Origin of the sequence: Escherichia sp. MOD1-EC6300 (assembly GCF_002965045.1) — a bacterium.
Classification (GTDB): Bacteria; Pseudomonadota; Gammaproteobacteria; order Enterobacterales; family Enterobacteriaceae; genus Escherichia; species Escherichia coli_F.
In genome coordinates this window covers 57,672-253,541 of record NZ_PTRH01000007.1, presented here as the reverse complement: position 1 = coordinate 253,541, position 195,870 = coordinate 57,672, and the positions used below count along the sequence as shown (strand labels likewise).

Here is a 195,870-nt window from a genome sequence, read left to right as displayed (position 1 = left end):
GGGGGACTTGAACCCCCACGTCCGTAAGGACACTAACACCTGAAGCTAGCGCGTCTACCAATTCCGCCACCTTCGCATACCATCAATTCTTAAAAAGAATTGCTACCACGGAGGCGCATTCTAGTGGTTTTCAGCTTTTCGTCAATAGTTAATTATCGACGGAGGTGTAATTGCTGGAAAAATGTCCATCAGGAAACTAACGTGCAGGTTTTGTAGGTCGGATAAGGCGTTCACGCCGCATCCGACACGGTATTTGGCGGGATACTTAACCTTTCTTCGCCTGGCGGGTCATAATGGCGCGATACACCTTGAATCGCCCGGTTTGCGCGATCACTTCGTGGAAGCCAAATGTCTCATCCAGCACGTCCGGGTAAGGCAGGAAGGCATTCGCCACAATTCTCAGCTCGCCGCCGCTGTTAAGATGACGCACCGCGCCGCGAATCAGCGTTTGTGCTGCATCCAGACTGGTTTGCATCCCATCGTGGAACGGCGGATTGGAGATGATCATATCAAAACGACCTTTCACCTCAGAAAAGACGTTGCTGGCAAAGACTTCACCTTCAATACCGTTGGCCGCAAGTGTTGCACGGCTGGCTTCAACTGCTGGCGCAGAAACATCGCACAACGTGAGACGAATCTTCGGTGAGTGGCGTGCAAAGGCAACTGAAAGAACGCCTGCACCGCAGCCGACATCCAGCACTTTACCTTTCGTGTGCGGAGTTAACGTCGAGAGCAGCAACTGGCTACCGACATCCAGACCGTCGCGGCTAAACACGCCAGGCAGCGTTTTCACCGTCAGGCCATCGACGCTGTATTCGCCCCAGAATTTATCGGCATCAAATACCGGCTGTTTTTCCAGACGACCAAAATAGAGGCCACAGCGACGGGCGCTGTCGACTTTATTCAACGGCGCATAATCTGCCAGCATCTGCTCGGCGCTGCGCACGCCGCTGCGGTTCTCGCCAACAACAAAAATATCCGTCCCCACCGGCAGCAGAGAAAGTAAATTCATCAACTGAAACTGGGCTTCCGGTTTGTTCTTCGGCCAGTAGTAAATCAGCGTATCGCAATCTGCGACGTCATCCGCCGTGGCGACCAGACTAAAACGGGCGTTATCCCCCATCTGGCGGCTTAACACCTGCCAGTGGTGGAATTGCTGGGTATGAGCACGGCTGGCCGCGGTATCTAAACGCGCGGGCAGGTCATCCTGTAAGTCTCCGGCAAAAAGAATACGGCTTTGTTCGAAATCATCACTGTGACGCAGCAAGACTTCACTTGCCGGGGTAAATGCAGACATGGAATGCTCCTCAATTGATACTGGCGGCGATTATAGCCATATGTTGGCGCGGTATCGACGAATTTGCTATATTTGCGCCCCTGACAACAGGAGCGATTCGCTATGACATCCCGACGAGACTGGCAGTTACAGCAACTGGGCATTACCCAGTGGTCGCTGCGTCGCCCTGGCGCGTTGCAGGGGGAGATTGCCATTGCGATCCCGGCACACGTCCGTCTGGTGATGGTGGCAAACGATCTTCCCGCCCTGACCGATCCTCTGGTGAGCGATGTTCTGCGTGCATTAACCGTCAGCCCCGACCAGGTGCTGCAACTGACGCCAGAAAAGATCGCGATGCTGCCGCAAGGCAGTCGCTGCAACAGCTGGCGGTTGGGTACTGATGAACCGCTATCACTGGAAGGCGCTCAGGTGGCATCACCGGCGCTCACCGAATTACGGGCAAACCCAACGGCACGCGCCGCGTTATGGCAACAAATTTGCACATATGAACACGATTTCTTCCCTCGAAACGACTGATTTACCAACGGCTTTCCACATTGAACAACGCGCCCACGCCTTTCCGTGGAGTGAAAAAACCTTTGCCAGTAATCAGGGCGAGCGTTATCTCAACTTTCAGTTAACGCAAAACGGCAAAATGGCGGCGTTTGCGATTACGCAAGTGGTGCTGGATGAAGCTACATTGTTCAATATTGCGGTCGATCCTGACTATCAGCGTCAGGGACTGGGAAGGGCGCTGCTGGAACATCTGATCGACGAACTGGAAAAACGCGGCGTGGCGACGCTATGGCTGGAAGTCCGTGCCTCAAACGCTGCCGCCATTGCCCTGTACGAAAGTTTAGGCTTTAACGAGGCGACGATTCGCCGCAATTACTACCCCACCAAGGACGGTCGCGAAGACGCCATCATCATGGCGTTGCCAATCAGTATGTAAGACAAGGTGGAATAATGAAGTGGGACTGGATTTTCTTTGATGCCGATGAAACGCTGTTTACCTTTGACTCATTCACCGGCCTGCAGCGGATGTTTCTTGATTACAGCGTCACCTTTACCGCTGAAGATTTTCAGGACTATCAGGCCGTTAACAAGCCACTGTGGGTGGATTATCAAAACGGCGCGATCACTTCATTACAGCTTCAGCACGGGCGTTTTGAGAGCTGGGCCGAACGGCTGAACGTCGAGCCAGGTAAACTCAACGAGGCCTTCATTAATGCGATGGCGGAAATTTGCACGCCGCTGCCGGGCGCGGTTTCCCTGCTTAATGCCATTCGCGGCAACGCCAAAATCGGCATCATCACCAACGGCTTTAGCGCCTTGCAGCAAGTGCGTCTGGAACGCACGGGCCTGCGTGATTATTTCGATTTGTTGGTGATTTCCGAAGAAGTTGGCGTAGCCAAACCGAATAAGAAAATTTTCGATTATGCGCTGGAACAGGCGGGCAATCCTGACCGTTCACGCGTGCTGATGGTTGGCGACACTGCCGAGTCCGATATTCTCGGTGGCATCAACGCCGGGCTTGCGACCTGCTGGCTGAATGCGCACAATCGCGAGCAACCAGAAGGCATCGCGCCTACCTGGACCGTTTCTTCGTTGCACGAACTGGAGCAGCTCCTGTGTAAACACTGATTGCCTCCCCCCCGTTGATGGGTAAAATAGCCGCAATTTTTCGTTTTCAACAAGCGCGGCGCGATGCCGCTTACTCAAGAAGAAAGAATTATGACGTTGTCTCCTTATTTGCAAGAGGTGGCGAAGCGCCGCACTTTTGCCATTATTTCTCACCCGGACGCCGGTAAAACGACCATCACCGAGAAGGTGCTGCTGTTCGGACAGGCCATTCAGACTGCCGGTACAGTAAAAGGCCGTGGTTCCAACCAGCACGCTAAGTCGGACTGGATGGAGATGGAAAAGCAGCGTGGGATCTCCATTACCACCTCTGTGATGCAGTTTCCGTATCACGACTGCCTGGTTAACCTGCTCGACACCCCCGGGCACGAAGACTTCTCGGAAGATACCTATCGTACCCTGACGGCGGTGGACTGCTGCCTGATGGTTATCGACGCCGCAAAAGGTGTTGAAGATCGTACCCGTAAGCTGATGGAAGTTACCCGTCTGCGCGATACGCCGATCCTCACCTTTATGAACAAACTTGACCGTGATATCCGCGATCCGATGGAGCTGCTCGATGAAGTTGAGAACGAGCTGAAAATCGGCTGTGCGCCGATCACCTGGCCGATTGGCTGCGGCAAGCTGTTTAAAGGCGTTTACCACCTTTATAAAGACGAAACCTATCTCTATCAGAGTGGTAAAGGTCACACCATTCAGGAAGTCCGTATTGTTAAAGGGCTGAATAACCCGGATCTCGATGCTGCGGTTGGTGAAGATCTGGCACAGCAGCTGCGTGACGAACTGGAACTGGTGAAAGGCGCGTCTAACGAGTTCGACAAAGAATTGTTCCTTGCGGGCGAAATCACTCCAGTGTTCTTTGGTACTGCGCTGGGTAACTTCGGCGTCGATCATATGCTGGATGGCCTGGTAGAGTGGGCACCTGCGCCGATGCCGCGTCAGACTGATACCCGTACCGTAGAGGCGAGCGAAGATAAATTTACCGGCTTCGTATTTAAAATTCAGGCCAACATGGACCCGAAACACCGCGACCGCGTGGCGTTTATGCGCGTGGTATCCGGTAAATATGAAAAAGGCATGAAGCTGCGTCAGGTGCGCACCGCGAAAGATGTGGTGATCTCCGACGCGCTGACCTTTATGGCGGGCGACCGTTCGCATGTTGAAGAAGCGTATCCGGGCGACATCCTTGGTCTGCACAACCACGGCACTATTCAGATCGGCGACACCTTTACCCAGGGTGAGATGATGAAGTTCACCGGTATCCCGAACTTTGCGCCGGAACTGTTCCGTCGTATCCGCCTGAAAGATCCGCTGAAGCAAAAACAGCTGCTCAAAGGGCTGGTACAGCTTTCCGAAGAGGGCGCGGTGCAGGTGTTCCGTCCGATTTCCAACAACGACCTGATCGTTGGTGCGGTTGGTGTGCTGCAGTTTGATGTGGTGGTAGCGCGCCTGAAGAGCGAATACAACGTTGAAGCAGTGTATGAGTCAGTCAACGTTGCCACTGCACGCTGGGTAGAATGTGCGGACGCGAAGAAATTCGAAGAGTTCAAGCGTAAGAACGAAAGCCAACTGGCGCTTGATGGCGGCGATAACCTCGCTTACATCGCTACCAGCATGGTCAACCTGCGCCTGGCGCAGGAACGTTATCCGGACGTTCAGTTCCACCAGACTCGCGAGCATTAATTCTTGCCTCCAGGGCGCGGTAGCCGCTGCGCCCTGTCAATTTCCCTTCCTTATTAGCCGCTTACGGAATGTTCTTAAAACATTCACTTTTGCTTATGTTTTAGGGGATATCCCGAGCGGTTTCAAAATTGTGATCTATATTTAACAAAGTAATGACATTTCTGACGGCGTTAAATACCGTTCAATGCGTAGATATCAGTATCTAAAGCCGTCGATTGTCATTCTACCGATATTAATAACTGATTCAGAGGCTGTAATGGTCGTTATTCATCAGCCATCGCTTTTGTGATAACGACCATTGACTTCTGTAGAGGGTGAAGTCTCTCCCTATTCAGCAATGCAACCTCGTGTTGCCAGGCTCAAATTACGAGCAAACATACAGGAATAAATCGATGACTATGACAAGACTGAAGATTTCGAAAACTCTGCTGGCTGTAATGTTGACCTCTGCCGTCGCGACCGGCTCTGCCTACGCAGAAAACAACGCGCACACAACCAATGAAAGCGCAGGGCAAAAAGTCGATAGCTCTATGAATAAAGTCGGTAATTTCATGGATGACAGCGCTATCACCGCGAAAGTGAAGGCGGCCCTGGTGGATCATGACAACATCAAGAGCACCGATATCTCTGTCAAAACCGATCAAAAAGTCGTGACCCTGAGCGGTTTCGTTGAAAGCCAGGCCCAGGCCGAAGAGGCAGTGAAAGTGGCGAAAGGCGTTGAAGGCGTGACCTCTGTCAGCGACAAACTGCACGTTCGCGACGCTAAAGAAGGTTCTGTGAAGGGCTACGCGGGTGACACCGCCACCACCAGTGAAATCAAAGCCAAGCTGCTGGCGGACGATATCGTCCCTTCACGTAAAGTGAAAGTTGAAACCACCGATGGCGTGGTTCAGCTCTCCGGTACCGTAGATTCTCAGGCACAAAGTGACCGTGCTGAAAGTATCGCCAAAGCGGTAGATGGTGTGAAAAGCGTTAAAAATGATCTGAAAACTAAGTAATTCGTCGTAATTCGACCTCCCGAACTTTGTCGGGAGGCGCGATGTGCACCACACTAAAAATATCGCATTGAGTGATTTTCACGCTCATATCAAGCGGTGACATTAACTATGGTAAAGGAGACGCTTATATGTTTCGTTGGGGCATCATATTTCTGGTTATCGCGTTAATCGCCGCCGCACTTGGGTTTGGTGGTCTGGCCGGTACCGCTGCGGGCGCAGCTAAAATTGTCTTTGTCGTCGGGATTATTCTGTTCCTGGTGAGTTTGTTCATGGGCCGAAAACGACCCTAGATTTCAGACCATTAAGAAAATTTTATCCAAAGCCAGTCCAGCGGACTGGCTTTTGCGGTTTTAGCGAATAATAAATTGCGTTACTTTGTCATTCTTTCACAACAAAAACAGGAAGGCAGAGGTGGGGCAGCGAATACCTGTAACGCTTGGTAATATTGCGCCGTTGTCGCTAAGGCCGTTCCAGCCTGGACGAATAGCTCTGGTGTGCGAAGGCGGCGGGCAGCGTGGAATTTTCACAGCTGGCGTGCTGGATGAGTTTATGCGCGCGCAGTTTAATCCTTTCGATCTTTATCTCGGCACATCTGCCGGGGCGCAGAACCTCTCGGCGTATATCTGCAATCAGCCCGGTTACGCGCGCAAAGTCATCATGCGCTATACCACAAAACGCGAATTTTTCGATCCATTGCGCTTTGTCCGTGGAGGAAATCTTATCGATCTCGACTGGCTGGTGGAGGCCACCGCAAGCCAGATGCCGTTGCAAATGGACACCGCAGCGCGGCTATTTGACAGCGGCAAATCGTTTTATATGTGCGCTTGTCGTCAGGATGACTATGCGCCGAATTACTTTTTGCCAACCAAACAGAACTGGCTGGATGTGATTCGCGCCTCCAGTGCAATACCTGGCTTTTATCGTAGCGGAGTGTCGCTGGAAGGCATTAATTACCTGGATGGCGGGATCAGTGATGCGATCCCGGTTAAAGAGGCGGCAAGGCAGGGCGCAAAAACGTTGGTCGTCATCCGCACTGTGCCGTCACAAATGTACTATACGCCGCAGTGGTTCAAACGCATGGAACGCTGGTTGGGTGACAGTAGCCTGCAGCCGCTGGTCAATCTGGTGCAGCATCATGAAACCAGCTATCGTGAGATTCAGCAATTTATTGAGAAACCACCGGGCCAGTTGAGGATATTCGAAATTTATCCGCCGAAGCCATTACATAGTATCGCGCTCGGCAGTCGGATTCCGGCGCTGCGTGAAGACTATAAACTTGGGCGTTTATGCGGGCGTTATTTTCTGGCAACGGTCGGTAAGTTATTGACTGAAAAAGCGCCGCTGAGCCGCCATCTGGTGCCGGTGGTGACGCCGGAGTCGATCGTTATTCCGCCTGCACCCGTCGCCAACGATACGCTGGTTACCGAGGTGATAGACGCTCCACAGGCGAACGACCCGACATTTAACAATGAGGATTTGGCTTGATTTGCCGTTTTATCGACACCCACTGCCATTTTGATTTCCCGCCGTTTAGTGGCGATGAAGAGGCCAGCCTGCAACGCGCGGCACAAGCGGGCGTAGGCAAGATCATTGTTCCGGCCACCGAGGCGGCAAATTTTGCCCGTGTGCAGGCGTTAGCGGAAAATTATCAACCACTGTATGCCGCTTTAGGGTTGCATCCGGGGATGTTGGAAAAACATAACGATGCATCGCTGGATCAATTACAGCAGGCGTTGGAAAGACGTCCGACGAAGGTGGTGGCGGTGGGGGAGATCGGCCTGGATCTCTTTGGTGACGATCCGCAATTTGAGAGGCAGCAGAGGTTGCTTGATGAACAACTGAAACTGGCGAAACGCTACGATCTGCCGGTGATCCTTCATTCACGGCGCACGCACGACAAACTGGCGATGCATCTTAAACGCCAAAATTTGCCACGCACTGGTGTGGTTCATGGTTTTTCTGGCAGCCAGCAACAGGCCGAACGGTTTGTGCAGCTGGGCTACAAAATTGGCGTAGGCGGTACTATCACCTATCCACGCGCCAGTAAAACCCGCGATGTCATCGCAAAATTACCGTTGGCATCGTTGTTGTTGGAAACCGACGCACCGGATATGCCGCTCAATGGTTTTCAGGGGCAGCCTAATCGCCCTGAACAGGCCGCCCGTGTGTTTGCCGTGCTGTGCGAGTTACGCCCGGAACCCGCGGATGAGATTGCCGAAGTGTTGCTTAATAACACGTATGCGGTGTTTAACGTTCGTGGGTAGTCTGCCCTTCGTAAGCCGGATAAGGCGTTCACACCGCATCCGGCAGTCGGCGCACAATGCCTGATGCGACGCTGACGCGTCTTATCATGCCTACAAGTCTGTGCCGAACCGTAGGCCGGATAAGGCGTTCACGCCGCATCCGGCAGTTGGCGCACAATGCCTGATGCGACGCTGACGCGTCTTATCATGCCTACAGGTCTGTGCCGAACCGTAGGCTGCATCCGCCATGTCACAAATACAGCGCCGGAAATATTAATCGGCTCACCCCGTGCTCCCGTAACGCATCAGCCAATTGCTTAACGTCTTCCGGCGTGGCGCTCGCCCAGCTTTGCGCCTCGCCATACACGCCGTGAGCATGAAACGCGTTCAGGCGTACCGGAACATCGCCAAGTCCCTTGATAAACGCCGCCAGCTCATCGATATGCTGCAAATAATCCACATGGCCTGGGATTACCAGCAAACGCAGTTCTGCCAGTTTGCCGCGCTCGGCAAGCAGACTAATGCTGCGCTTGATCTGCTGATTATCGCGTCCGGTTAGCTGCTGATGACATTCGCTTCCCCACGCTTTGAGATCGAGCATCGCGCCGTCGCACACCGGGAGCAATTTTTCCCAGCCGGTTTCTCTCAACATGCCGTTACTGTCCACCAGACAGGTGAGATGGCACAGTTGCGGATCGTTTTTGATGGCAGTAAAAAGCGCCACCACAAACGGCAGCTGGGTCGTGGCTTCGCCGCCGCTTACCGTTATCCCTTCGATAAACAGCACCGCTTTGCGGATATGTCTAAGCACCTCATCCACGCTCATGGATTGCGCCATCGGCGTGGCATGTTGCGGACACATCTTCAGACAGGTATCACACTGCTCGCAGACGGCTGCGTTCCACACTACTTTGCTGTTAATAATCTGCAACGCCTGATGCGGACACTGTGGCACGCACTTACCGCAATCATTACAGCGCCCCATCGTCCACGGATTGTGACAGTTTTTGCAGCGCAGATTGCAGCCCTGTAAAAACAGAGCCAGACGACTGCCTGGCCCGTCAACGCAGGAGAAGGGGATAATCTTACTGACTAAAGCGCATCTGCTGTTCATGGCTTATCACGCGCGGCTGGCGTTCCAGAATACGAGTGTTGCGTGCGGCTTCTTCTCCCAGCCAGGTGGTATTGGTACGTGAACCTTCGGCACGATATTTTTCTAAATCCGACAAACGCACCATATAACCGGTAACGCGAACCAGATCGTTACCGCTGACATTGGCGGTAAATTCACGCATTCCGGCTTTAAAGGCACCGAGGCAAAGCTGTACCAGCGCCTGCGGATTACGTTTGATGGTTTCGTCGAGCGTCAAAATGTCGCTGATGCCGGAATAATAATAAGCATGATGCGGGGCGACAGTTTGCAGATGGGTGATCGGATCTGGCTCATCGCCATACGGCAAACGCGCGCCCGGCGTGGTGCCGATATCGGAACTTATCCCCGACTGTGCGTGTAGCATGGCGCGATTTTGCCAGCCATATTTCACGGGGGTATTGGCGACAAACTCCGCCAGTTGCGCGCTAATGCGATAACCCACTTCATTCGCAGCGGCTTCTTTACCGTAACGTGCGGCAATTCCTTCTTTCTCACACAACAAGTTAACCGCTTCTGCCAGTCCGTACATGCCAAACATTGGCACAAAACGTTCAGGGTTAATCAGCCCTTCTTTCACCAGGAAGCTATTCTCAAAGAAGTGTGATTGTTGATAGAGGAATTCACACCGCGCATCGATGATGGCGATCTGCTGTTGGCAGTAGTGCGGTAGAGTGCGCGTAAAGAAGTCATCCAGCGATTCGCTGCGCTCGGCAATGGCTTTCAGGTTGAGGCGTACCAGCGTACTGCCACCACCCGCCAGCGGCAGTGAGTTGTAACAGCTCACAATCCCGTAGCTCCCTTTTGTGAAAATTTTATCATGCACGGGACCGTTGGCGATGTGCGGTTTGCTACATTCACAGATGTTTTTCGCCACTTCCAGCAGCAGGTCATCAGGGGTGATTTCAGGATCGTAGATAAAAGTCAGGTTCGGTGAAACCTGCTTCAGCTCTGCGTCTGCGCGTAAAATCGCACGGGTAATGGGTGAATCAGACGGGCCAATATTGGCGTGCATAAAGGCGTCTGGCAGGGTTCTGTCGAGGTAACGCCAGAAACGTTTTATTCGAATATCGATCTCGTTTTGTGTTAGAATTCTAACATACGGTTGCAACAACGCATCCAGTTGCCCCAGGTAGACCGGCATCGATGTGACCGAAGGAACGTGGTGGTAAAGAATGGTCAGCAGAGAGAGTGCGTCATCAAGATCTTTTGCGCCTTCCAGCTCCAGCCATTCGGAACCGTTGGCCAAAAAACGGGCGTAATCGGGTAAGACATAGCGCGGTTTATACGGCGCATGACCTTCAAACATATCGCAGATTACACCTTCATCCAGCGCGCGGCGGGCTTCGGCAGGCAACGCCGGGTAAGGCAGATTGTTTTCTGCTTCCAGCGCCAGAAAATGGCGTTTCTGCTCCGGGCTAAGTACCGGGCTGGTGACAATTTGCTGGCAACGTTGTTGCAGTGCATTTTCATGAGAAGTGGGCATCTTCTGTTCCTTTTATGCCGAAGGTGATGCGCCATTGTAAGAAGTTTCGTGATGTTCACTTTGATCCTGATGCGTTTGCCACCACTGACGCATTCATTTGAAAGTGAATTATTTGAACCAGATCGCATTACAGTAATGCAATTTTGTAAGTAGATTTCCTTAATTGTGATGTATATCGAAGTGTGTTGCGGAGTCGATGTTAGAATACTAACAAACTCGCAAGGTGAATTTTATTGGCGACAAGCCAGGAGAATGAAATGACTGATCTGAAAGCAAGCAGCCTGCGTGCACTGAAATTGATGGACCTGACCACCCTGAATGACGACGATACCGACGAGAAAGTGATCGCCCTGTGTCATCAGGCCAAAACTCCGGTCGGCAATACCGCCGCTATCTGTATCTACCCTCGCTTTATCCCGATTGCTCGCAAAACGCTGAAAGAGCAGGGCACCCCGGAAATCCGTATCGCTACGGTAACTAACTTCCCACACGGTAACGACGACATCGAAATCGCGCTGGCAGAAACCCGTGCGGCAATCGCCTACGGTGCCGATGAAGTTGACGTAGTGTTCCCGTACCGTGCACTGATGGCGGGTAACGAGCAGGTTGGTTTTGATCTGGTGAAAGCCTGTAAAGAGGCTTGCGCAGCAGCGAACGTACTGCTGAAAGTGATTATTGAAACCGGCGAACTGAAAGACGAAGCGCTGATCCGTAAAGCGTCTGAAATCTCCATTAAAGCGGGTGCTGATTTCATCAAAACCTCTACCGGTAAAGTAGCAGTGAACGCGACGCCGGAAAGCGCGCGCATCATGATGGAAGTGATCCGTGATATGGGCGTAGAGAAAACCGTTGGTTTCAAACCTGCGGGCGGCGTGCGTACTGCGGAAGATGCGCAGAAATATCTCGCGATTGCAGATGAACTTTTCGGTGCTGACTGGGCAGATGCGCGTCACTACCGCTTTGGTGCTTCCAGCCTGCTGGCAAGCTTGCTGAAAGCGCTGGGCCACGGCGACGGTAAGAGCGCCAGCAGCTACTAAGCTGCCTTTTGCCAGAGGGTGGATGCCGGATGCGGCGCGAACGCCTTATCCGGCCTACGGGTCGAGTGCCGTGTAGGCCTTGTAAGATGCGTCAGCATCGCATCAGGCAATAACAACATCCGCCATCTGGCAACAACGCCTTCAAACTTATTCCACGGGAGGTTACCTTGTTTCTCGCACAAGAAATTATTCGTAAAAAACGTGATGGTCATGCGCTGAGCGATGAAGAAATTCGCTTCTTTATCAACGGCATTCGCGACAACACTATCTCCGAAGGGCAGATTGCCGCTCTCGCGATGACCATTTTCTTCCACGATATGACAATGCCGGAGCGTGTCTCGCTGACGATGGCGATGCGAGATTCAGGAACCGTTCTCGACTGGAAAAGCCTGCATCTGAATGGCCCGATTGTTGATAAACACTCGACCGGCGGCGTCGGCGATGTGACTTCGCTGATGTTGGGGCCAATGGTCGCTGCCTGCGGTGGCTATATTCCGATGATCTCCGGTCGCGGCCTCGGCCATACTGGCGGTACGCTCGACAAACTGGAATCCATCCCTGGCTTCGACATCTTCCCAGATGACAACCGTTTCCGCGAAATTATTAAAGATGTTGGCGTGGCGATTATTGGCCAGACCAGTTCACTGGCTCCGGCGGATAAACGTTTCTATGCGACCCGCGATATTACCGCAACCGTGGATTCCATCCCGCTGATCACTGCCTCGATCCTGGCGAAGAAACTGGCGGAAGGTCTGGATGCACTGGTGATGGACGTGAAAGTGGGTAGCGGTGCATTTATGCCGACCTACGAACTCTCTGAAGCCCTTGCCGAAGCGATTGTTGGCGTGGCTAACGGCGCTGGCGTGCGCACCACCGCGCTACTCACCGACATGAATCAGGTGCTGGCCTCCAGTGCCGGTAACGCGGTTGAAGTACGTGAAGCGGTGCAGTTCCTGACAGGTGAGTACCGTAACCCGCGTCTGTTTGATGTCACGATGGCACTGTGCGTGGAGATGTTGATCTCCGGCAAACTGGCGAAAGATGACGCCGAAGCGCGCGCGAAATTGCAGGCGGTGCTGGACAACGGTAAAGCGGCAGAAGTCTTTGGTCGTATGGTGGCAGCACAAAAAGGCCCGACCGACTTCGTTGAGAACTACGCGAAGTATCTGCCGACAGCGATGCTGACGAAAGCAGTCTATGCTGATACCGAAGGTTTTGTCAGTGAAATGGATACCCGCGCGCTGGGAATGGCAGTGGTTGCAATGGGCGGCGGTCGCCGTCAGGCATCTGACACCATCGATTACAGCGTCGGCTTTACTGATATGGCGCGTCTGGGCGACCAGGTCGACGGCCAGCGTCCGCTGGCGGTTATCCACGCGAAAGACGAAAACAGCTGGCAGGAAGCGGCGAAAGCGGTGAAAGCGGCAATTAAACTTGCCGATAAAGCACCGGAAAGCACACCAACTGTCTATCGCCGTATCAGCGAATAACGGTATACTGATCTGATCATTTAAATTTGAAGCACTGAGTACGGAGAACATATGAAACGTGCATTTATTATGGTGCTGGACTCATTCGGCATCGGCGCTACAGAAGATGCAGAACGCTTTGGTGACGTCGGGGCTGACACCCTGGGTCATATCGCAGAAGCTTGTGCCAAAGGCGAAGCTGATAATGGTCGTAAAGGCCCGCTCAATCTGCCAAATCTGACCCGTCTGGGGTTGGCGAAAGCACACGAAGGTTCTACCGGTTTCATTCCGGCGGGAATGGACGGCAACGCTGAAGTTATCGGCGCGTATGCATGGGCGCACGAAATGTCATCCGGTAAAGATACCCCGTCTGGTCACTGGGAAATCGCCGGTGTCCCGGTTCTGTTTGAATGGGGATACTTCTCCGATCACGAAAATAGCTTCCCGCAAGAGCTGCTGGATAAACTGGTCGAGCGCGCTAATCTGCCGGGTTACCTCGGTAACTGCCACTCTTCCGGTACGGTCATTCTGGATCAGCTGGGCGAAGAGCACATGAAAACCGGCAAGCCGATTTTCTATACCTCCGCTGACTCCGTGTTCCAGATTGCCTGCCATGAAGAAACTTTCGGTCTGGATAAACTCTACGAACTGTGCGAAATCGCCCGTGAAGAGCTGACCAACGGCGGCTACAATATCGGTCGTGTTATCGCTCGTCCGTTTATCGGCGACAAAGCCGGTAACTTCCAGCGTACCGGTAACCGTCATGACCTGGCTGTTGAACCGCCAGCACCGACCGTGCTGCAGAAACTGGTTGATGAAAAACACGGCCAGGTGGTTTCTGTCGGTAAAATTGCAGACATCTACGCTAACTGCGGCATCACCAAAAAAGTGAAAGCGACCGGCCTGGACGCGCTGTTTGACGCCACCATTAAAGAGATGAAAGAAGCGGGTGATAACACCATCGTCTTCACCAACTTTGTTGACTTCGACTCTTCCTGGGGGCACCGTCGCGACGTCGCAGGTTATGCGGCGGGTCTGGAACTGTTCGACCGCCGTCTGCCAGAGCTGATGTCTTTGCTGCGCGATGACGACATCCTGATCCTCACCGCTGACCACGGTTGTGATCCGACCTGGACCGGTACTGACCATACCCGTGAACACATTCCGGTACTGGTTTACGGCCCGAAAGTAAAACCGGGTTCGCTGGGGCACCGTGAAACTTTCGCGGATATCGGCCAGACTCTGGCAAAATATTTTGGTACTTCTGATATGGAATATGGCAAAGCCATGTTCTGATGGATTTGGGCGGAGCAGTGACTCCGCCTTTAATATGTCACAAAAAGGATAAAATGATGGCTACTCCACACATTAATGCAGAAATGGGCGATTTCGCTGACGTAGTTTTGATGCCAGGCGACCCGCTGCGTGCGAAGTATATTGCTGAAACTTTCCTTGAAGATGCTCGTGAAGTGAACAACGTTCGCGGTATGCTGGGCTTCACCGGTACTTACAAAGGCCGCAAAATTTCTGTAATGGGCCACGGTATGGGTATCCCGTCCTGCTCCATCTACACTAAAGAACTGATCACCGATTTCGGCGTGAAGAAAATCATTCGCGTTGGTTCCTGTGGCGCAGTTCTGCCGCACGTAAAACTGCGTGACGTAGTGATTGGTATGGGTGCCTGCACCGATTCCAAAGTTAACCGCATCCGTTTTAAAGACCATGACTTTGCAGCTATCGCTGACTTCGACATGGTGCGTAACGCGGTAGATGCAGCTAAAGCACTGGGCATTGATGCTCGCGTTGGTAACCTGTTCTCCGCTGACCTGTTCTACTCTCCGGACGGCGAAATGTTCGACGTGATGGAAAAATACGGCATCCTCGGCGTGGAAATGGAAGCGGCTGGTATCTACGGCGTGGCTGCAGAGTTTGGCGCGAAAGCCCTGACCATCTGCACCGTGTCTGACCACATCCGCACTCACGAGCAAACCACTGCCGCTGAGCGTCAGACCACCTTCAACGACATGATCAAAATCGCACTGGAATCCGTTCTGCTGGGCGATAAAGAGTAATTGTGTTTCGCTGAAAGGCGATTGTCGTGTGAAGCCGGAGCGGGAGACCGCTCCGGCTTTTTAGTATCTATTCATCAATAGCGACTGATTTATAGATTTACTATTATTTTTCATATAGATAGAAAATTAAATCCATTCGAGTATCTATTCACGAATCTATTCATTTATGTTCAGCCGTCATCCAGTAAGGGCATATCAGCAACTCTGGCGGACAACCATAAATTCCTGCCATTTTGTTTTTGATGTTTGAACTAAGCCGTTCCGTCTTTTCGATTTGTTTTAGAGAATTAATCGAGATACCCAACATTTTACTAACTTCAGCAAGTGATAGTTTATGCCTGATACGCACGGCGGTTAGTCAGGATATACCCTGGCTGAACATTAAATTGATAATCTCCCGTTCCTGGTTCTTCAAATCGATCATATTTCCTTCCCTGGATATTTTAATCAGCGAGTTACCGTACCGCTCCCGCTATCCACGTCGACAACTCCCGTAGCTCTTTTTCCTGTTCAGGGAAGTCAACCAACAGCGCTTCACACTCTTGTTGCAGCATGTCAGCGCGGTACAGGCAGCCTTGCAGTCGTCCGGCGAGAGCTTCCAGAGGTGCGGGGTTGAGGCTATCGGTAAACACCTGGGCGCGGGTGATATGGCCTTTTTCGACGTCGAAATGCAGTTCTACGCCGCCCCAGGTAAAGCGTTCATCCAGCAGATGCGAGAACGCTGGAGCCTGTCCGAAATTCCATTCCCAGCTACTCTGGCGGGCAAAGGTTTCGGCGAAGTTCGGCAAGTCCGGCGTTTTGTCCGGGGAGATAATTTCCGCTTCTACACGCTCGCCATAATGGGCGAAAAAGGCCTCGGTTATGGCTTCGCAAACCTGCTCATGGGTAATTCCCGGCAGCAATTCGGTCAGATTGGTCACGCGGGAACGTACCGACGTAATGCCTTTCGCCGCCAGTTTCTTTTTATCCGGGTTGAGATAGTTTGCCAGGCGGCTAAGGTCGGCATTGAGTAGCAAGGTGCCGTGATGGAAGCCACGATCTTTGGTTTCGCGATAGGCCGAGCCTGAGACTTTACGGTCGCCTTCGGCGGTTTTCACCACCAAATCGTTACGTCCGGACGCTTCGGCGCTGACACCGAGCGCGTTCAGTGCATTGAGCACAATCGAGGTGGAGATCGTTTTATCGTATTCCGGCTTGCCAGCCATGAAGGTAAAACAGGTATTGCCGAGATCGTGGAACACCGCGCCGCCACCGCTACTGCGCCGCGCCAGGCGAACGTTATCTTCTTCCATCCGCCGGGTATTACACTCTTTCCACGGGTTCTGCGCGCGACCAATCACCACGGTGTCAGCATTGCGCCAGAGAAACAGAACGCGCTGCGTGGCGGGCATCTGGCGAAAAATACACTCTTCCACCGCAAGGTTAAACCACGGATCGTAAGAGTCAGAGATGAGCAGGCGTAATGTGGACATAACGATTTCCTTTCTTGTAGTAATGGGTCACTCTTTTTTCTCGCTTTCTTCCTCTTCCGGCACCGGTTTGCTGGCGGTTAACAGGAAGGGGGATTGCTGCCAGCGGGTGCGTTTACCCTGTAGCAGCGTGCGGGTCAGCACCACGCCGATTGCCAGCGAGAGCAACAACATCAGGCGTAAAATGTTAGTGGTGTTATCCACCTGTTGAGCTTCGGTGGCGAGCGTATGGGTGTCGAGCGTCAGGCGCAGATAGCCAAGCGGACCATTTTTCCCTGCAATGGGTTCGACAATCTGCTGGTTAAAATAGCCGCCCGCTTTTTTACCGTCGAGCGCCAGCCGGTCACGCACTTCGACGCTTTCGCCAGAACGGGCGATAAGATCGCCTTGTTCGTCATACACGCCCGCGTCGAGGATGCGGCTTTCATCCGTTAACTGATCGAGGATCGCCTGAATACGTTTTTCATCCGGCGAGTCGGTGCGCATCAGCGGCGCAACGTTCAGCGTTACCTGCCGCGCCAGGGTGCGGGCCAGTTCTTCCAGCTGTGGATTACGCTGTCGCTGGTGGTTTTGACTAAACCATGATGCCCCCTGCATCAGCGCCACTAACAAGGCAAGACAGAACAGGACAATCACTGCCCGATGCAGCCGGAATTTCAGTTTTGTGCGAGCCATCTTCCACCCTTTGAAAATTTGAGACTTAATGTTGCCAGAAGCAATGGATACAAGGTAGCCTCATGCGTTATTTTCCCTGCTTCGAACGATTTTACAGGAGCCTTAATGCCTAACATTACCTGGTGCGACCTGCCTGAAGATGTCTCTTTATGGCCTGGTCTGCCTCTTTCATTAAGTGGTGATGAAGTGATGCCACTGGATTACCACGCAGGTCGTAGCGGCTGGCTGCTGTATGGTCGTGGGCTGGATAAACAACGTCTGACCCAGTACCAAAGCAAACTGGGCGCGGCGATGGTGATTGTTGCCGCCTGGTGCGTGGAAGATTATCAGGTGATTCGTCTGGCAGGTTCGCTTACCGCCCGGGCTACGCGCCTGGCCCATGAAGCACAACTGGATGTCGCGCCGCTGGGGAAAATTCCGCATCTGCGCACGCCAGGTCTGCTGGTGATGGACATGGATTCCACCGCCATTCAGATTGAATGTATTGACGAAATTGCCAAACTGGCCGGAACCGGCGAGATGGTGGCGGAAGTAACCGAGCGGGCGATGCGCGGCGAACTCGATTTTACCGCCAGCCTGCGCAGCCGCGTGGCGACGCTGAAAGGCGCTGACGCGAACATTCTGCAACAGGTGCGGGAAAATCTGCCGCTGATGCCAGGCTTAACGCAGCTGGTACTCAAACTGGAAACGCTGGGCTGGAAAGTGGCGATTGCCTCCGGCGGTTTTACCTTCTTTGCCGAATACCTGCGCGATAAGCTGCGCCTGACCGCCGTAGTAGCCAATGAACTGGAGATCATGGACGGTAAATTTACCGGTAATGTGATTGGCGACATTGTAGACGCTCAGTATAAAGCGAAAACCCTTACCCGCCTGGCGCAGGAGTATGAAATCCCGCTGGCGCAAACCGTGGCGATTGGCGATGGTGCCAACGACCTGCCGATGATCAAAGCGGCAGGTCTGGGGATTGCCTACCATGCCAAGCCAAAAGTGAATGAAAAGACGGAAGTCACCATCCGTCACGCTGACCTGATGGGGGTATTCTGCATCCTCTCTGGCAGCCTGAATCAGAAGTAATTGTCCGCCCGTCATCCTGCGGGCGGCACAGTATTAACGAGGTACACCGTGGCAAAAGCTCCAAAACGCGCCTTTGTTTGTAATGAATGCGGGGCCGATTATCCGCGCTGGCAGGGGCAGTGCAGCGCCTGCCATGCCTGGAACACCATCACCGAGGTGCGTCTTGCTGCGTCGCCAACGGTGGCGCGTAACGAGCGTCTCAGTGGCTATGCCGGTAGCGCCGGGGTGGCAAAAGTCCAGAAACTCTCCGATATCAGCCTTGAGGAGTTGCCGCGTTTTTCCACCGGATTTAAAGAGTTCGACCGCGTATTAGGCGGTGGCGTAGTGCCAGGAAGCGCTATTCTGATTGGCGGTAACCCAGGAGCCGGGAAATCCACGCTGCTACTGCAAACGCTGTGCAAACTGGCGCAGCAGATGAAAACGCTATATGTCACTGGCGAAGAGTCGCTGCAACAGGTGGCAATGCGCGCTCATCGCCTCGGCCTGCCGACTGACAATCTCAATATGTTGTCGGAAACCAGCATCGAACAGATCTGCCTGATTGCCGAAGAAGAGCAACCGAAGCTGATGGTCATTGACTCCATCCAGGTGATGCATATGGCGGATGTACAATCATCGCCTGGCAGCGTGGCACAGGTGCGTGAAACGGCGGCTTATCTGACGCGCTTCGCCAAAACGCGCGGTGTGGCGATTGTCATGGTGGGGCACGTAACCAAAGATGGTTCGCTGGCAGGCCCTAAAGTGCTGGAACACTGTATCGACTGCTCGGTGCTTCTGGACGGCGATGCCGACTCCCGTTTCCGCACCCTGCGCAGCCATAAAAACCGCTTCGGCGCGGTAAATGAACTGGGCGTATTTGCGATGACCGAGCAGGGGCTGCGTGAAGTCAGTAACCCTTCGGCAATTTTCTTAAGTCGCGGCGATGAAGTGACCTCCGGCAGCTCAGTGATGGTGGTGTGGGAAGGAACTCGTCCGCTGCTGGTGGAGATCCAGGCGCTGGTCGATCACTCGATGATGGCGAATCCGCGCCGCGTGGCAGTGGGGCTGGAGCAAAACCGTTTGGCGATCCTGCTGGCGGTGTTGCACCGTCACGGTGGTCTGCAAATGGCCGATCAGGATGTATTTGTGAACGTGGTCGGCGGCGTGAAGGTGACGGAAACCAGTGCCGATTTAGCGTTACTACTGGCGATGGTTTCCAGCCTGCGCGACAGACCGCTACCGCAGGATCTGGTGGTGTTTGGTGAAGTCGGGCTGGCAGGGGAGATCCGCCCGGTGCCCAGCGGCCAGGAGCGGATTTCTGAAGCGGCGAAACATGGTTTTCGGCGGGCGATTGTTCCGGCAGCCAACGTGCCGAAAAAAGCGCCGGAAGGGATGCAGATTTTTGGCGTTAAAAAACTCTCCGACGCGCTTAGCGTGTTCGACGACTTATAATGAGAGATACGGAGGGAGATATGTCGTCATTTGATTATCTGAAAACTGCCATCAAGCAACAGGGCTGTACGCTACAGCAGGTGGCTGATGCCAGCGGTATGACCAAAGGGTATTTAAGCCAGTTACTGAATGCCAAAATTAAAAGCCCCAGCGCGCAAAAGCTGGAGGCGTTGCACCGTTATTTGGGACTTGAATTTCCCCGGCAGAAGAAAACTATTGGTGTTGTATTCGGTAAGTTTTACCCGCTGCATACCGGACATATCTACCTTATCCAGCGTGCCTGTAGTCAGGTTGACGAGCTGCATATCATTATGGGCTTTGACGATACCCGCGACCGCGCGTTGTTCGAAGACAGCGCCATGTCGCAGCAGCCCACGGTGCCGGATCGTCTGCGCTGGTTATTGCAAACTTTTAAATATCAGAAAAATATTCGCATTCATGCCTTCAACGAAGAGGGCATGGAGCCGTATCCGCATGGCTGGGATGTGTGGAGCAACGGCATCAAAAAGTTTATGGCTGAAAAAGGGATCCAGCCGGATCTGATCTACACCTCGGAAGAAGCCGACGCGCCGCAGTATATGGAGCATCTGGGGATCGAAACGGTGTTGGTCGATCCGAAACGTACTTTTATGAGTATCAGTGGTGCGCAGATCCGCGAAAATCCGTTCCGCTACTGGGAATATATTCCTACCGAAGTGAAGCCGTTCTTTGTGCGCACCGTGGCGATCCTCGGCGGCGAGTCGAGCGGTAAATCCACCCTGGTAAACAAACTTGCCAATATCTTCAACACTACCAGTGCATGGGAATATGGTCGCGATTATGTCTTTTCGCATCTTGGCGGCGATGAGATTGCATTGCAGTATTCCGACTACGATAAAATCGCACTTGGACACGCTCAATATATTGATTTTGCAGTAAAATATGCCAATAAAGTGGCGTTTATCGACACCGATTTTGTGACAACTCAGGCGTTCTGCAAAAAGTACGAAGGGCGCGAGCATCCGTTCGTACAGGCGCTGATCGATGAATACCGTTTTGATCTGGTGATTCTGCTGGAGAACAACACGCCGTGGGTGGCGGATGGTTTACGCAGTCTCGGCAGTTCGGTGGATCGCAAAGAGTTCCAGAACTTGCTGGTGGAGATGCTGGAAGAGAACAATATCGAATTTGTGCGGGTTGAAGAGGACGATTACGACAGCCGTTTCCTGCGCTGCGTGGAGTTGGTGCGGGAGATGATGGGGGAGCAGGGATAATCATCTTTATAAGATGTTGAGTGATATTACTGATTCAAAAGTGTACTTAGTACTCCATTTTGGTGTACAATGTACCTGCCAGGGAGGGGTAATGGGCAAGGCGATAATATTTATAGAGACGCCAATGTTTACGCGTCAGATCAAGCAGATTGCAACCGATGATGAATTAAAGGAATTGCAAAAAGAACTCATCGGAACTCCCGATAAAGGTGATCTCATTCAGCAGACTGGTGGATTGCGTAAAGTCCGAATGGCTGCGGGTTCACAGGGAAAAAGTGGTAGTGTCAGAATAATTTACTTTCTGGCGACGGAAGAGATTATTTATTTGATTATGGCCTATCCGAAGAATGCCAAAGACAGTCTGACAGATACGGAAAAAGCTCAACTAAAGAAGTTGACGAAACTGCTCAAAGGTGAGGTATAAAATGAGTTTTTTTGATGAGTTGAAAACCTCTCTGGAAGAGGCTGTCGAGATTAAACAAGGTTTAAAAGAACCTGCACGGGTGACCCGCTACGAAATTGCGGATGTTAAAGCTATTCGTGAGCAACTCAACGTTTCGCAAAGTGAGATGGCAAAAGCTCTGGGAACCAGTGTGGATACCATTAAAAGCTGGGAATCGAAGCGAAGAAATCCTACGGGATTGGCTGCAAAAGTACTTGCCACAATTAAAGAAAATCCTGCCTTTTTCCGGGAACTTGCCTCCCATTAATCATTTAACTATTACCGGATGCGATGCTGGCGCGCCGCATCCGGCATTTTATGCATTACTTCGCAATACGCTTGTACTTGATACGCTTCGGCTCCAGCGCGTCTGCGCCCAGCGTGCGTTTCTTGTACTCTTCGTACTCGGTAAAGTTACCTTCAAAGAACTCAACTTTACCTTCATCCTGGTAATCCAGAATGTGTGTGGCGATACGGTCGAGGAACCAACGGTCGTGCGAGATAACCATCGCGCAGCCCGGGAACTCCAGCAGGGCGTTTTCCAGCGCACGCAGGGTTTCGATATCCAGGTCGTTGGTCGGTTCGTCGAGCAGCAGCATGTTGCCGCCAACCTGCAGCAGCTTCGCCAGATGCAGACGACCACGCTCACCACCGGAGAGTTCGCCAACGCGTTTACCCTGATCAACCCCTTTAAAGTTAAAGCGGCCAACGTAGGCGCGGCTTGGCATCTCGGTGTTACCGATCTTCATGATATCCAGCCCGCCGGAAACTTCTTCCCAAACGGTTTTGCTGTTATCCATTGAGTCACGGAACTGATCGACAGATGCCAGTTTCACCGTTTCACCTAAAGTGATGGTGCCGCTGTCTGGCTGTTCCTGACCAGAGATCATACGGAACAGGGTTGATTTACCCGCGCCGTTCGGACCGATGATCCCGACGATCGCCCCTTTCGGGATCGAGAAGCTCAGATCATCAATCAGCAGACGATCGCCGTAAGATTTACGCAGGTTGCTGACTTCCAGCACTTTATCGCCCAGACGCGGTCCAGGTGGAATAAACAGTTCGTTGGTTTCGTTACGTTTCTGATATTCGGTGCTGTTCAGCTCTTCAAAGCGCGCCAGACGTGCTTTACCTTTCGACTGACGGCCTTTAGTTCCCTGACGTACCCACTCCAGCTCTTTCTCGATCGACTTACGACGCGCTGCTTCTTGTGAAGCTTCCTGCGCCAGACGCTGATCTTTCTGCTCCAGCCAGGAGGAGTAGTTACCTTCCCACGGAATACCTTCACCGCGGTCAAGTTCGAGGATCCAGCCTGCAACGTTATCGAGGAAGTAACGGTCGTGGGTAATCGCAACCACGGTGCCCTCGAAGTCGTGCAGGAAGCGTTCCAGCCACGCTACGGATTCGGCATCCAGGTGGTTGGTCGGTTCGTCGAGCAGCAGCATGTCTGGTTTTTCCAACAGCAGGCGGCACAACGCCACGCGACGACGCTCACCACCGGAAAGGTTAGCGATTTTCGCGTCCCAGTCCGGCAGACGCAGCGCATCCGCCGCACGCTCCAGCTGAACGTTCAGGTTATGACCGTCATGAGCCTGAATGATCTCTTCCAGACGGCCTTGTTCAGCGGCCAGCTTGTCAAAATCGGCATCCGGATCGGCGTACAGCGCATACACTTCATCCAGACGTTTCAGAGCGTTAACCACTTCAGAAACCGCTTCTTCAATGGACTCACGCACGGTGTGTTCCGGGTTCAGCTGAGGTTCCTGCGGCAGGTAACCAATCTTGATATCCGGTTGCGGACGCGCTTCACCTTCGATGTCTTTATCAATGCCCGCCATAATGCGCAGCAGGGTAGACTTACCCGCGCCGTTCAGACCCAGGACACCAATTTTTGCCCCAGGGAAGAAACTCAGAGAGATGTTTTTCAAAATATGACGTTTCGGCGGAACAACTTTGCCGACACGATGCATGGTATAAACGAATTGAGCCACGTTGGACTTCGCCTCTATGTTTATCGTGATGATGATTTTTCAAAGGCGAAGTGTAGCCTGTTTCCTTATCTAATCCCAGCCGGTCGATCACCCTCGCAGTAAAAGTAAAAAAGTGTCCGTAACGTGGCGTAAACGGCAATGACTGGTTAGCATAAATCTATTACGCGGCATGACGCTGCATTGATGTATTGACACTTAGAGGATGCGCTTGTGGAAAAAGCCAAACACGTTACCTGGCGGCTGTTGGCTGTCGGTGTCTGTCTGCTGACGGTCAGCAGCGTGGCGCGAGCCGACTCACTGGATGAGCAGCGTAGCCGTTACGCGCAAATTAAGCAGGCCTGGGATAATCGACAAATGGATGTGGTCGAACAAATGATGCCTGGACTGAAAGATTATCCGCTTTATCCCTACCTGGAATACCGTCAGATCACCGATGACCTGATGAATCAACCGGCGGTGACGGTCACTAACTTTGTTCGCGCTAACCCCACGCTTCCTCCCGCTCGCACGCTGCAATCTCGTTTCGTCAATGAACTGGCGCGGCGTGAAGACTGGCGTGGCTTGTTAGCCTTTAGCCCGGAAAAGCCCGGAACTACCGAAGCGCAATGTAATTACTACTATGCGAAATGGAACACCGGGCAGAGTGAAGAAGCCTGGCAAGGGGCGAAAGAGTTGTGGCTAACCGGCAAGAGCCAGCCTAACGCTTGTGACAAGTTATTTAGTGTCTGGCGTGCGTCAGGCAAACAAGATCCGCTGGCGTATTTAGAGCGTATCCGTCTGGCGATGAAAGCGGGTAACACGGGTCTGGTGACAGTGCTGGCAGGTCAGATGCCTGCTGATTACCAGACTATCGCCTCGGCGATTATTTCTCTGGCGAACAACCCTAATACGGTACTGACCTTCGCGCGTACAACCGGTGCGACCGATTTTACCCGTCAAATGGCGGCGGTGGCGTTTGCCAGCGTGGCACGGCAGGATGCTGAAAATGCACGGCTGATGATTCCATCGCTTGCTCAGGCACAGCAGCTTAATGAAGATCAGATTCAGGAACTGCGCGATATCGTCGCCTGGCGTTTGATGGGCAACGATGTCACCGACGAGCAGGCGAAATGGCGCGATGACGCCATTATGCGCTCGCAATCCACCTCGTTGATTGAACGCCGAGTGCGGATGGCGCTTGGTACTGGCGATCGGCGTGGCCTGAATACCTGGCTGGCGCGTTTGCCGATGGAAGCGAAAGAGAAAGATGAATGGCGTTACTGGCAGGCCGATTTATTGCTGGAACGCGGACGTGAAGCTGAAGCGAAAGAGATTCTGCATCAACTCATGCAACAGCGTGGTTTCTACCCGATGGTTGCTGCACAGCGCATCGGCGAAGAGTATGAGCTGAAGATTGATAAAGCGCCGCAGAATGTTGACAGCACCCTGACTCAGGGGCCGGAGATGGCGCGCGTGCGCGAGTTGATGTACTGGAATCTCGATAACACCGCGCGTAGCGAGTGGGCCAATCTGGTGAAGAGCAAGTCAAAAACAGAGCAGGCACAGCTGGCACGGTATGCTTTCAACAACCAATGGTGGGATCTCAGCGTTCAGGCGACGATCGCCGGGAAGTTGTGGGATCATCTGGAAGAACGATTCCCGCTGGCCTACAACGATTTTTTCAAACGTTACACCAGCGGTAAGGAGATCCCGCAAAGCTATGCGATGGCGATTGCCCGTCAGGAGAGCGCCTGGAATCCGAAAGTGAAGTCACCGGTAGGGGCCAGCGGGCTGATGCAGATTATGCCTGGTACGGCGACCCATACGGTGAAGATGTTCTCTATTCCTGGCTACAGCAGCCCTGGGCAATTGCTGGATCCGGAAACGAACATCAACATCGGCACCAGTTACCTGCAATATGTTTATCAGCAGTTTGGCAATAACCGTATTTTCGCCTCAGCAGCTTATAACGCCGGACCTGGACGAGTGCGCACCTGGCTTGGCAACAGCGCTGGTCGTATCGACGCAGTGGCATTTGTCGAGAGTATTCCGTTCTCTGAGACGCGCGGTTATGTGAAGAACGTGCTGGCTTATGACGCTTACTACCGCTATTTCATGGGGGATAAACCAACGTTGATGAGCGCCACGGAATGGGGACGTCGTTACTGATCCGCACGTTTATGATATGCTATCGTACTCTTTAGCGAGTACAACCGGGGGAGGCATTTTGCTTCCCCCGCTAACAATGGCGACATATTATGGCCCAACAATCACCCTATTCAGCAGCGATGGCAGAACAGCGTCACCAGGAGTGGTTACGTTTTGTCGACCTGCTTAAGAATGCCTACCAAAACGATCTCCATTTACCGTTGTTAAACCTGATGCTGACGCCAGATGAGCGCGAAGCGTTGGGGACTCGCGTGCGTATTGTCGAAGAGCTGTTGCGCGGCGAAATGAGCCAGCGTGAGTTGAAAAATGAACTCGGCGCGGGCATCGCGACGATTACGCGTGGATCTAACAGCCTGAAAGCCGCGCCTGTCGAGCTGCGCCAGTGGCTGGAAGAGGTGTTGCTGAAAGATCACTGATACACGGCATTATGAAACGGACTCAGCGCCAGGATCACCGCCTGGTGATAGACGCTGGCGCGAGTGAGCTTCCCGGCGGTAAATACGCCGATTGCACCTTCTTTACGGCCAATTTCATCAATGCCGGTATAATGCGACATCACAGGGCCGAGCGCCTCGCCTTCACGCACTTTCTCCAGAATCACCTCAGGCAACGGCAAAGTTGCCGAACGCGCTTCGCCACGCTGGCTGGCGTTTTCAATCACCACCCAACTGAAGGTGCTGTCACCATCAATCCCTGCTTCAATCGCCACCCAAAAATCAGCCTCTGGATGTAAACAGCGAGCATTTGCCACCCGATTTCGTGCGCCAGCGCGCGTTTCCTCACTACCAAAGGGCTGTTCCGGTACACCGCTCTCGACGGCAACGGATGCAATATGGCAGGATCCTTCGCCGAAGATCTCGTGAAATGCCTGCAGAATGGCCTGAATTTTAGCGGGATTGGTGGTCGCACAGACAACTTGGTGCATAATCAGCATTACTCAGAAAATTAACGTTACAGCAGTATACGGAAAAAAAGCATGTTACAGGTATACCTAGTCCGCCACGGTGAAACGCAGTGGAACGCCGAGCGACGTATTCAGGGCCAGTCTGACAGCCCGCTGACTGCCAAAGGTGAGCAACAGGCGATGCAGGTGGCGACCCGTGCCAAAGAGCTTGGCATTACGCATATCATCAGTAGCGATTTAGGGCGCACCCGCCGCACGGCGGAAATCATCGCCCAGGCCTGCGGCTGTGACATCATCTTTGATTCTCGCCTGCGTGAATTAAATATGGGTGTACTGGAAACAAGAAATATCGATTCACTCACCGAAGAAGAAGAAAACTGGCGTCGCCAACTGGTCAATGGCACTGTCGACGGACGTATTCCTGAAGGCGAGTCTATGCAGGAGCTCAGCGATCGTGTCAATGCGGCACTGGAATCTTGTCGGGAATTACCGCAGGGAAGCCGACCGCTGCTGGTGAGCCACGGTATTGCACTGGGATGCCTGGTGAGTACGATTCTCGGATTACCAGCATGGGCAGAGCGTCGCTTACGTCTGCGTAACTGTTCTATTTCGCGCGTGGATTATCAGGAAAGCTTGTGGCTGGCGTCTGGCTGGGTGGTTGAAACCGCAGGGGACATCTCGCATCTGGACGCCCCTGCATTAGATGAGCTGCAGCGTTAACGACGGATCGGAATCAGCAGTTCACAGCGCAGATTAATTGGGCGATCTCCCGCTTTGGCATCTTCTGCCGGGTAGTATCGCTCAATATCCTGACCTTTACGGCGCGTCAGGTTAAGCATTGGCATGCACGTTCCGTATACCGTCAGGATAAACTCCTGCACGCCTGTTCCCAGACCTTCATAGGTAAACATCACATATTCACCGCCTTGCAGCATCACAGGATGCCCGGTCAATACATAGCCATCTGCCTGATCCTGGGCTAATGCGGTGGTATAGAACACCTCTTGCTCGTCGTCTTTATCCTGGCTCGGACGCGTTTCATTCAGGCCGTAGAGCACAGGCGGAATGCTCGGCGCGTTGCCAAGAAAATCGTGCCAGAACTGATAACGCATTTCATGGCGGAAATCAGAGATTTGTTCCAGCGAACAGGAGTAACTCTGGGTAACACCAATCAGCGGCGTATCTTCCAGGGTGACAAATTTGTGCTCTGGCATGGTGAATTCACCCAGACGCAGCGGCGGGCGAATACCAAAGGCGCTCCATTCAGGAGAACGGCGGTAAAGAGCAGGAGTTTGGGCAAACTGCTTCTTGAATGCGCGAGTAAATGTCTGTTGAGAGTCGAAGCGGTATTGCAGCGCGATATCCAGAATCGGACGCGCAGTCAGGCGTAGTGCGACCGCCGATTTCGACAAACGACGAGCACGAATATACGCGCCAATAGCATGACCAGTGACATCTTTAAACATTCTCTGTAAGTGCCACTTGGAATAACCTGCTTTCGCCGCTACATTGTCGAGCGACAGGGGCTGATCCAGATGACCTTCCAGCCAGATTAAAAGGTCGCGAATAATGCCGGCCTGATCCATAAAATATCCTCATCCTTTCAACAACGAGCACCTGACATCAGGTAATTGGATAATAGCATTTTTTGCTGTTTTAGCATTCAGTGTTTTTTTCTTAGTCGAGTATGTTTTAGGTCTTGACGGAAATAAAAGTATTGAGATTTTGTTCTTAATCAATATGTTATTTATCGTGGTGAACTAATTGCTCATGTAATAGATAAAAATGGTAACAATATGAAATACAAGCATTTGATTCTGTCTTTAAGCCTGATAATGCTGGGGCCGTTGGCTCATGCAGAAGAGATTGGTTCGGTCGACACTGTATTTAAAATGATCGGCCCTGATCACAAAATTGTTGTGGAAGCCTTTGACGATCCCGATGTGAAAAATGTCACCTGCTATGTGAGTCGGGCGAAAACCGGCGGTATTAAAGGGGGATTGGGCCTGGCGGAAGATACTTCCGATGCGGCTATTTCTTGTCAGCAAGTCGGGCCGATTGAACTGTCAGATCGCATTAAAAACGGCAAAGCTCAGGGCGAGGTAGTATTCAAAAAACGCACGTCGTTGGTCTTTAAGTCGTTACAGGTCGTACGCTTTTATGACGCTAAACGCAACGCGCTCGCTTACCTGGCTTACTCCGACAAAGTTGTAGAAGGTTCGCCGAAAAATGCGATTAGCGCGGTTCCTGTCATGCCGTGGCGGCAATAACAGAGGCGATCTATGCAACGGGAAACGGTCTGGTTAGTAGAAGACGAGCAAGGGATAGCCGACACGCTGGTCTACATGTTGCAGCAGGAAGGTTTTGACGTCGAGCTCTTTGAGCGAGGCTTGCCGGTGCTGGATAAAGCTCGCCAGCAGGTTCCCGATGTCATGATTCTCGATGTTGGTTTGCCTGATATCAGCGGCTTTGAATTGTGCCGCCAGTTACTGGCGCTCCATCCGGCGTTACCTGTACTGTTCCTGACGGCCCGAAGTGAAGAGGTCGATCGCCTGCTTGGGCTGGAAATTGGCGCTGACGACTACGTGGCTAAACCGTTTTCACCTCGCGAAGTGTGCGCCAGAGTGCGCACCTTACTGCGTCGGGTGAGGAAGTTCTCGACGCCGTCTCCCGTTATCCGTATTGGTCATTTTGAATTGAATGAACCTGCGGCGCAGATTAGCTGGTTTGACACGCCATTAACGCTGACGCGGTATGAGTTTTTGCTGCTGAAAACATTACTCAAGTCGCCGGGCCGCGTCTGGTCCCGCCAGCAACTGATGGATAGCGTGTGGGAAGATGCGCAGGACACCTACGATCGCACCGTCGATACCCACATTAAAACGCTGCGTGCCAAGCTGCGCGCCATTAACCCCGATCTTTCCCCGATTAATACTCATCGCGGCATGGGATATAGCCTGAGGGGACTGTGATGCGTATCGGCATGAGGTTGTTGCTGGGCTATTTTTTACTGGTGGCAGTGGCGGCCTGGTTCGTACTGGCAATTTTTGTCAAAGAAGTTAAACCGGGCGTGCGAAGAGCAACGGAGGGAACGTTGATCGACACCGCAACGTTGCTGGCGGAGCTGGCGCGTCCCGATTTGCTCTCTGGGGACCCAACGCATGGGCAACTGGCGCAGGCGTTTAATCAGCTACAACATCGCCCGTTTCGCGCCAATATCGGTGGCATTCACAAAGTGCGCAATGAATATCATGTCTACATGACTGATGCGCAGGGCAAAGTATTGTTCGATTCGGCAAATAAAGCCGTTGGACAGGATTACTCGCGCTGGAATGACGTCTGGCTAACGTTGCGTGGTCAGTATGGTGCGCGCAGCACGTTGCAAAATCCTGACGATCCCGAAAGTTCTGTGATGTATGTTGCCGCGCCAATTATGGACGGCTCGCGGCTTATTGGCGTTTTGAGCGTAGGCAAACCGAACGCGGCGATGGCTCCGGTCATTAAGCGCAGCGAGCGGCGAATTTTATGGGCCAGCGCCATTTTGTTGGGGATTGCACTGGTGATTGGCGCAGGCATGGTTTGGTGGATCAACCGCTCCATTGCCCGGCTCACTCGCTATGCTGATTCTGTCACTGACAATAAGCCCGTTCCTCTCCCCGATCTCGGTAGTAGCGAGCTGCGTAAACTCGCGCAGGCGCTGGAAAGTATGCGCGTGAAGCTGGAAGGGAAAAACTATATTGAGCAGTATGTTTATGCGTTAACTCATGAGCTAAAAAGCCCACTGGCGGCGATTCGTGGTGCGGCGGAAATTTTACGCGAAGGTCCGCCGCCGGAAGTGGTGGCTCGTTTTACTGACAACATTCTGACACAAAATGCGCGAATGCAGGCGCTGGTGGAAACGTTACTACGCCAGGCAAGACTGGAGAATCGTCAGGAAGTCGTTCTGACTGCTGTTGATGTGACGGCATTATTTCGCCGCATCAGCGAAGCGCGCACCGTGCAGTTGGCGGAAAAAAACATCACTCTACATGTTATGCCCACCGAGGTTAACGTTGCTGCTGAATCGGCGTTACTGGAGCAGGCGCTGGGGAATTTACTGGATAACGCCATCGATTTTACCCCCGAGGGCGGTAGCATAACGCTAAGCGCTGAAGTGGATCATGAACACGTTACGCTTAAGGTGCTGGATACCGGTAGTGGTATTCCTGACTACGCCCTGTCGCGTGTTTTTGAGCGCTTTTACTCTTTGCCGCGTGCGAATGGGCAAAAAAGTAGTGGTCTGGGGTTGGCGTTCGTCAGTGAGGTTGCCCGTTTGCTTAATGGCGAAGTCACACTGTGCAACGTGCCACAAGGCGGTGTGCTGGCTTCGCTTCGACTTCACCGTCACTTCACATAGCTTCAAATTCTACCCACATAGCCTTTGTAACCTGCGGTCATTGCAAAGGAGAAGACTATGTTGAAATCCCCCCTGTTCTGGAAAATGACCACCCTGTTTGCTGCAGTATTGCTGTTGTTGATTCCGATAATGCTGATTCGGCAGGTGATTGTCGAACGTGCCGATTACCGTAGCGATGTGGAAGATGCGATTCGCCAAAGTACCAGCGGGCCGCAAAAACTCGTTGGGCCGCTCATCGCTATTCCTGTGACCGAGCTTTATACGGTGCAGGAAGAGGATAAAACCGTGGAGCGGAAACGAAGTTTTATCCATTTTTGGTTACCTGAGTCATTGATGGTTGATGGCAATCAGAACGTGGAAGAACGCAAGATTGGGATTTATACCGGTCAGGTCTGGCACAGTGATTTAACGCTAAAAGCCGATTTTGATGTTTCGCGTCTTAGCGAACTCAATGCGCCAAATATCACCTTAGGCAAGCCATTTATTGTGATTGGCGTCGGGGATGCGCGCGGTATAGGTATGGTGAAAGCACCTGACGTTAACGGAACGGCGCTGACCATTGAACCCGGTACCGGGTTAGATCAAGGCGGGCAGGGCGTGCATATCCCTTTACCCGAAGGGGACTGGCAGAAGCAGAACCTGAAGCTGAATATGGCGCTGAATTTAAGCGGTACCGGCAATCTTTCTGTGGTGCCTGCCGGGCGTAATAGCGAAATGACCTTAACCAGCAACTGGCCGCATCCCAGTTTTTTAGGTGATTTTCTGCCAGCCAAACGGGAAGTCAGCGAGTCTGGTTTTCAGGCGCAATGGCAAAGCAGCTGGTTTGCTAATAATCTCGGTGAGCGTTTTGCTTCAGGTAATGATACCGGCTGGGAAAACTTCCCGGCGTTTAGCGTCGCAGTGACGACGCCAGCCGATCAATACCAATTAACGGACCGTGCGACTAAGTACGCCATTCTGCTGATTGCACTGACTTTTATGGCGTTCTTTGTTTTTGAAACGCTCACCGCGCAACGTTTACACCCAATGCAATATTTGCTGGTGGGGCTTTCATTGGTGATGTTTTATTTGCTCTTGCTGGCGCTTTCTGAACATACCGGTTTTACCGTGGCATGGATAATCGCCAGTCTGATTGGGGCGTTAATGAACGGTATTTATTTGCAGGCGGTATTGAAAGGCTGGCGCAACAGCATGTTGTTTACCCTCGCGCTGTTGTTGCTGGATGGTGTGATGTGGGGACTGCTCAACTCTGCCGATAGCGCGCTGTTGTTGGGAACCAGTGTGCTGGTGGTGGCGCTGGCCGGCATGATGTTTGTGACCCGTAATATCGACTGGTATGCGTTTTCACTGCCGAAAATGAAAGCCAGTAAAGAAGTTACAACGGACGATGAGTTACGTATCTGGAAATAAGGTTGAAAAATAAAAACGGCGCTAAAAAGCGCCGTTTTTTTTGACGGTGGTAAAGCCGATTAATCTTCCAGATCACCGCAGAAGCGATAACCTTCACCGTGAATGGTGGCGATGATTTCCGGCGTATCCGGCGTAGATTCGAAATGTTTACGAATACGGCGGATCGTCACGTCTACAGTACGGTCGTGCGGTTTCAGCTCACGGCCGGTCATTTTCTTCAGCAGTTCAGCACGGGACTGAATTTTGCCTGGGTTTTCACAGAAGTGAAGCATGGCGCGGAACTCGCTGCGCGGCAGCTTGTACTGCTCGCCATCAGGGCCGATCAGCGAACGGCTGTTGATGTCCAGTTCCCAACCATTGAACTTGTAGCTTTCAACGCTACGACGTTCTTCGCTGACAGTACCCAGATTCATGGTACGAGACAGCAGGTTGCGTGCACGAATAGTCAGTTCACGTGGGTTGAACGGTTTGGTGATGTAGTCATCTGCACCGATTTCGAGGCCGAGAATTTTATCGACTTCGTTGTCACGGCCAGTCAGGAACATCAACGCAACATTCGCCTGCTCGCGCAGTTCACGCGCTAACAGAAGACCGTTCTTACCCGGCAGATTGATATCCATGATCACCAGGTTGATGTCATATTCAGAGAGGATCTGATGCATTTCCGCGCCATCTGTCGCTTCGAAAACATCATAGCCTTCCGCTTCGAAAATACTTTTCAACGTGTTGCGTGTTACCAACTCGTCTTCAACGATAAGAATGTGCGGGGTCTGCATGTTTGCTACCTAAATTGCCAACTAAATCGAAACAGGAAGTACAAAAGTCCCTGACCTGCCTGATGCATGCTGCAAATTAACATGATCGGCGTAACATGACTAAAGTACGTAATTGCGTTCTTGATGCACTTTCCATCAACGTCAACAACATCATTAGCTTGGTCGTGGGTACTTTCCCTCAGGACCCGACAGTGTCAAAAACGGCTGTCATCCTAACCATTTTAACAGCAACATAACAGGCTAAGAGGGGCCGGACACCCAATAAAACTACGCTTCGTTGACATATATCAAGTTCAATTGTAGCACGTTAACAGTTTGATGAAATCATCGTATCTAAATGCTAGCTTTCGTCACATTATTTTAATAATCCAACTAGTTGCATCATACAACTAATAAACGTGGTGAATCCAATTGTCGAGATTTATTTTTTATAAAATTATCCTAAGTAAACAGAAGGATATGTAGCATTTTTTAACAATTCAACCATTAGTATAGTCAGGAAATAGTTTAGCCTTTTTTAAGTTAAGTGAAGGGCTTTTTCTGCGACTTACGTTAAGGGTTTGTAAATTCGATCCGCGTAATAAGTTGACAATGATCACCCTGTGCGCGGTTATTAGGTCAAGAAGAGTGACAATATGCGTATAACGATTATTCTGGTCGCACCCGCCAGAGCAGAAAATATTGGGGCAGCGGCGCGGGCAATGAAAACGATGGGGTTTAGCGAGCTGCGAATTGTCGATAGTCAGGCACACCTGGAGCCAGCTACCCGCTGGGTCGCACATGGATCTGGTGATATTATTGATAATATTAAAGTTTTCCCAACTCTGGCTGAATCGTTACACGATGTCGACTTCACTGTCGCCACCACTGCACGCAGTCGGGCGAAATATCATTACTACGCCACGCCGGTGGAACTGGTGCCGCTGTTAGAGGAAAAATCCTCGTGGATGAGCCATGCAGCGCTGGTGTTTGGTCGCGAAGATTCCGGGCTGACTAACGAGGAGTTAGCCTTGGCTGACGTTCTTACTGGTGTCCCGATGGTGGCAGATTATCCTTCGCTGAATCTGGGACAGGCGGTGATGGTTTATTGCTATCAATTAGCAACATTAATACAACAACCGGCCAAAAGTGACACAACGGCAGACCAACATCAACTGCAAGCTTTACGCGAACGAGCCATGTCATTGCTGACGACCCTGGCAGTGGCAGATGACACAAAACTGGTCGACTGGTTACAACAACGGCTGGGGCTTTTAGAGCAACGAGACACGGCAATGTTGCATCGTTTGCTGCATGATATTGAAAAAAATATCACCAAATAAAAAACGCCTTAGTAAGTATTTTTCAGCTTTTCATTCTGACTGCAACGGGCAATATGTCTCTGTGTGGATTAAAAAAAGAGTCTCTGACAGCAGCTTCTGAACTGGTTACCTACCGTGAGTAAATTAAAATTTTATTGACTTAGGTCACTAAATACTTTAACCAATATAGGCATAGCGCACAGACAGATAAAAATTACAGAGTACACAACATCCATGAAACGCATTAGCACCACCATTACCACCACCATCACCATTACCACAGGTAACGGTGCGGGCTGACGCGTACAGGAAACACAGAAAAAAGCCCGCACCTGACAGTGCGGGCTTTTTTTTCGACCAAAGGTAACGAGGTAACAACCATGCGAGTGTTGAAGTTCGGCGGTACATCAGTGGCAAATGCAGAACGTTTTCTGCGGGTTGCCGATATTCTGGAAAGCAATGCCAGGCAGGGGCAGGTGGCTACCGTCCTCTCTGCCCCTGCCAAAATCACCAACCACCTGGTGGCGATGATTGAAAAAACGATTAGCGGCCAGGATGCTTTACCCAATATCAGCGATGCCGAACGTATTTTTGCCGAACTTCTGACGGGACTCGCCGCCGCTCAGCCGGGATTCCCGCTGGCGCAGCTGAAAACTTTCGTCGACCAGGAATTTGCCCAAATTAAACATGTCCTGCATGGTATTAGTTTGTTAGGGCAGTGCCCGGATAGCATCAACGCGGCACTGATTTGCCGTGGCGAGAAAATGTCGATCGCCATTATGGCCGGCGTGTTAGAAGCGCGTGGTCACAACGTTACCGTAATCGATCCGGTCGAAAAACTGCTGGCAGTCGGTCATTACCTCGAATCTACCGTCGATATTGCTGAGTCCACCCGCCGTATTGCGGCAAGCCGCATTCCGGCTGACCACATGGTGCTGATGGCAGGTTTCACCGCCGGTAATGAAAAAGGCGAACTGGTGGTGCTTGGACGTAACGGTTCCGACTACTCCGCCGCGGTACTGGCTGCCTGTTTACGCGCCGATTGTTGCGAGATCTGGACGGACGTTGACGGGGTCTATACCTGCGACCCGCGTCAGGTGCCCGATGCGAGGTTGTTGAAGTCGATGTCCTATCAGGAAGCGATGGAGCTTTCCTACTTCGGCGCTAAAGTTCTTCACCCCCGCACCATTACCCCCATCGCTCAGTTCCAGATCCCTTGCCTGATTAAAAACACCGGAAATCCTCAAGCACCAGGTACGCTCATTGGCGCCAGCCGTGATGAAGACGAATTACCGGTCAAGGGCATTTCCAATCTGAATAATATGGCAATGTTCAGTGTTTCCGGCCCGGGGATGAAAGGAATGGTCGGCATGGCGGCGCGCGTCTTTGCAGCGATGTCACGCGCTCGCATTTCAGTGGTGCTGATTACGCAATCGTCTTCTGAATACAGTATCAGTTTCTGCGTTCCACAAAGCGACTGTGTGCGAGCTGAACGGGCGATGCAGGAAGAGTTCTATCTTGAACTGAAGGAAGGCTTGCTGGAGCCGCTGGCGGTGACGGAACGGCTAGCCATTATCTCGGTGGTAGGTGATGGTATGCGCACCTTGCGTGGGATCTCGGCGAAATTCTTTGCCGCGCTGGCCCGCGCCAATATCAACATTGTCGCCATTGCTCAGGGATCTTCTGAACGCTCAATCTCTGTCGTGGTAAATAACGATGATGCGACCACTGGCGTGCGCGTTACCCACCAGATGCTGTTCAATACCGATCAGGTTATCGAAGTGTTTGTGATTGGCGTCGGTGGTGTTGGCGGTGCGCTGCTGGAGCAACTGAAGCGCCAGCAAAGCTGGCTGAAGAATAAACATATCGACTTACGTGTCTGCGGCGTTGCCAACTCAAAGGCTCTGCTCACCAATGTGCATGGCCTTAATCTGGAGAACTGGCAGGAAGAACTGGCGCAAGCCAAAGAGCCGTTTAACCTCGGGCGCTTAATTCGCCTGGTGAAAGAATATCATTTGCTGAATCCGGTGATTGTCGACTGTACCTCCAGCCAGGCGGTGGCGGATCAGTATGCTGACTTCCTGCGCGAAGGTTTCCACGTGGTTACGCCAAACAAAAAGGCCAACACCTCGTCGATGGATTACTACCATCAGTTGCGTTATGCGGCGGAAAAATCGCGGCGTAAATTCCTCTATGACACTAACGTTGGGGCTGGATTACCGGTTATTGAGAACCTGCAAAATCTGCTCAACGCAGGTGATGAATTAATGAAGTTCTCCGGCATTCTTTCCGGTTCGCTTTCTTATATCTTCGGCAAGTTAGACGAAGGCATGAGTTTCTCCGAGGCGACCACGCTGGCGCGGGAAATGGGTTATACCGAACCGGACCCGCGAGATGATCTTTCTGGTATGGATGTGGCGCGTAAGCTATTGATTCTCGCCCGTGAAACGGGACGTGAACTGGAACTGGCGGATATTGAAATTGAACCTGTGCTGCCCGCAGAGTTTAACGCAGAGGGTGATGTTGCAGCTTTTATGGCGAATCTGTCACAGCTCGACGATCTCTTTGCCGCACGCGTGGCGAAGGCTCGTGATGAGGGCAAAGTTTTGCGCTATGTTGGCAATATTGATGAAGATGGCATCTGCCGCGTGAAGATTGCCGAAGTGGATGGCAATGATCCGCTGTTCAAAGTGAAAAATGGCGAAAACGCCCTGGCCTTCTATAGCCACTATTATCAGCCGCTGCCGTTGGTTCTGCGCGGATATGGCGCGGGCAATGACGTTACAGCTGCTGGTGTCTTTGCCGATCTGCTACGTACCCTCTCATGGAAGTTAGGAGTCTGACATGGTTAAAGTTTATGCCCCGGCTTCCAGTGCCAATATGAGCGTCGGGTTTGATGTGCTCGGGGCGGCGGTGACACCTGTTGATGGTGCATTGCTCGGAGATGTAGTCACGGTTGAGGCGGCAGAGACATTCAGTCTCAACAATCTCGGACGTTTTGCCGATAAGCTGCCGTCAGAACCACGGGAAAATATCGTTTATCAGTGCTGGGAGCGTTTTTGCCAGGAGCTGGGCAAGCAAATTCCAGTGGCAATGACGCTGGAAAAGAATATGCCGATCGGCTCGGGCTTAGGCTCCAGTGCCTGTTCGGTGGTCGCGGCGCTGATGGCGATGAATGAACACTGCGGCAAGCCGCTTAATGACACTCGTTTGCTGGCTTTGATGGGCGAGCTGGAAGGGCGTATCTCCGGCAGCATTCATTACGACAACGTGGCACCGTGTTTTCTTGGTGGTATGCAGTTGATGATCGAAGAAAACGACATCATCAGCCAGCAAGTGCCAGGGTTTGATGAGTGGCTGTGGGTTCTGGCGTATCCGGGGATTAAAGTCTCGACGGCAGAAGCCAGGGCGATTTTACCGGCGCAGTATCGCCGCCAGGATTGCATTGCGCACGGGCGACATCTGGCAGGCTTCATTCACGCCTGCTATTCCCGTCAGCCTGAGCTTGCCGCGAAGCTGATGAAAGATGTTATCGCTGAACCCTACCGTGAACGGTTACTGCCAGGCTTCCGGCAGGCGCGGCAGGCGGTCGCGGAAATCGGCGCGGTAGCGAGCGGTATCTCCGGCTCCGGCCCGACTTTGTTCGCTCTGTGTGACAAGCCGGATACCGCCCAGCGCGTTGCCGACTGGTTGGGTAAGAACTACCTGCAAAATCAGGAAGGTTTTGTTCATATTTGCCGGCTGGATACGGCGGGCGCACGAGTACTGGAAAACTAAATGAAACTCTACAATCTGAAAGATCACAATGAGCAGGTCAGCTTTGCGCAAGCCGTAACCCAGGGGTTGGGCAAAAATCAGGGGCTGTTTTTCCCGCACGACCTGCCGGAATTCAGCCTGACTGAAATTGATGAGATGCTGAAGCTGGATTTTGTCACCCGCAGTGCGAAGATCCTCTCGGCGTTTATTGGTGATGAGATCCCGCAGGAAATACTGGAAGAGCGCGTGCGCGCGGCGTTTGCCTTCCCGGCTCCGGTCGCCAATGTTGAAAGCGATGTCGGTTGTCTGGAATTGTTTCATGGGCCAACACTGGCATTTAAAGATTTCGGCGGTCGCTTTATGGCACAAATGCTGACCCATATTGCGGGCGATAAGCCAGTGACCATTCTGACCGCGACCTCCGGTGATACTGGAGCGGCAGTGGCTCATGCTTTCTACGGTTTACCGAATGTGAAAGTGGTTATCCTCTATCCAAGAGGCAAAATCAGTCCACTGCAAGAAAAACTGTTCTGTACATTGGGCGGCAATATTGAAACTGTTGCCATCGACGGCGATTTCGATGCCTGTCAGGCGCTGGTGAAGCAGGCGTTTGATGATGAAGAACTGAAAGTGGCGCTGGGGCTAAACTCTGCTAACTCCATTAACATCAGCCGTTTGCTGGCGCAGATTTGCTACTACTTTGAAGCTGTTGCGCAGCTGCCGCAGGAAGCGCGCAACCAGCTGGTTGTCTCGGTGCCGAGCGGTAACTTCGGCGATTTGACTGCGGGCCTGCTGGCGAAATCTCTTGGCCTGCCGGTGAAGCGTTTTATCGCTGCCACTAACGTGAACGATACAGTGCCGCGTTTCCTGCACGACGGGCAGTGGTCCCCTAAAGCGACTCAGGCGACGTTATCCAACGCGATGGACGTGAGTCAACCGAACAACTGGCCGCGTGTGGAAGAGTTGTTCCGCCGCAAAATCTGGCAACTGAAAGAGCTGGGTTATGCAGCCGTAGATGATGAAACCACGCAACAGACAATGCGTGAGTTAAAAGCGCTGGGCTATACCTCGGAGCCGCACGCTGCCGTAGCTTATCGTGCGCTGCGTGACCAGTTGCATCCAGGCGAATATGGCTTGTTCCTCGGCACCGCGCATCCGGCGAAATTTAAAGAGAGCGTGGAAGCGATTCTCGGTGAAACATTGGATCTGCCAAAAGAGCTGGCAGAACGTGCTGATTTACCCTTGCTTTCGCATAATCTGCCCGCCGATTTTGCTGCGTTGCGTAAATTGATGATGAATCATCAGTAACATCTATTCATTATCTCAATCAGGCCGGGTTTGCTTTTATACAGCCCGGCTTTTTTATGAAGAAAATATGGAGAAAAACGACAGGAAAAAAGGAGAAATTCTCAATAAATGCGGTAACTTAGAGATTAGGATTGCGGAGAATAACAACCGCCGTTCTCATCGCGTAATCTCCGGATATCGACCCATAACGGGCAATGATAAAAGGAGTAACCTGTGAAAAAGATGCAATCTATCGTACTCGCACTTTCCCTGGTTCTGGTCGCTCCCATGGCAGCACAGGCTGCGGAAATTACGTTAGTCCCGTCAGTAAAATTACAGATAGGCGATCGTGATAATCGTGGCTATTACTGGGATGGCGGTCACTGGCGCGACCACGGCTGGTGGAAACAACATTATGAATGGCGAGGCAATCGCTGGCACCCACACGGACCGCCGCCACCGCCGCGCCACCATAAGAAAGCTCCTCATGATCATCACGGCGGTCATGGTCCAGGCAAACATCACCGCTAAATGACAAATGCCGGGTAACAATCCGGCATTCAGCGCCTGATGCGACGCTGGCGCGTCTTATCAGGCCTACGTTAATTCTGCAATATATTGAATCTGCATGCTTTTGTAGGCCGGATAAGGCGTTCACGCCGCATCCGGCATTTACTGCAAACTTAACGCTGCTCGTAGCGTTTAAACACCAGTTCCCCATCACTGGAGGAAGCTTCATCAAAGAAGTAACCTTCGCTATTAAAGCCAGTTAGTTGCTCTGGTTTGGTCAGCCGATTTTCAATAATGAAACGACTCATCAGACCGCGTGCTTTCTTAGCGTAGAAGCTGATTATCTTAAATTTGCCGTTCTTCTCATCGAGGAACACTGGCTTGATAATCTCGGCATTCAATTTCTTCGGCTTCACCGATTTAAAATACTCATCTGACGCCAGATTAATCACCACATTATCGCCTTGTGCTGCGAGCGCCTCGTTCAGCTTGTTGGTGATGATATCTCCCCAGAATTGATACAGATCTTTCCCTCGGGCATTCTCAAGACGGATCCCCATTTCCAGACGATAAGGCTGCATTAAATCGAGCGGGCGCAGTACGCCATACAAGCCGGAAAGCATTCGCAAATGTTGTTGGGCAAAATCGAAATCGTCTTCGCTGAAGGTTTCGGCCTGCAAGCCAGTATAGACATCACCTTTAAATGCCAGAATCGCTTGTCGGGCATTCTCTGGCGTGAAATCTGGCTGCCAGTCATGAAAGCGAGCGGCGTTGATACCCGCCAGTTTGTCGCTGATGCGCATCAGCGTGCTAATCTGCGGAGGCGTCAGTTTCCGCGCTTCATGGATCAACTGCTGGGAATTGTCTAACAGCTCCGGCAGCGTATAGCGCGTGGTGGGCAACGGGCTTTGGTAATCGAGCGTTTTCGCAGGTGAAATAAGAATCAGCATATCCAGTCCTTGCAGGAAATTTATGCCGACTTTAGCAAAAAAAGAGAATGAGTTGATCGATAGTTGTGATTACTCCTGCGAAACATCATCCCACGCGTCCGGAGAAAGCTGGCGACCAATATCCGGATAACGCAACGGATCAAACACCGGGCGCACGCCGAGTTTACGCTGGCGTAGATAATCACTGGCAATGGTATGAACCACAGGCGAGAGCAGTAATATGGCGGTCAAATTGGTAATAGCCATGCAGGCCATTATGATATCTGCCAGTTGCCACATCAGCGGAAGACTTAGCAAGGTGCCGCCGATGACCGTTGCGAAGGTGCAGATTCGCAGACACCAGATCGCTTTAGGGTTGTTCAGGCGTAAGAAGAAGAGATTGTTTTCGGCATAAATGTAGTTGGCAACGATGGAGCTGAAGGCAAACAGAATAACCACGAGGGTAACAAACTCCGCACCCCAGGAGCCCATTAGCACCCGCATCGCCTTCTGGATAAGCTGAATACCTTCCAGCGGCATGTAGGTTGTGCCGTTACCCGCCAGTAATATCAGCATGGCGCTTGCCGTACAGATGACCAGGGTGTCGATAAAAATGCCAATCATCTGGACAATCCCTTGCGCTGCGGGATGCGGAGGCCAGGACGCAGCTGCCGCTGCCGCGTTTGGCGTCGACCCCATTCCCGCCTCATTGGAAAACATACTGCGCTGAAAACCGTTAGTAATCGCCTGGCTTAAGGTATATCCCGCCGCGCCGCCTGCCGCTTCCTGCCAGCCAAAAGCACTCTCAAAAATAGACCAAATGACGTGGGGAAGTTGCCCGATATTCATTACGCAAATCACCAGACTGGTCAGTACCCAGATTAACGCCATCAACGGGACAAACCACTGCATGAGCTGGGCGACGCCATGAAGACCGCGAGTAATCGCCAGCAGAGCAAAGACAGCGAGAATAATACCTGTCACCAGCGGAGGGAAATCGAAAGAAAAACTCAGAGCGCGGGCAACGGCGTTCGCCTGAACTCCGCTGAAAATTATGCCGTAGGCGATGAGTAAAAAGAGGGCGAACAGAACGCCCATCCAGCGCATCCCCAGTCCTCGCGCCATATACCATGCTGGCCCGCCGCGAAACTGCCCACTGACGTCACGTTCTTTATAAAGTTGTGCGAGGGAGCATTCAGCAAAAGAAGTCGCCATGCCAATAAACGCGGCAACCCACATCCAGAAGACGGCTCCAGGTCCACCGGCGGTAATTGCCAGTGCAACGCCGGCCAGGTTGCCACTCCCCACGCGCGCCGCAAGACTGGTACACAATGACTGAAATGAGGTTAAACCGCCTGGCTGTGGATGAATGCTATTTTTAAGACTTTTGCCAAACTGGCGGATGTAGCGAAACTGCACAAATCCGGTGCGAAAAGTGAACCAACAACCTGCGCCGAAGAGCAGGTAAATCATTACCGATCCCCAAAGGACGCTGTTAATAAAGGAGAAAAAATCTGGCATGCATATCCCTCTTATTGCCGGTCGCGATGACTTTCCTGTGTAAACGTTACCAATTGTTTAAGAAGTATATACGCTACGAGGTACTTGATAACTTCTGCGTAGCATACATGAGGTTTTGTATAAAAATGGCGGGCGATATCAACGCAGTGTCAGAAATCTGAAACAGTCTCGCCTGGCGATAACCGTCTTGTCGGCGGTTGCGCTGACGTTGCGTCGTGATATCATCAGGGCAGACCGGTTACATCCCCCTAACAAGCTGTTTAAAGAGAAATACTATCATGACGGACAAATTGACCTCCCTTCGTCAGTACACCACCGTAGTGGCCGACACTGGGGACATCGCGGCAATGAAGCTGTATCAACCGCAGGATGCCACAACCAACCCTTCTCTCATTCTTAACGCAGCGCAGATTCCGGAATATCGTAAGTTGATTGATGATGCTGTCGCCTGGGCGAAACAGCAGAGCAACGATCGCGCGCAGCAGATCGTGGACGCGACCGACAAACTGGCAGTAAATATTGGTCTGGAAATCCTGAAACTGGTTCCGGGCCGTATCTCAACTGAAGTTGATGCGCGTCTTTCCTATGACACCGAAGCGTCAATTGCGAAAGCAAAACGCCTGATCAAACTCTACAACGATGCAGGTATTAGCAACGATCGTATTCTGATCAAACTGGCTTCTACCTGGCAGGGTATCCGTGCTGCAGAACAGCTGGAAAAAGAAGGTATCAACTGTAACCTGACCCTGCTGTTCTCCTTCGCTCAGGCTCGTGCTTGTGCGGAAGCAGGCGTGTTCCTGATCTCGCCATTTGTTGGCCGTATTCTTGACTGGTACAAAGCGAATACTGATAAGAAAGAGTACGCTCCGGCAGAAGATCCGGGCGTGGTTTCTGTATCTGAAATCTACCAGTACTACAAAGAGCACGGTTATGAAACCGTGGTGATGGGCGCAAGCTTCCGTAACATCGGCGAAATTCTGGAACTGGCAGGCTGCGACCGTCTGACCATCGCACCGGCACTGCTGAAAGAGCTGGCTGAGAGCGAAGGGGCTATCGAGCGTAAACTGTCTTACACCGGCGAAGTGAAAGCGCGTCCGGCGCGTATCACTGAGTCCGAGTTCCTGTGGCAGCACAACCAGGATCCAATGGCAGTAGATAAACTGGCGGAAGGTATCCGTAAGTTTGCTGTTGACCAGGAAAAACTGGAAAAAATGATTGGCGATCTGCTGTAATCATTCTTAGCGTGACCGGGAAGTCGGTCACGCTACCTCTTCTGAAGCCTGTCTGTCACTCCCTTCGCAGTGTATCATTCTGTTTAACGAGACTGTTTAAACGGAAAAATCTTGATGAATACTTTACGTATTGGCTTAGTTTCCATCTCTGATCGCGCATCCAGCGGCGTTTATCAGGATAAAGGCATCCCAGCGCTGGAAGAATGGCTGACATCGGCGCTAACCACGCCGTTTGAACTGGAAACCCGCTTAATCCCCGATGAGCAGGCGATCATCGAGCAAACGTTGTGTGAGCTGGTGGATGAAATGAGTTGCCATCTGGTGCTCACCACGGGCGGAACTGGCCCGGCGCGTCGTGACGTAACGCCCGATGCGACGCTGGCAGTAGCGGACCGCGAGATGCCGGGCTTTGGTGAACAGATGCGCCAAATTAGCCTGCATTTTGTTCCAACCGCGATCCTTTCGCGCCAGGTGGGCGTGATTCGCAAACAAGCACTAATCCTTAACTTACCCGGTCAGCCGAAGTCTATTAAAGAGACGCTGGAAGGGGTGAAGGATGCAGAGGGTAACGTTGTGGTACACGGTATTTTTGCCAGCGTACCGTACTGCATTCAGTTGCTGGAAGGGCCATACGTTGAAACGGCACCGGAAGTAGTTGCAGCATTCAGACCGAAGAGTGCAAGACGCGAAGTTAGCGAATAAAAAAATCCCCCCGAGCGGGGGGATCTCAAAACAATTAGTGGGATTCACCAATCGGCAGAACGGTGCGACCAAACTGCTCGTTCAGTACTTCACCCATCGCCAGATAGATTGCGCTGGCACCGCAGATCAGACCAATCCAGCCGGCAAAGTGGATGATCGCGGCATTACCGACAATGTTACCGATCGCCAGCAGGGCAAACAGCACGGTCAGGCTAAAGAAAACGAATTGCAGAACGCGTGCGCCTTTCAGCGTGCCGAAGAACATAAACAGCGTAAATACGCCCCACAGACCAAGGTAGACACCAAGGAACTGTGCATTTGGCGCATCGGTCAGACCCAGTTTCGGCATCAGCAGAATCGCAACCAGCGTCAGCCAGAAAGAACCGTAAGAGGTGAATGCGGTTAAACCGAAAGTATTGCCTTTTTTGTACTCCAGCAGACCAGCAAAAATTTGCGCGATGCCGCCGTAGAAAATGCCCATTGCAAGAATAATACCGTCAAGAGCGAAATAACCCACGTTGTGCAGGTTAAGCAGAATGGTGGTCATGCCGAAGCCCATCAGGCCCAGCGGTGCCGGATTAGCCAACTTAGTGTTGCCCATAATTCCTCAAAAATCATCATCGAATGAATGGTGAAATAATTTCCCTGAATAACTGTAGTGTTTTCAGGGCGCGGCATAATAATCAGCCAGTGGGGCAGTGTCTACGATCTTTTGAAGGGAAAATGAAAATTTTCCCCGGTTTCCGGTATCAGACCTGAGTGGCACTAACCATCCGGCGCAGGCAGGCGATTTGCAGTACGGCTGGAATCGTCACGCGATAGGCGCTGCCGCTGACCGCTTTAACCCCATTTAGTGCCGCGCCTACAGGGCCTCCCAGCCCCGCGCCGCGCAGCAAACCATGCCCAAGTACGCTCATTGCTGCGTGGGTGCGTAAAATGCGGGTCAATTGGCTGGAAAGCAAATGCGACACGCCTTTTGCCAATAATTTGTCTTTCATCAGCAGCGGCAGCAGCTCTTCCAGCTCATTCACCCTGGCATCGACCGCGTGCAGAAACTCCTGCTTATGTTCCTCGTCCATTTTCTTCCAGGTATTACGCAGAAATTGTTCCAGTAACTGTTGCTCAATTTCAAACGTAGACATCTCTTTGTCGGCTTTCAGCTTCAATCGTTTTGAAACATCGAGCAAAATGGCCCGATACAATTTACCGTGTCCACGCAGTTTGTTGGCGATACTATCGCCACCAAAATGCTGTAATTCTCCGGCAATCAGCTGCCAGTTGCGGCGATGTTGCTCGGGATGTCCTTCCATCGATTTAAACAGTTCGTTGCGCATCAGTACGCTGGAGAGGCGAGTTTTGCCTTTTTCATTATGGGTGAGCAGCCGGGCGAAATTTGCCAATTGTTCCTCACTACAATGCTGGAGAAAATCCAGATCTGAATCATTCAGGTAATTAACATTCATTTTTTGTGGCTTCTATATTCTGGCGTTAGTCGTCGCCGATAATTTTCAGCGTGGCCATATCCGATGAGTTCACCGTATGGCCGGAAAAGGTGATTTTTGAGACGCAGCGTTTATTGTCGTTATCGCTGTTAATGTTGATCCAGTCAGTGGTTTGCCCTTCTTTTATTTCTGAAGGAATATTCAGGCTCTGACTGGCGCTACGGGCGGCTTTGAAATAAACCGATGCACCACTTAACTGTAAATCGCCATGGTCGGCAGTGAGTTGAATGCGTTTAACAATGCGACAAACAGGAAGTTTCAGCGCCAGATCGTTGGTTTCGTTACGCGGCATGGCAATGACGCCGAGGATTTTATGGTCGTTTGCCTGCGCTGTGCAGCAAAGCAACAGGCTAATTGCCAGGCTGGCGGAAAGCGTAAAAACGGATTTCATAAGTATTCTCTTAGTGGGGAGAGGTAGGGGATGAATACCCACTAGTTTACTGCTGATAAAGAGAAGATTCAGGTACGTAATATTTTCTTTTTATTACAATTTTTCTATGAATGTCTTGGCTGCCATTCATTCTTTATATGAATAAAATTGCTGTCAGTTTCGTGTCTTGTTCTGGCATATCGCGAAATTTCTGCGCAAAAGCACAAAAAATTTTTGCATCTCCCCCTTGATGACGTGGGTTACGACCCCATTTAGTAGTCAACCGCAGTGAGTGAGTCTGCAAAAAAATGAAATTGGGCAGTTGAAACCAGACGTTTCGCCCCTATTACAGACTCACAACCACATGATGACCGAATATATAGTGGAGACGTTTAGATGGGTAAAATAATTGGTATCGACCTGGGTACTACCAACTCTTGTGTAGCGATTATGGATGGCACCACTCCGCGAGTGCTGGAGAACGCCGAAGGCGATCGCACCACGCCTTCTATCATTGCCTATACCCAGGATGGTGAAACTCTGGTTGGTCAGCCGGCTAAACGTCAGGCAGTGACGAACCCGCAAAACACCCTGTTTGCGATTAAACGCCTGATTGGCCGCCGCTTCCAGGACGAAGAAGTACAGCGTGATGTTTCCATCATGCCGTTCAAAATTATTGCTGCTGATAACGGCGACGCTTGGGTCGAAGTTAAAGGCCAAAAAATGGCACCGCCGCAGATTTCTGCTGAAGTGCTGAAAAAAATGAAGAAAACCGCGGAAGATTACCTGGGCGAACCGGTAACTGAAGCTGTTATTACCGTACCGGCATACTTTAACGATGCTCAGCGTCAGGCAACCAAAGACGCAGGCCGTATCGCTGGTCTGGAAGTAAAACGTATCATCAACGAACCGACCGCAGCTGCGCTGGCTTATGGTCTGGACAAAGGTACTGGCAACCGTACTATCGCGGTTTATGACCTGGGTGGTGGTACTTTCGATATTTCTATTATCGAAATCGACGAAGTTGACGGCGAAAAAACCTTCGAAGTTCTGGCAACCAACGGTGATACCCACCTGGGTGGTGAAGACTTCGACAGCCGTCTGATTAACTATCTGGTTGAAGAATTCAAGAAAGATCAGGGCATTGACCTGCGCAACGATCCGCTGGCAATGCAGCGCCTGAAAGAAGCGGCAGAAAAAGCGAAAATCGAACTTTCTTCCGCTCAGCAGACCGACGTTAACCTGCCGTATATCACTGCAGACGCGACCGGTCCGAAACACATGAACATCAAAGTGACTCGTGCGAAACTGGAAAGCCTGGTTGAAGACCTGGTAAACCGTTCCATTGAGCCGCTGAAAGTTGCACTGCAGGACGCTGGCCTGTCCGTATCTGATATCGACGACGTTATCCTCGTGGGTGGTCAGACTCGTATGCCAATGGTTCAGAAGAAAGTTGCTGAATTCTTTGGTAAAGAGCCGCGTAAAGACGTTAACCCGGACGAAGCTGTAGCAATCGGCGCTGCTGTTCAGGGTGGTGTTCTGACTGGTGACGTAAAAGACGTACTGCTGCTGGACGTTACCCCGCTGTCTCTGGGTATCGAAACCATGGGCGGTGTGATGACGACGCTGATCGCGAAAAACACCACTATCCCGACCAAGCACAGCCAGGTGTTCTCTACCGCTGAAGATAACCAGTCTGCGGTAACCATCCACGTGCTGCAGGGTGAACGTAAACGTGCAGCTGATAACAAATCTCTGGGTCAGTTCAACCTGGATGGTATCAACCCGGCACCGCGCGGTATGCCGCAGATCGAAGTTACCTTCGATATCGATGCTGACGGTATCCTGCACGTTTCCGCGAAAGATAAAAACAGCGGTAAAGAGCAGAAGATCACCATCAAGGCTTCTTCTGGTCTGAACGAAGATGAAATCCAGAAAATGGTACGCGACGCAGAAGCTAACGCCGAAGCTGACCGTAAGTTTGAAGAGCTGGTACAGACTCGCAACCAGGGCGACCATCTGCTGCACAGCACCCGTAAGCAGGTTGAAGAAGCAGGCGACAAACTGCCGGCTGACGACAAAACTGCTATCGAGTCTGCGCTGACTGCACTGGAAACTGCTCTGAAAGGTGAAGACAAAGCCGCTATCGAAGCGAAAATGCAGGAACTGGCACAGGTTTCCCAGAAACTGATGGAAATCGCCCAGCAGCAACATGCCCAGCAGCAGACTGCCGGTGCTGATGCTTCTGCAAACAACGCGAAAGATGACGATGTTGTCGACGCTGAATTTGAAGAAGTCAAAGACAAAAAATAATCGCCCTATAAACGGGTAATTATACTGACACGGGCGAAGGGGAATTTCCTCTCCGCCCGTGCATTCATCTAGGGGCAATTTAAAAAAGATGGCTAAGCAAGATTATTACGAGATTTTAGGCGTTTCCAAAACAGCGGAAGAGCGTGAAATCAAAAAGGCCTACAAACGCCTGGCCATGAAATACCACCCGGACCGTAACCAGGGTGACAAAGAGGCCGAGGCGAAATTTAAAGAGATCAAGGAAGCTTATGAAGTTCTGACCGACTCGCAAAAACGTGCGGCATACGATCAGTATGGTCATGCTGCGTTTGAGCAAGGCGGCATGGGCGGCGGCGGTTTTGGCGGCGGCGCAGACTTCAGCGATATTTTTGGTGACGTTTTCGGCGATATTTTTGGCGGCGGACGTGGTCGTCAACGTGCGGCGCGCGGTGCTGATTTACGCTATAACATGGAGCTCACCCTCGAAGAAGCTGTACGTGGCGTGACCAAAGAGATCCGCATTCCGACTCTGGAAGAGTGTGACGTTTGCCACGGTAGCGGTGCAAAACCAGGTACACAGCCGCAGACCTGTCCGACCTGTCATGGCTCTGGTCAGGTGCAGATGCGCCAGGGCTTCTTCGCTGTACAGCAGACCTGTCCACACTGTCAGGGCCGCGGTACGCTGATCAAAGATCCGTGCAACAAATGTCATGGTCATGGTCGTGTTGAGCGCAGCAAAACGCTGTCCGTTAAAATCCCGGCAGGAGTGGACACTGGAGACCGCATCCGTCTTGCGGGCGAAGGTGAAGCGGGCGAGCATGGCGCACCGGCAGGCGATCTGTACGTTCAGGTTCAGGTTAAACAGCACCCGATTTTCGAGCGTGAAGGCAACAACCTGTATTGCGAAGTCCCGATCAACTTCGCTATGGCGGCGCTGGGTGGCGAAATCGAAGTACCGACTCTTGATGGTCGCGTCAAACTGAAAGTGCCTGGCGAAACCCAGACCGGTAAGCTGTTCCGTATGCGCGGTAAAGGCGTCAAGTCTGTCCGCGGTGGCGCACAGGGTGATTTGCTGTGCCGCGTTGTCGTCGAAACACCGGTAGGCCTGAACGAGAAGCAGAAACAGCTGCTGCAAGAGCTGCAAGAAAGCTTCGGTGGCCCAACCGGCGAGCACAACAGCCCGCGCTCAAAGAGCTTCTTTGATGGTGTGAAGAAGTTTTTCGACGACCTGACTCGCTAACCTCCCCAAAAGCCTGCCCGTGGGCAGGCCAGGTAAAAATAGGGTGCGTTGAAGATATGCGAGCACCTGTAAAGTGGCGGGGATCACTCCCCGCCGTTGCTCTTACTCGGATTCGTAAGCCGTGAAAACAGCAACCTCCGTCTGGCCAGTTCGGATGTGAACCTCACAGAGGTCTTTTCTCGTTACCAGCGCCGCCACTACGGCGGTGATACAGATGACGATCAGGGCGACAATCATCGCCTTATGCTGCTTCATTGCTCTCTTCTCCTTGACCTTACGGTCAGTAAGAGGCACTCTACATGTGTTCTGCATATAGGGGGCCTCGGGTTGATGGTAAAATATCACTCGGGGCTTTTCTCTATCTGCCGTTCAGCTAATGCCTGAGACAGACAGCCTCAAGCACCCGCCGCTATTATATCGCTCTCTTTAACCCATTCTGTTTTATCGATTCTAATCCTGAAGACGCCTCGCATTTTTGCGTAATTAATCTTTAGTACATTGTTTATTTTAACTCTTATGTGCGTTTTCATTTACAAAAGTTGAGATTATGAACAAGAGGTTTAAGTTATGCCTGAATGGTGAGTTATTACTGGAGAAAGTAATAGAAGATACAAAATATTCTTGTACAGAATTGAATTTTCTTTTTGTGAGGAAAAATGTTTATAAATCAATGAGTGATATTTAAAATCGACACACTTTTTGAAACACGATACCTCCACACCCGGGGGTAAAAGTAATCTGCGATCTCCATCACGCTTTGCCATTCACCTTTAAATATACTTTCTGAGTCGTTCTTAATCAAAATGAATTATCTGATGTATTAATTCCTATGGAATCATAAAAACAATGAATGGAGAACATATTATATGTCTGCCAAAAGATGACTTCTTATTGCGTGTACCCTGATAACAGCTATCTATCATTTTCCTGCATATTCTTCATTAGAATATAAAGGAACCTTTGGTTCAATAAATGCGGGTTATGCAGACTGGAATAGTGGATTTGTAAACACTCACCGTGGTGAAGTATGGAAAGTGACTGCGGATTTTGGGGTAAATTTTAAAGAAGCAGAATTTTACTCATTTTATGAAAGTAATGTACTCAATCATGCTGTAGCAGGGAGAAATCATACGGTTTCAGCAATGACGCATGTCAGACTCTTTGACTCTGATATGACATTCTTTGGCAAAATTTATGGCCAATGGGATAACTCATGGGGTGACGATCTGGACATGTTTTATGGATTCGGTTACCTCGGCTGGAACGGCGAGTGGGGCTTTTTTAAACCGTATATTGGATTACATAATCAATCTGGTGACTACGTATCAGCTAAATATGGTCAAACGAATGGTTGGAATGGTTATGTTGTTGGCTGGACAGCAGTATTGCCATTTATGTTATTTGACGAAAAATTTGTTTTATCTAACTGGAATGAAATAGAACTGGACAGGAACGATGCTTACACGGAGCAGCAATTTGGCCGGAACGGGTTAAATGGCGGTTTAACTATTGCCTGGAAGTTCTATCCTCGCTGGAAAGCCAGTGTGACGTGGCGTTATTTCGATAATAAGCTGGGCTACGATGGCTTTGGCGATCAAATGATTTATATGCTTGGTTATGATTTCTAATTTTTTATCAGGGAATAATTATGCAGAAAACGTTAATGGCCAGTTTGATCGGCCTTGCAGTTTGCACAGGGAATGCTTTTAGTCCTGCCTTAGCCGCAGAGGCTAAACAACCTAATTTAGTCATTATTATGGCGGATGATTTAGGTTATGGCGATTTAGCAACATATGGTCATCAGATCGTTAAAACACCTAATATCGACAGGCTTGCCCAGGAAGGGGTCAAATTTACTGACTACTATGCCCCCGCCCCTTTAAGTTCACCTTCACGCGCTGGGCTATTAACCGGCCGGATGCCATTTCGTACTGGAATTCGCTCATGGATTCCTTCAGGCAAAGATGTTGCCTTAGGGCGTAACGAACTCACGATTGCTAATCTACTCAAAGCGCAAGGGTACGACACGGCAATGATGGGTAAGCTGCATCTGAATGCAGGCGGCGATCGTACCGATCAGCCTCAGGCAAAAGATATGGGCTTTGATTACTCACTGGTTAATACGGCGGGTTTTGTTACCGACGCTACTCTGGATAATGCGAAGGAGCGTCCCCGTTTTGGTATGGTGTATCCGACGGGTTGGTTGCGTAACGGGCAACCTACACCTCGTGCCGATAAAATGAGTGGTGAGTATGTCAGTTCGGAAGTCGTTAACTGGTTGGATAACAAAAAGGATAGTAAGCCTTTCTTCCTTTATGTCGCTTTTACCGAAGTGCACAGTCCCCTGGCTTCGCCCAAAAAATACCTCGACATGTACTCACATTATATGAGCGACTATCAGAAGCAGCATCCTGATTTATTTTATGGCGACTGGGCGGATAAACCCTGGCGTGGTACAGGAGAATATTATGCCAACATCAGTTATCTGGATGCTCAGGTTGGAAAAGTACTGGATAAAATCAAAGCGATGGGTGAAGAAGATAACACCATCGTTATTTTTACCAGTGATAACGGCCCAGTAACCCGTGAAGCACGTAAAGTTTATGAACTGAATTTGGCAGGGAAAACTGATGGATTACGTGGTCGCAAGGATAACCTTTGGGAAGGCGGCATCCGTGTTCCGGCGATTATTAAATACGGAAAGCATCTTCCAAAGGGAATGGTTTCAGATACGCCAGTTTATGGTCTGGACTGGATGCCAACGCTGGCGAAAATGATGAACTTCAAATTACCGACGGACCGCACTTTTGATGGCGAATCGTTGGTTCCTGTCCTTGAGAACAAGGCGCTAAAACGTGAAAAGCCATTAATCTTCGGAATTGACATGCCATTCCAGGATGATCCAACCGACGAATGGGCGATACGTGATGGTGACTGGAAAATGATCATCGATCGTAACAATAAGCCAAAGTACCTATACAACCTCAAAACCGATCGTTTTGAGACCATTAATCAGATAGGTAAAAATCCAGACATTGAAAAACAAATGTATGGTAAGTTCTTAAAGTATAAAGCCGATATTGATAATGATTCATTAATGAAAGCCAGGGGTGATAAACCAGAAGCAGTGACCTGGGGCTAACCTGATAATCATAATAAATGTAATGTATGCCATTTAGGGCTATGCCCGCCTGATTCAGTGCTACGCATTGAATCAGGTTCTTTTCGCGTTGAACAATATCAAGATACGGCTATTCGCAGGGAGTGGATATGTTTACCAACGTAAATGTTGATTGTTGCAAAACACCAGGATGTAAAAACCTGGGGGTGCTGAATAGCCAGGATTATGTCGCACAGGGTAAAAATATTTTATGCCGTGAATGTGGTTACTTGTTTCCAGTGATATCTGAACAGTCGCTTAATATTTATCGTAATATTGTGAATCACTCCTGGAGAGGTTTGATTTGCCAATGTTCAACTTGCGGAGGCACGTCCCTCAAAAAATATGGATATTCTGCACAAGGCCAGAGGAGAATGTATTATCATCATTGTTCCAGAACTTTTATCACTCTGGATCATGTAAATACAACGCCGCGAAGAACACATTTAGCATTGATGATTGAGCAAGGGGCCTCACTTGCAGATATCCGTAAATTATTACTTCTTAATAGCACAGGGCTTAACCGTGAGTTGATGAAACTAGCCCGGGAAGTAAACTATAAAGAAAGTTGCCAGTACTCTTCTGCTTCTGATATTTCTCTCGCTACCCGCGCTTTTCGCGTAAAGTTTAACGGTAGTAACAACTATCTTTATAGTCTTGTTACCGCAGAAGAACAAAGCGGTAGAGTCGTCGCTATTTCAACAAATTATTCTTCATCAGCGGTAGAGTCGCATTATCAATATGCATCAAGTTATGAAGAGCGTTTGTCTCCAGGTACACTGGCGCATCACGTACAACGCAAGGAGTTACTTACTATGCGACGTGATACTTTATTTGATATTGATTATGGTCGGGCGATATTACATCAAAACGATCCGGGGATGCTGGTGAAACCTGTTCTTCCGGCGTATCGCCATTTTGAACTGGTTAGAGTACTGACTGAAGCATATTCTATAAATATTCAACACTACCTTGATCACGAGTGCTTTATATTAGGCGGTTGTCTAATGGCTAATTTACAGCATATTCATCAAGGCCGGTGCCATATTTCATTTGTGAAAGAACGCGGCGAGAAAACGACTCATTATGATACGCCGCCGCGGTTGTTTTTGAGTGGTGGCGTGAGAAATAATGTCTGGCGTGCATTTTCCGCCCGTGATTATTCAATGGCTGTTTGTAACCTTACAGGAAACAAGAAAGCAAATGAAATGCGGTATTCGACGTTAGCAAGCGCGACTCGTTTTATCAACTTCCTGGAGTCTCATCCCTTTCTATCCTCATTAAACCGAATGTCGCCTGCCAATGTTGTCTCCACATTAGATATTTTCAAGCATCTCTGGAATAAACAGCTATAGCACAGTGCGATTTTATTATTACTTTTCCTAATTAATCCCTCAGAAATCCTCACCTTAAGCTATGATTATCAGGGCTTAGGGTCACTCGTGAGCGCTTACAGCCGTCAAAAACTCATCTCATCACTGATGACGCAAATCCTTCAATGGATCGTAAAAAACGAATTATTCCTACACTATAATCTGATTTTAACGAAGATTTGTGCGGGGTAAAATAGTAAAAACGATCTATTCACCTGAAAGAGAAATAAAAAGTGAAACATCTGCATCGATTCTTTAGCAGTGATGCCTCGGGAGGCATTATTCTTATCATTGCCGCTATCCTGGCGATGATTATGGCCAATAGCGGCGCAACCAGTGGATGGTATCACGACTTTCTGGAGACGCCGGTTCAGCTCCGGGTTGGTTCACTCGAAATCAACAAAAACATGCTGTTATGGATAAATGACGCGCTGATGGCGGTATTTTTCCTGTTAGTTGGTTTGGAAGTTAAACGTGAACTGATGCAAGGATCGCTAGCCAGCTTACGCCAGGCCGCATTTCCAGTTATCGCCGCTATTGGTGGGATGATTGTGCCGGCATTGCTCTATCTGGCCTTTAACTATGCCGATCCGATTACCCGCGAAGGGTGGGCGATCCCGGCGGCTACTGACATTGCCTTTGCACTTGGTGTGCTGGCGCTGTTGGGAAGTCGTGTTCCGTTAGCGCTGAAGATCTTTTTGATGGCTCTGGCTATTATCGACGATCTTGGGGCCATCATTATCATCGCATTGTTCTACACTAATGACTTATCGATGGCCTCTCTTGGCGTCGCGGCTGTAGCAATTGCGGTACTCGCGGTATTGAATCTGTGTGGTGTGCGCCGCACGGGTGTCTATATTCTGGTTGGCGTGGTGTTGTGGACTGCGGTGTTGAAATCGGGGGTTCACGCAACCCTGGCGGGGGTAATTGTCGGCTTCTTTATTCCTTTGAAAGAGAAGCATGGGCGTTCTCCAGCGAAGCGATTGGAGCATGTGTTGCACCCGTGGGTGGCGTATCTGATTTTACCGCTGTTTGCATTTGCTAATGCTGGCGTTTCACTGCAAGGCGTCACGCTGGATGGCTTGACCTCCATTCTGCCATTGGGGATCATCGCTGGCTTGCTGATTGGCAAACCGCTGGGGATTAGTCTGTTCTGCTGGTTGGCGCTGCGTTTGAAACTGGCGCATCTGCCTGAGGGAACGACTTATCAGCAAATTATGGCGGTGGGGATCCTGTGCGGTATCGGTTTTACTATGTCTATCTTTATTGCCAGCCTGGCCTTTGGTAGCGTAGATCCAGAACTGATTAACTGGGCGAAACTCGGTATCCTGGTCGGTTCTATCTCTTCGGCGGTAATTGGATACAGCTGGTTACGCGTTCGTTTGCGTCCATCAGTTTGACAGGACGGTTTACCGGGGAGCCATAAACGGCTCCCTTTTCATTGTTATCAGGGAGAGAAATGAGCATGTCTCATATCAATTACAACCACTTGTATTACTTCTGGCATGTCTATAAAGAAGGTTCCGTGGTTGGCGCAGCGGAGGCGCTTTATTTAACACCACAAACCATTACCGGACAGATTCGAGCGCTGGAAGAGCGCCTGCAAGGCAAATTATTTAAACGCAAGGGACGTGGTCTCGAACCCAGCGAGCTGGGAGAGCTGGTCTATCGCTATGCCGATAAAATGTTCACCTTAAGCCAGGAAATGCTGGATATTGTGAACTATCGCAAAGAATCCAATTTATTGTTTGACGTTGGCGTGGCTGATGCACTTTCCAAACGCCTGGTCAGTAGCGTACTTAACGCCGCAGTGGTAGAAGGTGAGCCGATTCATCTTCGCTGCTTCGAGTCCACCCACGAAATGCTGCTGGAGCAATTAAGCCAGCATAAACTGGATATGATCATTTCCGACTGTCCGATAGATTCTACGCAGCAGGAAGGCCTGTTCTCCGTGAGAATTGGCGAATGTGGCGTGAGCTTCTGGTGTACAAATCCACCACCGGAAAAACCGTTCCCGGCTTGTCTGGAAGAACGGCGGCTTTTGATTCCTGGGCGACGTTCAATGTTAGGGCGCAAATTGCTTAACTGGTTTAACTCCCAGGGATTAAACGTAGAAATCCTCGGCGAGTTTGATGATGCCGCGTTGATGAAAGCTTTTGGTGCGATGCACAATGCAATCTTCGTTGCCCCAACGCTTTATGCATATGACTTTTATGCCGATAAAACTGTCGTAGAAATTGGTCGCGTCGAAAATGTGATGGAAGAGTACCATGCTATTTTTGCTGAGCGGATGATTCAGCACCCGGCGGTACAGCGAATCTGCAATACGGATTATTCTGCGCTTTTTAGCCCAGCGGCACGTTAATCGGCAGCTCCCCCAAAGTTAAGGTGGGGGAGATAGATTAGTTGTACATTACCACGATTTTGACTCGGCTCATTATTTGTCCGCTTGAGACATTATTTCCATATGTACGCGGGCGAATAAATAGAGGAATCTGATTACTTCCTTCATGGGGATGCTGAAAAGCATAGCTATTGCTTTTGCCATACTGGATTTCATTCGTACCATCATTGGATAGTTGAAAGCCTATTTGACCCGCACCGTCCTCACTGTTTTCTAACTCATTTTTTAATATGCTGGTTCCTGACTCCTGTATCGTCACCGGTTCAAAGTAATATTCAACTTCGCTGGGTTCAAAAACTAATTCACCTTGCTCGCCCTGGATGCAGTCAAATCTTATATGATGAAACTGATAATTTTCACTATTGATACGAGACAGTACAAATCGTCCAGTGTCGATGGATTTGTCTTCAAAACCACAAGTCATTAAGTTAACCTGTAAAATGGTATTTAAATTAAAGTTAAAGCGGACGCTGTTACAATTAGTATTACTCCCTATGCATGAGCTCACTTCAATTTCGAACAACAAAGGAAAAGGTGCCCCTGGAAAAATATCTGAGATGTAAGAATTATCTGGTAACGAAGTAATAGAATATGGAATCGTGAAATTTATTGCAGATAAGATTTCTTCTAAATTATAAGATGATTTACCGGGTAGTTCTATTTTTTTACCGTTAGATTCAAAAGGAAAATTAATAATATAATGACGTCCCCCCACTTTAAACCTTAAGGCGTTCAGTGTTAAAAAATGAACTTTAATGGTGTTGGTCGTATCTTGCAAATCCGCACACTCAATGATATTTCCAGTGTTTTCAATTTTTTCAACAGCGAGATTACCTTTCATATTAAGTGGGTTTAGAGTGTAAGTTCCACGTTGTTCACCGACATTGGTCAGTGTACAGGGAGCACTTTGCACAATAAAAGAATATAGACTCAAGGAGAGCAATAAAAGCCACTTCATAGTAAACTCCTTTTACTGACATATATATATTTTATTTTCATCGATAACGTTTTTAAAAGTAATGGTACAAAATAAGTTCTGTTCATCGTTGAGAGCAATTTTTATGCCGGTGGATAAAGGTTGCATAATATTGGCAGAAAGGCTATTTTTTCTGCCAATATCATAAAAATCATCATATTCACTATGATGATTGTGTTTATCATTTTCGTAAAGATGGTCGCTGAATGTCCTGTAATCCTGCGAAGCATAACGCCAGGCGGCCACGCTAAAGCGAGTAGCCGTTTGCACTAGATATTTATTATAGGCAACCTGATAGCTCGTACCTTCGTGTGTTATATCATTATTTAACTTACTACTCGATCGGGTAGCGTCAAAAGAGATGGCACCCAGCGGTGTATTCCAACCATTTCCCAGGGTTATAGCATTATAGTTATCGGATAAAATCGTACCGCCATAAAGTGTCAAAAGATTGTTGAGGCCATATATATAATTTGCCTCGAGAAAGTCCTCCTGATTGTTTACACCATATATCTTACTGCGTCCGGCGATAAAATCGAAATTTGAAACACCTGGTTGCAGCATGTTGGGCACGGAAGAGTAGGGCACCAAAAAGGAACGAACACTACCATCTGCTTCTTTTATGCTGACATCGAGATCAGCGCCGCTGCCCGAAAGTTGCAAATCTGCGATAGTAAATGGTCCCGGAGGAACCTCTTTTTGGTAAATGATGTCGCCATTTTGCGAAACCGTTATCAATGCATTACTTTGCGCAATACCTTGTACTAAAGGTGTAAAGCTCTGCATGGAATCAGGTAACATTTGCATATCGCGAAATAAGCGTATTCCGCTAAATCGCAGAGAGTCGAATATGAGTGAGGATGTATAATTTTCTCCTATCTGAACTGTGCTTAATATTTGCGACCAGCCACGTTCCAGGTAAAGAGTATTACTTTGCCATGTGCCTTTCATATCATCAGGCTTGCTATAGCTGGCATCAGAGTGTAATTGCCAACTAAATAATTTAATCCGCTGTTAAAACGACCATAACTGGCTGTATTACTGTTATTATTACTGTCATAAGAGCGATACTGACTTAAATTATAGGAGGTATAAAAAGCATCAATGCCGCGATCCCAACTTTCTGGGGGAACGTAGCCTCTTTCAAGTTCAATGATATACGCCTGTGTGATCTTTAAATTTAGTCGGTGTTCACTGATATTGACCACCATGAACTGCTTCATCCAGTGAAATACAATTATCTTCTGTATTGATCTTATCGGTCTTCACCCCCAGTTTGGTGAACAGCTCCTCAGGCAGACATGGTTTGGTTGGTGACTCTGGGATCATGATATCTTGTTTTCCACGCCACTGGTGGTTTACATAAACATCAAGTTCGTAGTTTCCTGGAAGCGGTTGTTTATTATCTAAATGATATTCAGAAACTTTTTCTCCTCTCATGCCGCCGATCATAAAGTGTGTATCAAAAGTTTCTTCAGCATAACCTGGAAAAGAATACAAAATAATAATTGCAGCGACCCATCGTGTCGTCCTTAACATAACTTTTACCTGTTATTTTGCAGCGATTTTACTATTGATATTATTCCCGTAATCATCAACTACCGTTAGTTCATACTCTGAGGCGTTGTTATTTTTTAATGTAATGTCGTTATTAGAAAATGGAGGCAGTAGGATACTTTCATTATTAACTTTCACGTTTTGTGCTTTGATAGTTGTAACTGTTATCCAGTTGGCTGTTTCATTGTTTATTGAGATGGCGTTGTTTTTCTTTTTGATATTTAATTGAGAAAGGATTTTTTTATCTACCGGAGCTATTCCGCTTGGACGCCAAAGTAACTTTATACGGTTTTTCAATGCAAGTTTAATTTTGTTTTTTCCAGCATTTTGTGGGTTGTTTGGAGGGATGTCCATAACATTTAGATAAAATAAACTTTCTTTATTGTGAGGTGAATTGTTTGGCATTTTTTTATTTTTAGTTGTTGGCCAGAACCTCCTGCTACACGACTTACTGGCGGAGTGAGAATAAATGGGACCTGAATTTTTTCTGGCGCGATAGTTGTGTTTCCATCATCGATCCATGCCTGAATCAAAGAGGCATTTTTGCTTTGATTCATTAACTGTACGAGAACTTCTCTGTTTTTTTCTGGATAGATAATACGCGTACCATAGATGACCACACCCGCATGAACAGGTAAAATAAAAAATGACATCAGCAATGCTGTTATAATTCTCATGTAATCACTCCGTAAATAATACCGGTAGCAGAGCTACCGGCATAAAAATTTTAATCTGCACTGATTTTAATCGTCACGGTTGACTCCACGGAGCCTTTTGTTACAGGATCGGTACTTGTACGCTCATATTGTGCATTTAAATTAAGAAAATATTGTCCAGAACCATTATCTTTCAGCGGTGTTTTTACACCTGGTAACATTCTTCTCATATTTCCATCACCGAGGAAAATGGCAAAGCCAACGTTTTCAGCAGTTCCTTTATTCAACGTAAAGTTATTAGCATCAAACTCTGAGGCTAATACTTCGATATTTGTTGCTGTATTGCCATCACACTGAATTTCTAAGTCATGAGCGGTTGAACCGGTTTTTAAAGTATAGATTTCATTATTAATAAGTTGATTCATTGCACTGGTTACAACATCTTCGACAACAATATCGGTTATTGAATCACCATTAACAAAGTCACACGTTGTATCAACAACTTCTCCTCTAACGGTTAGTGTTCCTTGATCGACATCCTTGGCGAAGGTTGTTACGCTGAATATCAACGTTGTCGCCACGAACGGAATAATATACTTTTTCATAAATCATCCTTAATTGACTAGTATGGAAGGTTGCTCATTTTCAAACCTGATTATGTGATCAGGTTGTTACTATTTATATTAATGTTTAAGTTTTTAAATTTTTGATGTGATGTTGATGAAATGTTGAAAGTTTAATATTCTTCGTTGCTCGCTTCTTTATAAAAGTTCTGGGGTTCACTCATTAGAGTGAAGAGTAGAATATTTGAGTGCATGTTTCAGGTTTTTTTATTTCTCTGCAGTGAATTAATATACATCAGATGTAATTTTATTCTGAATAACATCTTTCTTTGGGGGGGGATCCTGATGAGGGATGTTTGTCATAAGGAACATACTTTCATTGATGCACTGAAGGTATTTACTCATTTCCGGAGATGTTTTGTCGTAATCGTGCATATACTTACTCAATTCTTGATACACATCATTATTTAGCGTTACATTGTCGCGAACTAATGTTTGAACCAATGGAATCAAAATTTCGAAACGAGACGCTTTGTCATCAATACTTCCCAGTGTTTTGAATACTCCTGTATATATGTTACCTAAGTACTTATTGACAAGTTGAGTGGTCCATCGAACAGGCATAATATCTTCACAGAGAAGGTTTTTTATTTTTGTTTTAATGAAGAATACTCCAAATATATTACATTTTTTTAAGAAAAGATTATTTATTTCTCCATTGAAAAAGGTTGTGTTTGATAAGTCACTTTCAAAGCATGATATATTTGATAATATACAAGTGGAATAATAACCATATGTCAGGTTGCTCTTTTCTATCGTTAAGTTTGATAGCAATATTTTATGTATGTTAATATTTGGAGCAGTCAAGTACTGGATTTTTTGCTTGTTAAGTTCATAAATCTCCATGGATTTATTATAGGGTAATAAAAGTATAAATTCCTTTATATAATACCCGTCGTAAGAAAAGACAACATTAAATTTATTGGTGGTCGTTTTTTCAGTTGTGCAGCAAGCTGTTTTTTGTATTAATTGATTAGTCGTAATTTTAAAAGATGATAATTTTTCACAAAGCAGTAAATATGCTGTGTTGCTAGTTTTAAAATTCTGCCATGTTATATCTTGGTTAACATCGATGGATAAGTAAGGGATTTTTTGATATTGCCCATTGTATAACTCAGGGTATGTATTCATTTTAATTAGCTTTTTGAGTTCCTTGCTAAGATAACCTTTTTTCTTGTCTATTTCTCTGTATTTTCTGTTTAGCAAGGTATCCTGTTGATCATAAAATGACTGAACTTTTTTGCAGGCTTCATAAAATATTTCAGGAGTATATAACTGATCGTATATTTCCTGATCGAAGTTTGTCTTTAAAAATTTAAGGAATTTGACATGGCAATCTTCTGATATCTTAATATCTTCAGTAATATATTCACTTGTGAAGTCATCAAAAACATCCAATCTAAGTAATGTGATGTTTTTGTCTTTTAAAAAAGAAAGTTGGATTGTGTGTTCTTGGACTTTACATCTATAAAAATGCGCATCTATCAAATTAGTCTGTTGAAATAAAAAATGAAGTGCTGGAGATATTTTAGGTAACTGTTGGCTTCTAAAAAAATCATCAAATAAAATAATTAACTCTGTTTTATACTCGCATAATATTTTTAATGAATTGTCTTTTCTTGTTTCCTTTATTGTTTCATTATCTGCTATATTTGATTTATAAAGATAATGTGGCAAAGTATATATACCATCTTTCATTATCAGTCCTTGAATTTGATGAGTTTTTTTATTAATTTATTTTAAAGTATATGTGATTACTATCAAAAATCGCTCATTAGTTTTTAATAAGTACATTATAAATAAGTATTTAACCTGTATTGATTGTGGTTAATAATTTATTAGATTTAATAAAGTGATATTTATGGATGGTTAAAGAGTATAGGAATTTAATTCAAAAATAGAGTGATCTTAAGTTTAAGACCTCAATGTGTATCACGATCTCCACATTCTATGTAGGGGAGTCTGGAGATTGAGTAGATATTCTTATTCAGAATGTATCAGCCGATGGTTCTGCGCTTTTTAAGCCACGAAGAGTCCAGAGAGTGTAACGGCATGTCTGCAAGCACCTGCAACTTTTGACTATCTGACAACCGGCAGTGTGTTTTCTCACGCATCACAAAAGCAGCAGGCATAAAAAAACCCGCTTGCGCGGGCTTTTTCACAAAGCTTCAGCAAATTGGCGATTAAGCCAGTTTGTTGATCTGTGCAGTCAGGTTAGCCTTATGACGTGCAGCTTTGTTTTTGTGGATCAGACCTTTAGCAGCCTGACGGTCCACGATCGGTTGCATTTCGTTAAATGCTTTCTGTGCAGCAGCTTTGTCGCCAGCTTCGATAGCTGCGTATACTTTCTTGATGAAAGTACGCATCATAGAGCGACGGCTTGCGTTGTGCTTACGAGCCTTTTCAGACTGAATGGCGCGCTTCTTAGCTGATTTGATATTAGCCAAGGTCCAACTCCCAAATGTGTTCTATATGGACAATTCAAAGGCCGAGGAATATGCCCTTTTAGCCTTCTTTTGTCAATGGATTTGTGCAAATAAGCGCCGTTAATGTGCCGGCACTCGTTACGTAGTGATGGCGCAGGATTCTACCAGCTTGCGTGGTGCGAATACAGCTTTTCCGCGATAAAAATTGCAGCAGGCGGTCTGTTTCTTCCCGTAATTTGCGGCATGGCAATGAAAAGCCACTTCTTTCTGATTTCGGTACTCAATCGCCGGTTAACCTTGACCGCTGTACAAGGTATACTCGGACGATTTTCACTGTTTTGAGCCAGACATGAAGCTGATACGCGGCATACATAATCTCAGCCAGGCCCCGCAAGAAGGGTGTGTGCTGACTATTGGTAATTTCGACGGCGTGCATCGCGGTCATCGCGCGCTGTTACAGGGCTTGCAGGAAGAAGGGCGCAAGCGCAACTTACCGGTGATGGTGATGCTTTTTGAACCTCAACCACTGGAACTGTTTGCTACCGATAAAGCCCCGGCACGGCTGACCCGACTGCGGGAAAAACTGCGTTACCTTGCAGAGTGTGGCGTTGATTACGTGCTGTGCGTGCGTTTCGACAGGCGTTTCGCGGCGTTAACCGCGCAAAATTTCATCAGTGACCTTCTGGTGAAGCATTTGCGGGTAAAATTTCTTGCTGTAGGGGATGATTTCCGCTTTGGCGCTGGTCGTGAAGGCGATTTCTTGTTATTACAGAAAGCTGGCGCGGAATACGGCTTCGATATCACCAGTACGCAAACTTTTTGCGAAGGTGGCGTGCGCATCAGCAGTACCGCTGTACGTCAGGCGCTGGCGGATGACAATCTGGCTCTGGCAGAAAGTTTACTGGGGCACCCGTTTGCCATCTCCGGGCGTGTGGTCCACGGTGATGAATTAGGGCGCACTATAGGTTTCCCGACGGCGAATGTACCGCTGCGCCGTCAGGTTTCCCCGGTGAAAGGGGTTTATGCGGTAGAAGTGCTGGGCCTCGGTGAAAAGCCGTTACCCGGCGTTGCAAACATCGGAACACGCCCAACGGTTGCCGGTATTCGCCAGCAGCTGGAAGTGCATTTGTTAGATGTTGCAATGGACCTGTATGGTCGCCATATACAAGTAGTGCTGCGTAAAAAAATACGCAATGAGCAGCGATTTGCGTCGCTGGACGAACTGAAAGCGCAGATTGCGCGTGATGAATTAACCGCCCGCGAATTTTTTGGGCTAACAAAACCGGCTTAAGCCTGTTATGTAATCAAACCGAAATACGGAACCGAGAATCTGATGAGTGACTATAAATCAACCCTGAATTTGCCGGAAACAGGGTTCCCGATGCGTGGCGATCTCGCCAAGCGCGAACCGGGAATGCTGGCGCGTTGGACTGATGATGATCTGTACGGCATCATCCGTGCGGCTAAAAAAGGCAAAAAAACCTTCATTCTGCATGATGGCCCTCCTTATGCGAATGGCAGCATTCATATTGGTCACTCGGTTAACAAGATTCTGAAAGACATTATCGTGAAGTCCAAAGGGCTTTCCGGTTATGACTCGCCGTATGTGCCTGGCTGGGACTGCCACGGTCTGCCGATCGAGCTGAAAGTAGAGCAAGAATACGGTAAGCCGGGTGAGAAATTCACCGCTGCCGAGTTCCGCGCCAAGTGCCGCGAATACGCTGCGACCCAGGTTGACGGTCAGCGCAAAGACTTTATCCGTCTGGGCGTGCTGGGCGACTGGTCGCACCCGTACCTGACTATGGACTTCAAAACTGAAGCCAATATCATCCGCGCGCTGGGCAAAATCATCGGCAACGGTCACCTGCACAAAGGCGCGAAGCCGGTGCACTGGTGCGTTGACTGCCGTTCTGCGCTGGCGGAAGCGGAAGTTGAGTATTACGACAAAACTTCTCCGTCCATCGACGTCGCTTTCCAGGCAGTCGATCAGGATGCACTGAAAGCAAAATTTGCCGTAAGCAACGTTAACGGCCCAATCTCGCTGGTGATCTGGACCACTACGCCGTGGACTTTGCCTGCCAACCGCGCAATCTCCATTGCACCGGATTTCGACTATGCGCTGGTGCAGATCGACGGTCAGGCCGTGATTCTGGCGAAAGATCTGGTTGAAAGCGTAATGCAGCGTATCGGCGTGACCGATTACACCATTCTCGGCACGGTAAAAGGTGCGGAGCTGGAGCTGCTGCGCTTTACCCATCCGTTTATGGGCTTCGACGTTCCGGCAATTCTTGGCGATCACGTTACGCTGGATGCCGGTACCGGTGCCGTTCACACCGCGCCAGGCCACGGTCCGGACGACTATGTGATCGGTCAGAAATATGGTCTGGAAACCGCTAACCCGGTTGGCCCGGACGGTACTTATCTGCCGGGTACTTACCCGACGCTGGATGGTGTTAACGTCTTCAAAGCGAACGACATCGTCGTTGCGCTGCTACAGGAAAAAGGCGCGCTGCTGCACGTTGAGAAAATGCAGCACAGCTATCCGTGCTGCTGGCGTCACAAAACGCCGATCATCTTCCGCGCTACGCCGCAGTGGTTCGTCAGCATGGATCAGAAAGGTCTGCGTGCGCAGTCACTGAAAGAGATCAAAGGCGTGCAGTGGATCCCTGACTGGGGCCAGGCGCGTATCGAGTCGATGGTCGCTAACCGTCCTGACTGGTGTATCTCCCGTCAGCGCACCTGGGGCGTACCGATGTCACTGTTCGTGCACAAAGACACGGAAGAGCTGCATCCGCGTACCCTCGAACTGATGGAAGAAGTGGCAAAACGCGTTGAAGTTGATGGCATTCAGGCATGGTGGGATCTTGATGCGAAAGAGATCCTCGGCGACGAAGCTGATCAGTACGTGAAAGTGCCGGATACGCTGGACGTATGGTTTGACTCCGGATCTACCCACTCTTCTGTTGTTGACGTGCGTCCGGAATTTGCTGGTCACGCAGCGGACATGTATCTGGAAGGTTCTGACCAGCACCGTGGCTGGTTCATGTCTTCCCTGATGATCTCCACCGCGATGAAAGGCAAAGCGCCGTATCGTCAGGTACTGACCCACGGCTTTACCGTGGATGGTCAGGGTCGCAAGATGTCTAAATCCATCGGCAACACCGTTTCGCCGCAGGATGTGATGAACAAACTGGGCGCGGATATTCTGCGTCTGTGGGTGGCATCAACGGACTACACCGGTGAAATGGCCGTTTCTGACGAGATCCTGAAACGTGCAGCCGACAGCTATCGTCGTATCCGTAACACTGCACGTTTCCTGCTGGCAAACCTGAACGGTTTCGATCCGGCAAAAGATATGGTGAAACCGGAAGAGATGGTGGTACTGGATCGCTGGGCCGTAGGTTGTGCGAAAGCGGCGCAGGAAGACATCCTCAAGGCGTACGAAGCATACGATTTCCACGAAGTGGTACAGCGTCTGATGCGCTTCTGCTCCGTTGAGATGGGCTCTTTCTACCTCGACATCATTAAGGACCGCCAGTACACCGCGAAAGCGGACAGCGTGGCGCGTCGTAGCTGCCAGACTGCGCTGTATCACATCGCAGAAGCGCTGGTTCGCTGGATGGCACCAATCCTCTCCTTCACCGCTGATGAAGTGTGGGGCTATCTGCCGGGCGAACGTGAAAAATACGTCTTCACCGGCGAGTGGTACGAAGGCCTGTTTGGTCTGGCAGACAGCGAAGCGATGAACGATGCGTTCTGGGACGAGCTGCTGAAAGTGCGTGGCGAAGTGAACAAAGTCATTGAGCAAGCACGTGCCGACAAGAAAGTGGGTGGCTCGCTGGAAGCGGCAGTAACCTTGTATGCAGAACCGGAACTGGCGGCGAAACTGACCGCGCTGGGCGATGAATTACGATTTGTCCTGTTGACCTCCGGCGCTACCGTTGCAGACTATAACGACGCCCCTGCTGATGCTCAGCAGAGCGAAGTACTCAAAGGGCTGAAAGTCGCGTTGAGTAAAGCCGAAGGTGAGAAGTGCCCACGCTGCTGGCACTACACCCAGGATGTCGGCAAGGTGGCGGAACACGCAGAAATCTGCGGCCGCTGTGTCAGCAACGTCGCCGGTGACGGTGAAAAACGTAAGTTTGCCTGATGAGTCAATCGATCTGTTCAACAGGGCTACGCTGGCTGTGGCTGGTGGTAGTCGTGCTGATTATCGATCTGGGCAGCAAATACCTGATCCTCCAGAACTTTGCTCTGGGGGATACGGTCCCGCTGTTCCCGTCGCTTAATCTGCATTATGCGCGTAACTATGGCGCGGCGTTTAGTTTCCTTGCCGATAGCGGCGGCTGGCAGCGTTGGTTCTTTGCCGGTATTGCGATTGGTATTAGCGTGATTCTGGTAGTGATGATGTATCGCTCGAAGGCCACGCAGAAGCTGAACAATATCGCTTACGCGCTGATTATTGGCGGCGCGCTGGGCAACCTGTTCGACCGCCTGTGGCACGGCTTCGTTGTCGATATGATCGACTTCTACGTCGGCGACTGGCACTTCGCCACCTTCAACCTCGCCGATACTGCTATCTGTGTCGGTGCGGCACTGATTGTGCTGGAAGGTTTTTTACCTTCGAAAGCGAAAAAACAATAATAAACCCTGCCGGATGCGATGCTGACGCATCTTATCCGGCCTACAGATTGCTGTGAAATCGTAGGCCGCATCCGGCAAAAATCCTCAAAATATAAGAGCAAACCTGCATGTCTGAATCTGTACAGAGCAATAGCGCCGTCCTGGTGCACTTCACGCTAAAACTCGACGATGGCACCACCGCCGAGTCTACCCGCAACAACGGTAAACCGGCGCTGTTCCGCCTGGGCGATGCTTCTCTCTCCGAAGGTCTGGAGCAACACCTGCTGGGGCTGAAAGTGGGTGATAAAACCACCTTCTCGCTGGAGCCAGATGCGGCGTTTGGCGTGCCGTCACCGGACCTGATTCAGTACTTCTCCCGCCGTGAGTTTATGGATGCAGGCGAGCCAGAAATTGGTGCAATCATGCTTTTTACCGCAATGGATGGCAGTGAGATGCCTGGCGTGATCCGCGAAATTAACGGCGACTCCATTACCGTTGATTTCAATCATCCGCTGGCCGGGCAGACCGTTCATTTTGATATTGAAGTGCTGGAAATCGATCCGGCACTGGAGGCGTAACATGCAGATCCTGTTGGCCAACCCGCGTGGTTTTTGTGCCGGGGTAGACCGCGCTATCAGCATTGTTGAAAACGCGCTGGCCATTTACGGCGCACCGATATATGTCCGTCACGAAGTGGTGCATAACCGCTACGTGGTCGATAGCCTGCGGGAGCGTGGGGCTATCTTTATTGAGCAGATTAGCGAAGTCCCGGACGGCGCGATCCTGATTTTCTCCGCACACGGTGTTTCTCAGGCGGTACGTAACGAAGCGAAAAGCCGTGATTTGACGGTGTTTGATGCCACCTGTCCGCTGGTGACCAAAGTGCATATGGAAGTCGCCCGTGCCAGCCGCCGTGGTGAAGAGTCTATTCTTATCGGTCACGCCGGTCACCCGGAAGTGGAAGGGACGATGGGTCAGTACAGCAACCCGGAAGGGGGAATGTATCTGGTCGAATCGCCGGACGATGTGTGGAAACTGACGGTCAAAAACGAAGAGAAACTCTCCTTTATGACCCAAACCACGCTGTCGGTGGATGACACGTCTGATGTGATCGACGCGCTGCGTAAACGCTTCCCGAAAATTGTCGGTCCGCGCAAAGATGACATTTGCTACGCCACCACTAACCGTCAGGAAGCGGTACGCGCTCTGGCAGAACAGGCGGAAGTAGTACTGGTGGTTGGTTCAAAAAACTCTTCCAACTCCAACCGTCTGGCGGAACTGGCCCAGCGTATGGGCAAACGCGCGTTTTTAATTGACGATGCGAAAGATATCCAGGAAGAGTGGGTAAAAGGCGTGAACTGCGTTGGCGTAACTGCGGGCGCATCGGCTCCGGATATTCTGGTGCAGAATGTAGTCGCACGTTTACAGCAACTGGGCGGTGGTGAAGCCATTTCGCTGGAAGGCCGTGAAGAAAACATTGTTTTCGAAGTGCCAAAAGAGCTGCGTGTCGATATTCGTGAAGTCGAGTAAAGATTAATCATTCAAAACCAGCACATTCGTTGCTGGTTTTTTTTAGCTGTACTCTTCTGCGGAGGCAAGGATGATGAGCAAGATAGCTTATGGATTGGCGGGATTTTTGGCTTTTGTATTTTGTTTGGGAGCGGCCAATGGCGCTTCGCAGCTTGAATTTCCGTTCTGGGATCGAAATTATTCCGGGACGATTGCGGGTAAGCAGGTAAGTGTCGATATCACGCGGATTAACAACGACCTTCATGGTAGCTATTGCTATGAACCCTGCAATCAGAGAAAAATGCGATTAATTCTGCGTGGATCTCTCCAGGTTAAGCGGTTGCTTCTTGAGGAGCGCGCACAGACACTTTCTGGTCAATGGGATGCTGAAGTTTCACCGATTGAGATAAAAGGTGTATGGACTTCAGCCGATAAAAAACACCATTTCCCCATTGCGCTTAACTATAACAAACCCAAAAACGATCCGGGCATTGATCTGGTGCTGGTGGCGGAAGTGAATGACGATTACGACCCTTCCAAAGCGATCGACTGTAATAATGTTCCGGTCATTTCAGCAATAAAATTATATCGTGATGGGAAACCGATACAGACCTTATATACTGCTTCTATCGGCACTTGTAGCATTTTTACGCCTCAATGGAAGGATGTTAATTTTGATGGTTATCCGGATCTTTCCATTCCGCAAGAGTTACCCGCTGGACCCAATATCCCCGAACAAACCTGGCTTTACGATCCCTCAACACAACGTTTTGTTGATGCGCCTGCGTCTTATCAGGAAATCACCTCGCCGGAGCCAGATGCAGAATATAAGCAGATCGTCAGCCATTGGCGAGGAAGCTGCTGTAGTCACGGGGTTGACGTTTATCGCTGGAAGGGGAAAGAGGTTGAATTGATCGAGAGAGGTTCAAGTTATCTTCAGCCCGTGCTAAGCAAAGGTAAAATGTATACCTGCTACGTAATTCCTTCCTATCACGATGGCCGCATTTTTTATCTGCAGGAACGTAAGAATGGTCATCTGACGCCGACTTTTACTGATGTGAAGGGGTGTGAGCCATTTCAGTTAACCACGGATATCCGCACAGTCATTCAGTCACAGAAACCAGGTATGAAGCCGGAATCCATTGAAATTCAGTGGCAGGAAGATAAAGCGTCTCCAGGGGAATTTTGCCCGCTAGTACCGTTTGTTGAAGGCGATAAACTTAGCCCGCGTCTGGTGACGAATAAAGATATTTCGGATATCTGTATCAGCCGCGATGAGTTCAAAGCCATGAGCAAGTAACAAGCCAGGAGAGACAGTAATGACAAAACTTATACCCATCTTCCTTGATACAGACCCAGGCATTGACGATGCGGTCGCCATTGCCGCCGCGATTTTTGCCCCCGAACTCGACCTGCAACTGATGACCACCGTCGCGGGTAATGTTTCGGTTGAGAAAACTACCCGCAACGCCCTGCAACTGCTGCATTTCTGGAATGCGGATATTCCGCTCGCCCAGGGAGCCGCTGTGCCGCTGGTACGCGCACCGCGTAATGCAGCATCTGTGCACGGTGAATCGGGAATGGCTGGCTACGACTTTGTCGAGCACAACAGAAGCCCACTGGACAAACCCGCATTTCTGGCGATTCGTGATGCCCTGCTGCGTGCGCCTGAGCCTGTTACGCTGGTAGCCATCGGCCCGTTAACCAATATTGCGCTGTTACTTTCACAATGCCCGGAATGCAAACCGCATATTCGCCGTCTGGTGATCATGGGCGGTTCTGCCGGACGCGGCAACTGTACGCCAAACGCCGAGTTTAATATCGCTGCCGATCCAGAAGCGGCAGCCTGTGTCTTCCGTAGCGGCATCGAAATCGTTATGTGCGGTCTGGATGTCACCAATCAGGCAATATTAACTCCTGACTATCTCGCTACTTTGCCGGAGTTGAATCGTACCGGGAAAATGTTGCACGCCCTGTTTAGCCACTACCGTAGCGGCAGTATGCAAAGCGGTCTGCGTATGCACGATCTCTGCGCCATCGCCTGGCTGGTGCGCCCAGACTTGTTCACTCTCAAACCGTGTTTTGTGGCGGTGGAAACTCAGGGTGAATTTACCTCAGGTACTACGGTTGTTGATATTGATGGTTGCCTGAGTAAACCTGCAAACGTGCAGGTGGCGCTGGATCTGGATGTGAAAGGTTTCCAGCAGTGGGTGGCTGAGGTGCTGGCTCTGGCGTCGTAACCTGTCACATGTTATCGGCATGCAGTCATTCATCGACTCATGCCTTTCACTGATATCCCTCCCTGTTTATCATTAATTTCTAATTATCAGCGTTTTTGGCTGGCGGCGTAGCGATGCGCTGGTTACTCTGAAAACGGTCTATGCAAATTAACAAAAGAGAATAGCTATGCATGATGCAAACATCCGCGTTGCCATCGCGGGAGCCGGGGGGCGTATGGGCCGCCAGTTGATTCAGGCGGCGCTGGCATTAGAAGGCGTGCAGCTGGGCGCGGCGCTGGAGCGCGAAGGATCTTCTTTACTGGGCAGCGACGCCGGTGAGCTGGCGGGTGCAGGAAAAACAGGCGTTACTGTGCAAAGCAGCCTTGATGCGATAAAAGATGATTTTGATGTGTTTATCGATTTTACCCGTCCGGAAGGTACGTTGAATCATCTCGCTTTTTGTCGCCAGCATGGCAAAGGGATGGTGATCGGCACTACGGGGTTTGACGAAGCCGGTAAACAGGCGATTCGTGACGCCGCCGCCGATATTGCGATTGTCTTTGCCGCCAATTTTAGCGTTGGCGTTAACGTCATGCTTAAGCTGCTGGAGAAAGCAGCCAAAGTGATGGGTGACTACACCGATATCGAAATTATTGAAGCACATCATAGACATAAAGTTGATGCGCCTTCAGGCACCGCACTGGCAATGGGAGAGGCGATCGCCCACGCCCTGGATAAAGATCTGAAAGATTGCGCGGTCTACAGTCGTGAAGGCCATACCGGTGAACGTGTGCCTGGCACCATTGGTTTTGCCACCGTGCGTGCAGGTGACATCGTTGGCGAACATACCGCGATGTTTGCCGATATTGGTGAGCGTCTGGAGATCACCCATAAGGCGTCCAGCCGCATGACATTTGCTAACGGTGCGGTAAGATCGGCTTTGTGGTTGAGTGGTAAGGAAAGTGGTCTTTTTGATATGCGAGATGTGCTTGATCTCAATAATTTGTAACCACAAAACATTTGTGATGGTGCAAAAATAACATATTTAATTTATTGATTATAAAGGGCTTTAATTTTTAGCCCTTTTATTTTGAGTTTTTTATTTATAAAATCGTATAGTGTGCTAAAAATAACATGTTTTCTCTTCTGTTTTTGTTGTTTTAATGTAAATTTTGACCATTTGGTCCACTTTTTTCTACGCGTTTTGATTTTATACAATCTTCTTGCTGCGCAAGCGTTTTCCAGAACGGGTTATATGATCTTTTTGTCGCTTAATGCCTGCAAAACATGCATGAGCCACAAAATAATATAAAAAATACCACCATTAAGTTGACTTTTAGCTCTCATCTCTCCAGAATGCCGCCGTTTGCCAGAAATTCGTCGGTAAGCAGATTTGCATTGATTTACGTCATCATTGTGAATTAATATGCAAATAAAGTGAGTGAATATTCTCTGGAGGGTGTTTTGATTAAGTCAGCGCTATTGGTTCTGGAAGACGGAACCCAGTTTCACGGTCGGGCCATAGGGGCAACAGGTTCGGCGGTTGGGGAAGTCGTTTTCAATACTTCAATGACCGGTTATCAAGAAATCCTCACTGATCCTTCCTATTCTCGTCAAATCGTTACTCTTACTTATCCCCATATTGGCAATGTCGGCACTAATGACGCCGATGAAGAATCTTCTCAGGTACATGCACAAGGTCTGGTGATTCGCGACCTGCCGCTGATTGCCAGCAACTTCCGTAATACCGAAGACCTCTCTTCTTACCTTAAACGCCATAACATCGTGGCGATTGCTGATATCGATACCCGTAAGCTGACGCGTTTACTGCGTGAGAAAGGCGCACAGAATGGCTGCATTATCGCAGGCGATAACCCGGATGCGGCGCTGGCGTTAGAAAAAGCCCGCGCGTTCCCAGGTCTGAACGGCATGGATCTGGCAAAAGAAGTGACCACCGCAGAAGCCTATAGCTGGACACAAGGGAGCTGGACGCTGACCGGCGGCCTGCCAGAAGCGAAGAAAGAAGACGAGCTGCCGTTCCATGTTGTGGCTTATGATTTTGGTGCCAAGCGCAACATCCTGCGCATGTTGGTGGATAGAGGCTGCCGCCTGACCATCGTTCCGGCGCAAACCTCTGCGGAAGATGTACTGAAAATGAATCCAGACGGTATCTTCCTCTCCAACGGTCCTGGCGACCCGGCACCGTGTGATTACGCTATTACTGCCATCCAGAAATTCCTCGAAACCGACATCCCGGTATTCGGCATCTGCCTCGGCCATCAGTTGCTGGCGCTGGCGAGCGGTGCGAAGACTGTCAAAATGAAATTTGGACACCACGGCGGCAACCATCCGGTTAAAGATGTTGAAAAAAACGTGGTGATGATCACCGCCCAGAACCACGGTTTTGCGGTGGATGAAGCAACATTACCTGCAAACCTGCGTGTTACGCATAAATCCCTGTTCGACGGTACGTTACAGGGCATTCATCGCACCGATAAACCGGCATTCAGCTTCCAGGGCCACCCTGAAGCCAGTCCGGGTCCACACGACGCCGCGCCGTTGTTCGACCACTTTATCGAGTTAATTGAGCAGTACCGTAAAACCGCTAAGTAATCAGGAGTAAAAGAGCCATGCCAAAACGTACAGATATAAAAAGTATCCTGATTCTGGGTGCGGGCCCGATTGTTATCGGTCAGGCGTGTGAGTTTGACTACTCTGGCGCGCAAGCATGTAAAGCCCTGCGCGAAGAGGGTTACCGCGTCATTCTGGTGAACTCCAACCCAGCGACCATCATGACCGACCCGGAAATGGCTGATGCGACCTACATCGAGCCGATTCACTGGGAAGTGGTACGCAAGATTATTGAAAAAGAGCGTCCGGACGCGGTGCTGCCAACGATGGGCGGTCAGACAGCGCTGAACTGTGCGCTGGAGCTGGAGCGTCAGGGCGTGCTGGAAGAGTTCGGCGTCACCATGATTGGTGCCACCGCCGATGCGATTGATAAAGCCGAAGACCGCCGCCGTTTCGACGTGGCGATGAAGAAAATCGGTCTGGAAACTGCGCGTTCCGGTATCGCGCACACCATGGAAGAAGCGCTGGCAGTTGCCGCTGATGTGGGCTTCCCGTGCATTATTCGCCCATCCTTTACTATGGGCGGTAGCGGTGGCGGTATCGCTTATAACCGCGAAGAGTTTGAAGAAATTTGCGCCCGCGGTCTGGATCTCTCTCCGACCAAAGAGTTGCTGATTGATGAGTCGCTGATCGGCTGGAAAGAGTACGAGATGGAAGTGGTGCGTGATAAAAACGACAACTGCATCATCGTCTGCTCTATCGAAAACTTCGATGCGATGGGCATCCATACCGGTGACTCCATCACTGTCGCGCCAGCCCAAACGCTGACCGACAAAGAATATCAAATCATGCGTAACGCCTCGATGGCGGTGCTGCGTGAAATCGGCGTTGAAACCGGTGGTTCCAACGTCCAGTTTGCGGTGAACCCGAAAAATGGTCGCCTGATTGTTATCGAAATGAACCCGCGAGTGTCCCGTTCTTCGGCGCTGGCGTCGAAAGCCACCGGTTTCCCGATTGCCAAAGTGGCGGCGAAACTGGCGGTTGGTTACACCCTCGATGAACTGATGAACGACATCACTGGCGGGCGTACTCCGGCCTCCTTCGAACCGTCCATCGACTACGTGGTGACCAAAATTCCTCGCTTCAACTTCGAGAAATTCGCCGGTGCTAACGATCGTCTGACCACTCAGATGAAATCCGTCGGCGAAGTGATGGCGATTGGTCGCACGCAGCAGGAATCCCTGCAAAAAGCCCTGCGCGGCCTGGAAGTCGGTGCGACTGGTTTTGACCCGAAAGTCAGCCTGGACGACCCGGAAGCGCTGACCAAAATTCGCCGCGAGCTGAAAGACGCAGGCGCAGATCGTATCTGGTACATCGCCGATGCTTTCCGTGCGGGCCTGTCTGTAGACGGCGTCTTTAACCTGACCAACATTGACCGCTGGTTCCTGGTACAAATTGAAGAACTGGTGCGTCTGGAAGAGAAAGTGGCGGAAGTGGGCATCACTGGCCTGAACGCTGACTTCCTGCGCCAGTTGAAACGCAAAGGCTTTGCCGATGCGCGTCTGGCTAAACTGGCGGGCGTGCGCGAAGCGGAAATCCGCAAGCTACGCGACCAGTATGACCTGCACCCGGTCTACAAACGTGTGGATACCTGTGCGGCAGAATTTGCCACCGACACCGCGTATATGTACTCCACCTATGAAGAAGAGTGCGAATCCAACCCATCTGACCGTGACAAAATCATGGTGCTCGGCGGCGGCCCGAACCGTATCGGTCAGGGTATTGAATTCGACTACTGCTGTGTACACGCCTCGCTGGCGCTACGTGAAGACGGTTACGAAACCATTATGGTTAACTGTAACCCGGAAACCGTCTCCACTGACTACGACACTTCCGATCGCCTCTACTTCGAGCCGGTAACTCTGGAAGATGTGCTGGAAATCGTGCGTATTGAGAAGCCGAAAGGCGTTATCGTTCAGTACGGCGGTCAGACCCCGCTGAAACTGGCGCGCGCACTGGAAGCCGCTGGCGTACCGGTTATCGGCACCAGCCCGGATGCTATCGACCGTGCGGAAGACCGTGAACGCTTCCAGCATGCGGTTGACCGTCTGAAACTGAAACAACCGGCGAACGCCACCGTTACCGCTATTGAAATGGCGGTTGAGAAGGCAAAAGAGATTGGTTACCCGCTGGTGGTGCGTCCGTCTTACGTTCTCGGCGGTCGGGCGATGGAAATCGTCTATGACGAAGCTGACCTGCGTCGCTACTTCCAGACGGCGGTGAGCGTGTCTAACGATGCACCAGTATTGCTGGACCACTTCCTCGATGACGCGGTAGAAGTGGATGTGGACGCCATCTGCGACGGTGAAATGGTGCTGATTGGCGGCATCATGGAGCATATTGAGCAGGCGGGCGTGCACTCCGGTGACTCCGCATGTTCTCTGCCAGCCTACACTTTAAGTCAGGAAATTCAGGATGTGATGCGCCAACAGGTGCAGAAACTGGCCTTCGAATTGCAGGTGCGCGGACTGATGAACGTGCAGTTTGCGGTGAAAAACAACGAAGTCTACCTGATTGAAGTTAACCCGCGTGCGGCGCGTACCGTTCCGTTCGTCTCCAAAGCCACCGGCGTACCGCTGGCGAAAGTAGCGGCGCGTGTGATGGCTGGCAAATCGCTGGCTGAGCAGGGCGTAACTAAAGAAGTTATCCCGCCATATTACTCGGTGAAAGAAGTGGTGCTGCCGTTCAACAAATTCCCCGGCGTTGACCCGCTGTTAGGGCCAGAAATGCGCTCTACCGGGGAAGTGATGGGCGTGGGCCGCACCTTCGCTGAAGCGTTTGCCAAAGCGCAGCTGGGCAGTAACTCCACGATGAAGAAACACGGTCGTGCGTTGCTCTCCGTGCGTGAAGGCGATAAAGAACGCGTGGTTGACCTGGCGGCAAAACTGCTGAAACAGGGCTTCGAGCTGGATGCGACCCACGGCACAGCGATTGTGCTGGGCGAAGCAGGTATTAACCCGCGTCTGGTGAACAAGGTGCATGAAGGTCGTCCGCACATTCAGGACCGTATCAAGAATGGCGAATATACCTACATCATCAACACCACCTCAGGCCGTCGTGCGATTGAGGACTCCCGCGTGATTCGTCGCAGTGCGCTGCAATATAAAGTGCACTATGACACCACCCTGAACGGTGGTTTCGCTACCGCGATGGCGCTGAATGCCGATGCGACTGAAAAAGTAATTTCGGTGCAGGAAATGCACGCGCAGATTAAGAAGTAACCCCTCCGCGCCCGGTAACATTGCTGTTGCCGGGCGCAACTCGCCTCAGAATCTTCTGTTTTTTCACTTGCTTTCAGGCAGTTAACCTAAACTGAATGCTTACTACAGCAAAGCAGAGGAAAAGACGATGCAACATAAAGTATTGATCACATCAATCTTCGCCGCGGCGGTAATGTTCACTGTGGCTGGCTGTTCCTCAAACCAGGCGGTAAGAACAACCGATGGCCAAACGATAGTCACCGATGGTAAACCGCAGGTTGATGACGATACCGGGCTGGTTTCTTACAAAAATGCGCAAACCGGGCAAACTGAACAGATCAACCGCGATCAGGTTAAAGATATGAGTGAGTTGGACAACTGATTCAGATTTCTGCTTTTTCTGAATCAATATTATTGACTATAAGCCGCGTGAATATATGACTACACTTTGTGGGAAAACAAAGGCGTAAACACGCGAGTTAACTATGATCCTCATAATTTATGCGCATCCGTATCCGCATCATTCTCATGCGAATAAACGGATGCTTGAACACGCAAGGACGCTGGAAGGCGTCGAAGTTCGCTCTCTTTATCAACTCTATCCTGACTTCAATATCGATATTGCTGCCGAGCAGGAGGCGTTGTCTCGCGCCGACCTGATCGTCTGGCAGCACCCGATGCAGTGGTACAGCATTCCTCCGCTCCTTAAACTTTGGATCGATAAAGTCTTCTCGCACGGCTGGGCTTACGGTCACGGCGGCACGGCACTGCATGGTAAACATTTGCTGTGGGCGGTGACGACCGGCGGCGGGGAAAGTCATTTTGAGATTGGCGCGCATCCGGGCTTTGATGTGCTGTCGCAGCCGCTACAGGCGACGGCAATCTACTGCGGGCTGAACTGGCTGCCTCCGTTTGCTATGCACTGCACCTTTATTTGTGACGACGAAACCCTCGAAGGGCAGGCGCGTCATTATAAGCAACGTCTGCTGGAATGGCAGGAGGCATATCATGGATAGCCATACGCTGATTCAGGCGCTGATTTATCTCGGTTCGGCGGCGCTGATTGTACCTATTGCGGTGCGCCTTGGGCTTGGCTCGGTTCTTGGCTACCTGATCGCGGGCTGCATTATTGGCCCGTGGGGGCTGCGACTGGTGACCGATGCCGAATCTATTCTGCACTTTGCCGAGATCGGCGTGGTGCTGATGCTGTTTATTATCGGCCTCGAACTCGATCCACAAAGGCTGTGGAAGTTGCGTGCGGCAGTGTTTGGTGGTGGTGCATTACAGATGGTGGTTTGCGGCGGCCTGCTGGGGCTGTTCTGCATGTTCCTTGGGCTGCGCTGGCAGGTAGCGGAACTGATCGGCATGACACTGGCGCTCTCATCAACGGCAATTGCCATGCAGGCGATGAATGAACGCAACCTGATGGTGACACAAATGGGCCGTAGCGCCTTTGCGGTGCTGCTGTTCCAGGATATCGCCGCGATCCCGCTGGTAGCGATGATCCCGCTACTGGCGGCGAGCAGTGCCTCGACGACGATGGGCGCATTTGCTCTCTCGGCGTTAAAAGTGGCGGGTGCACTGGTGCTGGTGGTACTGCTGGGGCGCTATGTCACGCGTCCGGCGCTGCGTTTTGTTGCCCGCTCTGGCTTGCGGGAAGTGTTTAGTGCCGTGGCTTTATTCCTCGTGTTTGGCTTTGGTTTGCTGCTGGAAGAGGTCGGCTTGTCGATGGCGATGGGCGCGTTTCTGGCGGGCGTACTGCTGGCAAGCTCGGAATACCGCCATGCGTTGGAAAGCGATATCGAGCCATTTAAAGGTTTGCTGTTGGGGCTGTTTTTCATCGGTGTTGGCATGTCGATAGACTTTGGCACGCTGATTGAAAACCCATTGCGTATTGTCATTTTGCTGCTTGGTTTCCTCATCATCAAAATCGCTATGCTGTGGCTGATTGCCCGACCGTTGCAGGTGCCGAATAAACAGCGTCGCTGGTTTGCGGTGCTGTTAGGGCAGGGCAGTGAGTTTGCCTTTGTGGTATTTGGCGCGGCGCAAATGGCGAATGTGCTAGAGCCGGAGTGGGCGAAATCGCTGACCCTGGCGGTGGCGCTGTCGATGGCGGCAACGCCGATTCTGCTGGTGATCCTTAATCGCCTTGAGCAATCTTCTACCGAACAAGCGCGTGAAGCTGATGAGATTGATGAAGAACAGCCGCGGGTGATCATTGCTGGATTCGGTCGTTATGGACAGATTACCGGACGTTTACTGCTCTCCAGCGGGGTGAAAATGGTGGTGCTCGATCATGATCCTGACCATATCGAAACCTTGCGCAAATTTGGCATGAAAGTGTTTTACGGCGATGCCACGCGGATGGATTTACTGGAGTCTGCCGGAGCGGCGAAAGCAGAAGTGCTGATTAACGCCATTGACGATCCACAAACCAACCTGCAACTGACGGAGATGGTGAAAGAACATTTCCCGCATCTGCAGATTATTGCCCGCGCCCGCGATGTCGATCACTACATTCGTTTGCGTCAGGCAGGCGTTGAAAAGCCAGAGCGTGAAACCTTTGAAGGTGCGCTGAAAACCGGGCGTCTGGCGCTGGAAAGTTTAGGTCTGGGACCGTATGAAGCACGGGAGCGCGCCGATGTTTTTCGCCGTTTTAATATTCAGATGGTGGAAGAGATGGCAATGGTTGAGAACGACACCAAAGCCCGTGCGGCGGTCTATAAACGTACCAGCGCGATGTTAAGTGAGATCATTACTGAGGACCGTGAACATCTGTCATTAATTCAACGACATGGCTGGCAGGGAACCGAAGAAGGGAAACATACCGGCAATATGGCGGATGAACCGGAAACGAAGCCCTCATCCTAATAAAGAGTGACGTAAATCACACTTTACAGCTAACTGTTTGTTTTTGTTTCATTGTAATGCGGCGAGTCCAGGGGGAGAGCGTGGACTCGCCAGCAGAATATAAAATTTTCCTCAACATCATCCTCGCACCAGTCGACGACGGTTTACGCTTTACGTATAGTGGCGACAATTTTTTTTATCCAGGATAAATCAATGATTAGTCTGATTGCGGCGTTAGCGGTAGATCGCGTTATCGGCATGGAAAACGCCATGCCGTGGAACCTGCCTGCCGATCTCGCCTGGTTTAAACGCAACACCTTAAATAAACCCGTGATTATGGGCCGCCATACCTGGGAATCCATCGGTCGTCCGCTGCCAGGACGCAAAAATATTATCCTCAGCAGTCAACCGGGTACGGATGATCGCGTAACGTGGGTGAAGTCGGTGGATGAAGCCATCGCGGCGTGTGGTGACGTACCAGAAATCATGGTGATTGGCGGTGGTCGCGTTTATGAGCAGTTCCTGCCCAAAGCGCAAAAACTGTATCTGACGCATATCGACGCAGAAGTGGAAGGCGACACCCATTTCCCGGATTACGAGCCGGATGACTGGGAATCGGTATTCAGCGAATTCCACGACGCTGATGCGCAGAACTCTCATAGCTATTGCTTTGAGATTCTGGAGCGGCGGTAAGTTTGTATATTAGAATTCCGGCATCACTGATACGTGCAGATATCCGTGTATACTAGACGTATAAATTGTACAGGAGCACGATATCATGACTGCAAAACGTACCACACAAAGTGTGACCGTCACCGTCGACCGTGAGTTAGTCAATCGCGCTCGTGATGCAGGCTTAAATATGAGCGCCACCCTTACGGTTGCGCTCAATGCTGAACTTAAAAAACATGCAGCAACACGTTGGCGTGAAGAGAACGCAGAAGCTATCGCTGCGTTAAACCAATTGGCTGATGAAACCGGATGTTTCTCTGATGAGTACCGGAGCTTCTAGCGATGCAATTTACGGTATACCGCAGTCGCGGCAGGAACGCCGCGTTTCCCTTTGTTATCGATGTTACCAGCGACATTATTGGTGAGATTAATCGCCGTATCGTTATTCCATTAACACCTATTGAACGATTTAGCCATATTCGCCCACCAGAACGACTTAACCCAATCCTTTTACTGGTAGACGGCAAAGATTATGTGCTCATGACGCATGAGACTGCAACTGTTCCAGTTAACACGCTGGGAACGAAATTTTGCGATGCCAGCGCGCACCGAACTTTGATTAAAGGAGCATTAGATTTTATGCTCGACGGGATTTAAGACGCGACCGCCTCTCCTTCGCCCAAATCCTTATGCCGGTTCGACGGCTGGACAAAATACTGTTTATCTTCCCAGCGCAGGCAGGTTAATGTCCCCCCCCAGCAGCAGCCGGTATCCAGCGCGTAAATACCTTCCGGCGTACCTTTGCCCTCCAGCGATGCCCAGTGACCAAAGGCGATGCTGTACTCTTCAGCGACGGGGCCAGGAATCGCAAACCACGGTTTCAGTGGGGCAGGGGCTTCTTCCGGCGATTCTTTGCTGTACATATCCAGTTGACCGTTCGGGAAGCAAAAACGCATACGGGTAAAGGCGTTGGTGATAAAACGCAGTCTTCCCAACCCCCGCAATTCCGGTGACCAGTTATTTGGCATATCGCCGTACATAGCGTCGAGAAAGAAGGGATAGGAGTCGCTCGACAGCACCGCTTCTACATCGCGTGCGCACTCTTTGGCGGTCTGCAGATCCCACTGCGGCGTGATCCCTGCGTGGGCCATTACCAGCTTTTTCTCTTCGTCGATTTGCAGCAAAGGCTGGCGACGCAGCCAGTTAAGCAGCTCGTCGGCATCCGGCGCTTCCAGCAGCGGTGTCAGGCGATCTTTCGGTTTATTGCGGCTGATCCCGGCGAATACCGCCAGCAGATGCAGATCGTGATTGCCCAGCACCAGACGTACGCTGTCGCCTAAGGATTTCACATAGCGCAGAACATCCAGCGAACCAGGGCCGCGCGCAACCAGATCGCCTGTCAGCCAGAGGGTATCTTTCCCAGGGGTAAATTCTACTTTATGCAGCAATGCGATCAGTTCATCGTAACAACCATGAACGTCGCCAATAAGGTATGTCGCCATATTCTTTTAATGAATGAGTGTGGGAACTGCGAGTCGGAATACGGGAATGTCGATGCTGAAAGGGACGCCATTTTCATCGATCATTTCGTAGTGACCCTGCATGGTGCCCAGCGGGGTTTCAATGATTGCACCGCTGGTGTACTGGTACTCTTCGCCAGGCGCGATAAGTGGCTGGACGCCAACCACTCCTTCGCCCTGGACTTCGGTTTCACGGCCATTGCCATTGGTGATCAGCCAGTAACGCCCCAACAACTGCACTGGCGCTCGCCCCAGATTGCGTATGGTTACGGTATAAGCAAAAACGTAACGTTCATTATCAGGTGAAGATTGTGCCTCAATGTAGACGCTTTGAACCTGAATACACACTCGGGGCGAATTGATCATCGTTAACTCTCCTGCAAAGGCGCGTTCTCCGCCAGATAGTTCGCCATCTGGCAATATTGCGCGACAGAGATATTTTCCGCTCGCATCGCCGGGTCGATCCCCATTCCTGTTAATACCTCGACGCTAAACAGGTTGCCGAGGCTGTTACGAATGGTTTTACGACGCTGGTTAAAGGCTTCGGTGGTGATGCGGCTCAACACGCGAACATCTTTAACCGGGTGAGGCATCGTTGCATGAGGAACCAGGCGCACGACGGCGGAATCCACTTTGGGTGGTGGTGTAAAGGCTGACGGCGGTACTTCCAGCACCGGGATCACGTTGCAATAGTATTGCGCCATGACGCTTAATCGACCATACGCCTTGCTGTTCGGTCCTGCAACCAGACGATTCACCACCTCTTTTTGCAACATAAAGTGCATGTCGGCAATGGCATCAGTATAGCTAAACAGATGGAACATCAACGGCGTGGAGATGTTATAAGGCAGGTTGCCGAAAACACGCAGCGGCTGGCCCATTTTCTCGGCCAGTTCGCCAAAGTTAAAGGTCATCGCATCCTGCTGATAAATCGTCAGTTTCGGGCCTAAGAATGGATGCGTTTGCAGACGTGCCGCCAGATCGCGGTCAAGTTCGATGACCGTCAGCTGGTCCAGACGTTCGCCGACCGGTTCGGTCAATGCCGCCAGACCGGGGCCGATTTCGACCATCGCCTGGCCCTTCTGCGGGTTAATGGCAGAAACAATGCTGTCGATCACGAACTGATCGTTGAGAAAGTTTTGCCCGAAGCGTTTACGGGCTAAGTGGCCCTGGTGGACTCGATTATTCATTGGGTGTTAACAATCATTTTGATGGCGAGATTAAGCGCCGTAATAAAACTGCCGACATCGGCTTTGCCACGTCCCGCCAGTTCAAGCGCGGTGCCGTGGTCCACTGATGTGCGAATAAAGGGCAGGCCCAGCGTAATGTTCACACCGCGCCCGAAGCCCTGGTATTTTAGCACGGGAAGACCCTGATCGTGGTACATCGCCAGCACGGCGTCGGCGTTATCGAGATATTTCGGCTGAAACAGGGTATCGGCAGGCAGCGGCCCGTTAAGTTTCATCCCCTGCGCCCGCAGCTCGTCGAGCACCGGAATAATGGTGTCTATCTCTTCCGTACCCATATGACCGCCTTCGCCTGCGTGCGGATTCAGCCCGCAGACCAGAATGCGCGGTTCGGCAATACCAAATTTGGTCCGCAAATCGTGATGCAAAATAGCAATCACTTCGTGCAAAAGCGCAGGGGTGATAGCATCTGCGATATCGCGCAGCGGTAAATGCGTCGTTGCCAGCGCCACGCGAAGTTCTTCGGTCGCCAGCATCATCACCACTTTTTTTGCCTGTGAGCGCTCTTCGAAAAACTCGGTATGACCGGTAAATGGAATGCCAGCGTCGTTAATAACGCCTTTATGCACGGGGCCTGTGATCAGCGCAGCAAATTCACCGTGCAGACAGCCATCACACGCTCGCGCCAGCGTCTCCACCACATAATGCCCATTTTCAACCGCTAACTGCCCCGCAGTGACAGATTCACGTAGCGCGACAGGAAGTAGCGTTAATGTGCCCGCAGTTTGCGGTTGTGCAGGGGAGTTGGGGGTATAAGGGCGGAGGGTGAGCGGCAAACCGAGCATCGCTGCCCGGTCGGTAAGGAGAGTGGCATCGGCACAAACAACCAGTTCGACCGGCCACTCACGCTGTGCAAGCTGGACAACTAAGTCCGGGCCAATCCCGGCGGGCTCGCCGGGAGTGATCACAACACGTTGGGTTTTAACCATTAGTTGCTCAGGATTTTAACGTAGGCGCTGGCACGTTGTTCCTGCATCCAGCTTGCTGCTTCTTCCGAGAACTTACGGTTCATCAGCATGCGGTACGCACGATCTTTCTGCGCAGCGTCGGTTTTATCGACATTACGGGTATCCAGCAGCTCGATTAAATGCCAGCCGAATGAAGAGTGAACCGGTGCACTCATTTGACCTTTGTTCAGGCGGGTCAGCGCATCACGGAAGGCTGGATCGAAAATATCTGGTGTAGCCCAGCCGAGATCGCCGCCCTGGTTAGCAGAGCCTGGATCCTGAGAAAACTCTTTCGCTGCAGCGGCAAAAGTCGTTTTACCACTCTTGATATCGGCAGCAATTTGCTCCAGTTTCACGCGGGCCTGTTCGTCGGTCATGATCGGCGACGGTTTCAGCAGAATATGGCGAGCATGAACTTCGGTCACCGAGATGTTTTTGCTTTCACCGCGCAGGTCGTTAACTTTCAGAATATGGAAGCCAACGCCGGAACGAATCGGGCCAACAATGTCGCCTTTCTTCGCGGTGCTTAATGCCTGGGCGAAGATCCCCGGCAGCTCCTGAATGCGACCCCAGCCCATCTGGCCGCCGTTCAGCGCCTGCTGGTCGGCAGAGTGAGCAATCGCCAGTTTACCGAAATCAGCGCCGTTACGCGCCTGATCGACAATGGCACGCGCCTGGCTTTCCGCTTCGTTCACCTGATCAGAGGTCGGGTTTTCTGGCAGCGGAATCAGGATGTGGCTCAGGTTCAGCTCAGTGCTGGCATCGTTTTGGTTACCCACCTGCTGCGCCAGAGATTCGACTTCCTGCGGCAGGATAGTGATGCGACGACGCACTTCGTTGTTACGCACTTCAGAGATAATCATCTCTTTGCGGATCTGGTTACGATAGGTGTTGTAGTTCAGACCGTCGTAAGCCAGACGGCTGCGCATCTGATCCAGCGTCATGTTGTTTTGCTTCGCGATGTTAGCAATCGCCTGATCGAGCTGCTCATCGGAGATTTTCACTCCCATTTTCTGCCCCATCTGCAGGATGATTTGATCCATGATCAAACGTTCCATGATTTGGTGGCGCAGCGTCGCGTCATCAGGAAGTTGCTGTCTTGCCTGAGCAGCGTTCAGTTTTACCGACTGCATTAATCCATCAACGTCGCTTTCCAGCACGACGCCGTTATTGACGACGGCTGCGACTTTATCGACTACCTGGGGGGCAGCGAAACTGGTATTCGCGATCATGGCGATACCGAGAAGCAGCGTTTTCCAGTTCTTCATACTTTTTCCATTTCAATTAACCGCACTGCGGATTACGTGGTAAATCAACAAATCACAAAGTGTTTTGATACGGCAGAATGTTCGAACGCAGCATCTCTTGCGTACCCAGACCGTAGTTGGAGCTCAGGCCGCGAAGTTCGATGTTAAAGCCGATTGCGTTGTCATATACCGCATGTTGTTTATCGTTATCCCAACCGTTCAGCTTCCGCTCGTAACCGACGCGAATCGCATAGCAGCAGGAGCTATATTGCACACCTAACATAGAGTCGGCTTGCTTGTTCGCATTGGTGTCGTAGTAGTAGGCCCCGACAATTGACCAACGATCGGCAATTGGCCAGCTGGCGACGGCACCTACCTGCGAAATACCATTCTTATACTGCTCTGCCGTGGAATAGTACTTAGGCAGCGTAGCCTGAATATATTCCGGGCTGGCGTAACGGTAGTTCAACTGCACCAGACGGTCTTCATCCCGACGGTATTCAATGCTGGAGTTACTGGTGGCTACGTTATCCAGGCGCGTGTCGTACTGAATCCCGCCACGCAACCCCCAGCGCTCGGAGATACGCCAGTAGGTATCGCCTGCCCATACCAGTGAGCCCGTTTTGTCGTCATTCTCCCATGTTATGTTGTCATCGCCAGTGCGAGACTCCGTGAAATAGTAGATTTGACCAACGGAAATATTAAAACGTTCAACGGCAGCATCATCATATATGCGAGATGTGACACCGGTCGTCACCTGGTTAGCGGAGGCAATACGGTCAAGACCGCCATAAGTCCGGTCCCGGAACAGGCCTGAGTAGTCAGATTGCAGCAGAGACGAGTCGTAGTTATAGATGTCGCTCTGATCGCGATACGGCACGTATAAATACTGCGCGCGCGGTTCCAGCGTTTGGGTATAACCCGGAGCCAGCATTTCCATATCGCGTTCAAAGACCATTTTGCCGTCAACTTTGAATTGTGGCATCACACGGTTAACGGATTCGTCCAGCTTGGTTGTGTTTCTGGAGTTATACCAGTCAAGATTAGTTTGCTGATAATGGGTTGCCAGCAACTTCGCTTCGGTATTGATGCTGCCCCAGTTATTAGAGAGCGGCAAATTGATGGTCGGTTCCAGGTGAACACGGGTTGCTTCAGGCATGTCGTCTCTGGTGTTAACAAAGTGCACAGCCTGGCCGTAAATGCGCGTATCAAATGGACCAACATCATTCTGGTAGTAGTTAACGTCTAACTGCGGTTCTGCCGAGTAGCTACTGGTGTTCTGTTCGCTGAAGACCTGGAACTGCTTGGTTGAAACGGTGGCATTGAAGTTTTGTACCGCATAGCCAACGCTGAATTTTTGCGTTGCGTAGCCGTCAGTACTGGAACCGTACTTGTTATCGAAATCATTGAAGTAGCTAGGATCGCTGACCTTGGTGTAGTCGACGTTGAAACGCCACACCTGATCCATGACCCCGGAGTGGTTCCAGTAGAACAACCAACGACGTGAACTGTCATCGTTCGGGTGTTCATCTTCATAGACTTTATCGGAAGGCAGATAGTCCAGTTCCATCAAACCTGCGCCCGCCTGGGAGAGGTAGCGGAATTCGTTCTCCCACATGATGTTGCCACGACGATGCATATAATGCGGCGTGATGGTGGCATCCATATTTGGCGCGATGTTCCAGTAATATGGCAGGTAGAACTCAAAGTAGTTGGTGGTGGTGTACTTGGCGTTCGGGATCAAGAAACCAGAACGACGTTTGTCACCCACCGGCAACTGCAAATACGGGCTATAAAAGATCGGTACCGGACCCACTTTAAAGCGGGCGTTCCAGATTTCCGCAACTTGTTCTTCGCGGTCATGAATAATTTCGCTACCTACTACGCTCCAGGTGTCGGAACCCGGCAGACAGGAGGTAAAGCTACCGTTATCCAGAATGGTATAGCGGTTTTCACCACGTTGTTTCATCAGGTCCGCTTTACCGCGACCCTGGCGACCCACCATCTGGTAATCACCTTCCCAGACGTTGGTATCTTTGGTGTTCAGGTTCGCCCAGCCTTTCGGCCCTTTGAGGATGACCTGGTTATCGTCGTAATGGACATTACCGAGCGCATCAACGGTACGTACTGGCTCCGGTTGTCCTGGTGCCTCTTTTTGATGGAGCTGCACTTCGTCGGCCTGCAGACGGCTGTTACCCTGCATGATATCCACGCTGCCAGTAAACACGGCGTCATCCGGGTAGTCCCCTTTCGCGTGGTCAGCATTGATAGTCACGGGTAAGTCATTGGTATCGCCCTGTACCAGAGGACGGTCATAGCTTGGCACGCCCAACATGCACTGTGAGGCGAGGTCGGCTGCCAGTCCCTGTTGACTATAAAGGGCGGTGGCAATCATGGTGGCCAGGAGAGTGGGGATACGTTTTTTCATACGTTGATTTTATTGTTCCATCATCGGTAACGTTGCGCGTGACAAACGGTCAGAGACTAACGTACTCGTCATCTCTACGCTAGTGTTAATCCTGTCCGAATAGCGTCAGTGGTGTTAGGCACGGCATTGAATGACAGGTATGATAATGCAAATTATAGGCGATGTCCCACAATTGACCGCAGCCGGAAAACGGTAAAAGCACCTTTATATTGTGGGAGATAGCCCTGATATCCGTGTGTCGATTTGGGGAATATATGCAGTATTGGGGAAAAATCATTGGCGTGGCCGTGGCCTTACTGATGGGCGGCGGCTTTTGGGGCGTAGTGTTAGGCCTGTTAATTGGCCATATGTTTGATAAAGCCCGTAGCCGTAAAATGGCGTGGTTCGCCAACCAGCGTGAGCGTCAGGCGCTGTTTTTTGCCACCACTTTTGAAGTGATGGGGCATTTAACCAAATCCAAAGGTCGCGTCACGGAGGCTGATATTCATATCGCCAGCCAGTTGATGGACCGAATGAACCTGCATGGTGCTTCCCGTACTGCGGCGCAAAATGCGTTCCGGGTTGGAAAATCAGACAATTACCCACTGCGCGAAAAGATGCGCCAGTTTCGCAGTGTCTGCTTTGGTCGTTTTGACTTAATTCGTATGTTTCTGGAGATCCAGATTCAGGCGGCGTTTGCTGATGGTTCGCTGCATCCGAATGAACGGGCAGTGCTGTATGTCATTGCTGAAGAATTAGGGATCTCCCGTGCCCAGTTTGACCAGTTTTTGCGCATGATGCAGGGCGGTGCACAGTTTGGCGGCGGTTATCAGCAGCAATCTGGCGGTGGTAACTGGCAGCAAGCGCAGCGTGGCCCGACGCTGGAAGATGCCTGTAATGTGCTGGGCGTGAAGCCGACGGATGATGCGACCACCATCAAACGTGCCTACCGTAAGCTGATGAGTGAACACCATCCCGATAAGTTGGTGGCGAAAGGTTTACCGCCTGAGATGATGGAGATGGCGAAGCAAAAAGCGCAGGAAATTCAGCAGGCCTATGAGCTGATAAAGCAGCAGAAGGGGTTTAAATAACCCTGTAAATGATGCTGAGTAACTGCCCACGATTAAAGGTGGCCGCCCTGGCGGTCACTTCTTTGAGAAAAGGCGTTTACTCAGAATGGTGGACAGGCTCAATGCACGGTTTACGGGAGGGGGTCTGTTGGTTTTATCGCGTTGACCCTGCTTAAGGTTGAGAGCTTTACGACGAGCGGAATTATATTTTTACGTCTTAAAAATAAAAAACACATATCTGAATGAGCGATTTTTGAAAGTATATTTATTCAGAGCGCGCATCATGAGTTTTTAACTCAATGCGAGGCTATTACCATGAAAGTATCAGTTCCAGGCATGCCGGCAACACTTTTAAATATGAACAATAACGATATTTATAAGATGGTGAGCGGGGACAAGATGGACGTGAAGATGAATATCTTTCAACGCTTGTGGGAGACGTTACGTCATCTGTTCTGGTCAGATAAACAGACTGAGGCTTATAAACTTCTGTTCAATTTCGTGAATAAAAAGGCTGGCAACATCAACGCCTCAAAATACTTTACTGGGGCTGTCAACGAGAATGAGAAAGAAAAGTTTATCCATAGTCTGGAATTATTCAATGAACTCAAAACATGCGTAAAAAATCCGGATGAGATGGTCGCAAAGGGCAATATGCGCTGGGTCGCCGAGACCTTCGGTGATATCGAGTTAAGTGTCACTTTTTTTATTGAAAATAAGGAGATATGTACTCAGACGTTGCAGCTGCATAAAGGCCCAGGTAACTTGGGCGTTGATCTTAGAGAGGCTTACCTTCCCGGCGTTGACATGAGGGATTGTTACTTTGGTAAAAAAATAATGAAATATAGCAATGAAAACCTTTACATGAAACCTGGGTGGAATGCTAACCTGGACGGTGCTACCCTGGACGGTGCTATCCTGGACGGTGCTACCGTGGACGGTGCTACCCGCCTATATGCTGAGGTAATTATTATTAATAAAATCACCCCCAAAAAAATTGTTACTGAAGGAGTTGCTACTAAACAAAGTACTGCTGAAAAATTATTGCCAACGCAATTATTGAATGATCCAGAATAAGCTAAGGTTGAAGGGGCTGGAACGCCCCTTCAACCTTAGCAGTAGCGTGGGATGATTTCACAATTAGAAAGACCTGCATGATGAGCTAGAGAAGAGGCTGGTGATGCAAGGCGTCGTGCACGACGCGGATCACCGAGATGGGCATCGCCAACCAGACGGCTAATTAGCCCATGAATAACAATCAGAAAGGACCATAACAAACCCGATAAAATGAAATATTAGAGACGATCAACGGGTGAAAAAAAGTTCAAAAATTCGCTGTGGAGCAGGAAGGGAATTACCGAATGGAAAGCGTAGCCACACGCAACAACTGAAAGCAGTTTGGCAGAAAAAAAAATCCCCGGACTCGGGGATTTATGTACAAGAGGCAGCCCTTAGGATGAGGGTATAAACATACAGGAAAGGTTAAAAATCCGCTGGCGCTTTAAACGTCATACTATTGCCATACGCCGGATGGGTAATCGTCAGCATCTCTGCATGTAGTAACAAACGCGGTGCCATAGCTCTCGCTTCTGGTGATGCATAAAAACGATCGCCGAGAATCGGATGACCCAGCGCCAACATATGCACACGCAGCTGATGCGAACGCCCGGTAATCGGTTTTAACACCACTCTTGCCGTGTTATCCGCTGCATACTCCACCACTTCATATTCCGTCTGCGCAGGCTTGCCCGTTTCGTAACAGACTTTCTGTTTTGGGCGGTTTGGCCAGTCGCAAATCAGCGGCAGATCTACCAGACCTTCTGCAGGGGATGGATGCCCCCAGACGCGGGCCACATACTGCTTTTTCGGCTCGCGCTCGCGGAACTGGCGTTTTAACTCCCGCTCCGCGGCTTTGGTCAGCGCCACTACAATCACGCCACTGGTAGCCATATCCAGACGATGCACCGATTCCGCCTGCGGATAATCACGCTGAATGCGCGTCATCACGCTGTCTTTGTGCTCTTCCAGACGACCCGGCACAGACAACAAACCGCTCGGCTTGTTGACCACCATAATATGGTCATCCTGATACAGGATAACCAACCAGGGTTCCTGCGGTGGATTGTAGTTTTCCATCCCCATTTTCGGCTCCGTTACTGATGCGTCACAACGATCAAACGCAGGGCATCCAGACGCCAGCCTGCCTGATCCAGACTTTCCATTACCTGCTGACGGTTGCTCTCAATAGCGGTCAGTTCGTCGTCACGAATGTTCGGGTTCACTGCGCGCAGCGCTTCCAGACGAGACAGCTCGGCAGACAGTTTTTCGTCGGCTTCGTTACGCGCTGCATCAATCAATGCACGGGCAGATTTCTCGATCTGCGCTTCACCCAGCTGAAGGATAGCGTGAACATCTTGCTGCACGGCATTAACCAGCTTGCTGCCAGTGTGGCGGTTAACCGCGTTAAGCTGACGGTTAAAGGTTTCAAACTCCACCTGCGCCGCCAGGTTGTTGCCATTTTTATCCAGCAGCATACGTACCGGCGTCGGCGGCAGGAAGCGGTTGAGCTGCAACTGCTTCGGAGCCTGGGCTTCAACGACATAAATCAGTTCCACCAACAGCGTACCTACCGGCAACGCTTTGTTTTTCAACAGTGAAATCGTGCTGCTACCGGTATCGCCAGAGAGGATCAGATCCAGACCGTTGCGGATCAGCGGATGCTCCCAGGTAATAAACTGCGCATCTTCACGCGCCAGCGCCACTTCACGATCAAAGGTGATGGTGATGCCATCTTCCGACAGGCCCGGGAAGTCCGGCACCAGCATATGATCGGACGGCGTCAGCACGATCATGTTGTCGCCGCGATCGTCCTGATTGATACCGATAATATCGAACAGGTTCATGGCGAAGGCGATCAGGTTGGTATCGTCATCCTGCTCTTCAATGCTTTCAGCTAATGCCTGCGCTTTTTCGCCACCGTTGGAATGGATCTCCAGCAGGCGGTCACGACCCTGTTCCAGCTGTGCCTTCAACGCCTCGTGCTGCTCGCGGCAGTTTTTGATCAGATCGTCAAAGCCTTCGGTTTGATCCGGTGAGGCCAGGTAGTTAATCAGATCGTTATACACGCTATCGTAGATAGTGCGTCCGGTCGGGCAGGTGTGCTCGAATGCATCCAGACCTTCGTGATACCAGCGTACCAGTACCGACTGAGCGGTTTTTTCCAGATAAGGCACATGGATCTGAATATCGTGCGCCTGACCGATACGATCCAGACGACCAATACGCTGCTCCAGCAGATCCGGGTTGAACGGCAGATCGAACATTACCATGTGGCTGGCGAACTGGAAGTTACGCCCTTCAGAACCGATTTCCGAACACAGCAGCACCTGCGCGCCGGTGTCTTCTTCGGCAAACCATGCCGCAGCGCGGTCACGCTCAATAATCGACATGCCTTCGTGGAACACCGCGGCGCGGATACCTTCACGCTCACGCAGTACCTGCTCCAGTTGCAGCGCGGTAGCGGCTTTAGCGCAGATCACCAGCACTTTCTGAGAGCGATGGCTGGTCAGGTAGCCCATCAGCCACTCAACGCGCGGATCGAAGTTCCACCAGGTGGCGTTATCGCCTTCAAATTCCTGATAAATACGCTCCGGGTAGAGCATATCGCGAGCGCGATCTTCGGCACTTTTACGTGCGCCCATAATGCCGGACACTTTAATCGCCGTCTGATACTGCGTCGGCAGCGGCAGCTTAATAGTGTGCAGCTCGCGTTTCGGGAAGCCTTTCACACCGTTACGCGTGTTACGGAACAGCACGCGGCTGGTGCCGTGGCGATCCATCAGCATGGAAACCAGTTCCTGACGGGCGCTCTGGGCATCTTCGCTGTCGCTGTTTGCCGCCTGCAGTAACGGCTCAATATCCTGCTCGCCGATCATCTCACCGAGCATGTTCAGTTCATCATTGCTCAGTTTGTTACCTGCCAGCAGCATGGCAACGGCATCTGCTACTGGACGATAATTTTTCTGCTCTTCAACGAACTGCGCGAAATCGTGGAAACGGTTCGGGTCCAGCAGGCGCAGACGGGCGAAGTGGCTTTCCATCCCCAGTTGTTCCGGGGTCGCAGTCAGCAGCAGAACGCCGGGCACATGCTCTGCCAGTTGTTCAATGGCCTGATATTCACGGCTCGGCGCATCTTCGCTCCACACCAGGTGATGCGCTTCATCGACCACCAGCAGGTCCCATTCGGCTTCACAGAGATGTTCCAGACGCTGTTTGCTACGACGGGCAAAATCCAGCGAACAAATCACCAGCTGTTCGGTGTCGAACGGGTTGTAAGCGTCGTGCTGGGCTTCGGCGTAACGCTCATCATCAAACAGGGCAAAACGCAGGTTGAAACGGCGCAGCATTTCTACCAGCCACTGATGCTGTAAGGTTTCCGGGACGATAATCAGTACACGTTCAGCAGCGCCAGAGAGCAGTTGCTGATGCAGGATCATCCCGGCTTCAATGGTTTTCCCTAAACCCACTTCGTCAGCCAGCAGGACGCGCGGCGCATGGCGGCGACCAACATCATGAGCGATGTTGAGCTGATGGGGGATCAGGCTGGTACGCTGACCGCGCAGGCCGCTGTACGGCATACGGAACTGTTCGCTGGAATATTTACGTGCGCGATAACGCAGCGCAAAGCGGTCCATACGGTCAATCTGCCCGGCAAACAGACGGTCCTGCGGTTTGCTGAACACCAGTTTGCTATCAAGGAAAACTTCACGCAGGGCTACGCCGGACTCTTCAGTATCCAGGCGAGTACCGATATAGGTCAGCAAGCCATTTTCTTCTTTTACTTCTTCGACTTGCATCTGCCAGCCGTCATGGCTGGTAATGGTATCACCAGGGTTGAACATCACGCGGGTCACGGGGGAATCACTGCGTGCGTACAGACGGTTTTCACCAGTAGATGGGAAAAGTAAAGTGACAGTTCGCGCATCCACCGCGACAACGGTTCCAAGTCCCAATTCGCTTTCTGTATCGCTGATCCAGCGTTGACCAAGTGTAAAAGGCATATGTGTTCGGCTCTATATCTTTAATTGCAGGCAATAACCACCCGCTACCGTGCTTATGAGGTAGTGGTGTTATTCAGGTCCAGGAATGGAAAGGGCGCTATGGTACTGGATGGCAAAGCATTCGTCACGCATCAAAATGGTATCTGGCGAACTCTTTTTTTGCTCAAAATAGCCCAAGTTGCCCGGTCATAAGTGTAGCAAAATTATCCTCAATAAAAGGGAGTATTCCCTCCGCCACGGGTTGTAGCTGGCGGGTCAGATAGTGTTCGTAATCCAGCGGTGAACGTTGGTAGTCCAGCGGCTCCGGGCCGTTGGTGGTCCATACGTACTTAATGGTGCCGCGGTTCTGATATTGCAAGGGGCGACCGCGCTTTTGGTTTTCTTCATCCGCAAGGCGTGCGGCGCGTACATGAGGCGGCACATTACGCTGGTATTCGCTCAGTGGACGGCGAAGGCGTTTACGGTAAACCAGCCGTGCATCCAGTTCGCCAGCCATCAGTTTGTCGATGGTTTCGCGGACGTACTCCTGATATGGCTCGTTGCGGAAGATACGTAGATATAGCTCCTGCTGAAACTGCTGGGCCAGCGGTGTCCAGTCGGTGCGCACGGTTTCCAGCCCTTTAAACACCATCCGCTGCTTATCGCCCTCCTGAATCAGCCCGGCATAACGTTTTTTACTGCCGGTATCGGCTCCGCGAATGGTTGGCATCAGAAAACGGCAGAAATGGGTTTCATACTCCAATTCCAGTGCGCTAGTCAGCCGTTGCTGTTGCAACGTTTCTGCCCACCAGGCGTTAACGTGCTGCACCAGTGCACGACCGATTTTCGCCGCTTCTTCTTCCGAATGTGCGCCTTTCAGCCAGACAAACGTTGAGTCGGTATCGCCGTAGATCACGTCGTAGCCCTGCGCTTCAATCAACGCTTTGGTTTGCCGCATGATCTGATGACCACGCATGGTGATCGACGATGCCAGGCGCGGATCGAAGAAGCGACAGGCGGTAGTACCGAGCACGCCGTAAAAGGCATTCATAATGATCTTCAGCGCCTGCGACAGCGGTTTATTGCCCTGGCGTTTGGCTTCATCGCGCCCGTGCCAGATGTTAGTCACAATCTCCGGCAGGCAATGTTTCTCCCGCGAGAACCAGGCATCGAGAAAGCCTTCGGTACTGTGCTCTGGATCAGGCTGCGCCATACCTTCTACCAGTCCGACGGGATCAATCAGAAAGGTGCGGATGATCGACGGGTACAGGCTTTTATAGTCCAGCACCAGTACCGAATCATAAAGCCCAGGCCGCGAATCCATCACATAGCCGCCAGGGCTGGCGTGCGGCGGCACTTCGCCGAGATTAGGCGCGACATAACCAGCGCGATGCATTCGCGGAAAATAGAGATGACCAAACGCCGCCACCGATCCCCCGTGCCGATCTACCGGCAGGCCGTTAACCGTCGCTCGTTCGAGTAAAAACGGCATGATTTCAGTTTTGTGGAAGATCTGCGTCACCAGTTCGCAATCTTTCAGGTTATAAGTTGCTAGCGCAGGTTTATCTTCGGCGAAACGGCGGTCAATTTCGTCCATCCGATCCCACGGGTTATCGATAGATTTTCCTTCGCCTAATAACTCCTGAGCGACGGTTTCCAGCGAGAATGAAGAGAAATTCCAGAACGCGGATTTCAGTGCCTCGATACCGTCGATAATTAGCCGCCCTTTGGCCTGGGCAAAAAAGACACCGTTTTTAAAGCCGTGCTCGCGCCACTCCAGCTCACTGTTATCGCGCCCCAGCCGCAGCGGAATACGATAACGCTCGGCATGTTTTTGCAGCATTCGCAGATCGAATTGCACCACGTTCCAGCCGATGATCACATCGGGATCGTGGTTAGCAAACCAGGCGTTGAGTTTTTCCAGCAGATGCGGACGACTGGCGACGTACTCCAGTTCGAAATCAAGCGCGGAGGCATCGCCATTCTCCGGCCCCAGCATATAAACGATGCGCTGCCCGCAGCCTTCCAGACCGATGCAGTACAGTTCACCGTGGCGGGTGGTTTCAATATCAATAGAAACCCACTTGAGCGGCGGGCGGTAGTCGGGATGCGGTTTCAGACGGGCATTAACGATAGCGCCATTGCGCATATCACCCTCGACCCACACCGGTGAGGTGATAAACCGCTCCATCAGATAGCGTTCTGGCGGGCGCACATCGGCCTCGTAGACGGTAACGCCACCTTCACGCAGGCGCTTTTCGTAATTCATTAACTGGCGATGGGCGCGACAGTAAAGGCCATACACCGGCTGGCGATGAAAATCCTTTAACGCCAGCGGCGTCAGGCGAAAGCCTTGTTCACCCTGCAAAATATGCTGGGCGCGGGGAACCTGATCGGCGGGAATAAACGCCACGGACTCTTGCGGTGCAAGCGTAACCTGCAACGGCCCGTTGTCCGTCGCCAGCCAGAAGGAGACCTCTGTCCCTTGCGGGGTGTCCCGCCAGTGTCGGGTTAAGATAAAACCTGCCTGCGCCACGCTGAAAATCCATCAAAAAACCAGGCTTGATTATAGCCTGGTTTTTTACTGAACACTGATATTTTGTACAGTAATGTTTGACGAAACGGCATCAACCATCTTCGGTTTCTCATGCGATAAAAAGGTTCCTGCTTTATTCAATGATTACATTTTCTGATTATCGGACGATTTCTGTTTGGGTTATATTAAGGCATTAGGGTGTAATGCTAATTATATATAAATGGCTGCATATATTCATTATATCTATTGAATTCATTGTTGTGGTGAAAAAATGACTTTAGAAGGATCAAGGGGAAATGAACACACTGCCGAGCGATTGTATTATAGTGGTTAGCATAAGTGATAATTTCATTGAAACGGTAGTGACCGGATATGATAACGTTGAAAAAATGCAACGGTTGGGTTTTTCTGCCGACAATGATCGATTTAGCAAAAATACCAGTAATGAAAATGAGAAACTAAGTGTAATTAGTGAGCTTATTAATGTAGGTGCTTTATTTTGCTTTGGTTATGGTTGGTATCCATCAGAAATTATGGCTGATTATACGCAGAAAGGTATTATTAACAGACCCTATAAAATAATCGCCTGGACTAATAAAACGACATATTTGATTGAAGAGCGTAATTAATTCGGAGGGAAGATGAGAAAGGTTCGGATTACCATTACACTATACTCTTCAACGCAAAAATCGCATCGTGGCCCTTTGTTATCATCTAACCGTTTTTACGGCTGTCCTGTCTTTTTTAAAGGGATTAATGAGTTATCTTCATATGGTTATGGCTGCCGGATTTACATCGACGGCTATGGAAAAACGATTCACCCTGGCGAAATGGTACACAATCTTGAGATGGCGTTTTTAAATCCTGAACTTGTAATGCCGTGGATCAGCTGTGGCAGTGAGTTTCTGCTGTGGGAAGCCGGATTTATAGGTGAAGGCGTTATAACGGATATTTTACCCCAGAAGTATAAGAAAAGGATGATGAAATGAGTAAGTTTCCTATTGTTAAATTGCATGAAAAATTCACGCTGGCGTCATGGGAACCCGTATTAGATTATAGTGGACTCGGTCAACTTATAAAAAATTATTTTCACATTGCAATTCCTGATGAGTATTTAACCTTTATTACTCTGATGGCAGACGTTGAATTAAAAGTGATGGATTCAACGTCTTATATCAGAATTTGGGGAGCCGCAGGCTGTAGTGAGATGAATGCCGCATACCATATTCAGGATTATATTCCACACGCTCTGGCGATTGGCGATGATGAAGGCGGAAAAGTGATTTTTTATGCCGAAGGAAAAGAGGGGTTTGGTTTATATCTCGTCGGTTTTGGTAATTTAGATCTTGATGATGCGGTGTATATTGCCCCTTCATTAGAAGCACTGTTAATTGAGGGAATAGGGGCAGAAATTTTTCTTGCTGCCTGAGTGATAATAAAAAAGAAGCACCTGTTACCCAGATGCTTCTCTTAAATCACTGCCCGTAATATGCCTTCGCACCATGCTTACGCAGATAGTGTTTATCCAGCAATGTTTGCTGCATATCCGGTAACTGCGGAGCAAGCTGGCGGCAGAAAATCCCCATATAAGCGACTTCTTCCAGCACGATGGCGTTATGCACTGCGTCTTCAGCGTTTTTACCCCATGCAAACGGGCCGTGAGAATGGACCAGAACGCCAGGCATTTGCGCTGCGTCGATACCCTGTTTTTCGAAAGTTTCAACGATGACGTTACCGGTTTCCCACTCATATTCGCCGTTGATTTCTGCGTCGGTCATTTTGCGAGTGCAGGGAATGGTGCCGTAGAAATAGTCGGCGTGGGTGGTGCCGGTTGCCGGAATTGACTGGCCCGCCTGCGCCCAGATGGTGGCGTGGCGGGAGTGCGTATGCACAATGCCGCCAATGGACGGGAATGCCTGATAGAGCAGCCGGTGAGTTGGCGTGTCGGAGGAGGGCTTTTTCGTACCTTCAACCACTTCACCGGTTTCGATGCTGACCACGACCATATCGTCAGCGGTCATGACGTTGTAATCGACGCCGGAAGGTTTGATTACAAAGACGCCGCGCTCGCGATCAACGGCGCTGACGTTGCCCCAGGTCAGCGTGACCAGGTTGTGTTTTGGCAGCGCCAGGTTGGCTTCTAAAACCTGACGTTTGAGATCTTCTAACATGTTGACTCCTGAGAGGTCGTTTCCCCTCACCCCGGCCCTCTCCCCAAAGGGGCGAGGGGGAAAAGAATGCCGGATGCGCTTTGCTTATCCGGCCTACAAAATCGGAACGTGTAGGCCAGATAAGACGCGTCAGCGTCGCATCAGGCGTTACATACCTGATGCGGCTACTTAGCGACGAAATCCGTAATACACTTCGTTCCAGCGCAGCGCGTCTTTAAACGCTGGCAGGCGGGTGTCGTTATTAATCACCGTGATTTCAATGTCGTGCATCTCGGCAAACTGGCGCATATCGTTGAGGTTCAACGCATGGCTGAAGACGGTGTGGTGCGCGCCACCAGCAAGGATCCACGCTTCGGAAGCGGTTGGTAGATCCGGCTGCGCTTTCCACAGCGCATTCGCCACCGGCAGTTTCGGCAGGGTGTGCGGCGTTTTCACCGTGTCGATGCAGTTAACCAGCAGACGGTAACGATCGCCGAGATCAATCAAGCTGGCGACAATCGCCGGACCAGTTTGGGTATTGAAGATCAGGCGGGCAGGATCGTCTTTACCGCCAATCCCGAGGTGTTGAACGTCGAGGATCGGTTTCTCTTCTACGGCGATCGACGGACAGACTTCCAGCATATGGGAGCCGAGCACCAGGTCATTACCTTTTTCGAAGTGGTAAGTGTAGTCCTCCATAAAGGAGGTGCCGCCCTGCAGACCGGTTGACATCACTTTCATGATGCGAAGCAGGGCGGCAGTTTTCCAGTCGCCTTCGCCCGCAAAGCCGTAGCCCTGCTGCATCAGACGCTGCACGGCCAGGCCTGGAAGCTGCTTCAGACCGTGCAAATCTTCAAAGGTGGTGGTGAACGCATGGAAGCCACCTTGTTCCAGGAAACGCTTCATCCCCAGCTCAATACGCGCAGCTTCCAGCACGTTCTGCCGTTTTTCGCCGTGGATTTGTGTCGCAGGCGTCATGGTGTAGCAGCTTTCGTACTCATCGACCAGCGCGTTAACATCGCCATCGCTGATGGAGTTCACCACCTGCACCAGATCGCCAACTGCCCAGGTATTGACGGAGAAACCGAATTTGATTTGTGCGGCAACTTTATCGCCATCGGTGACCGCCACTTCACGCATGTTATCGCCAAAGCGGCAAACTTTCAGATGACGGGTATCCTGTTTAGAGACCGCCTGACGCATCCAGGAGCCGATACGCTCATGTGCTTGTTTATCCTGCCAGTGACCGGTAACGACAGCATGTTGCTGACGCATACGCGCGCCAATGAAGCCGAACTCGCGACCGCCATGTGCAGTCTGGTTCAGGTTCATAAAGTCCATATCGATGCTATCCCACGGCAGCGCCGCGTTGAACTGGGTGTGGAATTGCAGCAACGGTTTGTTGAGCATGGTCAGGCCGTTGATCCACATTTTGGCCGGGGAAAAGGTGTGCAGCCACACCACCAGACCAGCGCAACGATCGTCGTAATTCGCGTCACGGCAAATAGCGGTGATTTCATCCGGCGTGGTGCCCAGCGGTTTCAGCACCAGTTTGCAGGGCAGTTTCGCTTCCGTATTCAGCGCATTAACGACGTGCTCGGCATGTTGGGTGACCTGACGCAGGGTTTCCGGACCATACAGATGCTGGCTGCCAATTACAAACCACACTTCATAATTATCAAAAATTGTCATTGTCGTGTCCTTATAGAGTCGGAACGGCCTGGGCAGCCTGTGCCGGGGCGGAAGTTGGAAGATAGTGTTGTTCGGCGCTCATCGCCCATTGCTGATAGCGGCGATAAAGCTGTTCAAAGCGTTGTGCCTGTTCGCTGCGAGGTTGCAGGGTTTTCTCTACCGCACTGGCCATTTTTTGCTGTGCTGATGGGATATCTGCGTGCACTTTCGCGGCGACGGCAGCAAAAATCGCCGCACCGAGCGCACAGCACTGGTCAGAGGCAACAATTTGCAGCGGGCGATTCAGCACGTCGCAGCAGGCCTGCATAATGACCTGGTTTTTCCGCGCGATGCCGCCCAGCGCCATCACGTTATTAACGGCGATCCCCTGATCGGTAAAGCACTCCATAATTGCACGTGCGCCAAAGGCGGTGGCAGCAATCAAACCGCCGAACAGCAGCGGAGCGTCGGTAGCGAGGTTCAGATCGGTAATCACCCCTTTCAGGCGTTGGTTAGCGTTCGGTGTGCGGCGGCCGTTAAACCAGTCGAGCACCACCGGCAGGTGATCCAGAGACGGATTTTTGGCCCATGCTTCGGTCAGCGCCGGAAGCAGTTGTTTCTGGCTGGCGTTGATTTGCTCTTTCAGTTCCGGATGCTGGGCGGCAAGCTGTTCCAGCGGCCAGCCGAGTACGCGACCGAACCAGGCGTAGATATCACCAAACGCCGACTGACCTGCTTCCAGACCGATAAATCCAGGCACCACGCTGCCATCAACCTGACCGCAAATGCCTTTAACTGCCCGCTCGCCAACGCTCTGTTTGTCGGCAATCAGAATGTCGCAGGTGGAAGTACCGATAACTTTTACCAGAGCGTTAGGCTGTGCGCCTGCGCCAACTGCGCCCATATGGCAGTCAAACGCGCCGCCGGAAATCACCACGCTTTCAGGCAGGCCGAGACGCTGCGCCCATTCCGGGCATAACGTGCCCACCGGAATATCGGCAGTCCAGGTGTCAGTGAACAGCGGGGAAGGCAAATGGCGATTGAGGATCGGGTCCAGTTCGTCAAAGAAACTGGCTGGCGGCAGGCCGCCCCAGCTTTCGTGCCACAGAGATTTATGTCCGGCGCTGCAACGTCCGCGGCGAATATCCTGCGGGCGCGTGGTGCCACTGAGCAGGGCGGGCACCCAGTCGCAAAGTTCAATCCACGATGCGGCAGATTGCGCCACGGCGCTGTCCTGGCGCGTCACATGCAGGATTTTTGCCCAGAACCATTCGCTGGAATAAATACCGCCAATATAGCGGGAGTAGTCAACTTTGCCCGGCGCGTGACACAAACGGGTAATCGCTTCCGCTTCTTCAACCGCGGTGTGGTCTTTCCACAATACGAACATCGCGTTCGGGTTTTCGGCAAACTCCGGGCGCAGCGCCAGGACGTTACCGTCGGCGTCAATCGGTGCGGGCGTCGAGCCGGTTGTGTCAACGCCAATCCCGACCACGGTTGCGCGCTGCTCGGCGCTAAGCTCTGCAAGCACGGTTTTCAGCGCCGCTTCCATTGACTCAATGTAGTCACGCGGATGATGACGGAACTGGTTATTTGGGGCATCACAAAATTGCCCTTTCTGCCAACGGGGATACCACTCTACGCTGGTGGCGATCTCTTCACCGGTGGCGCAGTCCACCGCCAAAGCTCGCACAGAATCACTGCCAAAATCGAGGCCAATTGCAATCGCCATCGTTTCACTCCATCCAAAAAAAACGGGTATGGAGAAACAGTAGAGAGTTGCGAAAAAAAGCGTCAGGTAGGATCCGCTAATCTTATGGATAAAAATGCTATGGCATAGCAAAGTGTGACGCCGTGCAAATAATCAATGTGGACTTTTCTGCCGTGATTATAGACACTTTTGTTACGCGTTTTTGTCATGGCTTTGGTCCCGCTTTGTTACAGAATGCTTTTAATAAGCGGGGTTACCGGTTGGATTAGCGAGAAGAGCCAGTAAAAGACGCAGTGACGGCAATGTCTAATGCAATATGGACAATTGGTTTCTTCTCTGAATGGCGGGAGTATGAAAAGTATGGCTGAAGCGCAAAATGATCCCCTGCTGCCGGGATACTCGTTTAACGCCCATCTGGTGGCGGGTTTAACGCCGATTGAGGCCAACGGATATCTCGATTTTTTTATCGACCGACCACTGGGAATGAAGGGTTATATTCTCAATCTCACCATACGCGGCCAGGGGGTGGTGAAAAATCAGGGACGAGAATTTGTCTGCCGACCGGGTGATATTTTGCTGTTCCCGCCAGGAGAGATTCATCACTACGGTCGTCATCCGGAGGCTCGCGAATGGTATCACCAGTGGGTTTACTTTCGTCCGCGCGCCTACTGGCATGAATGGCTTAACTGGCCGTCAATATTTGCCAATACCGGTTTCTTTCGCCCGGATGAAGCGCACCAGCCGCATTTCAGCGACCTGTTTGGGCAAATCATTAACGCCGGGCAAGGGGAAGGGCGCTATTCGGAGCTGCTGGCGATAAATCTGCTTGAGCAATTGTTACTTCGGCGCATGGAAGCAATTAACGAGTCGCTCCATCCACCGATGGATAATCGGGTACGCGAGGCTTGTCAGTACATCAGCGATCACCTGGCAGACAGCAATTTTGATATTGCCAGCGTCGCGCAGCATGTCTGCCTGTCGCCGTCGCGTCTGTCGCATCTGTTCCGCCAGCAGTTAGGAATTAGCGTCTTAAGCTGGCGCGAGGACCAACGCATTAGTCAGGCGAAGCTGCTTTTGAGCACCACACGGATGCCTATCGCTACCGTCGGTCGCAATGTTGGTTTTGACGATCAACTCTATTTCTCGCGAGTATTTAAAAAATGCACCGGGGCCAGTCCGAGCGAGTTCCGTGCCGGTTGTGAAGAAAAAGTGAATGATGTAGCCGTCAAGTTGTCATAATTGGTAACGAATCAGATAATTGACGGCTTGACGGAGTAGCATAGGGTTTGCAGAATCCCTGCTTCGTCCATTTGACAGGCACATTATGCAAGCATTGCTGGAACACTTTATTACCCAATCCACCGTGTATTCATTGATGGCGGTGGTGTTGGTGGCCTTTCTGGAGTCGCTGGCGCTGGTCGGTTTGATTCTACCCGGTACGGTGCTGATGGCGGGGCTGGGAGCGCTGATTGGCAGCGGCGAGTTAAGTTTCTGGCACGCCTGGCTGGCAGGGATCGTCGGTTGCCTGCTGGGCGACTGGATCTCCTTCTGGCTGGGCTGGCGTTTTAAAAAGCCGTTGCATCGCTGGTCGTTTCTGAAGAAGAACAAAGCATTACTCGATAAAACTGAACATGCGTTGCATCAACACAGCATGTTTACCATTCTGGTCGGTCGTTTTGTCGGCCCGACGCGTCCGCTGGTGCCAATGGTGGCGGGAATGTTGGATCTCCCGGTGGCGAAATTTATTACGCCAAATATTATCGGCTGCCTGTTATGGCCGCCGTTTTACTTCCTGCCGGGGATTCTGGCGGGCGCGGCGATCGATATTCCTGCCGGAATGCAGAGTGGCGAGTTTAAATGGTTGCTGCTGGCAACAGCGGTGTTTTTGTGGGTTGGTGGCTGGCTGTGCTGGCGGTTATGGCGCAGTGGTAAAGCGACTGACCGTTTAAGTCATTATTTGTCGCGCGGTCGTTTGTTGTGGCTGGCACCGTTAATTTCTGCCGTCGGTGTAGTGGCGCTGGTAGTGTTAATTCGCCACCCGTTGATGCCGGTATATATCGATATTTTGCGGAAAGTGGTTGGGGTTTAGGGGATAGTCTGTGCGGGTTGCCTGATGCGACGCTTGCCGCGTCTTATCAGGCCTACAAAACGCACTGTCCGTAGGTCGGATAAGGCGTTCACGCCGCATCCGACAGTGCATACTAACCCGTAATCCCCAATATTGCCGAAGCACTCGCCTTACCGCTCAACAATTCTTCAGTCTTACCCTGCCAGGCGATGCGCCCGTCAGCGACCACCACCGAGCGTGTGGCGATCCGCGCCGCATCTTCCACACTGTGCGACACCATCAATAGCGTCATTTTTTGCTGCTGGCAGCTCGTGCTCACCAGCGTCAGCATCTCCTGACGTAACGCCGGATCGAGCGCAGAGAACGGTTCATCGAGCAATAAAATCGGCTGTTCGCGCACCAGACAACGCGCTAACGCCACGCGCTGTCGCTGACCGCCAGAAAGCTCGCCCGGTAATCGCGCCATTAAATTATCAATCCCCATCTGGCGGGCGATAGCATGCATTTTCTCCTGCTGCGCCGCGTTCAGCTTCAATCCAGGATTAAGCCCCAGCCCGATGTTCTGCGCGACCGTCAGGTGACTGAACAGGTTGTTCTCCTGAAACAGCATCGATACCGGACGGCGTGACGGCGGCGTCGTGGTGTGATCAATACCATCGATAGTCAGCGAACCGCTGGCTGGCGTCAGAAAACCGGCGATCAAATTTAGCAGGGTACTTTTACCCGCGCCGCTTGGCCCGAGGATCGCCACCTGCTCGCCGGGTTCCACCGTTAAGCTAAAACGCATCGGCAAATGGTGATAAAGCCAGGTGATATCAGTCAGTTTTAACATTTCGCCCCGGTAGTTTTTCAATCACGGTAAACAGCAGAAAACAGAGCAGCAGCAGAATTAACGCGGTCACCGCACCGTCCTGGCTACGATAGGAGCCAATTTGCTGGTAGAGATAAAACGGCAGGGTACGGAAATCATCGTTACCGAACAACGCCACCACGCCAAAATCACCAATCGACAGCACACACGCAAAGGCCAGCGCCTGCGCCAGCGGACGTTTCAGGGCGCGCAGTTCCACCACTTTTAAGCGCGACCAGCCTTCAATCCCCAGCGACTGACACAACATACTGTAACGCGCGGTGATATCGCGCATCGGGTTTTCCAGCACTTTCAGTGCGTAAGGGATCGCCATTAACGCATTGGTGAAAATCACAATGCCGTCAGCAGATTGCGGCAGGCCGATAGTGTTGTTGAGCAGTAAAAAGAAGCCCGTTGCCAGCACAATCCCCGGCATGGCGAGGATCAGCATTCCGCTCATCTCCAGCGCCTGACCCGCCAGCATTTTTTGCCGTGCCCGCAATTCGCGACTGCTCCATAGCAGCATCATGGTCAGCACTACGCATAATACGCCTGCCGCCAGCGCAATACGCAACGAGGTCCACAGCGCCTGCCACAGCACCGGTTGTGCCAGCACCTCTGGCAACTGGCGATTTACCCCATCGACAATCACCGCTAGTAACGGTGGCAGCAACAGCAGCAGCGCCAGCACAATTAACACCGTGTCGCAAATGCGGCTATGCAGACGGTCGTCCGGGTCGCGCCAGCCTTGCAGCAGCGTGGTGCCGGGCGCAATGGCTTTACTTAGTCGCTGACTCAACAGCACCAGCCCAAGGCAACATATCATCTGGATCAGCGCCAGCATCGCCGCGCGGGCGGGATCGTAGTCGTAACTCAGCGCCTGATAGATTGCCAGCTCGATAGTGGTCGCCTGCGGACCGCCGCCCAGCGATAGCACGGTGGCGAAGCTGGCGAAACAGAGCATAAAGATAAGCGCGGCAACCGGCGGGATTTGACGCCGTAACCACGGCCATTCGACGAAGCGGAAAAAATGCCAGCCGCGCATCCCAAGCTGGGCGGCAAGTTGACGTTGTTCGCCGGGAATGTTTTCCAGTGCCTGGAGTAATAAGCGGCTCGCCATCGGCAGATTAAAAAATACGTGCGCCAGCAAAATACCTTGCAGGCCGTAGGGCGAAAAGGTCCACTCCAGACCGAGCGATTGGCAGAGTGATGCCAGCCAGCCCTGGCGACCATAGACGCTAAGAATGCCGAAAACAGCAACCAGCACCGGGAGGATCAAGGTCATTGCGCACAGACGCAACAGCGTCAGCCGACCCGGAAAGCGCCTGCGATAGAGCGCGCGGGCGAGGAATATCGCGGGTACGACAGAGAGCAGCGCCGAGAGAAACGCCTGCCAGAAGGAGAAGCGCACCACATGCCACAGGTAGCTGTCCTGCCAGATTGCCATCCAGTCACCCTGCGGCGCGTTCCACCACAGGGCGAGAAATGCCGCCAGTGCAACCGCCACCACAAGCGTAGCGGCGCTTACGCCTGGAATTAACCAGCCGGGAATTAACGGCTGACGGCGCGTTGCCATTCGCTAATCCATGCCTGACGTTGTGCCGCCACCTCGGCTGGCGTGAACTCCAGCGTGGTTGCCGGTTTGGTCAATTTTTCAAAACCGGCAGGCAGCGTGACGTTTGCCACCGGATACATCCAGTTGCCGGTTGGGATCGCATTCTGAAAAGCCGGAGAAACCATAAACTGGAGGAATTTTTGCGCCAGCTCCGGCTGTTTGCTGGCAGCGGTGCGGGCGGCGACTTCCACTTGCAAATAGTGACCTTCGCTGAAGTTCGCGGCGGCGTAGTTATCTTTCTTCTCTTCGAGAATGTGATAAGCCGGAGAGGTGGTGTAACTCAGTACCAGATCGCTTTCGCCTTTTAAAAACAGGCCGTAGGCTTCGCTCCAGCCTTTGGTGACCGTGACGGTTTTCTTCGCCAGCTTCTGCCAGGCTTGCGGGGCGTCATCGCCATAGACTTTTTGCATCCACAACAACAGGCCCAGGCCCGGCGTACTGGTACGCGGATCCTGATAAATCACTCGCCAGTTCTGATCGCTTTCAACCAATTCTTTCAGGCTTTGCGGCGGATTTTTCAGTTTGTTCTTGTCATAGACGAAGGCGAAGTAGCCGTAATCAAATGGGACAAAAGTGTCATTATTCCAGCCACCGGGAACGTTAACGGCATCCGCTGCCACACCGCTTTTAGCAAACAGCCCGGTTTTGCTGGCGGCATCTAACAGATTGTTATCCAGCCCCAGCACCACATCGGCTTTACTGTTTTTGCCTTCCATCCGCAGACGGTTGAGAAGCGAAACGCCATCTTCCAGCGCCACCAGTTTCAGTTCGCAATTACAGTCGGCTTCAAAGGCTTTTTTCACCACCGGACCTGGCCCCCAGTCGGCGGCGAAGGAATCGTAGGTATAAACAGTCAGAACGGGTTTAGCGAAAGCGGGTGCTGTACAGAGCAACAGCAGGGGAAGATATTTTTTTAACACTTTGCACCTCAAAGAAGAGTGGCAAAGGACTTGAGAAGGAGCCTCAAATCCCTTCGCCGGCGTTATCCGGATCAGGTTCGACGGGTATTTTCTCAGCGCACGCGGCAGCGTGGCACCCCGTTGAGAACGGCGTTAGTGTAGTGATTTTGTTATCAACCAGCAATCATGGATCCGGCGGCGCAAACCACGCGGATTTAAAATCGAACCAGCCGAGGGTGTTCATACGCAGACCGCGCATACTGCGTTGCCCCTGAATGATCAGCCAGTGGTGGATAAGTGGCACCATTGCTTTACTGGCGACCAGTTGCTGGCACCAGTTCGCCAGATTCATTTCGCCATTGCGCCAGCGGGCGGCGTCGGCTTGCCAGTCGATCGGAATACAGTGTTGGAGCAGCGGCACCTCGCACAAGTGCGCGAACAGCGAAAAATCCAGCGGCAGCGTAAAGTTGGCGCTGTTAAGCCAGATGTCACTTTCGATCTCTCCTTCGTGCCACTGATCGTAGCTGATCTCTTTAATTTTCAGTGTGACCTGATAACTTGCCAGAATCTGCTTCATGATCCCGGCAATCACTCGATGCTCAATATGATCCTGATAAAAAGTCAGGGTGAGGTTTTCCAGCCCGGCGGGTTTTTCGCAATGCGTCGGGTGGGCATGATGCCAGCGCGGCAACAGCCCGTAGGCTGGAAACCAGAGTTGCTGGTACTGTTCTTCGGCAAAATAGACCAGGTTGGTGGGGGAGAGAACATAGCTTACCCAGTCTCTTACCGCCTGGTTCGCCCCGCGATGGGTGCGGCTGTCGAACAGTAAATAGTAGCAACCTTCCTCCAGCCGACTTTCAATCTCTTTTTCCTCGCCCTGCGGCCCTTTTAGCATCAGACCGCCGGCTGGCTCGTCGGCAATTTCTGGCAGAACCCAGACATTTACTTCGTCGATTAATGCGCGATAACCGAAGAAGTCATCGAATGCCTGAATTTTCAGTTGATTGGTGCTGTTGCGGATCACCGCATACGGACCGGTGCCGATGGGATGGCTGGCAAAGTTACTGAGGGTTTCCCATTCTCGTGGCAGGATCATCGCCGGAACTTGCCCCAGCAGTAACGGTAACCAGCGGTCCGGTTGCGTGAGATGGATATCCAGCGTCCAGGGCGTCGGCGACACAATGTCCGCAATATGCGAATAAAGCGGCAGCGTATTGATTCGTTTTAAAGAGGCGATCACATCGTCCATTTCCAGTTCACGACCATGATGAAAATGGACTCCTGGACGCAAAAAGAAGCGCCAGTGAAGCGGTGATATTTGCTGCCAGTGGTGGGCGATGTCTGCTTCCAGTTCCCCATTTTCCTCATTTATGCGCGTTAGCGAACTGAAGATTTGCCGGGCGATATGGGTTTCGGAACGGCGCAATGCACTGCCGGGCAGCAGATTGCGCAACGGACGATAGTAGAGCACGCGCAGGATGTGCCGCCCCTGGCGGAAGCTGCGTCCCAAATGAGAAACCAACATTTGCCGCACAGCCGCTTTGTCGCCAACCAGTTGCACCAGTTGATCGATACGATCCTGCTCCAGCAGGTCCTCTGCTCGCTGTTGCTGAAGCGCCAGCCCGGTATAGAGGAATGTTAAACGTGAGCGTTTACCGCGCCCGACCTCCGCTTCCCACGTCAGCCAGCCGCGATCCTGCATGGTATTGAGCAGGGTGCGCATATGACGACGGGAGCAGCTCAATAACTCCGCTAGTTCGTTGAGCGTTGTGTCCTGCGATTTACCCTCGCAGCATTGCCACAGGCGGATGAACTGTTGTTGCAGACGAGCAGATGGCATAAAAGGGGAACTCCTGCGCAAAAGTCAGCAATTTTATTTTCCCTATATTAAGTCAATAATTCCTAACGATGAAGCAAGGAGGTGCCCCATACGTCAGTTTTATCAGCACTATTTTACCGCGACAGCGACGTTGTGCTGGTTGCGTTGGTTAAGCGTCCCACAACGATTAACCATGCTTGAAGAGCTGATGCAGTGGGAGGGGAGTCATTCTGACTACTGATTTGCGGACATCATGTGTGACTGAGTATTGGTGTTAATCGCCACGCCAGCAGTGATTATCTGCTGGCTTTTTTCTTTTTGGCGATTGAGTGCCGGACGGTGTACAAACTAACGCATAAACGCCGGTTGCTTCTCTTCATAAGACGCAATTGCGTCGTCGTGCTGCAGAGTCAGGCCGATGCTGTCCAGACCGTTCATCATGCAGTGGCGGCGGAAGGCATCGATGGTAAAGCGATAAGTTTTCTCTCCCGCTTTCACCTCTTGCGCTTCCAGGTCCACATCAAAATGAATCCCCGGATTGGCTTTCACCAGCGCAAACAGTTCGTCCACTTCTGCATCGCTTAATTTCACCGGCAGCAGCTGGTTGTTAAAGCTGTTGCCGTAGAAGATGTCAGCAAAACTCGGTGCAATCACCACTTTAAAACCGTAATCGGTCAATGCCCACGGAGCGTGCTCACGCGAGGAACCGCAGCCGAAGTTTTCTCGTGCCAGCAAAATGGAAGCGCCCTGATATTGCGGGAAGTTCAGCACGAAGTCCGGGTTTGGCTGTTGGCCTTTTTCATCCAGAAAACGCCAGTCGTTAAACAGATGCGCGCCAAAACCTGTACGGGTCACTTTCTGCAAAAACTGTTTCGGGATGATTGCATCGGTATCGACATTGGCGGCATCCAGCGGAACCACCAGGCCTGTATGTTTGATAAATTTCTCTGCCATGGTGTGCTCCTTATTTGATGTTGCGAATGTCGGCGAAATGTCCGGTCACAGCAGCAGCGGCAGCCATTGCCGGGCTGACCAGATGCGTGCGCCCGCCACGCCCCTGGCGGCCTTCAAAGTTACGGTTGCTGGTGGAGGCACAACGCTCGCCAGTATTCAGGCGGTCGTTGTTCATCGCCAGACACATTGAGCAGCCTGGCAAGCGCCATTCAAAACCGGCTTCGATAAAGATTTTGTCCAGACCTTCCGCTTCCGCCTGGGCTTTTACCGGACCAGAGCCGGGAACCACCAGTGCCTGCACGCCCGGCGCGACTTTCCGGCCTTTGGCGATTTCTGCCGCTGCGCGTAAATCTTCAATGCGCGAGTTGGTGCAGGAACCGATAAACACTTTGTCGATAGCCACTTCGGTCAGCGGAATACCCGGTTTCAGCCCCATATAGGCCAGCGCTTTTTCTGCCGACGCGCGTTCAACCGGATCGGCAAACGAAGTCGGATCGGGAATGTTGTCGTTCACGGAGATCACCTGACCGGGGTTAGTTCCCCATGTTACCTGCGGGGCGATCTCTTCTGCTTGCAGAGTGACAACGGTATCGAAAGTTGCGCCTTCGTCGGTTTGCAGAGTTTTCCAGTAGGCAACGGCGTCGTCGAAATCTTTACCTTTCGGCGCATGCAGACGGCCTTTAACATAGTTAAAGGTGGTTTCGTCCGGCGCAACCAGACCGGCTTTTGCGCCCATTTCGATTGCCATGTTGCACAGGGTCATACGACCTTCCATGCTTAAATCACGGATTGCTTCGCCGCAAAACTCCACCACATGCCCGGTACCGCCAGCGCTGCCGGTTTTACCGATAATCGCCAGCACAATATCTTTCGCGGTAATGCCCGGCGCAGCTTTGCCCTGGACTTCAATTTTCATGGTTTTCGCGCGCCCCTGTTTCAGGGTCTGCGTTGCCAGTACGTGTTCGACCTCGGATGTACCGATACCAAAGGCCAGTGCACCAAACGCCCCGTGGGTGGCGGTATGTGAGTCGCCGCAGACAATGGTCATTCCTGGTAAGGTGACGCCCTGTTCCGGCCCCATTACGTGGACAATCCCCTGATACGGGTGATTCAGGTCATACAGTTCGACGCCAAACTCTTTGCAGTTTTTGATCAGTTCCTGCATCTGGATGCGCGCCATCTCACCGCAGGCATTAATGTCTTTAGTCTGAGTCGAGACGTTGTGATCCATGGTGGCGAAGGTTTTCCCCGGCTGACGTACCGGGCGACCGTGGGCGCGCAGACCATCGAACGCCTGCGGTGAGGTCACTTCATGTACCAGATGACGGTCGATATATAACAGCGGGGTTTCGTTTTCGGCTTCGTACACTACGTGAGCGTCGAATAATTTTTCGTATAACGTCTTAGCCATGATTACACCCCTTCTGTCACATAGCGGGCAATGATATCGCCCATTTCATCGGTACTAACGGCGGCAGCGCCACGGGCTAAATCCCCGGTGCGAATGCCTTCTTCTAACGCGCGGTTAATGGCGCGTTCAATGGCGGAAGCCGCATCATCGGCATCCAGGCTGTAACGCAGCAGCAGCGCCAGCGACAGAATTTGTGCAATCGGGTTGGCGATGTTTTTGCCTGCGATATCGGGTGCCGAGCCGCCCGCCGGTTCATACAGACCAAAACCTTGCTCGTTCAGGCTGGCGGAAGGCAACATGCCCATCGAGCCTGTGATCATCGCGCATTCATCAGACAGAATGTCGCCAAACAGGTTGGAGCACAGCAGTACGTCAAACTGCGACGGATCTTTAATCAGCTGCATGGTAGCGTTGTCGATGTACATATGCGCCAGTTCGACATCCGGATACTCCGTGGCGATCTCGTTAACAATCTCCCGCCATAAAATAGAGGATTGCAGCACATTGGCTTTGTCGATTGAGGTGACTTTGCGACGACGCTTGCGGGCAGATTCAAACGCGATACGGGCAATGCGCTCGATCTCAAAACGGTGATACACCTCGGTATCAAACGCTTTTTCATATTGTCCGCTACCTTCGCGGCCTTTTGGTTGACCGAAATAGATGCCACCGGTCAGTTCGCGCACGCACAGGATGTCGAAGCCGTTAGCGGCAATGTCAGCACGCAGCGGACAGAATGCTTCCAGCCCCTGATACAGTTTTGCCGGACGCAGGTTGCTGAATAATTTGAAGTGCTTACGCAAAGGCAACAGCGCGCCGCGTTCTGGTTGCTGGTCTGGCGGCAAATGTTCCCATTTCGGGCCGCCCACCGAGCCAAACAGCACGGCATCGGCTTGCTCACAACCTTCAACCGTCGCAGGCGGCAGCGGCTGCCCGTGGTTATCAATGGCTGCGCCGCCTACATCGTAATGGCTGGTGGTGATACGCATCGCAAAGCGGTTACGCACGGCATCCAGCACTTTCAGTGCCTGGGTCATCACTTCCGGCCCGATCCCATCTCCGGGTAAAACGGCAATATGGTAATTCTTCGACATCACACGGTTTCCTTGTTGTTTTCGTTGTGTTGAGCTTTGCGTTGCAACTCTTTTTCGACTTCTGCGGCGCGCCAGATATTGTTCAGTACGTGCACCATGGCTTTGGCGGAGGACTCGACAATATCGGTGGCCAGGCCGACGCCGTGGAAGCGGCGACCGTTGTAGTTAGCGACGATATCCACCTGACCCAGCGCATCTTTACCGTGGCCTTTGGCGGTCAGGCTGTATTTCACCAGTTCGACGTTATAGTCAGTGATGCGGTTAATCGCCTGATAGACGGCATCGACCGGACCATTACCGTTGGCAGCTTCCGCTTTAACTTCCTCGCCACAGGCCAGTTTGACGGCGGCAGTGGCAATATCGTTAGAACCAGACTGCACGCTGAAGTAATCCAGACGGAAATGCTCCGGCTCTTCTTGCTGCTTACCGATGAAGGCCAGCGCCTCCAGATCGTAATCAAACACCTGACCTTTTTTGTCCGCCAGCTTCAGGAAGGCATCGTACAAATTGTCTAAATTATATTCACTTTCTTTATACCCCATCTCATCCATGCGGTGTTTTACTGCCGCACGACCGGAACGAGAGGTCAGATTCAGCTGGATTTGGTTCAGACCAATAGATTCTGGTGTCATGATTTCGTAGTTTTCGCGGTTTTTCAGCACGCCATCCTGGTGGATACCGGAGGAGTGTGCGAATGCGCCGCTGCCAACAATGGCTTTGTTTGCCGGGATCGGCATATTACAAATCTGGCTAACTAACTGGCTGGTGCGCCATATTTCCTGGTGATTAATGGCGGTATGAACGTTGAGAATATCCTTACGAACTTTGATCGCCATGATCACTTCTTCCAGCGAACAGTTACCGGCACGCTCGCCGATCCCATTCATTGCACCTTCCACCTGGCGCGCTCCGGCATGTACCGCCGCCAGTGAGTTGCCAACTGCCAGGCCTAAATCGTCGTGGGTATGTACGGAGATAATGGCTTTGTCGATGTTAGGCACGCGTTCATACAGGCCGCTGATGATTCCGGCGAACTCAAATGGCATGGTGTAGCCCACGGTGTCCGGAATGTTGATGGTGGTGGCACCGGCATTAATCGCCGCTTCAACCACGCGCGCCAGATCGGCAATGGGTGTGCGTCCGGCATCTTCGCAAGAAAATTCAACATCATCGGTGTAATTACGGGCGCGTTTCACCATATAGATAGCGCGTTCGATCACTTCGTCCAGCGTGCTGCGCAGCTTGGTGGCGATGTGCATTGGCGAAGTGGCAATAAAGGTATGGATACGGAAGGCTTCGGCAACTTTCAGAGATTCAGCTGCCACGTCGATATCCTTTTCCACGCAGCGAGCTAACGCACATACGCGGCTGTTTTTGACCTGGCGGGCGATGGTCTGCACCGATTCGAAATCGCCCGGCGAAGAGACGGGGAAACCGACTTCCATCACGTCAACACCCATACGCTCAAGGGCCAGCGCAATTTGCAGTTTTTCTTTCACACTCAAGCTTGCCTGTAACGCCTGTTCACCGTCGCGCAATGTGGTATCGAAAATAATGACTTGCTGGCTCATGGTTTGGGTCCTTGTCTCTTTTTGAGCGCCTCGCTTCGGGCATAAAAAAACCCGCGCAATGGCGCGGGTTTTTTGTTTGACTGCGTGCTGGCTTAATGCTGAATGCCGCTCACTCGTCTACCGCGCAAAGAAGATGCGTTTAGTAGTAGTAGACCGATAAAGCGAACGATGTGAGTCATTAAATCAGCTCCAGATGAATACGATATGCTTTTAGAGTTACTGGATACAAAAACGGATGTCAACCCTGACGCAACAAAAACGTTCCGCCAGAGTGAGTTCTGCATTCGTCAAATTAGCTAATTGTGCTGCGGTGGTTAAAACAAGCGATATTAATTTCTGCTTAACCACCGACGCTTTTCATCGGTTGACATATTTCAGAATAAATTTTTGCATCTAATCAACGAGGAAAAGGGGGATAAAATGCACGCGTTACAAAACCTATCTTGATGATTTGTATTGAATTATATGTTTTGCTAATTTTTTGATATTCATTTGGTGAATATTATTGTTCTATTAATGTTAAGAATTAATGCATTAAACATATAAATTAATTATTAAAAAAGCACATTTAATCCATTTTGTGGATGATTGAGTATTCGCGGTAGTTATGATTAGATTGTTTTCGCAACAAAAACATTATGGATTATTATGCTGCGGTAAATGACTCTTTACTCGGCAATGGGTTCTGTTTTTATAAGAACCCGTATCTTTATGTTTTCCTAATTTTTCTCATTTTCCTTTTTCTTATTTTATATGCATGATAAATCATATTCTCGAGGATTATTTCTCTGCATTCCAATAAGGGAAAGGGAGTTAAGTGTGACAGTGGAGTTAAGTATGCCAGAGGTACAAACAGATCAACCAGAGACGGCGGAGTTAAGCAAGCCACAACTACGCATGGTCGATCTCAACTTATTAACCGTTTTCGATGCCGTGATGCAGGAGCAAAACATCACCCGTGCCGCTCATGTTCTGGGGATGTCGCAACCTGCGGTCAGTAACGCGGTTGCACGCCTGAAGGTGATGTTTAATGACGAGCTTTTTGTTCGTTATGGCCGTGGCATTCAACCGACTGCTCGCGCATTTCAACTTTTTGGTTCAGTTCGTCAGGCATTGCAATTAGTACAAAATGAATTGCCAGGTTCAGGTTTTGAACCCGCGAGCAGTGAACGTGTATTTCATCTTTGTGTTTGCAGTCCGTTAGACAGCATTCTGACCTCGCAGATTTATAATCACATTGAGCAAACTGCGCCAAATATACATGTTATGTTCAAGTCTTCATTAAATCAGAACACTGAACATCAACTGCGTTATCAGGAAACGGAGTTTGTGATTAGTTATGAAGACTTCCATCGTCCTGAATTTACCAGTGTGCCATTATTTAAAGATGAAATGGTGCTGGTAGCCAGCAAAAATCATCCAACAATTAAAGGCCCGTTACTGAAACATGATGTTTATAACGAACAACATGCGGCAGTTTCGCTCGATCGTTTCGCGTCATTTAGTCAACCGTGGTATGACACGGTAGATAAACAAGCCAGTATCGCGTATCAGGGCATGGCAATGATGAGTGTACTGAGCGTGGTGTCGCAAACGCATCTGGTCGCTATTGCGCCGCGTTGGCTGGCTGAAGAGTTCGCTGAATCTTTAGAGTTACAGGTATTACCGCTGCCATTAAAACAAAATAGCAGAACCTGTTATCTCTCCTGGCATGAAGCTGCCGGGCGCGACAAAGGCCATCAGTGGATGGAAGAGCAATTAGTCTCAATTTGCAAACGCTAACTGAATGCAGAATAGGTCAGATATTGATTACTGATTTATTCTGTATTTTTTATTGAATATAGAATTTTATTCTGAATGTGTGAGTTCACTATTTTAGGATTAATTAAAAAAATAGAGAAATTGCTGTAAGTTGTGGGATTTAGCCGATTTATTATCAATTTAATCCTCCGTAATGGAGGATTTTATCGTTTCTTTTCACCTTTCCTCCTGTTTATTCTTATTACCTCGTATTTATGTCTCTGGCTACCAATTGCTTAAGCAAGATCGGGCGGTTAATGTGTTTTACACATTTTTCCGTTAAACAGTGAGGCAGGCCATGGAGATGTTGTCTGGAGCCGAGATGGTCGTCCGATCGCTTATCGATCAGGGCGTTAAACAAGTATTCGGTTATCCCGGAGGCGCGGTCCTTGATATTTACGATGCATTGCATACCGTGGGTGGTATCGATCATGTATTAGTTCGTCATGAGCAGGCGGCGGTGCATATGGCCGATGGTCTGGCACGCGCGACCGGGGAAGTCGGCGTCGTGCTGGTAACATCGGGGCCAGGGGCGACCAATGCGATTACCGGCATCGCCACCGCTTATATGGACTCCATTCCCTTGGTTGTTCTTTCCGGGCAGGTAGCAACTTCGTTGATAGGCTACGATGCTTTTCAGGAGTGCGACATGGTGGGAATTTCCCGCCCAGTGGTGAAGCACAGTTTTCTGGTTAAGCAAACGGAAGACATTCCGCAGGTGCTGAAAAAGGCTTTCTGGCTGGCGGCAAGTGGTCGTCCTGGACCCGTGGTCGTTGATTTACCGAAAGATATTCTAAATCCGGCGAACAAATTACCCTATGTCTGGCCGGAGTCGGTCAGTATGCGGTCTTATAATCCCACGACCTCCGGACATAAAGGGCAAATTAAGCGCGCTCTGCAAACGCTGGTGGCGGCAAAAAAACCGGTTGTGTATGTAGGCGGTGGGGCAATCACGGCGGGCTGCCATCAGCAGTTGAAAGACACGGTGGAGGCGTTGAATCTGCCCGTTGTTTCCTCATTAATGGGGCTGGGGGCGTTTCCAGCAACGCATCGTCAGGCACTGGGCATGTTGGGAATGCACGGTACCTACGAAGCCAATATGACGATGCATAACGCGGATGTGATTTTTGCCGTCGGGGTACGTTTTGATGATCGAACGACGAACAATCTGGCGAAGTACTGCCCAAATGCCACGGTTCTGCATATCGATATTGATCCTACTTCCATTTCTAAAACTGTGACTGCTGATATCCCGATTGTTGGAGATGCCCGCCAGGTCCTCGAACAAATACTTGAACTCCTGTCGCAAGAATCTGCCCATCAACCGCTGGATGAGATCCGCGATTGGTGGCAGCAGATTGAACAGTGGCGTGCTCGTCAGTGCCTGAAATACGATATTCACAGTGAAAAGATTAAACCGCAGGCGGTTATCGAGACTCTTTGGCGACTGACGAAGGGGGACGCTTACGTGACGTCTGATGTCGGGCAGCACCAGATGTTCGCCGCACTTTATTATCCTTTCGACAAACCGCGTCGCTGGATTAACTCTGGTGGCCTCGGCACGATGGGGTTTGGTTTACCTGCGGCACTGGGCGTCAAAATGGCGCTGCCAGAAGAAACCGTGGTTTGCGTCACTGGTGACGGCAGTATTCAGATGAACATTCAGGAACTGTCTACCGCCTTGCAATACGAGTTGCCGGTATTGGTGGTGAATCTTAATAATCGCTATCTGGGGATGGTGAAGCAGTGGCAGGACATGATCTATTCCGGCCGCCATTCACAATCTTATATGCAATCGCTACCCGATTTCGTCCGTCTGGCGGAAGCCTATGGGCATGTTGGGATCCAGATTTCTCATCCGCAAGAGCTGGAAAGCAAACTTAGCGAGGCGCTGGAACAGGTGCGCAATAATCGTCTGGTCTTTGTTGATGTTACCGTCGATGGCAGTGAGCACGTCTACCCGATGCAGATTCGCGGGGGCGGAATGGATGAAATGTGGTTAAGCAAAACGGAGAGAACCTGATTATGCGCCGGATATTATCAGTCTTACTCGAAAATGAATCAGGCGCGTTATCCCGCGTGATTGGCCTTTTTTCCCAACGTGGGTACAACATTGAAAGCCTGACCGTTGCGCCCACCGACGATCCGACATTATCGCGTATGACCATCCAGACCGTGGGCGATGAAAAAGTGCTTGAGCAGATCGAAAAGCAATTACACAAACTGGTCGATGTCTTGCGCGTGAGCGAGCTGGGGCAGGGGGCGCACGTCGAGCGGGAAATTATGCTGGTGAAAATTCAGGCCAGCGGCTACGGACGTGACGAAGTGAAGCGCAATACGGAAATATTTCGTGGGCAAATCATCGATGTCACGCCATCGCTTTACACCGTCCAACTGGCAGGCACCAGCGATAAGCTTGATGCATTTTTAACATCGATTCGCGATGTGGCGAAAATTGTGGAAGTTGCTCGCTCTGGTGTAGTTGGACTTTCGCGCGGCGATAAAATAATGCGTTGAGAATGATCTCAATGCGCAATTTGCAGCCCAACATGTCACGTTGGGCTTTTTTTGCGAATTCAGTGGGAACCTGGAATAAAAGCAGTTGCCGCAGTTAATTTTCTGCGCTTAGATGTTAATGAATTTAACCCATACCAGTACAATGGCTATGGTTTTTACATTTTACGCAAGGGGCAATTGTGAAACTGGATGAAATCGCTCGGCTAGCGGGAGTGTCGCGGACCACTGCAAGCTATGTTATTAACGGCAAAGCGAAGCAATACCGTGTGAGCGACAAAACCGTTGAAAAAGTCATGGCTGTGGTGCGTGAGCACAATTACCACCCGAACGCCGTGGCAGCTGGGCTTCGTGCTGGACGCACACGTTCTATTGGTCTTGTGATCCCCGATCTGGAGAACACCAGCTATACTCGCATCGCTAATTATCTTGAACGTCAGGCGCGGCAACGGGGTTATCAACTGCTGATTGCTTGCTCAGAAGATCAGCCAGACAACGAAATGCGTTGTATTGAGCATCTTCTACAGCGTCAGGTTGATGCCATTATTGTTTCGACGTCGTTGCCACCAGAGCATCCTTTTTATCAACGCTGGGCTAACGACCCGTTCCCGATTGTCGCGCTGGACCGCGCCCTCGATCGTGAACACTTCACCAGCGTGGTTGGTGCCGATCAGGATGATGCCGAAATGCTGGCGGAAGAGTTACGTAAGTTTCCCGCCGAGACGGTGCTTTATCTTGGCGCGCTGCCGGAGCTTTCTGTGAGCTTCTTGCGTGAGCAAGGTTTCCGTACTGCCTGGAAAGATGATCCGCGCGAAGTGCATTTCCTTTATGCCAACAGTTATGAGCGGGAGGCGGCTGCCCAGTTATTCGAAAAATGGCTGGAAACGCATCCGATGCCGCAGGCGCTGTTCACAACGTCGTTTGCGTTGTTGCAAGGGGTGATGGATGTCACGCTGCGTCGCGATGGCAAACTGCCTTCTGACCTGGCAATTGCCACCTTTGGCGATAACGAACTGCTCGACTTCTTACAGTGCCCGGTGCTGGCAGTGGCTCAACGTCACCGCGATGTCGCAGAGCGTGTGCTGGAAATTGTCCTGGCAAGCCTGGACGAACCGCGTAAGCCAAAACCTGGGTTAACGCGCATTAAACGTAATCTCTATCGCCGCGGCGTGCTCAGCCGTAACTAAGCCGCGAACAAAAATACGCGCCAGTGAATTTCTCATTGGCGCGTCGAGTACGGGAATGGACATCAATATCCTTAAAGTAAATAAGACTATTCCTGGCTATTATTGATAAATGCTTTTAAACCCGCCCATTAATTAACTCACCTGCTGAAATTCACAATAATTAAGCAATATTGACAGAGCGTTTTTGCATTATTTTGTTACATGCAGAGATGAATTGCCGATTTAACAAACACTTTTCTTTGCTTTTGCGCAAACCTGCTGGCATCAAGCGCCACACAGACGCAACAGGGACTGTTAACCGGGGAAGATATGTCCTAAAATGCCGCTCGCGTCGCAAACTGACACTTTATATTTGCTGTGGAAAATAGTTAGTCATTTTAAAACGGTGATGACGATGAGGGATTTTTTCTTACAGCTATTCATAACGTTAATTTGCTTCGCACGTTGGACGTAAAATAAACAACGCTGATATTAGCCGTAAACATCGGGTTTTTTACCTCGGTATGCCTTGTGACTGGCTTGACAAGCTTTTCCTCCGCTCCGTAAACTCCTTTCAGTGGGAAATTGTGGGGCAAAGTGGGAATAAGGGGTGAGGCTGGCATGTTCCGGGGAGCAACGTTAGTCAATCTCGACAGCAAAGGGCGCTTATCAGTGCCTACCCGTTATCGGGAACAGCTGCTTGAGAACGCTGCCGGTCAAATGGTTTGCACCATTGACATTCATCACCCGTGCCTGCTGCTTTACCCCCTGCCTGAATGGGAAATTATCGAGCAAAAATTATCGCGTCTGTCGAGCATGAACCCGGTTGAGCGCCGTGTGCAGCGCCTTCTGTTAGGTCATGCCAGCGAATGTCAGATGGATGGCGCCGGTCGATTGTTAATCGCGCCAGTACTGCGGCAACATGCCGGTCTGACAAAAGAAGTGATGCTGGTTGGACAGTTCAACAAGTTTGAGCTGTGGGATGAAACAACCTGGCATCAACAGGTCAAGGAAGATATCGACGCAGAGCAGTTGGCTACTGGAGACTTATCGGAGCGACTGCAGGACTTGTCTCTATAAAATGATGGAAAACTATAAACATACTACGGTGCTGCTGGATGAAGCCGTTAATGGCCTCAATATCCGTCCTGATGGCATCTACATTGATGGGACTTTTGGTCGCGGTGGTCACTCACGTCTGATCCTCTCGCAGCTTGGCGAAGAGGGGCGTTTGCTGGCGATCGATCGCGACCCGCAGGCTATCGCCGTTGCGAAGACTATTGATGATCCGCGCTTCTCCATCATCCATGGACCTTTCTCCGCGCTGGGCGAATACGTTGCCGAGCGCGATCTTATCGGCAAGATCGACGGCATTCTCCTCGATCTTGGTGTCTCTTCACCGCAACTTGATGATGCAGAACGCGGCTTTTCCTTTATGCGCGATGGCCCGCTGGACATGCGTATGGACCCAACCCGTGGGCAGTCAGCCGCTGAATGGCTACAAACCGCAGAAGAAGCCGATATCGCCTGGGTATTGAAAACCTATGGTGAAGAGCGTTTTGCCAAACGCATTGCCCGCGCCATTGTCGAGCGAAACCGCGAACAGCCGATGACCCGCACCAAAGAACTGGCGGAAGTCGTGGCTGCCGCAACGCCGGTGAAAGACAAATTCAAACATCCCGCGACCCGTACCTTCCAGGCGGTGCGCATTTGGGTAAACAGTGAACTGGAGGAGATAGAGCAGGCGCTAAAAAGCTCGCTCAACGTGCTGGCCCCGGGGGGGCGGCTCTCGATCATCAGCTTCCACTCGCTGGAAGACCGCATTGTGAAACGCTTTATGCGTGAAAACAGCCGTGGTCCGCAAGTTCCGGCAGGGTTACCGATGACTGAAGAGCAGCTCAAAAAACTGGGTGGCCGTCAGCTGCGAGCACTAGGCAAGTTAATGCCGGGCGAAGAAGAGGTGGCTGAGAACCCTCGTGCCCGTAGTTCAGTTCTGCGTATTGCAGAGAGGACGAACGCATGATCAGCAGAGTGACAGAAGCTCTAAGCAAAGTTAAAGGATCGATGGGAAGCCACGAGCGCCATGCATTGCCTGGTGTTATCGGTGACGATCTTTTGCGATTTGGGAAGCTGCCACTCTGCCTGTTCATTTGCATTATTTTGACGGCGGTGACCGTGGTAACCACGGCGCACCATACCCGTTTACTGACCGCTCAGCGCGAACAACTGGTGCTGGAGCGAGATGCTTTAGACATTGAATGGCGCAACCTGATCCTTGAAGAGAATGCGCTCGGCGACCATAGCCGGGTGGAAAGGATCGCCACGGAAAAGCTGCAAATGCAGCATGTTGATCCGTCACAAGAAAATATCGTAGTGCAAAAATAAGGATAAACGCGACGCATGAAAGCAGCGGCGAAAACGCAGAAACCAAAACGTCAGGAAGAACATGCCAACTTTATCAGTTGGCGTTTTGCGTTGTTATGCGGCTGTATTCTCCTGGCGCTGGCTTTTCTGCTCGGACGCGTAGCGTGGTTACAAGTTATCTCCCCGGATATGCTGGTAAAAGAGGGCGACATGCGTTCTCTTCGCGTTCAGCAAGTTTCCACCTCCCGCGGCATGATTACTGACCGTTCTGGTCGCCCGTTAGCGGTGAGCGTGCCGGTAAAAGCGATTTGGGCTGACCCGAAAGAGGTGCATGACGCTGGTGGTATCAGCGTCGGTGACCGCTGGAAGGCGTTGGCTAACGCGCTCAACATTCCATTGGATCAGCTCTCAGCTCGCATTAACGCTAACCCGAAAGGGCGCTTTATTTATCTGGCGCGTCAGGTAAACCCTGACATGGCAGAGTACATCAAAAAACTGAAACTGCCGGGGATTCATCTGCGTGAAGAATCTCGCCGTTATTATCCATCCGGCGAAGTGACCGCTCACCTCATCGGCTTTACTAACGTCGATAGTCAGGGGATTGAGGGCGTCGAGAAGAGTTTCGATAAATGGCTTACCGGGCAGCCGGGTGAGCGCATTGTGCGTAAAGACCGCTATGGTCGCGTAATTGAAGATATCTCTTCCACCGACAGTCAGGCGGCGCACAACCTGGCGCTGAGTATTGATGAACGCCTGCAGGCGCTGGTTTATCGCGAACTGAACAACGCGGTGGCCTTTAACAAAGCTGAATCTGGTAGCGCCGTGCTGGTGGATGTCAACACCGGTGAAGTGCTGGCGATGGCTAACAGCCCGTCATACAACCCAAACAATCTGAGTGGCACGCCGAAAGAGGCGATGCGTAACCGTACCATTACCGACGTCTTTGAACCGGGCTCAACGGTCAAACCGATGGTGGTGATGACCGCGTTGCAACGTGGCGTGGTGCGAGAAAACTCGGTACTGAATACCGTTCCTTATCGAATTAACGGCCACGAAATCAAAGACGTGGCACGCTACAGCGAATTAACCCTGACCGGGGTATTACAGAAGTCGAGTAACGTCGGTGTTTCCAAACTGGCGTTAGCGATGCCGTCCTCAGCGTTAGTAGATACTTACTCACGTTTTGGACTGGGAAAAGCGACCAATTTGGGGTTGGTCGGAGAACGCAGTGGCTTATATCCTCAAAAACAACGGTGGTCTGACATAGAGAGGGCCACCTTCTCTTTCGGCTACGGGCTAATGGTAACACCGTTACAGTTAGCGCGAGTCTACGCAACTATCGGCAGCTACGGCATTTATCGCCCACTGTCGATTACCAAAGTTGACCCCCCGGTTCCTGGTGAACGTGTCTTCCCGGAATCCATTGTTCGCACCGTAGTGCATATGATGGAAAGCGTGGCGCTACCGGGCGGCGGCGGCGTGAAGGCGGCGATTAAAGGCTATCGTATCGCCATTAAAACCGGTACCGCGAAAAAGGTCGGGCCGGACGGTCGCTACATCAATAAATATATTGCTTATACCGCAGGCGTTGCGCCTGCGAGTCAGCCGCGCTTCGCGCTGGTTGTTGTTATCAACGATCCGCAGGCGGGTAAATACTACGGCGGCGCCGTTTCCGCGCCGGTCTTTGGTGCCATCATGGGCGGCGTATTGCGTACCATGAACATCGAGCCGGATGCGCTGACAACGGGTGATAAAAATGAATTTGTGATTAATCAAGGCGAGGGGACAGGTGGCAGATCGTAATTTGCGCGACCTTCTTGCTCCGTGGGTGCCAGACGCACCTTCGCGAGCACTGCGAGAGATGACACTCGACAGCCGTGTGGCTGCGGCGGGCGATCTCTTTGTAGCTGTAGTAGGTCATCAGGCGGACGGGCGTCGATATATCCCGCAGGCGATAGCGCAAGGTGTGGCTGCCATTATTGCAGAGGCGAAAGATGAGGCGACCGACGGTGAAATCCGTGAAATGCACGGCGTACCAGTCATCTATCTCAGCCAGCTCAATGAGCGTTTATCTGCACTGGCGGGCCGCTTTTACCATGAACCCTCTGACAATTTACGTCTCGTGGGCGTAACGGGCACCAACGGCAAAACCACGACTACCCAGCTGCTGGCGCAGTGGAGCCAACTGCTTGGCGAAACCAGCGCGGTAATGGGGACTGTTGGTAACGGCCTGCTGGGAAAAGTGATCCCGACAGAAAATACCACCGGTTCGGCAGTCGATGTTCAGCATGAGCTGGCGGGACTGGTGGATCAGGGCGCGACTTTTTGCGCAATGGAAGTTTCCTCCCACGGACTGGTACAGCACCGTGTGGCGGCATTGAAATTTGCGGCGTCGGTCTTTACCAACTTAAGCCGCGATCACCTTGATTATCATGGTGATATGGAACACTACGAAGCCGCGAAATGGCTGCTTTATTCTGAGCATCATTGCGGTCAGGCGATTATTAACGCCGACGATGAAGTGGGCCGCCGCTGGCTGGCAAAACTGCCGGACGCGGTTGCGGTATCAATGGAAGATCATATCAATCCGAACTGTCACGGACGCTGGTTGAAAGCGACTGAAGTGAACTATCACGACAGCGGTGCGACTATTCGCTTTAGCTCAAGCTGGGGCGATGGCGAAATTGAAAGCCATCTGATGGGCGCTTTTAACGTCAGCAACTTGCTGCTGGCGCTGGCGACGCTGCTGGCGCTGGGCTATCCGTTGGCTGACCTGCTGAAAACTGCCGCACGCCTGCAGCCGGTTTGTGGACGTATGGAAGTGTTCACTGCGCCAGGCAAACCGACGGTAGTGGTGGATTACGCGCATACGCCAGATGCACTGGAAAAAGCCTTACAGGCGGCGCGTTTGCACTGTGCGGGCAAGCTGTGGTGCGTCTTTGGCTGTGGTGGCGATCGCGATAAAGGTAAGCGTCCACTGATGGGAGCAATTGCTGAAGAGTTTGCTGACGTGGCGGTGGTGACGGACGATAACCCGCGTACCGAAGAGCCGCGTGCCATCATCAACGATATTCTGGCGGGAATGTTAGATGCCGGACATGCCAAAGTGATGGAAGGCCGCGCTGAAGCGGTGACTTGCGCCGTTATGCAGGCTAAAGAGAACGATGTGGTACTGGTCGCGGGCAAAGGCCATGAAGATTACCAGATTGTTGGCAATCAGCGTCTCGACTATTCCGATCGCGTCACGGTAGCGCGTCTGCTGGGGGTAATTGCATGATTAGCGTAACCCTTAGCCAACTTACCGATATTCTCAACGGTGAACTAAAAGGGGCAGATATCACCCTTGATGCTGTAACCACTGACACGCGAAAACTGACGCCGGGTTGCCTGTTTGTTGCCCTGAAAGGCGAACGTTTCGATGCCCATGATTTTGCTGACCAGGCGAAAGCTGGCGGTGCGGGGGCACTACTGGTTAGCCGTCCGCTGGATATCGATCTGCCGCAGGTAATCGTCAAGGATACTCGTCTGGCGTTTGGTGAACTGGCTGCATGGGTTCGCCAGCAAGTTCCGGCGCGCGTGGTTGCTCTGACCGGTTCCTCCGGCAAAACCTCCGTTAAAGAGATGACGGCAGCGATTTTAAGCCAGTGTGGCAACACGCTTTATACGGCAGGCAATCTCAACAACGACATCGGTGTACCGATGACGCTGTTGCGCTTAACGCCAGAGTACGATTACGCAGTAATTGAACTTGGCGCGAACCATCAGGGCGAAATTGCCTGGACTGTGAGTCTGACTCGCCCGGAAGCGGCGCTGGTCAACAACCTGGCAGCGGCGCATCTGGAAGGTTTTGGCTCGCTTGCGGGTGTCGCGAAAGCGAAAGGTGAAATCTTTAGCGGCCTGCCGGAAAACGGTATCGCCATTATGAATGCCGACAACAACGACTGGCTGAACTGGCAGAGTGTGATTGGCTCACGCAAAGTGTGGCGCTTCTCACCGAATGCTAACAACAGCGATTTCACCGCCACCAATATCCACGTGACCTCGCACGGTACGGAATTTACGCTGCAAACCCCAACGGGTAGCGTCGATGTTCTGCTGCCGTTGCCGGGGCGTCACAATATTGCGAATGCGCTGGCAGCCGCTGCGCTCTCCATGTCCGTGGGCGCAACGCTTGATGCTATTAAAGCGGGGCTGGCAAATCTGAAAGCTGTTCCTGGCCGTCTGTTCCCCATTCAACTGGCGGAAAATCAGTTGCTGCTCGACGACTCCTACAACGCTAACGTCGGCTCCATGACCGCCGCTGTTCAGGTACTGGCTGAAATGCCGGGCTACCGTGTGCTGGTGGTGGGCGATATGGCGGAACTGGGCGCTGAAAGCGAGGCCTGCCATGTACAGGTGGGCGAAGCGGCGAAGGCGGCGGGTATTGACCGCGTGTTAAGTGTGGGTAAACAAAGCCATGCTATCAGTACCGCCAGCGGCGTTGGTGAACATTTTGCCGATAAAACTGCGCTTATCACACGTCTTAAATCACTGATTGCTGAGCAACAGGTAATTACGATTTTAGTTAAGGGTTCACGTAGTGCTGCCATGGAAGAGGTAGTACGCGCTTTACAGGAGAATGGGACATGTTAGTTTGGCTGGCCGAACATTTGGTCAAATATTATTCCGGCTTTAACGTCTTTTCCTATCTGACGTTTCGCGCCATCGTCAGCCTGCTGACTGCGCTGTTCATCTCATTGTGGATGGGCCCGCGCATGATTGCTCATTTGCAAAAACTTTCCTTTGGTCAGGTAGTGCGTAACGACGGTCCTGAATCACACTTCAGCAAGCGCGGTACGCCGACCATGGGCGGGATTATGATCCTGACAGCGATTGTGATCTCCGTGCTGCTGTGGGCTTACCCTTCCAACCCGTACGTCTGGTGCGTACTCGTGGTGCTGGTGGGTTACGGCATCATTGGTTTTGTCGACGACTATCGCAAAGTGGTGCGTAAAGACACCAAGGGCCTGATTGCGCGCTGGAAGTATTTCTGGATGTCGGTGATCGCGCTGGGCGTTGCCTTTGCGCTGTATCTTGCCGGGAAAGACACGCCCGCAACGCAGCTGGTGGTCCCGTTCTTTAAAGATGTGATGCCGCAGTTGGGGCTGTTCTACATTCTGCTGGCTTACTTCGTCATTGTGGGCACCGGCAACGCGGTAAACCTGACCGATGGTCTTGATGGCCTGGCGATTATGCCGACTGTATTCGTCGCCGGTGGTTTTGCGCTGGTGGCATGGGCAACCGGCAACATGAACTTTGCCAGCTATTTACACATACCGTATCTGCGACACGCCGGGGAACTGGTCATTGTCTGTACCGCGATAGTCGGGGCAGGGCTGGGCTTCCTGTGGTTTAACACCTATCCGGCGCAAGTCTTTATGGGCGATGTAGGTTCGCTGGCGTTAGGTGGCGCGCTGGGCATTATCGCCGTGCTGCTGCGTCAGGAATTCCTGCTGGTGATTATGGGGGGCGTGTTCGTGGTAGAAACGCTTTCCGTCATCCTGCAGGTCGGCTCCTTTAAACTGCGCGGACAACGTATTTTCCGCATGGCACCGATTCATCACCACTATGAACTGAAAGGCTGGCCGGAACCGCGTGTCATTGTGCGCTTCTGGATTATTTCGCTGATGCTGGTCCTGATTGGTCTGGCAACGCTGAAGGTACGTTAATCATGGCTGATTACCAGGGTAAAAATGTCGTCATTATCGGCCTGGGCCTCACCGGGCTTTCTTGCGTGGACTTTTTCCTCGCTCGCGGTGTGACGCCGCGCGTCATGGATACGCGGATGACACCGCCTGGCCTGGATAAATTACCCGAAGCCGTAGAACGCCACACGGGCGGTCTTAATGACGACTGGCTGATGGCGGCTGATCTGATCGTCGCCAGTCCCGGCATTGCATTGGCGCATCCTTCCTTAAGCGCTGCCGCTGATGCCGGAATCGAAATTGTTGGCGATATCGAACTGTTCTGTCGTGAAGCACAAGTACCAATCGTGGCGATCACCGGTTCTAATGGCAAAAGCACGGTCACCACACTAGTGGGTGAAATGGCGAAAGCGGCGGGCGTTAACGTTGGCGTGGGTGGCAACATTGGCCTGCCCGCGTTGATGCTGTTGGATGCTGAGTGCGAACTGTACGTGCTCGAGCTGTCGAGCTTCCAGCTGGAAACCACCTCCAGTTTACAGGCGGTGGCAGCGACCATTCTGAACGTGACAGAAGATCATATGGATCGCTATCCATTTGGTTTACAGCAGTATCGTGCGGCAAAACTGCGCATTTATGAAAATGCGAAAGTTTGCGTGGTTAATGCTGATGATGCCTTAACAATGCCGATTCGTGGTGCGGATGAACGTTGCGTTAGCTTTGGTATCAATATGGGCGACTATCACTTGAATCATCAGCAGGGTGAAACCTGGCTGCGGGTGAAAGGCGAGAAAGTGTTGAACGTGAAAGAGATGAAACTTTCCGGTCAGCATAACTACACCAATGCGCTGGCGGCACTGGCTCTGGCAGACGCAGCTGGTTTGCCACGCGCCAGTAGCCTGAAAGCGTTAACTACGTTCACTGGTCTACCGCATCGCTTTGAAGTGGTGCTGGAACATAACGGTGTGCGCTGGATTAACGACTCGAAAGCGACCAATGTCGGCAGTACGGAAGCGGCGCTCAATGGCCTGCACGTAGATGGCACGCTGCATTTGTTGCTGGGCGGCGATGGTAAATCGGCGGACTTTAGTCCGCTGGCACGTTACCTGAATGGCGATAACGTACGTTTGTATTGTTTCGGTCGTGACGGCGCACAGCTGGCGGCACTGCGCCCGGAAGTGGCAGAACAAACCGAAACCATGGAACAGGCGATGCGCTTGCTGGCTCCGCGTGTTCAACCAGGAGATATGGTTCTGCTCTCCCCGGCCTGTGCCAGCCTTGATCAATTCAAGAACTTTGAACAACGAGGCAATGAGTTTGCCCGTCTGGCGAAGGAGTTAGGTTGATGCGTTTATCTCTCCCTCGCCTGAAAATGCCGCGCCTGCCAGGATTCAGTATCCTGGTCTGGATCTCCACGGCGCTAAAGGGCTGGGTGATGGGCTCGCGGGAAAAAGATACCGACAGCCTGATCATGTACGATCGCACCTTACTGTGGCTGACCTTCGGCCTCGCGGCGATCGGCTTTATCATGGTGACGTCCGCATCAATGCCTATCGGACAACGCTTGACTAACGATCCCTTTTTCTTCGCTAAGCGTGATGGCGTCTACCTGATCCTGGCGTTCATTCTGGCGATCATTACGCTGCGTCTGCCGATGGAGTTCTGGCAACGTTACAGCGCTACGATGCTACTCGGTTCAATCATCCTGTTGATGATCGTTCTGGTAGTGGGTAGCTCTGTTAAAGGGGCATCGCGTTGGATCGATCTCGGCTTGCTGCGTATCCAGCCTGCGGAGCTGACAAAACTGTCGCTGTTTTGCTATATCGCCAACTATCTGGTGCGTAAAGGCGACGAAGTGCGTAATAACCTGCGCGGCTTCTTGAAACCGATGGGCGTGATTTTGGTGTTGGCAGTGTTACTGCTGGCACAGCCAGACCTTGGTACGGTGGTGGTGCTGTTTGTGACCACGCTGGCGATGTTGTTCCTGGCGGGGGCGAAATTGTGGCAGTTCATTGCCATTATCGGCATGGGGATTTCAGCGGTTGTGTTACTGATCCTCGCCGAACCGTACCGTATCCGCCGTGTTACCGCATTCTGGAATCCGTGGGAAGATCCCTTTGGTAGCGGCTATCAGTTAACGCAATCGCTGATGGCGTTTGGTCGCGGCGAACTGTGGGGGCAAGGTTTAGGTAACTCGGTTCAAAAACTGGAGTATCTGCCGGAAGCACACACTGACTTTATTTTCGCCATTATCGGCGAAGAACTGGGGTATGTCGGTGTGGTGCTGGCACTTTTAATGGTATTCTTCGTCGCTTTTCGTGCGATGTCGATTGGCCGTAAAGCATTAGAAATTGACCATCGTTTTTCCGGTTTTCTCGCCTGTTCCATTGGCATCTGGTTTAGTTTCCAGGCACTGGTTAACGTAGGCGCGGCAGCGGGGATGTTACCGACCAAAGGTCTGACATTGCCGCTGATCAGTTACGGTGGTTCGAGCTTACTGATTATGTCGACAGCCATCATGATGCTGTTGCGTATTGATTATGAAACGCGTCTGGAGAAAGCGCAGGCGTTTGTACGAGGTTCACGATGAGTGGTCAAGGAAAGCGATTAATGGTGATGGCCGGCGGAACCGGTGGACATGTGTTCCCGGGACTGGCGGTTGCGCACCATCTAATGGCTCAGGGTTGGCAAGTTCGCTGGCTGGGGACTGCCGACCGTATGGAAGCGGACTTAGTGCCAAAACATGGCATCGAAATTGATTTCATTCGTATCTCTGGTCTGCGTGGTAAAGGTATAAAAGCACTGTTAGCTGCGCCTCTGCGTATTTTTAACGCCTGGCGTCAGGCACGGGCGATTATGAAAGCGTTCAAACCTGATGTGGTGCTCGGTATGGGCGGCTACGTATCAGGTCCAGGTGGACTGGCAGCGTGGTCGTTAGGCATTCCGGTTGTACTTCATGAACAAAACGGTATTGCGGGCTTAACCAATAAATGGCTGGCGAAGATTGCCACCAAAGTGATGCAGGCGTTTCCAGGCGCTTTCCCTAATGCGGAAGTGGTGGGTAATCCTGTTCGTACCGATGTGTTGGCGTTGCCACTGCCGCAGCAACGTTTGGCTGGTCGTGAAGGTCCGGTTCGTGTGTTGGTAGTGGGCGGTTCTCAGGGCGCTCGTATTCTTAACCAAACAATGCCGCAGGTTGCAGCAAAGCTGGGCGATTCAGTCACTATCTGGCATCAGAGCGGCAAAGGTTCGCAACAATCCGTTGAACAGGCGTATGCGGAAGCGGGGCAACCGCAGCATAAAGTGACGGAATTTATTGATGATATGGCGGCGGCGTATGCGTGGGCGGATGTCGTCGTTTGCCGCTCCGGTGCGTTAACGGTGAGTGAAATTGCCGCAGCGGGGCTACCGGCATTGTTTGTGCCGTTTCAACATAAAGACCGCCAGCAATACTGGAATGCGCTACCGCTGGAAAAAGCGGGCGCAGCCAAAATTATCGAGCAGCCACAGCTTACTGTGGATGCTGTCGCCAACACCCTGGCCGGGTGGTCGCGAGAAACCTTATTAACCATGGCAGAACGCGCCCGTGCTGCATCCATTCCGGATGCCACCGAGCGAGTGGCAAATGAAGTGAGCCGGGCTGCCCGGGCGTAATTGTAGCGATGCCTTTTGCATCGTATGAATGTAAGAAGTTAATGGCGTAAAGAATGAATACACAACAATTGGCAAAACTGCGTTCCATCGTGCCCGAAATGCGTCGCGTTCGGCACATACATTTTGTCGGCATCGGTGGTGCCGGTATGGGCGGTATTGCCGAAGTTCTGGCCAATGAAGGTTATCAGATCAGTGGTTCCGATTTAGCGCCAAATCCGGTCACGCAACAGTTAATGAATCTGGGAGCGACGATTTATTTCAACCATCGCCCGGAAAACGTACGTGATGCCAGTGTGGTCGTTGTTTCCAGCGCGATTTCTGCCGATAACCCGGAAATTGTCGCAGCTCATGAAGCGCGTATTCCGGTGATTCGTCGCGCGGAAATGCTGGCTGAGTTAATGCGTTTTCGTCATGGCATCGCCATTGCCGGAACGCACGGCAAAACGACAACCACCGCGATGGTTTCCAGCATCTACGCAGAAGCGGGGCTCGACCCAACCTTCGTTAACGGCGGGCTGGTAAAAGCGGCGGGTGTTCATGCGCGTTTGGGGCATGGTCGATACCTGATTGCCGAAGCGGATGAGAGCGATGCATCGTTCCTCCATTTGCAACCGATGGTGGCGATTGTCACCAATATCGAAGCCGACCACATGGATACCTACCAGGGCGACTTTGAGAATTTAAAACAGACCTTTATTAATTTTCTGCACAACCTGCCGTTTTACGGTCGTGCGGTGATGTGTGTAGATGATCCGGTGATCCGCGAATTGTTACCGCGTGTGGGGCGTCAGACCACGACTTACGGCTTCAGCGAAGATGCCGACGTGCGTGTAGAAGATTATCAGCAGATTGGTCCGCAGGGGCACTTTACGCTGCTGCGCCAGGACAAAGAGCCGATGCGCGTTACCCTGAATGCGCCAGGCCGTCATAACGCGCTGAATGCCGCAGCTGCGGTCGCTGTTGCCACGGAAGAGGGGATTGACGACGAGGCTATTTTGCGTGCGCTGGAGAGTTTCCAGGGGACAGGCCGTCGTTTTGATTTCCTCGGTGAATTCCCGCTGGAGCCAGTGAATGGTAAAAGCGGTACGGCAATGCTGGTTGATGACTACGGTCACCATCCGACCGAAGTGGATGCCACCATTAAAGCGGCGCGTGCAGGCTGGCCGGATAAAAACCTGGTAATGCTGTTTCAGCCGCACCGTTTTACCCGTACGCGCGACCTGTATGATGATTTCGCCAATGTGCTGACGCAGGTTGATACCCTGTTGATGCTGGAAGTGTATCCGGCTGGCGAAGCGCCAATTCCGGGAGCGGACAGCCGTTCGCTGTGTCGCACAATTCGTGGACGTGGGAAAATTGATCCCATTCTGGTGCCGGACCCGGCGCAGGTAGCCGAAATGCTAGCACCAGTATTAACCGGTAACGACCTGATTCTCGTTCAGGGGGCCGGTAATATCGGAAAAATTGCTCGTTCTTTAGCTGAAATCAAACTGAAGCCGCAAACTCCGGAGGAAGAACAACATGACTGATAAAATCGCGGTCCTGTTGGGCGGGACCTCCGCTGAGCGGGAAGTTTCTCTGAATTCTGGTGCAGCGGTGTTAGCCGGGCTGCGTGAAGGCGGTATTGACGCGTATCCTGTCGACCCGAAAGAAGTCGACGTGACGCAACTGAAGTCGATGGGCTTTCAGAAAGTGTTTATCGCGCTACATGGTCGCGGCGGTGAAGATGGCACGCTGCAGGGTATGCTCGAGCTGATGGGCTTGCCTTATACCGGCAGCGGAGTGATGGCATCTGCGCTTTCAATGGATAAACTACGCAGCAAATTGCTTTGGCAGGGCGCTGGTTTACCGGTAGCGCCGTGGGTAGCATTAACCCGCGCAGAGTTTGAAAAAGGCCTGAGCGATAAGCAGTTAGCAGAAATTTCTGCCTTAGGTTTGCCGGTTATCGTTAAGCCGAGCCGCGAAGGTTCCAGTGTGGGAATGTCAAAAGTAGTAGCAGAAAATGCTCTACAAGATGCATTAAGATTGGCATTTCAGCACGATGAAGAAGTATTGATTGAAAAATGGCTAAGTGGGCCGGAGTTCACGGTTGCGATACTTGGTGAAGAAATTTTACCGTCAATACGTATTCAACCGGCCGGAACCTTCTATGATTATGAGGCGAAGTATCTCTCTGATGAGACACAGTATTTCTGCCCCGCAGGTCTGGAAGCGTCACAAGAGGCCAATTTGCAGGCATTAGTGCTGAAAGCATGGACGACGTTAGGTTGCAAAGGATGGGGACGTATTGACGTTATGCTGGACAGCGATGGACAGTTTTATCTGCTGGAGGCCAATACCTCACCGGGTATGACCAGCCACAGCCTGGTGCCGATGGCGGCACGTCAGGCAGGTATGAGCTTCTCGCAGTTGGTAGTACGAATTCTGGAACTGGCGGACTAATATGTCGCAGGCTGCTCTGAACACGCGAAACAGCGAAGAAGAGGTTTCTTCTCGCCGCAATAATGGAACGCGTCTGGCGGGGATCCTTTTCCTGCTGACCGTTTTAACGACAGTGTTGGTGAGCGGCTGGGTCGTGTTGGGCTGGATGGAAGATGCGCAACGCCTGCCGCTCTCAAAGCTGGTGTTGACCGGTGAACGCCATTACACGCGTAATGACGATATCCGGCAGTCGATCCTGGCATTGGGTGAGCCAGGTACCTTTATGACCCAGGATGTCAACATCATCCAGACGCAAATAGAACAACGCCTGCCGTGGATTAAGCAGGTGAGCGTCAGAAAGCAGTGGCCTGATGAATTGAAGATTCATCTGGTTGAATATGTGCCGATTGCGCGGTGGAATGATCAACATATGGTAGACGCGGAAGGAAACACTTTCAGCGTACCACCAGATCGCACCAGCAAGCAGGTGCTTCCAATGCTGTATGGCCCGGAAGGCAGCGCCAATGAAGTGTTGCAGGGCTATCGCGAAATGGGGCAGATGCTGGCAAAGGACAGATTTACTCTGAAGGAAGCGGCGATGACCGCGCGGCGTTCCTGGCAGTTGACGCTGAATAACGATATTAAGCTCAATCTTGGCCGGGGCGATACGATGAAACGTTTGGCTCGCTTTGTAGAACTTTATCCGGTTTTACAGCAGCAGGCGCAAACCGATGGCAAACGGATTAGCTACGTTGATTTGCGTTATGACTCTGGAGCGGCAGTAGGCTGGGCGCCTTTGCCGCCAGAGGAATCTACTCAGCAACAAAATCAGGCACAGGCAGAACAACAATGATCAAGGCGACGGACAGAAAACTGGTAGTAGGACTGGAGATTGGTACCGCGAAGGTTGCCGCTTTAGTAGGGGAAGTTCTGCCCGACGGTATGGTCAATATCATTGGCGTGGGCAGCTGCCCGTCGCGTGGTATGGATAAAGGCGGGGTGAACGACCTCGAATCCGTGGTCAAGTGCGTACAACGCGCCATTGACCAGGCAGAATTGATGGCAGATTGTCAGATCTCTTCGGTATATCTGGCGCTTTCTGGTAAGCACATCAGCTGCCAGAATGAAATTGGTATGGTGCCTATTTCTGAAGAAGAAGTGACGCAAGAAGATGTGGAAAACGTCGTCCATACCGCGAAATCAGTGCGTGTGCGCGATGAGCATCGTGTGCTGCATGTGATCCCGCAAGAGTATGCGATTGACTATCAGGAAGGGATCAAGAATCCGGTAGGACTTTCGGGCGTGCGGATGCAGGCAAAAGTGCACCTGATCACATGTCACAACGATATGGCGAAAAACATCGTCAAAGCGGTTGAACGTTGTGGGCTGAAAGTTGACCAACTGATATTTGCCGGACTGGCATCAAGTTATTCGGTATTGACGGAAGATGAACGTGAACTGGGTGTCTGCGTCGTCGATATCGGTGGTGGTACAATGGATATCGCCGTTTATACCGGTGGGGCATTGCGCCACACTAAGGTAATTCCTTATGCTGGCAATGTCGTGACCAGTGATATCGCTTACGCCTTTGGCACGCCGCCAAGCGACGCCGAAGCGATTAAAGTTCGCCACGGTTGTGCGCTGGGTTCCATCGTTGGAAAAGATGAGAGCGTGGAAGTGCCGAGCGTAGGCGGTCGTCCACCGCGGAGTCTGCAACGTCAGACCCTGGCAGAGGTGATCGAGCCGCGCTATACCGAGCTGCTCAACCTGGTCAACGAAGAGATATTGCAGTTGCAGGAAAAGCTTCGCCAACAAGGGGTTAAACATCACCTGGCGGCAGGCATTGTTTTAACTGGTGGCGCAGCGCAGATCGAAGGTCTTGCAGCCTGTGCTCAGCGCGTGTTTCATACGCAAGTGCGTATCGGCGCGCCGCTGAACATTACCGGTTTAACGGATTATGCTCAGGAGCCGTATTATTCGACGGCGGTGGGATTGCTTCACTACGGGAAAGAGTCACATCTTAACGGTGAAGCTGAAGTAGAAAAACGTGTTACAGCATCAGTTGGCTCGTGGATCAAGCGACTCAATAGTTGGCTGCGAAAAGAGTTTTAATTTTTATGAGGTCGACGATAATTACGGCCTCAGGCGACAGGCACAAATCGGAGAGAAACTATGTTTGAACCAATGGAACTTACCAATGACGCGGTGATTAAAGTCATCGGCGTCGGCGGCGGCGGCGGTAATGCTGTTGAACACATGGTGCGCGAGCGCATTGAAGGTGTTGAATTCTTCGCGGTAAATACCGATGCACAAGCGCTGCGTAAAACAGCGGTTGGACAGACGATTCAAATCGGTAGCGGTATCACCAAAGGACTGGGAGCTGGCGCAAATCCAGAAGTTGGCCGTAATGCGGCTGATGAGGATCGCGATGCACTGCGTGCGGCGCTGGAAGGTGCAGACATGGTCTTTATTGCTGCGGGTATGGGTGGTGGTACCGGTACTGGTGCAGCACCAGTTGTCGCTGAAGTGGCAAAAGATTTGGGGATCCTGACCGTTGCTGTCGTGACTAAGCCTTTCAACTTTGAAGGCAAGAAGCGTATGGCATTCGCTGAGCAGGGGATCACTGAACTGTCCAAGCATGTGGACTCTCTGATCACTATCCCTAACGACAAACTGCTGAAAGTCTTGGGCCGTGGTATCTCCCTGCTGGATGCATTTGGCGCAGCGAACGATGTACTGAAAGGTGCTGTGCAAGGTATCGCTGAACTGATTACTCGTCCAGGCCTGATGAACGTGGACTTTGCAGACGTACGTACCGTAATGTCTGAAATGGGCTACGCAATGATGGGTTCTGGTGTGGCGAGCGGCGAAGACCGTGCGGAAGAAGCTGCTGAAATGGCTATTTCCTCTCCGCTGCTGGAAGATATCGATCTGTCTGGCGCGCGCGGCGTGCTGGTTAACATCACGGCGGGCTTCGACCTGCGTCTGGATGAGTTCGAAACGGTAGGTAACACCATCCGTGCATTTGCATCCGACAACGCAACTGTCGTTATCGGTACTTCTCTTGACCCGGATATGAATGACGAGCTGCGCGTAACTGTTGTTGCGACAGGTATCGGTATGGACAAACGTCCTGAAATCACTCTGGTGACCAATAAGCAGGTTCAGCAGCCAGTGATGGATCGCTACCAGCAGCACGGGATGGCTCCGCTGACCCAGGAGCAGAAGCCGGTTGCTAAAGTCGTGAATGACAATGCGCCGCAAACTGCGAAAGAGCCGGATTATCTGGATATCCCAGCATTCCTGCGTAAGCAAGCTGATTAAGAATTGACTGGAATTTGGGTTTCGAGGCTCTTTGTGCTAAACTGGCCCGCCGAATGTATAGTACACTTCGGTTGGATAGGTAATTTGGCGAGATAATACGATGATCAAACAAAGGACACTTAAACGTATCGTTCAGGCGACGGGTGTCGGTTTACATACCGGCAAGAAAGTCACCCTGACGTTACGCCCTGCGCCGGCCAACACCGGGGTCATCTATCGTCGCACCGACTTGAATCCACCGGTAGATTTCCCGGCCGATGCCAAATCTGTGCGTGATACCATGCTCTGTACGTGTCTGGTCAACGAGCATGATGTACGGATTTCAACCGTAGAGCACCTCAATGCTGCTCTCGCGGGCCTGGGCATCGATAACATTGTTATCGAAGTTAACGCGCCGGAAATCCCGATCATGGACGGCAGCGCCGCTCCGTTTGTATACCTGCTGCTTGACGCCGGTATCGACGAGTTGAACTGCGCCAAGAAATTTGTTCGCATCAAAGAGACTGTTCGTGTCGAAGATGGCGATAAGTGGGCTGAATTTAAGCCGTACAATGGTTTTTCGCTGGATTTCACCATCGATTTTAACCATCCGGCTATTGATTCCAGCAACCAGCGCTATGCGATGAACTTCTCCGCTGATGCGTTTATGCGCCAGATCAGCCGTGCGCGTACGTTCGGTTTCATGCGTGATATCGAATATCTGCAGTCCCGTGGTTTGTGCCTGGGCGGCAGCTTCGATTGTGCCATCGTTGTTGACGATTATCGCGTACTGAACGAAGACGGCCTGCGTTTTGAAGACGAATTTGTGCGTCACAAAATGCTCGATGCGATCGGTGACTTGTTCATGTGTGGTCACAATATTATTGGTGCATTTACCGCTTATAAATCTGGTCATGCACTGAATAACAAACTGCTGCAGGCTGTCCTTGCAAAACAGGAAGCCTGGGAATATGTGACCTTCCAGGACGACGCAGAACTGCCGTTGGCCTTCAAAGCGCCTTCAGCCGTACTGGCATAACGACATTTATACTGTCGTATAAAATTCGACTGGCAAATCTGGCACTCTCTCCGGCCAGGTGAACCAGTCGTTTTTTTTTGAATTTTATAAGAACGATAAAAAACGGTGCGAACGCTGTTTTCTTAAGCACTTTTACGCACAACTTATCTTCATTCGTGCTGTGGACTTCAGGCTTTAATGATAAGATTTGTGCGCTAAATACGTTTGAATACGATCGGGATGGCAATAACGTGAGTGGAATACTGACGCGCTGGCGACAGTTTGGTAAACGCTACTTCTGGCCGCATCTCTTATTAGGGATGGTCGCGGCGAGTTTAGGTTTGCCTGCGCTCATCAACGCCGCCGAACCAAACGCGCCCGCAAAAGCGACAACCCGCAACCACGAGCCTTCAGCCAAAGTTAACTTTGGTCAATTGGCCATGCTGGAAGCGAACACGCGCCGCCCGAATTCGAACTATTCCGTTGATTACTGGCATCAACATGCCATTCGCACGGTAATCCGTCATCTTTCCTTCGCAATGGCACCGCAAACGCTGCCCGTTGCTGAAGAATCTTTGCCTCTTCAGGCGCAACATCTTGCATTACTGGATACGCTCAGCGCGCTGTTGACCCAGGAAGGCACGCCGTCTGAAAAGGGTTATCGCATTGATTATGCGCATTTTACCCCACAAGCAAAATTCAGCACGCCCGTCTGGATAAGCCAGGCGCAAGGCATCCGTGCTGGCCCTCAACGCCTCAGCTAACAACAATAAACCTTTACTTCATTTTATTGACTCCGCAACGCGGGGCGTTTGAGATTTTATTATGCTAATCAAATTATTAACTAAAGTTTTCGGTAGTCGTAACGATCGCACCCTGCGCCGGATGCGCAAAGTCGTCAACATCATCAATGCCATGGAACCGGAGATGGAAAAACTCTCCGACGAAGAACTGAAAGGGAAAACCGCAGAGTTTCGTGCACGTCTGGAAAAAGGCGAAGTGCTGGAAAATCTGATCCCAGAAGCTTTCGCTGTGGTGCGTGAGGCAAGTAAGCGCGTCTTTGGTATGCGTCACTTCGACGTTCAGTTACTCGGCGGTATGGTTCTTAACGAACGCTGCATCGCGGAAATGCGTACCGGTGAAGGTAAAACCCTGACCGCAACGCTGCCTGCTTACCTGAACGCATTAACCGGTAAGGGCGTACACGTTGTTACCGTCAACGACTACCTGGCGCAACGTGACGCCGAAAACAACCGTCCGCTGTTTGAATTCCTTGGCCTGACTGTCGGTATCAACCTGCCGGGTATGCCAGCACCGGCGAAGCGTGAAGCTTACGCAGCTGACATCACTTACGGTACGAACAACGAATACGGCTTTGACTACCTGCGCGATAACATGGCGTTCAGCCCTGAAGAACGTGTACAGCGTAAACTGCACTATGCGCTGGTGGACGAAGTGGACTCCATCCTGATCGATGAAGCGCGTACACCGCTGATCATTTCCGGCCCGGCAGAAGACAGCTCGGAAATGTATAAACGCGTGAATAAAATTATTCCGCACCTGATCCGTCAGGAAAAAGAAGACTCCGAAACCTTCCAGGGCGAAGGCCACTTCTCGGTGGACGAAAAATCTCGCCAGGTGAACCTGACCGAACGTGGTCTGGTGCTGATCGAAGAGCTGCTGGTGAAAGAAGGCATCATGGATGAAGGTGAGTCGCTGTACTCTCCGGCTAATATTATGCTGATGCACCACGTAACCGCGGCGCTGCGTGCTCACGCACTGTTTACCCGTGACGTAGACTACATCGTTAAAGATGGTGAAGTTATCATCGTTGATGAACACACCGGTCGTACCATGCAGGGACGTCGCTGGTCCGATGGCCTGCATCAGGCAGTGGAAGCGAAAGAAGGTGTACAGATCCAGAACGAAAACCAGACGCTGGCGTCGATCACCTTCCAGAACTACTTCCGTTTGTATGAAAAACTGGCGGGCATGACCGGTACTGCTGATACCGAAGCTTTCGAATTTAGCTCAATCTACAAGCTGGATACCGTTGTTGTTCCAACCAACCGTCCGATGATTCGTAAAGATCTGCCAGATCTGGTCTATATGACTGAAGCGGAAAAAATCCAGGCGATCATCGAAGATATCAAAGAGCGTACTGCGAAGGGCCAGCCAGTGCTGGTGGGTACTATCTCCATCGAAAAATCGGAATTGGTGTCAAACGAGCTGACCAAAGCCGGTATCAAACACAACGTTCTGAACGCCAAATTCCACGCTAACGAAGCAGCGATTGTTGCACAAGCGGGTTATCCGGCGGCGGTGACTATCGCGACTAACATGGCGGGTCGTGGTACAGATATTGTGCTCGGTGGTAGCTGGCAGGCAGAAGTTGCCGCGCTGGAAAATCCGACCGCAGAGCAAATTGAAAAAATCAAAGCCGACTGGCAGGTGCGTCACGATGCGGTACTGGCTGCAGGTGGTCTGCATATCATCGGTACAGAACGTCACGAATCTCGTCGTATCGATAACCAGCTACGCGGTCGTTCTGGGCGCCAGGGGGATGCCGGTTCTTCCCGTTTCTACCTGTCGATGGAAGATGCGCTGATGCGTATTTTTGCTTCTGACCGTGTTTCCGGCATGATGCGTAAACTGGGTATGAAACCAGGCGAAGCCATCGAGCACCCGTGGGTGACCAAAGCGATTGCCAACGCTCAGCGTAAAGTTGAAAGCCGTAACTTCGATATTCGTAAGCAACTGCTGGAATATGATGACGTGGCTAACGATCAGCGTCGCGCTATTTACTCCCAGCGTAATGAACTGCTGGATGTCAGCGATGTGAGCGATACCATCAACAGCATTCGTGAAGATGTGTTCAAAGCGACCATCGATGCCTACATTCCGCCGCAGTCGCTGGAAGAAATGTGGGATATTCCGGGGCTGCAGGAACGTCTGAAGAACGATTTCGACCTCGATTTGCCGATTGCCGAGTGGCTGGACAAAGAGCCAGAACTGCATGAAGAGACGCTGCGTGAGCGTATTCTGGCGCAGTCCATCGAAGTGTATCAGCGTAAAGAAGAAGTGGTTGGCGCTGAGATGATGCGTCACTTCGAGAAAGGCGTCATGCTGCAAACGCTTGACTCCCTGTGGAAAGAGCACCTGGCGGCGATGGATTATCTGCGTCAGGGTATCCACCTGCGTGGCTATGCACAGAAAGATCCGAAGCAGGAATACAAACGTGAATCGTTCTCCATGTTTGCAGCGATGCTGGAGTCGCTGAAATATGAAGTCATCAGCACGCTGAGCAAAGTCCAGGTACGTATGCCTGAAGAGGTTGAAGAGCTGGAACAACAGCGTCGTATGGAAGCCGAGCGTTTAGCGCAAATGCAGCAGCTTAGCCATCAGGATGATGACTCTGCAGCCGCAGCTGCACTGGCGGCACAAACCGGTGAACGCAAAGTTGGACGTAATGATCCTTGCCCGTGCGGTTCTGGTAAAAAATACAAGCAGTGCCACGGTCGCCTGCAATAAAGCTAACTCTTGAAACAAAAGGCGCAGGATTCTGCGCCTTTTTTATAGGTTTAAGACAATGAAAAAGCTGCAAATTGCGGTAGGTATTATTCGCAACGAGAACAATGAAATCTTTATAACCCGTCGCGCCGCAGATGCGCACATGGCGAATAAACTGGAGTTTCCTGGCGGTAAAATTGAAATGGGCGAAACGCCGGAACAGGCGGTGGTGCGTGAACTTCAGGAAGAAGTCGGGATTACCCCACAACATTATTCGCTATTTGAAAAACTGGAATATGAATTCCCGGACAGGCATATAACACTGTGGTTCTGGCTGGTCGAAAGCTGGGAAGGGGAGCCGTGGGGTAAAGAAGGGCAACCCGGTGAGTGGATTTCACAGGCCAGCCTCAATGCAGATGATTTTCCGCCAGCCAATGAACCGGTAATTGCGAAGCTTAAGTGTCTGTAGATCGGTTAAGGCATCCAACATTTACACTGGATGCCTGATGCGACGCTGGCGCGTCTTATCAGGCCTACAATTTTTTAACACATTGATATAAAAGATCTTGCAGGTCGGATAAGGCGTTCGCGCTGCATCCGACAACATCTCACCTTTTACACCCAATTACTTCTGCTCTTCGCTCCAGTCATCGCTTTCGGAAAGATCGCCACTGCTGGGGATTCGTTTTTCTTCAGCAGCCCATTCTCCTAGGTCGATCAGCTGACAACGTTTGGAACAAAATGGCCGAAACGGGCTGATTTCACCCCACACCACCGTTTTCCCGCAGGTTGGGCAATTCACCGTAATAGTTTCTGACATTTTTACTCCTTAGCAACAGGCCAGTTCGAAATCCAGACGTTCCGGTACCTGTCCGTTTTCACTGTCCAGCGGCATAAAACGAATGGCAAAACGGCTCTTATGACCGGAAATTTGCGGATAAAGCTGTGAATCGAGCGACAGATTCAGGCGCAGCAAGTCGGCATCGCCACCGTTATCCTGATAAAAACCATTCAGGCTGGTTTGTTTACGGAAGGGGGCCGACTGGCGAATTAAATCCAGCACCATGGTAAGTGCCTGGGTGAGCGGGTTCAGACTGGCAATCCAGGTTTCTACCTGGCTGTCGCGCTGCGCCTGGGGTAGATGCAGCCAAATGTGCAATGTAGGTAAATCAAAGCTACAACAGCCGCCTGGGATGCTCAGTCGCTGACGCACCAGAGCAATCAAACGATCTTCACGCAGAAATTGCCCGATACGCGGCGCGGAAATTAATACGCTCCCCGCCGCTTTTAACTGCTGAATTAATGCTTCAATACGGCTCTGGTCCACGCCAGGCACGCCAATCCAGGTCTGGAGTTTGCGCTGCTGGCGGTCAAGTTCTTTCAACAGCTCAGTACGGACTTCGCCGCGCTCGAAAACATCCAGTAATTCACTGACATTGCGGAAGAAATGCAGAGCGCCAGCGTAGTCAACGACGGGTAGATTAACGGTGAGTTGCTGAATCAAAAACTCAATGCGCAGCCATGTACGCATTTTTTCATTTAGTGGATGTTCAAAAAGGACCTGGGTCTGCATTACGGTTTTTCCTGTGAGACAAACTGCGACGCAAGCTGCAAATAGTGTGCGTGCAGGCGGGCAACATCCGATGCGATAGCATCCGGTGCGCCGTTATTATCAATGACGTCATCTGCCACGGCAAGGCGGGCTTCGCGCGTTGCCTGAGCAGCAAGAATTTGTTCAACATGCTCGCGAGTGACATCATCGCGCTGCATGGTGCGTTTAAGTTGCGTTTCTGGGCTGACATCCACCACCAGCACTCGATTCGCTTTTTTATACAATGAGTTTTCTACCAGCAATGGCACAACCCAAAGTACATAGGGGGAAGATGCTTGCTGGATCTGGTGTTGCGTCTCTTGCTGAATCAGCGGATGCAGCAGGGCGTTAAGCCAGTTTTTCTCTTCCGGGTTGGCGAAAATCCGCTCGCGCAAGGCCCGGCGCTGCAATGTTCCATCAGCAGCAATCATGTTAGCGCCAAAGTGATCAGCAATTGCATGTAGCGCAGGTGCACCTGGTTCAACCACCTGACGCGCAATAATATCGGCATCAATGACGTTAATTCCGAGATCAGCAAACGCATTGGCAACGGTACTCTTGCCACTGCCAATGCCTCCCGTTAAGGCAACTATATACCTCATAATTTATATTCCCGGGAATTCATCATGATTATCAAAACGTTAAAAATGAGCGCACGAAAGCGAAATTGATGAAACGTTCGCTCACTATTTACCAGGTAAATTTATGGGATTGTAGCGTAAAAAAAGACAATTTCGCAGTCTTGCGCCGCATTGATTAGTGCGTATGATAGCGTCACTGGAGTTGCGCTCTTACCCTTATAGCCATTAACCCCAGGAATCCGCACATGCGTATTGAAGAAGATCTGAAGTTAGGTTTTAAAGACGTTCTCATCCGCCCTAAACGCTCCACTCTTAAAAGCCGTTCCGATGTTGAACTGGAACGTCAATTCACCTTCAAACATTCAGGTCAGAGCTGGTCCGGCGTGCCGATTATCGCCGCAAATATGGACACCGTAGGCACATTTTCTATGGCCTCTGCGCTGGCTTCTTTTGATATTCTGACTGCTGTGCATAAACACTATTCTGTCGAAGAGTGGCAAGCGTTTATCAACAATTCTTCCGCTGATGTGCTGAAACATGTGATGGTTTCTACCGGTACGTCTGATGCGGACTTCGAAAAAACTAAACAGATTCTCGACCTGAACCCGGCATTAAACTTCGTTTGTATTGACGTGGCGAATGGTTATTCCGAACACTTCGTGCAGTTCGTTGCGAAAGCGCGTGAAGCGTGGCCGACCAAAACCATTTGTGCTGGCAACGTCGTGACAGGTGAAATGTGTGAGGAGCTTATCCTCTCCGGTGCTGATATCGTTAAAGTTGGCATTGGCCCAGGTTCTGTTTGTACAACTCGCGTCAAAACAGGCGTCGGTTATCCGCAACTTTCTGCGGTGATCGAATGTGCCGATGCTGCGCATGGTCTGGGCGGAATGATCGTCAGCGACGGTGGCTGCACCACGCCGGGCGATGTCGCGAAAGCCTTTGGCGGCGGTGCCGATTTCGTCATGCTTGGCGGCATGCTGGCGGGCCACGAAGAGAGCGGTGGTCGCATCGTTGAGGAGAACGGCGAGAAATTTATGCTGTTCTACGGCATGAGCTCCGAGTCTGCGATGAAACGTCACGTTGGCGGCGTTGCGGAATATCGCGCAGCAGAAGGTAAAACCGTTAAGCTGCCGCTGCGAGGCCCGGTTGAAAATACCGCGCGTGATATTTTGGGCGGCCTGCGTTCAGCTTGTACATACGTTGGGGCTTCACGCCTGAAAGAGCTGACCAAGCGCACCACATTTATCCGTGTACAGGAACAAGAAAACCGCATCTTCAACAATCTGTAATCTCCCAATGCTGGCGTGGAGTAACACGCCAGCGTTATCCCATCCCACTCATCGCATCGCCTAAATGGAAAATTGGCAAATACATTGCCACCACTAGCGTACCGATAATTCCTCCCGTTATGACCAGCAACACCGGTTCGAGCAAGGCTGCAAGGTTATCCGCCAGCGCCATGGTGTTATCCCGATGATGACGGGCGAGGTTGTCTAACATGAGATCCAGCGAACCGGATGCCTCTCCTGTTCTCACTAATTGCAAACAGAGCGGGCTAAACTCACCGGCATTTTTTAGCGCCAGCCAGATAGGATGACCGTTACTGATATCGTGCTGGATTTGTGTCAGAAGTTGCTCCCAGTACTGACAGCGCATTGTTGCTCTGACGCTCTCTACGCCCTGTAAAAAAGTAATGCCTGCACTTTGTGTCAGCGCCAGAATCGTAAAGATCTGCGTGAGTTTTTGCCCTCGCATCAGTGAACCCATAATTGGGATGCGTAACAGTGATTTTTGCCTCACGATGAGCCAGGTCGGGCGGCGCACCAGCAACTTATTGGCTATTGCCAGCAGTAAGCCGAACAACAGCAGCAGCCAGCCCCATTCGCCACTAAAGTCTGCCAGCGTCATGATCCCCTGCGTTAGCGCCGGTAATGGGGTGTTAAAGGTCTTGTAGATAGCAGCAAACTCCGGCAGTACAAAATGCAGCATTGCCACAACCACCATGATTGCCATCGCTAAAATGATGATGGGATAACGCAACGCTGATTTCACTTTATCGGCTAACTGACGTTGGGCTTTTTGCTGTCGAGCAAGTTCAAAGCAACATTCATCTAACTTACCAGTCAATTCCCCCGTGCGGATCATTGCCTGATAGAGCGGCGGAAATACCTCTGACCAGGGTAATAAGGCATTGGAAAAAGCAATGCCCTGTTCGAGATCGTGCGCCAGCGATTGCAGCAACGCTTGCCATTGCTTACTGGGATGCTGTTCCGCCAGCAGTGCCAGCCCTTCAGAAAGCGTTAACCCGGCTTTGAGTAGCGTCGCCAGTTGATGAATGACTTCCGCGCTTTTATCTCCTCGCCACTGCGCAGAATTGATGGCGATTCGCTTCAGGCTAAGTGGGGTAACCATCTGTTGCTGTAGTGCTATGAGCAGCAAAGCACGGCTCTCTGCCCATAGCATCCCATCTTGCGCATTGCCGTCGCCGGTTATGCCACGCCAGCGCCAGAGTTGCTTACTCGCCATACGGCATTCCCAATACGCGGATTAACTCTTCAAAGGTGGTTAAGCCTTGCTCCACGGCCAGGCAGCCGTTTTCAAAAAGCGTTCGCATACCCGCCTGTCGGGCGTGCGTTTCCAGCGATTCAACGTCGGTATTAGCGGAAATAAGCTGACGTATGAACGGTGTTATGGGCAGAACTTCAAATAAGGCCGTGCGACCATAAAAACCGTGGTAGCAATGTACACAACCGGGTGCTTGCCAGCGGGGCAGCGGCGACGGCCATACATTGTCTGGAATATGGATGGGCTCCCCTTGCTGCTGGCGACAATGCGGGCAAAGTTTGCGTACCAGACGCTGGGCTATTACCAGCGTAAGCGCCGATGAGAGCATCCAGCGGGCGACTCCCATTTGCTGTAAACGTACCAGCGTTTCAGTGGTGGAATTGGTGTGTAGGGTAGACAACACCAGGTGACCGGTTTGCGCCGCTTTAATAGCGATCTCTGCTGTTTCGCCATCGCGGATCTCTCCGATCATGATGACGTCAGGGTCCTGGCGCAATAACGCACGCAAAACGCCCTGAAAGGTAAGACCGGCACGCGGATGGATTTGCGTCTGGTTTAGTCCGGCTATGGGGATCTCAACCGGATCTTCGACGCTACAAATATTAATGTCAGCGGTATTCAGCGTTTGCAGGGCACTATAAAGCGTGACCGTTTTGCCGCTGCCTGTAGGGCCAGTTACCAGCACCAGTCCCTGTGGTTGTTGCAAGGCATGAGCAAAGTCCGCCAGTTGTAACGGCTGCATCCCCAGCGTGTTGATATCCAGTGCCTGGCTCACCTGCTGTAACAACCTTAATACCACCTTTTCACCACCCTGGCATGGTAAGGTCGCAATACGAAATGAGACGGCGTTTCCTGCCAGTTCGACAGTGAATTGCCCGTCCTGCGGCAGGCGATGTTCCGCAATATCCAGGTTGCCCAGCACTTTTAATCTGGCGGTTAATGCGACTCCGGCATCCGGTAAAACATCCGGTAAAACATCCGGTAAAGGATGCAATACACCGTCGATACGCAAGCGGATGCGGTAGGCATTGTCCGCTGGTTCGATATGAATATCAGACGCGCGTTGTTCCAGCGCAGATTGTAACGTTCGAGTCAGCAACTCTGCTTTGGGCTGATGCTTCTCATGAATAGCTACGGGCAATGTCTGTTGGGTGCGACTGGCGTGACCTTCCATTTGTTGGCGCGTCCAGCAGGTGATCTCAATACGTTTGGTGGTAGCGAAATGCAATGCGTCCAGTAGCTCATGCGAAGGGGCATCAACCACCGCAACATGAACCACCTCTTCGCTGGCATCCAGCAAGACTCCCTGATAACGCAGACACAGGGCGGTGAGCTGTGGAATATTCATTGCCGCTCCTTAGTTGGCGTCATCAAAGCGAAAGACATCTTCGCAGGCTTGCTGCAATGCGCTGTCACTTTGAATATTGCAGTTGCGCGTCCAGCCGGTGACGCCGTTTGCGTTATCCCAACCCGGTGTCATAACGACGCTTAGCCCATTGAGACTTTCTTGCCCGGTCAGCGACACCACGCCCTTTGCCACACTCATGGCTGAAACATAGCGGGTGGTGGTAGGCGAGGGAATGCCATTGCTGCCACCGTCGCAGGTATCTAATCCACCATGTTCCAGCGCGCACAACTCTACGGCGGTACGGTAAGGCACAAAGGTTTGTAGCATGTCGGTGAGTGCGGCTTTGCGCAGGTAGTTTTGATAAGCGGGAATACCAATGGCGCTTAAAATGGCAATGATGCCAATAACCACCATCAGTTCGATAAGTGTAAAACCGCGTTGCTTGTCCATTTGTTTCGCTCCTTGATTTGGTTGGCGCTACTTTGGCAAACGCCATCAGCACAAGCGAGGGGCAAAAAACGAAACGGGAAAGCAGCTTCCGGAGTTTTTTATTACGTTGCAGCGAAAGACAAGAAATTTGCGAGGCGTTACGAAGAAAGTTGGGAAAGGGGAGATTATCCGCCCGCGATGGAGCGGATAAATCTGTCAGCAATCAGCGAAAACGCATTGAAAGGTCGAGTGCCTGTACGTGTTTAGTTAGCGCACCGACGGAGATAAAGTCCACGCCCGTTTCGGCAAATTCGCGCAGTGTTTTGTCAGTGACGTTGCCAGACACTTCCAGTAGCGCCTTGCCGTTGGTGCGTTTGACAGCTTCGCGCATCTGTTCTGTTTCGAAGTTATCCAGCATGATGATATCGGCACCTGCTTTCAGGGCTTCATCAAGTTCTTCCAGATTCTCTACTTCGACTTCTACTGGCGCATCTGGGTGCAGCCAGGACGCTTTTTCGACCGCCTGGCGCACTGAGCCGGAGGCAATAATATGGTTTTCTTTGATCAGGAAGGCATCAGAAAGCCCCAGGCGGTGATTCGCTCCGCCGCCGCAAAGTACCGCGTATTTCAGAGCTGAACGCAGGCCGGGTAAGGTTTTGCGCGTATCCAACAACTGCGTGTTGGTGCCCTCCAGTAATTCGACATAGTGGCGTACCTTACTGGCAACCCCTGAAAGGGTTTGCACAAAATTAAGTGCAGTGCGTTCGCCCGTTAACAGCACGCGGGATGGGCCTTCAAGTTCGAACAAGGGTTGTTTGGCGTTGATGACATCGCCGTCATCCACATGCCAGATTATGGTGACATCGTCGCCTGCCAGTTGAATAAACACCTCTTCAACCCAGCGTTTGCCGCAAAATACGCCATTCTCGCGTGTGATCACTGTGGCATGAGAGCGAGAGTTTTCCGGTAAAAGTTTTGCCGTAATGTCATTGTTGGCATCGACTGTTCCGCCTAAATCTTCCCGCAGCGCCTGGGCCACCGCGCCGGGGATATCGAGATTAATGCGTTCCAGCAGCTCGTCACGTCGGGTGTCAGGGTTATAGCGGCGAGGCGGCATGTTAAAACTCCAGATAGCTAACGAATCATAAGGTAGAAACATGCTACTCTGAACCGGGTATTAGCACCACATATAAGGAGATCCTGCATGTTGTTAGAACAGGGGTGGCTGGTTGGCGCGCGCCGCGTTCCCTCACCACATTACGATTGCCGCCCGGATGACGAAACACCCACCCTGCTGGTGGTGCACAATATTAGCCTGCCGCCAGGCGAGTTTGGCGGTCCGTGGATCGACGCATTATTCACTGGAACTATTGATCCGCAGGCACATCCTTTCTTTGCTGAGATCGCCCATTTGCGCGTCTCCGCTCACTGTTTGATTCGCCGCGATGGTGAAATAGTCCAGTATGTTCCTTTCGATAAACGTGCCTGGCATGCCGGAGTCTCTCAGTATCAGGGGCGCGAACGCTGCAATGATTTTTCTATTGGGATTGAGCTGGAAGGCACCGATACGCTGGCGTATACCGATGCGCAGTATCAACAGCTTGCGGCGGTTACGCGGGCACTGATTGATCGCTATCCAGATATCGCTAATAACATGACGGGCCATTGTGATATTGCGCCGGATCGGAAAACCGATCCCGGCCCCGCCTTTGATTGGGCACGGTTTCGCGCCCTGGTCAGCAAGGAGACAACATGACGCTGTTTACAACCCTATTGGTGTTAATTTTCGAGCGCCTGTTTAAGCTGGGCGAGCACTGGCAGCTTGATCATCGTCTTGAGGCGTTCTTCCGGCGGGTGAAACATTTTTCTCTCGGGCGCACATTAGGCATGACCATTATTGCGATGGGCGTGACTTTTTTACTGTTACGCGCATTGCAGGGAGTATTGTTCAACGTTCCCACGCTGCTGGTGTGGCTGCTGATTGGTTTGCTGTGTATTGGCGCAGGTAAAGTTCGTCTTCATTATCATGCTTATCTGACAGCTGCTTCACGTAATGATAGCCATGCCCGTGCCACGATGGCTGGCGAACTCACCATGATTCACGGCGTCCCAGCAGGCTGCGATGAACGTGAGTATTTGCGTGAGCTGCAAAATGCATTGCTGTGGATTAACTTTCGTTTTTATCTTGCTCCGTTGTTCTGGCTGATTGTGGGGGGAACCTGGGGACCCGTTACGCTGATGGGGTATGCGTTTTTGCGTGCATGGCAATACTGGCTGGCGCGTTACCAGACGCCGCATCATCGTTTACAGTCCGGCATTGATGCCGTGCTTCATGTACTGGATTGGGTGCCGGTTCGTCTTGCGGGTGTGGTATATGCCTTGATCGGTCATGGGGAAAAAGCGTTACCGGCCTGGTTTGCTTCGCTGGGTGATTTCCATACTTCGCAATATCAGGTATTAACACGTCTGGCACAGTTCTCTCTGGCGCGTGAACCGCATGTCGATAAGGTGGAGACGCCGAAGGCAGCGGTTTCCATGGCGAAGAAAACCTCGTTCGTGGTCGTGGTGGTAATTGCGCTACTGACGATTTACGGGGCGTTGGTGTAAAGATTATTGCCCTCACCCTGCACGGGTGAGGGCGTAGAGAGATTAATGCGCTTTTACGGCTTTGGCGGTTTTCTCTTTAAACAGATAGCCGATACCTAACACGATCAGCCATACCGGGATCAGGTATACCGAAATCGCCATTCCTGGGGTCATCAGCATAATCACCAGTACCGCCGCCATAAACAGCAGGCAGATCCAGTTACCCAGCGGATAAAGCAGAGCAGGGAAGCGAGTTACCACGCCTTGTTCCTGCTTGGCGCGACGGAATTTCATATGCGCCAGGCTAATCATCGCCCAGTTGATGACCAGTGCAGATACCACCAGCGCCATTAACAGTCCGAATGCGGATTCCGGTGCAAGGTAGTTAATCAGCACGCACAATGCCGTAACCAGCGCAGACACCAGAATAGTGTTAACCGGTACACCGCGTTTGTCGACAGACGCCAGCGCTTTTGGCGCGTTGCCCTGTTGTGCCAGACCAAACAGCATACGGCTGTTGCAATATACGCAGCTGTTGTACACGGAGAGCGCAGCAGTCAGTACCACGATGTTCAGCGCATTAGCCACAAAGGTATCGCCCAATTCGTGGAAGATCAGTACAAACGGACTGGTATCAGCAGTAACGCGGGTCCATGGCATCAGCGAGAGCAGAACGGCTAACGAACCAATATAGAAAATCAGGATGCGGTAGATAACCTGGTTAGTTGCTTTCGGGATACTTTGCTCCGGATTATCAGCTTCTGCTGCGGTGATCCCCACCAGTTCCAGACCGCCGAAAGAGAACATGATAATCGCCATCATCATCACCAGTCCGGTAAAGCCGTGCGGCAGGAAACCACCTTGATCCCACAGGTTGCTAACGGTCGCCTGCGGGCCGCCGTTGCCACTGAACAGTAGCCAGCCGCCGAAGATGATCATCGCCACCACTGCGATAACTTTGATAATGGCAAACCAGAACTCCATCTCGCCAAACACTTTTACGTTTGTCAGGTTGATGGCGTTGATCACCACAAAGAACACGGCGGCAGAAACCCAGGTGGGGATTTCCGGATACCAGAACTGAATGTATTTACCCACGGCAGTCAGCTCTGCCATGGCAACTAAAACGTACAGTACCCAGTAGTTCCAGCCAGAAGCGAAACCGGCAAAGCTACCCCAGTATTTATAAGCAAAGTGGCTAAAGGAGCCTGCGACAGGTTCTTCGACCACCATTTCACCTAGCTGACGCATGATCAGAAAGGCGATAAAACCAGCAATGGCGTAACCCAGGATAATCCCTGGCCCTGCGGACTGTATTACGGAGGCGCTACCCAGAAATAGCCCGGTCCCTATCGCGCCACCCAGCGCGATAAGCTGAATATGGCGGTTTTTAAGGCCGCGCTTTAGCTGCTCGCCGTGCTGTTGACCTTCCATCATGAAACCTCGTGCGGTGATTGTTTTTTTGATCTACGCAGTGATGCGTGTGTAAGTTTGCAATTCCGTTTTTTGTATTAATTTGTTTACATCAAAGACGTTTGAATTGTTACAAAAGGACTTCCGTCAGATAAAGAATAATGGTATGCGGCAGCGAATGCACCCGCTTTATGCATGGTTGAAGATGAGTTGCTTAAAAAGGAACCGTTTGTAAAGGTCAGCCTCAAATCCCCTCAACATACAAAATGAATATAAATTCATTATTTTTGAATTAAAAATCGATAAATTGGTAAGTGAATCGGTTCAATTCGGATTTTTATAGTTTAATAATCGTTAAAAAATCCCTTTCCTACGTAAAGTCTACATTTGTGCATAGTTACAACTTTGAAACGTTATATATGTCAACTTGTTAAAATGTGCACAGTTTCATGATTTCAATCAAAACCTGTATGGACATGAGGTGAATACTTTGTTACTTTAGCGTCACAGACATGAAATTGGTAAGACCAATTGACTTCGGCAAGTGGCTTAAGACAGGAACTCATGGCCTACAGCAAAATCCGCCAACCAAAACTCTCCGATGTGATTGAGCAGCAACTGGAGTTTTTGATCCTCGAAGGCACACTCCGCCCGGGCGAAAAACTCCCACCGGAACGCGAACTGGCGAAACAGTTCGACGTCTCCCGTCCCTCCTTGCGTGAGGCGATTCAACGTCTCGAAGCAAAGGGCTTGTTGCTTCGTCGCCAGGGTGGCGGCACTTTTGTTCAGAGCAGCCTCTGGCAAAGTTTCAGCGATCCGCTGGTGGAGCTGCTCTCCGACCATCCTGAATCACAGTATGACTTGCTCGAAACACGACACGCCCTGGAAGGTATCGCCGCCTATTACGCCGCGCTGCGTAGTACCGATGAAGACAAGGAACGCATCCGTGAACTCCACCACGCCATAGAGCTGGCGCAGCAGTCTGGCGATCTGGACGCGGAATCAAACGCCGTCCTCCAGTATCAGATTGCCGTCACCGAAGCAGCCCACAATGTAGTTCTGCTTCATCTGCTAAGGTGTATGGAGCCGATGTTGGCTCAGAATGTCCGTCAGAACTTCGAATTGCTCTATTCGCGTCGCGAGATGCTGCCGCTGGTGAGTAGTCACCGCACTCGCATATTCGAAGCGATTATGGCCGGTAAGCCGGAAGAAGCGCGCGAAGCATCGCATCGCCATCTGGCCTTTATCGAAGAAATTTTGCTCGACAGAAGCCGTGAAGAGAGCCGCCGTGAGCGTTCTCTGCGTCGTCTGGAACAACGAAAGAATTAGTGATTTTTCTGGTAAAAATTATCCAGAAGATGTTGTAAATCAAGCGCATATAAAAGCGCGGCAACTAAACGTAGAACCTGTCTTATTGAGCTTTCCGGCGAGAGTTCAATGGGACAGGTTCCAGAAAACTCAACGTTATTAGATAGATAAGGAATAACCCATGTCAGAACGTTTCCCAAATGACGTGGATCCGATCGAAACTCGCGACTGGCTCCAGGCGATCGAATCGGTCATCCGTGAAGAAGGTGTTGAGCGTGCTCAGTATCTGATCGACCAACTGCTTGCTGAAGCCCGCAAAGGCGGTGTCAACGTAGCCGCAGGCACCGGTATCAGCAACTACATCAACACCATCCCCGTTGAAGAACAACCGGAGTATCCGGGTAATCTGGAACTGGAACGCCGTATTCGTTCAGCTATCCGCTGGAACGCCATCATGACGGTTCTGCGTGCGTCGAAAAAAGACCTCGAACTGGGCGGCCACATGGCGTCCTTCCAGTCGTCCGCAACCATTTATGATGTGTGCTTTAACCACTTCTTCCGTGCACGCAACGAGCAGGATGGCGGCGACCTGGTTTACTTCCAGGGCCACATCTCCCCGGGCATTTACGCACGTGCTTTCCTGGAAGGTCGTCTGACTCAAGAGCAGCTGGATAACTTCCGTCAGGAAGTTCACGGCAATGGCCTCTCTTCCTATCCGCACCCGAAACTGATGCCGGAATTCTGGCAGTTCCCGACCGTATCTATGGGTCTGGGTCCGATTGGTGCTATTTACCAGGCTAAATTCCTGAAATATCTGGAACACCGTGGCCTGAAAGATACTTCTAAACAGACCGTTTACGCCTTCCTCGGCGACGGCGAGATGGACGAACCGGAATCCAAAGGTGCGATCACCATCGCTACCCGTGAAAAACTGGATAACCTGGTCTTCGTTATCAACTGTAACCTGCAGCGTCTTGACGGCCCGGTCACCGGTAACGGCAAGATCATCAACGAACTGGAAGGCATCTTCGAAGGTGCTGGCTGGAACGTGATCAAAGTGATGTGGGGTAGCCGTTGGGACGAACTGCTGCGTAAAGATACCAGCGGTAAACTGATCCAGCTGATGAACGAAACCGTTGACGGCGATTACCAGACCTTCAAATCGAAAGATGGTGCGTATGTTCGTGAACACTTCTTCGGTAAATATCCGGAAACCGCAGCTCTGGTTGCAGACTGGACTGACGAGCAGATCTGGGCGCTGAACCGTGGTGGTCACGATCCGAAGAAAATCTACGCTGCATTCAAGAAAGCGCAGGAAACCAAAGGCAAAGCGACAGTAATCCTTGCTCATACCATTAAAGGTTACGGCATGGGCGACGCAGCTGAAGGTAAAAACATCGCGCACCAGGTTAAGAAAATGAACATGGACGGCGTGCGTCATATCCGCGACCGTTTCAATGTGCCGGTGTCTGATGCTGATATCGAAAAACTGCCGTACATCACCTTCCCGGAAGGTTCTGAAGAGCATACCTATCTGCACGCTCAGCGTCAGAAATTGCACGGTTATCTGCCAAGCCGCCAGCCGAACTTCACCGAGAAGCTGGAGCTGCCGAGCTTGCAAGACTTCGGCGCGCTGCTGGAAGAGCAGAGCAAAGAGATCTCTACCACTATCGCTTTCGTTCGTGCCCTGAACGTGATGCTGAAGAACAAGTCGATCAAAGATCGTCTGGTGCCGATCATCGCCGACGAAGCGCGTACTTTCGGTATGGAAGGTCTGTTCCGTCAGATTGGTATTTACAGCCCGAACGGTCAGCAGTACACCCCGCAGGACCGCGAGCAGGTTGCTTACTATAAAGAAGACGAGAAAGGTCAGATTCTGCAAGAAGGGATCAACGAGCTGGGCGCAGGTTGTTCCTGGCTGGCAGCGGCGACTTCTTACAGCACCAACAATCTGCCGATGATTCCGTTCTACATCTATTACTCGATGTTCGGCTTCCAGCGTATCGGCGATTTGTGCTGGGCTGCTGGCGACCAGCAGGCACGTGGCTTCCTGATCGGCGGTACTTCCGGTCGTACCACCCTGAACGGCGAAGGTCTGCAGCACGAAGATGGTCACAGCCACATTCAGTCGCTGACTATCCCGAACTGTATTTCTTACGACCCGGCTTACGCTTACGAAGTTGCTGTCATCATGCATGACGGTCTGGAGCGTATGTACGGTGAAAAACAAGAGAACGTTTACTACTACATCACTACGCTGAACGAAAACTACCACATGCCGGCAATGCCGGAAGGTGCTGAGGAAGGTATCCGTAAAGGTATCTACAAACTCGAAACCATTGAAGGTAGCAAAGGTAAAGTTCAGCTGCTGGGCTCCGGTTCTATCCTGCGTCACGTCCGTGAAGCGGCAGAGATCCTGGCGAAAGATTATGGCGTAGGTTCTGACGTATATAGCGTGACCTCCTTCACCGAACTGGCGCGTGATGGTCAGGATTGTGAACGCTGGAATATGCTGCACCCGCTGGAAACTCCACGCGTTCCGTATATCGCTCAGGTGATGAACGACGCTCCGGCAGTGGCATCTACCGACTATATGAAACTGTTCGCTGAGCAGGTCCGTACTTACGTACCGGCTGACGACTACCGCGTACTGGGTACTGATGGCTTCGGTCGTTCCGACAGCCGTGAGAACCTGCGTCACCACTTCGAAGTTGATGCTTCTTATGTCGTGGTTGCGGCGCTGGGCGAACTGGCTAAACGTGGCGAAATCGATAAGAAAGTGGTTGCTGACGCAATCGCCAAATTCAACATCGATGCAGAAAAAGTTAACCCGCGTCTGGCGTAAGAGGTAAAAGAATAATGGCTATCGAAATCAAAGTACCGGACATCGGGGCTGATGAAGTTGAAATCACCGAGATCCTGGTCAAAGTGGGCGACAAAGTTGAAGCCGAACAGTCGCTGATCACCGTAGAAGGCGACAAAGCCTCTATGGAAGTACCGTCTCCGCAGGCGGGTATCGTTAAAGAGATCAAAGTCTCTGTTGGCGATAAAACCCAGACCGGCGCACTGATTATGATTTTCGATTCCGCCGACGGTGCAGCTGACGCTGCACCTGCTCAGGCAGAAGAGAAGAAAGAAGCAGCTCCGGCAGCAGCACCCGCGGCTGCGGCGGCAAAAGACGTAAATGTTCCGGATATCGGCAGCGATGAAGTCGAAGTGACCGAAATCCTGGTGAAAGTGGGCGACAAAGTTGAAGCTGAACAGTCGCTGATCACCGTAGAAGGCGACAAGGCTTCTATGGAAGTTCCGGCTCCGTTTGCAGGCACCGTGAAAGAGATCAAAGTGACCGTGGGTGACAAAGTGTCTACCGGCTCGCTGATTATGGTCTTCGAAGTCGCGGGTGAAGCAGGCGCGGCAGCTCCGGCGGCTAAACAGGAAGCGGCTCCGGCAGCGGCCCCTGCACCAGCGGCTGGCGTGAAAGAAGTTAACGTTCCGGATATCGGCGGTGACGAAGTTGAAGTGACCGAAGTGATGGTGAAAGTGGGCGACAAAGTTGCCGCTGAGCAGTCACTGATCACCGTAGAAGGCGATAAAGCTTCTATGGAAGTTCCGGCTCCGTTTGCTGGCGTCGTGAAGGAACTGAAAGTCAACGTTGGCGACAAAGTGAAAACTGGCTCGCTGATTATGATCTTCGAAGTTGAAGGCGCAGCACCTGCGGCAGCTCCTGCGAAACAGGAAGCGGCAGCGCCGGCGCCGGCTCCGGCAGCAAAAGCTGAAACTCCGGCAGCAGCACCGGCTGCGAAAGCAGAAGGCAAATCTGAGTTTGCTGAAAACGACGCTTACGTTCACGCGACTCCGCTGATCCGCCGTCTGGCACGCGAATTCGGCGTTAACCTGGCGAAAGTGAAGGGTACTGGCCGTAAAGGTCGGATCCTGCGCGAAGACGTTCAGGCTTACGTGAAAGAAGCGATCAAACGTGCAGAAGCGGCTCCGGCGGCAACTGGCGGCGGTATCCCTGGCATGCTGCCGTGGCCGAAGGTGGACTTCAGCAAGTTTGGTGAAATCGAAGAGGTGGAACTGGGCCGCATCCAGAAAATCTCTGGTGCGAACCTGAGCCGTAACTGGGTGATGATCCCGCATGTTACTCACTTCGACAAAACCGATATCACTGAGCTGGAAGCGTTCCGTAAACAGCAGAACGAAGAAGCAGCGAAACGTAAGCTGGATGTGAAGATAACCCCAGTTGTCTTCATCATGAAAGCCGTTGCTGCGGCACTTGAGCAGATGCCTCGCTTCAACAGTTCTCTGTCGGAAGACGGTCAGCGTCTGACCCTGAAGAAATACATCAACATCGGTGTGGCGGTGGATACCCCGAACGGTCTGGTTGTTCCGGTATTCAAAGACGTCAACAAGAAAGGCATCATCGAGCTGTCTCGCGAGCTGATGACTATTTCTAAGAAAGCGCGTGACGGTAAGCTGACTGCGGGCGAAATGCAGGGCGGTTGCTTCACCATCTCCAGCATCGGCGGCCTGGGTACTACCCACTTCGCGCCGATTGTGAACGCGCCGGAAGTGGCTATCCTCGGCGTTTCCAAGTCCGCGATGGAGCCGGTGTGGAATGGTAAAGAGTTCGTGCCGCGTCTGATGCTGCCGATTTCTCTCTCCTTCGACCACCGCGTGATCGACGGTGCTGATGGTGCCCGTTTCATTACCATCATTAACAACACGCTGTCTGACATTCGCCGTCTGGTGATGTAAGTAAAAGAGCCGGCCCAACGGCCGGCTTTTTTCTGGTAATCTCATGAATGTATTGAGGTTATTAGCGAATAGACAAATCGGTTGCCGTTTGTTGTTTAAAAATTGTTAACAATTTTGTAAAATACCGACGGATAGAACGACCCGGTGGATGATGGGCGTCATAAAAAAAACGTCAGACCCGCCGGAGATAAATATATAGAGGTCATGATGAGTACTGAAATCAAAACTCAGGTCGTGGTACTTGGGGCAGGCCCCGCAGGTTACTCCGCTGCCTTCCGTTGCGCTGATTTAGGTCTGGAAACCGTAATCGTAGAACGCTACAACACCCTCGGCGGTGTTTGCCTGAACGTCGGCTGTATCCCTTCTAAAGCACTGCTGCACGTAGCAAAAGTTATCGAAGAAGCCAAAGCGCTGGCTGAACACGGTATCGTCTTCGGCGAACCGAAAACCGATATCGACAAGATTCGTACCTGGAAAGAGAAAGTGATCAATCAGCTGACCGGTGGTCTGGCTGGTATGGCGAAAGGCCGCAAAGTCAAAGTGGTCAACGGTCTGGGTAAATTCACCGGGGCGAACACCCTGGAAGTGGAAGGTGAGAACGGCAAAACCGTGATCAACTTCGACAACGCGATCATTGCAGCGGGTTCTCGCCCGATTCAACTGCCGTTTATTCCGCATGAAGATCCGCGTATCTGGGACTCCACTGACGCGCTGGAACTGAAAGAAGTACCAGAACGCCTGCTGGTAATGGGTGGCGGTATCATCGGTCTGGAAATGGGGACCGTATACCACGCGCTGGGTTCACAGATTGATGTGGTTGAAATGTTCGACCAGGTTATCCCGGCAGCTGACAAAGACATCGTTAAAGTCTTCACCAAGCGTATCAGCAAGAAATTCAACCTGATGCTGGAAACCAAAGTTACCGCCGTTGAAGCGAAAGAAGACGGCATTTATGTGACGATGGAAGGCAAAAAAGCACCAGCTGAACCGCAGCGTTACGACGCCGTGCTGGTAGCGATTGGTCGTGTGCCGAACGGTAAAAACCTCGACGCAGGCAAAGCTGGCGTGGAAGTTGACGACCGTGGTTTCATCCGCGTTGACAAACAGCTGCGTACCAACGTACCGCACATCTTTGCTATCGGCGATATCGTCGGTCAGCCGATGCTGGCACACAAAGGTGTTCACGAAGGTCACGTTGCCGCTGAAGTTATTGCCGGTAAGAAACACTACTTCGATCCGAAAGTTATCCCGTCTATCGCCTATACCGAACCAGAAGTTGCATGGGTGGGTCTGACTGAGAAAGAAGCGAAAGAGAAAGGCATCAGCTATGAAACCGCCACCTTCCCGTGGGCTGCTTCTGGTCGTGCTATCGCTTCTGACTGCGCAGACGGTATGACCAAGCTGATTTTCGACAAAGAATCTCACCGTGTGATCGGTGGTGCGATTGTCGGTACTAACGGCGGCGAGCTGCTGGGTGAAATCGGTCTGGCAATCGAAATGGGTTGTGATGCTGAAGACATCGCACTGACCATCCACGCGCACCCGACTCTGCACGAGTCTGTGGGCCTGGCGGCAGAAGTGTTCGAAGGTAGCATCACCGACCTGCCGAACCCGAAAGCGAAGAAGAAGTAATTCTTCGAGTGCCGGGACATCCGGTAATTAAAAAAGCGGCTAACCACGCCGCTTTTTTTTACGTCTGTAATTTACCTTTCCAGTCGCCTTGCTCCGTGCTCAGAGAGACGTTCGCGTACTGCTGACCGTTGCTCGTTATTCAATCGGGCAGTACGGTTACTGTCGTTTAGACGTTGTGGGCGGCTCTCCTGAACTTTCTCCCGAAAAACCTGACGTTGTTCAGGTGATGCTGATTGTATACGCTCACGCGCTGCCTCTCTTCGCTGCTGGTTCTGCGGGTTAGTCTGCATTTTCTCGCGAACCGCCTGGCGCTGCTCAGGCGAGGCTGACTGAATACGCTCACGTGCCGCTTCTCTTCTCTGCTGGTTCTGCGGGTTAGTCTGCATTCTCTCGCGGACTGCCTGGCGCTGCTCAGGAGAGGCCGACTGATAACGCTGACGAGCGGCGTCCTTTTGTTGCTGGGTCAGTGGTTGGCGACAGCTGAACTCGCGGAAGTCGTCATAGCTCCCATAGTGTTCCGCTTCATTAAATCGCTGTGCCGCCGCCTGACGTTGTGTATCTCGCGTAATGACGGGTGTGGCGTGTGTTCGTTGCTGAAACTGACTTGCTGCCGCCTGACGCTGGCTGTCGCGTGTTGGAGCAGGTAACTGCGTGGCGCTCATGCCGCCGTTGACATCGGTTTGGTGAAACCGCTTTGCCATATCCTGATCATGATAGGGCACACCATTACGGTAGTTTGGATTGTGCCGCCATGCCATGTTCTTATCAGTAAGATGCTCACCGGTGATACGGTTGAAATTGTTGACGTCGATATTGATGTTGTCGCCGTTGTGTTGCCAGCCATTACCGTCACGATGACCGCCATCGTGGTGGTGATAATCATCATCGTCATGATGATGGTCATCGTCCCAGTCGATGCTGCTGAATAGTGCGTACGTGGTAGCAACGCCCATGCTATAGCCGAATCCGCGCACAAAGCTGTCAACAAACGGTTCTCCGGCTGGTGGTGGCAGATAAACCGGCGGATACGCAGTATTGGCCCAGTTCCCGTAAACCACGGTTGGGTTGTAGTTGGGAATATAGACCACATCAGGATTGGCGGGCTCAATGGAAATGACGGTTGTTGCAGGCTCTGTAATGACAGGGTTGGCAGTTGTAACGGTATTGGATGGTATGACGGGAGCCGTGACTGTCTGTTTTACCGGTATAGCTTTCTTCGTTGTGGTAATAACTTTCTGTTCGGTTGATGACTTCAGCGAGCCGGTTTGTTGCGCCAGTTGCCGCAACCGCTGTACCGAGTCCATTACGTCCTGTGGTTGCGCCAGAAATGCGTCGCCAAGATTTTGCACCCACTGCGGGTTTTCGCCCATTAACGCCATCAATTGCGGAAAAGCCACCAGCGATTTGACGCTGGCGTCCCACGGCTGGTCAGATACCGCCTGAATAGCAGCATCGCCTTGTTTAAGTGGATTATCGTGCGACCATTGCACTGCTTGCGCAACGTTTGTCGGATAGGTTGATGCCATTAACACTTGTGAAAGCAGAGAGTCGGGGTACAGCGCGACAGGTGCAACCCATTGATCTATTTGCGCAGTGCTGAATGCGGTTTTAACGACGGCGGGCGTTACGGGCGGTGCGGAAACCGTTGCAGGAAGCGTAACTGCGGTGATGTCAGGCGCAGCCAGTTGTGTCGATTGCGCTTCCACAGGCGCTTCCACTGTGCGGCTTTTTATATATAGCCCGGCAGAGGCGGCACAAAGCCCGGCACTGCAAATTAGCGCCAGCACATGGGGTTTAAACGGCAAAGTCATTTTCATAATTCGGATCTCAAGGAAATCGCAATGGTCGGCGAACTGCCACCCGCAGGTGCTATGAATCCGAGTATAAAGAGGCGGTAGTTTAAATTTTGACTAATCTTGGGATTCGTTGAGAAAGGTGATTATCACCATGCGAATTAACGAGGTTTTTACGGAGGGAAACAATCTCTAGACTATCCTTAACGATTCAGCCACTTTTTTATGTTGCTTTTTTGTAAACAGATTAACACATCGTCAAAATCCTGCTATTCTGCCCGTTGCGGTACTGGGCATTTACCCTACAAACTGCTGTCTCACAGGAGCGTGAAGAGAATCGCCTGCCGCACTATGACAATGAGAGCGAGGAGAACCGTCGTGCTAGAAGAATACCGTAAGCACGTAGCTGAGCGTGCCGCTGAGGGGATTGCGCCCAAACCCCTGGATGCAAACCAAATGGCCGCACTTGTAGAGCTGCTGAAAAACCCGCCCGCGGGCGATGAAGAATTCCTGTTAGATCTGTTAACCAACCGTGTTCCCCCTGGCGTCGATGAAGCCGCCTATGTCAAAGCAGGCTTCCTGGCTGCTGTCGCCAAAGGCGAAGCTAAATCCCCACTGCTGACTCCGGAAAAAGCCATCGAACTGCTGGGCACCATGCAGGGTGGTTATAATATTCATCCGCTGATCGACGCGCTGGATGATGCCAAACTGGCACCGATCGCTGCCAAAGCACTTTCTCACACGCTGCTGATGTTCGATAACTTCTATGACGTAGAAGAGAAAGCGAAAGCAGGTAACGAATATGCGAAGCAGGTAATGCAGTCCTGGGCGGATGCCGAATGGTTCCTGAATCGCCCGGCGCTGGCTGAAAAACTGACCGTTACCGTCTTCAAAGTAACTGGCGAAACCAACACCGATGACCTCTCTCCGGCACCGGATGCGTGGTCGCGCCCGGATATCCCACTGCACGCGCTGGCGATGCTGAAAAACGCGCGTGAAGGTATTGAGCCAGATCAGCCGGGTGTTGTTGGTCCGATCAAGCAAATCGAAGCTCTGCAACAGAAAGGTTTCCCGCTGGCCTATGTGGGTGACGTTGTGGGTACCGGTTCCTCACGTAAATCTGCGACTAACTCCGTGCTGTGGTTTATGGGTGAAGACATTCCTCATGTACCGAACAAACGCGGCGGTGGTTTGTGCCTCGGTGGTAAAATTGCACCAATCTTCTTTAATACGATGGAAGACGCGGGTGCACTGCCAATCGAAGTCGACGTCTCTAACCTGAACATGGGCGACGTGATTGACGTTTACCCGTACAAAGGTGAAGTGCGTAACCACGAAACCGGCGAACTGCTGGCGACCTTCGAACTGAAAACCGACGTGCTGATTGATGAAGTGCGAGCAGGTGGCCGTATTCCGCTGATTATCGGGCGTGGCCTGACCACCAAAGCACGTGAAGCACTCGGCCTGCCGCAGAGCGATGTGTTCCGTCAGGCGAAAGATGTCGCTGAGAGCGATCGCGGCTTCTCGCTGGCGCAGAAAATGGTCGGTCGTGCCTGCGGCGTGAAAGGCATTCGTCCGGGGGCGTACTGCGAACCGAAAATGACCTCTGTAGGTTCCCAGGACACCACCGGCCCAATGACCCGTGATGAACTGAAAGACCTGGCGTGCCTGGGCTTCTCGGCTGATCTGGTGATGCAGTCTTTCTGTCACACAGCGGCTTATCCGAAACCAGTTGACGTGAACACGCACCACACGCTGCCGGACTTCATCATGAACCGTGGCGGTGTGTCGCTGCGTCCGGGTGATGGCGTAATCCACTCCTGGCTGAACCGTATGCTGCTGCCGGATACCGTCGGTACTGGCGGTGACTCCCATACCCGTTTCCCGATCGGTATCTCTTTCCCGGCGGGCTCTGGTCTGGTGGCATTTGCAGCTGCAACAGGCGTAATGCCGCTGGATATGCCGGAATCCGTTCTGGTTCGCTTCAAAGGCAAAATGCAGCCAGGCATCACCCTGCGCGATCTGGTACACGCCATTCCGCTGTATGCGATCAAACAAGGTCTGCTGACCGTTGAGAAGAAAGGCAAGAAAAACATCTTCTCTGGTCGCATTCTGGAAATCGAAGGTCTGCCGGATCTGAAAGTTGAGCAGGCCTTTGAGCTGACCGATGCGTCCGCCGAGCGTTCTGCTGCCGGTTGTACCATCAAGCTGAACAAAGAGCCGATCATTGAATACCTGAACTCTAACATCGTCCTGCTGAAGTGGATGATCGCGGAAGGTTATGGCGATCGTCGTACCCTGGAACGCCGTATTCAGGGTATGGAAAAATGGTTGGCGAATCCTGAGCTGCTGGAAGCCGATGCTGATGCAGAATACGCAGCAGTAATCGATATCGATCTGGCTGATATCAAAGAGCCAATCCTCTGTGCACCGAACGACCCGGACGACGCACGTCCGCTGTCTGCGGTACAGGGCGAGAAGATCGACGAAGTGTTTATCGGTTCTTGCATGACCAACATCGGTCACTTCCGTGCCGCCGGTAAACTGCTGGATGCGCACAAAGGTCAGTTGCCGACCCGCCTGTGGGTGGCACCGCCAACGCGTATGGACGCCGCGCAGTTGACCGAAGAAGGCTACTACAGCGTCTTCGGTAAGAGTGGTGCGCGTATCGAGATCCCTGGCTGTTCCCTGTGTATGGGTAACCAGGCGCGTGTAGCGGACGGTGCGACGGTGGTTTCCACCTCTACCCGTAACTTCCCGAACCGTCTGGGGACTGGCGCGAACGTCTTCCTGGCTTCTGCGGAACTGGCTGCTGTTGCGGCGCTGATTGGCAAACTGCCGACGCCGGAAGAGTACCAGACCTACGTGGCGCAGGTAGATAAAACAGCCGTTGATACTTATCGTTATCTGAACTTCAACCAGCTTTCTCAGTACACCGAAAAAGCGGATGGGGTGATTTTCCAGACTGCGGTTTAATAAGTAAGCGCACCCGCTGCGCATAAACGAGACAATGCCCGGTGAATGAGATTCCCGGGCATTTTTTATTTCTAAACCATCGCCGTTCCGCTGTTTTTCTCCGATAAGGCTGCGATAATTAAATCAATGGCGCAATGCGATTTCGGCGCATTGCCGGGAGCAGAGGAACACACTATGGATTACGAATTTCTGCGCGATGTAACCGGAGTGGTAAAGGTGCGCATGTCCATGGGGCATGAAGTCATCGGGCACTGGTTTAATGAAGAGGTGAAAGAAAACCTGGCCTTGCTTGACGAAGTGGAAGACGCAGCGCGCACGCTCAAAGGCAGCGAACGTTCCTGGCAGCGGGCAGGGCATGAATACACCCTGTGGATGGACGGTGAAGAGGTGATGGTTCGCGCCAATCAACTGGAATTCGCTGGCGATGAAATGGAAGAGGGGATGAACTACTACGACGAGGAAAGCCTGTCGCTGTGCGGCGTTGAGGACTTCTTGCAGGTAGTGGCGGCTTATCGCGATTTTGTGCAGCAGAAGTAGATAAATCTGGCGGAGCCTGCGAGCTCCGCCAGAGCCGTTAAACAGCTGGCATATTGCGCCCGTAATAAATCTCGCGCATTTCTTTCCACAGCGCAGCGGTAATTTCCTGGCGCTCGCTGTCGGTTAAATCTTCCGGTTTAGTGTGGAACATGTAGTGCTTAAGATCGAACTCTTTAAGCAACATTTTTGTATGGAAGATATTTTCCTGATAGACGTTCACATCCACCATGTCATACAGCGCCTTCATATCCTCGGACATAAAGTTCTGAATCGAATTAATCTCATGGTCGATAAAGTGCTTCATACCGTTAATGTCGCGGGTAAAACCGCGCACGCGATAATCAATGGTCACGATATCGGATTCAAGCTGGTGGATCAGGTAATTCAGTGCCTTCAACGGAGAAATCACGCCGCAGGTCGAGACTTCAATATCAGCGCGGAAGGTACATAAACCGCCTTCAGGATGGCTTTCCGGATAGGTATGTACGCAAATATGACTTTTATCGAGATGGGCAACGACCGTTTCTGGCAGTGGTCCAGGGTGTTCTGTTTTGTCGATAAGTTTCGGGTCGACCGGTTCTTCACTCACCAGAATAGTGACGCTGGCACCCTGTGGTTCGTAATCCTGGCGGGCGATGTTAAGAATATTGGCTCCGATAATGGAACAGGTTTCTGACAGAATTTCGGTCAGGCGGTTGGCATTATAGAGTTCATCGATATAAGCGATATAACCGTCGCGCTCTTCGGCAGTTTTGGCATAGCAGATATCGTAAATACAAAAACTCAGACTTTTGGTCAGATTATTAAAGCCATGCAGTTTCAGTTTTTTCAATTTCTTATCTTCTCCTTAGGACGGCTGTGAGGCCAGTGCGTCTTGCAGATACTGAGGTAAGGCAAAAGCTGCCGTATGGACTGCCGGATTGTAATAACGGCATTTCAGGCCAGAGGCGAGAAAACGCGCCTGAATAATTTCGCTTGAGAGATGGCGTAAGGCGTCGTTATCTGTCGCCCATGCAAAGGTCATGATGCCGCCGTAATAGGTCGGGATTGCCGCCTGATAAAAGCCAACATCGCTGAAGTAATGGCTGAGTTTACGATAGCTGTCAATGGCCTCTTCCTGCTGTAAAAAGCAGACGCCGTTCTGTGCGACAAAAATACCGCCTGGATTCAGGCAACGTTTGCAGCCTTCATAAAATGCTGAGGTGAACAGACTTTCGCCGGGACCGATAGGATCGGTGCAGTCGGAGATAATGACATCAAAGGTCTGGCTGGTTTGATTAACGAAATTGACGCCATCGTCGATCACCAGTTTAAAGCGCGGATCGTCGTAGCTACCGGCGTTATGGTTGGGCAGATACTGACGGCAGAACGACACGACACCCGCATCGATTTCCACCATCGTGATTGACTCAACGTTTTTATGTCGGGTCACTTCACGCAGCATGGCACCGTCGCCGCCGCCGATAATCAGCACATGTTTCGCGTGACCGTGGGCTAATAGCGGAACGTGGGTCATCATCTCATGATAGATAAACTCGTCGCGCTCGGTGGTTTGTACTACGCCATCCAGCGCCATTACGCGGCCAAATGCAGCGTTCTCAAAAATGATCAGATCCTGGTGATCGGTCTTTTCATGATACAGAACGTTATCTACCGCAAAGTACTGCCCAAACTGGTCGTGTAGCGTTTCATGCCACTGTTTTTTTTCGGCCATGGGTTGATACCTCCTTTGTTAACACCCGTAAAAAAAGGGCGCAACATAATAGCTAACATTGACCGCGGATGCACGGTCAATATTTCTACAAAAAGGTATCAGGGATTATTTGACGTAGGCAAGCAGGCTTAAGGAATCGCGAGCCAGGGCTTTGCATTTTTTAGCGACGGGAATGCCGATGCCGCTGAGATCGCGGTAGCTGTCTTCACCGAGGGCTTTCATGTCGAAGGTATCGTAGTTGCTGAGATCCCACTGGTTTTGCTGGGCGAAAAAGACCAGTGCGCGACGAATCTGCCCGTTTGGTAAGTTCTGGTAACCACAATCGTTCTTCAGAAAGACAAAAACTGCCGTTAAATCGGCCATATCTTCGGCTTCAGACTCGCTGAGCGCGTAACTGTTTGCGCAGACGGCCATCAAGCTGCCGAATAACACTGTTCTGAAAAACGTCTTCATTGCTTCTACCAGGGGCTTAAAGAAGATAAACGTTAGCACACTGCGAGCGAGGCGACGACCATTATTGTTGATTAAATTGTGTCTGCGGCTTGACCTTCCCGTAAGGGGAAGGACTATGCTCAACGTTTGATTTTGTTTCGCCTGCTTAAGAATAAGGAAATAACTATGCAACGTCGTGATTTCTTGAAATATTCCATTGCGCTGGGCGTAGCTTCAGCCTTGCCGCTGTGGAGCCGCGCAGTATTTGCGGCGGAGCGTCCAACGTTACCGATCCCTGATTTGCTCACGACTGATGCCCGCAATCGTATTCAGTTAACTGTTGGCACAGGCCAGTCCACCTTTGCCGGAAAAACGGCAACTACCTGGGGCTATAACGGCAATCTGCTGGGGCCGGCGGTGAAATTACAGCGCGGCAAAGCGGTAACGGTTGATATCTATAACCAACTGACGGAAGAAACGACGTTGCACTGGCACGGGCTGGAAGTACCGGGTGAAGTCGACGGCGGCCCGCAGGGAATTATTCCGCCAGGTGGCAAGCGTACGGTGACGTTGAACGTTGATCAACCTGCCGCTACCTGCTGGTTCCATCCGCATCAACATGGCAAAACCGGGCGACAGGTGGCGATGGGGCTGGCGGGGCTGGTAGTGATTGAAGATGACGAGATTCTAAAATTAATGCTGCCAAAACAGTGGGGTATCGATGATGTCCCGGTGATCGTGCAGGATAAAAAATTTAACGCTGACGGGCAGATTGATTATCAACTGGATGTGATGACCGCTGCCGTGGGTTGGTTTGGCGATACGCTGCTGACCAACGGTGCTATCTACCCGCAACACGCCGCCCCGCGCGGCTGGCTGCGCCTGCGTTTGCTCAATGGCTGTAACGCCCGCTCGCTCAATTTCGCTACCAGTGACAATCGCCCGCTGTATGTGATTGCCAGCGACGGTGGTCTGCTACCTGAACCAGTGAAGGTGAGCGAGCTGCCGGTGCTGATGGGCGAGCGTTTCGAAGTGCTGGTGGAGGTTAACGACAACAAACCCTTTGATCTGGTGACGCTACCGGTCAGCCAGATGGGAATGGCAATTGCACCGTTTGACAAGCCGCATCCGGTAATGCGGATCCAGCCGATTTCCATTAGTGCTTCAGGTGCCTTACCTGACGCGTTAGGTAGCCTGCCAGCGTTACCTTCGCTGGATGGATTAACGGTACGCAAGCTGCAACTCTCTATGGACCCGATGCTCGATATGATTGGTATGCAGATGCTGATGGAGAAATATGGCGATCAGGCGATGGCCGGGATGGACCACAGCCAGATGATGGGCCATATGGGGCACGGCAATATGAATCATATGAACCACGACGGGAAGTTCGATTTCCACCATGCCAATAAAATCAACGGTCAGGCGTTTGATATGAACAAGCCGATGTTTGCGGCAGCAAAAGGGCAGTACGAGCGTTGGGTTATCTCTGGCGTGGGCGACATGATGCTGCATCCGTTCCATATCCACGGTACGCAGTTCCGTATCTTGTCGGAAAATGGCAAACCGCCAGCGACGCATCGCGCAGGCTGGAAAGATACCGTTAAGGTAGAAGGTAATGTCAGCGAAGTCCTGGTGAAGTTTAATCATGACGCCCCGAAAGAACATGCATATATGGCGCACTGCCATCTGCTGGAGCATGAAGATACGGGGATGATGTTAGGGTTTACGGTATAAAAAGACCGTATTCGGAAATATGCCCGGATCTCTCCGGGCATTATTCTGCTGACAAACGCAAAACTGCCTGATGCGCTACGCTTATCAGGCCTACGTGAACTCTGCAATTTATTGAATTTGCGAGTTTTAGTAGGCCGGATAAGGCGTTTTCGCCGCATCCGGCATGAACAAAGCGCACTTTGTCAGCAATATGAGTCAATCTTAATTCACATCATCCGGCAACGCATAAGCCACAATATAGTCGCCCATCTTCGTACCAAATGAACCGTGACCGCCTGCGGAGATCACCACATACTGCTTACCATTCACTTCATAGGTCATCGGTGTTGCCTGACCACCCGCCGGTAAACGGCCCTGCCACAGTTTTTCACCGTTGCTCATGTTGTAAGCGCGCAGGTAGTTATCTGCCGTAGCGGCGATAAATAGCACGTTACCCGCCGTGGAGATTGGCCCGCCCAGCATCGGCATACCCATATTGAACGGCACCGGAACGGGCATCGGGAACGGCATGCTGTCCTGCGGCGTACCAATGCGTTTCTTCCACACCACTTCGTTGGTTTTCAGATCCAAGGCCGAGATATAGCCCCATGCTGGCTGTTTACACGGCAGACCAAACGGTGAAAGGAACGGGTTGAGCGTAACGCCATACGGTACGCCGTACTGTGGCTGAATGCCGGATTCCGTACCGGTGCCTTTGGCATCTTTCGGCTGTTCCATCGGGTTGCCAGGACCGCGTGGGATCAGTTTCGAAACGAACGGCAGCGCCATTGGGTTGGCAATTGCCACTTCACGATTCGGATCAACGGAAATCCCGCCCCATTCGAACATCCCCAGGTTACCCGGGAAGACCAGCGTACCCTGTTCAGATGGCGGGGTGAAAATACCTTCATAACGCATCTGGTGGAACATTACGCGGCACACCAGTTGGTCAAACATGGTGGCGCCCCACATATCCGCACCGCTTAAATCTTTCGTCGGACGGAAGCTCAGTTCAGAAAACGGTTGAGTAGGGGTAACGTAATCACCTTTCGCTGCGCCTTGCGGCACCGGTTTTTCCGGGGCCGGAACCACCAGTTCACCATTGCGGCGATCAAGCACAAAAATGTTGCCGGTTTTCGCTGGAGCGTAAATAACCGGAACTTTTTGACCATTAACGGTGATATCTGCCAGCGTTGGCTGTGCCGGAAGATCCATATCCCACAGGTCGTGGTGAACGGTCTGATAGCTCCACGCCAGTTTCCCGGTAGTGGCATTCAGCGCCAGAATCGAGCTGGCATAACGTTCCTGTTCTGGGGTGCGGTTACCGCCCCAGATATCTGGCGTGGTCACACCCATCGGCAGATACACCAGATCCAGCTTCGCGTCATAGGCCGCAGGTGCCCACGAGTTTGGCGAGTTAAAGGTAAAGGTGTGTTCGTCAGACGGGATCGCATTCGGATCTTTCGCGCCTGGATCAAAGGCCCACAACAGCTCCCCGGTATTGACATCAAAACCACGGATCACGCCAGACGTTTCGCGGGTTGAGAAGTTATCAGTGACGGAACCCGCCATCACGATGGTTTTATCAGTGATAATCGGTGGTGAAGTCGGCTCATACAGACCCGGTTTGGTGTCCGGCATGTTGCTTTGCAGGTTGAGCACGCCTTTATTAGCGAAGGTTTCACACAGCTTGCCATTTTCGGCGTTGAGTGCAATCAGGCGACCATCATTGACCGGAAGAATGATACGACGTGGGCAATCCGCCATCACTTCCGGCGAAGCAGTTTCTGCTTTGGCTTCATGATAAGAGACACCACGGCAGGTTACATGCTGGAAAGACTCGTTGGTTTTCAGCTCAGGATCGTAATGCCATTTCTCTTTGCCGCTGGCGGCATCGAGCGCAAACAAACGCTGGTGAGCGGTACACAGGTAAAGCGTGTCGCCTACTTTAATCGGCGTCACTTCATTGGTGATTTCGCCCGGATCGTTCGGCTGTTTCACATCGCCTGTACGGAACACCCAGGCTTCTTTCAGCTTGTGGACGTTATCAGCGTTAATTTGTTTCAGTGGTGAAAAGCGTTGACCTTCCTGATTGCGACCATAGGCAGGCCAGTCTTGATCGGCAACGGGGGAGATAGCTTCGGCAGGTGTAGCATCAGCGCTTAAGGTGCCGTTGATTTCCTGTGGATCGTTAAATCCGGCCCAGGTGAGGATACCACCGCTAATCAACAGCGCGACCACCAACGCGGCAACTGCGCCGCTGGCAGGAATGACCAGGCGACGCCAGACAAACGGAAGGATCAGCCAGATGCCAAAGAAGACCAGAATGTCGCTACGCGGCGTCAGCGCCCAGAAATCGAAACCCACTTCCCAGACGCCCCAAATCATGGTGCCAAGCAGCAATGCCGCGTAAAGCCAAAGTGCGGCGCGTTTGCTGCGCCACAGCATCCAGGCGACGCCGAGCATCACAAGGCCAGCGATAGGGTAGTACCAGGAGCCGCCGATCGCGACCAACCAGCCTCCGCCAATGAGAAGATACAGCCCGCAAAGCGCTGCAAATAGGGCTGTTAGCGTGACGAGTAATCGTCGCGAGCCGGTATTGTTAATTGCCATAAAGAGACACCATTTCAATTCATTAATATTTTAGTAGCAATTAATTATAGGTTTTAACATGTGTGATCGTCATCACAATTCGAGCTTTATTAACAGATTCCGCCAATGAATAGTTTTACTGGTATACTGCGTGTCTTGCGCTTTGTTGCGGTGCCAAAACCTGCCCGTGCGAAGTGATTTGTTTTTAAATCATATGGTTAGAGATATGAAACATACTGTAGAAGTAATGATCCCCGAAGCGGAGATTAAAGCGCGTATCGCCGAACTGGGTCGTCAGATTACTGAGCGTTACAAAGACAGCGGCAGCGATATGGTGCTGGTAGGCCTGCTGCGTGGCTCATTTATGTTTATGGCGGACCTGTGCCGTGAAGTTCAGGTATCTCATGAAGTCGATTTTATGACCGCCTCCAGCTACGGTAGCGGCATGTCCACCACCCGCGATGTGAAAATCCTCAAAGATCTGGATGAAGATATCCGTGGTAAGGACGTGCTGATTGTTGAAGATATCATCGACTCGGGTAATACACTGTCGAAAGTGCGTGAAATCTTAAGCCTGCGCGAACCGAAGTCGCTGGCGATTTGTACGCTGCTGGATAAACCGTCCCGTCGTGAAGTGAACGTCCCGGTAGAATTTATCGGTTTCTCGATCCCGGATGAGTTTGTGGTGGGTTACGGCATTGATTACGCTCAGCGTTACCGCCATCTGCCGTACATCGGCAAAGTAGTGCTGCTGGACGAGTAAGTGCGGATGTGCCGGATGTGTTGCATCCGGCATGGTGTTTTTATTTGTGGTTGGCGTGTTTCAGCTTGAGATTGGAAATCCCGTGACGGTAACGTTGTTCAAGGGTTTCGCGGTTGGTGGCGGTAACATCCAGATCACGCAGCAAACCGTCGTGAATGCCGTAGGCCCAGCCGTGAATGGTAACTTTCTGCCCGCGTTTCCACGCTGATTGCATAATGGTGGAGTGGCCCAGGTTATACACCTGTTCCATGACGTTCAGTTCACACAAGGTATCCAGACGGCGCTCTTGCGGCATTTCGCCAAGCAATGAGCTATGTTTGAACCAGATATCGCGAATGTGCAGCAGCCAGTTGTTGATAAGCCCCAGTTCCGGGTTTTCAACTGCGGCCTGTACGCCGCCGCAACCGTAGTGGCCACAGATAATAATGTGTTCAACTTCGAGAACATCCACTGCATACTGAACCACGGAAAGGCAGTTCAGGTCGGTGTGAATGACCAGGTTAGCAACATTACGGTGAACAAAGAGTTCGCCCGGCTCAAGACCGGTTAAACGTTCTGCAGGAACGCGACTGTCGGAACATCCAATCCATAGAAAGCGCGGTTTTTGCGCTTGCGCCAGTTTCTCAAAAAACCCGGGATCCTCTTCCACCAGCATTTTTGACCATAGTGCATTGTTGCTGATGAGTGTATCTATGTCTTTCATGGAGGTTAACGACCTGTAACCAAATAATTACGTTTGGCTAATATAGGGCAACTCCGGGACGATTTAAACCACAGATAAAGTGTAAGAACGTAAGGTAAGTAAAAATTTATGACCATTGCACTGGAACTTCAACAGCTTAAAAAAACCTATCCAGGCGGCGTTCAGGCGCTTCGTGGAATCGATTTGCAGGTCGAAGCGGGTGATTTTTATGCGCTTCTCGGGCCGAACGGGGCCGGGAAATCAACCACTATCGGTATTATCAGCTCTCTGGTAAATAAAACCTCCGGGCGGGTCAGCGTATTTGGTTACGATCTCGAGAAGGATGTCGTGAACGCTAAACGTCAGTTGGGACTGGTGCCGCAGGAATTTAACTTCAACCCGTTTGAAACCGTGCAACAAATTGTGGTGAACCAGGCGGGGTACTACGGTGTAGAGCGCAAAGAAGCGTACATCCGCAGCGAAAAGTATCTTAAACAGCTCGATTTATGGGGAAAGCGTAACGAACGTGCGCGTATGTTATCGGGCGGGATGAAGCGCCGTTTAATGATTGCTCGTGCGTTAATGCATGAACCTAAACTGCTGATTCTTGACGAACCGACCGCAGGCGTGGATATCGAACTTCGCCGCTCAATGTGGGGATTTTTGAAGGATTTAAACGACAAAGGCACCACCATCATTCTTACCACGCACTACCTGGAAGAAGCAGAAATGCTGTGCCGCAATATCGGCATTATTCAACACGGTGAGCTGGTGGAAAATACCTCGATGAAGGCGCTGCTGGCGAAGCTGAAATCGGAAACTTTTATTCTCGATCTCGCGCCGAAAAGCCCATTACCGAAGCTCGATGGCTATCAGTATCGACTGGTCGATACCGCTACGCTGGAAGTTGAAGTGCTGCGTGAGCAGGGGATTAACAGCGTGTTCACGCAGTTAAGTGAGCAGGGTATTCAGGTATTAAGTATGCGTAACAAAGCTAACCGTCTGGAAGAGCTGTTTGTTTCACTGGTTAATGAAAAACAGGGAGATCGCGCATGATGCATCTTTACTGGGTGGCACTAAAAAGCATCTGGGCGAAAGAGATCCATCGCTTTATGCGTATCTGGGTGCAGACGCTGGTGCCACCGGTCATCACCATGACCCTTTATTTTATTATCTTCGGTAACCTGATTGGTTCGCGCATCGGCGATATGCATGGCTTCAGCTATATGCAGTTCATCGTGCCGGGGCTGATCATGATGTCGGTAATCACCAATGCCTACGCCAACGTCGCGTCATCATTTTTTGGTGCCAAGTTCCAGCGTAATATTGAAGAGCTGCTGGTTGCACCCGTACCGACTCACGTGATTATTGCCGGATATGTTGGCGGTGGCGTGGCGCGCGGACTGTTTGTTGGCATTCTGGTGACGGCAATTTCACTGTTTTTTGTGCCTTTTCAGGTACATTCGTGGGTATTTGTCGCTTTAACGCTGGTGCTCACGGCGGTGTTATTCTCCCTTGCTGGATTGCTGAACGGCGTGTTTGCCAAAACGTTCGATGACATCAGCCTGGTGCCAACGTTTGTGTTAACGCCACTCACGTATTTGGGCGGGGTCTTTTACTCCCTGACTTTGCTGCCGCCGTTCTGGCAGGGACTGTCGCACCTGAACCCGATCGTTTATATGATCAGTGGTTTCCGCTACGGCTTCCTCGGAATCAATGATGTGCCGCTGGTCACTACCTTTGGCGTACTGGTGGTCTTTATTGTGGCGTTTTATTTGATTTGCTGGTCGCTGATCCAACGTGGGCGTGGACTGCGTAGCTAAGGCTATTTCCTCTCCTCTGGATTCGGGGGAGAGGAGTTTTGACGACTATCACCCTTTATCAACCATGGTCAGGGTAGACTGATTTTCGGCTAAGGAGGAAGGCGATGCTAGGTTGGGTTATTACCTGTCACGATGATCGGGCGCAAGAGATACTGGATGCGCTGGAGAAAAAACACGGGGCGCTTCTTCAGTGCCGGGCCGTGAATTTCTGGCGCGGATTAAGTTCTAATATGCTCAGCCGTATGATGTGCGATGCTCTGCATGAAGCAGACTCTGGCGATGGGGTGATCTTTTTAACTGATATTGCCGGAGCGCCGCCGTACCGCGTGGCTTCGCTATTAAGCCACAAACACTCCCGCTGCGAAGTGATTTCTGGGGTAACGTTACCGTTAGTTGAACAGATGCTGGCCTACCGTGAAACGTTATCCAGTGCGGAGTTTCGCGAGCGAATTGTCGAACTGGGTGGGCCTGAAGTCAGTAGTCTCTGGCACCAACAACAAAAAAATCCGCCTTTCGTCCTCAAACATAATTTGTATGAGTATTAACCCGCGATCCTGATGACGCTTTTGCTACAATAAAAGCGTTGTTTCATCCCTGGTTATTTTTTCATGTATAAACAAGCTGTTATTCTCCTGCTGATGCTGTTTACCACAAGCGTCAGTGCCGCATTGCCTGCCCGTTATATGCAAACCATCGAAAATGCTGCGGTCTGGGCGCAAATTGGCGACAAAATGGTGACGGTAGGGAATATTCGGGCCGGACAAATCATTGCCGTGGAGCCCACTGCCGCAAGTTATTACGCATTTAATTTTGGCTTTGGCAAAGGGTTTATCGATAAAGGTCATCTCGAGCCGGTTCAGGGGCGACAAAAAGTTGAAGACGGTTTGGGTGACCTCAACAAGCCGCTGAGTAATCAGAACTTAATTACCTGGAAAGATACGCCGGTTTATAACGCGCCGAGTGTGGGCAGTGCGCCATTTGGGGTACTGGCGGACAATTTGCGTTATCCGATTTTGCATAAACTGAAAGACAGGTTAAACCAAACCTGGTATCAGGTCCGTATTGGCGAACGACTGGCCTATATCAGTGCACTGGATGCCCAACCCGACAATGGCCTGCCGGTGCTAACCTATCATCATATTCTGCGCGACGAAGAAAACACCCGTTTTCGCCATACTTCGACGACCACCTCGGTACGCGCCTTCAATAACCAGATGGCCTGGCTGCGCGACAGGGGGTACGCGACACTGAGCATGACGCAGTTGGAAGGTTACGTGCAGAATAACATTAATCTCCCGGCACGTGCCGTGGTGATTACCTTTGATGATGGTCTCAAGTCGGTTAGCCGCTATGCGTATCCTGTGTTGAAACACTATGGTATGAAGGCGACGGCATTTATTGTTACCTCGCGCATCAAACGTCACCCGCAGAAATGGGATCCAAAATCGCTGCAATTTATGAGCATTTCTGAGCTTAACGAAATTCGTGATGTATTTGATTTCCAGTCACATACTCATTTTTTGCATCGGATAGATGGCTATCGCCGCCCCATATTACTGAGCCGTAGTGAGCACAATATTCTGTTTGATTTTGCGCGATCGCGCCGGGCGCTGGCGCAGTTTAATCCACATGTCTTGTATCTTTCTTATCCGTTTGGCGGATTTAATGACAAAGCGGTGAAGGCGGCACGTGAAGCCGGATTTCATCTGGCAGTGACCACCATGAAAGGCAAAGTTAAACCTGGGGATAATCCGTTATTGTTAAAACGACTTTATATCTTGAGAACGGATTCGCTGGAGACGATGTCGCGGCTGGTGAGTAACCAGCCGCAGGGGTGATTATCAGGCCACCTGAACTGGAATCGCTTTCGCAGTACGTTTCATTTCATTGTCGCCTTCAAAATAAGCAACGTTGGGTCGCCATGTACGGGCTTCTTCATCCGGCATAGTGACGAAGCTGGCGATGATGACAATATCGCCGACGCTGGCGCAGTGGGCCGCCGCACCGTTAACAGAAATAATTCTCGAACCGCGTTCTGCTGCGATGGCATAGGTGGAGAAACGCTTGCCGTTGGTGACATTCCAGATATCAATGGCTTCGTTTTCGAGAATACCGGCTGCGTCAAGAAAATCCTGGTCAATGGCGCAAGAACCTTCATAGTGCAGGTCCGCATGAGTCACTTTCACGCGGTGGAGTTTGCCCTGCAGCATCGTGCGAATCATAACTTCTACCTTTCTACCCTGTCGTTAACGAAGCAGGCGGTGCCTGCTTTGAGGAAATTCTCACGCAGTATTGCCCGATTTTTGTTTAGTGTCTACTCATCTGACGGCATTTGCATCAGCAGTTTGCGTACCGTGCCGAAGCGAGCCATGTAACACATGTAACCAATTGAAATTTCTCTGAACGCTGCTCGGTAAACACTAAAGAGGCGGCTGACGACGGCGCGCCTTGACTGGATACTGCCTTCACGCAAGACAACACGGAAGGCAGGGAAGATGGATGCACCGAGTACCACACCGCATGATGCGGTGTTTAAACAATTTTTAATGCACGCGGAAACGGCTCGCGACTTTCTGGATATCCATTTGCCAGCGGAGCTACGCGAACTGTGTGACCTCGACACGCTGCATCTTGAGTCGGGGAGTTTTATTGAAGAAAGCCTGAAAGGGCACAGCACTGACGTGCTCTATTCCGTGCAAATGCAGGGTAATACGGGCTATCTACATGTTGTGATTGAACACCAAAGCAAGCCGGATAAAAAAATGGCGTTTCGCATGATGCGTTATTCTATTGCTGCCATGCACCGGCATCTGGAGGCAGATCACGATAAGCTGCCGCTGGTGGTGCCGATTCTGTTTTATCAGGGCGAGGCCACACCTTATCCGCTCTCAATGTGCTGGTTTGATATGTTTTACTCGCCGGAGCTGGCGCGACGCGTCTATAACAGTCCTTTCCCGCTGGTGGATATCACTATCACACCGGATGACGAAATCATGCAACATCGGCGGATTGCGATTCTCGAACTGCTGCAAAAACATATTCGCCAGCGCGACTTAATGTTATTGCTGGAGCAACTGGTCACGCTGATTGACGAAGGGTACACTAGCGGAAGTCAGTTAGTTGCCATGCAAAACTATATGCTGCAACGCGGTCATACTGAACAAGCGGATTTGTTTTATGGTGTGGTGAGAGACAGGGAAACGGGAGGGGAGTCTATGATGACGTTGGCGCAGTGGTTTGAAGAGAAGGGAATTGAGAAGGGAATTGAGAAGGGGATTGAGAAGGGGATTCAGCTGGGAAGACAGGAGGAAAGGCAAGAATTCGCCCTGCGTCTTCTGAGTAAAGGAATGTCTCGGGAAGACGTTGCAGAGATGGCAAATTTACCTCTTGCTGAGCTTGATAAGCTGATTAACTAAATTGCCTGCGATATGAATAATCGCTTACAGACGTCATCGCCATGATGTGGGGCAAATTAATAATTGGCGCCATCAGCCGTAGCGCCAGTTATACTCGTCATACTTCAAGTTGCATGTGCTGCGTCTGCGTTCGCTCACCCCAGTCACTTACTTATGTAAGCTCCTGGGGATTCACTCGCTTGCCGCCTTCCTGCAACTTGAATTATTTAGAGTATAAGTATTACGCCAGTTCGACGATTTTGTTGTCGATCAGGCGAGCATCGCCAAGCCAGGCGGCTACCAGAATCACCGCTCGTTTGCTGTTTTCAGCGATTTCCAGCAAGGTGTCGGCATCGCGAATCTGAATATCATCGGAACGGAAACCTTTTTCATTCAATTCTTGCCCGGCAATAGCAATAATTTCATCGAGATCCCGTTCGCCAGCCTGCAATTTGTCGGCAATTGAACTTAAGACCTTGTACAGACCCGGCGCAATTTTACGTTGTTCCGCCGTCAGATAGCCGTTACGGGAACTGAGCGCCAGACCGTCTTTCGCGCGCATAATCGGCACTCCGACAATCTCAATATCGAAGCCCATATCGGCAACCATTTTGCGGATCAGTGCCAGTTGCTGAAAATCCTTTTCACCGAAGCAGGCGATGTCCGGCTGGACCAGGTTGAACAGTTTGCTGACGATGGTCGATACGCCGCGAAAATGTCCTGGACGGCTGGCACCTTCCAGCATGGTGGAAAGGCCTGGAACATCGACATAGGTGTGGGTTTCTGTACCGTTCGGATAGATCTCTTTTACCGAGGGAGCGAAAACCAGATCCACTTTACGTTTGTTTAGTTTCTCGCAGTCTTCCTGCAAAGTGCGTGGATAACGAGCCAGATCTTCCGGGCGGTCAAACTGCATCGGGTTAACGAAAATACTGACGACGACCACATCGGCGCGGGCTTTGGCTTCGTCGACCAGCTTCATATGACCATCGTGCAGGTTACCCATAGTAGGCACCAGCGCCACGCGTTTGCCTTCCATTCGCAGGCGGCGAATTTGCTGACGCAGCAACGGCAGGGTTTCGATAATTAACACAACGTGACTCCTTAATGGAAACTGTGTTCTTCGCCCGGATAAACACCGGACTCCACTTCAGCTATATACTGACGCACTGCTGCGCGGATGTCGCCCGCTTCAGCAAGGAAATTTTTTGCAAATTTAGGGATATGGCCGCCGGTAATACCGAACGCGTCGTGCATCACGAGGATTTGCCCGTCGGTGACGTTGCCCGCGCCAATACCGATTACCGGAATCGCCAGCGCTTCGGTAATGCGTTTCGCCAGTTCAACCGGCACGCATTCCAGCACCAGCAACTGTGCACCAGCGGCTTCTAAGGCTAACGCATCGCTGAGCAGTTGATCGCCCGCTTCATCGCCACGCCCTTGTACTTTGTAGCCGCCAAATATATTCACTGACTGTGGGGTTAAACCTAAATGACCACACACCGGAACTGCGCGTTCAGTCAGCATTTGTACCGTCTCAACCAACCATGCGCCGCCTTCAATTTTGACCATATTGGCTCCGGCACGCATTACTGTGGCGGCATTTTCAAAGGCCTGTTCCGGGGTGGAGTACGCCATAAACGGCAGGTCGGCCAGCAGCAGGCAATTTGGTGCGCCACGACGTACGGCAGCAGTGTGGTAGGCGATATCTTGAACGGTTACCGGGAGTGTGGAGTCGTGCCCCTGAACAGTCATGCCCAGCGAATCGCCAACCAACATCACGTTAAGTCCTTCTTCGGCAAACAATTTAGCGAAGCTGTAGTCGTAAGCGGTAATAGTGGCGAAGCGTTTTTTTTCTTGTTTGTATTTGTTCAGCAAGGAGATGGTGGTCGGTTTCATCATAACCCCTGTTAGTCATAAGTGTTATCTATAGGATTGGCGCATTGTAGGGGATGTCAGTGATGAGTGTTAGCCCTTTGTGGTCAAAACCGGCAGGGGGCCTGCCGGTAGCGGGGCTCAGGGGTAGGTGATAGAGAAAACGGCGGTCGCTTTGAAATCCCCGCCTCTGATTTGTTGATTGTTGTCTTGTTTGAGAGTGGCGACAAAATTTAGCGTTTGATTTGCTGCGGTTCCCGATGTGCCTGAACCAATAATGCCATTCGACGTGTCAGCTGTATCGACATAGGCTTTATAAACAGAATGGGTGTCATTAGGGTGAAGAACTACCTCGGCATAATGTGAGTTCGATTTTCCTTTTATCTCCACGCCTACGCCGTTGGCGGCATTGGCTTCGGCGGTTAACGAGTTACCCAATAACGCAGCCGACATTGCAGGGGCGCCGGTAGTCATTTTGACCTCGATATTGGTGACCCGGAAACAGTTCTTTAGTGCTATACCAAAAGGGATACCGTCAACGCCATCAAGGATGTCTTTGGGGTTGTATTCACCGAGGCTGACTGTATCTCCCTGAACTGTATTCCCCGAAACGACCGCTGAGGTACAGGTTGGCGAGCTAAGCGTAACATTCCCCATGTTGAACGTCTGATAAATATAGTGCGATGTCAATGCACCACCAGGCGCTGCATTTGTCACTGAATAGTGATATCCCTTGTTGCTCAGTAAAGCGATGCTACCTGTCGTATTGGGATTGAAGGTGCCATCATTATAAAACTCAATATCAATTTTACTGACCAGACCGCCTACGGCTGTGTAATTCCCCAGATCGGCGACGCATACGGAATGCTCGGGCGTTAATGTCAATGTTTGTTGGGGGGTATCACCGATATAGATATCGCTGCTGGAGGTTGTTTTGAATGAGCTTACATTGTACATGTGCATCCTGAAGTAGAGACCCTGCACATTGGTTTTAAAGAGCTTGTGGCCATCTGCACTCACCAGAGCATCAACGAAATGGCTCTCCAGGGTTAATGGTGTTCCCATTCCGCCAGCGCCACAGTAAATCAGGCTATTTCCTGATGAGTTTGTATCCACCCAACCCAGCTGGAGCCTGATGTTGCTACTTTGTAGCCCCGCTGAGGTTGGGATCACTATCTGATTTGCCCCGGTACTGAACGTTGCCGTTGCGCTGCCATCCCCCTGTGGACCGGAATTATTTTCCGTCGAACCTGAATAGGTTTTGTTGCCGACGATTATTGTGTTGGCAGAGTGCAGGCAGCCTGAATAGAAGGACAACAGAACCAGCAGTGTTCGACACCACTGCTTAGACCGGGAAAAGTATTGCGTGTTCATCTCTTCATCCTTGAGAGTGATATAGATTATTCATAATAAACCCCAACAAATACGCTCGCTTTTACCACGCCGCTGGTTACCGCTTGTGTAGGGTCAATTTTTTGCATCCGAGCGTAAAAGTGGTATGTCGCGTTAGCGATCGTTTCGGGCGTCACGGGGTAAATACTTTGCGGTTGACCACGCGTGTCGAGCACATTGAAAATATGCTGTGCGTCCTCGGTCGATAAAATAACCACGCCGACATTTTTTGCACCGTTGACCTGCTGGTTGGCGAATACCTGGAGGTTGGTTGGCGCAAGGGTGCCTGCCAAAGGCGTAAAGCTGACGGTCAGGTGGGCCGGATTTTTCCCCGCTACCTGCGCGCAGTCGCTGACGGTAATATAAAAGGGGTGCCCGCCAGAATAGACGCGATCGACAGAGGTATTATTATTCAGATAGCTATAATCCACTGTGCCTAAATCAATATTTCCATTATTGTCGAGCGTGACCCGGCAACTGGTGCTGATGATATTGGCAGTCATATTAATATTGGTACTGGCTGCAATGACGTTGTAAGAAAACCAAAACGCAATCATGTAGATAACTGTTTTCATAATCATCTACTCATAGGTCACAGAAAAGACTGCATTAGTGGAGAATTGCCCGGCGCGTACATCAGCGATGGTGTTATCGGAAGCTACTACAATCCGGGCACTGAGCGGCCATTGGACAATATTCGAGCCTGTTGCCGCAGCTAAATCAACAATACTGGTCGGTTTGGTTTTACAATTAAGCTGAATGCTGCCCTGACCTTCTGGCTGATTGGTCGTCCACACTTCAACCGCAACACCGGTTGCCGCATCATCGTCCGCCGTCGTCAGTGCATTACGGTATCCGCCACCGGTACTGGAAGCGCCATCGCAGCCCGTCTGTGCAGAAAGCACAACTTTTGCCTGATCCTTTGCTAACCCTTCGCAGTTTGAAAACACCAGGCTGAAGTTCTGGTATTTCGATTTAGCGGAAAGCTCGTTGAGATAGACATCGCCAATAGCGATGGTGGTGGCTTGCTGATCCTGCGCATCGCGTAATTCCGCCGTGCAGGTACTGGCAGTGACCTTAGCACGTACCGTAACGTCCATAGAGCTACTGGCGGCGTGGCCGATGGCGATATATCCAAAGCACAGCAGCAAGACAAAGGTTATATTGTGATAATTCATAAACAAACCTGCTATTGGTAGGTAAAGACGAAAGTCACTTTGGCCTGGAATTGGCCTGTGGTGATCGTATTCCCGGTGGTGGTCTGACGAAGCATGGCTGTAAGATCTAATCCATTACTTATTTCATCATTCGTCCAGGTAACTCGCTGGCTACCGTTGAGTTTAAAGCGGAGATTTTCATCAGCGTTCATACGTTTAATACCAAGACCAACATAGTTGGTATGTCCGGAAACGGTCTGGTCATTACCGATTAACGAATCTGTATAGCTGCTGACTGCGCCATTGAGGGTCATCGACAGGCCGGAAATATAGTTATTACAATTGCTGGCAAGGATTTTAAAATTAGCCTCCGACAGTGACGATTTATTCACAATGTCTGAAACACCCATATCAGGCAGATCCAGATAATAGTTATTTGTTGCGGTATCACCGCTGATATTGGCCCCATTCAATGCGTTGAGCGTCATGGCACAGGTCGTCTCTTTGATGGTCGCGGTAAAGTTCACCGAAAGATCGGTTGCCAGTGCGGGGCGCAGACAAAGCGACGTCAGCAGCAGCAGGGGCGGTAGTAAAAAAGCTCTCATTTCCTCTCCTGGAACATTATTGCTGGGTGCATGGCACGCCGTTGAGTACGATGGTTTTACCGGTCATGGTGGGTGATGACGGTATCTGATAATGAATACGGCACTGCTGGCGACTATTTTTCTCATACCAGGTGACCGTCAGTTCACCGCTGTCGGCAATGCCGCGTACAAATGCCTGACTGCCCTGACCGACGGTCCCGATAGAGGTCCCTTTTTCGTCGGTAATATCGGAAGCAAACGGCACGGGCTGATTGTTGCTACGCAGTAAATTGAGAATGGCGGAGCGCCCGGTATCGGTGTCAAAGTGGCTGAAAATGACGGAACCCTGGCGCGGAATGGCGACGCTACTGGTGTTTTTGAGCTCCACGTCGTTATCCAGATCGTTAACATCGAGCGCGACGGTATTTTCCCGGTACGGTGACAGTGAACTGGTCACGCCGTAGCCAAAACGGTCGATGGTGCTGTTACCAAAGTTAATGCGCGCGCCTTTTGCACCCGGGGCGTTGATCAGCGCCAACGTGTCAGAGTCGGTAAAACTGTCGTTACTGAAGGTCAGACCGTGGCGGTGGAGTACAAAACCGCCATCGGTGCTGAGCCCATACTGACGTGAGCGATCGCTGCTGGTGGAGGCTGAGCCTGAAAATGTTCCCCACGGCGACTCATAGCTGGTATAACCGCTGATACTTTTCAGGCTGTCGCTGTTTTTCTGCACGTTATAGGCGGTATTCACGCTGTAACTCCAGCGATTATCCTGGCTGTAGCCCGAGGCATTGGCGTTAAATTGTGAGCTCCCTTTCATGTCGCTGTTAACGCTGGTGTTCAGGGTTTTGAACCCGCCCTGATGGCTATCGCGGCCAAGCAGTTTATCAAGCGGAATGGTCACACTCAGATAAATCGAGTCATCCTTCTTATTGTCTTCATCGTATGTCCGTTGCAGGCTGACGCTGTAGCTCGCCCAGTTAAAGGCATTGCTGTAGCCAAAGGCAAAACTGCTCTGTGATTCGTTGGTTACCCAGTAATCTGTCCATGTGCCATTCACATAGAAAGAGCCATAGTCACGTTCATCACTTTTTAACGTTTGATTAATGCTAACGCTGAACTGATTTTTCATGCGTGCATAACTGACAATCCCCGAATAGCCTTCTTCATCAGGATGGTTGGCAGAATTAATCAGCGTTAACGCGTCGTTCAGCCCCAGATAGTTTTCAGTGGAGTAGCGATAGGCGGCAATGTTGAGTGAGGTTTCGGTCGGGGCGAAATATTTGTTCCATGAAACACGGTAACTCTGTCCACTATAGGTTTTATCGTCAGGAATTTCGGCATGAGACTGAGTAACATCGAAGGAGAAAGCGCCCAGCGATGTATTCATGCCCACCCCTAATAAACCGGCCCAGTAACCGTTATCGGTCATTTGCAGGCCGGTGTAGCCGGTGAAGGTGTTACTCAACCCGTAATAGTAGGTACCTTGCAGCAGGTTAGGTTTATCCTGGAGTTCCGCTTTATTGACCTCACCGGCGCTGATATCCCATTTGCCCACGCCGGGACGCATCATCTGGATCACCGATGAATAAGCCTGACTAAACGTACGTTTTGAACCGTCCGATTCGGTGATGGTCACCTCGAGATCGGCGCCGAACCCTGCCGGCGTGAGATCGTCAATCGCGAATGGACCAGGCGGCACGGTCGTTTCATAAATTTTATAACCGTTTTGGGTGATCGTGACTTTCGCGTTAGAGTTTGCCACGCCACGGATAACAGGCGCATACGACGCCAGCGTAGGGGGCAACATGCGGCTTTCGCTATAGAGTCGCAGCCCGCGAATAGGCACCGAGTCGAAGGTTTCTCCTGTGGTATTGGTTTCACCCATTACCAGCTGAGAGCGGAGCGCGGCGATATCGCGTTGCAGATATTTATCCTGAAATTCAAAACTGCCGCCGTCTTCTTTGTCCCACGAATAGTTACCATGTGAGCGAAAATGCCATCCCCATAAATTGATACCGCCCATCAGTCCGGCGTAGCTGGTTTCTGTGGTTTGATTGGGGGATTCACTGCGCCAGCCGTTAAGGGTGTAAGAGAGCATTGCGGCATTGATGCCTTCATCCCACAGCGACGGATCGACATAGTTGGCATAGGTTCTCTGCAGCCAGATTTGCGGCATGCTGATATCAAGCCGCTGATCGTTGCTATTGTAAGCGACGCTCGATTGCGGAATAGCAACCTCTACGTTCAGGCAATCCTGCGCAGCATTTTCGCGTTTTTGCAAAATTGCGTTATCCGCTAACTTTTCTGGCTGGCGAATATGCAGTTGTAATAATGTGTTGGTGGAGATACAGGGCTGAGCAGCGTGTTCAGGGTCTAATTCAATAAACTCGATTTTCAGATTGGCGCTGGCCTGGTTATTAATAAACACGCTGACGTCATAGCGCCCCGGCAATGTTGCGTTACCTTTGCTGTAACGATTGACATCAATATCTCTGGCACCTGCGCCCATCAGGAACGTGTTATCAAACTCAACGGTCTCGTTTGCCCCCCACACATTTTGTGTGCAGGGCAGCAGGCTACACGCAATCAGGCAAGCGAGCGGCGATCGTTGAATTCTTTTGCCATCGTGGGGGATCTTCATTGTACGATCTCAGCCGATCTCGTCTGTGGGCATCAAAGTTTGACTTTGCCGTCAATGCCACCGCCAAAATCATTAATGGCTGAGTACTCAACTGTTGCGCCAGACACAGAACGGGGAGCGCCTTTTACCACCATTTCCGCACTGCTTTTGGGCTCGACCATACTGCTTTCCACGGTATATTTATTACCGCCTGAGGCAAGGGTAATACTGCTGAATGAGACGTGATAAGGCGTTGGGTTTGTTGCCTGCAACACCACTTTTCCGGCTGAAGACTGGAGACGCCAGGTTAACTGTTTTGGTGCATCAGCCGGGTTACCCGCCAGGCCGGTTGGGCGATAGAACAGCTTGATACGGGTACGGAAAGCCAATTGCAGAATGTTTTTTCCCTTGGCATCGGCATCGTTCATCTTGGGGGGAACTTCCAGCGCATTGAACCAATAAACGCTTTCGCGATCGGCTGGAAGGGTCTGGCTGGCGCTCCAGGCAATTTTAACCGTTTGGCCTTTTTTACCATCAACGCGGGAAACCGGCGGCGTCACGGTAAAAGGCACTTTCAGTGTGCTGGGGTCGGCATTTTCGCTGCCGGTATCAATCCAGGTCTGAACTAATAGTGGGCGGGCACCTTTGTTTTCCATGCGCAATGTGACGTCTTTCTGGTCGGCATTATAAATAATGCGCGTACCGGAAAGCACAATATCTGCTTGCGCGGTGAGGCTGAAAACGGCTGTCGATGCGACGAAAGCAGTGGAAACAATAAACTGACACATCCTGGTCATAACACTATCCTTATTGAGTGACCCAACAGCCCGTGGGCTGTCGGGTGATGCAGATATTTACTGGTAAGTCACTGTATAAGCGGCGTTGGTTTTGACATAACCTGCCGTTGCGTTAACTGTTGCTGCCTGTTTTACATATGACGCTTTAAAGTTGTAAACCGCTTTGCCGTTGGTAAACAGCAGGTTTTTAACATCAGTGCTGTCGTTCACTCTCATCTGTTCGTAGGTAGTGGCATCGGTAAGGTAGTGAATGGCAATCGCGACCCCGGTAGCCGCCTGGCTAATGGAGAGATCGTTGTTCAGAGTGCCCTGACTGTTGCTGAAGAACACGGAACCCATGCTCAGATTGGCAGAGGCGCCCTGTGGATCGTCCGAGCAATCGATCGTAATAGAGAAGGCTTCCGGTTTTGCGCCAGGGCTGGCAAGTTGGACAACACCGGCCTGATTAACTTCAGTGGTTGTGGCGGTTTGCAGGGTAATCTGACCGTCCTGGGCGCCACCGTTGACGTGCAAGACGCAAGTGTTGTCACTCACCAAACCCGCGAAATCTAATTGACCGCCATCCAGCGCGAAAGCAGAAGTGGTGAACATCACTAATGCCGCAGCAATAGCACTTTTTTTTAACATGGGAATATCCTTATAAAAATTAATGGGGGTGATTTTTCTCACCAATACTTATTATAAATGTCACGCTCTTTAAAGAGAAATATCTTCGGTGAATGTATTTTATGATTTATTATCATTATGCATTTTATGAATGTATTTGGTGAGGTTGGGCAGATTTAAATAATATGATGATACGCTGTAGAAATTAATAATCACGCGTTAAGGACTGGTCGTTGTATGCTCTTGTTGCCCCGTCCCAGCCTGACAGAATCCAGTTAAGCGCTATCCAGTGCTAATACCGGGAGTGAGGCATAGTACCCAGAATAAACTGGTTCATTATCATTAAAAACCTCTTATAAAGAGAAAAGTTAATATAGGTAATGAAAATATATTTGCCGTAATTATATGTTTAATGCTGTTTTTTTGTGATTTTTATGATGGGGGAGAGAGAATTAATTCATTGAAACTATAAAATAATATTATACAACATTGCATTACCCAATACGCTTTTCCAGAAATGTGGTTTACCAGTGCTGTGGGCAGGGAGGGAAAGTAGTGAGTCTTGCTTGCAGCGTTTCACCATCAGGAAACACCAGTTCCGGCGCGATCTCAAACAGCGGCCACAACATAAATCCACGATTCTTCATATCATAGTGCGGAACGGTCAGGCGCTCAGTGTTTATGACCTGATTACCAAACAACATGATATCAAGATCGAGCGTGCGCGGTCCCCAGCGTTCAGCTTTGCGGACGCGACCTTGCTGCAACTCAATACGCTGTGTGTGGTTGAGGAGTTCTTCAGCTGTAAGAGAGGTTTCCAGCGCCACGGCTGCGTTTAAGTAATCGGGTTGATCTTGCGGCCCCAGTGGTGGGGTGCGGTAAAACGAAGAAACGGCAAGAATGCGGCTTTCAGGAATGTCATCTATTGCCTTCAGGGCAGCATTGACCTGCTCCAGCGGAGAGGCCAGATTGCTGCCGATAGCAATATACGCCACTGTCATGCGGTGCCCTCACGGCGCGGCGCACGTCTGCGCGGGCGACGAGTACGACGACGCGGTGACGGTTCTTCATCCAGTTCGTTAAGCATCCCTTTTTGGTCCGGCGGCGCGGAAACCTGGAACTCACCCCACCATTTCGCCAGACGTTGTAGCTCGGCGTTGCGTTCTACTTCAGCACGCAGTGCCAGCAGGTCATAAGCGGCACGGAACTTCGGATGTTCGAGTAATTTCCATGCGCGTTTACCCTGACGGCGGGACATGCGCAACTGTAACTGCCAGATATCACGCGTTAAAGTGGTTAGCCGTTTCGGGATCGCCAGTGAACGGCAGGCTTCGTCTAACACATCGTTCATTGCCAGCGCGAAAGCGTCGTGATAAGTCAGGCCGCTCTCTTGCGCGATTTTCTGTGCTGTTTCCAGCAGGGGATACCAGAACATGGCGGCAAACAGGAACGCCGGGTTGACGCGCATATCGTTATGAATACGCGTGTCAGTATTCTTCAGCACCTGCTCAATGATCCGCTCCATTGGACTGTCACCATTTTCCGTAAAGTAGCGGGTAATGGTCGGGAACAGCGGCTGGAACAGATGGTATTCACACAACAGTTTATAGGTTTCGTAACCGTAGCCCGCTTGTAGCAGTTTAAGCGATTCTTCAAACAGGCGTGCAGGAGGAATATCGTTCAGCAGGGTAGCCAGGCGTGGGATCGGTTCTGCGGTTTCCGGGCTGATGCGCATGCCCAATTTGGCGGCAAAACGAACCGCGCGCAGCATACGTACCGGATCTTCACGGTAGCGCGTTTCCGGGTTACCAATCAGACGGATAACGCCGTCCTTCAGATCCTTCATGCCGCCAACGTAATCACGGACGGTAAAATCTGCCACGCTGTAATACAGACTATTAATAGTGAAATCGCGGCGCTGGGCGTCTTCTTCGATGGAACCGAAAATGTTGTCGCGCAGCAACATGCCGTTTTGCCCGCGTTGGGAGGTCGTACGGTCGCTGACGTTACCTTCGTGATGTCCCCGGAAGGTCGCAACTTCGATAATCTCCGGGCCAAACATCACATGAGCCAGACGGAAACGGCGACCCACCAGGCGGCAGTTACGGAACAGTTTGCGCACTTGCTCTGGCGTGGCGTTAGTAGTCACGTCAAAATCTTTCGGCTTTTTGCCAAGTAACAGGTCGCGCACGCCGCCGCCAACCAGCCAGGCTTCGTATCCCGCTTTATTGAGCCTGTACATTACCTTCAGGGCATTTTCACTGATATCTTTGCGGGAAATAGCATGCTGCTCACGCGGGATCACCGTCACCTGTGGACGGGCGACTGCCTGTTCAGCCTCGCTTTCCTCGCGGCTTAGCACCTTGCGGCAAAAATTAGCGACTCGGGTAAAAATAGTACACCTCGGTAGTGTCAAACATCATTCAGGACAAAAAAATAGCGGCTAATCATAGCTCAGCATGACGCATTTGAGAATGTTGAATTTACAATTGCCGACTCAGGCACTGCGGTGAGCCGCCAGTTTTTGACGGCTGACTGGAGAATTTGCGCGACGCTGAAATCCTGCCAGTGTGTTTCTGCCTGCTGGCCCAGAAATTGAAGTGCCGCGATTAACACCGGCCGAGGATCGCCTTTTGGCAACGCAGGCGCATGATTCTGCTTGGAAAGTTTAGCGCCTTGTGGATTAAGTGCCAGTGGCAAATGAATGTAATCTGGCACCTGCCAGCCAAAAAGCTGGTACAGCGAGATTTGGCGCACCGTGGGTTCGATCAAATCCGCGCCACGAACAATTTCTGTCACGCCCTGGTAGTGATCGTCAACGACCACCGCCAGGTTATAGGCAAATAGACCATCACGACGATGAATAATAAAATCTTCCCGCGCCAGTTTTTGGTCGGCATGAATAATGCCGCGCAGCTGGTCAGTAAACTGGGTGACCGGATGCTGCTGGCGAATACGTACAGCAGCGTTTTCTGGCCCATGATGCAACTCCCGGCAATGACCGTCGTAAATACCGCCAATGCTTTGAATACGTGCGCGCGTGCAGGTGCAGTAATAACTTAACCCTTGCTCATGTAACCATGCGAGTGCTTCGCGATAGGCGTTGTGACGTTGCGATTGCCAGAGAACATCGCCGTCCCAGTGTAAACCGTAATGTTCCAGCTGGCGCAGGATGGTCTCTGCGGCACCGGGAACTTCACGAGGCGGATCGATATCTTCAATGCGAACAAGCCAGCGACCTTGCCGGGCGCGAGCCTGTAGAAAGCTTCCAAGCGCGGCAATCAGAGAGCCAAAATGAAGCTCGCCGGAAGGAGAGGGGGCAAAGCGGCCAATATAGTGTGTGTCTGTCATCTCGTTGAACAAAAAATAAGGCGGGAGCATTTCCCGCCTGTGGTAAACGTGATGGAACGGCTGTAATTAGCCAGCCATTTGTTTTTCGCGAATTTCAGCCAGCGTTTTGCAGTCAATGCACAGATCGGCTGTCGGGCGCGCTTCCAGACGACGAATACCAATTTCAACACCGCAGGACTCGCAGTAGCCGAAATCTTCGTCTTCCACTTTTTTCAGCGTTTTCTCGATCTTTTTGATCAGCTTACGCTCGCGATCGCGGTTACGCAGTTCGAGGCTGAACTCTTCTTCCTGGGCTGCACGGTCTACCGGATCCGGGAAGTTGGCTGCTTCATCCTGCATATGTGTAACGGTGCGATCGACTTCATCCCTGAGTTGATTACGCCATGCTTCCAGAATACGACGGAAGTGCGCCAGCTGGGCTTCGTTCATATACTCTTCGCCCGGCTTCTCCTGATATGGCTCCACCCCAGCGATGGCGAGAATACTCAGGGACGATGTTTTACGGTTTTGCCCTTCTTGCATGTTGCTTCTCCTTAACACGCACTATCGATCCCCATGTTCGGGGGAAAAATGAGGCCGCTATAAATAGCAGAAGCTTTTCCGGATAGCAATTATCTAAACGTAACACTTGACAACTGTGTGAGGAAAAGCGTATTTGCGCACGCGACCAGAATGTAAATTAACCAGTTACTTACTCTACTACAATGTAACCGGCAGTGATTTTTTAAGAGCCATGCCTTCAGCAGAAAGTTCTGCTTTGTAAGCCAGAATTTCTACCCCCCTCTGTTGAGCTTCTGACAATAGTTGCGCGTATTTCTCATCGATGTGGCGCGCGGGTGAAAACCGTGTAATGGCTGAATGCAGCACGGCGAAAAAGATAACCGCACGCTGGCCTTCAGCCGCTACGCTCATCAACTCCCGAAGGTGTTTCTGACCTCGTTCAGTGACCGCATCGGGAAAATATCCCTGTTCGTTCTCCGCTAACGTAACCGATTTCACTTCAATATAGCAGTCTGGACGCGAATCCGCCTGCAACATAAAGTCAATACGGCTGCGTTCGGCGCCGTATTTTACTTCGCTTTTCAGAGAGCTATATCCTGACAGTTCTGAAATGGATTCATTAAGGATAGCCTCTTTCGTCAACCTGTTAGCCCAAAGTGTATTGACGCAAATAAATGCGCCGCTTTGGCTTTGGGTTAACTCCCAGGTGTGTGGGTATTTCCGTTTGGTGTTGTCTGAAGTCGAATACCAGACGGTATCGCCAGGCGTTGCACAACCGGTCATGGCTCCCGTATTCGGGCAGTGTAGCGTTAATTCGCGACCATCGGGTGTGATCACATCGGCTAAAAAACGTTTGTAACGCTGAATTAGCGTCGCGCGCTGTAGAGGGGGAGAAAATTCCATTACGACAATCCTTGTTATTGCGTTAGCGCCCAGCGTTTTAGCGGCGTGTAGCGTGTGCGCCCACGGGCAAACGAGGAGGCGTAAAGGGTGAACTCCGTCACCGTATACGACCAGTTAAAGCCTGGCGGCGGGATTGTCACCGCCTCGCTGGCGTCGCGCAATAAGGTGATATGTGGATGAAACGGTCGATTGCTTTGAAAACAACCGCTGCGTGCAGCTTGTGAACGAAGCATATTCGCCAACTGGATTAAGCCGCGTGGCGGCTGACGCATCCCTAACCATACCACACGCGAACGCAGCCACTGACCGGCGTCATCAAGCGTGAGTGTGAAACCGGGCTGACGAATCCGTCCGGCTAAAAGAGAAAGCGCCTTCTCTTTCTCTGCGCTGACTTCGCCTAAAAATGCCAGTGTCAGATGTAAATTATCGGCGGCGACCGGACGTCCCGCGTCTGGTGGGAACTGTGCGGCGCGCCAGTGGATAATCTGTTCGCGTATTTCTGCAGGTAAGTCGATAGCAAAGAACAGCCGTTGCGGTTCAGACATGTGAGGTACTCGGTTATGCATTACCGCGATGCTACAATGTGGCGCGAAGAATGTTAACCCTCTGGAGCGTTTTGTGTCGTCGTTGCCCGTTGCCGCCGTCTTACCTGAGTTACTTGCTGCCCTCGATGGTGCACCGCAGGTGTTATTAAGTGCGCCGACCGGGGCCGGGAAATCAACCTGGCTGCCGCTGCAACTGCTGGCGCATCCCGGCATTAACGGAAAAATTATCCTGCTGGAGCCGCGTCGCCTGGCGGCGCGTAACGTTGCGCAACGACTGGCGGAACTGCTTAACGAAAAAACAGGTGATACGGTAGGCTACCGGATGCGCGCGCAAAACTGTGTCGGGCCAAATACTCGCCTGGAAGTAGTTACCGAAGGCGTGTTGACGCGCATGATCCAGCGTGACCCTGAACTGAGCGGCGTTGGATTGGTGATCCTCGATGAGTTTCATGAGCGCAGCTTGCAGGCGGATCTGGCGTTGGCGCTGTTACTCGATGTGCAACAAGGTCTGCGTGATGACCTTAAACTACTGATTATGTCGGCTACGCTGGACAATGACCGCTTGCAGCAGATGCTGCCAGAAGCGCCCGTCGTCATCTCAGAAGGGCGCTCATTTCCGGTTGAACGCCGATATTTACCGCTGCTCGCTCATCAGCGTTTTGATGAAGCCGTGGCGGTTGCCACCGCCGAATTGCTGCATCAGGAAAGCGGCTCATTACTGTTATTTTTACCTGGTGTCGGAGAAATTCAGCGCGTTCAGGAACAACTAGCTTCGCGCATCGGTAGTGATGTGTTGCTCTGCCCGCTGTATGGCGCGTTGTCGCTGAACGATCAGCGAAAAGCGATCCTTCCGGCACCAGAAGGGATGCGCAAAGTGGTGCTGGCAACCAATATTGCTGAAACCAGTTTAACCATCGAAGGTATTCGTCTGGTGGTGGATTGTGCTCAGGAACGTGTGGCGCGCTTTGATCCGCGCACGGGGCTAACGCGGCTGATTACCCAACGCATTAGCCAGGCATCAATGACGCAACGCGCCGGGCGTGCCGGACGTCTGGAGCCGGGGATCTGTTTACATTTAATCGCCAAAGAACAAGCAGAACGCGCCTCCGCGCAAAGTGAACCGGAAATCTTACAAAGCGATCTCTCCGGTTTGCTGATGGAATTACTGCAATGGGGATGCAGCGATCCGACGCAGATGAGCTGGCTGGATCAACCGCCAGCCGTGAATTTACAGGCCGCGAAACGCCTGTTACGGATGCTGGGGGCGATGGACGGTGAACGGCTAAGCACGAAAGGGCAGAAAATGGCGACGCTGGGTAACGATCCGCGTTTAGCGGCAATGCTGGTGAGCGCAAGGAGCGACGACGAAGCTGCTACCGCTGCAAAAATTGCCGCTATTCTCGAAGAGCCACCACGGATGGGCAATATCGATCTGGATGTGGCGTTTTCGCGCAATCAACCTGCCTGGCAGCAACGTAGCCAGCAACTGTTAAAACGTTTAAACGTACGCGGCGGTGAGGCAGACAGTTCTCTTATCGCGCCGCTACTTGCCGGGGCGTATGCCGATCGCATTGCTCGTCGCCGTGGGCAAGATGGACGCTATCAACTGGCAAACGGCATGGGGGCAATGCTCGATGCCGACGATGCGCTAAGCCGCCACGAATGGTTGATCGCACCGTTATTATTGCAGGGCAGCGCCTCGCCGGATGCGCGGATTTTACTGGCGCTACCGGTCGATATCGATGAATTAGTACAACGCTGTCCGCAGTTGGTACAGCAGTCTGACACTGTGGAGTGGGATGATGCGCAAGGTACGCTGAAAGCGTGGCGTCGGCTGCAAATCGGTCAGTTGACGGTGAAAGTGCAGCCGCTGGCGAAACCCTCGGAAGACGAGTTGCATCAGGCAATGCTTAACGGCATTCGTGATAAAGGTTTAAGCGTGCTCAACTGGACGGCGGAAGCGGAACAGCTACGCTTGCGTTTGTTATGCGCCGCAAAGTGGTTGCCGGAATATGACTGGCCAGCGGTTGATGATGCAAGTTTGTTGGCGACGCTGGAAACGTGGCTACTGCCGCATATGGCAGGCGTACATTCGCTACGCGGCCTGAAATCACTCGATATTTATCAGGCGCTACGCGGATTACTTGATTGGGGGATGCAGCAACGTCTGGATAGTGAATTGCCTGCGCATTACACTGTGCCGACGGGGAGCCGGATCGCCATTCGTTACCATGAAGATAACCCGCCCGCGCTGGCGGTGAGAATGCAGGAGATGTTTGGCGAGGCCACCAATCCGACGATCGCCCAGGGGCGTGTGCCGCTGGTGCTGGAGTTGCTTTCTCCTGCCCAAAGGCCGCTGCAAATCACACGAGATTTGAGCGCCTTCTGGAAAGGTGCGTATCGCGAGGTGCAAAAAGAGATGAAAGGGCGTTATCCCAAACACGTCTGGCCGGATGATCCGGCAAATACCGCACCGACGCGACGGACGAAAAAGTATTCATGAAGACCAAAGTAAATTTGAGAGATATCTTCTTCTGTCTTGTTACAGAAGAACAGAAAATCGGGCTTTTGCGCCTGAATATTGCGGAGAAAAAGCATGGCCGGGAATGACCGCGAGCCAATTGGACGCAAAGGGAAACCGACGCGTCCGGTCAAACAAAAGGTAAGCCGTCGTCGTTATGAAGATGACGATGATTACGACGATTATGATGACTATGAGGATGAAGAACCGATGCCGCGCAAAGGTAAGGGCAAAGGCAAAGGGCGTAAGCCTCGTGGCAAACGCGGCTGGCTATGGCTACTGCTAAAACTTGCTATCGTTTTTGCCGTGCTGATCGCCATTTACGGCGTTTATCTCGATCAAAAAATTCGTAGCCGTATTGATGGCAAAGTCTGGCAATTGCCTGCGGCTGTTTATGGCCGAATGGTCAACCTTGAGCCAGACATGACCATCAGCAAAAACGAGATGGTGAAACTGCTGGAGGCGACCCAGTATCGTCAGGTGTCGAAAATGACCCGTCCTGGCGAATTTACCGTGCAGGCCAACAGCATTGAAATGATCCGCCGTCCGTTTGATTTCCCGGACAGTAAAGAAGGGCAG

179 protein-coding genes, 4 pseudogenes, 1 riboswitch and 1 other annotated feature (1 of these 185 cut by a window edge) are annotated in these 195,870 nt (G+C 51.3%); of the genes and pseudogenes, 108 read left to right on the top strand and 75 right to left on the bottom strand.

The annotated features are described in order from the left end of the window. Positions 1-265: 265 nt before the first annotated feature. Positions 266-1,297 (bottom strand): 16S rRNA (guanine(1207)-N(2))-methyltransferase RsmC, encoded by a 1,032-nt coding sequence (rsmC, locus tag BGE37_RS13495; protein WP_001272320.1) that lies wholly within the window; start codon positions 1,295-1,297, stop codon positions 266-268. Between the two features lie 102 nt (positions 1,298-1,399). Between rsmC and holD the strand changes: the two genes are divergently transcribed. The 8 genes from holD to BGE37_RS13455 all read left to right on the top strand — a co-directional run bounded on the left by holD (position 1,400) and on the right by BGE37_RS13455 (position 7,862). Then, positions 1,400-1,813: a DNA polymerase III subunit psi gene (gene holD / locus BGE37_RS13490; protein ID WP_000204018.1), complete on the top strand. Its 414-nt coding sequence runs from the start codon at positions 1,400-1,402 to the stop codon at positions 1,811-1,813. Then, positions 1,782-2,228: a ribosomal protein S18-alanine N-acetyltransferase gene (gene rimI, locus BGE37_RS13485; protein ID WP_001092471.1), complete on the top strand. Its 447-nt coding sequence runs from the start codon at positions 1,782-1,784 to the stop codon at positions 2,226-2,228. Before holD ends, rimI begins: the two co-directional genes overlap by 32 nt. Positions 2,229-2,242: 14 nt before the next feature. Then, on the top strand, positions 2,243-2,920 hold the full coding sequence (yjjG, locus tag BGE37_RS13480) for a pyrimidine 5'-nucleotidase (RefSeq protein WP_000870712.1): 678 nt from the start codon (positions 2,243-2,245) through the stop codon (positions 2,918-2,920). A 90-nt stretch (positions 2,921-3,010) separates the two neighbouring features. Further along, the gene (prfC, locus tag BGE37_RS13475; RefSeq protein WP_000175940.1) at positions 3,011-4,600 is read left to right on the top strand and encodes a peptide chain release factor 3; all 1,590 of its coding nucleotides are present in this window, start codon (positions 3,011-3,013) and stop codon (positions 4,598-4,600) included. Positions 4,601-4,992: 392 nt separating this feature from the next. Next, entirely contained in the window at positions 4,993-5,598 is a 606-nt protein-coding gene (gene osmY / locus BGE37_RS13470; RefSeq protein WP_105288093.1) for a molecular chaperone OsmY, read from the top strand. Between the two features lie 128 nt (positions 5,599-5,726). Then, positions 5,727-5,888, top strand: a complete 162-nt coding sequence (locus tag BGE37_RS13465; protein ID WP_000490275.1) for a DUF1328 domain-containing protein — start codon at positions 5,727-5,729, stop codon at positions 5,886-5,888. Positions 5,889-6,009: 121 nt separating this feature from the next. Further along, on the top strand, positions 6,010-7,083 hold the full coding sequence (locus BGE37_RS13460; RefSeq protein WP_000531528.1) for a patatin-like phospholipase family protein: 1,074 nt from the start codon (positions 6,010-6,012) through the stop codon (positions 7,081-7,083). After that, entirely contained in the window at positions 7,080-7,862 is a 783-nt protein-coding gene (locus BGE37_RS13455; RefSeq protein WP_105288092.1) for a metal-dependent hydrolase, read from the top strand. Before BGE37_RS13460 ends, BGE37_RS13455 begins: the two co-directional genes overlap by 4 nt. Positions 7,863-8,091: 229 nt before the next feature. On the opposite strand, the gene BGE37_RS13450 is transcribed toward BGE37_RS13455, so the two are convergent. Then, positions 8,092-8,955, bottom strand: a complete 864-nt coding sequence (locus BGE37_RS13450) for a YjjW family glycine radical enzyme activase (RefSeq protein ID WP_105288091.1) — start codon at positions 8,953-8,955, stop codon at positions 8,092-8,094. Beyond that, on the bottom strand, positions 8,927-10,477 hold the full coding sequence (locus BGE37_RS13445; protein WP_105288090.1) for a YjjI family glycine radical enzyme: 1,551 nt from the start codon (positions 10,475-10,477) through the stop codon (positions 8,927-8,929). Before BGE37_RS13445 ends, BGE37_RS13450 begins: the two co-directional genes overlap by 29 nt. A gap of 257 nt (positions 10,478-10,734) precedes the next feature. Here BGE37_RS13445 and deoC point away from each other — a divergent pair, with 257 nt between their 5' ends. The 4 genes from deoC to deoD all read left to right on the top strand — a co-directional run bounded on the left by deoC (position 10,735) and on the right by deoD (position 15,055). Next, entirely contained in the window at positions 10,735-11,514 is a 780-nt protein-coding gene (deoC, locus tag BGE37_RS13440) for a deoxyribose-phosphate aldolase (RefSeq protein WP_001295412.1), read from the top strand. Between the two features lie 167 nt (positions 11,515-11,681). Next, positions 11,682-13,004 carry a thymidine phosphorylase gene (gene deoA, locus BGE37_RS13435; RefSeq protein ID WP_000477811.1) on the top strand — a complete coding sequence of 441 codons (1,323 nt, stop codon included), beginning with the start codon at positions 11,682-11,684 and terminating at the stop codon, positions 13,002-13,004. A 51-nt stretch (positions 13,005-13,055) separates the two neighbouring features. After that, complete coding sequence (gene deoB, locus BGE37_RS13430; protein ID WP_000816471.1) at positions 13,056-14,279, top strand: phosphopentomutase; 1,224 nt, start codon at positions 13,056-13,058, stop codon at positions 14,277-14,279. A 56-nt stretch (positions 14,280-14,335) separates the two neighbouring features. Further along, positions 14,336-15,055, top strand: coding sequence for a purine-nucleoside phosphorylase (deoD, locus tag BGE37_RS13425; protein WP_000224877.1), 720 nt, complete (start codon positions 14,336-14,338; stop codon positions 15,053-15,055). A 160-nt stretch (positions 15,056-15,215) separates the two neighbouring features. Here the strand turns inward: deoD and BGE37_RS13420 are convergent. The 3 genes and pseudogenes from BGE37_RS13420 to BGE37_RS13410 form a co-directional block, all read right to left on the bottom strand. After that, positions 15,216-15,479 (bottom strand): annotated as a pseudogene (locus BGE37_RS13420) (helix-turn-helix domain-containing protein). 31 nt (positions 15,480-15,510) lie between these two features. After that, entirely contained in the window at positions 15,511-16,527 is a 1,017-nt protein-coding gene (gene lplA, locus BGE37_RS13415) for a lipoate--protein ligase LplA (RefSeq protein WP_000105851.1), read from the bottom strand. Between the two features lie 27 nt (positions 16,528-16,554). Further along, positions 16,555-17,199, bottom strand: coding sequence for a YtjB family periplasmic protein (locus tag BGE37_RS13410; protein ID WP_000124615.1), 645 nt, complete (start codon positions 17,197-17,199; stop codon positions 16,555-16,557). 105 nt (positions 17,200-17,304) lie between these two features. Here BGE37_RS13410 and serB point away from each other — a divergent pair, with 105 nt between their 5' ends. From serB to nadS, 5 genes are all read left to right on the top strand, one after another. After that, positions 17,305-18,273, top strand: coding sequence for a phosphoserine phosphatase (gene serB / locus BGE37_RS13405; protein ID WP_001132956.1), 969 nt, complete (start codon positions 17,305-17,307; stop codon positions 18,271-18,273). A gap of 48 nt (positions 18,274-18,321) precedes the next feature. Then, positions 18,322-19,704 (top strand): DNA repair protein RadA, encoded by a 1,383-nt coding sequence (gene radA, locus BGE37_RS13400; protein ID WP_001029698.1) that lies wholly within the window; start codon positions 18,322-18,324, stop codon positions 19,702-19,704. Positions 19,705-19,724: 20 nt separating this feature from the next. Further along, positions 19,725-20,957 (top strand): multifunctional transcriptional regulator/nicotinamide-nucleotide adenylyltransferase/ribosylnicotinamide kinase NadR, encoded by a 1,233-nt coding sequence (gene nadR / locus BGE37_RS13395; RefSeq protein ID WP_000093833.1) that lies wholly within the window; start codon positions 19,725-19,727, stop codon positions 20,955-20,957. 91 nt (positions 20,958-21,048) lie between these two features. Beyond that, positions 21,049-21,381 (top strand): type II toxin-antitoxin system RelE/ParE family toxin, encoded by a 333-nt coding sequence (locus BGE37_RS13390; protein ID WP_000513551.1) that lies wholly within the window; start codon positions 21,049-21,051, stop codon positions 21,379-21,381. Between the two features lies 1 nt (position 21,382). Then, the gene (gene nadS, locus BGE37_RS13385; protein WP_000007436.1) at positions 21,383-21,667 is read left to right on the top strand and encodes a NadS family protein; all 285 of its coding nucleotides are present in this window, start codon (positions 21,383-21,385) and stop codon (positions 21,665-21,667) included. A 55-nt stretch (positions 21,668-21,722) separates the two neighbouring features. Here the strand turns inward: nadS and ettA are convergent, their stop codons facing one another. Further along, positions 21,723-23,390 carry an energy-dependent translational throttle protein EttA gene (ettA, locus tag BGE37_RS13380; RefSeq protein ID WP_000046749.1) on the bottom strand — a complete coding sequence of 556 codons (1,668 nt, stop codon included), beginning with the start codon at positions 23,388-23,390 and terminating at the stop codon, positions 21,723-21,725. 210 nt (positions 23,391-23,600) lie between these two features. Between ettA and sltY the strand changes: the two genes are divergently transcribed. Together sltY and trpR are read left to right on the top strand one after the other, a co-directional pair. Then, positions 23,601-25,538, top strand: a complete 1,938-nt coding sequence (sltY, locus tag BGE37_RS13370) for a murein transglycosylase (protein WP_046082000.1) — start codon at positions 23,601-23,603, stop codon at positions 25,536-25,538. Between the two features lie 89 nt (positions 25,539-25,627). Next, positions 25,628-25,954, top strand: coding sequence for a trp operon repressor (trpR, locus tag BGE37_RS13365; RefSeq protein WP_000068678.1), 327 nt, complete (start codon positions 25,628-25,630; stop codon positions 25,952-25,954). Here the strand turns inward: trpR and yjjX are convergent. After that, positions 25,948-26,463, bottom strand: coding sequence for an inosine/xanthosine triphosphatase (gene yjjX / locus BGE37_RS13360; protein ID WP_032183253.1), 516 nt, complete (start codon positions 26,461-26,463; stop codon positions 25,948-25,950). The genes trpR and yjjX overlap by 7 nt on opposite strands. Before the next feature lie 51 nt (positions 26,464-26,514). Here yjjX and gpmB point away from each other — a divergent pair, with 51 nt between their 5' ends. Continuing rightward, complete coding sequence (gpmB, locus tag BGE37_RS13355) at positions 26,515-27,162, top strand: 2,3-diphosphoglycerate-dependent phosphoglycerate mutase GpmB (RefSeq protein WP_000942351.1); 648 nt, start codon at positions 26,515-26,517, stop codon at positions 27,160-27,162. Here gpmB and robA read toward each other — a convergent pair. Next, positions 27,159-28,028 (bottom strand): MDR efflux pump AcrAB transcriptional activator RobA, encoded by an 870-nt coding sequence (gene robA / locus BGE37_RS13350; RefSeq protein ID WP_105288089.1) that lies wholly within the window; start codon positions 28,026-28,028, stop codon positions 27,159-27,161. The two genes, gpmB and robA, sit on opposite strands and share 4 nt — an antisense overlap. 210 nt (positions 28,029-28,238) lie before the next feature. Here robA and creA point away from each other — a divergent pair, with 210 nt between their 5' ends. The 4 genes from creA to creD are packed head-to-tail and all read left to right on the top strand — an operon-like array spanning position 28,239 to position 32,248. Then, positions 28,239-28,712, top strand: a complete 474-nt coding sequence (gene creA, locus BGE37_RS13345) for a protein CreA (protein WP_000875487.1) — start codon at positions 28,239-28,241, stop codon at positions 28,710-28,712. A gap of 12 nt (positions 28,713-28,724) precedes the next feature. Continuing rightward, positions 28,725-29,414, top strand: coding sequence for a two-component system response regulator CreB (creB, locus tag BGE37_RS13340; RefSeq protein ID WP_105288088.1), 690 nt, complete (start codon positions 28,725-28,727; stop codon positions 29,412-29,414). Then, positions 29,414-30,838 carry a two-component system sensor histidine kinase CreC gene (gene creC / locus BGE37_RS13335; protein ID WP_105288087.1) on the top strand — a complete coding sequence of 475 codons (1,425 nt, stop codon included), beginning with the start codon at positions 29,414-29,416 and terminating at the stop codon, positions 30,836-30,838. Before creB ends, creC begins: the two co-directional genes overlap by 1 nt. 57 nt (positions 30,839-30,895) lie before the next feature. Next, positions 30,896-32,248, top strand: a complete 1,353-nt coding sequence (creD, locus tag BGE37_RS13330; protein ID WP_105288086.1) for a cell envelope integrity protein CreD — start codon at positions 30,896-30,898, stop codon at positions 32,246-32,248. 59 nt (positions 32,249-32,307) lie between these two features. Here the strand turns inward: creD and arcA are convergent, their stop codons facing one another. After that, on the bottom strand, positions 32,308-33,024 hold the full coding sequence (arcA, locus tag BGE37_RS13325) for a two-component system response regulator ArcA (RefSeq protein WP_001194358.1): 717 nt from the start codon (positions 33,022-33,024) through the stop codon (positions 32,308-32,310). 95 nt (positions 33,025-33,119) lie between these two features. Here arcA and yjjY point away from each other — a divergent pair, with 95 nt between their 5' ends. The 7 genes from yjjY (at position 33,120) to BGE37_RS13290 (ending at position 39,899) form a co-directional block, all read left to right on the top strand. Continuing rightward, positions 33,120-33,260, top strand: a complete 141-nt coding sequence (gene yjjY / locus BGE37_RS13320; RefSeq protein ID WP_001303782.1) for a YjjY family protein — start codon at positions 33,120-33,122, stop codon at positions 33,258-33,260. Between the two features lie 399 nt (positions 33,261-33,659). Continuing rightward, the gene (locus BGE37_RS13315) at positions 33,660-34,346 is read left to right on the top strand and encodes a tRNA/rRNA methyltransferase (RefSeq protein WP_001223153.1); all 687 of its coding nucleotides are present in this window, start codon (positions 33,660-33,662) and stop codon (positions 34,344-34,346) included. Between the two features lie 213 nt (positions 34,347-34,559). Next, on the top strand, positions 34,560-34,625 hold the full coding sequence (gene thrL, locus BGE37_RS13310; RefSeq protein ID WP_001386572.1) for a thr operon leader peptide: 66 nt from the start codon (positions 34,560-34,562) through the stop codon (positions 34,623-34,625). Then, positions 34,561-34,680: a sequence feature (Thr leader region), on the top strand. (Overlaps the previous gene by 65 nt.) Before the next feature lie 25 nt (positions 34,681-34,705). Next, positions 34,706-37,168: a bifunctional aspartate kinase/homoserine dehydrogenase I gene (gene thrA / locus BGE37_RS13305; RefSeq protein WP_001264706.1), complete on the top strand. Its 2,463-nt coding sequence runs from the start codon at positions 34,706-34,708 to the stop codon at positions 37,166-37,168. A 1-nt stretch (position 37,169) separates the two neighbouring features. Continuing rightward, the gene (gene thrB, locus BGE37_RS13300; protein ID WP_000241660.1) at positions 37,170-38,102 is read left to right on the top strand and encodes a homoserine kinase; all 933 of its coding nucleotides are present in this window, start codon (positions 37,170-37,172) and stop codon (positions 38,100-38,102) included. Further along, on the top strand, positions 38,103-39,389 hold the full coding sequence (gene thrC / locus BGE37_RS13295) for a threonine synthase (RefSeq protein ID WP_000781057.1): 1,287 nt from the start codon (positions 38,103-38,105) through the stop codon (positions 39,387-39,389). A 213-nt stretch (positions 39,390-39,602) separates the two neighbouring features. Then, complete coding sequence (locus tag BGE37_RS13290; RefSeq protein ID WP_000738723.1) at positions 39,603-39,899, top strand: DUF2502 domain-containing protein; 297 nt, start codon at positions 39,603-39,605, stop codon at positions 39,897-39,899. A gap of 152 nt (positions 39,900-40,051) precedes the next feature. Here the strand turns inward: BGE37_RS13290 and yaaA are convergent, their stop codons facing one another. After that, on the bottom strand, positions 40,052-40,828 hold the full coding sequence (gene yaaA, locus BGE37_RS13285) for a peroxide stress protein YaaA (protein ID WP_039020375.1): 777 nt from the start codon (positions 40,826-40,828) through the stop codon (positions 40,052-40,054). Between the two features lie 69 nt (positions 40,829-40,897). Further along, on the bottom strand, positions 40,898-42,328 hold the full coding sequence (locus tag BGE37_RS13280) for an alanine/glycine:cation symporter family protein (RefSeq protein WP_105288085.1): 1,431 nt from the start codon (positions 42,326-42,328) through the stop codon (positions 40,898-40,900). A 278-nt stretch (positions 42,329-42,606) separates the two neighbouring features. Between BGE37_RS13280 and tal the strand changes: the two genes are divergently transcribed. Continuing rightward, complete coding sequence (gene tal, locus BGE37_RS13275; protein WP_000130187.1) at positions 42,607-43,560, top strand: transaldolase; 954 nt, start codon at positions 42,607-42,609, stop codon at positions 43,558-43,560. Between the two features lie 114 nt (positions 43,561-43,674). Next, on the top strand, positions 43,675-44,262 hold the full coding sequence (gene mog, locus BGE37_RS13270; protein WP_001094685.1) for a molybdopterin adenylyltransferase: 588 nt from the start codon (positions 43,675-43,677) through the stop codon (positions 44,260-44,262). 34 nt (positions 44,263-44,296) lie between these two features. On the opposite strand, the gene satP is transcribed toward mog, so the two are convergent. From satP to BGE37_RS13255, 3 genes are all read right to left on the bottom strand, one after another. Further along, a complete protein-coding gene (satP, locus tag BGE37_RS13265; protein ID WP_000528541.1) occupies positions 44,297-44,863 on the bottom strand; it encodes an acetate uptake transporter in 567 nt (188 codons plus the stop codon). 148 nt (positions 44,864-45,011) lie between these two features. Next, positions 45,012-45,725 (bottom strand): acidic protein MsyB, encoded by a 714-nt coding sequence (gene msyB, locus BGE37_RS13260; RefSeq protein ID WP_001102367.1) that lies wholly within the window; start codon positions 45,723-45,725, stop codon positions 45,012-45,014. A 25-nt stretch (positions 45,726-45,750) separates the two neighbouring features. Beyond that, positions 45,751-46,155 carry a DUF2541 family protein gene (locus BGE37_RS13255; protein WP_000843576.1) on the bottom strand — a complete coding sequence of 135 codons (405 nt, stop codon included), beginning with the start codon at positions 46,153-46,155 and terminating at the stop codon, positions 45,751-45,753. A gap of 375 nt (positions 46,156-46,530) precedes the next feature. Here BGE37_RS13255 and dnaK point away from each other — a divergent pair, with 375 nt between their 5' ends. Then, positions 46,531-48,447, top strand: a complete 1,917-nt coding sequence (gene dnaK, locus BGE37_RS13250) for a molecular chaperone DnaK (RefSeq protein WP_000516135.1) — start codon at positions 46,531-46,533, stop codon at positions 48,445-48,447. Positions 48,448-48,535: 88 nt separating this feature from the next. Further along, positions 48,536-49,666, top strand: coding sequence for a molecular chaperone DnaJ (gene dnaJ, locus BGE37_RS13245; protein ID WP_001118464.1), 1,131 nt, complete (start codon positions 48,536-48,538; stop codon positions 49,664-49,666). A gap of 102 nt (positions 49,667-49,768) precedes the next feature. Here the strand turns inward: dnaJ and mokC are convergent, their stop codons facing one another. Beyond that, on the bottom strand, positions 49,769-49,921 hold the full coding sequence (gene mokC, locus BGE37_RS13240; RefSeq protein ID WP_000809168.1) for a type I toxin-antitoxin system toxin MokC: 153 nt from the start codon (positions 49,919-49,921) through the stop codon (positions 49,769-49,771). 635 nt (positions 49,922-50,556) lie between these two features. On the opposite strand from mokC, the gene BGE37_RS13235 reads away from it, so the two are divergent. The 5 genes from BGE37_RS13235 (at position 50,557) to nhaR (ending at position 56,564) form a co-directional block, all read left to right on the top strand. Then, entirely contained in the window at positions 50,557-51,294 is a 738-nt protein-coding gene (locus BGE37_RS13235) for an outer membrane protein OmpK (RefSeq protein WP_231347620.1), read from the top strand. 20 nt (positions 51,295-51,314) lie between these two features. Then, positions 51,315-52,808, top strand: a complete 1,494-nt coding sequence (locus BGE37_RS13230) for a sulfatase family protein (RefSeq protein ID WP_088541470.1) — start codon at positions 51,315-51,317, stop codon at positions 52,806-52,808. A 128-nt stretch (positions 52,809-52,936) separates the two neighbouring features. Then, complete coding sequence (locus BGE37_RS13225) at positions 52,937-54,181, top strand: cytoplasmic protein (protein WP_105288083.1); 1,245 nt, start codon at positions 52,937-52,939, stop codon at positions 54,179-54,181. 251 nt (positions 54,182-54,432) lie between these two features. Next, positions 54,433-55,599: a Na+/H+ antiporter NhaA gene (gene nhaA / locus BGE37_RS13220; protein ID WP_000681360.1), complete on the top strand. Its 1,167-nt coding sequence runs from the start codon at positions 54,433-54,435 to the stop codon at positions 55,597-55,599. 65 nt (positions 55,600-55,664) lie between these two features. Next, positions 55,665-56,564, top strand: a complete 900-nt coding sequence (nhaR, locus tag BGE37_RS13215; RefSeq protein WP_001300855.1) for a transcriptional activator NhaR — start codon at positions 55,665-55,667, stop codon at positions 56,562-56,564. Positions 56,565-56,601: 37 nt separating this feature from the next. Here the strand turns inward: nhaR and BGE37_RS13210 are convergent, their stop codons facing one another. From BGE37_RS13210 to rpsT, 6 genes and pseudogenes are all read right to left on the bottom strand, one after another. Then, positions 56,602-57,561, bottom strand: a complete 960-nt coding sequence (locus BGE37_RS13210) for a fimbrial family protein (protein WP_105288082.1) — start codon at positions 57,559-57,561, stop codon at positions 56,602-56,604. A 102-nt stretch (positions 57,562-57,663) separates the two neighbouring features. After that, positions 57,664-59,118: pseudogene (locus tag BGE37_RS13205) on the bottom strand (fimbria/pilus outer membrane usher protein); the annotation flags it as partial. Positions 59,119-59,130: 12 nt separating this feature from the next. Continuing rightward, positions 59,131-59,813: pseudogene (locus BGE37_RS13200) on the bottom strand (fimbria/pilus periplasmic chaperone). Between the two features lie 50 nt (positions 59,814-59,863). After that, entirely contained in the window at positions 59,864-60,397 is a 534-nt protein-coding gene (locus BGE37_RS13195) for a fimbrial protein (RefSeq protein WP_105277269.1), read from the bottom strand. 243 nt (positions 60,398-60,640) lie between these two features. Further along, entirely contained in the window at positions 60,641-62,113 is a 1,473-nt protein-coding gene (locus BGE37_RS13190) for a type III effector (RefSeq protein WP_105288081.1), read from the bottom strand. Positions 62,114-62,598: 485 nt separating this feature from the next. Beyond that, entirely contained in the window at positions 62,599-62,862 is a 264-nt protein-coding gene (gene rpsT, locus BGE37_RS13185; protein WP_001274021.1) for a 30S ribosomal protein S20, read from the bottom strand. Positions 62,863-62,964: 102 nt separating this feature from the next. On the opposite strand from rpsT, the gene BGE37_RS13180 reads away from it, so the two are divergent. From BGE37_RS13180 to BGE37_RS13090, 17 genes are all read left to right on the top strand, one after another. Next, entirely contained in the window at positions 62,965-63,183 is a 219-nt protein-coding gene (locus tag BGE37_RS13180) for a DUF2575 family protein (RefSeq protein WP_001353471.1), read from the top strand. Between the two features lie 7 nt (positions 63,184-63,190). Further along, positions 63,191-64,132 carry a bifunctional riboflavin kinase/FAD synthetase gene (gene ribF, locus BGE37_RS13175; RefSeq protein WP_000767324.1) on the top strand — a complete coding sequence of 314 codons (942 nt, stop codon included), beginning with the start codon at positions 63,191-63,193 and terminating at the stop codon, positions 64,130-64,132. Between the two features lie 42 nt (positions 64,133-64,174). Further along, positions 64,175-66,991, top strand: a complete 2,817-nt coding sequence (ileS, locus tag BGE37_RS13170; RefSeq protein WP_001286856.1) for an isoleucine--tRNA ligase — start codon at positions 64,175-64,177, stop codon at positions 66,989-66,991. Further along, on the top strand, positions 66,991-67,485 hold the full coding sequence (gene lspA, locus BGE37_RS13165; protein ID WP_000083381.1) for a signal peptidase II: 495 nt from the start codon (positions 66,991-66,993) through the stop codon (positions 67,483-67,485). Before ileS ends, lspA begins: the two co-directional genes overlap by 1 nt. A gap of 107 nt (positions 67,486-67,592) precedes the next feature. Continuing rightward, positions 67,593-68,042: an FKBP-type peptidyl-prolyl cis-trans isomerase gene (fkpB, locus tag BGE37_RS13160; protein ID WP_000004655.1), complete on the top strand. Its 450-nt coding sequence runs from the start codon at positions 67,593-67,595 to the stop codon at positions 68,040-68,042. Position 68,043: 1 nt separating this feature from the next. After that, complete coding sequence (ispH, locus tag BGE37_RS13155) at positions 68,044-68,994, top strand: 4-hydroxy-3-methylbut-2-enyl diphosphate reductase (RefSeq protein ID WP_105282168.1); 951 nt, start codon at positions 68,044-68,046, stop codon at positions 68,992-68,994. Between the two features lie 73 nt (positions 68,995-69,067). Further along, positions 69,068-70,273, top strand: coding sequence for an XAC2610-related protein (locus tag BGE37_RS13150; RefSeq protein WP_105277314.1), 1,206 nt, complete (start codon positions 69,068-69,070; stop codon positions 70,271-70,273). A gap of 19 nt (positions 70,274-70,292) precedes the next feature. Then, complete coding sequence (gene rihC, locus BGE37_RS13145; protein WP_088541461.1) at positions 70,293-71,213, top strand: ribonucleoside hydrolase RihC; 921 nt, start codon at positions 70,293-70,295, stop codon at positions 71,211-71,213. 166 nt (positions 71,214-71,379) lie between these two features. Continuing rightward, positions 71,380-72,201 (top strand): 4-hydroxy-tetrahydrodipicolinate reductase, encoded by an 822-nt coding sequence (gene dapB / locus BGE37_RS13140; RefSeq protein ID WP_000543585.1) that lies wholly within the window; start codon positions 71,380-71,382, stop codon positions 72,199-72,201. A 455-nt stretch (positions 72,202-72,656) separates the two neighbouring features. Continuing rightward, positions 72,657-73,805, top strand: coding sequence for a glutamine-hydrolyzing carbamoyl-phosphate synthase small subunit (gene carA / locus BGE37_RS13130; RefSeq protein ID WP_000597260.1), 1,149 nt, complete (start codon positions 72,657-72,659; stop codon positions 73,803-73,805). A gap of 17 nt (positions 73,806-73,822) precedes the next feature. Next, positions 73,823-77,044: a carbamoyl-phosphate synthase large subunit gene (gene carB / locus BGE37_RS13125; RefSeq protein ID WP_105277273.1), complete on the top strand. Its 3,222-nt coding sequence runs from the start codon at positions 73,823-73,825 to the stop codon at positions 77,042-77,044. Between the two features lie 127 nt (positions 77,045-77,171). Further along, positions 77,172-77,405 (top strand): YgdI/YgdR family lipoprotein, encoded by a 234-nt coding sequence (locus BGE37_RS13120; protein ID WP_032183186.1) that lies wholly within the window; start codon positions 77,172-77,174, stop codon positions 77,403-77,405. Between the two features lie 103 nt (positions 77,406-77,508). Then, entirely contained in the window at positions 77,509-78,039 is a 531-nt protein-coding gene (gene kefF / locus BGE37_RS13115; protein ID WP_000600701.1) for a glutathione-regulated potassium-efflux system oxidoreductase KefF, read from the top strand. Continuing rightward, positions 78,032-79,894 carry a glutathione-regulated potassium-efflux system protein KefC gene (gene kefC / locus BGE37_RS13110; RefSeq protein ID WP_105267144.1) on the top strand — a complete coding sequence of 621 codons (1,863 nt, stop codon included), beginning with the start codon at positions 78,032-78,034 and terminating at the stop codon, positions 79,892-79,894. The genes kefF and kefC overlap by 8 nt, the downstream gene beginning before the upstream one ends. 192 nt (positions 79,895-80,086) lie before the next feature. Continuing rightward, on the top strand, positions 80,087-80,566 hold the full coding sequence (gene folA / locus BGE37_RS13100) for a type 3 dihydrofolate reductase (protein ID WP_000624375.1): 480 nt from the start codon (positions 80,087-80,089) through the stop codon (positions 80,564-80,566). 85 nt (positions 80,567-80,651) lie between these two features. Further along, positions 80,652-80,885, top strand: a complete 234-nt coding sequence (locus BGE37_RS13095) for a type II toxin-antitoxin system CcdA family antitoxin (protein WP_000125566.1) — start codon at positions 80,652-80,654, stop codon at positions 80,883-80,885. 2 nt (positions 80,886-80,887) lie between these two features. Continuing rightward, complete coding sequence (locus BGE37_RS13090; protein ID WP_105277274.1) at positions 80,888-81,202, top strand: CcdB family protein; 315 nt, start codon at positions 80,888-80,890, stop codon at positions 81,200-81,202. On the opposite strand, the gene apaH is transcribed toward BGE37_RS13090, so the two are convergent. The 6 genes from apaH to lptD are packed head-to-tail and all read right to left on the bottom strand — an operon-like array spanning position 81,199 to position 87,934. Continuing rightward, a complete protein-coding gene (gene apaH / locus BGE37_RS13085; RefSeq protein WP_000257193.1) occupies positions 81,199-82,047 on the bottom strand; it encodes a bis(5'-nucleosyl)-tetraphosphatase (symmetrical) ApaH in 849 nt (282 codons plus the stop codon). The genes BGE37_RS13090 and apaH overlap by 4 nt on opposite strands. Before the next feature lie 6 nt (positions 82,048-82,053). Then, entirely contained in the window at positions 82,054-82,431 is a 378-nt protein-coding gene (gene apaG, locus BGE37_RS13080) for a Co2+/Mg2+ efflux protein ApaG (RefSeq protein WP_000610901.1), read from the bottom strand. A 2-nt stretch (positions 82,432-82,433) separates the two neighbouring features. After that, positions 82,434-83,255 (bottom strand): 16S rRNA (adenine(1518)-N(6)/adenine(1519)-N(6))-dimethyltransferase RsmA, encoded by an 822-nt coding sequence (gene rsmA, locus BGE37_RS13075; protein ID WP_001065381.1) that lies wholly within the window; start codon positions 83,253-83,255, stop codon positions 82,434-82,436. After that, the gene (gene pdxA, locus BGE37_RS13070; protein WP_105288079.1) at positions 83,252-84,241 is read right to left on the bottom strand and encodes a 4-hydroxythreonine-4-phosphate dehydrogenase PdxA; all 990 of its coding nucleotides are present in this window, start codon (positions 84,239-84,241) and stop codon (positions 83,252-83,254) included. The genes rsmA and pdxA overlap by 4 nt, the downstream gene beginning before the upstream one ends. Beyond that, positions 84,241-85,527: a peptidylprolyl isomerase SurA gene (gene surA / locus BGE37_RS13065; RefSeq protein WP_000800457.1), complete on the bottom strand. Its 1,287-nt coding sequence runs from the start codon at positions 85,525-85,527 to the stop codon at positions 84,241-84,243. Before surA ends, pdxA begins: the two co-directional genes overlap by 1 nt. Before the next feature lie 52 nt (positions 85,528-85,579). Further along, positions 85,580-87,934 (bottom strand): LPS assembly protein LptD, encoded by a 2,355-nt coding sequence (gene lptD, locus BGE37_RS13060; protein WP_000746151.1) that lies wholly within the window; start codon positions 87,932-87,934, stop codon positions 85,580-85,582. Between the two features lie 254 nt (positions 87,935-88,188). On the opposite strand from lptD, the gene djlA reads away from it, so the two are divergent. Then, positions 88,189-89,004 carry a co-chaperone DjlA gene (djlA, locus tag BGE37_RS13055; protein WP_001200573.1) on the top strand — a complete coding sequence of 272 codons (816 nt, stop codon included), beginning with the start codon at positions 88,189-88,191 and terminating at the stop codon, positions 89,002-89,004. Between the two features lie 294 nt (positions 89,005-89,298). Further along, positions 89,299-90,060, top strand: coding sequence for a T3SS effector EspY1 (gene espY1, locus BGE37_RS13050; protein WP_088541454.1), 762 nt, complete (start codon positions 89,299-89,301; stop codon positions 90,058-90,060). A 16-nt stretch (positions 90,061-90,076) separates the two neighbouring features. Here espY1 and BGE37_RS13045 read toward each other — a convergent pair. The 4 genes and pseudogenes from BGE37_RS13045 to polB form a co-directional block, all read right to left on the bottom strand. After that, positions 90,077-90,255 (bottom strand): annotated as a pseudogene (locus BGE37_RS13045) (transposase DNA-binding-containing protein); the annotation flags it as partial. 210 nt (positions 90,256-90,465) lie between these two features. Next, a complete protein-coding gene (gene rluA, locus BGE37_RS13040; RefSeq protein WP_000525176.1) occupies positions 90,466-91,125 on the bottom strand; it encodes a bifunctional tRNA pseudouridine(32) synthase/23S rRNA pseudouridine(746) synthase RluA in 660 nt (219 codons plus the stop codon). Between the two features lie 11 nt (positions 91,126-91,136). Further along, complete coding sequence (gene rapA, locus BGE37_RS13035; RefSeq protein WP_001117011.1) at positions 91,137-94,043, bottom strand: RNA polymerase-associated protein RapA; 2,907 nt, start codon at positions 94,041-94,043, stop codon at positions 91,137-91,139. 163 nt (positions 94,044-94,206) lie between these two features. Beyond that, a complete protein-coding gene (polB, locus tag BGE37_RS13030; protein ID WP_105288078.1) occupies positions 94,207-96,558 on the bottom strand; it encodes a DNA polymerase II in 2,352 nt (783 codons plus the stop codon). 296 nt (positions 96,559-96,854) lie between these two features. Here polB and BGE37_RS13025 point away from each other — a divergent pair, with 296 nt between their 5' ends. Genes BGE37_RS13025 through BGE37_RS13015 form a run of 3 tightly spaced genes read left to right on the top strand, consistent with a single transcriptional unit; the run spans position 96,855 to position 97,987 of the window. After that, positions 96,855-97,187, top strand: a complete 333-nt coding sequence (locus tag BGE37_RS13025; RefSeq protein WP_105288077.1) for a hypothetical protein — start codon at positions 96,855-96,857, stop codon at positions 97,185-97,187. A gap of 12 nt (positions 97,188-97,199) precedes the next feature. Beyond that, positions 97,200-97,547, top strand: a complete 348-nt coding sequence (locus BGE37_RS13020) for a hypothetical protein (RefSeq protein ID WP_223663084.1) — start codon at positions 97,200-97,202, stop codon at positions 97,545-97,547. Then, positions 97,544-97,987 carry an SMI1 / KNR4 gene (locus tag BGE37_RS13015; protein ID WP_046082469.1) on the top strand — a complete coding sequence of 148 codons (444 nt, stop codon included), beginning with the start codon at positions 97,544-97,546 and terminating at the stop codon, positions 97,985-97,987. Before BGE37_RS13020 ends, BGE37_RS13015 begins: the two co-directional genes overlap by 4 nt. Positions 97,988-98,033: 46 nt before the next feature. On the opposite strand, the gene araD is transcribed toward BGE37_RS13015, so the two are convergent. The 3 genes from araD to araB all read right to left on the bottom strand — a co-directional run bounded on the left by araD (position 98,034) and on the right by araB (position 102,111). After that, positions 98,034-98,729, bottom strand: a complete 696-nt coding sequence (araD, locus tag BGE37_RS13010) for an L-ribulose-5-phosphate 4-epimerase (protein ID WP_000888652.1) — start codon at positions 98,727-98,729, stop codon at positions 98,034-98,036. A 168-nt stretch (positions 98,730-98,897) separates the two neighbouring features. Continuing rightward, positions 98,898-100,400, bottom strand: a complete 1,503-nt coding sequence (gene araA, locus BGE37_RS13005) for an L-arabinose isomerase (protein ID WP_105288076.1) — start codon at positions 100,398-100,400, stop codon at positions 98,898-98,900. A gap of 10 nt (positions 100,401-100,410) precedes the next feature. After that, a complete protein-coding gene (araB, locus tag BGE37_RS13000; RefSeq protein ID WP_105288075.1) occupies positions 100,411-102,111 on the bottom strand; it encodes a ribulokinase in 1,701 nt (566 codons plus the stop codon). Between the two features lie 339 nt (positions 102,112-102,450). Here araB and araC point away from each other — a divergent pair, with 339 nt between their 5' ends. Together araC and BGE37_RS12985 are read left to right on the top strand one after the other, a co-directional pair. Then, positions 102,451-103,329, top strand: coding sequence for an arabinose operon transcriptional regulator AraC (gene araC, locus BGE37_RS12990; RefSeq protein ID WP_001300811.1), 879 nt, complete (start codon positions 102,451-102,453; stop codon positions 103,327-103,329). Positions 103,330-103,414: 85 nt separating this feature from the next. After that, entirely contained in the window at positions 103,415-104,179 is a 765-nt protein-coding gene (locus tag BGE37_RS12985) for a DedA family protein (protein ID WP_001561402.1), read from the top strand. A 112-nt stretch (positions 104,180-104,291) separates the two neighbouring features. On the opposite strand, the gene thiQ is transcribed toward BGE37_RS12985, so the two are convergent. The 4 genes from thiQ to sgrR form a co-directional block, all read right to left on the bottom strand. Further along, a complete protein-coding gene (thiQ, locus tag BGE37_RS12980; protein ID WP_000916262.1) occupies positions 104,292-104,990 on the bottom strand; it encodes a thiamine ABC transporter ATP-binding protein ThiQ in 699 nt (232 codons plus the stop codon). Then, complete coding sequence (gene thiP / locus BGE37_RS12975; protein ID WP_105288074.1) at positions 104,974-106,584, bottom strand: thiamine/thiamine pyrophosphate ABC transporter permease ThiP; 1,611 nt, start codon at positions 106,582-106,584, stop codon at positions 104,974-104,976. Before thiP ends, thiQ begins: the two co-directional genes overlap by 17 nt. After that, positions 106,560-107,543, bottom strand: a complete 984-nt coding sequence (thiB, locus tag BGE37_RS12970; protein ID WP_001355216.1) for a thiamine ABC transporter substrate binding subunit — start codon at positions 107,541-107,543, stop codon at positions 106,560-106,562. Before thiB ends, thiP begins: the two co-directional genes overlap by 25 nt. Before the next feature lie 30 nt (positions 107,544-107,573). Beyond that, a riboswitch (TPP riboswitch) is annotated at positions 107,574-107,673 on the bottom strand. Between the two features lie 33 nt (positions 107,674-107,706). Further along, complete coding sequence (sgrR, locus tag BGE37_RS12965; protein ID WP_105288073.1) at positions 107,707-109,362, bottom strand: DNA-binding transcriptional regulator SgrR; 1,656 nt, start codon at positions 109,360-109,362, stop codon at positions 107,707-107,709. A gap of 88 nt (positions 109,363-109,450) precedes the next feature. Here sgrR and sgrT point away from each other — a divergent pair, with 88 nt between their 5' ends. After that, positions 109,451-109,582 carry a glucose uptake inhibitor SgrT gene (gene sgrT, locus BGE37_RS12960; protein WP_001248772.1) on the top strand — a complete coding sequence of 44 codons (132 nt, stop codon included), beginning with the start codon at positions 109,451-109,453 and terminating at the stop codon, positions 109,580-109,582. Positions 109,583-109,689: 107 nt separating this feature from the next. Here sgrT and leuD read toward each other — a convergent pair whose 3' ends face one another. From leuD to leuL, 5 genes are all read right to left on the bottom strand, one after another. Next, the gene (leuD, locus tag BGE37_RS12955) at positions 109,690-110,295 is read right to left on the bottom strand and encodes a 3-isopropylmalate dehydratase small subunit (protein WP_000818231.1); all 606 of its coding nucleotides are present in this window, start codon (positions 110,293-110,295) and stop codon (positions 109,690-109,692) included. 10 nt (positions 110,296-110,305) lie between these two features. Further along, the gene (gene leuC / locus BGE37_RS12950) at positions 110,306-111,706 is read right to left on the bottom strand and encodes a 3-isopropylmalate dehydratase large subunit (RefSeq protein WP_105288072.1); all 1,401 of its coding nucleotides are present in this window, start codon (positions 111,704-111,706) and stop codon (positions 110,306-110,308) included. 2 nt (positions 111,707-111,708) lie between these two features. Then, complete coding sequence (gene leuB, locus BGE37_RS12945; RefSeq protein ID WP_105288071.1) at positions 111,709-112,800, bottom strand: 3-isopropylmalate dehydrogenase; 1,092 nt, start codon at positions 112,798-112,800, stop codon at positions 111,709-111,711. Then, on the bottom strand, positions 112,800-114,371 hold the full coding sequence (gene leuA / locus BGE37_RS12940) for a 2-isopropylmalate synthase (RefSeq protein ID WP_000082846.1): 1,572 nt from the start codon (positions 114,369-114,371) through the stop codon (positions 112,800-112,802). Before leuA ends, leuB begins: the two co-directional genes overlap by 1 nt. Positions 114,372-114,463: 92 nt before the next feature. Beyond that, entirely contained in the window at positions 114,464-114,550 is an 87-nt protein-coding gene (leuL, locus tag BGE37_RS12935) for a leu operon leader peptide (RefSeq protein WP_001300467.1), read from the bottom strand. A gap of 658 nt (positions 114,551-115,208) precedes the next feature. Between leuL and leuO the strand changes: the two genes are divergently transcribed. Further along, positions 115,209-116,153 (top strand): transcriptional regulator LeuO, encoded by a 945-nt coding sequence (gene leuO / locus BGE37_RS12930; RefSeq protein WP_001361829.1) that lies wholly within the window; start codon positions 115,209-115,211, stop codon positions 116,151-116,153. A gap of 154 nt (positions 116,154-116,307) precedes the next feature. On the opposite strand, the gene BGE37_RS25445 is transcribed toward leuO, so the two are convergent. Then, positions 116,308-116,352, bottom strand: coding sequence for a hypothetical protein (locus BGE37_RS25445; protein ID WP_175565144.1), 45 nt, complete (start codon positions 116,350-116,352; stop codon positions 116,308-116,310). Between the two features lie 117 nt (positions 116,353-116,469). On the opposite strand from BGE37_RS25445, the gene ilvI reads away from it, so the two are divergent. The 23 genes from ilvI to mutT all read left to right on the top strand — a co-directional run bounded on the left by ilvI (position 116,470) and on the right by mutT (position 142,271). Continuing rightward, on the top strand, positions 116,470-118,194 hold the full coding sequence (gene ilvI / locus BGE37_RS12925; protein ID WP_032183198.1) for an acetolactate synthase 3 large subunit: 1,725 nt from the start codon (positions 116,470-116,472) through the stop codon (positions 118,192-118,194). A gap of 2 nt (positions 118,195-118,196) precedes the next feature. Further along, positions 118,197-118,688: an acetolactate synthase small subunit gene (gene ilvN / locus BGE37_RS12920; RefSeq protein WP_105277281.1), complete on the top strand. Its 492-nt coding sequence runs from the start codon at positions 118,197-118,199 to the stop codon at positions 118,686-118,688. A gap of 11 nt (positions 118,689-118,699) precedes the next feature. Further along, positions 118,700-118,786, top strand: coding sequence for a hypothetical protein (locus tag BGE37_RS12915; protein ID WP_032160836.1), 87 nt, complete (start codon positions 118,700-118,702; stop codon positions 118,784-118,786). Positions 118,787-118,867: 81 nt separating this feature from the next. Beyond that, positions 118,868-119,872, top strand: coding sequence for a catabolite repressor/activator (cra, locus tag BGE37_RS12910; protein ID WP_000762400.1), 1,005 nt, complete (start codon positions 118,868-118,870; stop codon positions 119,870-119,872). A 600-nt stretch (positions 119,873-120,472) separates the two neighbouring features. Then, on the top strand, positions 120,473-120,931 hold the full coding sequence (mraZ, locus tag BGE37_RS12900) for a division/cell wall cluster transcriptional repressor MraZ (protein ID WP_001295770.1): 459 nt from the start codon (positions 120,473-120,475) through the stop codon (positions 120,929-120,931). A 1-nt stretch (position 120,932) separates the two neighbouring features. Next, entirely contained in the window at positions 120,933-121,874 is a 942-nt protein-coding gene (rsmH, locus tag BGE37_RS12895; RefSeq protein WP_000970479.1) for a 16S rRNA (cytosine(1402)-N(4))-methyltransferase RsmH, read from the top strand. After that, complete coding sequence (gene ftsL, locus BGE37_RS12890) at positions 121,871-122,236, top strand: cell division protein FtsL (RefSeq protein WP_000625658.1); 366 nt, start codon at positions 121,871-121,873, stop codon at positions 122,234-122,236. Before rsmH ends, ftsL begins: the two co-directional genes overlap by 4 nt. Positions 122,237-122,251: 15 nt before the next feature. Then, on the top strand, positions 122,252-124,018 hold the full coding sequence (gene ftsI / locus BGE37_RS12885) for a peptidoglycan glycosyltransferase FtsI (RefSeq protein WP_000642212.1): 1,767 nt from the start codon (positions 122,252-122,254) through the stop codon (positions 124,016-124,018). Continuing rightward, positions 124,005-125,492 carry a UDP-N-acetylmuramoyl-L-alanyl-D-glutamate--2,6-diaminopimelate ligase gene (gene murE, locus BGE37_RS12880; protein WP_000785124.1) on the top strand — a complete coding sequence of 496 codons (1,488 nt, stop codon included), beginning with the start codon at positions 124,005-124,007 and terminating at the stop codon, positions 125,490-125,492. The genes ftsI and murE overlap by 14 nt, the downstream gene beginning before the upstream one ends. After that, positions 125,489-126,847 (top strand): UDP-N-acetylmuramoyl-tripeptide--D-alanyl-D-alanine ligase, encoded by a 1,359-nt coding sequence (gene murF, locus BGE37_RS12875; protein WP_105288070.1) that lies wholly within the window; start codon positions 125,489-125,491, stop codon positions 126,845-126,847. Before murE ends, murF begins: the two co-directional genes overlap by 4 nt. Further along, a complete protein-coding gene (gene mraY, locus BGE37_RS12870) occupies positions 126,841-127,923 on the top strand; it encodes a phospho-N-acetylmuramoyl-pentapeptide-transferase (protein ID WP_000964122.1) in 1,083 nt (360 codons plus the stop codon). The genes murF and mraY overlap by 7 nt, the downstream gene beginning before the upstream one ends. 2 nt (positions 127,924-127,925) lie before the next feature. After that, a complete protein-coding gene (murD, locus tag BGE37_RS12865) occupies positions 127,926-129,242 on the top strand; it encodes a UDP-N-acetylmuramoyl-L-alanine--D-glutamate ligase (RefSeq protein ID WP_105288069.1) in 1,317 nt (438 codons plus the stop codon). Next, positions 129,242-130,486, top strand: coding sequence for a cell division protein FtsW (gene ftsW, locus BGE37_RS12860; protein WP_001295532.1), 1,245 nt, complete (start codon positions 129,242-129,244; stop codon positions 130,484-130,486). Before murD ends, ftsW begins: the two co-directional genes overlap by 1 nt. Beyond that, complete coding sequence (gene murG, locus BGE37_RS12855) at positions 130,483-131,550, top strand: undecaprenyldiphospho-muramoylpentapeptide beta-N-acetylglucosaminyltransferase (RefSeq protein WP_000016571.1); 1,068 nt, start codon at positions 130,483-130,485, stop codon at positions 131,548-131,550. The genes ftsW and murG overlap by 4 nt, the downstream gene beginning before the upstream one ends. Before the next feature lie 53 nt (positions 131,551-131,603). Beyond that, positions 131,604-133,079 carry a UDP-N-acetylmuramate--L-alanine ligase gene (murC, locus tag BGE37_RS12850; RefSeq protein WP_001096048.1) on the top strand — a complete coding sequence of 492 codons (1,476 nt, stop codon included), beginning with the start codon at positions 131,604-131,606 and terminating at the stop codon, positions 133,077-133,079. Further along, a complete protein-coding gene (ddlB, locus tag BGE37_RS12845; protein ID WP_000130051.1) occupies positions 133,072-133,992 on the top strand; it encodes a D-alanine--D-alanine ligase in 921 nt (306 codons plus the stop codon). The genes murC and ddlB overlap by 8 nt, the downstream gene beginning before the upstream one ends. Before the next feature lies 1 nt (position 133,993). Beyond that, positions 133,994-134,824: a cell division protein FtsQ gene (gene ftsQ / locus BGE37_RS12840; RefSeq protein ID WP_000075744.1), complete on the top strand. Its 831-nt coding sequence runs from the start codon at positions 133,994-133,996 to the stop codon at positions 134,822-134,824. After that, positions 134,821-136,083 carry a cell division protein FtsA gene (ftsA, locus tag BGE37_RS12835; RefSeq protein ID WP_000588474.1) on the top strand — a complete coding sequence of 421 codons (1,263 nt, stop codon included), beginning with the start codon at positions 134,821-134,823 and terminating at the stop codon, positions 136,081-136,083. The genes ftsQ and ftsA overlap by 4 nt, the downstream gene beginning before the upstream one ends. Before the next feature lie 60 nt (positions 136,084-136,143). Next, positions 136,144-137,295: a cell division protein FtsZ gene (ftsZ, locus tag BGE37_RS12830; RefSeq protein ID WP_000462776.1), complete on the top strand. Its 1,152-nt coding sequence runs from the start codon at positions 136,144-136,146 to the stop codon at positions 137,293-137,295. A 100-nt stretch (positions 137,296-137,395) separates the two neighbouring features. After that, entirely contained in the window at positions 137,396-138,313 is a 918-nt protein-coding gene (lpxC, locus tag BGE37_RS12825) for a UDP-3-O-acyl-N-acetylglucosamine deacetylase (protein ID WP_000595482.1), read from the top strand. Between the two features lie 230 nt (positions 138,314-138,543). Then, a complete protein-coding gene (gene secM / locus BGE37_RS12820; RefSeq protein ID WP_105288068.1) occupies positions 138,544-139,056 on the top strand; it encodes a secA translation cis-regulator SecM in 513 nt (170 codons plus the stop codon). A gap of 61 nt (positions 139,057-139,117) precedes the next feature. Beyond that, positions 139,118-141,823 (top strand): preprotein translocase subunit SecA, encoded by a 2,706-nt coding sequence (secA, locus tag BGE37_RS12815; RefSeq protein ID WP_000905777.1) that lies wholly within the window; start codon positions 139,118-139,120, stop codon positions 141,821-141,823. A 58-nt stretch (positions 141,824-141,881) separates the two neighbouring features. Then, the gene (gene mutT, locus BGE37_RS12810; protein ID WP_105288067.1) at positions 141,882-142,271 is read left to right on the top strand and encodes an 8-oxo-dGTP diphosphatase MutT; all 390 of its coding nucleotides are present in this window, start codon (positions 141,882-141,884) and stop codon (positions 142,269-142,271) included. 156 nt (positions 142,272-142,427) lie between these two features. Here mutT and yacG read toward each other — a convergent pair whose 3' ends face one another. From yacG to coaE, 3 genes are read right to left on the bottom strand one after another with little or no spacing between them, the layout of a single operon-like run. After that, the gene (yacG, locus tag BGE37_RS12805) at positions 142,428-142,622 is read right to left on the bottom strand and encodes a DNA gyrase inhibitor YacG (RefSeq protein ID WP_000005043.1); all 195 of its coding nucleotides are present in this window, start codon (positions 142,620-142,622) and stop codon (positions 142,428-142,430) included. Between the two features lie 9 nt (positions 142,623-142,631). Then, positions 142,632-143,375 carry a cell division protein ZapD gene (gene zapD, locus BGE37_RS12800; protein ID WP_001194743.1) on the bottom strand — a complete coding sequence of 248 codons (744 nt, stop codon included), beginning with the start codon at positions 143,373-143,375 and terminating at the stop codon, positions 142,632-142,634. Next, entirely contained in the window at positions 143,375-143,995 is a 621-nt protein-coding gene (coaE, locus tag BGE37_RS12795) for a dephospho-CoA kinase (RefSeq protein WP_001269512.1), read from the bottom strand. Before coaE ends, zapD begins: the two co-directional genes overlap by 1 nt. A gap of 24 nt (positions 143,996-144,019) precedes the next feature. Between coaE and BGE37_RS25440 the strand changes: the two genes are divergently transcribed. Further along, complete coding sequence (locus BGE37_RS25440; RefSeq protein WP_120795372.1) at positions 144,020-144,064, top strand: protein YacM; 45 nt, start codon at positions 144,020-144,022, stop codon at positions 144,062-144,064. A gap of 155 nt (positions 144,065-144,219) precedes the next feature. Further along, positions 144,220-145,263 (top strand): GMP reductase, encoded by a 1,044-nt coding sequence (gene guaC, locus BGE37_RS12790; protein WP_001217338.1) that lies wholly within the window; start codon positions 144,220-144,222, stop codon positions 145,261-145,263. Between the two features lie 34 nt (positions 145,264-145,297). Here the strand turns inward: guaC and hofC are convergent, their stop codons facing one another. The 4 genes from hofC to nadC form a co-directional block, all read right to left on the bottom strand. Beyond that, positions 145,298-146,500, bottom strand: a complete 1,203-nt coding sequence (gene hofC / locus BGE37_RS12785) for a protein transport protein HofC (protein WP_000157286.1) — start codon at positions 146,498-146,500, stop codon at positions 145,298-145,300. After that, complete coding sequence (gene gspE, locus BGE37_RS12780; protein ID WP_105288066.1) at positions 146,490-147,887, bottom strand: type II secretion system protein GspE; 1,398 nt, start codon at positions 147,885-147,887, stop codon at positions 146,490-146,492. Before gspE ends, hofC begins: the two co-directional genes overlap by 11 nt. Before the next feature lie 9 nt (positions 147,888-147,896). Then, positions 147,897-148,337, bottom strand: a complete 441-nt coding sequence (gene ppdD, locus BGE37_RS12775; RefSeq protein ID WP_000360904.1) for a prepilin peptidase-dependent pilin — start codon at positions 148,335-148,337, stop codon at positions 147,897-147,899. A 202-nt stretch (positions 148,338-148,539) separates the two neighbouring features. Beyond that, a complete protein-coding gene (gene nadC / locus BGE37_RS12765) occupies positions 148,540-149,433 on the bottom strand; it encodes a carboxylating nicotinate-nucleotide diphosphorylase (protein WP_032183211.1) in 894 nt (297 codons plus the stop codon). Between the two features lie 87 nt (positions 149,434-149,520). On the opposite strand from nadC, the gene ampD reads away from it, so the two are divergent. Further along, entirely contained in the window at positions 149,521-150,072 is a 552-nt protein-coding gene (ampD, locus tag BGE37_RS12760) for a 1,6-anhydro-N-acetylmuramyl-L-alanine amidase AmpD (RefSeq protein ID WP_000923726.1), read from the top strand. Next, positions 150,069-150,923 (top strand): beta-lactamase regulator AmpE, encoded by an 855-nt coding sequence (ampE, locus tag BGE37_RS12755; RefSeq protein WP_000172005.1) that lies wholly within the window; start codon positions 150,069-150,071, stop codon positions 150,921-150,923. Before ampD ends, ampE begins: the two co-directional genes overlap by 4 nt. Before the next feature lie 42 nt (positions 150,924-150,965). Here ampE and aroP read toward each other — a convergent pair whose 3' ends face one another. Then, on the bottom strand, positions 150,966-152,339 hold the full coding sequence (gene aroP, locus BGE37_RS12750) for an aromatic amino acid transporter AroP (RefSeq protein ID WP_000969915.1): 1,374 nt from the start codon (positions 152,337-152,339) through the stop codon (positions 150,966-150,968). Between the two features lie 540 nt (positions 152,340-152,879). Here aroP and pdhR point away from each other — a divergent pair. The 4 genes from pdhR to lpdA all read left to right on the top strand — a co-directional run bounded on the left by pdhR (position 152,880) and on the right by lpdA (position 160,013). Then, entirely contained in the window at positions 152,880-153,644 is a 765-nt protein-coding gene (gene pdhR, locus BGE37_RS12745; RefSeq protein WP_000331776.1) for a pyruvate dehydrogenase complex transcriptional repressor PdhR, read from the top strand. Positions 153,645-153,804: 160 nt separating this feature from the next. Next, on the top strand, positions 153,805-156,468 hold the full coding sequence (gene aceE / locus BGE37_RS12735) for a pyruvate dehydrogenase (acetyl-transferring), homodimeric type (RefSeq protein ID WP_105277286.1): 2,664 nt from the start codon (positions 153,805-153,807) through the stop codon (positions 156,466-156,468). A 14-nt stretch (positions 156,469-156,482) separates the two neighbouring features. After that, positions 156,483-158,381: a pyruvate dehydrogenase complex dihydrolipoyllysine-residue acetyltransferase gene (aceF, locus tag BGE37_RS12730; RefSeq protein WP_105277287.1), complete on the top strand. Its 1,899-nt coding sequence runs from the start codon at positions 156,483-156,485 to the stop codon at positions 158,379-158,381. A 207-nt stretch (positions 158,382-158,588) separates the two neighbouring features. Next, a complete protein-coding gene (gene lpdA / locus BGE37_RS12725; protein ID WP_000102485.1) occupies positions 158,589-160,013 on the top strand; it encodes a dihydrolipoyl dehydrogenase in 1,425 nt (474 codons plus the stop codon). A 71-nt stretch (positions 160,014-160,084) separates the two neighbouring features. Here lpdA and BGE37_RS12720 read toward each other — a convergent pair whose 3' ends face one another. Beyond that, the gene (locus BGE37_RS12720; protein WP_105277288.1) at positions 160,085-161,830 is read right to left on the bottom strand and encodes a DUF3300 domain-containing protein; all 1,746 of its coding nucleotides are present in this window, start codon (positions 161,828-161,830) and stop codon (positions 160,085-160,087) included. Positions 161,831-162,184: 354 nt separating this feature from the next. Here BGE37_RS12720 and acnB point away from each other — a divergent pair, with 354 nt between their 5' ends. Together acnB and yacL are read left to right on the top strand one after the other, a co-directional pair. Further along, on the top strand, positions 162,185-164,782 hold the full coding sequence (gene acnB / locus BGE37_RS12710) for a bifunctional aconitate hydratase 2/2-methylisocitrate dehydratase (RefSeq protein ID WP_105277289.1): 2,598 nt from the start codon (positions 162,185-162,187) through the stop codon (positions 164,780-164,782). A gap of 174 nt (positions 164,783-164,956) precedes the next feature. Continuing rightward, positions 164,957-165,319, top strand: coding sequence for a protein YacL (gene yacL / locus BGE37_RS12705; RefSeq protein ID WP_000384317.1), 363 nt, complete (start codon positions 164,957-164,959; stop codon positions 165,317-165,319). A gap of 37 nt (positions 165,320-165,356) precedes the next feature. On the opposite strand, the gene speD is transcribed toward yacL, so the two are convergent. The 3 genes from speD to BGE37_RS12690 form a co-directional block, all read right to left on the bottom strand. Then, entirely contained in the window at positions 165,357-166,151 is a 795-nt protein-coding gene (gene speD / locus BGE37_RS12700) for an adenosylmethionine decarboxylase (protein ID WP_000734290.1), read from the bottom strand. Positions 166,152-166,166: 15 nt separating this feature from the next. After that, entirely contained in the window at positions 166,167-167,033 is an 867-nt protein-coding gene (gene speE / locus BGE37_RS12695) for a polyamine aminopropyltransferase (RefSeq protein ID WP_000818419.1), read from the bottom strand. Between the two features lie 105 nt (positions 167,034-167,138). Next, positions 167,139-167,486, bottom strand: a complete 348-nt coding sequence (locus tag BGE37_RS12690; RefSeq protein WP_001295568.1) for a YacC family pilotin-like protein — start codon at positions 167,484-167,486, stop codon at positions 167,139-167,141. A gap of 165 nt (positions 167,487-167,651) precedes the next feature. Between BGE37_RS12690 and cueO the strand changes: the two genes are divergently transcribed. Continuing rightward, positions 167,652-169,202 (top strand): multicopper oxidase CueO, encoded by a 1,551-nt coding sequence (gene cueO / locus BGE37_RS12685; RefSeq protein ID WP_105277291.1) that lies wholly within the window; start codon positions 167,652-167,654, stop codon positions 169,200-169,202. 201 nt (positions 169,203-169,403) lie between these two features. Here the strand turns inward: cueO and gcd are convergent, their stop codons facing one another. Then, positions 169,404-171,794, bottom strand: a complete 2,391-nt coding sequence (gene gcd, locus BGE37_RS12680; protein WP_105277292.1) for a quinoprotein glucose dehydrogenase — start codon at positions 171,792-171,794, stop codon at positions 169,404-169,406. A 205-nt stretch (positions 171,795-171,999) separates the two neighbouring features. On the opposite strand from gcd, the gene hpt reads away from it, so the two are divergent. Next, positions 172,000-172,536 (top strand): hypoxanthine phosphoribosyltransferase, encoded by a 537-nt coding sequence (gene hpt / locus BGE37_RS12675; RefSeq protein ID WP_000683336.1) that lies wholly within the window; start codon positions 172,000-172,002, stop codon positions 172,534-172,536. 40 nt (positions 172,537-172,576) lie between these two features. Here hpt and can read toward each other — a convergent pair whose 3' ends face one another. Next, a complete protein-coding gene (gene can / locus BGE37_RS12670) occupies positions 172,577-173,239 on the bottom strand; it encodes a carbonate dehydratase (protein ID WP_000651599.1) in 663 nt (220 codons plus the stop codon). A 108-nt stretch (positions 173,240-173,347) separates the two neighbouring features. Between can and BGE37_RS12665 the strand changes: the two genes are divergently transcribed. The 4 genes from BGE37_RS12665 to BGE37_RS12650 all read left to right on the top strand — a co-directional run bounded on the left by BGE37_RS12665 (position 173,348) and on the right by BGE37_RS12650 (position 176,879). Then, positions 173,348-174,274 carry an ABC transporter ATP-binding protein gene (locus tag BGE37_RS12665; protein WP_000150637.1) on the top strand — a complete coding sequence of 309 codons (927 nt, stop codon included), beginning with the start codon at positions 173,348-173,350 and terminating at the stop codon, positions 174,272-174,274. After that, entirely contained in the window at positions 174,271-175,041 is a 771-nt protein-coding gene (locus tag BGE37_RS12660) for an ABC transporter permease (protein WP_000972203.1), read from the top strand. The genes BGE37_RS12665 and BGE37_RS12660 overlap by 4 nt, the downstream gene beginning before the upstream one ends. Before the next feature lie 104 nt (positions 175,042-175,145). After that, positions 175,146-175,586 (top strand): PTS sugar transporter subunit IIA, encoded by a 441-nt coding sequence (locus tag BGE37_RS12655; RefSeq protein ID WP_000901978.1) that lies wholly within the window; start codon positions 175,146-175,148, stop codon positions 175,584-175,586. A gap of 63 nt (positions 175,587-175,649) precedes the next feature. Further along, complete coding sequence (locus BGE37_RS12650) at positions 175,650-176,879, top strand: polysaccharide deacetylase family protein (RefSeq protein ID WP_105277293.1); 1,230 nt, start codon at positions 175,650-175,652, stop codon at positions 176,877-176,879. Positions 176,880-176,882: 3 nt separating this feature from the next. On the opposite strand, the gene panD is transcribed toward BGE37_RS12650, so the two are convergent. After that, positions 176,883-177,263, bottom strand: a complete 381-nt coding sequence (panD, locus tag BGE37_RS12645) for an aspartate 1-decarboxylase (protein ID WP_000621515.1) — start codon at positions 177,261-177,263, stop codon at positions 176,883-176,885. Between the two features lie 273 nt (positions 177,264-177,536). Here panD and BGE37_RS12630 point away from each other — a divergent pair, with 273 nt between their 5' ends. Beyond that, entirely contained in the window at positions 177,537-178,457 is a 921-nt protein-coding gene (locus BGE37_RS12630) for an Rpn family recombination-promoting nuclease/putative transposase (RefSeq protein ID WP_105277294.1), read from the top strand. A gap of 220 nt (positions 178,458-178,677) precedes the next feature. On the opposite strand, the gene panC is transcribed toward BGE37_RS12630, so the two are convergent. From panC to thpR, 15 genes are all read right to left on the bottom strand, one after another. Continuing rightward, a complete protein-coding gene (panC, locus tag BGE37_RS12625) occupies positions 178,678-179,529 on the bottom strand; it encodes a pantoate--beta-alanine ligase (RefSeq protein WP_000905376.1) in 852 nt (283 codons plus the stop codon). 11 nt (positions 179,530-179,540) lie between these two features. Next, the gene (panB, locus tag BGE37_RS12620) at positions 179,541-180,335 is read right to left on the bottom strand and encodes a 3-methyl-2-oxobutanoate hydroxymethyltransferase (protein ID WP_105277295.1); all 795 of its coding nucleotides are present in this window, start codon (positions 180,333-180,335) and stop codon (positions 179,541-179,543) included. Positions 180,336-180,452: 117 nt separating this feature from the next. Next, the gene (locus BGE37_RS12615; protein ID WP_105282170.1) at positions 180,453-181,685 is read right to left on the bottom strand and encodes a fimbrial protein; all 1,233 of its coding nucleotides are present in this window, start codon (positions 181,683-181,685) and stop codon (positions 180,453-180,455) included. A gap of 26 nt (positions 181,686-181,711) precedes the next feature. Further along, positions 181,712-182,278 (bottom strand): fimbrial-like protein, encoded by a 567-nt coding sequence (locus tag BGE37_RS12610; protein WP_231347610.1) that lies wholly within the window; start codon positions 182,276-182,278, stop codon positions 181,712-181,714. Positions 182,279-182,284: 6 nt separating this feature from the next. Next, the gene (locus tag BGE37_RS12605) at positions 182,285-182,881 is read right to left on the bottom strand and encodes a fimbrial protein (protein ID WP_105277298.1); all 597 of its coding nucleotides are present in this window, start codon (positions 182,879-182,881) and stop codon (positions 182,285-182,287) included. Positions 182,882-182,892: 11 nt separating this feature from the next. Next, positions 182,893-183,465 (bottom strand): fimbrial protein, encoded by a 573-nt coding sequence (locus BGE37_RS12600; RefSeq protein ID WP_105272028.1) that lies wholly within the window; start codon positions 183,463-183,465, stop codon positions 182,893-182,895. A gap of 16 nt (positions 183,466-183,481) precedes the next feature. Then, entirely contained in the window at positions 183,482-186,088 is a 2,607-nt protein-coding gene (locus BGE37_RS12595) for an outer membrane usher protein (RefSeq protein WP_105277299.1), read from the bottom strand. Positions 186,089-186,120: 32 nt separating this feature from the next. Next, entirely contained in the window at positions 186,121-186,855 is a 735-nt protein-coding gene (locus tag BGE37_RS12590; protein ID WP_105277316.1) for a fimbrial chaperone, read from the bottom strand. 66 nt (positions 186,856-186,921) lie between these two features. Then, positions 186,922-187,491, bottom strand: coding sequence for a fimbrial protein (locus BGE37_RS12585; RefSeq protein ID WP_032302405.1), 570 nt, complete (start codon positions 187,489-187,491; stop codon positions 186,922-186,924). 503 nt (positions 187,492-187,994) lie between these two features. Further along, the gene (gene folK / locus BGE37_RS12580) at positions 187,995-188,471 is read right to left on the bottom strand and encodes a 2-amino-4-hydroxy-6-hydroxymethyldihydropteridine diphosphokinase (protein WP_032302406.1); all 477 of its coding nucleotides are present in this window, start codon (positions 188,469-188,471) and stop codon (positions 187,995-187,997) included. Then, positions 188,468-189,865, bottom strand: coding sequence for a polynucleotide adenylyltransferase PcnB (gene pcnB, locus BGE37_RS12575; RefSeq protein ID WP_203369798.1), 1,398 nt, complete (start codon positions 189,863-189,865; stop codon positions 188,468-188,470). Before pcnB ends, folK begins: the two co-directional genes overlap by 4 nt. Before the next feature lie 59 nt (positions 189,866-189,924). Then, the gene (gluQRS, locus tag BGE37_RS12570) at positions 189,925-190,821 is read right to left on the bottom strand and encodes a tRNA glutamyl-Q(34) synthetase GluQRS (protein ID WP_170881815.1); all 897 of its coding nucleotides are present in this window, start codon (positions 190,819-190,821) and stop codon (positions 189,925-189,927) included. A 66-nt stretch (positions 190,822-190,887) separates the two neighbouring features. Further along, positions 190,888-191,343 (bottom strand): RNA polymerase-binding protein DksA, encoded by a 456-nt coding sequence (gene dksA / locus BGE37_RS12565; protein ID WP_001155227.1) that lies wholly within the window; start codon positions 191,341-191,343, stop codon positions 190,888-190,890. Between the two features lie 177 nt (positions 191,344-191,520). Continuing rightward, entirely contained in the window at positions 191,521-192,225 is a 705-nt protein-coding gene (sfsA, locus tag BGE37_RS12560; protein ID WP_000396038.1) for a DNA/RNA nuclease SfsA, read from the bottom strand. Between the two features lie 14 nt (positions 192,226-192,239). Then, positions 192,240-192,770: an RNA 2',3'-cyclic phosphodiesterase gene (gene thpR, locus BGE37_RS12555; RefSeq protein WP_001294670.1), complete on the bottom strand. Its 531-nt coding sequence runs from the start codon at positions 192,768-192,770 to the stop codon at positions 192,240-192,242. Positions 192,771-192,843: 73 nt separating this feature from the next. Between thpR and hrpB the strand changes: the two genes are divergently transcribed. Both hrpB and mrcB read left to right on the top strand, forming a co-directional pair. Next, positions 192,844-195,273 (top strand): ATP-dependent helicase HrpB, encoded by a 2,430-nt coding sequence (gene hrpB, locus BGE37_RS12550; RefSeq protein WP_105288064.1) that lies wholly within the window; start codon positions 192,844-192,846, stop codon positions 195,271-195,273. Between the two features lie 93 nt (positions 195,274-195,366). Further along, positions 195,367-195,870, top strand: partial view of a bifunctional glycosyl transferase/transpeptidase gene (mrcB, locus tag BGE37_RS12545; protein ID WP_046081933.1) — the beginning only. It continues 2,031 nt past the right edge of the window; 504 of the gene's 2,535 nt are visible here — the first part of the coding sequence; its start codon is at positions 195,367-195,369; its stop codon lies off the right edge, out of view.

What these genes read in the sequence shown, in the direction of transcription:
- rsmC (WP_001272320.1), bottom strand. Translation starts at nt 1,297, where the DNA reads ATGTCTGCATTTACCCCGGCAAGTGAAGTCTTGCTGCGTCACAGTGAT.
- holD (WP_000204018.1), top strand. Translation starts at nt 1,400, where the DNA reads ATGACATCCCGACGAGACTGGCAGTTACAGCAACTGGGCATTACCCAG.
- rimI (WP_001092471.1), top strand. Translation starts at nt 1,782, where the DNA reads ATGAACACGATTTCTTCCCTCGAAACGACTGATTTACCAACGGCTTTC.
- yjjG (WP_000870712.1), top strand. Translation starts at nt 2,243, where the DNA reads ATGAAGTGGGACTGGATTTTCTTTGATGCCGATGAAACGCTGTTTACC.
- prfC (WP_000175940.1), top strand. Translation starts at nt 3,011, where the DNA reads ATGACGTTGTCTCCTTATTTGCAAGAGGTGGCGAAGCGCCGCACTTTT.
- osmY (WP_105288093.1), top strand. Translation starts at nt 4,993, where the DNA reads ATGACTATGACAAGACTGAAGATTTCGAAAACTCTGCTGGCTGTAATG.
- BGE37_RS13465 (WP_000490275.1), top strand. Translation starts at nt 5,727, where the DNA reads ATGTTTCGTTGGGGCATCATATTTCTGGTTATCGCGTTAATCGCCGCC.
- BGE37_RS13450 (WP_105288091.1), bottom strand. Translation starts at nt 8,955, where the DNA reads ATGAACAGCAGATGCGCTTTAGTCAGTAAGATTATCCCCTTCTCCTGC.
- BGE37_RS13445 (WP_105288090.1), bottom strand. Translation starts at nt 10,477, where the DNA reads ATGCCCACTTCTCATGAAAATGCACTGCAACAACGTTGCCAGCAAATT.
- deoC (WP_001295412.1), top strand. Translation starts at nt 10,735, where the DNA reads ATGACTGATCTGAAAGCAAGCAGCCTGCGTGCACTGAAATTGATGGAC.
- deoB (WP_000816471.1), top strand. Translation starts at nt 13,056, where the DNA reads ATGAAACGTGCATTTATTATGGTGCTGGACTCATTCGGCATCGGCGCT.
- deoD (WP_000224877.1), top strand. Translation starts at nt 14,336, where the DNA reads ATGGCTACTCCACACATTAATGCAGAAATGGGCGATTTCGCTGACGTA.
- lplA (WP_000105851.1), bottom strand. Translation starts at nt 16,527, where the DNA reads ATGTCCACATTACGCCTGCTCATCTCTGACTCTTACGATCCGTGGTTT.
- BGE37_RS13410 (WP_000124615.1), bottom strand. Translation starts at nt 17,199, where the DNA reads ATGGCTCGCACAAAACTGAAATTCCGGCTGCATCGGGCAGTGATTGTC.
- serB (WP_001132956.1), top strand. Translation starts at nt 17,305, where the DNA reads ATGCCTAACATTACCTGGTGCGACCTGCCTGAAGATGTCTCTTTATGG.
- nadR (WP_000093833.1), top strand. Translation starts at nt 19,725, where the DNA reads ATGTCGTCATTTGATTATCTGAAAACTGCCATCAAGCAACAGGGCTGT.
- BGE37_RS13390 (WP_000513551.1), top strand. Translation starts at nt 21,049, where the DNA reads ATGGGCAAGGCGATAATATTTATAGAGACGCCAATGTTTACGCGTCAG.
- nadS (WP_000007436.1), top strand. Translation starts at nt 21,383, where the DNA reads ATGAGTTTTTTTGATGAGTTGAAAACCTCTCTGGAAGAGGCTGTCGAG.
- trpR (WP_000068678.1), top strand. Translation starts at nt 25,628, where the DNA reads ATGGCCCAACAATCACCCTATTCAGCAGCGATGGCAGAACAGCGTCAC.
- yjjX (WP_032183253.1), bottom strand. Translation starts at nt 26,463, where the DNA reads ATGCACCAAGTTGTCTGTGCGACCACCAATCCCGCTAAAATTCAGGCC.
- gpmB (WP_000942351.1), top strand. Translation starts at nt 26,515, where the DNA reads ATGTTACAGGTATACCTAGTCCGCCACGGTGAAACGCAGTGGAACGCC.
- robA (WP_105288089.1), bottom strand. Translation starts at nt 28,028, where the DNA reads ATGGATCAGGCCGGCATTATTCGCGACCTTTTAATCTGGCTGGAAGGT.
- creA (WP_000875487.1), top strand. Translation starts at nt 28,239, where the DNA reads ATGAAATACAAGCATTTGATTCTGTCTTTAAGCCTGATAATGCTGGGG.
- creB (WP_105288088.1), top strand. Translation starts at nt 28,725, where the DNA reads ATGCAACGGGAAACGGTCTGGTTAGTAGAAGACGAGCAAGGGATAGCC.
- creC (WP_105288087.1), top strand. Translation starts at nt 29,414, where the DNA reads ATGCGTATCGGCATGAGGTTGTTGCTGGGCTATTTTTTACTGGTGGCA.
- creD (WP_105288086.1), top strand. Translation starts at nt 30,896, where the DNA reads ATGTTGAAATCCCCCCTGTTCTGGAAAATGACCACCCTGTTTGCTGCA.
- arcA (WP_001194358.1), bottom strand. Translation starts at nt 33,024, where the DNA reads ATGCAGACCCCGCACATTCTTATCGTTGAAGACGAGTTGGTAACACGC.
- yjjY (WP_001303782.1), top strand. Translation starts at nt 33,120, where the DNA reads ATGACTAAAGTACGTAATTGCGTTCTTGATGCACTTTCCATCAACGTC.
- BGE37_RS13315 (WP_001223153.1), top strand. Translation starts at nt 33,660, where the DNA reads ATGCGTATAACGATTATTCTGGTCGCACCCGCCAGAGCAGAAAATATT.
- thrA (WP_001264706.1), top strand. Translation starts at nt 34,706, where the DNA reads ATGCGAGTGTTGAAGTTCGGCGGTACATCAGTGGCAAATGCAGAACGT.
- thrB (WP_000241660.1), top strand. Translation starts at nt 37,170, where the DNA reads ATGGTTAAAGTTTATGCCCCGGCTTCCAGTGCCAATATGAGCGTCGGG.
- thrC (WP_000781057.1), top strand. Translation starts at nt 38,103, where the DNA reads ATGAAACTCTACAATCTGAAAGATCACAATGAGCAGGTCAGCTTTGCG.
- yaaA (WP_039020375.1), bottom strand. Translation starts at nt 40,828, where the DNA reads ATGCTGATTCTTATTTCACCTGCGAAAACGCTCGATTACCAAAGCCCG.
- BGE37_RS13280 (WP_105288085.1), bottom strand. Translation starts at nt 42,328, where the DNA reads ATGCCAGATTTTTTCTCCTTTATTAACAGCGTCCTTTGGGGATCGGTA.
- tal (WP_000130187.1), top strand. Translation starts at nt 42,607, where the DNA reads ATGACGGACAAATTGACCTCCCTTCGTCAGTACACCACCGTAGTGGCC.
- mog (WP_001094685.1), top strand. Translation starts at nt 43,675, where the DNA reads ATGAATACTTTACGTATTGGCTTAGTTTCCATCTCTGATCGCGCATCC.
- satP (WP_000528541.1), bottom strand. Translation starts at nt 44,863, where the DNA reads ATGGGCAACACTAAGTTGGCTAATCCGGCACCGCTGGGCCTGATGGGC.
- msyB (WP_001102367.1), bottom strand. Translation starts at nt 45,725, where the DNA reads ATGAATGTTAATTACCTGAATGATTCAGATCTGGATTTTCTCCAGCAT.
- BGE37_RS13255 (WP_000843576.1), bottom strand. Translation starts at nt 46,155, where the DNA reads ATGAAATCCGTTTTTACGCTTTCCGCCAGCCTGGCAATTAGCCTGTTG.
- dnaK (WP_000516135.1), top strand. Translation starts at nt 46,531, where the DNA reads ATGGGTAAAATAATTGGTATCGACCTGGGTACTACCAACTCTTGTGTA.
- dnaJ (WP_001118464.1), top strand. Translation starts at nt 48,536, where the DNA reads ATGGCTAAGCAAGATTATTACGAGATTTTAGGCGTTTCCAAAACAGCG.
- mokC (WP_000809168.1), bottom strand. Translation starts at nt 49,921, where the DNA reads ATGAAGCAGCATAAGGCGATGATTGTCGCCCTGATCGTCATCTGTATC.
- BGE37_RS13230 (WP_088541470.1), top strand. Translation starts at nt 51,315, where the DNA reads ATGCAGAAAACGTTAATGGCCAGTTTGATCGGCCTTGCAGTTTGCACA.
- BGE37_RS13225 (WP_105288083.1), top strand. Translation starts at nt 52,937, where the DNA reads ATGTTTACCAACGTAAATGTTGATTGTTGCAAAACACCAGGATGTAAA.
- nhaR (WP_001300855.1), top strand. Translation starts at nt 55,665, where the DNA reads ATGTCTCATATCAATTACAACCACTTGTATTACTTCTGGCATGTCTAT.
- BGE37_RS13210 (WP_105288082.1), bottom strand. Translation starts at nt 57,561, where the DNA reads ATGAAGTGGCTTTTATTGCTCTCCTTGAGTCTATATTCTTTTATTGTG.
- BGE37_RS13195 (WP_105277269.1), bottom strand. Translation starts at nt 60,397, where the DNA reads ATGAAAAAGTATATTATTCCGTTCGTGGCGACAACGTTGATATTCAGC.
- BGE37_RS13190 (WP_105288081.1), bottom strand. Translation starts at nt 62,113, where the DNA reads ATGAAAGATGGTATATATACTTTGCCACATTATCTTTATAAATCAAAT.
- BGE37_RS13180 (WP_001353471.1), top strand. Translation starts at nt 62,965, where the DNA reads ATGTGCCGGCACTCGTTACGTAGTGATGGCGCAGGATTCTACCAGCTT.
- ribF (WP_000767324.1), top strand. Translation starts at nt 63,191, where the DNA reads ATGAAGCTGATACGCGGCATACATAATCTCAGCCAGGCCCCGCAAGAA.
- ileS (WP_001286856.1), top strand. Translation starts at nt 64,175, where the DNA reads ATGAGTGACTATAAATCAACCCTGAATTTGCCGGAAACAGGGTTCCCG.
- lspA (WP_000083381.1), top strand. Translation starts at nt 66,991, where the DNA reads ATGAGTCAATCGATCTGTTCAACAGGGCTACGCTGGCTGTGGCTGGTG.
- fkpB (WP_000004655.1), top strand. Translation starts at nt 67,593, where the DNA reads ATGTCTGAATCTGTACAGAGCAATAGCGCCGTCCTGGTGCACTTCACG.
- ispH (WP_105282168.1), top strand. Translation starts at nt 68,044, where the DNA reads ATGCAGATCCTGTTGGCCAACCCGCGTGGTTTTTGTGCCGGGGTAGAC.
- BGE37_RS13150 (WP_105277314.1), top strand. Translation starts at nt 69,068, where the DNA reads ATGAGCAAGATAGCTTATGGATTGGCGGGATTTTTGGCTTTTGTATTT.
- rihC (WP_088541461.1), top strand. Translation starts at nt 70,293, where the DNA reads ATGACAAAACTTATACCCATCTTCCTTGATACAGACCCAGGCATTGAC.
- dapB (WP_000543585.1), top strand. Translation starts at nt 71,380, where the DNA reads ATGCATGATGCAAACATCCGCGTTGCCATCGCGGGAGCCGGGGGGCGT.
- carB (WP_105277273.1), top strand. Translation starts at nt 73,823, where the DNA reads ATGCCAAAACGTACAGATATAAAAAGTATCCTGATTCTGGGTGCGGGC.
- BGE37_RS13120 (WP_032183186.1), top strand. Translation starts at nt 77,172, where the DNA reads ATGCAACATAAAGTATTGATCACATCAATCTTCGCCGCGGCGGTAATG.
- kefF (WP_000600701.1), top strand. Translation starts at nt 77,509, where the DNA reads ATGATCCTCATAATTTATGCGCATCCGTATCCGCATCATTCTCATGCG.
- kefC (WP_105267144.1), top strand. Translation starts at nt 78,032, where the DNA reads ATGGATAGCCATACGCTGATTCAGGCGCTGATTTATCTCGGTTCGGCG.
- folA (WP_000624375.1), top strand. Translation starts at nt 80,087, where the DNA reads ATGATTAGTCTGATTGCGGCGTTAGCGGTAGATCGCGTTATCGGCATG.
- BGE37_RS13095 (WP_000125566.1), top strand. Translation starts at nt 80,652, where the DNA reads ATGACTGCAAAACGTACCACACAAAGTGTGACCGTCACCGTCGACCGT.
- BGE37_RS13090 (WP_105277274.1), top strand. Translation starts at nt 80,888, where the DNA reads ATGCAATTTACGGTATACCGCAGTCGCGGCAGGAACGCCGCGTTTCCC.
- apaH (WP_000257193.1), bottom strand. Translation starts at nt 82,047, where the DNA reads ATGGCGACATACCTTATTGGCGACGTTCATGGTTGTTACGATGAACTG.
- apaG (WP_000610901.1), bottom strand. Translation starts at nt 82,431, where the DNA reads ATGATCAATTCGCCCCGAGTGTGTATTCAGGTTCAAAGCGTCTACATT.
- rsmA (WP_001065381.1), bottom strand. Translation starts at nt 83,255, where the DNA reads ATGAATAATCGAGTCCACCAGGGCCACTTAGCCCGTAAACGCTTCGGG.
- pdxA (WP_105288079.1), bottom strand. Translation starts at nt 84,241, where the DNA reads ATGGTTAAAACCCAACGTGTTGTGATCACTCCCGGCGAGCCCGCCGGG.
- surA (WP_000800457.1), bottom strand. Translation starts at nt 85,527, where the DNA reads ATGAAGAACTGGAAAACGCTGCTTCTCGGTATCGCCATGATCGCGAAT.
- lptD (WP_000746151.1), bottom strand. Translation starts at nt 87,934, where the DNA reads ATGAAAAAACGTATCCCCACTCTCCTGGCCACCATGATTGCCACCGCC.
- djlA (WP_001200573.1), top strand. Translation starts at nt 88,189, where the DNA reads ATGCAGTATTGGGGAAAAATCATTGGCGTGGCCGTGGCCTTACTGATG.
- espY1 (WP_088541454.1), top strand. Translation starts at nt 89,299, where the DNA reads ATGAAAGTATCAGTTCCAGGCATGCCGGCAACACTTTTAAATATGAAC.
- rluA (WP_000525176.1), bottom strand. Translation starts at nt 91,125, where the DNA reads ATGGGGATGGAAAACTACAATCCACCGCAGGAACCCTGGTTGGTTATC.
- rapA (WP_001117011.1), bottom strand. Translation starts at nt 94,043, where the DNA reads ATGCCTTTTACACTTGGTCAACGCTGGATCAGCGATACAGAAAGCGAA.
- BGE37_RS13025 (WP_105288077.1), top strand. Translation starts at nt 96,855, where the DNA reads ATGAACACACTGCCGAGCGATTGTATTATAGTGGTTAGCATAAGTGAT.
- BGE37_RS13020 (WP_223663084.1), top strand. Translation starts at nt 97,200, where the DNA reads ATGAGAAAGGTTCGGATTACCATTACACTATACTCTTCAACGCAAAAA.
- BGE37_RS13015 (WP_046082469.1), top strand. Translation starts at nt 97,544, where the DNA reads ATGAGTAAGTTTCCTATTGTTAAATTGCATGAAAAATTCACGCTGGCG.
- araD (WP_000888652.1), bottom strand. Translation starts at nt 98,729, where the DNA reads ATGTTAGAAGATCTCAAACGTCAGGTTTTAGAAGCCAACCTGGCGCTG.
- araA (WP_105288076.1), bottom strand. Translation starts at nt 100,400, where the DNA reads ATGACAATTTTTGATAATTATGAAGTGTGGTTTGTAATTGGCAGCCAG.
- araB (WP_105288075.1), bottom strand. Translation starts at nt 102,111, where the DNA reads ATGGCGATTGCAATTGGCCTCGATTTTGGCAGTGATTCTGTGCGAGCT.
- araC (WP_001300811.1), top strand. Translation starts at nt 102,451, where the DNA reads ATGGCTGAAGCGCAAAATGATCCCCTGCTGCCGGGATACTCGTTTAAC.
- BGE37_RS12985 (WP_001561402.1), top strand. Translation starts at nt 103,415, where the DNA reads ATGCAAGCATTGCTGGAACACTTTATTACCCAATCCACCGTGTATTCA.
- thiQ (WP_000916262.1), bottom strand. Translation starts at nt 104,990, where the DNA reads ATGTTAAAACTGACTGATATCACCTGGCTTTATCACCATTTGCCGATG.
- thiP (WP_105288074.1), bottom strand. Translation starts at nt 106,584, where the DNA reads ATGGCAACGCGCCGTCAGCCGTTAATTCCCGGCTGGTTAATTCCAGGC.
- sgrR (WP_105288073.1), bottom strand. Translation starts at nt 109,362, where the DNA reads ATGCCATCTGCTCGTCTGCAACAACAGTTCATCCGCCTGTGGCAATGC.
- leuD (WP_000818231.1), bottom strand. Translation starts at nt 110,295, where the DNA reads ATGGCAGAGAAATTTATCAAACATACAGGCCTGGTGGTTCCGCTGGAT.
- leuC (WP_105288072.1), bottom strand. Translation starts at nt 111,706, where the DNA reads ATGGCTAAGACGTTATACGAAAAATTATTCGACGCTCACGTAGTGTAC.
- leuB (WP_105288071.1), bottom strand. Translation starts at nt 112,800, where the DNA reads ATGTCGAAGAATTACCATATTGCCGTTTTACCCGGAGATGGGATCGGG.
- leuA (WP_000082846.1), bottom strand. Translation starts at nt 114,371, where the DNA reads ATGAGCCAGCAAGTCATTATTTTCGATACCACATTGCGCGACGGTGAA.
- leuL (WP_001300467.1), bottom strand. Translation starts at nt 114,550, where the DNA reads ATGACTCACATCGTTCGCTTTATCGGTCTACTACTACTAAACGCATCT.
- leuO (WP_001361829.1), top strand. Translation starts at nt 115,209, where the DNA reads ATGCCAGAGGTACAAACAGATCAACCAGAGACGGCGGAGTTAAGCAAG.
- ilvI (WP_032183198.1), top strand. Translation starts at nt 116,470, where the DNA reads ATGGAGATGTTGTCTGGAGCCGAGATGGTCGTCCGATCGCTTATCGAT.
- ilvN (WP_105277281.1), top strand. Translation starts at nt 118,197, where the DNA reads ATGCGCCGGATATTATCAGTCTTACTCGAAAATGAATCAGGCGCGTTA.
- BGE37_RS12915 (WP_032160836.1), top strand. Translation starts at nt 118,700, where the DNA reads ATGCGCAATTTGCAGCCCAACATGTCACGTTGGGCTTTTTTTGCGAAT.
- mraZ (WP_001295770.1), top strand. Translation starts at nt 120,473, where the DNA reads ATGTTCCGGGGAGCAACGTTAGTCAATCTCGACAGCAAAGGGCGCTTA.
- rsmH (WP_000970479.1), top strand. Translation starts at nt 120,933, where the DNA reads ATGATGGAAAACTATAAACATACTACGGTGCTGCTGGATGAAGCCGTT.
- ftsL (WP_000625658.1), top strand. Translation starts at nt 121,871, where the DNA reads ATGATCAGCAGAGTGACAGAAGCTCTAAGCAAAGTTAAAGGATCGATG.
- ftsI (WP_000642212.1), top strand. Translation starts at nt 122,252, where the DNA reads ATGAAAGCAGCGGCGAAAACGCAGAAACCAAAACGTCAGGAAGAACAT.
- murF (WP_105288070.1), top strand. Translation starts at nt 125,489, where the DNA reads ATGATTAGCGTAACCCTTAGCCAACTTACCGATATTCTCAACGGTGAA.
- mraY (WP_000964122.1), top strand. Translation starts at nt 126,841, where the DNA reads ATGTTAGTTTGGCTGGCCGAACATTTGGTCAAATATTATTCCGGCTTT.
- murD (WP_105288069.1), top strand. Translation starts at nt 127,926, where the DNA reads ATGGCTGATTACCAGGGTAAAAATGTCGTCATTATCGGCCTGGGCCTC.
- ftsW (WP_001295532.1), top strand. Translation starts at nt 129,242, where the DNA reads ATGCGTTTATCTCTCCCTCGCCTGAAAATGCCGCGCCTGCCAGGATTC.
- murG (WP_000016571.1), top strand. Translation starts at nt 130,483, where the DNA reads ATGAGTGGTCAAGGAAAGCGATTAATGGTGATGGCCGGCGGAACCGGT.
- murC (WP_001096048.1), top strand. Translation starts at nt 131,604, where the DNA reads ATGAATACACAACAATTGGCAAAACTGCGTTCCATCGTGCCCGAAATG.
- ddlB (WP_000130051.1), top strand. Translation starts at nt 133,072, where the DNA reads ATGACTGATAAAATCGCGGTCCTGTTGGGCGGGACCTCCGCTGAGCGG.
- ftsQ (WP_000075744.1), top strand. Translation starts at nt 133,994, where the DNA reads ATGTCGCAGGCTGCTCTGAACACGCGAAACAGCGAAGAAGAGGTTTCT.
- ftsA (WP_000588474.1), top strand. Translation starts at nt 134,821, where the DNA reads ATGATCAAGGCGACGGACAGAAAACTGGTAGTAGGACTGGAGATTGGT.
- ftsZ (WP_000462776.1), top strand. Translation starts at nt 136,144, where the DNA reads ATGTTTGAACCAATGGAACTTACCAATGACGCGGTGATTAAAGTCATC.
- lpxC (WP_000595482.1), top strand. Translation starts at nt 137,396, where the DNA reads ATGATCAAACAAAGGACACTTAAACGTATCGTTCAGGCGACGGGTGTC.
- secA (WP_000905777.1), top strand. Translation starts at nt 139,118, where the DNA reads ATGCTAATCAAATTATTAACTAAAGTTTTCGGTAGTCGTAACGATCGC.
- mutT (WP_105288067.1), top strand. Translation starts at nt 141,882, where the DNA reads ATGAAAAAGCTGCAAATTGCGGTAGGTATTATTCGCAACGAGAACAAT.
- yacG (WP_000005043.1), bottom strand. Translation starts at nt 142,622, where the DNA reads ATGTCAGAAACTATTACGGTGAATTGCCCAACCTGCGGGAAAACGGTG.
- zapD (WP_001194743.1), bottom strand. Translation starts at nt 143,375, where the DNA reads ATGCAGACCCAGGTCCTTTTTGAACATCCACTAAATGAAAAAATGCGT.
- coaE (WP_001269512.1), bottom strand. Translation starts at nt 143,995, where the DNA reads ATGAGGTATATAGTTGCCTTAACGGGAGGCATTGGCAGTGGCAAGAGT.
- guaC (WP_001217338.1), top strand. Translation starts at nt 144,220, where the DNA reads ATGCGTATTGAAGAAGATCTGAAGTTAGGTTTTAAAGACGTTCTCATC.
- hofC (WP_000157286.1), bottom strand. Translation starts at nt 146,500, where the DNA reads ATGGCGAGTAAGCAACTCTGGCGCTGGCGTGGCATAACCGGCGACGGC.
- gspE (WP_105288066.1), bottom strand. Translation starts at nt 147,887, where the DNA reads ATGAATATTCCACAGCTCACCGCCCTGTGTCTGCGTTATCAGGGAGTC.
- ppdD (WP_000360904.1), bottom strand. Translation starts at nt 148,337, where the DNA reads ATGGACAAGCAACGCGGTTTTACACTTATCGAACTGATGGTGGTTATT.
- nadC (WP_032183211.1), bottom strand. Translation starts at nt 149,433, where the DNA reads ATGCCGCCTCGCCGCTATAACCCTGACACCCGACGTGACGAGCTGCTG.
- ampD (WP_000923726.1), top strand. Translation starts at nt 149,521, where the DNA reads ATGTTGTTAGAACAGGGGTGGCTGGTTGGCGCGCGCCGCGTTCCCTCA.
- ampE (WP_000172005.1), top strand. Translation starts at nt 150,069, where the DNA reads ATGACGCTGTTTACAACCCTATTGGTGTTAATTTTCGAGCGCCTGTTT.
- aroP (WP_000969915.1), bottom strand. Translation starts at nt 152,339, where the DNA reads ATGATGGAAGGTCAACAGCACGGCGAGCAGCTAAAGCGCGGCCTTAAA.
- pdhR (WP_000331776.1), top strand. Translation starts at nt 152,880, where the DNA reads ATGGCCTACAGCAAAATCCGCCAACCAAAACTCTCCGATGTGATTGAG.
- aceE (WP_105277286.1), top strand. Translation starts at nt 153,805, where the DNA reads ATGTCAGAACGTTTCCCAAATGACGTGGATCCGATCGAAACTCGCGAC.
- aceF (WP_105277287.1), top strand. Translation starts at nt 156,483, where the DNA reads ATGGCTATCGAAATCAAAGTACCGGACATCGGGGCTGATGAAGTTGAA.
- lpdA (WP_000102485.1), top strand. Translation starts at nt 158,589, where the DNA reads ATGAGTACTGAAATCAAAACTCAGGTCGTGGTACTTGGGGCAGGCCCC.
- BGE37_RS12720 (WP_105277288.1), bottom strand. Translation starts at nt 161,830, where the DNA reads ATGAAAATGACTTTGCCGTTTAAACCCCATGTGCTGGCGCTAATTTGC.
- yacL (WP_000384317.1), top strand. Translation starts at nt 164,957, where the DNA reads ATGGATTACGAATTTCTGCGCGATGTAACCGGAGTGGTAAAGGTGCGC.
- speE (WP_000818419.1), bottom strand. Translation starts at nt 167,033, where the DNA reads ATGGCCGAAAAAAAACAGTGGCATGAAACGCTACACGACCAGTTTGGG.
- BGE37_RS12690 (WP_001295568.1), bottom strand. Translation starts at nt 167,486, where the DNA reads ATGAAGACGTTTTTCAGAACAGTGTTATTCGGCAGCTTGATGGCCGTC.
- cueO (WP_105277291.1), top strand. Translation starts at nt 167,652, where the DNA reads ATGCAACGTCGTGATTTCTTGAAATATTCCATTGCGCTGGGCGTAGCT.
- gcd (WP_105277292.1), bottom strand. Translation starts at nt 171,794, where the DNA reads ATGGCAATTAACAATACCGGCTCGCGACGATTACTCGTCACGCTAACA.
- hpt (WP_000683336.1), top strand. Translation starts at nt 172,000, where the DNA reads ATGAAACATACTGTAGAAGTAATGATCCCCGAAGCGGAGATTAAAGCG.
- can (WP_000651599.1), bottom strand. Translation starts at nt 173,239, where the DNA reads ATGAAAGACATAGATACACTCATCAGCAACAATGCACTATGGTCAAAA.
- BGE37_RS12665 (WP_000150637.1), top strand. Translation starts at nt 173,348, where the DNA reads ATGACCATTGCACTGGAACTTCAACAGCTTAAAAAAACCTATCCAGGC.
- BGE37_RS12660 (WP_000972203.1), top strand. Translation starts at nt 174,271, where the DNA reads ATGATGCATCTTTACTGGGTGGCACTAAAAAGCATCTGGGCGAAAGAG.
- BGE37_RS12655 (WP_000901978.1), top strand. Translation starts at nt 175,146, where the DNA reads ATGCTAGGTTGGGTTATTACCTGTCACGATGATCGGGCGCAAGAGATA.
- BGE37_RS12650 (WP_105277293.1), top strand. Translation starts at nt 175,650, where the DNA reads ATGTATAAACAAGCTGTTATTCTCCTGCTGATGCTGTTTACCACAAGC.
- panD (WP_000621515.1), bottom strand. Translation starts at nt 177,263, where the DNA reads ATGATTCGCACGATGCTGCAGGGCAAACTCCACCGCGTGAAAGTGACT.
- BGE37_RS12630 (WP_105277294.1), top strand. Translation starts at nt 177,537, where the DNA reads ATGGATGCACCGAGTACCACACCGCATGATGCGGTGTTTAAACAATTT.
- panB (WP_105277295.1), bottom strand. Translation starts at nt 180,335, where the DNA reads ATGAAACCGACCACCATCTCCTTGCTGAACAAATACAAACAAGAAAAA.
- BGE37_RS12615 (WP_105282170.1), bottom strand. Translation starts at nt 181,685, where the DNA reads ATGAACACGCAATACTTTTCCCGGTCTAAGCAGTGGTGTCGAACACTG.
- BGE37_RS12610 (WP_231347610.1), bottom strand. Translation starts at nt 182,278, where the DNA reads ATGAAAACAGTTATCTACATGATTGCGTTTTGGTTTTCTTACAACGTC.
- BGE37_RS12605 (WP_105277298.1), bottom strand. Translation starts at nt 182,881, where the DNA reads ATGAATTATCACAATATAACCTTTGTCTTGCTGCTGTGCTTTGGATAT.
- BGE37_RS12600 (WP_105272028.1), bottom strand. Translation starts at nt 183,465, where the DNA reads ATGAGAGCTTTTTTACTACCGCCCCTGCTGCTGCTGACGTCGCTTTGT.
- BGE37_RS12595 (WP_105277299.1), bottom strand. Translation starts at nt 186,088, where the DNA reads ATGAAGATCCCCCACGATGGCAAAAGAATTCAACGATCGCCGCTCGCT.
- BGE37_RS12590 (WP_105277316.1), bottom strand. Translation starts at nt 186,855, where the DNA reads ATGTGTCAGTTTATTGTTTCCACTGCTTTCGTCGCATCGACAGCCGTT.
- BGE37_RS12585 (WP_032302405.1), bottom strand. Translation starts at nt 187,491, where the DNA reads ATGTTAAAAAAAAGTGCTATTGCTGCGGCATTAGTGATGTTCACCACT.
- folK (WP_032302406.1), bottom strand. Translation starts at nt 188,471, where the DNA reads ATGACAGTGGCGTATATTGCTATCGGCAGCAATCTGGCCTCTCCGCTG.
- gluQRS (WP_170881815.1), bottom strand. Translation starts at nt 190,821, where the DNA reads ATGACAGACACACACTATATTGGCCGCTTTGCCCCCTCTCCTTCCGGC.
- dksA (WP_001155227.1), bottom strand. Translation starts at nt 191,343, where the DNA reads ATGCAAGAAGGGCAAAACCGTAAAACATCGTCCCTGAGTATTCTCGCC.
- sfsA (WP_000396038.1), bottom strand. Translation starts at nt 192,225, where the DNA reads ATGGAATTTTCTCCCCCTCTACAGCGCGCGACGCTAATTCAGCGTTAC.
- thpR (WP_001294670.1), bottom strand. Translation starts at nt 192,770, where the DNA reads ATGTCTGAACCGCAACGGCTGTTCTTTGCTATCGACTTACCTGCAGAA.